General features: G+C 72.0%; 219 protein-coding genes, 4 tRNA genes and 1 riboswitch (2 of these 224 cut by a window edge). Of the genes, 123 read left to right on the top strand and 100 right to left on the bottom strand.

The features are described 5' to 3' along the window. From KLO01_RS05025 to mobA, 8 genes are all read right to left on the bottom strand, one after another. Positions 1-930, bottom strand: the 5' portion of a protein-coding gene (locus KLO01_RS05025; RefSeq protein ID WP_222611919.1) for a WD40/YVTN/BNR-like repeat-containing protein. Its footprint begins 150 nt before the window's first position; 930 of the gene's 1,080 nt are visible here — the first part of the coding sequence; its start codon is at positions 928-930; its stop codon lies off the left edge, out of view. A gap of 45 nt (positions 931-975) precedes the next feature. Beyond that, the gene (locus KLO01_RS05020) at positions 976-1,614 is read right to left on the bottom strand and encodes a proteasome activator (RefSeq protein ID WP_147062687.1); all 639 of its coding nucleotides are present in this window, start codon (positions 1,612-1,614) and stop codon (positions 976-978) included. 34 nt (positions 1,615-1,648) lie between these two features. Then, positions 1,649-2,224, bottom strand: coding sequence for a TIGR03086 family metal-binding protein (locus KLO01_RS05015; protein ID WP_147062686.1), 576 nt, complete (start codon positions 2,222-2,224; stop codon positions 1,649-1,651). A 30-nt stretch (positions 2,225-2,254) separates the two neighbouring features. After that, positions 2,255-5,137, bottom strand: a complete 2,883-nt coding sequence (locus KLO01_RS05010) for an FtsX-like permease family protein (RefSeq protein ID WP_147062684.1) — start codon at positions 5,135-5,137, stop codon at positions 2,255-2,257. Further along, positions 5,134-5,862 (bottom strand): ABC transporter ATP-binding protein, encoded by a 729-nt coding sequence (locus KLO01_RS05005; protein WP_147062682.1) that lies wholly within the window; start codon positions 5,860-5,862, stop codon positions 5,134-5,136. The genes KLO01_RS05010 and KLO01_RS05005 overlap by 4 nt, the downstream gene beginning before the upstream one ends. Further along, positions 5,859-6,530 carry a PadR family transcriptional regulator gene (locus tag KLO01_RS05000; RefSeq protein WP_147062680.1) on the bottom strand — a complete coding sequence of 224 codons (672 nt, stop codon included), beginning with the start codon at positions 6,528-6,530 and terminating at the stop codon, positions 5,859-5,861. The genes KLO01_RS05005 and KLO01_RS05000 overlap by 4 nt, the downstream gene beginning before the upstream one ends. Positions 6,531-6,738: 208 nt before the next feature. After that, positions 6,739-7,716, bottom strand: coding sequence for an NAD(P)H-quinone oxidoreductase (locus tag KLO01_RS04995; protein ID WP_147062678.1), 978 nt, complete (start codon positions 7,714-7,716; stop codon positions 6,739-6,741). 17 nt (positions 7,717-7,733) lie between these two features. Further along, entirely contained in the window at positions 7,734-8,291 is a 558-nt protein-coding gene (gene mobA / locus KLO01_RS04990) for a molybdenum cofactor guanylyltransferase (RefSeq protein WP_186827907.1), read from the bottom strand. A 71-nt stretch (positions 8,292-8,362) separates the two neighbouring features. On the opposite strand from mobA, the gene KLO01_RS04985 reads away from it, so the two are divergent. The 4 genes from KLO01_RS04985 to KLO01_RS04970 all read left to right on the top strand — a co-directional run bounded on the left by KLO01_RS04985 (position 8,363) and on the right by KLO01_RS04970 (position 13,499). Further along, on the top strand, positions 8,363-9,853 hold the full coding sequence (locus KLO01_RS04985) for a PhoX family protein (RefSeq protein WP_147062675.1): 1,491 nt from the start codon (positions 8,363-8,365) through the stop codon (positions 9,851-9,853). A gap of 196 nt (positions 9,854-10,049) precedes the next feature. Further along, entirely contained in the window at positions 10,050-11,336 is a 1,287-nt protein-coding gene (locus KLO01_RS04980) for an MFS transporter (protein ID WP_147062672.1), read from the top strand. Positions 11,337-11,446: 110 nt separating this feature from the next. Beyond that, positions 11,447-12,922: an MFS transporter gene (locus tag KLO01_RS04975; RefSeq protein WP_147062670.1), complete on the top strand. Its 1,476-nt coding sequence runs from the start codon at positions 11,447-11,449 to the stop codon at positions 12,920-12,922. A 10-nt stretch (positions 12,923-12,932) separates the two neighbouring features. Continuing rightward, a complete protein-coding gene (locus KLO01_RS04970) occupies positions 12,933-13,499 on the top strand; it encodes a universal stress protein (protein ID WP_147062668.1) in 567 nt (188 codons plus the stop codon). A 25-nt stretch (positions 13,500-13,524) separates the two neighbouring features. Here KLO01_RS04970 and KLO01_RS04965 read toward each other — a convergent pair whose 3' ends face one another. From KLO01_RS04965 to KLO01_RS04955, 3 genes are read right to left on the bottom strand one after another with little or no spacing between them, the layout of a single operon-like run. After that, entirely contained in the window at positions 13,525-14,304 is a 780-nt protein-coding gene (locus tag KLO01_RS04965) for an IclR family transcriptional regulator (protein ID WP_147062666.1), read from the bottom strand. Beyond that, positions 14,301-14,696 carry a VOC family protein gene (locus tag KLO01_RS04960; protein ID WP_147062664.1) on the bottom strand — a complete coding sequence of 132 codons (396 nt, stop codon included), beginning with the start codon at positions 14,694-14,696 and terminating at the stop codon, positions 14,301-14,303. The genes KLO01_RS04965 and KLO01_RS04960 overlap by 4 nt, the downstream gene beginning before the upstream one ends. 40 nt (positions 14,697-14,736) lie before the next feature. Beyond that, positions 14,737-15,192 (bottom strand): MarR family winged helix-turn-helix transcriptional regulator, encoded by a 456-nt coding sequence (locus KLO01_RS04955; RefSeq protein WP_147062661.1) that lies wholly within the window; start codon positions 15,190-15,192, stop codon positions 14,737-14,739. An 89-nt stretch (positions 15,193-15,281) separates the two neighbouring features. Between KLO01_RS04955 and KLO01_RS04950 the strand changes: the two genes are divergently transcribed. The 4 genes from KLO01_RS04950 (at position 15,282) to hutU (ending at position 22,330) form a co-directional block, all read left to right on the top strand. Continuing rightward, on the top strand, positions 15,282-17,186 hold the full coding sequence (locus KLO01_RS04950; RefSeq protein ID WP_246136053.1) for an ABC transporter ATP-binding protein: 1,905 nt from the start codon (positions 15,282-15,284) through the stop codon (positions 17,184-17,186). Positions 17,187-17,458: 272 nt separating this feature from the next. Then, the gene (locus KLO01_RS04945) at positions 17,459-18,982 is read left to right on the top strand and encodes a D-alanyl-D-alanine carboxypeptidase (RefSeq protein ID WP_147062660.1); all 1,524 of its coding nucleotides are present in this window, start codon (positions 17,459-17,461) and stop codon (positions 18,980-18,982) included. Positions 18,983-19,067: 85 nt separating this feature from the next. Next, positions 19,068-20,633 (top strand): histidine ammonia-lyase, encoded by a 1,566-nt coding sequence (gene hutH, locus KLO01_RS04940; protein WP_147062657.1) that lies wholly within the window; start codon positions 19,068-19,070, stop codon positions 20,631-20,633. A gap of 38 nt (positions 20,634-20,671) precedes the next feature. Then, positions 20,672-22,330 carry a urocanate hydratase gene (gene hutU, locus KLO01_RS04935; RefSeq protein WP_147062655.1) on the top strand — a complete coding sequence of 553 codons (1,659 nt, stop codon included), beginning with the start codon at positions 20,672-20,674 and terminating at the stop codon, positions 22,328-22,330. 136 nt (positions 22,331-22,466) lie between these two features. Here hutU and KLO01_RS04930 read toward each other — a convergent pair whose 3' ends face one another. Further along, positions 22,467-23,135 carry a hypothetical protein gene (locus KLO01_RS04930; protein WP_147062653.1) on the bottom strand — a complete coding sequence of 223 codons (669 nt, stop codon included), beginning with the start codon at positions 23,133-23,135 and terminating at the stop codon, positions 22,467-22,469. A gap of 166 nt (positions 23,136-23,301) precedes the next feature. Between KLO01_RS04930 and KLO01_RS04925 the strand changes: the two genes are divergently transcribed. Continuing rightward, positions 23,302-25,383 (top strand): elongation factor G-like protein EF-G2, encoded by a 2,082-nt coding sequence (locus KLO01_RS04925; protein ID WP_147062651.1) that lies wholly within the window; start codon positions 23,302-23,304, stop codon positions 25,381-25,383. 8 nt (positions 25,384-25,391) lie between these two features. On the opposite strand, the gene KLO01_RS04920 is transcribed toward KLO01_RS04925, so the two are convergent. After that, positions 25,392-25,892, bottom strand: coding sequence for an aminoacyl-tRNA deacylase (locus KLO01_RS04920; protein WP_147062649.1), 501 nt, complete (start codon positions 25,890-25,892; stop codon positions 25,392-25,394). Positions 25,893-26,042: 150 nt separating this feature from the next. Between KLO01_RS04920 and KLO01_RS04915 the strand changes: the two genes are divergently transcribed. Genes KLO01_RS04915 through hutI form a run of 3 tightly spaced genes read left to right on the top strand, consistent with a single transcriptional unit; the run spans position 26,043 to position 29,787 of the window. After that, positions 26,043-27,257: an allantoate amidohydrolase gene (locus KLO01_RS04915; RefSeq protein WP_275938370.1), complete on the top strand. Its 1,215-nt coding sequence runs from the start codon at positions 26,043-26,045 to the stop codon at positions 27,255-27,257. Further along, complete coding sequence (locus KLO01_RS04910; RefSeq protein WP_147062647.1) at positions 27,254-28,576, top strand: formimidoylglutamate deiminase; 1,323 nt, start codon at positions 27,254-27,256, stop codon at positions 28,574-28,576. The genes KLO01_RS04915 and KLO01_RS04910 overlap by 4 nt, the downstream gene beginning before the upstream one ends. After that, on the top strand, positions 28,573-29,787 hold the full coding sequence (gene hutI / locus KLO01_RS04905; protein ID WP_147062645.1) for an imidazolonepropionase: 1,215 nt from the start codon (positions 28,573-28,575) through the stop codon (positions 29,785-29,787). Before KLO01_RS04910 ends, hutI begins: the two co-directional genes overlap by 4 nt. On the opposite strand, the gene KLO01_RS04900 is transcribed toward hutI, so the two are convergent. Continuing rightward, a complete protein-coding gene (locus tag KLO01_RS04900) occupies positions 29,747-30,427 on the bottom strand; it encodes a helix-turn-helix domain-containing protein (RefSeq protein WP_147062642.1) in 681 nt (226 codons plus the stop codon). The genes hutI and KLO01_RS04900 overlap by 41 nt on opposite strands. 171 nt (positions 30,428-30,598) lie before the next feature. After that, positions 30,599-30,877: a DUF4235 domain-containing protein gene (locus tag KLO01_RS04895; RefSeq protein WP_147062640.1), complete on the bottom strand. Its 279-nt coding sequence runs from the start codon at positions 30,875-30,877 to the stop codon at positions 30,599-30,601. 84 nt (positions 30,878-30,961) lie between these two features. After that, a riboswitch (TPP riboswitch) is annotated at positions 30,962-31,064 on the top strand. Positions 31,065-31,149: 85 nt separating this feature from the next. On the opposite strand from KLO01_RS04895, the gene KLO01_RS04890 reads away from it, so the two are divergent. From KLO01_RS04890 to KLO01_RS04880, 3 genes are read left to right on the top strand one after another with little or no spacing between them, the layout of a single operon-like run. Next, a complete protein-coding gene (locus KLO01_RS04890) occupies positions 31,150-31,851 on the top strand; it encodes an ECF transporter S component (protein ID WP_147062638.1) in 702 nt (233 codons plus the stop codon). A gap of 10 nt (positions 31,852-31,861) precedes the next feature. Further along, a complete protein-coding gene (locus KLO01_RS04885) occupies positions 31,862-34,096 on the top strand; it encodes an ATP-binding cassette domain-containing protein (protein WP_246136052.1) in 2,235 nt (744 codons plus the stop codon). A 44-nt stretch (positions 34,097-34,140) separates the two neighbouring features. Further along, positions 34,141-35,391 (top strand): MFS transporter, encoded by a 1,251-nt coding sequence (locus tag KLO01_RS04880; protein ID WP_147062636.1) that lies wholly within the window; start codon positions 34,141-34,143, stop codon positions 35,389-35,391. On the opposite strand, the gene KLO01_RS17390 is transcribed toward KLO01_RS04880, so the two are convergent. After that, on the bottom strand, positions 35,357-36,286 hold the full coding sequence (locus tag KLO01_RS17390; protein ID WP_246136051.1) for a L,D-transpeptidase family protein: 930 nt from the start codon (positions 36,284-36,286) through the stop codon (positions 35,357-35,359). The two genes, KLO01_RS04880 and KLO01_RS17390, sit on opposite strands and share 35 nt — an antisense overlap. A 123-nt stretch (positions 36,287-36,409) precedes the next feature. Next, positions 36,410-37,420 carry a hypothetical protein gene (locus KLO01_RS04870; RefSeq protein WP_147062633.1) on the bottom strand — a complete coding sequence of 337 codons (1,011 nt, stop codon included), beginning with the start codon at positions 37,418-37,420 and terminating at the stop codon, positions 36,410-36,412. 109 nt (positions 37,421-37,529) lie between these two features. Here KLO01_RS04870 and KLO01_RS04865 point away from each other — a divergent pair, with 109 nt between their 5' ends. Continuing rightward, positions 37,530-38,387, top strand: coding sequence for an alpha/beta hydrolase family protein (locus KLO01_RS04865; protein WP_186827906.1), 858 nt, complete (start codon positions 37,530-37,532; stop codon positions 38,385-38,387). Here KLO01_RS04865 and KLO01_RS04860 read toward each other — a convergent pair. The 3 genes from KLO01_RS04860 to KLO01_RS04850 are packed head-to-tail and all read right to left on the bottom strand — an operon-like array spanning position 38,374 to position 41,106. Beyond that, entirely contained in the window at positions 38,374-39,462 is a 1,089-nt protein-coding gene (locus KLO01_RS04860; RefSeq protein WP_147062629.1) for an SLC13 family permease, read from the bottom strand. The genes KLO01_RS04865 and KLO01_RS04860 overlap by 14 nt on opposite strands. Further along, positions 39,459-40,670, bottom strand: a complete 1,212-nt coding sequence (gene lhgD, locus KLO01_RS04855; protein ID WP_147062627.1) for an L-2-hydroxyglutarate dehydrogenase — start codon at positions 40,668-40,670, stop codon at positions 39,459-39,461. The genes KLO01_RS04860 and lhgD overlap by 4 nt, the downstream gene beginning before the upstream one ends. Continuing rightward, entirely contained in the window at positions 40,663-41,106 is a 444-nt protein-coding gene (locus KLO01_RS04850) for a MerR family transcriptional regulator (RefSeq protein WP_246136050.1), read from the bottom strand. Before KLO01_RS04850 ends, lhgD begins: the two co-directional genes overlap by 8 nt. 70 nt (positions 41,107-41,176) lie before the next feature. Between KLO01_RS04850 and KLO01_RS04845 the strand changes: the two genes are divergently transcribed. From KLO01_RS04845 to KLO01_RS04835, 3 genes are read left to right on the top strand one after another with little or no spacing between them, the layout of a single operon-like run. Continuing rightward, a complete protein-coding gene (locus tag KLO01_RS04845; RefSeq protein ID WP_147062624.1) occupies positions 41,177-42,298 on the top strand; it encodes a DNA polymerase IV in 1,122 nt (373 codons plus the stop codon). 22 nt (positions 42,299-42,320) lie between these two features. Further along, positions 42,321-43,220, top strand: a complete 900-nt coding sequence (locus tag KLO01_RS04840) for an NAD(P)/FAD-dependent oxidoreductase (protein ID WP_147062623.1) — start codon at positions 42,321-42,323, stop codon at positions 43,218-43,220. 18 nt (positions 43,221-43,238) lie between these two features. Continuing rightward, positions 43,239-44,171 (top strand): S66 peptidase family protein, encoded by a 933-nt coding sequence (locus tag KLO01_RS04835; protein ID WP_246136049.1) that lies wholly within the window; start codon positions 43,239-43,241, stop codon positions 44,169-44,171. Here KLO01_RS04835 and KLO01_RS04830 read toward each other — a convergent pair. From KLO01_RS04830 to KLO01_RS04810, 5 genes are read right to left on the bottom strand one after another with little or no spacing between them, the layout of a single operon-like run. Beyond that, positions 44,136-45,158: an ABC transporter ATP-binding protein gene (locus KLO01_RS04830; RefSeq protein ID WP_147062621.1), complete on the bottom strand. Its 1,023-nt coding sequence runs from the start codon at positions 45,156-45,158 to the stop codon at positions 44,136-44,138. The two genes, KLO01_RS04835 and KLO01_RS04830, sit on opposite strands and share 36 nt — an antisense overlap. Then, positions 45,155-46,174 carry an ABC transporter ATP-binding protein gene (locus tag KLO01_RS04825; protein ID WP_147062619.1) on the bottom strand — a complete coding sequence of 340 codons (1,020 nt, stop codon included), beginning with the start codon at positions 46,172-46,174 and terminating at the stop codon, positions 45,155-45,157. The genes KLO01_RS04830 and KLO01_RS04825 overlap by 4 nt, the downstream gene beginning before the upstream one ends. Further along, positions 46,174-47,076, bottom strand: a complete 903-nt coding sequence (locus KLO01_RS04820; protein ID WP_147062617.1) for an ABC transporter permease — start codon at positions 47,074-47,076, stop codon at positions 46,174-46,176. Before KLO01_RS04820 ends, KLO01_RS04825 begins: the two co-directional genes overlap by 1 nt. Further along, positions 47,073-48,131 (bottom strand): ABC transporter permease, encoded by a 1,059-nt coding sequence (locus KLO01_RS04815; RefSeq protein ID WP_147062615.1) that lies wholly within the window; start codon positions 48,129-48,131, stop codon positions 47,073-47,075. The genes KLO01_RS04820 and KLO01_RS04815 overlap by 4 nt, the downstream gene beginning before the upstream one ends. A 6-nt stretch (positions 48,132-48,137) precedes the next feature. After that, positions 48,138-49,928, bottom strand: a complete 1,791-nt coding sequence (locus KLO01_RS04810) for an ABC transporter substrate-binding protein (protein WP_147062612.1) — start codon at positions 49,926-49,928, stop codon at positions 48,138-48,140. Positions 49,929-50,146: 218 nt separating this feature from the next. Between KLO01_RS04810 and KLO01_RS04805 the strand changes: the two genes are divergently transcribed. Together KLO01_RS04805 and KLO01_RS04800 are read left to right on the top strand one after the other, a co-directional pair. Continuing rightward, on the top strand, positions 50,147-50,836 hold the full coding sequence (locus tag KLO01_RS04805) for an alpha/beta fold hydrolase (RefSeq protein WP_147062610.1): 690 nt from the start codon (positions 50,147-50,149) through the stop codon (positions 50,834-50,836). An 82-nt stretch (positions 50,837-50,918) separates the two neighbouring features. Continuing rightward, positions 50,919-52,214 (top strand): hypothetical protein, encoded by a 1,296-nt coding sequence (locus KLO01_RS04800; RefSeq protein ID WP_147062608.1) that lies wholly within the window; start codon positions 50,919-50,921, stop codon positions 52,212-52,214. On the opposite strand, the gene KLO01_RS04795 is transcribed toward KLO01_RS04800, so the two are convergent. The 4 genes from KLO01_RS04795 to KLO01_RS04780 are packed head-to-tail and all read right to left on the bottom strand — an operon-like array spanning position 52,198 to position 54,511. Next, positions 52,198-52,824: a hypothetical protein gene (locus KLO01_RS04795; RefSeq protein ID WP_147062606.1), complete on the bottom strand. Its 627-nt coding sequence runs from the start codon at positions 52,822-52,824 to the stop codon at positions 52,198-52,200. The two genes, KLO01_RS04800 and KLO01_RS04795, sit on opposite strands and share 17 nt — an antisense overlap. Beyond that, complete coding sequence (locus KLO01_RS04790; RefSeq protein WP_147062604.1) at positions 52,821-53,420, bottom strand: hypothetical protein; 600 nt, start codon at positions 53,418-53,420, stop codon at positions 52,821-52,823. Before KLO01_RS04790 ends, KLO01_RS04795 begins: the two co-directional genes overlap by 4 nt. After that, positions 53,417-54,037: a hypothetical protein gene (locus KLO01_RS04785; RefSeq protein WP_147062602.1), complete on the bottom strand. Its 621-nt coding sequence runs from the start codon at positions 54,035-54,037 to the stop codon at positions 53,417-53,419. Before KLO01_RS04785 ends, KLO01_RS04790 begins: the two co-directional genes overlap by 4 nt. Positions 54,038-54,079: 42 nt before the next feature. After that, a complete protein-coding gene (locus tag KLO01_RS04780; RefSeq protein ID WP_147062600.1) occupies positions 54,080-54,511 on the bottom strand; it encodes a MarR family winged helix-turn-helix transcriptional regulator in 432 nt (143 codons plus the stop codon). A gap of 98 nt (positions 54,512-54,609) precedes the next feature. On the opposite strand from KLO01_RS04780, the gene KLO01_RS04775 reads away from it, so the two are divergent. Further along, complete coding sequence (locus KLO01_RS04775; protein ID WP_147062598.1) at positions 54,610-55,629, top strand: NADP-dependent oxidoreductase; 1,020 nt, start codon at positions 54,610-54,612, stop codon at positions 55,627-55,629. Positions 55,630-55,638: 9 nt separating this feature from the next. On the opposite strand, the gene KLO01_RS04770 is transcribed toward KLO01_RS04775, so the two are convergent. After that, positions 55,639-56,130 (bottom strand): hypothetical protein, encoded by a 492-nt coding sequence (locus KLO01_RS04770; RefSeq protein WP_147062596.1) that lies wholly within the window; start codon positions 56,128-56,130, stop codon positions 55,639-55,641. Positions 56,131-56,384: 254 nt separating this feature from the next. Here KLO01_RS04770 and dnaK point away from each other — a divergent pair, with 254 nt between their 5' ends. The 9 genes from dnaK to KLO01_RS17050 all read left to right on the top strand — a co-directional run bounded on the left by dnaK (position 56,385) and on the right by KLO01_RS17050 (position 65,247). Then, the gene (dnaK, locus tag KLO01_RS04765) at positions 56,385-58,292 is read left to right on the top strand and encodes a molecular chaperone DnaK (RefSeq protein ID WP_147062594.1); all 1,908 of its coding nucleotides are present in this window, start codon (positions 56,385-56,387) and stop codon (positions 58,290-58,292) included. After that, complete coding sequence (gene grpE / locus KLO01_RS04760; RefSeq protein ID WP_307725653.1) at positions 58,289-58,891, top strand: nucleotide exchange factor GrpE; 603 nt, start codon at positions 58,289-58,291, stop codon at positions 58,889-58,891. Before dnaK ends, grpE begins: the two co-directional genes overlap by 4 nt. Positions 58,892-58,928: 37 nt before the next feature. Next, the gene (locus KLO01_RS04755; RefSeq protein ID WP_147062592.1) at positions 58,929-59,969 is read left to right on the top strand and encodes a DnaJ C-terminal domain-containing protein; all 1,041 of its coding nucleotides are present in this window, start codon (positions 58,929-58,931) and stop codon (positions 59,967-59,969) included. Between the two features lie 2 nt (positions 59,970-59,971). Then, positions 59,972-60,439, top strand: coding sequence for a heat shock protein transcriptional repressor HspR (locus KLO01_RS04750; protein ID WP_147062589.1), 468 nt, complete (start codon positions 59,972-59,974; stop codon positions 60,437-60,439). A 26-nt stretch (positions 60,440-60,465) separates the two neighbouring features. Then, a complete protein-coding gene (locus KLO01_RS04745) occupies positions 60,466-60,735 on the top strand; it encodes a hypothetical protein (protein WP_147062587.1) in 270 nt (89 codons plus the stop codon). Between the two features lie 164 nt (positions 60,736-60,899). Then, positions 60,900-62,426, top strand: a complete 1,527-nt coding sequence (mmsA, locus tag KLO01_RS04740) for a multiple monosaccharide ABC transporter ATP-binding protein (RefSeq protein ID WP_147062585.1) — start codon at positions 60,900-60,902, stop codon at positions 62,424-62,426. Beyond that, positions 62,423-63,673, top strand: coding sequence for a multiple monosaccharide ABC transporter permease (gene mmsB / locus KLO01_RS04735; protein ID WP_147062583.1), 1,251 nt, complete (start codon positions 62,423-62,425; stop codon positions 63,671-63,673). The genes mmsA and mmsB overlap by 4 nt, the downstream gene beginning before the upstream one ends. A gap of 87 nt (positions 63,674-63,760) precedes the next feature. After that, positions 63,761-64,870 carry a substrate-binding domain-containing protein gene (locus KLO01_RS04730; RefSeq protein ID WP_147062581.1) on the top strand — a complete coding sequence of 370 codons (1,110 nt, stop codon included), beginning with the start codon at positions 63,761-63,763 and terminating at the stop codon, positions 64,868-64,870. Positions 64,871-65,082: 212 nt separating this feature from the next. Further along, on the top strand, positions 65,083-65,247 hold the full coding sequence (locus KLO01_RS17050; protein ID WP_186827905.1) for a hypothetical protein: 165 nt from the start codon (positions 65,083-65,085) through the stop codon (positions 65,245-65,247). A gap of 33 nt (positions 65,248-65,280) precedes the next feature. Here the strand turns inward: KLO01_RS17050 and KLO01_RS04725 are convergent, their stop codons facing one another. Further along, positions 65,281-66,030, bottom strand: coding sequence for a FadR/GntR family transcriptional regulator (locus KLO01_RS04725; protein WP_246136048.1), 750 nt, complete (start codon positions 66,028-66,030; stop codon positions 65,281-65,283). A 136-nt stretch (positions 66,031-66,166) separates the two neighbouring features. On the opposite strand from KLO01_RS04725, the gene KLO01_RS04720 reads away from it, so the two are divergent. The 7 genes from KLO01_RS04720 to KLO01_RS04690 all read left to right on the top strand — a co-directional run bounded on the left by KLO01_RS04720 (position 66,167) and on the right by KLO01_RS04690 (position 72,588). Beyond that, on the top strand, positions 66,167-67,459 hold the full coding sequence (locus KLO01_RS04720; RefSeq protein ID WP_246136047.1) for an ABC transporter substrate-binding protein: 1,293 nt from the start codon (positions 66,167-66,169) through the stop codon (positions 67,457-67,459). Positions 67,460-67,594: 135 nt separating this feature from the next. Beyond that, the gene (locus KLO01_RS04715) at positions 67,595-68,512 is read left to right on the top strand and encodes a carbohydrate ABC transporter permease (protein WP_246136046.1); all 918 of its coding nucleotides are present in this window, start codon (positions 67,595-67,597) and stop codon (positions 68,510-68,512) included. Next, positions 68,512-69,327, top strand: a complete 816-nt coding sequence (locus tag KLO01_RS04710) for a carbohydrate ABC transporter permease (protein ID WP_147062575.1) — start codon at positions 68,512-68,514, stop codon at positions 69,325-69,327. The genes KLO01_RS04715 and KLO01_RS04710 overlap by 1 nt, the downstream gene beginning before the upstream one ends. Before the next feature lie 6 nt (positions 69,328-69,333). After that, positions 69,334-70,485 (top strand): galactonate dehydratase, encoded by a 1,152-nt coding sequence (gene dgoD, locus KLO01_RS04705; protein ID WP_147062573.1) that lies wholly within the window; start codon positions 69,334-69,336, stop codon positions 70,483-70,485. Further along, the gene (locus KLO01_RS04700; protein ID WP_147062571.1) at positions 70,485-71,126 is read left to right on the top strand and encodes a bifunctional 4-hydroxy-2-oxoglutarate aldolase/2-dehydro-3-deoxy-phosphogluconate aldolase; all 642 of its coding nucleotides are present in this window, start codon (positions 70,485-70,487) and stop codon (positions 71,124-71,126) included. Before dgoD ends, KLO01_RS04700 begins: the two co-directional genes overlap by 1 nt. Beyond that, positions 71,126-72,070 (top strand): sugar kinase, encoded by a 945-nt coding sequence (locus tag KLO01_RS04695; RefSeq protein ID WP_147062569.1) that lies wholly within the window; start codon positions 71,126-71,128, stop codon positions 72,068-72,070. The genes KLO01_RS04700 and KLO01_RS04695 overlap by 1 nt, the downstream gene beginning before the upstream one ends. Continuing rightward, positions 72,067-72,588 carry a gluconokinase gene (locus tag KLO01_RS04690; protein WP_147062567.1) on the top strand — a complete coding sequence of 174 codons (522 nt, stop codon included), beginning with the start codon at positions 72,067-72,069 and terminating at the stop codon, positions 72,586-72,588. Before KLO01_RS04695 ends, KLO01_RS04690 begins: the two co-directional genes overlap by 4 nt. Here the strand turns inward: KLO01_RS04690 and KLO01_RS04685 are convergent. After that, positions 72,532-73,428 (bottom strand): SGNH/GDSL hydrolase family protein, encoded by an 897-nt coding sequence (locus KLO01_RS04685; RefSeq protein ID WP_147062554.1) that lies wholly within the window; start codon positions 73,426-73,428, stop codon positions 72,532-72,534. The genes KLO01_RS04690 and KLO01_RS04685 overlap by 57 nt on opposite strands. 58 nt (positions 73,429-73,486) lie before the next feature. Between KLO01_RS04685 and KLO01_RS04680 the strand changes: the two genes are divergently transcribed. From KLO01_RS04680 to KLO01_RS04655, 6 genes are all read left to right on the top strand, one after another. Next, on the top strand, positions 73,487-74,386 hold the full coding sequence (locus KLO01_RS04680) for an SGNH/GDSL hydrolase family protein (protein ID WP_186827904.1): 900 nt from the start codon (positions 73,487-73,489) through the stop codon (positions 74,384-74,386). A gap of 18 nt (positions 74,387-74,404) precedes the next feature. Further along, positions 74,405-75,925: an LCP family protein gene (locus KLO01_RS04675; RefSeq protein ID WP_147062550.1), complete on the top strand. Its 1,521-nt coding sequence runs from the start codon at positions 74,405-74,407 to the stop codon at positions 75,923-75,925. A gap of 91 nt (positions 75,926-76,016) precedes the next feature. Continuing rightward, complete coding sequence (gene clpB, locus KLO01_RS04670) at positions 76,017-78,581, top strand: ATP-dependent chaperone ClpB (RefSeq protein ID WP_147062548.1); 2,565 nt, start codon at positions 76,017-76,019, stop codon at positions 78,579-78,581. Positions 78,582-78,689: 108 nt separating this feature from the next. Then, complete coding sequence (locus tag KLO01_RS04665; protein WP_147062546.1) at positions 78,690-79,634, top strand: hypothetical protein; 945 nt, start codon at positions 78,690-78,692, stop codon at positions 79,632-79,634. Positions 79,635-79,724: 90 nt separating this feature from the next. Further along, complete coding sequence (locus KLO01_RS04660) at positions 79,725-80,420, top strand: LppX_LprAFG lipoprotein (RefSeq protein ID WP_147062544.1); 696 nt, start codon at positions 79,725-79,727, stop codon at positions 80,418-80,420. Next, entirely contained in the window at positions 80,401-82,053 is a 1,653-nt protein-coding gene (locus KLO01_RS04655; RefSeq protein WP_186827903.1) for an MFS transporter, read from the top strand. Before KLO01_RS04660 ends, KLO01_RS04655 begins: the two co-directional genes overlap by 20 nt. Before the next feature lie 482 nt (positions 82,054-82,535). On the opposite strand, the gene KLO01_RS04650 is transcribed toward KLO01_RS04655, so the two are convergent. Continuing rightward, positions 82,536-83,063, bottom strand: a complete 528-nt coding sequence (locus KLO01_RS04650; RefSeq protein ID WP_147062542.1) for a superoxide dismutase family protein — start codon at positions 83,061-83,063, stop codon at positions 82,536-82,538. A gap of 145 nt (positions 83,064-83,208) precedes the next feature. On the opposite strand from KLO01_RS04650, the gene KLO01_RS04645 reads away from it, so the two are divergent. From KLO01_RS04645 to KLO01_RS04635, 3 genes are read left to right on the top strand one after another with little or no spacing between them, the layout of a single operon-like run. After that, the gene (locus KLO01_RS04645; RefSeq protein ID WP_147062539.1) at positions 83,209-83,742 is read left to right on the top strand and encodes an RNA polymerase sigma factor; all 534 of its coding nucleotides are present in this window, start codon (positions 83,209-83,211) and stop codon (positions 83,740-83,742) included. Further along, positions 83,739-84,344, top strand: a complete 606-nt coding sequence (locus KLO01_RS04640; RefSeq protein WP_147062537.1) for a hypothetical protein — start codon at positions 83,739-83,741, stop codon at positions 84,342-84,344. Before KLO01_RS04645 ends, KLO01_RS04640 begins: the two co-directional genes overlap by 4 nt. 46 nt (positions 84,345-84,390) lie before the next feature. After that, on the top strand, positions 84,391-86,250 hold the full coding sequence (locus tag KLO01_RS04635) for a cyanophycinase (protein ID WP_147062535.1): 1,860 nt from the start codon (positions 84,391-84,393) through the stop codon (positions 86,248-86,250). Here KLO01_RS04635 and KLO01_RS04630 read toward each other — a convergent pair. From KLO01_RS04630 to KLO01_RS17045, 5 genes are read right to left on the bottom strand one after another with little or no spacing between them, the layout of a single operon-like run. Continuing rightward, a complete protein-coding gene (locus tag KLO01_RS04630) occupies positions 86,234-87,100 on the bottom strand; it encodes an alpha/beta fold hydrolase (protein ID WP_147062533.1) in 867 nt (288 codons plus the stop codon). The genes KLO01_RS04635 and KLO01_RS04630 overlap by 17 nt on opposite strands. After that, the gene (locus tag KLO01_RS04625; RefSeq protein WP_147062530.1) at positions 87,097-87,882 is read right to left on the bottom strand and encodes an exodeoxyribonuclease III; all 786 of its coding nucleotides are present in this window, start codon (positions 87,880-87,882) and stop codon (positions 87,097-87,099) included. Before KLO01_RS04625 ends, KLO01_RS04630 begins: the two co-directional genes overlap by 4 nt. Positions 87,883-87,886: 4 nt before the next feature. Continuing rightward, positions 87,887-88,501, bottom strand: coding sequence for a response regulator (locus KLO01_RS04620; protein ID WP_147062528.1), 615 nt, complete (start codon positions 88,499-88,501; stop codon positions 87,887-87,889). Beyond that, positions 88,498-89,928, bottom strand: coding sequence for a sensor histidine kinase (locus KLO01_RS04615; protein ID WP_147062527.1), 1,431 nt, complete (start codon positions 89,926-89,928; stop codon positions 88,498-88,500). The genes KLO01_RS04620 and KLO01_RS04615 overlap by 4 nt, the downstream gene beginning before the upstream one ends. Continuing rightward, positions 89,929-90,477 carry a hypothetical protein gene (locus KLO01_RS17045; RefSeq protein ID WP_186827902.1) on the bottom strand — a complete coding sequence of 183 codons (549 nt, stop codon included), beginning with the start codon at positions 90,475-90,477 and terminating at the stop codon, positions 89,929-89,931. It lies immediately after the preceding gene. A 139-nt stretch (positions 90,478-90,616) separates the two neighbouring features. Between KLO01_RS17045 and KLO01_RS04600 the strand changes: the two genes are divergently transcribed. Next, entirely contained in the window at positions 90,617-91,387 is a 771-nt protein-coding gene (locus KLO01_RS04600; protein ID WP_147062521.1) for an SDR family NAD(P)-dependent oxidoreductase, read from the top strand. Positions 91,388-91,409: 22 nt separating this feature from the next. Here KLO01_RS04600 and KLO01_RS04595 read toward each other — a convergent pair whose 3' ends face one another. Continuing rightward, positions 91,410-92,426 (bottom strand): TolB family protein, encoded by a 1,017-nt coding sequence (locus KLO01_RS04595; protein ID WP_147062518.1) that lies wholly within the window; start codon positions 92,424-92,426, stop codon positions 91,410-91,412. Between the two features lie 139 nt (positions 92,427-92,565). Between KLO01_RS04595 and pyrE the strand changes: the two genes are divergently transcribed. From pyrE to KLO01_RS04580, 3 genes are all read left to right on the top strand, one after another. Next, a complete protein-coding gene (pyrE, locus tag KLO01_RS04590) occupies positions 92,566-93,120 on the top strand; it encodes an orotate phosphoribosyltransferase (protein ID WP_147062516.1) in 555 nt (184 codons plus the stop codon). 89 nt (positions 93,121-93,209) lie between these two features. Further along, positions 93,210-93,983: a LemA family protein gene (locus KLO01_RS04585; RefSeq protein ID WP_147062514.1), complete on the top strand. Its 774-nt coding sequence runs from the start codon at positions 93,210-93,212 to the stop codon at positions 93,981-93,983. Positions 93,984-93,992: 9 nt separating this feature from the next. Next, positions 93,993-94,421 carry an FHA domain-containing protein gene (locus KLO01_RS04580; protein WP_147062512.1) on the top strand — a complete coding sequence of 143 codons (429 nt, stop codon included), beginning with the start codon at positions 93,993-93,995 and terminating at the stop codon, positions 94,419-94,421. 13 nt (positions 94,422-94,434) lie between these two features. Here KLO01_RS04580 and KLO01_RS04575 read toward each other — a convergent pair whose 3' ends face one another. Then, positions 94,435-95,907, bottom strand: coding sequence for an HNH endonuclease signature motif containing protein (locus KLO01_RS04575; RefSeq protein WP_246136045.1), 1,473 nt, complete (start codon positions 95,905-95,907; stop codon positions 94,435-94,437). Positions 95,908-96,151: 244 nt separating this feature from the next. On the opposite strand from KLO01_RS04575, the gene KLO01_RS04570 reads away from it, so the two are divergent. Beyond that, complete coding sequence (locus KLO01_RS04570) at positions 96,152-96,928, top strand: SDR family NAD(P)-dependent oxidoreductase (RefSeq protein WP_147062510.1); 777 nt, start codon at positions 96,152-96,154, stop codon at positions 96,926-96,928. 10 nt (positions 96,929-96,938) lie between these two features. Here the strand turns inward: KLO01_RS04570 and KLO01_RS04565 are convergent, their stop codons facing one another. After that, on the bottom strand, positions 96,939-97,502 hold the full coding sequence (locus KLO01_RS04565; RefSeq protein WP_147062508.1) for an ArsR/SmtB family transcription factor: 564 nt from the start codon (positions 97,500-97,502) through the stop codon (positions 96,939-96,941). 53 nt (positions 97,503-97,555) lie between these two features. On the opposite strand from KLO01_RS04565, the gene KLO01_RS04560 reads away from it, so the two are divergent. From KLO01_RS04560 to KLO01_RS04540, 5 genes are read left to right on the top strand one after another with little or no spacing between them, the layout of a single operon-like run. Then, on the top strand, positions 97,556-98,812 hold the full coding sequence (locus KLO01_RS04560; RefSeq protein ID WP_147062506.1) for an MFS transporter: 1,257 nt from the start codon (positions 97,556-97,558) through the stop codon (positions 98,810-98,812). Between the two features lie 3 nt (positions 98,813-98,815). After that, complete coding sequence (locus KLO01_RS04555) at positions 98,816-99,709, top strand: ABC transporter ATP-binding protein (protein WP_147062504.1); 894 nt, start codon at positions 98,816-98,818, stop codon at positions 99,707-99,709. After that, positions 99,706-100,500: an ABC transporter permease gene (locus KLO01_RS04550; RefSeq protein WP_147062502.1), complete on the top strand. Its 795-nt coding sequence runs from the start codon at positions 99,706-99,708 to the stop codon at positions 100,498-100,500. Before KLO01_RS04555 ends, KLO01_RS04550 begins: the two co-directional genes overlap by 4 nt. Before the next feature lie 7 nt (positions 100,501-100,507). Beyond that, positions 100,508-101,722, top strand: coding sequence for a sensor histidine kinase (locus KLO01_RS04545; protein ID WP_147062500.1), 1,215 nt, complete (start codon positions 100,508-100,510; stop codon positions 101,720-101,722). After that, positions 101,719-102,351, top strand: a complete 633-nt coding sequence (locus tag KLO01_RS04540; protein ID WP_147062498.1) for a response regulator — start codon at positions 101,719-101,721, stop codon at positions 102,349-102,351. The genes KLO01_RS04545 and KLO01_RS04540 overlap by 4 nt, the downstream gene beginning before the upstream one ends. 24 nt (positions 102,352-102,375) lie before the next feature. On the opposite strand, the gene KLO01_RS04535 is transcribed toward KLO01_RS04540, so the two are convergent. Next, positions 102,376-103,389 (bottom strand): NYN domain-containing protein, encoded by a 1,014-nt coding sequence (locus tag KLO01_RS04535; RefSeq protein WP_147062496.1) that lies wholly within the window; start codon positions 103,387-103,389, stop codon positions 102,376-102,378. A 43-nt stretch (positions 103,390-103,432) separates the two neighbouring features. Further along, complete coding sequence (locus KLO01_RS04530; RefSeq protein WP_147063118.1) at positions 103,433-104,128, bottom strand: VTT domain-containing protein; 696 nt, start codon at positions 104,126-104,128, stop codon at positions 103,433-103,435. 166 nt (positions 104,129-104,294) lie between these two features. Between KLO01_RS04530 and KLO01_RS04525 the strand changes: the two genes are divergently transcribed. Genes KLO01_RS04525 through KLO01_RS04495 form a run of 7 tightly spaced genes read left to right on the top strand, consistent with a single transcriptional unit; the run spans position 104,295 to position 113,478 of the window. Beyond that, positions 104,295-105,551 (top strand): MFS transporter, encoded by a 1,257-nt coding sequence (locus KLO01_RS04525; RefSeq protein ID WP_147062494.1) that lies wholly within the window; start codon positions 104,295-104,297, stop codon positions 105,549-105,551. Continuing rightward, positions 105,548-106,276, top strand: coding sequence for a helix-turn-helix transcriptional regulator (locus KLO01_RS04520; RefSeq protein WP_147062492.1), 729 nt, complete (start codon positions 105,548-105,550; stop codon positions 106,274-106,276). Before KLO01_RS04525 ends, KLO01_RS04520 begins: the two co-directional genes overlap by 4 nt. Further along, positions 106,273-109,995, top strand: a complete 3,723-nt coding sequence (locus tag KLO01_RS04515; RefSeq protein ID WP_147062490.1) for a nitrate reductase subunit alpha — start codon at positions 106,273-106,275, stop codon at positions 109,993-109,995. Before KLO01_RS04520 ends, KLO01_RS04515 begins: the two co-directional genes overlap by 4 nt. A 2-nt stretch (positions 109,996-109,997) precedes the next feature. Further along, a complete protein-coding gene (gene narH / locus KLO01_RS04510; RefSeq protein ID WP_147062488.1) occupies positions 109,998-111,695 on the top strand; it encodes a nitrate reductase subunit beta in 1,698 nt (565 codons plus the stop codon). Beyond that, a complete protein-coding gene (gene narJ / locus KLO01_RS04505) occupies positions 111,695-112,420 on the top strand; it encodes a nitrate reductase molybdenum cofactor assembly chaperone (protein ID WP_147062486.1) in 726 nt (241 codons plus the stop codon). The genes narH and narJ overlap by 1 nt, the downstream gene beginning before the upstream one ends. Further along, on the top strand, positions 112,417-113,154 hold the full coding sequence (gene narI, locus KLO01_RS04500; protein ID WP_147062484.1) for a respiratory nitrate reductase subunit gamma: 738 nt from the start codon (positions 112,417-112,419) through the stop codon (positions 113,152-113,154). Before narJ ends, narI begins: the two co-directional genes overlap by 4 nt. A gap of 39 nt (positions 113,155-113,193) precedes the next feature. Then, positions 113,194-113,478: a DUF7218 family protein gene (locus tag KLO01_RS04495; protein ID WP_147062482.1), complete on the top strand. Its 285-nt coding sequence runs from the start codon at positions 113,194-113,196 to the stop codon at positions 113,476-113,478. Positions 113,479-113,482: 4 nt separating this feature from the next. Here KLO01_RS04495 and KLO01_RS04490 read toward each other — a convergent pair whose 3' ends face one another. Then, positions 113,483-113,971: a DinB family protein gene (locus tag KLO01_RS04490; protein ID WP_246136044.1), complete on the bottom strand. Its 489-nt coding sequence runs from the start codon at positions 113,969-113,971 to the stop codon at positions 113,483-113,485. Positions 113,972-114,025: 54 nt separating this feature from the next. On the opposite strand from KLO01_RS04490, the gene KLO01_RS04485 reads away from it, so the two are divergent. The 11 genes from KLO01_RS04485 (at position 114,026) to KLO01_RS04435 (ending at position 124,952) form a co-directional block, all read left to right on the top strand. Then, positions 114,026-114,646 carry a TrmH family RNA methyltransferase gene (locus KLO01_RS04485; RefSeq protein ID WP_222611917.1) on the top strand — a complete coding sequence of 207 codons (621 nt, stop codon included), beginning with the start codon at positions 114,026-114,028 and terminating at the stop codon, positions 114,644-114,646. A gap of 56 nt (positions 114,647-114,702) precedes the next feature. Then, the gene (locus KLO01_RS04480) at positions 114,703-116,715 is read left to right on the top strand and encodes a HelD family protein (protein WP_147062478.1); all 2,013 of its coding nucleotides are present in this window, start codon (positions 114,703-114,705) and stop codon (positions 116,713-116,715) included. Positions 116,716-116,790: 75 nt separating this feature from the next. Next, complete coding sequence (locus tag KLO01_RS04475) at positions 116,791-118,470, top strand: HNH endonuclease signature motif containing protein (RefSeq protein ID WP_147062476.1); 1,680 nt, start codon at positions 116,791-116,793, stop codon at positions 118,468-118,470. A 168-nt stretch (positions 118,471-118,638) separates the two neighbouring features. Beyond that, positions 118,639-118,986, top strand: coding sequence for a YciI family protein (locus tag KLO01_RS04470; RefSeq protein WP_147062474.1), 348 nt, complete (start codon positions 118,639-118,641; stop codon positions 118,984-118,986). A gap of 15 nt (positions 118,987-119,001) precedes the next feature. Then, a complete protein-coding gene (locus tag KLO01_RS04465) occupies positions 119,002-119,364 on the top strand; it encodes a YciI family protein (protein WP_147062472.1) in 363 nt (120 codons plus the stop codon). Beyond that, positions 119,361-119,729 (top strand): YciI family protein, encoded by a 369-nt coding sequence (locus tag KLO01_RS04460; RefSeq protein WP_147062469.1) that lies wholly within the window; start codon positions 119,361-119,363, stop codon positions 119,727-119,729. Before KLO01_RS04465 ends, KLO01_RS04460 begins: the two co-directional genes overlap by 4 nt. Continuing rightward, positions 119,726-120,955, top strand: a complete 1,230-nt coding sequence (locus tag KLO01_RS04455; RefSeq protein WP_147062468.1) for an RNA polymerase sigma factor — start codon at positions 119,726-119,728, stop codon at positions 120,953-120,955. The genes KLO01_RS04460 and KLO01_RS04455 overlap by 4 nt, the downstream gene beginning before the upstream one ends. 102 nt (positions 120,956-121,057) lie before the next feature. Next, entirely contained in the window at positions 121,058-122,089 is a 1,032-nt protein-coding gene (gene fbaA, locus KLO01_RS04450) for a class II fructose-bisphosphate aldolase (RefSeq protein ID WP_147062466.1), read from the top strand. A gap of 7 nt (positions 122,090-122,096) precedes the next feature. Next, complete coding sequence (locus KLO01_RS04445; protein WP_147062464.1) at positions 122,097-122,501, top strand: DUF3151 domain-containing protein; 405 nt, start codon at positions 122,097-122,099, stop codon at positions 122,499-122,501. 246 nt (positions 122,502-122,747) lie between these two features. Next, positions 122,748-123,554, top strand: a complete 807-nt coding sequence (locus KLO01_RS04440; protein WP_147062462.1) for a helix-turn-helix domain-containing protein — start codon at positions 122,748-122,750, stop codon at positions 123,552-123,554. Between the two features lie 96 nt (positions 123,555-123,650). Further along, a complete protein-coding gene (locus KLO01_RS04435) occupies positions 123,651-124,952 on the top strand; it encodes an adenylosuccinate synthase (RefSeq protein WP_147062460.1) in 1,302 nt (433 codons plus the stop codon). 41 nt (positions 124,953-124,993) lie between these two features. Here the strand turns inward: KLO01_RS04435 and KLO01_RS04430 are convergent, their stop codons facing one another. Continuing rightward, the gene (locus KLO01_RS04430; protein WP_147062458.1) at positions 124,994-127,207 is read right to left on the bottom strand and encodes a HelD family protein; all 2,214 of its coding nucleotides are present in this window, start codon (positions 127,205-127,207) and stop codon (positions 124,994-124,996) included. A gap of 128 nt (positions 127,208-127,335) precedes the next feature. Next, entirely contained in the window at positions 127,336-128,325 is a 990-nt protein-coding gene (locus KLO01_RS04425) for a response regulator transcription factor (RefSeq protein ID WP_147062455.1), read from the bottom strand. 291 nt (positions 128,326-128,616) lie between these two features. Here KLO01_RS04425 and purD point away from each other — a divergent pair, with 291 nt between their 5' ends. Beyond that, entirely contained in the window at positions 128,617-129,897 is a 1,281-nt protein-coding gene (gene purD, locus KLO01_RS04420; RefSeq protein ID WP_147062454.1) for a phosphoribosylamine--glycine ligase, read from the top strand. Here the strand turns inward: purD and KLO01_RS04415 are convergent. After that, the gene (locus tag KLO01_RS04415) at positions 129,890-130,819 is read right to left on the bottom strand and encodes an LLM class F420-dependent oxidoreductase (RefSeq protein ID WP_147062452.1); all 930 of its coding nucleotides are present in this window, start codon (positions 130,817-130,819) and stop codon (positions 129,890-129,892) included. The genes purD and KLO01_RS04415 overlap by 8 nt on opposite strands. A 46-nt stretch (positions 130,820-130,865) precedes the next feature. On the opposite strand from KLO01_RS04415, the gene KLO01_RS04410 reads away from it, so the two are divergent. Then, positions 130,866-131,312, top strand: a complete 447-nt coding sequence (locus KLO01_RS04410) for a VOC family protein (RefSeq protein ID WP_147062450.1) — start codon at positions 130,866-130,868, stop codon at positions 131,310-131,312. A gap of 17 nt (positions 131,313-131,329) precedes the next feature. On the opposite strand, the gene KLO01_RS04405 is transcribed toward KLO01_RS04410, so the two are convergent. Genes KLO01_RS04405 through KLO01_RS04390 form a run of 4 tightly spaced genes read right to left on the bottom strand, consistent with a single transcriptional unit; the run spans position 131,330 to position 134,693 of the window. Continuing rightward, positions 131,330-131,938, bottom strand: a complete 609-nt coding sequence (locus tag KLO01_RS04405; RefSeq protein WP_147062448.1) for an energy-coupling factor transporter transmembrane component T family protein — start codon at positions 131,936-131,938, stop codon at positions 131,330-131,332. Next, positions 131,938-132,633 carry an energy-coupling factor ABC transporter ATP-binding protein gene (locus KLO01_RS04400; RefSeq protein WP_147062446.1) on the bottom strand — a complete coding sequence of 232 codons (696 nt, stop codon included), beginning with the start codon at positions 132,631-132,633 and terminating at the stop codon, positions 131,938-131,940. Before KLO01_RS04400 ends, KLO01_RS04405 begins: the two co-directional genes overlap by 1 nt. A 14-nt stretch (positions 132,634-132,647) precedes the next feature. Then, positions 132,648-133,235, bottom strand: a complete 588-nt coding sequence (locus KLO01_RS04395) for a biotin transporter BioY (RefSeq protein ID WP_147062443.1) — start codon at positions 133,233-133,235, stop codon at positions 132,648-132,650. Positions 133,236-133,280: 45 nt separating this feature from the next. After that, positions 133,281-134,693: an MFS transporter gene (locus tag KLO01_RS04390; protein WP_186827900.1), complete on the bottom strand. Its 1,413-nt coding sequence runs from the start codon at positions 134,691-134,693 to the stop codon at positions 133,281-133,283. 54 nt (positions 134,694-134,747) lie between these two features. On the opposite strand from KLO01_RS04390, the gene soxR reads away from it, so the two are divergent. The 4 genes from soxR (at position 134,748) to purL (ending at position 140,760) form a co-directional block, all read left to right on the top strand. Next, entirely contained in the window at positions 134,748-135,200 is a 453-nt protein-coding gene (gene soxR / locus KLO01_RS04385; protein WP_147062440.1) for a redox-sensitive transcriptional activator SoxR, read from the top strand. 31 nt (positions 135,201-135,231) lie between these two features. Next, positions 135,232-136,107 (top strand): phosphoribosylaminoimidazolesuccinocarboxamide synthase, encoded by an 876-nt coding sequence (locus tag KLO01_RS04380; protein ID WP_147062438.1) that lies wholly within the window; start codon positions 135,232-135,234, stop codon positions 136,105-136,107. After that, positions 136,079-136,795 (top strand): class I SAM-dependent methyltransferase, encoded by a 717-nt coding sequence (locus KLO01_RS04375; RefSeq protein ID WP_246136043.1) that lies wholly within the window; start codon positions 136,079-136,081, stop codon positions 136,793-136,795. Before KLO01_RS04380 ends, KLO01_RS04375 begins: the two co-directional genes overlap by 29 nt. A 77-nt stretch (positions 136,796-136,872) precedes the next feature. Beyond that, positions 136,873-140,760: a phosphoribosylformylglycinamidine synthase gene (gene purL / locus KLO01_RS04370; RefSeq protein ID WP_147062436.1), complete on the top strand. Its 3,888-nt coding sequence runs from the start codon at positions 136,873-136,875 to the stop codon at positions 140,758-140,760. A gap of 135 nt (positions 140,761-140,895) precedes the next feature. Here purL and KLO01_RS04365 read toward each other — a convergent pair whose 3' ends face one another. Beyond that, positions 140,896-141,372: a MarR family winged helix-turn-helix transcriptional regulator gene (locus KLO01_RS04365; RefSeq protein WP_147062434.1), complete on the bottom strand. Its 477-nt coding sequence runs from the start codon at positions 141,370-141,372 to the stop codon at positions 140,896-140,898. A gap of 60 nt (positions 141,373-141,432) precedes the next feature. On the opposite strand from KLO01_RS04365, the gene KLO01_RS04360 reads away from it, so the two are divergent. Continuing rightward, a complete protein-coding gene (locus KLO01_RS04360) occupies positions 141,433-141,630 on the top strand; it encodes a hypothetical protein (RefSeq protein ID WP_147062432.1) in 198 nt (65 codons plus the stop codon). 87 nt (positions 141,631-141,717) lie between these two features. Here the strand turns inward: KLO01_RS04360 and KLO01_RS04355 are convergent, their stop codons facing one another. Both KLO01_RS04355 and KLO01_RS04350 read right to left on the bottom strand, forming a co-directional pair. Continuing rightward, on the bottom strand, positions 141,718-142,515 hold the full coding sequence (locus KLO01_RS04355; RefSeq protein WP_147062430.1) for a spermidine synthase: 798 nt from the start codon (positions 142,513-142,515) through the stop codon (positions 141,718-141,720). A 75-nt stretch (positions 142,516-142,590) separates the two neighbouring features. Continuing rightward, positions 142,591-144,630 carry a bifunctional metallophosphatase/5'-nucleotidase gene (locus tag KLO01_RS04350; RefSeq protein ID WP_147062428.1) on the bottom strand — a complete coding sequence of 680 codons (2,040 nt, stop codon included), beginning with the start codon at positions 144,628-144,630 and terminating at the stop codon, positions 142,591-142,593. A 171-nt stretch (positions 144,631-144,801) separates the two neighbouring features. On the opposite strand from KLO01_RS04350, the gene KLO01_RS04345 reads away from it, so the two are divergent. Genes KLO01_RS04345 through KLO01_RS04330 form a run of 4 tightly spaced genes read left to right on the top strand, consistent with a single transcriptional unit; the run spans position 144,802 to position 146,521 of the window. Further along, a complete protein-coding gene (locus KLO01_RS04345; RefSeq protein ID WP_147062426.1) occupies positions 144,802-145,185 on the top strand; it encodes a sterol carrier family protein in 384 nt (127 codons plus the stop codon). A 1-nt stretch (position 145,186) separates the two neighbouring features. Further along, positions 145,187-146,047, top strand: a complete 861-nt coding sequence (locus KLO01_RS04340; protein ID WP_147062424.1) for an LLM class flavin-dependent oxidoreductase — start codon at positions 145,187-145,189, stop codon at positions 146,045-146,047. A 10-nt stretch (positions 146,048-146,057) separates the two neighbouring features. Then, positions 146,058-146,306 (top strand): hypothetical protein, encoded by a 249-nt coding sequence (locus KLO01_RS04335; RefSeq protein WP_147062422.1) that lies wholly within the window; start codon positions 146,058-146,060, stop codon positions 146,304-146,306. A 29-nt stretch (positions 146,307-146,335) separates the two neighbouring features. Then, on the top strand, positions 146,336-146,521 hold the full coding sequence (locus KLO01_RS04330) for a hypothetical protein (protein WP_147062419.1): 186 nt from the start codon (positions 146,336-146,338) through the stop codon (positions 146,519-146,521). A gap of 34 nt (positions 146,522-146,555) precedes the next feature. On the opposite strand, the gene KLO01_RS04325 is transcribed toward KLO01_RS04330, so the two are convergent. From KLO01_RS04325 to KLO01_RS04305, 5 genes are all read right to left on the bottom strand, one after another. Next, positions 146,556-147,521, bottom strand: a complete 966-nt coding sequence (locus KLO01_RS04325) for an NAD-dependent epimerase/dehydratase family protein (protein WP_186827899.1) — start codon at positions 147,519-147,521, stop codon at positions 146,556-146,558. 103 nt (positions 147,522-147,624) lie between these two features. Further along, entirely contained in the window at positions 147,625-148,437 is an 813-nt protein-coding gene (locus tag KLO01_RS04320; protein WP_147062415.1) for an anti-sigma factor, read from the bottom strand. Further along, positions 148,434-149,036: an ECF RNA polymerase sigma factor SigK gene (sigK, locus tag KLO01_RS04315; RefSeq protein WP_186827898.1), complete on the bottom strand. Its 603-nt coding sequence runs from the start codon at positions 149,034-149,036 to the stop codon at positions 148,434-148,436. Before sigK ends, KLO01_RS04320 begins: the two co-directional genes overlap by 4 nt. Before the next feature lie 33 nt (positions 149,037-149,069). Further along, on the bottom strand, positions 149,070-149,717 hold the full coding sequence (locus KLO01_RS04310) for a fasciclin domain-containing protein (RefSeq protein ID WP_147062413.1): 648 nt from the start codon (positions 149,715-149,717) through the stop codon (positions 149,070-149,072). Between the two features lie 228 nt (positions 149,718-149,945). Further along, entirely contained in the window at positions 149,946-151,532 is a 1,587-nt protein-coding gene (locus KLO01_RS04305; protein WP_147062411.1) for a molybdopterin-dependent oxidoreductase, read from the bottom strand. Positions 151,533-151,622: 90 nt separating this feature from the next. Here KLO01_RS04305 and purF point away from each other — a divergent pair, with 90 nt between their 5' ends. From purF to KLO01_RS04290, 3 genes are read left to right on the top strand one after another with little or no spacing between them, the layout of a single operon-like run. Further along, complete coding sequence (gene purF, locus KLO01_RS04300; protein WP_147062409.1) at positions 151,623-153,197, top strand: amidophosphoribosyltransferase; 1,575 nt, start codon at positions 151,623-151,625, stop codon at positions 153,195-153,197. A gap of 16 nt (positions 153,198-153,213) precedes the next feature. Then, positions 153,214-154,335: a phosphoribosylformylglycinamidine cyclo-ligase gene (gene purM, locus KLO01_RS04295; RefSeq protein ID WP_147062407.1), complete on the top strand. Its 1,122-nt coding sequence runs from the start codon at positions 153,214-153,216 to the stop codon at positions 154,333-154,335. A 48-nt stretch (positions 154,336-154,383) separates the two neighbouring features. After that, positions 154,384-154,749, top strand: a complete 366-nt coding sequence (locus KLO01_RS04290) for a hypothetical protein (RefSeq protein ID WP_147062406.1) — start codon at positions 154,384-154,386, stop codon at positions 154,747-154,749. A gap of 17 nt (positions 154,750-154,766) precedes the next feature. Here KLO01_RS04290 and KLO01_RS04285 read toward each other — a convergent pair whose 3' ends face one another. The 7 genes from KLO01_RS04285 to KLO01_RS04255 form a co-directional block, all read right to left on the bottom strand. After that, positions 154,767-155,339, bottom strand: coding sequence for a cysteine hydrolase family protein (locus tag KLO01_RS04285; RefSeq protein WP_246136042.1), 573 nt, complete (start codon positions 155,337-155,339; stop codon positions 154,767-154,769). Then, positions 155,336-156,829 (bottom strand): purine-cytosine permease family protein, encoded by a 1,494-nt coding sequence (locus KLO01_RS04280; RefSeq protein WP_246136041.1) that lies wholly within the window; start codon positions 156,827-156,829, stop codon positions 155,336-155,338. The genes KLO01_RS04285 and KLO01_RS04280 overlap by 4 nt, the downstream gene beginning before the upstream one ends. Before the next feature lie 86 nt (positions 156,830-156,915). Next, positions 156,916-157,110 carry a DUF3073 domain-containing protein gene (locus KLO01_RS04275; RefSeq protein WP_147062404.1) on the bottom strand — a complete coding sequence of 65 codons (195 nt, stop codon included), beginning with the start codon at positions 157,108-157,110 and terminating at the stop codon, positions 156,916-156,918. 281 nt (positions 157,111-157,391) lie between these two features. Continuing rightward, positions 157,392-158,504, bottom strand: a complete 1,113-nt coding sequence (locus KLO01_RS04270) for a Glu/Leu/Phe/Val family dehydrogenase (RefSeq protein WP_147062402.1) — start codon at positions 158,502-158,504, stop codon at positions 157,392-157,394. A 79-nt stretch (positions 158,505-158,583) separates the two neighbouring features. Further along, positions 158,584-159,054: a nitroreductase/quinone reductase family protein gene (locus KLO01_RS04265; RefSeq protein ID WP_147062400.1), complete on the bottom strand. Its 471-nt coding sequence runs from the start codon at positions 159,052-159,054 to the stop codon at positions 158,584-158,586. A 74-nt stretch (positions 159,055-159,128) separates the two neighbouring features. Beyond that, entirely contained in the window at positions 159,129-159,800 is a 672-nt protein-coding gene (locus KLO01_RS04260) for a DUF6766 family protein (protein WP_147062398.1), read from the bottom strand. Positions 159,801-159,885: 85 nt separating this feature from the next. After that, positions 159,886-160,320 carry a hypothetical protein gene (locus tag KLO01_RS04255; RefSeq protein ID WP_147062396.1) on the bottom strand — a complete coding sequence of 145 codons (435 nt, stop codon included), beginning with the start codon at positions 160,318-160,320 and terminating at the stop codon, positions 159,886-159,888. A 38-nt stretch (positions 160,321-160,358) separates the two neighbouring features. Between KLO01_RS04255 and fgd the strand changes: the two genes are divergently transcribed. Genes fgd through KLO01_RS04225 form a run of 6 tightly spaced genes read left to right on the top strand, consistent with a single transcriptional unit; the run spans position 160,359 to position 165,246 of the window. Beyond that, positions 160,359-161,381, top strand: coding sequence for a glucose-6-phosphate dehydrogenase (coenzyme-F420) (gene fgd / locus KLO01_RS04250; RefSeq protein ID WP_246136040.1), 1,023 nt, complete (start codon positions 160,359-160,361; stop codon positions 161,379-161,381). Next, positions 161,378-161,923, top strand: a complete 546-nt coding sequence (locus tag KLO01_RS04245; protein WP_147062392.1) for a DoxX family protein — start codon at positions 161,378-161,380, stop codon at positions 161,921-161,923. Before fgd ends, KLO01_RS04245 begins: the two co-directional genes overlap by 4 nt. After that, the gene (locus tag KLO01_RS04240; RefSeq protein ID WP_147062390.1) at positions 161,920-162,687 is read left to right on the top strand and encodes an enoyl-CoA hydratase/isomerase family protein; all 768 of its coding nucleotides are present in this window, start codon (positions 161,920-161,922) and stop codon (positions 162,685-162,687) included. The genes KLO01_RS04245 and KLO01_RS04240 overlap by 4 nt, the downstream gene beginning before the upstream one ends. Positions 162,688-162,692: 5 nt before the next feature. Continuing rightward, positions 162,693-163,670 carry a glucosyl-3-phosphoglycerate synthase gene (locus KLO01_RS04235; protein ID WP_147063105.1) on the top strand — a complete coding sequence of 326 codons (978 nt, stop codon included), beginning with the start codon at positions 162,693-162,695 and terminating at the stop codon, positions 163,668-163,670. Further along, the gene (gene folP, locus KLO01_RS04230; protein ID WP_147062388.1) at positions 163,667-164,539 is read left to right on the top strand and encodes a dihydropteroate synthase; all 873 of its coding nucleotides are present in this window, start codon (positions 163,667-163,669) and stop codon (positions 164,537-164,539) included. Before KLO01_RS04235 ends, folP begins: the two co-directional genes overlap by 4 nt. Further along, a complete protein-coding gene (locus tag KLO01_RS04225) occupies positions 164,536-165,246 on the top strand; it encodes a class III extradiol ring-cleavage dioxygenase family protein (RefSeq protein WP_147062386.1) in 711 nt (236 codons plus the stop codon). Before folP ends, KLO01_RS04225 begins: the two co-directional genes overlap by 4 nt. 9 nt (positions 165,247-165,255) lie before the next feature. Here the strand turns inward: KLO01_RS04225 and KLO01_RS04220 are convergent, their stop codons facing one another. The 4 genes from KLO01_RS04220 to KLO01_RS17385 form a co-directional block, all read right to left on the bottom strand. After that, positions 165,256-165,900: a response regulator gene (locus KLO01_RS04220; protein ID WP_147062384.1), complete on the bottom strand. Its 645-nt coding sequence runs from the start codon at positions 165,898-165,900 to the stop codon at positions 165,256-165,258. Next, complete coding sequence (locus KLO01_RS04215; protein ID WP_147062382.1) at positions 165,893-167,845, bottom strand: sensor histidine kinase; 1,953 nt, start codon at positions 167,843-167,845, stop codon at positions 165,893-165,895. Before KLO01_RS04215 ends, KLO01_RS04220 begins: the two co-directional genes overlap by 8 nt. A gap of 47 nt (positions 167,846-167,892) precedes the next feature. Then, a complete protein-coding gene (locus tag KLO01_RS04210; RefSeq protein WP_222611916.1) occupies positions 167,893-168,618 on the bottom strand; it encodes a hypothetical protein in 726 nt (241 codons plus the stop codon). Positions 168,619-168,738: 120 nt separating this feature from the next. Then, positions 168,739-168,912, bottom strand: coding sequence for an excalibur calcium-binding domain-containing protein (locus tag KLO01_RS17385; protein ID WP_246136079.1), 174 nt, complete (start codon positions 168,910-168,912; stop codon positions 168,739-168,741). On the opposite strand from KLO01_RS17385, the gene KLO01_RS17380 reads away from it, so the two are divergent. The 4 genes from KLO01_RS17380 (at position 168,857) to KLO01_RS04190 (ending at position 173,420) form a co-directional block, all read left to right on the top strand. Further along, positions 168,857-169,186: a hypothetical protein gene (locus KLO01_RS17380; RefSeq protein WP_246136081.1), complete on the top strand. Its 330-nt coding sequence runs from the start codon at positions 168,857-168,859 to the stop codon at positions 169,184-169,186. The genes KLO01_RS17385 and KLO01_RS17380 overlap by 56 nt on opposite strands. Positions 169,187-169,582: 396 nt before the next feature. Further along, positions 169,583-170,902, top strand: a complete 1,320-nt coding sequence (locus KLO01_RS04200) for an MFS transporter (protein ID WP_147062380.1) — start codon at positions 169,583-169,585, stop codon at positions 170,900-170,902. Continuing rightward, a complete protein-coding gene (locus KLO01_RS04195; protein ID WP_147062378.1) occupies positions 170,892-172,325 on the top strand; it encodes a pyridoxal phosphate-dependent decarboxylase family protein in 1,434 nt (477 codons plus the stop codon). The genes KLO01_RS04200 and KLO01_RS04195 overlap by 11 nt, the downstream gene beginning before the upstream one ends. 93 nt (positions 172,326-172,418) lie before the next feature. After that, a complete protein-coding gene (locus KLO01_RS04190; protein WP_147062377.1) occupies positions 172,419-173,420 on the top strand; it encodes a hypothetical protein in 1,002 nt (333 codons plus the stop codon). Between the two features lie 22 nt (positions 173,421-173,442). Here KLO01_RS04190 and KLO01_RS04185 read toward each other — a convergent pair whose 3' ends face one another. The 5 genes from KLO01_RS04185 to KLO01_RS04165 all read right to left on the bottom strand — a co-directional run bounded on the left by KLO01_RS04185 (position 173,443) and on the right by KLO01_RS04165 (position 177,384). Further along, positions 173,443-173,943 (bottom strand): flavodoxin family protein, encoded by a 501-nt coding sequence (locus KLO01_RS04185; protein ID WP_222611915.1) that lies wholly within the window; start codon positions 173,941-173,943, stop codon positions 173,443-173,445. Next, on the bottom strand, positions 173,943-175,430 hold the full coding sequence (locus KLO01_RS17540) for a DUF4389 domain-containing protein (protein WP_147062375.1): 1,488 nt from the start codon (positions 175,428-175,430) through the stop codon (positions 173,943-173,945). Before KLO01_RS17540 ends, KLO01_RS04185 begins: the two co-directional genes overlap by 1 nt. A gap of 127 nt (positions 175,431-175,557) precedes the next feature. Further along, positions 175,558-176,052 (bottom strand): SRPBCC family protein, encoded by a 495-nt coding sequence (locus KLO01_RS04175; RefSeq protein WP_147062373.1) that lies wholly within the window; start codon positions 176,050-176,052, stop codon positions 175,558-175,560. Positions 176,053-176,107: 55 nt separating this feature from the next. After that, the gene (locus KLO01_RS04170; RefSeq protein WP_147062371.1) at positions 176,108-177,016 is read right to left on the bottom strand and encodes a cation diffusion facilitator family transporter; all 909 of its coding nucleotides are present in this window, start codon (positions 177,014-177,016) and stop codon (positions 176,108-176,110) included. Further along, positions 177,013-177,384: an ArsR/SmtB family transcription factor gene (locus KLO01_RS04165; protein ID WP_147062369.1), complete on the bottom strand. Its 372-nt coding sequence runs from the start codon at positions 177,382-177,384 to the stop codon at positions 177,013-177,015. The genes KLO01_RS04170 and KLO01_RS04165 overlap by 4 nt, the downstream gene beginning before the upstream one ends. Positions 177,385-177,511: 127 nt before the next feature. Between KLO01_RS04165 and KLO01_RS04160 the strand changes: the two genes are divergently transcribed. Next, the gene (locus KLO01_RS04160) at positions 177,512-178,147 is read left to right on the top strand and encodes a hypothetical protein (protein ID WP_147062367.1); all 636 of its coding nucleotides are present in this window, start codon (positions 177,512-177,514) and stop codon (positions 178,145-178,147) included. 78 nt (positions 178,148-178,225) lie between these two features. Here the strand turns inward: KLO01_RS04160 and KLO01_RS04155 are convergent. Both KLO01_RS04155 and KLO01_RS04150 read right to left on the bottom strand, forming a co-directional pair. Continuing rightward, positions 178,226-178,302 (bottom strand) — tRNA-Phe (locus KLO01_RS04155). Between the two features lie 73 nt (positions 178,303-178,375). Continuing rightward, a complete protein-coding gene (locus KLO01_RS04150; RefSeq protein WP_147062365.1) occupies positions 178,376-178,720 on the bottom strand; it encodes a DUF2200 domain-containing protein in 345 nt (114 codons plus the stop codon). A gap of 62 nt (positions 178,721-178,782) precedes the next feature. Between KLO01_RS04150 and KLO01_RS04145 the strand changes: the two genes are divergently transcribed. Beyond that, positions 178,783-179,706, top strand: a complete 924-nt coding sequence (locus KLO01_RS04145) for an NADP-dependent oxidoreductase (RefSeq protein WP_147062363.1) — start codon at positions 178,783-178,785, stop codon at positions 179,704-179,706. 10 nt (positions 179,707-179,716) lie between these two features. On the opposite strand, the gene KLO01_RS04140 is transcribed toward KLO01_RS04145, so the two are convergent. The 6 genes from KLO01_RS04140 to KLO01_RS04115 all read right to left on the bottom strand — a co-directional run bounded on the left by KLO01_RS04140 (position 179,717) and on the right by KLO01_RS04115 (position 183,255). Continuing rightward, positions 179,717-180,340, bottom strand: a complete 624-nt coding sequence (locus KLO01_RS04140) for a LysE family transporter (protein WP_147062361.1) — start codon at positions 180,338-180,340, stop codon at positions 179,717-179,719. A 91-nt stretch (positions 180,341-180,431) separates the two neighbouring features. Further along, positions 180,432-180,505 (bottom strand) — tRNA-Asp (locus KLO01_RS04135). A gap of 26 nt (positions 180,506-180,531) precedes the next feature. Then, positions 180,532-180,604: transfer RNA gene (locus KLO01_RS04130), tRNA-Glu, on the bottom strand. 201 nt (positions 180,605-180,805) lie between these two features. Next, entirely contained in the window at positions 180,806-181,180 is a 375-nt protein-coding gene (locus KLO01_RS04125; RefSeq protein ID WP_147062359.1) for a GntR family transcriptional regulator, read from the bottom strand. Beyond that, positions 181,177-182,133 carry a hypothetical protein gene (locus KLO01_RS04120; RefSeq protein WP_147062356.1) on the bottom strand — a complete coding sequence of 319 codons (957 nt, stop codon included), beginning with the start codon at positions 182,131-182,133 and terminating at the stop codon, positions 181,177-181,179. Before KLO01_RS04120 ends, KLO01_RS04125 begins: the two co-directional genes overlap by 4 nt. Before the next feature lie 66 nt (positions 182,134-182,199). Continuing rightward, positions 182,200-183,255 (bottom strand): PHP domain-containing protein, encoded by a 1,056-nt coding sequence (locus KLO01_RS04115; protein ID WP_147062354.1) that lies wholly within the window; start codon positions 183,253-183,255, stop codon positions 182,200-182,202. Between the two features lie 49 nt (positions 183,256-183,304). Between KLO01_RS04115 and KLO01_RS04110 the strand changes: the two genes are divergently transcribed. Further along, positions 183,305-184,636 carry an alpha-hydroxy-acid oxidizing protein gene (locus tag KLO01_RS04110; protein WP_246136039.1) on the top strand — a complete coding sequence of 444 codons (1,332 nt, stop codon included), beginning with the start codon at positions 183,305-183,307 and terminating at the stop codon, positions 184,634-184,636. A gap of 111 nt (positions 184,637-184,747) precedes the next feature. On the opposite strand, the gene KLO01_RS04105 is transcribed toward KLO01_RS04110, so the two are convergent. From KLO01_RS04105 to guaB1, 3 genes are read right to left on the bottom strand one after another with little or no spacing between them, the layout of a single operon-like run. Beyond that, the gene (locus KLO01_RS04105; protein ID WP_147062350.1) at positions 184,748-185,947 is read right to left on the bottom strand and encodes a cysteine desulfurase-like protein; all 1,200 of its coding nucleotides are present in this window, start codon (positions 185,945-185,947) and stop codon (positions 184,748-184,750) included. Positions 185,948-185,950: 3 nt separating this feature from the next. After that, positions 185,951-186,919 (bottom strand): hypothetical protein, encoded by a 969-nt coding sequence (locus KLO01_RS04100; protein ID WP_147062348.1) that lies wholly within the window; start codon positions 186,917-186,919, stop codon positions 185,951-185,953. After that, positions 186,916-188,352, bottom strand: coding sequence for a GMP reductase (gene guaB1 / locus KLO01_RS04095; RefSeq protein WP_147062346.1), 1,437 nt, complete (start codon positions 188,350-188,352; stop codon positions 186,916-186,918). The genes KLO01_RS04100 and guaB1 overlap by 4 nt, the downstream gene beginning before the upstream one ends. A 97-nt stretch (positions 188,353-188,449) precedes the next feature. On the opposite strand from guaB1, the gene KLO01_RS04090 reads away from it, so the two are divergent. Then, entirely contained in the window at positions 188,450-189,646 is a 1,197-nt protein-coding gene (locus KLO01_RS04090) for a DUF445 domain-containing protein (RefSeq protein WP_147063097.1), read from the top strand. 83 nt (positions 189,647-189,729) lie between these two features. Here the strand turns inward: KLO01_RS04090 and KLO01_RS04085 are convergent, their stop codons facing one another. The 3 genes from KLO01_RS04085 to KLO01_RS04075 all read right to left on the bottom strand — a co-directional run bounded on the left by KLO01_RS04085 (position 189,730) and on the right by KLO01_RS04075 (position 192,441). Continuing rightward, positions 189,730-190,242 (bottom strand): hypothetical protein, encoded by a 513-nt coding sequence (locus KLO01_RS04085; RefSeq protein WP_147062344.1) that lies wholly within the window; start codon positions 190,240-190,242, stop codon positions 189,730-189,732. A gap of 130 nt (positions 190,243-190,372) precedes the next feature. Continuing rightward, a complete protein-coding gene (locus KLO01_RS04080; protein ID WP_147062342.1) occupies positions 190,373-191,152 on the bottom strand; it encodes a DUF1295 domain-containing protein in 780 nt (259 codons plus the stop codon). After that, on the bottom strand, positions 191,152-192,441 hold the full coding sequence (locus KLO01_RS04075; RefSeq protein ID WP_147062340.1) for an SAM-dependent methyltransferase: 1,290 nt from the start codon (positions 192,439-192,441) through the stop codon (positions 191,152-191,154). Before KLO01_RS04075 ends, KLO01_RS04080 begins: the two co-directional genes overlap by 1 nt. Positions 192,442-192,525: 84 nt before the next feature. Here KLO01_RS04075 and KLO01_RS04070 point away from each other — a divergent pair, with 84 nt between their 5' ends. The 3 genes from KLO01_RS04070 to KLO01_RS04060 are packed head-to-tail and all read left to right on the top strand — an operon-like array spanning position 192,526 to position 195,814. Continuing rightward, the gene (locus KLO01_RS04070) at positions 192,526-193,806 is read left to right on the top strand and encodes an NAD(P)/FAD-dependent oxidoreductase (protein WP_246136037.1); all 1,281 of its coding nucleotides are present in this window, start codon (positions 192,526-192,528) and stop codon (positions 193,804-193,806) included. Next, on the top strand, positions 193,803-194,582 hold the full coding sequence (locus KLO01_RS04065; protein ID WP_147062336.1) for a DUF1365 domain-containing protein: 780 nt from the start codon (positions 193,803-193,805) through the stop codon (positions 194,580-194,582). Before KLO01_RS04070 ends, KLO01_RS04065 begins: the two co-directional genes overlap by 4 nt. Further along, positions 194,579-195,814, top strand: a complete 1,236-nt coding sequence (locus KLO01_RS04060) for an SAM-dependent methyltransferase (RefSeq protein ID WP_147062334.1) — start codon at positions 194,579-194,581, stop codon at positions 195,812-195,814. The genes KLO01_RS04065 and KLO01_RS04060 overlap by 4 nt, the downstream gene beginning before the upstream one ends. Positions 195,815-195,840: 26 nt before the next feature. Here the strand turns inward: KLO01_RS04060 and KLO01_RS04055 are convergent, their stop codons facing one another. Continuing rightward, on the bottom strand, positions 195,841-196,836 hold the full coding sequence (locus tag KLO01_RS04055; protein ID WP_147062332.1) for an NAD(P)H-binding protein: 996 nt from the start codon (positions 196,834-196,836) through the stop codon (positions 195,841-195,843). A gap of 22 nt (positions 196,837-196,858) precedes the next feature. Between KLO01_RS04055 and KLO01_RS04050 the strand changes: the two genes are divergently transcribed. From KLO01_RS04050 to KLO01_RS04040, 3 genes are all read left to right on the top strand, one after another. Further along, positions 196,859-197,584 (top strand): CPBP family intramembrane glutamic endopeptidase, encoded by a 726-nt coding sequence (locus KLO01_RS04050; RefSeq protein WP_147062330.1) that lies wholly within the window; start codon positions 196,859-196,861, stop codon positions 197,582-197,584. Between the two features lie 55 nt (positions 197,585-197,639). After that, on the top strand, positions 197,640-197,999 hold the full coding sequence (locus KLO01_RS04045) for a TFIIB-type zinc ribbon-containing protein (RefSeq protein ID WP_147062328.1): 360 nt from the start codon (positions 197,640-197,642) through the stop codon (positions 197,997-197,999). Between the two features lie 82 nt (positions 198,000-198,081). Then, positions 198,082-198,882, top strand: a complete 801-nt coding sequence (locus KLO01_RS04040) for a hypothetical protein (RefSeq protein ID WP_147062326.1) — start codon at positions 198,082-198,084, stop codon at positions 198,880-198,882. Between the two features lie 23 nt (positions 198,883-198,905). Here the strand turns inward: KLO01_RS04040 and KLO01_RS04035 are convergent, their stop codons facing one another. The 5 genes from KLO01_RS04035 to KLO01_RS04015 all read right to left on the bottom strand — a co-directional run bounded on the left by KLO01_RS04035 (position 198,906) and on the right by KLO01_RS04015 (position 202,980). Beyond that, positions 198,906-199,340, bottom strand: coding sequence for a hypothetical protein (locus KLO01_RS04035; RefSeq protein ID WP_147062323.1), 435 nt, complete (start codon positions 199,338-199,340; stop codon positions 198,906-198,908). Positions 199,341-199,417: 77 nt separating this feature from the next. Further along, entirely contained in the window at positions 199,418-200,302 is an 885-nt protein-coding gene (locus tag KLO01_RS04030) for a GNAT family N-acetyltransferase (protein WP_147062321.1), read from the bottom strand. A gap of 102 nt (positions 200,303-200,404) precedes the next feature. Further along, positions 200,405-200,480, bottom strand: a tRNA-Lys gene (locus KLO01_RS04025). 74 nt (positions 200,481-200,554) lie between these two features. Next, positions 200,555-201,769 carry an MFS transporter gene (locus KLO01_RS04020; RefSeq protein WP_147062319.1) on the bottom strand — a complete coding sequence of 405 codons (1,215 nt, stop codon included), beginning with the start codon at positions 201,767-201,769 and terminating at the stop codon, positions 200,555-200,557. Continuing rightward, positions 201,766-202,980 (bottom strand): acetyl-CoA C-acetyltransferase, encoded by a 1,215-nt coding sequence (locus tag KLO01_RS04015; protein ID WP_147062317.1) that lies wholly within the window; start codon positions 202,978-202,980, stop codon positions 201,766-201,768. The genes KLO01_RS04020 and KLO01_RS04015 overlap by 4 nt, the downstream gene beginning before the upstream one ends. 30 nt (positions 202,981-203,010) lie before the next feature. Between KLO01_RS04015 and KLO01_RS04010 the strand changes: the two genes are divergently transcribed. Then, complete coding sequence (locus tag KLO01_RS04010; protein ID WP_147062315.1) at positions 203,011-203,988, top strand: HTD2 family dehydratase; 978 nt, start codon at positions 203,011-203,013, stop codon at positions 203,986-203,988. Positions 203,989-203,994: 6 nt separating this feature from the next. Here the strand turns inward: KLO01_RS04010 and KLO01_RS04005 are convergent, their stop codons facing one another. The 3 genes from KLO01_RS04005 to KLO01_RS03995 all read right to left on the bottom strand — a co-directional run bounded on the left by KLO01_RS04005 (position 203,995) and on the right by KLO01_RS03995 (position 206,417). Further along, a complete protein-coding gene (locus KLO01_RS04005) occupies positions 203,995-204,681 on the bottom strand; it encodes a GntR family transcriptional regulator (RefSeq protein ID WP_186827930.1) in 687 nt (228 codons plus the stop codon). A 66-nt stretch (positions 204,682-204,747) separates the two neighbouring features. Then, positions 204,748-205,491, bottom strand: coding sequence for an enoyl-CoA hydratase/isomerase family protein (locus KLO01_RS04000; RefSeq protein WP_147062311.1), 744 nt, complete (start codon positions 205,489-205,491; stop codon positions 204,748-204,750). After that, complete coding sequence (locus KLO01_RS03995; protein WP_147062309.1) at positions 205,488-206,417, bottom strand: 3-hydroxyacyl-CoA dehydrogenase family protein; 930 nt, start codon at positions 206,415-206,417, stop codon at positions 205,488-205,490. The genes KLO01_RS04000 and KLO01_RS03995 overlap by 4 nt, the downstream gene beginning before the upstream one ends. 89 nt (positions 206,418-206,506) lie before the next feature. On the opposite strand from KLO01_RS03995, the gene KLO01_RS03990 reads away from it, so the two are divergent. The 10 genes from KLO01_RS03990 to KLO01_RS03945 all read left to right on the top strand — a co-directional run bounded on the left by KLO01_RS03990 (position 206,507) and on the right by KLO01_RS03945 (position 220,288). Then, positions 206,507-207,904 carry an MmgE/PrpD family protein gene (locus KLO01_RS03990; protein WP_147062307.1) on the top strand — a complete coding sequence of 466 codons (1,398 nt, stop codon included), beginning with the start codon at positions 206,507-206,509 and terminating at the stop codon, positions 207,902-207,904. Further along, on the top strand, positions 207,889-209,124 hold the full coding sequence (locus tag KLO01_RS03985; protein WP_147062305.1) for an acyl-CoA dehydrogenase family protein: 1,236 nt from the start codon (positions 207,889-207,891) through the stop codon (positions 209,122-209,124). Before KLO01_RS03990 ends, KLO01_RS03985 begins: the two co-directional genes overlap by 16 nt. After that, positions 209,121-210,506: an MmgE/PrpD family protein gene (locus KLO01_RS03980; protein WP_147062303.1), complete on the top strand. Its 1,386-nt coding sequence runs from the start codon at positions 209,121-209,123 to the stop codon at positions 210,504-210,506. The genes KLO01_RS03985 and KLO01_RS03980 overlap by 4 nt, the downstream gene beginning before the upstream one ends. Further along, on the top strand, positions 210,503-211,783 hold the full coding sequence (locus KLO01_RS03975) for a CoA transferase (RefSeq protein WP_147062301.1): 1,281 nt from the start codon (positions 210,503-210,505) through the stop codon (positions 211,781-211,783). Before KLO01_RS03980 ends, KLO01_RS03975 begins: the two co-directional genes overlap by 4 nt. A gap of 59 nt (positions 211,784-211,842) precedes the next feature. Beyond that, a complete protein-coding gene (locus KLO01_RS03970) occupies positions 211,843-213,978 on the top strand; it encodes an acetate--CoA ligase family protein (RefSeq protein ID WP_147062298.1) in 2,136 nt (711 codons plus the stop codon). Between the two features lie 43 nt (positions 213,979-214,021). Next, a complete protein-coding gene (locus KLO01_RS03965; RefSeq protein WP_147062297.1) occupies positions 214,022-215,161 on the top strand; it encodes an ABC transporter ATP-binding protein in 1,140 nt (379 codons plus the stop codon). Beyond that, positions 215,158-216,945, top strand: coding sequence for an ABC transporter permease (locus KLO01_RS03960; protein ID WP_246136036.1), 1,788 nt, complete (start codon positions 215,158-215,160; stop codon positions 216,943-216,945). Before KLO01_RS03965 ends, KLO01_RS03960 begins: the two co-directional genes overlap by 4 nt. Positions 216,946-216,993: 48 nt before the next feature. Further along, positions 216,994-218,148 carry an ABC transporter substrate-binding protein gene (locus tag KLO01_RS03955; RefSeq protein WP_147062295.1) on the top strand — a complete coding sequence of 385 codons (1,155 nt, stop codon included), beginning with the start codon at positions 216,994-216,996 and terminating at the stop codon, positions 218,146-218,148. Between the two features lie 107 nt (positions 218,149-218,255). Then, positions 218,256-219,452, top strand: a complete 1,197-nt coding sequence (locus KLO01_RS03950; RefSeq protein ID WP_147062293.1) for an acyl-CoA dehydrogenase family protein — start codon at positions 218,256-218,258, stop codon at positions 219,450-219,452. After that, the gene (locus KLO01_RS03945) at positions 219,449-220,288 is read left to right on the top strand and encodes an HpcH/HpaI aldolase/citrate lyase family protein (protein ID WP_147062292.1); all 840 of its coding nucleotides are present in this window, start codon (positions 219,449-219,451) and stop codon (positions 220,286-220,288) included. The genes KLO01_RS03950 and KLO01_RS03945 overlap by 4 nt, the downstream gene beginning before the upstream one ends. Before the next feature lie 22 nt (positions 220,289-220,310). Here KLO01_RS03945 and KLO01_RS03940 read toward each other — a convergent pair whose 3' ends face one another. Both KLO01_RS03940 and KLO01_RS03935 read right to left on the bottom strand, forming a co-directional pair. Then, complete coding sequence (locus KLO01_RS03940; protein WP_147062289.1) at positions 220,311-220,733, bottom strand: DUF1810 domain-containing protein; 423 nt, start codon at positions 220,731-220,733, stop codon at positions 220,311-220,313. Further along, positions 220,724-221,623 carry a crotonase/enoyl-CoA hydratase family protein gene (locus KLO01_RS03935; RefSeq protein WP_147062288.1) on the bottom strand — a complete coding sequence of 300 codons (900 nt, stop codon included), beginning with the start codon at positions 221,621-221,623 and terminating at the stop codon, positions 220,724-220,726. The genes KLO01_RS03940 and KLO01_RS03935 overlap by 10 nt, the downstream gene beginning before the upstream one ends. 30 nt (positions 221,624-221,653) lie before the next feature. Here KLO01_RS03935 and KLO01_RS03930 point away from each other — a divergent pair, with 30 nt between their 5' ends. From KLO01_RS03930 to KLO01_RS03920, 3 genes are all read left to right on the top strand, one after another. Next, entirely contained in the window at positions 221,654-222,295 is a 642-nt protein-coding gene (locus KLO01_RS03930; RefSeq protein ID WP_147062286.1) for a hypothetical protein, read from the top strand. A 326-nt stretch (positions 222,296-222,621) separates the two neighbouring features. Continuing rightward, positions 222,622-223,248 carry a DUF47 domain-containing protein gene (locus KLO01_RS03925; RefSeq protein WP_147062284.1) on the top strand — a complete coding sequence of 209 codons (627 nt, stop codon included), beginning with the start codon at positions 222,622-222,624 and terminating at the stop codon, positions 223,246-223,248. Between the two features lie 5 nt (positions 223,249-223,253). Further along, positions 223,254-223,567: the beginning of an inorganic phosphate transporter gene (locus KLO01_RS03920; protein ID WP_147062282.1), read on the top strand. The gene runs 691 nt beyond the window's last position; the window shows 314 of its 1,005 coding nt (coding positions 1-314); it begins with the start codon at positions 223,254-223,256; its stop codon lies beyond the right edge, outside the window.

The following is a 223,567-nucleotide window of genomic DNA, read 5'->3' as shown; positions in this document are numbered from 1 at the left end:
ACCGACGACGACGAGCCGGTGTCCCAGCCACGAGACGTCCTCACCGAGGTGCGCGAGGTCGCCGGCCCCGCGCCAGGTCCGGCCGTTCGCGCTGCGGGCCACGGCGTCGGTCCCGTCGGCGGGCTCGGCGAAGTCGCCACCGACGGCGATGCCCTGCCCGGGTGTGCGGAAGGCCAGCGCGAACACCCCGGCCGCGTCACCCGCGGGGATCGTCGAGTCGGTGGCGCTCCACGTCAGGCCGGCGTCCCGGGAGTGGAAGATGCGCGACTGCGCGCCGCCGGATCCGAACCAGGCGTCACGCCCCGAGATCGTCAGGCAGTCACCGCTGGCCGAGAAGTTGGCCTCACCGGTCGAGTCGGGCATCCCCGCGTCGGGCAGCACCTGCCACGAGCGGCCGCCGTCGTGCGTGGCGGCGATCCGGAACCTCCCGTCGACCGGATCGCTCACTGCGAGCCCGCGCCGGCCGTCGGGGAAGAAGTCCATGCAGTTGTAGAACGCGGTGGGCTCGTCGTTGCGGAAGGTCTCGGTCCACGAGCGGCCACCGTCGGTCGTGCGATAGATCCTCGACGCCTCGCCCTCGCCGATCGCGAGCACCGACGCGGTGCGCGCGTCGACGGCCTCGACGTCCCGGAAGTTGAGCCCGGTGCTGCCGCTCGGCCCGACGTCCTGCCACGAGGACCCGCCGTCCGTCGTCCGGTAGACCTTGGCCGCGCCACCGGTGACGCTCGCACCGGTCACCCACGCCGTGGAGCGGTCGACGGCGTCGAGTCCGCGGAAGCTCTGGTCGGCGTCGACGGTCGTGACCGACCAGGCCAGGTCGTCCGTGTGGGGACGGGGTGTCGCCCCGGCCGCGCCTGCGAGGGGGACGGTGAGCGCGACGAGTGCGACGGCATACGGGGGTGCGGTGAGCGTTCGACGAAGGGTGCGCATGCTGGCACCCTGCCGCACCTCGGGCCGCCGCGCGCGGCGAGCGGGTCAGAGGTACTGGCCGGTGCCCTCGGCCGGGCCGGTGTCGGCCGGTCGCGACGGGCCACCCGGCATGGTGGGCATGCCGACCGGGCCACCGGACGCGGCCGGGTGGCCGGGCTCCACGGTGTGGCCGGGCGGCAGCTGACGCATCTGCTGGAGCTGGGCCTGCGCGGCCATCTGCTGCGCGACGAGGGCGGTCTGGATGCCGTGGAACAGGCCCTCGAGCCAGCCGACGAGCTGGGCCTGCGCGACCCGGAGCTCGGCGTCGGAGGGTGCCTCGTCGCTGAACGGCAGCGCGATCCGCTCGAGCTCCTCGACGAGCTCGGGGGCGAGGCCGTCCTTGAGCTCGGCGATCGAGCGCTCGTGGACGTCGGCGAGCCGCGCCCGGCCCTTCTCGTCGAGCGGCGCGTTGCGCACCTCCTCGAGGAGCTGCTTGATCATCGAGCCGATCCGCATGACCTTGGCGGGCTGCTCGACGAGGTCGGCCGGGTTCTGGCTCGCCCTGCCCTCCTCGCGGTGTGCGACACCCATGCCCTCGGGCGTGACGACGACGACCTTGTCGTCACTCACCGTCGCGGTGCCGTGGACCTCGCGGGGCTCCTCGGCCGACTCGGGGGTCTCGGGCTGCTGGGGCGTCTGGCTCATGTCGGCAATCCTGCCCCACGACACCGACGAGGGCTCAGCCCGGCGGGGTCCACGACGGGTCGCGACCGATGAAGCCGACGAGCTTGTCGGTGATGTCGGCGGTCTCGGGCACGTCGACGCGGGGGCCGTACTGACCGGAGGCCCGCAGCATCTCGTCGTGCTCCTGCATCCCGCTGAACATCTGGTTGGCGAACTCCTCGTCGAGCCGGTCGGGCTGGCCCGTCGCCCGCGCGAGGTCCCACGTGTGCAGGAAGACGTCGCTGACGTAGAACTGGTCGACCGCCTGCGGCAGCGGGATGTCGCCGATGTGCGGGTTGCTCAGCACCGTGGTCGCGGTGTCGGGGTCGTCGAGCAGCTCCTGCACGGCGTCGGCGTGGGTGGTCCAGGCGGCCACCGGGTCGTCGTCGACGGACGGGCCCTGGGCGAGCGTGAGGCCCGTGCCGGACTCGAGGAACGACGGGAACCACTCGACGAGGTGCCGGACGACGTCGCGCGCCGCCCACCCGTCGACCGGCGCCGGGGCGTCCCAGTCGTCGACCGCGCGCACGCGCTCGGTGAAGATGCCTGCGATCGCACGGTGACGTCCGGCTGGGTCGTGGGGGAACGGCATACGACGGAGTCTGTCAGGGATGTCGGACAGTCACGCGGTTCTGTGCGTGGCGTCCGGAGCCTTGCGTATGCCGGCCGCAGCCAGTCCCGCTGCCACCACCGGGACCGCGACCGCGAACCCGGCGAGGACGAGCCACGGGAAGACGAGCACGGGGTCGCCGGTGACGGACTCGCCGGTGAGCGGGTTCCACGACTGCGCGGTGAGCGGGTAGGCCAGAGCGATGCCCGGGACGATGCCGACGGCGACGCCGAGGACCGCGCCGATGACGCAGAGCGTGAAGGCCTGGGCGGCCGCCATGACGCGGCGCGTCCCCCGGCCGGAGCCGAGCGCGGCGAGGGTGGCCTGGTCGTTCTCCTGCTCGGTGAGGGTGAGCGCCGTCGACGTCAGCGTGATGACGAGCAGCAGCAGCGTGAAGATGCCGACGAGCACGGCGATGATCGTGCCGAGCTCGGAGACGAAGCCGCGCTCGGTCGACAGGTAGACGTCGTCGTCGACGCCGTAGCCGAGACGGTCGGTGAGGTCCTGCGACATCGGCCCGGCCGGGTCGTGGAGCGTGAGCTGCGACGTGCGGATCGGCCACCCCTGCTTCGTCGCGGTCTCGGTCGTCGCGAGCAGGCCCGACGTGAGCATCGCGCCGATCGTCTCGCGGGTGAGCTCGACCTCGACGGCGGGGACGGTGGTCGTCCTGATGTCGCTCAGCGCGGCGGCCGGGTCGACGTCGGTGGTCTGGGTGGGGTCGACCCGCTGGGTCGCGGTCATGACGGTGACCTTGCCGTCGGTGACCACTCGTGGCGAACCGGGGGCGTGGCCGATGACGACCGCTCCCGCCAGCACCGCGTCGACGTCGCCCTCGTGGCCGAGGGCGGTGAGCCGCCGCCGGATCTCGTCGGGGGTCGTGAAGTTCATCTGGGCGTTGCCCATGCCCTGGGTGCCGACCACCTGGCAGGGCGGCGAGGAGCTGTCCGGCCCGGGGGTGAACTCGGGGTCGTTGACGGAGCGCTGCGGTGTGCAGCCCGGCGGGACGACGTTGACGGCCGTGATGTCGTAGGGCTTGGTCGGCTGGACCGGGGTGGACGAGGTGAGCCACGGGTCGCCGCTGTCGACCGTCGAGACGGGCGAGATGACGAGGCCGGGGCGCACGGCGCGGAAGCCGGCGGAGACCCGCTCGATGCTCTCGGCGTCGAGGGTCGCGGTGTTGCCGGAGACCGTGGTGTCGCCGGGGAGGTTCTGCGCGACGTACTCACGCCGGCTCTGCTCCTCGTCGCTGCCACTCGCGATGAGCACCATGGTGAGGACGGCGACCCCGGCGAGGATCGCGGCGATGGCGGGGACGCTGCGGCTGCGCTGGCGGCCCGCGTCGCGGGTGGCCATCCGCAGCGAGACGGGCAGGCGCGAGCTGATCCGGGCGAGCCCGACCAGCGTCATCGGTGAGAGCATCACGGCACCGATGACGAGCGCAACCGTGGCGGCGACGGTCTGGATCTCGCCGCCGCCGTTGCCGGTCGCGGCCTGGGCGGCAGCGAGCGAGATCACGGCGAAGCCCCCGACCCCGGCGAGGACCGCCCCGACGAGGAAGACGACCTTGCTCGGCCGCGGCGAGACGCTCTGCCCCTTCATGACCCCGACGATGTCGAGCCGGCCCAGGCGGCGGGCGGGCAGCAGGGCGGCGATGACGGCGCTGACCATGGCGGCCAGGGTCGTCACGACGACCGGGACGACCGGCACGTCGAACGGTCCGGTGATCCCGAGGAAGCTGGCGGCCGCGCTCTGCCGGGCGAGGGCCCACGCGGCCAGCACGCCGAGCGCCGCACCGGCGAGGGCGGCGATGACGCCGAGGACGAGCGCCTGGGCGAGGACGGTGTGCCGCAGCTGGGCCGTGGTGGCCCCGTTGCTCGCGGAGAGGGCGAGGGTCCTGCGCTGGCGGGCGGCGCTCACCGCGAAGGCGGGCCCCACGAGGAGCGTCGTGATGACGAGGAGGAGGGCGCCGCCGATGGCCACGAAGCTGCCCATGCGGTCCTGGTCGAAGTCGACCATCGACCTCTGGTCGGCGGAGAGCTCGCTCACGGGCGGGGGGTTGCGCAGCACCTCGGCGGACCAGACGAGCAGGCCGTGACGGTTGAGCTCGCGGACCTTGGACCAGGTCACCGGCTCGTTGCCGAGCAGGATCCAGCTGCCACCGGCCTGCCCCGCCGTGAAGGGGGCGGGGGTGACGAGGTGGTGGTAGGTGTTGCCGCCCTCGCTGAGGACTCTGGCGGTGCCGACGACCGTGACCTCGTGCTCGGTGCTCCCGCTCCGCAGCGTGAGGCTGCCGCTCGTGGGGAGCCCGCGGCCGACGCCGATCTCGGTGACGAGCACCTCGCCGACGCGCTCGGGCAGGCGACCGTCGGTCAGTGTGACCTTGCCGGTGAGGCCGGCCCGCGGGTCGATCGCCAGCGACTGGAGCGAGAGCCGCCGCCCGTCACGCCGCGTCGTCACCGACTCGTCGAGGTAGGGCACGGCCCGGGTGCCGGTGAGCGAGCCGATCGCCTGGGCGTTGTCGAACGAGGAACCACCCTCGACCCACCCCGGGATGGGGGTGGACGTGCCCCGCGAGGACATGCCGACCGAGGGGTCGAACGGCTGGTCGACGGCGTTCGGCAATGGGTAGTCCACCGACGCCACCCCGTTGCCCATGCGGGAGGGGATCTGCTCGGGTCCGTCGATCTGGCTCGTGGCCGCAGCCGTGAGCGCGAAGGTCAGGAGCAGGGTCGGGAGCGCGACCATGATGAGGATGAGCGCGCTGCGGCCCTTGTGGCGGCGGACGTCGCGGCGTGCCATGCGCAGGGCGACACCCCAGCTGCCGGTGAACCGCGAACGCGCAGAACGGGACTCGAGCCCGGACACATCCAGTGCCGGGCGGGTGAGCGTGGTCATCGCGACGAGCCGGTGGCGAGCAGGTCCTCGGGCGAGCTGGCCCGTCCGGTCGAGTCGACGACGACCCCGTCGCGCAGGAAGACGACACGGTCGGCCCAGGCCGCGTGCCGGGCCTCGTGGGTGACGAGCAGGCCGGCGACGCCCTCGTCGCAGCGCTCGCGCAGCACCCGGAGGACGTCCTCGCCGGTGTGGCTGTCGAGGGCGCCGGTGGGCTCGTCGGCGAGGACGAGCCGGCGGCTGCCGACGAGGGCGCGGGCGATGGCGACGCGCTGCTGCTGGCCACCCGACATCTGGTCGGGGAAGCGGTCGGACAGGTCGCGCAGCCCCATGAGGTCGAGGGTCTGGCGCGCCTGCCGACGGGCCTGGCTCGCGCGCACCCCGTCGAGCTCGAGGGGGAGGCCGACGTTCTCGGCGGCGGTGAGGCTGGGGATGAGGTTGTAGTCCTGGAAGACGAACCCGACCCGCCGCCGACGCAGCTGGGCGATGCCCTTGGCGCCGAGCGTCGAGAGGTCCTCGCCCTCGATGACGACGCGACCGCTCGTGGCGAGGTCGAGGCCGCCGGCGAGGTTGAGCAGGGTCGACTTGCCGGAGCCGCTCGGCCCCATGACGGCGACGAGCTCGCCGGGCATGACCTCGAGGCTCACGCCGTCGAGGGCGCGGACCGCGGTCTCACCGGTGCCGTGGACCCGGGTGACGTCCTCGAGGAGCAGGCTGGGCGCGGTCATCGCCGTGCCTCCGTCCGAGTGCCGGCGTGGTCGCCTGCGTCGTCAGGCAGGGCGGTGGTGTGCGCCCCCGAACGGCGAAAAGGTCGCAACGACTCCCGGTGCAGCCGGGTCTCGACGTGGTCGAGCCAGCGGACCTCGGCCTCGGCGGTGAAGATGAGGTTCTCGAGGACGAGCAGCCAGGCGAGGTCGTGGTTGCCCTCGTCGTGCTTCGCGGCGTCGGCCGGCCCGGATGGCGCCCCCTCGGCCTCGCGCTGCTTGCGCATCACCTGCTGCTTGAGCCGGGTGAGGTCGTGCAGGTGCTTGAGGGTCGCGGTCCGCTGGGTCTGCGCGACGGCCTGGACGTCGACCCCGGGCACGGTGACGGCGAGCGCGAGCTTGATGGTCAGCTCGTCGCGCGGCGTGCTGTCCCGGTCGACCGGCGTGGTCCACCACGTGCCGACCTCCTCGGTGCCGGCCTGCGTGAGCCGGTAGGAGATGCGGCCCTCGCCGTCGGCCTCACCCGTCGGCTCGACGAGGCCGTCGCGCTCGAGCCGGGCGAGGGTCGTGTAGACCTGCCCGACGTTGAGCGGCCACGTGCCACCGGTGCGGTCCTCGAACTCGGCGCGCAGCTGGGCGCCGTACATCGGGCCGTCTGCGAGGAGGGCCATGAGCCCCTGCTTGACCGACATCGCGTCTTCCCTTCGACGTTCGACGCGAGAACCCCTGCGCTCCCGCGTACGGTGCCGAGCCGGCATACCGAGGGTTTTCAGTTGGCCCCTGTTCCGCGTGAATACTCGGTATGCCGTGCTCGGACGGGACATGTATACCGAGTATTCAGCGGCAGGGCAAGCACCACCAGTGCACTGAACCCACTCCGGGTGGGAGACGCGGGACCGGTCAGGGCACGAGCAGGATCTTGCCGATGTGGGTGGAGGCCTCCATCTCGGCGTGCGCCGCGCTCGCCTGCGCCAGCGGGTGGCGTGAGTGCACGATCGGCCGGACGCGCCCGTCGGCGACCATCGGCCAGACGTGCTCGCGGACGGCGGCGACGATCGTGGCCTTCTCGGCCACGGGACGTGCGCGCAGCGAGGTGGCGATGACGGCACCGCGCTTGCGCAGCAGGGTGTTGATGTCGAGCTCACCCTTGACGCCGCCCTGAAGACCGATGATGACCAGACGGCCGGCGGTGGCGAGGGCCTCGACGTTGCGGGGGAGGTACTTCGCGCCCATGTTGTCGAGGATGACGTCGGCGCCGTGCCCGTCGGTCGCCTTCGCGAGCTCCTCGACGAAGTCCTGCTCGCGGTAGTTGATGAGGATGTCGGCGCCGAGCTCGCGGCAGACGTCGAGCTTGTCCTGCGTGCCGGCGGTGACGGCGACGCGCGCACCGACCTCGCGGGCGAGCTGGATGGCCATGGTGCCGATGCCGGACGAGCCGCCGTGGACGAGCAGGGTCTCGCCGGGCTGGAGGTTGGCCGTGAGGAAGACGTTGGACCACACCGTCGACGTCACCTCGGGCAGGGCTGCGGCGTCGACGAGGTCGACCCCCTGGGGGACGGGCAGGACCTGGCCGGCGGGCACGGTGACCTGCTCGGCGTAGCCACCTCCGACGAGCAGCGCGCACACCTGGTCGCCGACGACCCACCCGCTGACGTCGTCACCCACGGCGTCGATGACCCCCGACACCTCGAGCCCGGGGATCTCGGTCATGCCGGGCGGCGGGTTGTAGTGGCCCATCCGCTGCATGACGTCGGCTCGGTTGACGCCGGCAGCAGCGACCTTGATACGGACCTCGCCGGCTGCGGGCTCGGGGGCGTCGACGTCGGACAGGACGAGTGCCTCGGGACCGCCGGGCGTGGGGATGGTGATGGCCTTCATGCCTCCCAACGTACGACTCAGAGGCGTCCGAGGTCCTCGGGGGTGTCGATGTCGGGGACCTCGAAGGGTGCGCGGACCTCGCGGTGGGGGAGTGACAGCAGCGTGCGTGCCGCGACTCCCGCTGCCGCGCGCGGCACCGCGCCCAGCAGCTCGTGGACCCGGTATGCCGCGAGCACCGGGTTCGCCTGTCCCTCACCGTCGCTCAGCACGGCCGCCGCAGCGGAGGCCTCGGCCTCGAGCGTCGACACCAGCAGGGGCAGCACCTCGCCGGCACGGGGGGCGTCACCGGGCACCACGCACACGACCTGTGACGTCACGACCTCCAGACCCGCGGCGATCGCCGCCAGCGGACCGCCCCCGGCCGGTGACTCGCGGACGAACCGCACCCGCCCGGCCACCTCCGACGGGACCGGCCGCGAGGGGCCGACGACGACGAGGTCCCAGGCGGACGGCATACCGAGGAGGCAGTGGTCGAGCACCGAGCGACCGTCCGGCAACGACGCGACGAGCTTGTCCGACCCGAAGCGGCGCGACGACCCCCCGGCCAGCACGATGACCTGCACGGACCCACTCACGTGACCATTGTCGCCCGTCGCACCCCCGGCATACGTTGGACTGATCGCCACACGACAAAGGAGTCGAGACCATGGCAGTTGAGAGGCGCACCGTCATCAAGGGTGCTGCAGTAGCCGCGGGAGCCACCGCCCTCGCCGGACCGTTCCAAGGGCTGGTGGCCGGACCGGCCGGTGCGGCCCCGAAGGGGACGATGGGCGGGCCGGCGTTCCGCGGGCTGCGCCCCGTCCCGGACGAGCGCGACGGCAAGGTGCGGCTGCACCTGCCCGAGGGCTTCCGCTACCGGTCCTTCCACGACACCGAGACGCCGATCGTCCTCGACGACGGCACGGCACTGCCCGGCCGCCACGACGGCATGGGCGCCTTCCGGGGTCCCGACCGCGGCACCGTCACCCTCATCCGCAACCATGAGGTCAACAACCCGGGGCCGGCGTTCGGGCCGCCGGGCGGCGGTGACCACGTCTACGACCCGATGGCCCGCGGCGGGTGCACCCACATCGACGTCGACGGCCGCGGCAACGTCAAGGCGGCGTGGACCGCGATCAGCGGCACGATGATGAACTGCTCCGGCGGCCAGGTGCCGTGGGGCGCCTGGGTGACGTGCGAGGAGACCGTCAACGGTCCCGACGTCGGCCCCGACTTCACCGGTGCGTCCAACGTCCCGCTCACCAAGCCGCACGGCTACGTCTTCGAGGTCCCGAAGGAGGGCCGGGCGAAGGCGCGACCGATCACCCGGGCCGGGCGCTTCCCGCACGAGGCCGTGTCGTTCGACCCGCGCGAGGGCCGGCTCTACCTCACCGAGGACAACTTCGCGTTCCCGTCGGGCTTCTACCGCTACACGCCGAAACGCAACCCGATGCGCAGCGGGCACCTCGACAACGACGGCACGCTGCAGATGCTCGCCGTCAAGGGGCAGCCGAACGCGCACCTCGAGGGCAACCAGCGCAAGGGTGCGACCTACAAGGTCGAGTGGGTCGACATCGACGACCCGGACCCCACCTACCCCTACACGCCGGGGCAGACGGCGCCGACCGCCAACGACACCGCCCTCCAGCACGTCAGCGGCCAGGGCCGGGCCAAGGGTGCGGCTGGGTTCTCACGGCTCGAGGGGCAGATCTACGACAACGGCGTCGTCTACTTCACCTCGACCCAAGGGGGCGGCGACCCCGAGACCGGCAACGAGCTCATCAACGGCTACGGCAACGGCTTCGGGCAGGTGTGGGCCTACGACACCCGCTCCGAGACGCTGCGGCTCGTCTACCAGTCGCCGGGCAAGCAGACGTTCGACTTCCCCGACAACATCACCGTGAGCCACCGCGGCACCCTCGTCGTCTGCGAGGACAGCAACCAGGACAACTACGTCCGCGGACTGAGCCGTGGCGGCCAGCTCTGGGACATCGCCCTCAACCGGGCCGAGTCCGCGCGCACCGGGCTGCCGCGCTACGACGACGAGTTCGCCGGCTCGACGTTCAGCCCCGACGGCCGGACGCTCTTCGTCAACATCCAGGCGAGCGCGGGCATGTCGTTCGCGATCTGGGGTCCGTGGGAGCGCATCGGCGTCTGACGCCGGGTCGTCGTCGCGGCGCCGGCTCCCTGCCACTGATGGGGTGCCATCGAGGTCGGACACCGATAAGTGTCCAAGGTGGACACTTATCGGTGTCCGACGCGATCGCGCACATGCTCGACCCCGGCACAGGGGCTGCGGCTGAGGGCGCAAAAGCGGTGGCGCGCTGTCGGTGCCGGGGTGGACGCTGTCACCCATGACAGGGACCGCGGACACGCAGGAGCGCCAGCTGCCGCGGGCCCTCACGCCGTTCCGTGGCTCGGCCTACCGCCGCCTCGCGATCGCCCTCGTCTTCTCGACGTTCGCCGGCGGCGTCTGGGCCATCGCGCAGGTGTGGGAGGTCGTGCGCCTCGGTGGCGGCGCGTCCCAGCTCAGCGTCGTCGCCACGGCCGCCGCGCTCGGGGTGATCCTGCCCGCCCTGCTCGCCGGCGTCGTCGCCGACCGCGTCCCGCAGAAGCGCATCCTGCTCGTCGTCGCCGGCATCGAGCTGCTCTGCATGAGCACCGTCGCGACGCTCTCTCTGCTCGACCTCACCCAGCTGTGGATGCTCGCCGCCATCGCCTTCACGTTCGGCATGGCGATGGCGTTCTACTACCCCGCCTACACCGCGTGGCTCCCGGCGCTCGTCGAGGAGCGAGACCTCATGGCCGTCAACGGCTTCGAGGGCATGGTGCGCCCGACCATCGGCCAGGCCATCGGTCCGGCCGTCGCCGGTGCCGCCATCGCCGCCGCCAACCCCGGCACGGCCGTCGTCGTCGCCGCCTCCTCGGTGCTCCTCGGGCTGCTCGCCCTGATGTCCGTCCCGGAGACGCCGCTGCGCCGCCAGCTCGACGAGGGCCACGGGCAGCACCCGATCCGGTCGGCGCTCGCGGACGTGCGAGAGGGCTTCTCCTACATGGTCCGCACGCCATGGCTGCTGGCCACGCTGATCTTCGCGAGCCTCATGATCCTCGTGATGATGGGGCCGTTCGAGGTGCTCGTCCCGTTCCTCATCAAGGACCGGCTCGGCGGAGGCCCGCGCGACCACTCGTTCGTCCTCGCGGCCTTCGGCGTGGGTGGCGCGGTCGGCTCGCTCCTCATGGCCTCGCTCCGGATGCCGCGCCGCTACCTCACCTGGATGAACCTCCTGTGGGGAGTCGGCTCGCTGCCGCTGGCGGTCATCGGGTTCGCCGGCCACATCGGCGTCGTCATCGCCGCGGCGTTCGTGCTCGGCGTGACCTTCTCGGCGCCGATGGTCATCTGGGGGACCCTGCTCCAGCGCAGGGTGCCGCCGGCGCTCATCGGTCGCGTCTCGAGCCTCGACTTCTTCGTCTCGATCAGCCTCATGCCCGTGTCGATGGCGCTCGCCGGTCCGGTGGCCGAGGTCATCGGCGTCCGCCCCACCTTCCTCATCGCCGGGATCGTGCCCGGGATCATCGCCGTGATCGCCATCCTCTGGGCGCGCCTGCCCGCCGACGAGCTCGCCCACCCGCTGCGCGACTAGCCAATCTCGATCCCCCCATCGCGTATCCGCACGTCAGAGCGTTGCGGGCGTAACGTGCCGAACGGTCCGGCACCCGGTCGGGCCCGCGACGTTGGTCCGAGGGAGCTGGGATGACAGCCACAGAGGTCGATCAGGAGAAGCCGGTCAGGAGCCTGATCCCGGCCCGGATGCACGACATGCCGTGGACGAAGTTCCACTGGATGGTGATCTTCGGACTCGGCACGGCCTGGATCCTCGACGGTCTCGAGGTGCAGATCGTCGCGGCCGGTGGCTTCGAGAAGTCGCTCGACATGAACGCCGCGCAGGTCGGTCTCGCCGGCTCGGTCTACCTCGTCGGCCAGGTCGTGGGTGCCCTCTTCTTCGGACGCCTCACCGACACCCTCGGGCGCAAGAAGCTCTTCACGATGACGCTCGCGCTCTACCTCGTCGCCTCCGGCCTCGCGGCGTTCTCGCCCAACATGCTCGTGTTCCTCGCGCTGCGGTTCGTCGCGGGCATGGGCATCGGTGGTGAGTACTCCGCGGTGAACTCGGCCGTCGACGAGCTCATCCCCGGCCGGTTCCGTGGACGGGTCGACCTCGCCATCAACGGCACCTACTGGTTCGGTGCCGGCATCGGCGCCTTCGCCAGCCTCTTCCTGCTCGACACCGAGCGTTTCGGCGAGAACGTCGGGTGGCGCATCGCCTTCCTCATCGGGCCGATCCTGGGTCTGGCGATCATCTACCTGCGCCGCCACATTCCCGAGAGCCCGCGCTGGATGGTCACGCACGGCAAGGGCGACGAGGCCGAGGAGATCGTCTCCCGCATCGAGCAGGAGGTCGAGGCCGCCGGCAAGAAGCTGCCGAAGCTCGACGAGGAGAAGCACGGCATGTGGGTCAAGCCGCGCGAGGGCCTCACGCCCAAGCAGCTCGCCTACGTCTTCTTCAAGCTCTACCCCAAGCGCACCGTGCTCGGCGCGACGCTGATGATCACGCAGAGCTTCCTCTACAACGCGATCTTCTTCACGTACTCGCTCGTGCTCCAGAACTTCTACGACAAGACACCGTCGAGCGCCGCCGCGTACTTCTTCCCGTTCGCGATCGGCAACCTGCTCGGCCCGCTGCTGCTCGGCCCGTTCTTCGACACCGTCGGCCGACGCAAGATGATCGGCGGCTGCTACGCCTTCGCCGCCATCGTCCTCGCCGTCTCGGCGTTCCTCTTCAACGCAGGCTCCCTCTCGGCCGGCACCCACACGATCTTCTGGTGCGTGGCGTTCTTCTTCGCCTCGGCGGGAGCCTCGGCCGGCTACCTCACCGTGTCCGAGATCTTCCCGCAGGAGGCCCGTGGCCAGGCGATCTCGTACTTCTTCGCCATCGCCCAGGTCTTCGGCGCCCTCGGCCCGGTCCTCTACGGCGCCCTCATCGGCGAGGGTGAGGAGCGCACCCCGATGTTCTGGGGCTACCTGCTCGCCTCCGGCATCATGCTCATCGGCGCGGCCGTCGCCGCGGTCTGGGGTGTCGACGCCGAGGGCAAGTCGCTCGAGGAGATCGCGCCCCCGCTCAGCAGCTACGACAAGGACGGCAACGAGACCGTCCACCTGCCGGTCTGAGGAGACGACGATGAGCGAGCAGACACCTCCGCCGGCACAGGGTGGGCATCCCTACACCGTCGTCGTCGGCGTGAGCGCGACGTCGAAGTCCCCCACGGCGCTGGAGTGGGGTGCCGCCCAGGCGGCACAGAACCACGGGCGCCTCGTCGCCGTCCGGTCGTGGCGGGTCACCGGTCCTCCGGGCACCATGTCCGGCGGCACGGCGGCGCGCATCACCGACGAGCGTGACACCGCCCGCAGCGAGCAGGCGGCGCTCGAGGCCGACGTCGCCGAGGTGCTCGGACCGGACCACACCGCCGAGGTGCGGGCCGAGCGCGGTGGCAAGCGCAAGGTGCTCCTCGCCGCGGCGGCCGGTGCCGACCTCCTCGTCATCGACGCCCCGCGCAGCCTGACCGGGCCACCGCTCTTCGCGCAGCGCCTCGTCTATGCCGCGAGCTGCCCGGTCGTCGTCATGCCTCCGCGCATCTCGCACCTGAGCAGCCCGCTGGAGCAGGCCGGTCGCATCGTCGGACGGGCCGCGGTCCGCTCCGCAGGACTGGCTGGACGCCCCGGCTACCGACCGCCGATGGCCCACTGAGCCGGGACCCGTCGACGACGCGGGGTCAGGTGCGGCGAGGTGGCCGCGCCTGACCCCGCAGTCGTGCCGAGAGGTCGTCGGCCGCCTGGGAGACGGCCGACACGAGCCGCGTCTCCTCGCCCTCGTCGACCGCCTCGACCCGGAACGTCACCGCCACCGCCGCCACCGGGTGCTCGCTGTGGTCGAGCACGGCCACGGCCACGGACTTCAGCCCGCGGGTGATGTGACCGTCCTCGACGGCATACCCGCGTCCACGCACGGACTGCAGGAGCGAGCGCAGTGCGGTCGTCGACGACGGCCCGAGCCCGTCCCGCTGGACCAGCGCGTCGGCGTGCGGGAAGAGTGCGCGCACCTGCCCCGCCGGCAGCGCCGCGAGCATCGCGAGCCCGGTGGCGGTGAGGGTCGCGGGCAGGCGGACGCCGACGTCGGAGACGAGCACCGGTCCCTGCGGCGCGCGCTGCTCGATGACGTAGAGGACGTCGCGTCCGTGCAGCACCGCGAGGTGGGCGTTGTGCCCGGTCGCGTCGACGAGCCGGTCGAGGGTGCCCCGCGCGATCCGCTGCAGCGGTGCCTGGCGCTGGTAGGCCGACCCCAGCTCGTATGCCGCGACGCCCAGTCCGTAGCGGCGCTCACCTTCGAGGTGGGAGACGTAGCCGCGGTCGCGCAGCACGCCGAGCAGGTGGTAGGTGCTCGAGCGCGGCAGCCCGAGCTCGCGGGCGACCGTGGCGGCGGGCAGCGGCTCACCACGCCGGGCGAGCAGCTCGAGGACGTCGAGGGCGTGCCCGGCCGCCGGGGCGACCGTCACGCGGCGTCGGGGTCCGGCTGGTGCACGCCGAAGACGTTGCCCTCGGTGTCGATGAAGTAGCCCTGCCACGCCATGCCGGGCAGGGCGTGCTTCTCGAGGGCGACGGTGGCGCCGGCAGCCAGGGCCTTGGCGGCGGTGGCGTCGAAGTCGTCGCTGCCCATCGTGAGGACCGACCCGGCGACGGGACCGCCGGGCTCGGGGTTGGGTCCCTGCCGCTGCATGATCGCGCCGTTGATGCCCGGCTGGTCCTCCGGACCGGTCGTCACCCCGACGTAGGGCATGCCGGCGAACTCGCTCCAGTCCTCGGTCTCCCAGCCGAACACGTCCGTGTAGAACGCGACCGCACGGGGGACGTCGGCGGCGTGGATCTCGAAGTGGATGGCGCGGGTCATCGGAGCTCCTCGGTCGGACGGGTGGAGGTGGTGGGGCCCATCATCCACCCGACGGGCCGTCGTCGAGCAGCCTCCCGAGGATGCGGGTCAGCGTGGCGCGGTCGCGGTCCGAGAGGTCGGCGAAGTAGCCCTCGGCGTCGGCCCGCCGGGCGGTGTCGAGCTCGTCAAGGACCCGACGTCCGTGCGCGGTGAGCGCGACGCGAGTGGCCCGCCGGTCGCTCGGGTCGGGCTCGCGGGCGACGAAGCCCCGCCCCTCGAGCGAGTCGACGACGTCGGTGACCGAGCGCGGTGCGATGCGCAGGTGCTGGGCGACGACGCCGAGCCTGGTGGGCTCGTGGTGGCCGATGACCCGAAGCGCCCGCGACTCGTGCGGCGTGATGCCCCAGGGTTCGAGCGTCGCCGCGAACCGCCGCCGCAGACCTCGCGCCACCTCCATGACGAGCTCGCCGAGCGCCGGCTCGGGTGAGACATCCGGAGGGCGAGGGGCGGACGGCATACGGGAATGTTATCGCCGAACGCTGCGTTGGGCTCATTGTGAGGCAACCTCACCAAACACTTTCGCTCGACACAGACAGGAGGGTGCGCATGACAGCCACCCCACACCCCACCCCCGAGACCGGCGGCCGCGGCGGTCGCGGCGGCGGCCCGATGAAGGTCGACCCGCGTGACCGCGCCCAGCTCGAGATCGCCCCCGTCCCGCTGCGACGGGTCACCGCCCTCTTCCGTGGCTTCGCCCGCCCCATCGGCATCGTCACCGCGATCATCGTGGCCACGTCGGTCATCTCGATGGCCCAGCCGTTCCTCGTGCGCGAGGTCGTCGACGTCGCCATCCCGCAACAGGACGTGCGCCTGCTCCTCCTCGCCGTCGGCGGCATGCTCGCCGTGGCCGCGACCACCCAGCTCCTCGGCGTCGTGCAGACCTGGATGTCCACCGGCGTGGGCCAGCGCGTCATGCACCGCCTGCGGACCGACCTCTTCGCCCACCTGCAGCGGCAGTCGCTGGGCTTCTTCACCCGCACCCGCGCCGGTGAGGTCCAGTCGCGCCTCACCAACGACATCAACGGCATGCAGGGCGTCATCACGACGACCGCGACGTCGATCGCGTCGAACCTCACGACGGCCGTCGCCACCTCGGTCGCGATGGTCGCGCTGTCGTGGCGGCTCTCGCTCCTGTCGCTGCTCGTCATCCCGCCGGCCGTGTGGATGACCCGCCGGGTCGCCCTCATCCGCCGCGAGGTCACCGCGCGCCAGCAGGCCCGCCGCGCCGACCTCAACGTCCAGATCGAGGAGGGGCTCTCGGTCTCCGGCGTGCGCCTGTCCAAGACCCTCGGCGCCGGCCGTCGTCACGCCGAGCGCTTCTCGACGACGTCCGAGGAGCTCGTCGACCTCGAGCTGCGCAGCCAGCTCGCCGGGCGCTGGCGGATGGCGACGATGCAGGTCATCTTCTCGGCGATCCCCGCGCTCATCTACCTCGTCGCCGGCCTCCCCGCGACGTCCGGCGGCATGACCATCGGGACGCTCATCGCGTTCACGACGCTCCAGGCCGGCATCTTCCGCCCGCTCATGGGTCTGCTCAACGTGGGTGCCCAGTGGGTGTCGTCGATGGCGCTCTTCTCCCGCGTCTTCGAGTACCTCGACCTCGTCCCCGACGTCGCCGCCCCCGTCGCGCCGGTGTCGCTGGACCCGCAGCAGGTGCGCGGGGAGGTGCGCCTCGAGGACGTCTCCTTCCGGTATGCCGCGGACGCACCTCTCGCTCTCGACTCCGTCTCCGCGGTGGTCCCGGCCGGTGGGTCGCTGGCCCTCGTCGGACACACCGGGTCCGGCAAGTCGACGCTCGCCTCGCTGGTCGCCCGGCTGCACGACCCCACCTCGGGCCGGGTCACCGTCGACGGGGTCGACCTGCGCGACCTCGACCCCGAGGTGCTCGTCCGGATCGTCGGTGTCGTCTCGCAGGAGACCTACCTCGTGCACGCCTCGATCCGCGAGAACCTCCTCCTCGCCGCCCCCGACGCCGGTGAGGTCGACCTCTGGCGGGCCCTGGGCGCTGCCCAGGTCGCCGACCTCGTGGCGTCGCTGCCCGAGGGGCTCGACACGGTCGTCGGTGCTCGCGGGCACCGGTTCTCCGGTGGTGAGCAGCAGCGCATCGCCATCGCCCGCACGATCCTGCGCGACCCGCGGGTGCTCGTCCTCGACGAGGCCACGAGCGCGCTCGACAACGACACCGAGCGCGCCGTGCAGAAGGCGCTCGACGAGCTCGTGCGGGGCCGCACGACCATCACCATCGCGCACCGGCTCTCCACGGTGGAGTCAGCGGACGAGATCGCCGTCCTCGACCACGGCCGGGTCGTCGAGCGGGGCTCGCACGAGGAGCTGCTCGCGACGGGTGGCCGCTTTGCCGCCCTCGCCGGCACCGCGGTGCTCGGCAGCCAGGTGACCGGCGCCGGGGTGACGGGCAGCGATGGGGCGCGGACGGCATACGCCACCGTCTGACCCCGTGACCAACTCACCAATTCCTCCCCTGCGTCACACCCATCCCTGTGGCGGAGGGGAGGAATTGGTGAGTTGGTCACCGTCGGGTGGTGAGGAGCGGGCGGTGGCCGCGGTGCGACAGGACGCTGGTCCGGGACCGGTGCGAGAGCGGCGAGATCAGGCTCGCCGCCGAGCCGATCGACCCGAACGACCCCACGCTCCCATCGGGATTCCCAGCCCGCGCGGAAAGCCGGGGGCGGGTCTAGGGTCGACGCGAGAACCGAGGAGGTCCTGTGTCGAGTTCCCGTCTGATCGACCGTGTCCGCGTCGTCGTCAAGCTGCTGCTGGGCACGTTCGGTGGGGCGTCGGCGCTCTTCGTCCCCATGCTCACGGGCGTGGCGGCCCCGCCCCAGGCGGCTCCCTCCACCTCGGGAAGCACGTCCGTCTCCCCCCCCGTGACCCCGCCCCGCCCGGGCGGCGGGCAGCCGGACCGGCCCGCGCCCTCGCGACCGGCGACGTCCCCGACGTCCGCCACCCCCAGCGGGGGGATCGCACCGGCGCCCGTCCCGATCTCGGGGGACAGCGACACCGGTGCGTGGACGACCGGCATCCCCGCGGTCACGTCCGCGGGCAGCGACCTCGCGCCCACGACCGGGGAGCGTGCCACCTCGGACGCCTCCGACCTCACCTGGAGCATCCGGGCCCGGCTGTTCAGCAGGGGCAGCGTCCCGCAGATCGGCGCCTTCGCCAGCGGTCAGGTCGTCGACGTCGCCACCGGCCAGGTGCTCTGGGCCAAGAACCCGTCGGTCGCGCGCGCGCCCGCGTCGAACCAGAAGGTCGTCACCGCCTTCGTCGCTCTCGCCTCGATGGGGGCCTCGACCCGGCTGACCACTGCCGTGCTCCAGGTGCCCGCACAGCCGGCCACCCTCTATCTCCGCGGGGCGGGCGACCCGGCGCTGTCGTCGAAGCAGCTCGCCGCCATGGCGAACACGGTCGCGACCCGGGTCAAGGGGCAGGGGCTGGCCGCGGTCACCGTCGTCGTCGACGACTCGCTCTTCCCGGCGCCCACCAACGCCGCCGGGTGGAAGCCCGAGTGGATCCCCGCCACGGTGGCTCCGGTGCGGGCGCTCGTCGCCGACCAGGTCAACGTCGTCGACACCTCGATCAACGCGGGCCAGGTCCTCGCCGCCAAGCTCAAAACGGTTGGTGTCACGGCGACCGCGGTGCGACGTGGGGTCACGCCCTCGGGGGCCACTGCCGTCGCCACCACGCTCTCACCGACCGTCGGGCAGCTCGTGCAGACGATGCTCAACGCGAGCCAGACCGACTACGCCGAGGCGCTGCACCGGCTCTCGGCCCTGCGCCGGGGCTTCCCCGCCGACTGGGCCGGCGCCCGGGCCAACGCCGTCCAGGTGCTCACCGCGGCCGGGATCGACCAGGCGGGCATGGTCGTCAACGACGGCTCCGGCCTGTCCCGCACCGGCCGGATGACCCCGCTCACCGCGATCGACCTCGTCCGGACCATCCGGAGCACCCCGGCGCAGAACTCGGTCATCTTCGCGGCCGCAGGGATGCCGACTTCGGGGGTCTCGGGGACGCTCGAGGACCGCTACCTCACCGCCCCGACGAGCTGCGCCCGTTCGGCCATCCGCGCCAAGACCGGCACCCTGGCCGACGTGGTCGCCCTGTCAGGGGTGTCGACCGGCATCGACGGCCGGGAGCGGCTCTTCTCCGTCATCGTCAACGGCGTCAGCTCGACGTCCGCGGCCCGGGCGGACGTCGACGCGCTCGCGGCCACCTCCACGGGCTGCTACTGACCTTCCGCCACGCTCGTCTCGGATGCGAGACGGTATGCCGGGTGCGCGTCTGTCGCGGACGGCATACCTGCGGTGTGCTTGGGGGATGACGCACACCCAGACCCTGCACCACCCGGTCGTCGTGGGCGATGGCCGACTGAGCATCGACGACGTCGTCCGCGTGGCACGCCACGGCGCCGCCGTCGAGCTGGGCCCGACCGCTCTCGACTCGGTGCGGGCGACCCGGGCGACGATCGAGGGCCTCGCGGAGGACACGGTCGCGCACTACGGCGTCTCGACCGGCTTCGGGGCGCTCGCGACCCGGCACATCCCGACCGAGCTGCGCACCCAGCTGCAGCGCTCGCTCGTCCGCTCGCACGCGGCCGGCGCCGGGCCCGAGGTCGAGCGCGAGGTGGTGCGCGCCCTCATGCTGCTGCGGATCAACACCCTGGCGACCGGCCGCACCGGGGTGCGCGCCGTGACGCTCGAGACCTACCTCGCCATCCTCAACGCGGGCATCACGCCCGTCGTCCACGAGTACGGCTCGCTCGGCTGCTCCGGCGACCTCGCACCGCTCTCGCATTGCGCGCTCGCGCTCATGGGTGAGGGCCTCGTGCGCGACGACGACGGCGAGGTCATGGAGGCGGCCGAGGCCCTGTCCGCAGCCGGGATCGAGCCGGTCGAGCTCGCCGAGAAGGAGGGCCTGGCCCTCATCAACGGCACCGACGGCATGCTCGGCATGCTCTGCCTGGCCATCGCCGACCTGCGCCAGCTCGTGACGACGGCCGACATCGCCGCCGCCATGTCGGTCGAGGGTCTCCTCGGCACCGACGACGTCTTCGCCGCCGACCTGCACGACCTGCGACCGCAGCCCGGCCAGGCACGGTCGGCCGAGAACATGCGCAAGATGCTGTCGCACAGCCCGATCCGCGACTCCCACCGCGACCCGGAGGCGTGCACGCGCGTCCAGGACGCGTACTCGCTGCGGTGCGCGCCGCAGGTGGCCGGTGGTGCCCGCGACACCATCGACCACGCCTCGCGCGTCGCCGAGTGGGAGCTCGCCTCGGCCATCGACAACCCCGTCGTCACCCTCGACGGTCGGGTCGAGTCCAACGGCAACTTCCACGGAGCACCCGTGGCCTACGTCCTCGACTTCCTTGCGATCGTCGCCGCCGACCTCGCCTCGATCTCCGAGCGCCGGACCGACCGGTTCCTCGACAAGGCCCGCAACAACGGCCTGCCGCCCTTCCTCGCCGACGACCCCGGCGTCGACTCCGGACTGATGATCGCGCAGTACACCCAGGCCGCGATGGTCTCGGAGATGAAGCGCCTCGCCGTGCCTGCATCGGTGGACTCCATCCCGAGCAGCGCCATGCAGGAGGACCACGTCTCCATGGGCTGGTCCGCCGCCCGCAAGCTGCGACGCTCGGTCGACGCCCTGACCCGCGTCGTGGCCATCGAGCTCGTCGCCGCCTCGCGCGGTCTCCAGCTGCGTGCACCGCTGCAGCCGTCGCCGGCCTCGTCGGCCGTCATCGCCGCGCTCGCCGAGGTCGGCAACGTCGCGCCCGGGCCCGACCGGTTCCTCGCGCCCGACCTCGAGGCGGCCTACGAGGCCGTGCTCGACGGCGCCGTGGTGACCGCCGCCGAGGCCGTCACCGGCCGCCTCAACTGATCCACACGGCATACCGAATCGCCTTGAAGGAGAACGTCATGGAAGGTGCTCGTAACGTCCGCGCCCCGCGCGGCACGTCCCTGACCCACGCCACCCACTGGGGCGCCGAGGCGCCGCTGCGGATGCTCATGAACAACCTCGACCCCGAGGTCGCCGAGCGCCCCGACGACCTCGTCGTCTACGGCGGCACCGGTCGCGCTGCTCGTGACTGGAAGTCGTTCGACGCGATGGTCCGCACGCTGAGCACGCTCAAGCAGGACGAGACGATGCTCGTGCAGTCCGGTCGTCCGGTCGGTGTCATGCAGACGCACGAGTGGGCGCCGCGCGTCCTCATCGCCAACTCCAACCTCGTCGGCGACTGGGCGACGTGGCCCGAGTTCCGCCGGCTCGAGCACCTGGGGCTCACGATGTACGGCCAGATGACGGCCGGCTCGTGGATCTACATCGGCACGCAGGGCATCGTCCAGGGCACCTACGAGACCTTCGCCGCCGTCGCCGAGAAGCGGTTCGGCGGCACGCTCGCCGGCACCCTGACCCTCACCGGTGGCTGCGGCGGCATGGGTGGCGCCCAGCCGCTTGCCGTGACGATGAACGAGGGTGCCTGCCTCATCGTCGACGTCGACGAGTCGCGGCTGCGGCGCCGGGTCGAGCACCGCTACCTCGACGAGGTCGCCTCGTCGCTCGACGACGCCGTCGAGAAGGCGCTGGCCGCCAAGTCCGAGCGCCGCGGCTGGTCCGTCGGTGTCGTCGGCAACGCGGCCGAGGTGTTCCCCGAGCTGCTGCGTCGCGGCGTGCCGATCGACATCGTCACCGACCAGACGTCGGCGCACGACCCGCTGTCCTACCTGCCCGAGGGCGTCTCCCTCGAGGAGTGGCACGAGCTCGCCGACAAGAAGCCTGAGGAGTTCACCGACCGCGCCCGTGCCTCGATGGCCAGGCAGGTGCAGGCGATGGTCGAGTTCCAGGACGGCGGCGCCGAGGTCTTCGACTACGGCAACTCGATCCGCGACGAGGCCCGCCAGGGCGGGTACGACCGCGCGTTCGACTTCCCCGGGTTCGTCCCGGCCTACATCCGTCCCCTGTTCTGCGAGGGCAAGGGCCCGTTCCGCTGGGCGGCGCTGTCGGGCGACCCGAAGGACATCGCCGCCACCGACCGTGCGGTGCTCGACCTCTTCCCGGACAACGACCGCCTGCACAAGTGGATCCGGGGCGCGCAGGAGCGCATCGCGTTCCAAGGTCTGCCTGCTCGCATCTGCTGGCTCGGCCAGGGTGAGCGCGACAAGGCGGGTCTCGCGATCAACGAGCTCGTCCGCACGGGCGAGGTGAGCGCCCCGATCGTCATCGGTCGCGACCACCTCGACACGGGGTCCGTCGCGAGCCCCTACCGCGAGACCGAGTCGATGGCCGACGGCTCAGACGCCATCGCCGACTGGCCGCTGCTCAACGCGCTCGTCAACACCTCCTCGGGCGCCTCGTGGGTCTCGATCCACCACGGTGGTGGTGTCGGCATGGGTCGCTCGCTGCACGCCGGGCAGGTCTCGCTCGCCGACGGCACCGCCCTCGCCGCCGAGAAGCTCGCGCGCGTGCTGACGAACGACCCGGCGATGGGCGTCATCCGCCACGTCGACGCGGGCTACGACATCGCCGACCGGACCGCTGCCGAGCAGGGCGTGCGGATCCCGATGCGCGAGGGCTGAGCGGGCCCCGACCCGGGTGTACGAGACGAGCCGATCACCAATAGGTGTCCGGGACGGACACCTCTTGGTGACCGACATGCACGACAACACCGGGAGAAGCCCACGGGGGCGGCCCTCGCTGCCCCTCGTCGCAGGGTCAGCCGTCGAGGACCGGCCAGCGCTGCCACTGCGACGGGAGGACTCCGGCCCGGACGTCGGGTTCGGCGGCCGGCGGCACCTCGCGCTGCTGCCAGGTGCGACCCCGGTCGGTGCTGATGTGCAGCCGAGCGGCCAGCCGACCCGCGCGGTCCGCGCTGACCGAGTACACCGCGAACGCGCCGTCGAGACCGTTGGCGACGACACCTGTGGCGGATGGTCCGGAGCCGTCGATCCGGTGCCGTTGCTTCCGGCCGCTGGGCTCGATCCAGACGGCGTCGAGACGGACCACGGTGCAGTCGGCGACGGCGGCCACGCCCCAGGGTCCGTTGCGGCCAGCCCGGCCCCAACGCGTGGACTCCACCACCTCGCCCGGCTCGACGGGCCCGGTCGAGACCGCGGCAAGCCCTGCGGGGCGGGTGCTCGCCCGACCGGACTCGGGCCAGCACGCGGGAGCCCTCGGGGCGGTGGTGTCGACGGCCACCGAGCTCCGGTCGCCGCTCGCGACCGGGGGCCCCTGCCCCGAACCGTCGGAGGGCGGGGACGGCCACACGAGGGCGAGGCCGACGAGGGCGACGGCACCCCAGCCGAGCCGTCGGGTGGCCCGGGGGTCCGAGCCGTCGAGCCAGCCGGCGACCCTGTCCCGCACGGGGTTCGGCTGTCCGGTCATCGCTGCTCCGTCGCTGCGGTGTGGTGCGTCTGCGCCCTCCCGACGGTACGCCTCGCCGGCACGTCGAGGGGAGCGCGGGTCCCACGCTCTGCGTGGGCCGGCATACGGCCGGTTCGTGGCCCCCGGACCCTTGTGCGGCCGAGGCGGGCGGGAGGAAGGTGTGGTCATGAACCGCACCTCCGGTGCCGACGACGCACCCGCCCCCACGAGCCCCCAGCAGATCCGCAACGTGGTCCTCGTCGGGCCGCCCGGTTCGGGCAAGAGCACGCTGTTCGAGCACCTCGTCGCGGCACGGGTCGAGGGGCGGCGGCCCAGGGGCGAGGACCGCTCGTCGTCGACGGGTCTCGTGGCGGCGAGCTTCGCCAGCGGGGAGGTGGTGGTCAACCTCGTCGACACACCGGGCAGCCCCGACTTCGTCGGAGAGGTGCGAGCAGGGCTGAGGGCGGCGGATGCCGCCCTCTTCGTCGTCTCGGGGGCGGACGGTGTCGACGAGGCGACCAGGATGCTGTGGCGTGAGTGCGCAGCGGTCGGTATGCCGCGTGCCATCGTCGTGACCCGTCTCGAGCAGGCGCGTGCGGACTTCGACGAGACGGTCGCGACCTGCCGGAGGGTCTTCGGCGACGCGCAGCCTCTGGCGCTGCCGGTGCAGCCCGACGGGCCGGCGACGACGGTGACCGGGCTCGTGGACCTGCTGTCCTCGTCGCCGAGCGCGTCGGGGGTCGATGCCGGGGTGTTCGCACAGCGGCGCGGTGAGGTCGTCGAGGCGATCATCGAGGAGTCCGAGGACGACACGCTGCTCGAGCGCTACCTCGAGGGCGAGGAGGTGGACGCCGACGTCCTGCGTGAGGACCTGCACGCGGCGGTGGGGACGGGGAGGTTCTTCCCGGTGCTGCCGACCCACGCGAGCAGCGGGATCGGTCTGGAGGAGGTGCTCGACCTCATCGAGCGCGGGCTGCCGTCACCGGTGGACGTCGCGATGCCGCGGGTGTTCCGGAGCAACGGCGGGGAGTTCGGCGAGCTGGCCTGCGACCCGTCCGGTCCGCTCGTCGCCGAGGTGGTGAGGACGACGACGGACCCCTTCGTCGGGCGTCAGTCGCTCGTGCGCGTGTTCTCGGGGACGCTGCGTCCCGACGACCCGGTGCACGTGTCGGGCCACCTCCAGCAGTTCGCCGGCGAGGCGATCGGCGGGCACCGCGACCACGACTCCGACCTGGACCGGGTGGGTGCGCTGGCGGCGCCACTCGGTGAGGACTCCCGACCGAAGCCCCATGCGGTCGCCGGTGACCTCGTGCTCGTGGCCCGGCTCGCCGCGGCCGAGACCACGGACACCCTCTCGTCGCCCTCGCGCCCGGCGCTCGTCGAGCCCTGGGTGCTGCCCGAACCACTGCTTCCGGTGGCGATCCACGCGAGGAGCAAGGGCGACGAGGACAAGCTCGCCACGGTGCTGCAGTCGCTCGTCTCGGAGGACGTGACGATGCGGCTCGACCTCAACCCCGAGACCCACCAGGTCGTCATCTGGGCGATGGGTCCCGCGCACGTCGCCCTGCTGACCTCGTCGCTGGAGGAGCGCCACCACGTCGCCGTCGAGGCGGAGCCGCTGCGGACGGCGCTGCGCGAGACTTTCGTCCAGCCCTGCGACGCGCAGGGTCGGCAGGTCAAGCAGTCCGGCGGCCACGGCCAGTACGCCGTCTGCTCGCTCCGGGTCGAGCCGCTGCCACGCGGGTCGGGCATCGAGTTCGTCGACAAGGTCGTCGGGGGCGCGGTGCCGCGCCAGTTCATCGCCTCGGTGGAGAAGGGGGCCCGGGCCCAGCTCGACAAGGGGGTGCTCGCCGGCTACCCGGCCGTCGACGTCAGGGTGACCCTCGTCGACGGCAAGGCCCACTCGGTCGACTCGTCCGACATGGCGTTCCAGACGGCGGCCGGGCTGGCGCTGCGGCAGGTGGCCAACGAGAGCACCGTGGCGATGCTCGAGCCGATCGACGCGGTCGACATCGACGTCGCGGACGCCTCGGTGGGTCCGGTGCTCGCCGACCTGCGTGGTCGGCGCGGCCAGGTCCACGGGACCGAGCCGTCGGAGCACGACGGGCGCACGGTCATCCACGCCGAGGTGCCGGCGCTCGAGCTGTCGCGCTACCCGATCGACCTGCGCTCGGTGTCGCACGGCACGGGGACGTTCACCCGGCGGTTCGCGCGCTACGACTACCTGCCGCCCCAGCTCGTCAAGGACGTCGTCGCCGGCACCCGATGAGGGCAGGCTCAGGCCGGGTCGGTGACGTCGACGACGTCGGCCCCGAGAGCGGCCACCACGTCGTCGGCGGCGAGGGTGACCGAGGTGCCGTGCGCCCCGGCGCCCATCGAGATGGTCCGTCCGGGAACGGTGGCGTCGGCGATGACCGGCCAGGCGGTCGTCGACCCGAACGGCGTGATCGTCCCCCGCTCGTAGCCCGTGGCGTCACGGGCCTTGTCGGCCGGTGGCATGGACAGCCGGTTGACGCCGAGGTGGGCGCGCAGCTTGGGCCACGAGATCTCGCGGTCGCCGGGCACGAGGACGAAGACGTAGTCGCCCGACCCGCGCCGGACCACGAGCGACTTCACGATGTCGCGGGGCTCGATGCCCCGCTGCCGTGCCGCCTCGGCGAGCGAGGACGCGCGCTCGGTCGCGACGACGATGCGGTGCTCGACGCCGCTGGCCTCGAGCGCCTCGCGTGCCCGTCGCGCGCCCTCGACCTCGCCCGTGCCCGTGCCGTCGTCACTCATGCCACGACTCTAGGCGGGGCGTCCCCGGGCCGTCACGCGTCGACGGGGTCTCGGATTCCAGACAGGGATTCGGCGCGGGCAGGCGCCGCGGGGCAGCGCGGGGGTGTGGAATGGGGCAGTGGACCGACGACGAGGACGGAGGGGGCAGCGGTGACGTTCAGCTCCATGTGGCGGGACCTCGCACCGGTCGGTCGGGACGCCTCCTCGGGCGGTTACCGGCGCTTCGCCTGGACCCGTGAGGACGCCACCCTGCGTGAGTGGTTCGCCGCCGAGGCGCAGCGCCGCGGGCTCGACCTCACCGTCGACCGCGTCGGCAACCAGTGGGCGTGGTGGGGGGACCCCGACGCCGCGCTCGCCGCAGGCCGCCCCGGCGTCGTCACCGGGTCGCACCTCGACTCGGTCCCCGACGGGGGTGCCTACGACGGCCCGCTGGGTGTGGTCTCCGCACTCGCCGCGGTCGATGCGTTGCGGGACAGCGGGTTCGAGCCCGACCGTCCGATCGGCGTCGTCAACTTCGTCGACGAGGAGGGTGCCCGGTTCGGTGTCGCCTGTGCCGGCTCGCGGGTCCTCACCGGTGCCATGACGGCCGACCGTGCCCGCTCGCTCACCGACGGTGACGGGATCTCGATGGCCGAGGCCCTGAGCGCGGCCGGTCGCGACCCGCACGAGCTCGGCCCCGACTCCGAGACGGTGCGCCGCATCGGCACGTTCGTCGAGCTGCACGTCGAGCAGGGTCGCCACCTCTCGACCCTCGAGACCGACACCCCGGTCGCGGTGGGCAGCGACATCTGGCCGCACGGCCGCTGGCGCATCCGCACCCTCGGCGAGGCCAACCACGCGGGCACGACGCGCCTCGAGGACCGTGACGACGCGATGCTCGGCTTCGCCGCCGCCGTCATCGCCGCCCGGCGCGCCGCCGAGACCCATGGCTGCGTCGCCACCCTCGGCAAGGTCGCCGTCGCCCCCGGTGGCGTCAACGCGATCGCCAGCGAGGTGACCGGCTGGCTCGACGCCCGCGGAGCCGACGAGGACGCGGTGCGACGTGTCGTCGCCGACGTCACCGAGGTCGTCGAGGAGTTCGGCGGGCTCGTCGTCGAGGACTCGTGGACCGGTTCGACGCCGTTCGACCCGGGACTGGCACGTCGAATCGCGACCCGACTCGGCGGCATACCCGTCATCGGGACCGGAGCGGGTCACGACGCGGGCATCCTCGCCAACGCGGGCGTCCCCACCGCCATGCTCTTCGTCCGGAACCCGACGGGCATCTCGCACTCCCCGGAGGAGTTCGCGACGTCGCAGGACTGCCTCGTGGGCGTGGACGCGCTCGCGACCGTCCTCACCGACCTGGCGGGAGAGCACGCGTGACGGCCTACTGGTGCGAGCACGCGCAGCTGCCCGACAAGGTCCACCGCGGCGTCCGGGTCGTCGTGGCCGACGGCCGCATCACCGAGGTCGTGGCGGACACCAAGCCCGTCGACGGCGACATCCGCCTGCGCGGCATCGTGATGCCGGGCTTCGCCAACGCCCACAGCCACGCGTTCCACCGCATGCTGCGGGGGCGCACCCATGCCGACGGCGGCAACTTCTGGTCGTGGCGGGACCAGATGTATGCCGTGACCTCCCGGCTCACACCGGACACCTACTTCGCCCTCGCGAGAGGGGTCTTCGTCGAGATGGTCGCGGCCGGCTACACCGTCGTCGGCGAGTTCCACTACCTCCACCACGCCCCCGGGGGCCGGCCCTACGACGACCCGAACGCCATGGGCGACGCGCTCATCGCGGCCGCCGCAGAGGCGGGGATCCGGCTCACCCTGCTCGACACCTGCTACCTCACCGGTGGCCTGAGCGCAGACGGTCACGCACCGCTCGACGAGGTGCAGACGCGGTTCTCGGACGGGTCGGTCCAGGCCTGGGCCGAACGCGTGGAAGCGTTGCGGGACAGCGACACGGTGCGCATCGGAGCCGCGGCCCACTCGGTGCGCGCCCTCACCGGCGACCAGCTCGCGGAGTTCGCCAAGGTCGTCGGAGACCGGCCAGTGCACGCGCACGTGAGCGAGCAGATCGCCGAGAACCTCGCAACCCAGATGGTCTACGGCGCGAGCCCGGTGGAGCACCTCACCGACGCCGGGCTGCTCGGCGAGCGGTTCACCGCCGTCCACGCGACGCACCTGTCCGAGGACGACCTCGACCTCATGGGCCGGTCGGGCGCCGGCGCCTGCTTCTGCCCGACCACCGAGCGCGACCTCGCCGACGGTGTCGGCCCCGGATGCGAGCTCGCGGAGCGAGAGGTCCCGATCAGCCTCGGCTCCGACCAGCACGCCGTCATCGACCCGTTCGAGGAGATCCGCGGCATCGAGATGCACGAGCGCCTCAAGAGCCACGAGCGAGGACGCTTCCCCGTGGCCGACCTCATCGAGATGGGCACCGCCAACGGCTACCGCAGCCTCGGCTGGGACGGCGGCCGGATCGCGGTCGGGTCGGTCGCCGACCTCGTCGCCGTGCGCACCGACAGTCGACGCACGAGCGGGGTCGGCCTCGGCCAGGTGATCTTCGGGGCCACCGGTGCCGACGTCACCGACGTCGTCGTCGGCGGCCGCCGGATCGTGTCCGGTGGGGTGCACCCGCTCGGCCCGGTCGACGACGTCATCGCCGAGTCCATCGCCGCCGTCCGGGTCGGCCAGTGACCGCGACCGCCGTCGTCGGGATCGGTGAGCTCGTCACCTGCGACGGCGAGGCCGACGGCGCGCACCCCGGCGGTCCCGGCCTCGGGCTGCGCACCGACGCGGCACTCGTCGTGGAGGACGGCCGGGTCGCGTGGATCGGCGACTCCGCCGACGTGCCCGACGCCGACCACCGGATCGACCTCGAGGGCCGCGCCGTCCTGCCCGGGTTCGTCGACAGCCACAGCCACCTCGTCTTCGACGGTGACCGTGCCGCCGAGTTCGCCGCCCGGATGACGGGGGAGCGCTACGACGGTGGCGGGATCGGCGTCTCGGTCGGTGCGACCCGCGCGGCGAGCGAGCACCGGCTCCGCGAGCTCGTCGGGCGCCGCGTCGCCGAAATGCGCGCCCAGGGCACGACCACGGTCGAGATCAAGGGTGGCTACGGGCTCACCGTCGACGACGAGGCCCGTTCGCTGCGCATCGCGGGTGAGTTCACGCCCGAGACCACGTTCCTCGGCGCCCACGTGGTGCCACCGGAGGCGCGAGGCGACCGGGCGGCATACGTCGAGCTGGTCACCGGACCCATGCTGGAGGCCTGTGCGCCGCACGCACGGTGGGCGGACGTCTTCTGCGAGCCCAACTCACCCCACGCCTTCACCGAGGACGAGTCGCGAGCGGTCCTCACCGCCTCCCGCGCTGCCGGCCTCGAGCTGCGGGTCCACGGCAACCAGCTCGGCCCGGGCCCGGGGGTGCGGCTCGCCGTCGAGCTCGGCGCCGCGAGCGTGGACCACTGCACCTTCCTCGACGAGGCGGACGTGAGCGCGCTCGTCGACGCCGCGGACACCACGATCGCCACGCTCCTGCCCGGCGTCGAGTTCTCCACCCGCTCGCCCTACCCGGATGCCCGCGGCCTCCTCGACGCCGGCGTGAGCGTCGCGCTCGCCACCGACTGCAACCCCGGCACGTGCTACTCGAGCTCGATGCCGTTCGTCATCGCGCTCGCCGTGCGCGAGATGGGGATGACGCCGGGGGAAGCCGTGTGGGCGGCGACCCGTGGCTCGGCCAAGGCGCTGCGGCGCGACGACGTCGGACGGGTCACCGTCGGCGGACCTGCCGACCTCACCGTGCTCGAGGCGCCGAGCCACCTGCACCTCGCCTACCGCGCCGGAGTCCCCATCGCGCGGGCCCTGGTCACCCGCAGCGGCGGATGGGTGGACTCTCCTCGCCCGTGAGGGGGACACCGTCGCCGTCCCAGCCGTAGTCGGCGACCCTGTCGTGCGGCACGACGCGGACGTCGGCGCCGAGGAGCAGCCCGATGCGACCCGAGGCCGCGATCACCGCCATCGGGTTCGCGTCCGCAGGGACGGTCACGCCGATGACGACCCAGGACCCCGCGCCCTCGCAGCCGTCCGCCACGTCCCCGTAGAGCCGCGGGCCGCTCGCACCGGCGGCGTCGAGGATGTCGAGGAGCTCGGCAAGGTGCACGGAGAGGCGGCGCCCGATCGGCCCGTGGAACGTCGGGCCACCCGCGGGAGCCTCGCTCACCGTCCCGCGTGCCCCGCCCGCTACGGCGCTGGCACTCCCGCCGCTGGCACTCTCGCCGCTGGCACTCTCGCCGCTGGCACTCTCGCCGCTGACACTCTCGCCACTGGCAGTCCCGGGACTGCGAAGGGTCCACTCGATCTCGTATCCGCACGCGGCCACGAGCCGCTCCAGCGCAGCGATGGTGGGCTGTTGTCCCGACTCGTAGCGAGCGACCACCGTCTTGCTGACGCCGGCCCTGGCGGCCAGCTGCGCCTGGGAGAGGCGCTGTCGTCGGCGGGCTTGGCGCAGGATGTCACGCGCCGTGGACGCGGGAGTGGGGCTGGGCATGCGACCACCATGCCGGGGCGGCCGACGAACGCCGTGCGGTTGTCCACAGGCCCCCGAAGGTGAGTCTTCAGGGGGTGCTTGCGAGGGTCGGTCACCTATAGGTGTCCAGAACGGACACTTATCGGTGACCGACCCTCAGGAGCACACATGGAAGAGGTCCGGGCCGCCCACTCAGAGGTTGCGGTCGGTGATCTCCTGCGGCTTGTGGCCCGCCGAACGCGCGTAGTACTGCGCTGCCTTGCGGGTCGTCATCGTCCGCGCGACGCCGGCCGCGAGACCGGTGAGCGCGGCATACGCGAGGGCCGTCGTGAACGGCGAGTCGGGGTCCTTGGGGTCGAACTTCGCGTCCTGGCCCGCCTTCTGCCAGATCTGGTCGGCCACCTTGGTCGCGGCGATGCCGGCGAGGACCGCCGAGCCGGTTCCGAGGATCTTCCACACCATGCTGCCCATGGGTCACTCCTTCGCTGTTGCCGTACCGAACGCACGTCCGTGCTCCCGATCCACCCTGCCACAGACAGGGAGTAGGGTGGCGTTCGTCAACGACAGGGGAGCGCTCCGGCGCTGAGAGTGCGGGCGACCGCAGACCCTCACACCTGATCCGGTTCGCACCGGCGTAGGGAGTCGAGTTCTCAGGGAACTGAGCGCCTACCGAGAGGTCTGCGAGCAGGTCCCTCCCCGAGGTATCCAACGGACCACGTCCGGAGACCACGGGAGAAGAAGTCATGGCAGCACACACCGACACGTCGGCCACCGCCGACGCGTCCACGGGCGCCTCGAGCGCCGGAACCACCGCAACTCCTGGCAGCACCCGCACCCGCAGCATCCTCGCGACCCGCCCCCTGCTGGGCTGGCGAACGGTCGACATCCTCACCATCGCCTTCCTCGGCGCGGCGCTCGGCATCGCGTTCTGGGGCTGGGGCGTGTTCTACAACGGCCCGCTCAGCGCCATCACCTTCGGGTTCGCCCCGCTCGGCGGCCTCTTCGCGGGGCCGTGGTTCCTCGCCGGTGTGGTCGGTGGGCTCGTCGTGCGCCGCCCCGGTGCTGCGCTGTTCTGCGAGGTCGTCGCGGCACTCGTCTCGATGATCCCCGGCACCGAGTGGGGCGCCACCACACTCGTCTCCGGCATCGTCCAGGGCCTCGGCACCGAGATCGCCTTCGCGCTCCTGGGCTACCGCGCGTTCGGCATCGCCGCCGCGATGCTCGCCGGCGCGCTGGCGGGTCCGTTCGCCGCGGCCTACGAGTCGTTCACGTGGATCCAGGACTGGTCGCTCGCATGGAAGGTCGCCTACGCCGGTGTCCTCGCTCTCTCGGGCGCGGTCGTCGCCGGGGCCGGCGGGTGGCTGCTCACCCGGGCGCTCGCGGTCGCCGGTGCGCTGGGTGCGTTCCCGCCCGGCCAGGAGCACCGCGAGACCCGCGCTGTCTGACGTGGCCGGCGTGGCCCCGGTCGCCCCGCCGGTCACGGTCGGCCACGTCATCCTCGACGCGGTGACGTGGCGCCCGTTCGGGCGGCGCGAACCGGTGCTGCACGACGTCTCCCTCGCCCTCGAACCGGGTGAGCGGGTGCTCCTCGTCGGCCCGTCCGGGTCGGGCAAGTCGACGTTGCTGCGTGCCATCGCCGGGCTGCTCGAGACGGCCGACGCGGGCGAGCTGGCCGGCTCGGTGACCATCGACGGGCACGCCCCCGGGACCCGGGCCGGGGAGGTCGGGCTCGTCCTCCAGGAGCCCGGTGCGGGAGTGGTCGCCTCGACCGTCGGTCGCGACGTCGCCTTCGGCCTCGAGAACGTCAGTGTCCCGCGTGCGGACATGCCGGCCGCGGTCGCCGCCGCCCTCGGGGCCGTCGGTCTCGCGAAGCCGGGCGACACCCCGACGTCCGCGCTGTCCGGTGGTGAGACCCAGCGCCTCGCTCTCGCGGGTGCGCTCGCGCTGCGGCCGAGCGTGCTGCTCCTCGACGAGCCCACCGCCATGCTCGACCCCGGCCACGCCGCTCAGGTGCGCCGAAGTGTGGAGGGTGCGCTCACGGCATACCCGATCACGGCGGTCGTCGTCGAGCACGTCCTCGGACCGTGGGTCGACCTCGTTGACCGCCTGCTCGTCCTCGACGACGACGGCACGCTCGTCGCCGACGGGCCCGTCCACAAGGTGCTGCGCGACGAGCGGGCCCGGCTGCTCGACATGGGCATCTGGGTCCCCGGCGCGCCGCCCCCGGCCCCCCTCGCGCCCGCCGCCCTGGCGGCCGCGCCGCAGTCGAGCCGGACGCAGGAGGTCACCGCGACGCCGATGGTCATCGACCGCACCGTGCGGCTCGTCGACGGGTCGACCCGCACCCGCACGGCCGCCACGCTCGACGTGCCGTTGACCCCGCTACCCACCAGTGCCACCGCCCTCGTGGGCCCGAGCGGGTCCGGCAAGTCCACCGTGCTGCTCGCTCTCGCAGGCGCCCTCGACCCGGTGCAGGGCTCGGTGACCGTGGGGGAGACCCCGGTCGCCGACCTGTCGACGACGGAGCTCGCCTCCCGGGTCGGCTGGGTGCCGCAATGGTCGAGCTCGACCCTCGTCGGGCGTACCGTGCTCGACGAGGTGCTCGTCGCGAGCCGGGCGCTCGGTGAGGAGAGCCCCGAACGCGTCACGCTCGCCCACGCACTGCTCGCCGACCTCGGACTCGGGCACCTCGAGGGTGCCGATCCCCGCGAGCTCTCGGGTGGCGAGCAGCGACGCCTCGCGATCGCCTCGGCCGTGCTCCACCGCCCGCCGCTGCTCCTCGCCGACGAACCCACGGTCGGCCAGGACCGGCACACGTGGGCCGCGGTCGTGGGCCTGCTCGCCGCCTACCGCGAGGCCGGGGGAGCGGTCGTGGTGTCGACGCACGACGCGGCCCTCATCGACCGCGCGCACACCGTCGTCGAGCTCGACGCCCCACCTGCCGCGCCCATCGAGGAGGAGCCCCGACGGGTGCTCGCCGCACAGGCGGGGCCGCTCGCCCTCCTGCTCGGGGCGCTCGTCGCCATCCCCGCCGGCATCATCCCGGGGCACTGGCACACGTCACTCGGCGTCCTCGCCGTACAGGCCCTGCTCGCCGTGGTGGCGCTGTGGTCGGGCCCCGGTCGTGGTCCCCGGCCGACCGGCCGGGCGAAGCGGGTGCTCGTGAGGATGCTGCCCGGGCTGCTCGGCGCGCTGTCGGTGGGCTGGTCGACCTGGCTGCTCGGCGGGCACGACACGACGACGGCCGTCACGGCCGCGCTCCGCGTGCTCATCATCGTGCTGCCGTCCGCGGTGCTGCTCCCGCTCGTCGACCCGGACCGGCTCGGCGACCACCTCGCCCAACGCCTGGGTATGCCGTCCCGTCCCGTCGTCGCGCTCGCCGCGGCGCTGCAGCGGGTCCACACCTTCGGCGAGGTCTGGTCCGAGATCTCGCTGGCCCGGCGGGTGCGCGGGCTCGGCATCGACCGGCGGCGCCCGGTGGCGCTCGTGCGCGACCTCGCGACGGTGACGTTCGGGCTGCTCGTGCGCACGCTGCGGATGGCCGCCGACCTCGCGGTGGCGATGGACGCTCGCGGGTTCGCAACGGCGTCCCGACGGACGTGGTTCGCCGCCGCCCCGTGGGGCCGTGCCGACACCCTCGTCACCCTCGGCGCTCTCGTCCCCGTCCTCGCCGCGGTGCTCCTGACCTGAGCGTCCGGGAATGTCGGGGGTGGGCGGCATACTTGTCCCTTGTCATGACCACCACCCCTCCCGCGCCGGTCGAGCGTGTCCGCATCCCGCGCGAGATCTGGGTCCTGGTCGCCTCGGCCTTCGTCATCGCGCTCGGCTTCGGCCTCATCACGCCGGTGCTGCCGCAGTTCGCCCAGAGCTTCGGCGTCGGTGCCACCGCCAGCGCCGTGGTGGTCAGCGTCTTCGCGTTCTTCCGCCTGGTCTTCGCGCCGGCGGGTGGGGCCCTCATCGTCCGGCTGGGCGAGCGCCCCATCTACCTCGCCGGGCTCCTCATCGTCGCCGCCTCGACCGCGGCCACGGCCTTCGCCCACTCGTACTGGCAGCTCGTCGTCTTCCGCGGGCTCGGCGGCATCGGCTCGGTGATGTTCACGGTGTCTGCGACGGCCCTCGTCGTCCGGCTCGCGCCGCCGTCGATCCGCGGGCGCGTCTCGTCGGCCTACGGCTCGGCCTTCCTCATCGGCGGGATCGGCGGACCCGCCGTGGGCGGGGCCCTCGGTGGTCTCGGTCTGCGGGTGCCGTTCCTCGCGTATGCCGCGGCGCTCCTCGTCGCTGCCGCCCTCGTCGGGATCTTCATCAGCGGGCACTCGCTCCGGCCCGCGGCCGACGCACCCGTGCTCCCGGTGATGACCGCCCGCGAGGGCCTGCAGGACAGTGCCTACCGCGCCGGGCTCGGCTCCGCGTTCGCCAACGGCTGGGCCAACTTCGGGGTGCGCAACGCGATCATCCCGCTGTTCGTCGCCGCCAACATCGGCAAGGAGCCGTGGCTCGCCGGCGCCGTCCTCGCGATCTACGCCGGGGCCAACGCCGTCGGCATGAATGTCGCCGGGCGGCTCAGCGACCGGGTGGGCCGGCGCCCGTTCATCATCGGCGGTCTGGCCGTCGCCGGCGTCGCGACGATCGCCACCGGGCTCGCCACGACCTTCCCGGTCCTCGTCGTGTTCTCGGTGGTGGCGGGCATGGGCTCGGGTGCGCTCAACCCCTCGCAGCAGGCGAGCATGGCCGACGTCATCGGCCGCGACCGCAACGGCGGCCCGGCGCTGGCCGCCTTCCAAATGTCGGCCGACGCCGGGGCCATCATCGGCCCGATCGTCGCGGGCGCCCTCGTCGACTCCGGCAGCTACGCCCTGGCGTTCGGTGTCACCGGACTGCTCAGCCTGCTCGCGACCATCCCGTGGACCCGGGCCCGCGAGACCCTGCCGCGCGAGGCCGTCGCCGCAGAGCTCAGCGCACCAGGACGCCGGACCCCTTCGGCATGAGGTCGCGCGACCAGATCATGTCCATGGCCGCGTTGCTCACGCGGGCGCAGCCGTGCGAGGCCGGGTAGGCCGGGATCGACGGCGAGCCGTGGACGGCATACCCGCCGTTGAAGTAGCGCGGTCGCCACATCTCGCCGAGGAAGCCCTCGTCCGGACCGTCGACCGTGTAGCCGACCCGGAAGGTCCCCTTGGGGGTGCGGGCGGTGGCGGTGCTGCCGTCCTTGCGTTCGTACTCGTAGCCGCCACCGGTGCTCGTGTTGAGGGTGTACCTCACCTGTCCGCCACGCACGATCATGAGGATCTGACGCCCGAGGTCGATGTCGACCCCGTTGCCGTCCAGCCGGGTGCGGGGGCGGACCCCGTCGTCGAGGGCACGCTGCGTCCTGCGGCCGACCTTCCCGTCACGGGAGATCCCGGCCGTCTTCTGCAGCGCCCACACGGCCTGCTGGGTCAGCCCGCCGTAGTGGCCGTCGGGCTCGCCGAGCCAGTAGCCGAGGGACGACAGCCGCTTCTGCAGCGCGAGGACCTCCGGACCACGGTCGCCGAGGCGCAGGACCTCGTGGACCGGCTCCGCGGTCCTCGAGGGTGGGGGCTTGGGCTTCGGGGTCCCGGACGGCGTGGGCTTCGGCTTCGGCGTGACGGTCCTCGTCGCCGACGGCGTGGGCGTCGGGGCCGCCGACCTCGAGGGCGCGGTCGGCCCGGGCGTCGCCGTGGGGCTCGGGGTGGCCGTCTCGCTCGTCCCGGCCACCCCGGCCACCCCGCCCGTCACCTCGGGCGCGGCGACGGTCTCGCTGCCCTTCGGCGTCCACGTCACCCCGCCGCAGGCCCCCAGCCCGACGGCCAGGGCAGCGGCCGTCACCACGGTGACGGTCCCTCGACGGATGCTCCCTGACATGTGGCTCCCCCTGCGTGTGGATCGCGTCATCCTCCACCTGCACAGACGCGCGACCCGGGAGGCAGGTTGCGTCCGTGGCCGATTCGTGACCCGTCCGAGCACGAATCCGACACGCCGAGGGTGTCACCAGACGAGGCCGCGCAACGTCTCGGTGTTGGCGACGTGGAGGTTGCGGATGTTGTGGATCCGACCGTCGGCGAACGCGGAGGCGCCGCTCTCGTTGAGCAGGTAGGTCCGCCCGTCGTAGCCGACGAGCTCCTGGATCATCGCCACCGACTGGAAGCAGCGGTAGCGCACCGACGTGAACTCGTCGCCCTTGCCGTAGCCGCGGCGGACGACGTAGACGTTGCCGCGGTAGTCGCGGAAGCGGGACGTCGAGAAGATCCACGTGTTGCTCAGGACGAGCACGCCCTGCGCCTTGGTCGGGATCTGGATCGGGCCCCACGCCATGTCCTGGACGAGGTTGCCGTCGGCGAGGATGCGGTAGCGGAACATGTGTCCGCGGGCCGAGGGGTTGTGGTAGCCGCCGTACAGGTAGCCGCCGTCGATGTCGAAGAAGCTCACGTCGGTCACGGCGTTGGTGGCCGCGCCCCAGCCGAGGTTGCGCTTCGTGCTGTCGGTGAACGCCTGGCGGATGCGCGCCACGGAGTAGCGCAGGATCCGGCCGTTGTCGTGCTGCACGTAGACCCAGCCGTTGTGGACCTTGACGCCGCCGGCGTGCGAGCCGACCGGGAGGCGGGCGTAGCCGCGCACGGTGCCACCGGGGGTCATGCCGTAGAGCAGCGACCGGTTGGAGTTCTCGTCCCTGTGGTGCATCCCGACGAGGAAGAGGTCCTCGGTGCTCGACCCGCCACGCCAGTTCTGCCACAGGCCGAGACCCTGCGGCACGAAGTCCGTGAGGTAGCTCGCGGCCGGCGTGCTCGCGTTGAAGTAGGCGCCGTAGGCCGAGCTGACCGCCGCCCCGCCGAACTCGGTGCTCGAGTGGTCCTCGCTGCACTGGGCCGCCGCGGCGTCGGCCCGCCCGGTCAGCCCCGACTGCGGCGAGGCGACGAGCGTGGCAGCGGTGAGCGCCAGGGCTCCGACGACCCCGGCGGCGACGCGCCTGCGGGCCCGTGTGGTGGTGGACGTGGACATGTGGTTCTCCCCTCCCCGAGGGCCGCCCGTTGGCGACCGCTGGATGGAACCTAGGGCCCACGACCCGCCCCCGGCAATGGGGAGGACACCCCGGTCCTACGGTGGGCCCATGGAGCACGTGACCGACCTCGACCTGTCCTCCGGGGCGCGCACCTCGGTCGTCGGCGTGGACGCCGGCGGCGAGGGCGACCCGGTGGTCGTTCTCCTGCCGGCGCTCGGTGTCGCCGTCGGCTACTACGGCCCGTTCGCGGCCGCCCTCGCGCGCGAGGGGGTCGCCACGCTCACGGCCGACTTCCCGGGTCAGGGCACGAGCCGTCCCGTCGCCAGCCGTCACCACGACTTCGGGTATGCCGTCGTGTCCGACGAGGTCGTCGCCGGCACCGTCGCGGTGGCTCGGGAGCGGTATGCCGGCCGCCCGCTGGCGTTCGTCGGCCACTCGTTCGGTGGGCAGGTCGCGATGGTGCACCTCGCCACGCACTCCTCGGGCGTGGCCGCCCTCGTCCTCATCGGCTCGGGCTCGCCCTACTGGCGCGGCTTCCCGCAGCGGGTCAAGCTGCTCGCCCAGACGCAGACGCTCAGCGCCGTGACGGCGCTGCGGGGGCACTGGCCGGGTCACCGTCTCGGCTTCGGTGGGCGCCAGCCGCGCCGCCTCATCCGCGAATGGGCCCGGTTCGCCCGTCGGGGTGCCCTCGTGGTCGAGCGTGGCGACGAGGTCACCGAGCCCGACTTCGCGCGGATCGACGTGCCGGTGCTCGCGGTCACCCTCGACAACGACCCGCTCGCCCCTCGGGGCTCGGTGGACAACCTCACCGACAAGCTGGCCGGTGCCCGGGTGGAGCACCGCTTCAGCACGCGACCGGACGGTGAGGAGGGTCCGGCCTTCGACCACTTCGTCTGGGCCCGGCACCCGGGCGGCTTCGCCCGCGAGGTCGCCGGCTGGGTGCGTTCCGCGGTCAGGCCAGGCTGAGCGCGAGGAGCGCCGCCGACACCGCGGCGACGGCGCACAGGAGGCTGCGGACGGCATACGGCCCGGCGGCGACGGTGAGCCCCGCGCGACGGCACCGGTCGCGCCACAGCAGGGTGGCGAGCGAGCCCCAGACCGTGACGATCGAGCCGGCGTTGACCCCGACCAGGAGGGCCATGAGGCGCTCGCCCGAGCCGTCCGAAACGGGCTCGAGCGCGAGGTAGGCCGGCAGGTTGTTGACGACGTTGGCGCCCGCAGCGCCGACGAGACCGACCCGCCAGAGGCTGCCGGCGTCGCCCCCGACGAGTCCTGCGAGGACGGACTCGAGGCCGTGGCGCATGGCGACGTCGACCACGACGAAGAGGACGCAGACCGCGAGGACCATGACCCAGGGGACCGCGACCGTCCGCACCCGTGAGGGCCAGCGCCAGGCGAGCACGGCGACGAGGGCCACGGCGCCGATGGCGGCGGGGATGGCGGGCGTCACGCCGCTGACGAAGGCCGGTCCGAGGGCGACGCAGATGCCGCCGGCGACCCAGAGCAGGACGCGGTCGTGCGGGTCCGCGGGCGGGTCGAGGTCGTAGCGGGTGAGCAGGTCGCGCCGGTGGAGCACGAAGAGCACGACGACGGTGGCGAGGATCGCGGCGAGGGCGGGGCGCCAGGCGAGGGCGATGTACTCGTGCGTCCCGACGCCCAGCGCCGAGAATCGGTGCAGCGCGATGAGGTTGGACAGGTTCGAGACCGGCAGGAGCAGCGACGCGGTGTTGGCGAGCCAGACGGTGGTGAGGGCGAACGGCATCGCGGCGATGCCGAGCTGTCTCGTCATGGCGATGACGACGGGGGTGAGCAGCACCGCCGTCGTGTCGATGCTCAGGACGATGGTGCACGCGGTCGCGAGCGCGACGACGAGCAGCCACAGCAGCCAGGTGCGGCGTCGCCCCGCGTGCGCGGTCCAGTGCGCGGCGACGTCGAAGACCCCCGCGATCTCGGCGACCTCGGCGACGACGGTCATCGCCACGAGGAAGACCATGACCGGCCCGATCCGGGCAGCGAGGTCGACGAGCTCCTGCCCTGTCACGCAGCCGCCGTCGCGAGGTCGACCACGTGCCGGGCGATCGGGAACGCCGAGGTGGCCGCCGGGGAGGGAGCGTTGCAGACATGGACGGTCCGGTCGGTGCGCCGCACGAGGAAGTCGTGCACCAGCGTGCCGTCGCGCAGGACCGCCTGTGCGCGGATGCCGGCCTCCTCGGGGAGCAGGTCGTCGACGGTGAGCTCGGGGCAGTAGCGCTGCACGAGGCGAAGGTAGCCGCTGCGACGCCACGAGTCGCGCTGCTCGGCGAGCCCGGTGCGCCAGTGGGTGCGGGCCACGCGCCACATGCCGGGGAATCCGACGTAGGTCGCGAGGTCCCGCACGTCCACCGACCCCTTGCGGTAGCCCTCGCGGCTCAGCCCGAGGACCGCGTTGGGCCCCACGGTGATGCCGCCGTCGACCATCCGGGTGAGGTGGACGCCGAGGAAGGGCAGCCCGGGGTCCGGCACGGGATAGATGAGCGCGTCGATGAGGTCGTTGCGGCTGGCGGGGAGCCGGTAGTACTCACCACGGAACGGCACGATCTGGAAGGCGTCGGCGCCCGAGTTGAGGCCGGACATGGCGGCGAGCCGGTCCGCCTGCAGGCCGCCGCAGACGATGACGAGCCGGGCGGACTCGGGGCTCTCCCAGCCGTCGCGGCTGAGCGTGAGGGTGACCGACGCCGGGCCCTCCGCGATCGCCGTCACGGCGGTGGAGGTGCGCACCTCGCCACCGGCGCCCGCGACGTCGGAGGCGAGCGCACGGCATACGGCGGGGTAGTCCGTGATCCCGGTGGCGTGCACGTGGAGCGCGGCCTCACCGGTGACGTGCGGCTCGCGCTCGCGCAGCTCGCCGCCCGACACGGGCGTCACCGCGAGGCCGTTGGTGCGCGCCCGGGTCGTGAGCTGTTCGAGCCGCTGGACCTCGACGGGGTTCGTCGCGACGACGAGCTTGCCGGTGTCCGAGAACGGGATCCGCTTCTCGGTGCAGTACTCGCGGGTCGCGGCGGCACCCTCGCGGCAGAAGCGCGCCTTGAGGCTGCCGGGCTCGTAGTAGACCCCCGCGTGGATCACGCCGCTGTTGTGGCCGGTCTGGTGGCGGGCGACCTCGGCCTCCTTCTCGACGACGAGGACGTCGGCTCCCGGTCGCCGCCGCAGGACCTCGTATGCCGTCGCGAGACCGACGATCCCGCCTCCGACGACGACGACGTCACGCACGGGACAGCTCCGGGTGCGTGTGACCCTCGACGAGGTCGGCGACGGCGGCCACGAAGCGCGGGCACGACGTGATGTCGTGGCTCCGGCAGCGCAGGGCGTGCTCGGTCATCTCACGGGAGCGCTCGAGGGCGAGCATGCGCTCGTCGATGTCGCGCAGGTGGGCCTCGAGGACCTGGTGGCGGTCCCACGCCCCGGCGTCGAGGAGCACCCTGATCTGCTCGAGGGTCATGCCGGCGACCTTGTTGCGCTGGATGATCGCCACCCGCACGAGGTCGTCGTGGCCGTAGCGGCGGTAGCCGGACGCGTCGCGCCGGGGCTCGATGAGACCGATCGACTCCCAGTGGCGCAGGACGTGCGTCGGCAGGCCGAACCGGCCGGCGAGGTCGCTGATGCTCCAGTTGTCGTCCGTCGCGTCGTCCGTCACGTCGTCGGTCACCTCCGCCTCCTTCAGGTGCACCTGAACGTACTCCCTCCCGCTGTCGCCCGGGGACGGCACCATGGAACCCATGGCCCGATGGGTGCTCCACGTCGACCTCGACCAGTTCCTCGCTGCGGTCGAGATCCTGCGCCGGCCCGAGCTCGCCGGTCTCCCGCTCGTCGTCGGTGGACGGGGGGACCCTACGGAGCGGGCCGTCGTGTCGACGGCCTCTTACGAGGCGCGGGCGTTCGGCGTCCACTCGGGCATGCCGCTGCGGCTGGCCGCGCGCAAGTGCCCCGACGCCGTGTTCCTGCCGGTCGACGTCCCGACCTACGAGGCCGCGTCCGCGGTCGTCATGGAGGCGCTGCGCGCGCACGAGGGCGCGGTCGTGCAGGTGCTCGGCTGGGACGAGGCCTTCGTCGGGATCACGACCCCCGGCGAGGACGTGGCCGAGGCGGTCGTCCACGCCGAGGCCATCCGCGCCGAGGTGCTCGAGGCCTCGCAGCTGCACTGCTCGGTGGGCGTCGGCGACACGACCGTCCGCGCCAAGATCGCCACCGACTTCGGCAAGCCGCAGGGCACGTTCGTCCTCACGCGTGACACCTGGTTCGAGGTCATGGGGGAGCGGCCGACGACGGCGCTCTGGGGCGTCGGCAACCGGATCGCGGCCCGGCTCGCGACCCACGGCTACGACACGGTGCAGCAGCTCGCCGACGCCTCGGACGAGGTGCTCACGGCGGAGTTCGGCCCGCGGATGGGCCCGCACTACGCCCGGCTCGGGCGCGGCCTGGGAGCCACGGTCACCGACGACACCCCGTGGGTCGCCCGGGCCCACGGGCGCGAGACGACGTTCCAGGCCGACCTCACCGAGCCCGACGAGGTCGCGGCCGCGGTGCGCACCCTCGCGGAGCAGGTCGTCGAGGACATCCGGCGCGAGGACCGGGCCTGCGCCCGCGTCCACCTCAAGGTCCGGTTCGCGCCGTTCTTCACGACGACCCGCATCCGCAAGCTCGCCGAACCGACGTTCGACCCGTCGACCATCGCCGCGACGGCGCTCCAGCTGCTCCACGGTCTGGGCGACGACCGGCCGATCCGGCTGCTCGGCGTCCGGGCCGAGATGGTCCCGCCCGAAGGTGGCTACGAGCCCCCTCGCACCACCGGCCGCGGAGGCCCGGCGGCCCTGCCCGGCGGGGACTTGCCTTCAGGTTGACCTGAAGGTTCACCATCGAGACATGACGAACCCACAGCACACCGACATCGCCATCATCGGCGGCGGCCCCGCCGGGCTCCAGGCCGCCCTCACCGCCGGACGCGTCCGCCGCGAGGCCACGCTCTTCGACGACGGCACCTACCGCAACGCCACGGTGAGCCACATGCACAACGTGCTCACCCACGACGGCACCCCGCCCGCGGACTTCCGCGCGGCCGCGCGAGCCGAGCTCACGGCATACGACACCGTCTCGGTGCGCGAGCAGCGGGTCGCGAGGGTCGAGCGCGACGGCGCGGGCTTCCGGCTCACCCTCACGAGCGGCGAGACCATGACGGCGTATGCCGTCGTGCTCGCCACCGGGGTCCGCGACGAGCTGCCACCCGTGCCGGGCCTGCAGGAGGTGTGGGGCGACCTCGCGGCCCAGTGCCCGTTCTGCCACGGGTTCGAGTTCGCCGGGCAGCGCATCGGCATCCTCGGGGCGGCTGCTGCGCCGCACCTGTCCGCGCTGCTCGGCCCGGTCGCGGGCGAGCTGCTCGTCCTCGACGAGGACCAGGACCTGCCCGAGGGAGCCACCCTCGCCGTGCCTCGGGTGGCCGCACGCGTCACCGCCGTCGAGCGCCATGACGGCGGGCTGCGGCTCGCTCTCGACGACGGGTCGAGCGAGGACGTCGCCGTCCTCTTCGTCGTGCCGACGCTGCACCAGTCCGCGCCGTTCGCCGACCAGCTCGGCCTCGAGCGCAACCCGTCGGGCGCGGTGCGCATCGACGAGTTCGGCCGCACGAGCGTGCCGGGCGTCCTGGCCGGTGGCGACCTCGCCCACCTGCCGGCCTACCCGATGCCGATGGCCTCGGTCGTCCAGGCGTCGGCCGCCGGCCAGATCGCGGGCAACTCGGCGATCGCCCACCTGCTCACCCGTGACTAGACATGGTCGAATGGCGCGGTGACTTCGTCGAACGTGAAGCCCCTGCAGCGTCCACGCCGGCTCGTCGAGGGGGACCGGGTCGTCATCGTCTCGCCGAGCGGGCCGGCCCCGCGGGACCGGCTCGAGAGCGGCGCCGACGTCCTGCGCGGCTGGGGCCTCGACGTCACGGTCGCGCCGAGCGCGGGGCAGCGGTCTGCGCGGTTCCCCTACCTCGCCGGTGACGACGACGCCCGCGCGGCCGACTTCGAGGCCGCGTGGTGCGACCCCGACGTCGCGGCGGTCGTGTGCGCCCGCGGGGGCTACGGCGTCCAGCGGATGGTCGACCGGGTCGACTGGGACGCGCTGCGCACGGCCGGCCCCAAGGTGCTCGTCGGCTACAGCGACATCACTGCGCTGCACTCGGCCGTGGCGACCCACCTCGGGCTCGTCTCGCTGCACGCGCCGATGACGGCGACCGAGGTGTTCCTCAACGACATGGCGAGCGCGGAGCACCTGCGCCGCACGCTCTTCGAGCCGGAGTCGGTGCAGACCCTCACCTCGCAGTGGGCGAGCCCGGTCGTGGGCGGTCGCGCGCAGGGCGTCACCCTGGGTGGTTGCCTCAGCCTCCTCGCCGGCGAGCTCGGCACCCCGACCGGTATGCCGTCCGCCGCCGGCGGGCTGCTCCTCCTCGAGGACGTCGACGAGAAGGCCTACCGCATCGACGGCTACCTCACCCACCTGCGCCGGTCGGGGTGGCTCGAGGGCGTCGCCGGTGTCGTGCTCGGCTCGTGGCAGGACTGCGAGCCCGTGACCGAGCTGCTCGAGGACAGGCTCGGCGACCTCGGCGTGCCGGTCCTGGCCGACCTCGGCTTCGGTCACTGCCCGAGCCCGGTCACCGTCCCCCTCGGCGTGCCCGCGACCCTCGACGCGGACGCGTCAACCCTGGTGCTGGACGTGCCCGCCCTCGCCTGACGTCGCGAGCTGCCGGGCCTGCGCCAGGTGGCACGCGGCCTGCGTGCCGCGACCGTCGAGCACCGGCAGGTCCTTCGTGCGGCACAGGTCTGCCACCCCGGCGGCCTCGGCCACGCCCGACGCGAGGCTCTGGCAGCGCACGTGGAAGCGGCACCCGCCCGGCACCCGCGAGGGGTCCGGCGGCTCGCCGGACAGCACGACGGGCTGGCCGCCCTCGGGCAGCACGGAGAGCAGGGCCTGCGTGTAGGGGTGCTCGGGGGCGGTGAGGATCTTCTCGACCGGGCCGGTCTCGATGATCCGCCCGAGGTACATGACGGCGACGCGGTCGGCGATGTTCCAGGCGAGCCCGAGGTCGTGGGTCACGACGAGCGCCGCCAGCCCGAGCTCCTCGCGCAGCCGGAGCATGAGCGCGAGGATCTCGCCCCGCACCGATGCATCGAGCGAGGCGACCGGCTCGTCGGCGACGATGAGGGTCGGGTCGAGGACCAGGGCCCCGGCGATGACGACGCGCTGACGCTGACCGCCCGACAGCTCGTGCGGGTAGCGCAGGAAGAAGCGCTCGGGTGGGCGCATCCCGGCCCGGGACAGCGCATCCGCCACGCGGTCGCGCTCGTCGGCGACCTCGCCGTGGATGCGCAGGCCCTCGGCGACCGCGTCGTAGACCGTGTGCCGCGGGTTGAGCGACCCGCTCGGGTCCTGCAGGATCAGCTGGGCCTCGCGGCGGTAGGCCTTGAGGGCCTTGGAGCCGTAGCCGAGCGGCTGGCCCCGGTAGGACACGGTGCCGCCGGTGGGGCGCTGCAGCCCGAGCAGCGTGCGGGCGAGGGTCGTCTTGCCGCACCCGGACTCGCCGACGAGCGCCACGATCTCGCCCTCGGCGACGTCGAGGTTCACGCCGTCGACCGCGCGCGCCGAGGCGCCGCCACGACGGCCCGGGAAGGTGACCCGGAGGTCGCGGGCACTGATGAGGGGGGCTCGGGTGTCGGTCATCGGGCGGCCTCCTCGGCGCGGGTCGGTCCCGGGGCCAGCGAGCGGCCGTCGTCGGGCAGGACGCGCACGCACGCGACGTCGTGGCCCTCGGTCGCGGGCCACAGCTGCGGGTCGACCGCGTCGCAGTGCTCGAGCCGGACGGCGCAGCGCGGGTGGAAGGCGCAGCCGGATGGCAGCGCCTGGGGGTCGGGCGGGTCGCCGGCCAGCCCCTGCGGACGCATCCGCGAGGCGGGGTCGCCGACCGTGGGGAAGGCCGAGGCGAGCGCGGCGCCGTAGGGGTGACGGGCCTGCCGGAAGACCTCGTCGGCGGGCCCGACCTCGACGACGCGACCGGCATACATGATCGCGAGGCGGTCGCAGACGTCGGAGAGGACCGAGAGGTCGTGGCTGATCATGAGCAGGCTGATGCCTCGACGGGCGACGAGGTCCTCGATGAGGGTGAGGATCTGGGCCTGGACCATGACGTCGAGCGCCGTCGTGGGCTCGTCGGCGATGACGAGGTCGGGTTCGCACGCCAGCGCCATTGCGATCATGACGCGCTGGCGCTGACCGCCGGAGAGCTCGTGCGGGTAGGACCGTGCTCGGTCGGGGAGCATCCCCACCTGGCCGAGCAGCTCGGCCACGCGCGTGTCGGCGGACTCACGCGAGACCTTCTGGTGGCGCAGGATCGGCTCGGTGATCTGGTCGCCGATCGTCTGCACCGGGTTGAGCGAGTGCATCGCGCCCTGGAAGATGATCGAGGCGCCGGCCCAGCGCACCGCGCGCAGCCGTCCCCAGCCCATCTCGGTGACGTCCTCACCGTCGAGCAGGACCCGTCCGGTCACCGTCGCCGACGGGGGGAGCAGCCGGAGCAGGGCGAGGGCGAGGGTGGACTTGCCGGAGCCGGACTCGCCGGCGACGCCGAGCTTCTCGCCGCGGGCGAGCGTGAGGTCGACGCCACGCACCGCGGGCACCACCCCGTCGCGGGTGCGGTAGCCGACGGACAGGCCCTCGAGCCGGAGCAGGGGCGACGTCATCAGCGGTTCCTCAGTCGGGGGTTGAGGACGCCCTCGATGGCGCGTCCGCACAGGGTGAAGGCGAGCGCGACGAGGGCGATCGCGATGCCGGGCGGGAGGATGTACCACCACAGCCCGGAGCTCACCGCGCCCGTGTCGCGCGCGGCCTGGATGGTGCTGCCCCACGACGGCACCGTCGGGTCGCCGAGGCCGAGGAAGGCGACGGTGGACTCGGTGAGGATGGCGCCGGCGACCATGAGCGTCGTCTGGGCGAGCACGATCGGCATGACGTTGGGCAGCACGTGCCGGGTCATGACGTGCCAGTGGCCGCCGCCGAGCGCGCGGGCGCGCTCGATGTAGGGGCGCGCCTCGACGGCGAGCGTCTGGGCGCGCACGAGCCGGGCCGTCGTCGGCCACGACGTGACGCCGATGGCGATGACGATCGTCGAGAGGCTGCGACCGAGCACCGCGGCCAGGGCCACGGCCAGCACGAGGGTGGGCATGACGAGGAACCAGTCGGTGACCCGCAGCAGGAGCCCGGACAGCCAGCCGTGGAAGTGCCCGGCGAGGATGCCGATGAGCGAGCCGACGGCGATCGAGATCAGGGTCGCCGCGAAGCCGACGGTGAGCGAGACGCGCGAGCCCCAGAGGATGAGGTCGAGCACGGAGCGGCCGGACCGGTCGGTCCCGAGCCAGAACTCGCCGCTGGGCGGCTGCAACGGCTCACCGGCCGGCCGGGTCACGCTCAGCGCGTCCTCGCCGACGATCCACGGCACGAGCAGCGCCGAGAGCACGAACACGGCGAGCACCGCGAGGCCGAAGAGCCCGGCGCGGTTCTGGCGGTAGTCGCCCCAGAACTTCGCCACGGCGCGCCGACGTCGCGCCCAGGTCAGCTGCCGACGGGTCGCTGTCGCGGTCTTCATGGGCGCACCCGGGGGTCGATGAGCGGATAGATGAGGTCGGAGACGAGGTTCATGAGGATGACGGCCGCCGAGAAGATGACGAACAGCCCCTGCACGAGCGGCAGGTCGGGCACGCTGAGCCCCTCGTAGAAGAGCTTGCCCAGACCCGGCCACGAGAAGACGGTCTCGACGAGCACCGCGCCGAAGAGGACGAACCCGACGTTGATGAAGACGAGGGTGGTCGCCGGCAGCAGGGCGTTCGGCACGGCGTGGCGGCGCTTGACCTCGGTGTCGCGCAGGCCCTTCGCCCGCGCCGTCGTGAGGTAGTCCGACCCCATCTCGTCGAGCAGCGAGGACCGCATGACGAGGAGGTACTGCGCATAGACGACCGCGACGAGGGTGACGAGCGGGAGCACCATGTGGTGCGCGACGTCGAGGACGGCGTCGAACCCGGTCACCCCCGGCGTCTTCATGCCCGAGGTCGGGAACCAGCCCAGCCCCGACGCGAACACGACGATGAGGATGAGCCCGAGCCAGAAGCTCGGGACCGACCACAGCGTCAGTGCCACACCGGTGTTGACGCGGTCGGCGGTGCCACCGTGCTTCCACGCACCCTGCACGCCGAGCCAGAGCCCGAGCGCGATCGAGATGGCGAGGCTGGCGCCGACGAGCAGCATGGTCGGGCCGAGGCGCTCGCCGACCATCGAGAGCACGGGCCGGTTGTACTGGAAGGACTCGCCGAAGTCGAAGCGCAGCACGCCGAGGAGGTAGCTGACGAACTGCTCGAGCAGCGGCCGGTCGAGGCCGAACTCGCGGGCGAGCGCCTCCTTCTGCTCGATGGTCACGGGGCGACCGTGCGTCATGACGCGCACCGGGTCGCCCGGGATGATCCGGAAGAGGAAGAAGCTCGTGAAGATCACCGCGACGAGAGAGACGGCGGCGCCGAGCAGACGCTTGCCGAGGTATGCCGTGGTGCGCCGGAGGCGGTCACCGTCGCGTCCGCGAGCTCCGCGGTCTCCGCGGTCCCGCACCTCGTCGAGGTGCGGGACCGCGTCGCTGGGAGGAAGCTCCGTCATGCAGCGTCACTCACGGTCGTCGGCAGCGGACCCGCCGCGACGACGCAGGAGGACGAACCCGGCCGCGAGGGCCGCGAGGACCACGGCGCCGCCACCGAGCACGAGACCCGAGCTCGTGCCGCCCGAGTCGGCCGCAGCCTTGTCCTCGTCGCCCACGGGCTTGGCGGACCACCAGCTCCAGTAGCCGTCCTGGCTGTCGTAGTTGCCACCCGGGTCCGGCTGCGGGGTCATCGAGGCGATGACGTCGGAGCGGAAGGCCTCGAGCTGGTCGGCGTAGCCCCAGACGACGAAGATGTTGTCCTCGTAGAGCTTCTCCTGCATCTGCTTGACGATCTCGGCCCGCTTGGGCGGGTCGAGCTCGGCGAGCTGCGCGGCATACAGCTTGTCGTACTCCGGGTTGCAGTAGTAGGCGTCGGACAGGTAGGGACCGCCGGCCTTGGCCGGGAGCCCGGAGCACCGGTTGATCCCGAGGATGTAGTCGGGGTCGGGGTTGACGCTCCAGCCGGTCGTGAGGATGTCGTAGGTGCCGGCGTCGAGCAGGGCACCGACCTCGGACACGGGCTCGACCTTGAGCTCGATCCCGGCCTCCTTGGCCCACTCGCGCATCATCTCGGCGGCCTGGATGTACTGCGGGTTGTCGGCGTGGACGTTGAACCGGAACGACAGCTTGAGGCCGCCCTTGGCCCGGATGCCGTCGGAGCCCTTGGCGTAGCCGGCGGCGTCGAGCATCTGTCCGGCCTTGGCGGTGTCGAAGCCGATGACGGCGTCGCCCTCGGGCTGCCAGTGGTAGTCCTTGTAGCGCGACGGGATGTAGCCGCCGTTGGCCTCACCGAAGCCGCCGTATGCCGTCTTGTAGATCGCCTCGCGGTCGATCGTGCGGACGAGCGCCTCACGCACGACCGGGTCCTGGAGGGCCTTGTTGCCGTCACCGAACGTCGTGCCGTCCTGCAGCCGTGCCCCCGGGTTGAGGGTGATCGCCTGGAAGCGCTTGCCCTTGGCCTTGTTGACGGTGATGTCCTTGGCCGAGTCGAGCGCCTTGGCCTGCGCCGGCGTGAGACCCGAGACGAAGTCGACCTCGCCGGCCTTGAGCGCCTCGACCTGGGCGTCGCTGTCGTCGATGTAGCGGAAGACGAGCTTGTCGAACTTGGGGGCGCCCCGCCAGAAGTCCTTGTTGGGCGTCAGGGTGATCGACTGGTTGACCTCGTAGGCGCTGATGACCCACGGGCCGCTGCCGACGATCGGGAACTCCTTGTCGTTGTTGAACTTCGCGAAGTCACCGGCCTTCTCCCACTTGTGCTTGGGCAGGATTGGCACGTCGAGGGCGAGCATCGTCGCCTGGGGGGCCTTGAGCTTGACCTCGAGCGTGCGCGGGTCGGGGGCGCTGACGCTCTCGAAGTTCTCGACGAAGTTGCCGTTGGCGGTCGCCGCGGCCTCGTCCTTCATCATCGTGTCGAAGGTCCACCGCGCGTCCTCGGCGGTGATGGGCGTCCCGTCGGTCCACTTCGTGTCGCGGATCTTGTAGGTCCAGGTGAGACCGTCCGGGGACGTCGTCCACGACTCGGCGAGCGCGGGGATCGTCTTGCCGGTCTTGGGGTCGTAGTTCGTGAGGAAGTCGTAGGACAGCCGCCCCAGGGCCGTCGTGAGGCGGCGCACCGCGAGGAACGGGCTGAGCGAGTCGACCTCCTGGCTGACGGCGATCGTCAGGGTCTTCTCGTCCTTGGTCTCGGCGTGCGCGCCGGTGCCGGCGAAGAGCGTGGTGGCGCAGGCCAGCAACGTGATGAGCAGTCCGGCGAGCATGGTTCGGAGCCCCCGGCCGCGATGGTTCGTGTGGAACATCGGTCCTCGATCCTCTGGCCTGCGCGGAGCATCGCCCCCGCGAACCACGCGATGGCGCGGTTGTCGATGAGGTCTACACGGATCCGGGGCCTCCGTCAATAACTTCCGCCCAGATGGTGAACGACCGTAACTTTCCGCCGCGTGCCCGCACGGCCGCCTCGGGAGCGCAGACTGGCGCCATGCGGACCGAGACGCACGACTGCGACGGGGTCGACCTCGCCGTGGCCGTGTGGGAGCCCGAGGCCCCGCGTCACCCACCCGTGGTCCTCCTCCCGGGCACCGGTCTCACGGCGGCGGACTGGGACGTCGTCGCAGCCGACCTCTCGCGCGACCGGACCGTGTATGCCGTGGACCTGCGCGGTCACGGGGCCAGCGCCTGGCCCGGCACCTACTCGATCGAGCTCATGGCACACGACGTGCTCGCCCTGCTCCCGCAGCTCGTCGGCGAGGCGGGTCACCTCGACCTCGTCGGGCACTCCCTCGGGGGGCTGGTCGCCTGCCGGGTCGCGCTCGCCTCCCCGCTCGTGCGCCGGCTCGTGCTCGAGGACGTCGGGCTGCCCCGGCAGCGCCGCCCGAACACGCCGAACCGGCCACGCGGTGAGCTCGCCTTCGATTGGGGGGTCGTCGAGCAGGTGCGTCCCGAGATCGACAGCCCTGCCGCCGACTGGCCCGACGTGCTCCGGGCGCTCGCCGTGCCCGTCCTCGCCATCGGTGGCGGCCCGTCGAGCTTCGTCCCGCAGGACACCGTCAGGGCCCTCGTCGACACCGTCGCAAACGGCACCCTCGTGACGATCGCGGTGGGTCACGAGGTCCACGCGGGGGAGCCCACGGCATACGTCACGGCCGTCCGGGACCACCTCGACGCGTGAGCCGGTCGCGATGGCGTCCTGCTCGGTATGCTCCGGTCGTCAGCAGGGGCGTCCGCGACGGGCGACGACACCGGGGGAGTGCATGAACGACGAGATGAGGGTGCGCGACATCCCGGCCGTGCTCGTGTCGGCGTGGCGGATCCTGCGCACCTACTGGGCGCCGTTCGTCGCCATCGCCTGCCTCGGCCTGGCGCTGCGCAGCGGGGCCCTGTGGCTCGCCGTCGTCGTGAGCGACCACAACGCCTTCGTCGCGCAGCTCATCCTCGTGCTCGCCCCGCTCGGCTTCCTGCTCGCGATGATCGCGATGCTCTGGATGACCCGCGGCGCGCTGCCCAACGTCGCCGAGCTCTCCCGGCGCGAGGCCCGCCAGGCACCGACCGAGAAGCGTCAGATGCGGCTCGTCGACGTCGCGGTCAGTGTGCTCGTGCCCTTCCTCGCGGTCTACGTGTCCTACGGGCTGCTCAAGGAGGACCTGCTGAGGTTCACCAACGAGGCGGCCTACGCGGAGTTCAACCAGTTCAGCCTCTCGGAGGACATCGACTACGACTTCGCGGGACGGCTCGCGATCTACGACTGGCAGGTCGTGCTCGCCATCGTCGCGATCGCCTGGGTGCTGCGCTACGCCCTCGGCAGGTTCGAGAGCGTCACCCGCTTCCTCTGGCTGGCGTTCGTCGGTGCCCTCGTCGAGGTCTACTACACCTCGCAGGTCGCGCAGAAGGTCGCGAACATCCGCGAGGCGGGTGTCACGTGGGTCGAGGACCGCCAGGCCTCACGACTCGTCCTCGACCAGTACGACCAGGTGGTGGCCACGCTCGGCCCGCTGGCCAACCCGGTCGACACCGCGACGACCTGGCTCTTCGGGCTGCTCGGTGCCGTCGACGCCGTCGTCATCGTCCCGCTCGCGTGGATCACCGTGGGTGCTGTCGTCCTCGGACACAAGCTCTCGGGACCGGAAGCGCCTGCGGCACAGCCGAACCCGCGCTGGGAGCGGATCCCCGCACCGGTGCGCCGCTTCGGCGGCGGGCTCGTCGCCGACGTGCGCGAGCGGTGGTCGGCGTTCTGGAACGGGCTGCGGATGATGGCGACCGCCGGGCTGCTGCCGATGCTCACCTTCTGCCTCGCGTTCCTCCTCGTGCTGCGGATCCCGTGGCTCGTCGCCCAGCTGCTCCGTCTCGTGATCGGCCCGGTCGAGACCAAGACCTGGCTCGCGTTCTCGCCGTTGGAGAAGTCCGTCGGTCTCGCCGTGACGATGGTCCTCGCGGCAGCGCTCCTCGCGGCCGCGATCGACTGGCTGCTCGGACCGAGGATCGGCCCACGTCCCTCGGACTCCCCGGTGCCGGTGGAGGCGGGTGCCCGAGAGGTCAGCGCGGAAGCCTGAGGGTGACGTAGTCCGGGTCCTCGAACGAGATCCGCAGCTCGACGAACCTCGCATCCTTGGGTGCCGCGATGGCGGGCGAGACCGACCACTCCTCCGGGCGAGGCAGCTCGCCCCTCGGCAGCGTGCCGCGCTTCTCCGACGGGAAGACGGTCAGGCTGGGGCCGGGCGTCTCCTCCGGGACGCAGTTCGTGATGCGCTCCCCGATCGCGTCGAAGCTGTGGCCGACGCGGTACTCGCGACCACGGTCGTCGACGAGGGTGAGGGCGCAGTTCTTGAGCGGCTGGTCGGGATCGGCCCGGAAGTCGAGCCTCACCTGGCGTGCCACCATGCCGTCGGCGAGCGTGAACTCGTCGCCGAAACCGGCCTCGTATGCCGTGCTCTCGCCTCCCAGCCCCGCGAGCCGCACCGAGTAGCGACGGGTGAGGTCCCCGTGGGCGTCGGAGGTCCTCTCGCTGACGGCCACCCACTCCTGGGCGTCGCCGTCGGCGATCTCGTGGTGCTGGCCGGACTGGTACCAGAACACGGGGACGCGGTAACCGCTCGCGGCGAGCATGGCCACTGCCGCGACCGGCGCGGCGGCCATCCACCACCGGCTGGGTCGGGTCCTCATCGGCGTGCCTCCGCGGGCGGGACGGGTCCGCTCTCCTTGACGTTGACGGGGTCCTTGCTCGCCCAGAGGCGCTCGACCTCGGAGGCCGCGATGCCGAGGTCGATGTCGGCGAGGTCGTCGCGGCGGAACTGCGCCTCGTGGGAGTCCCAGGCGCCGCGCGTCACCATGAGGCGAGCTCCCTCGAGCGCCTTCTTGGGGACGTCGAAGCAGACGCTCGCGTAGTGGCGGACCCCGGTGGAGAGGTCGGCGCGCTGCGCGCACTCGGGCCCACGGGTCGAGGCGATCCAGCGGCGGTCACGGGCGTCGACGAGGAAGAAGCCGGCCACCGCCGTCGGCCGCCTCGTCGCCAGCATCTGGGTGTCGACGACGAGCCAGCGCCCGCCGGCGGCCGACGCGGGGTTGCCCATGACCGTCGGGGTCACGTGGACGCCGGTGACCGTGACGTCGGCGTAGTCCAGGGACACGGCCCGGCCCACGGAACCGCTGTGGACGAACGGCTTGTCGGCGACGTCACCCGTCGGGATCCGGTCGTTGATGACCCGTCCGAGTCCCATGGCCGCGATGACGAGGGCACCGGTCGCGATGGCGCGTCTCACGGTCGCCTCACCAGGGGCAGCGTGCCCTGCCACTGGACCTCGTCGCGGGCGACCCAGGCGTCGGGGTCGAGGGTCTGCTTGTCCTCCTCGCGGAACTCCACGAGGTTGCTCGTGACGGTGACCGCATCGCCCTGCCACGGCCCGGACGTGACGTAGGTGAGGGCCAGCCGGTAGGTCAGGCCGGGGTTGAAGCTCGTCATGGCCGTCGAGTCCTCGACGAAGTAGAGCCGGGGCCGCTCGACGGTCTTGACCCCGCCACCGGACACGGCCACGTTGTTCGTGAGCGTGCCGGCATACTCCGGTCGGTCCCCGGTGAGGGTGACGTGGGTGTCGAGGACGATGACCCGCTGCCGGGGTGACGGCGAGACCGCCGGCTTGAGGTCGGGCAGCTCGACGACCTTGTCGACGACCACCTTGTAAGGACCGACCATGATCGCCTTGCCGGCCGTGATCGGCTCGGGCCCCGGGTCGGGCACGCCTGCCAGGCCCCCGAACGGCGCGCTCGCGAGCAGTGCCGCGGCGACCCCGCCACCGACCTTCTGGCTCGTCGGCCGGCCGGTGACGAAGCCGCGCGCGCGCCCGAGCACGCCCCGTCCAGCCGTCGTGGTTCCCCCCATGGCAGGGAGTGTAGGGAATCGGGGCCGCCGGTGAGGCCGGGACTACGCCTGTTCGCCGACCATCCGGTGCAGGAGGTCGCGCAGCGTCGTCCGCTCCGCGCGGGAGAGCTCGGCGAGGGGCTCGCGGGCGAAGCCGAGGGAGTCGCGCAGCTGGCGTGCGGTGCGGGTGCCGGTGGCGGTCGCCGCCGCGACCTTGACCCGCCGGTCGGTCGGGTCGGGTCGCCGCTCGACGAGTCCACGCGCCTCGAGCCGGTCGATGATCCCGGTGACGTTGGACGGCTCGCACTTGAGCGTCCGTGCGATGCGGCGCATCGGGAGCGGCTCGAGCGAGAGCAGCGCGAGGACGCGGGCCTGCGCCCCGGTGAGGGAGTGCGCGGCCGCGGCCCGGTCGTACTCCTCGTGGTAGCGCGCCACGACGGACCCGATGAGGTCGACGACCTCGAGGGTGAGGGGGTCGGTGGGAGAGCTGGCCATGGACCCACGATAGGCCAAGTATTTGACAACATGAAATATCGCGGAGCATGGTGTTTCACGTACTGAAGTTTTATGTCCCATCCCGAGGAGACCTCCGCATGTCTGCAGCACTTCCCACGTCCGGCCGTGAGTGGCACCTCGTCGCCCGCCCGCAGGGCTGGCCGACCGCCGACGACTTCGCGCTGCGCGAGGCGCCGGTCTCCGCTCCCGCCGACGGCACGGTCCTCGTGCGCAACCTGCACTTCTCGGTCGACCCCTACATGCGCGGCCGGATGAACGACGTGAAGTCCTACACCCCGCCGTTCCAGCTCGACCGCCCCATGGAGGGTGGTGCTGTCGGTGAGGTCGTCGCCTCGGCCGCGGAGGGTGTCGCAGTGGGCGACCACGTCCTGCACGGGCTCGGCTGGCGCGAGTACGCCGAGGTCGACGCCTCGGCCGTCGTCAAGGTGGACCCCGCGGTCGCGCCGCTCTCGGCCTACCTCGGCGTGCTCGGCATGACCGGGCTCACGGCATACGCAGGCCTCCTCGAGGTCGCGTCCTTCCAGCCCGGCGACGCCGTCTTCGTCTCCGGCGCGGCCGGTGCCGTCGGCAGCCAGGTCGGCCAGATCGCGAGGCTCAAGGGCGCCTCGCGGGTCATCGGCTCGGCCGGCTCCGACGAGAAGGTCCGTCTGCTCGTCGAGGAGTACGGCTTCGACGCAGCCTTCAACTACAAGAACGGGCCGGTCGCCGAGCAGCTGCGCGAGGCCGCTCCCGACGGCATCGACGTCTACTTCGACAACGTCGGCGGCGAGCACCTCGAGGCTGCGATCTCCTCGCTCAAGGTCCGTGGCCGCGTCGCCATCTGCGGGATGATCGCGCAGTACAACGCGACCGAGCCGACGCCCGGCCCGCGCAACCTCGCCCTCGTCATCGGCAAGCGGCTGCGACTCCAGGGCATGCTCGTCGGCGACCACGCGGCGCTCCAGCCGCAGTTCGTCGAGGAGGTCGGTGGCTGGCTCGCCTCGGGCGAGCTCAAGTACGCCGAGACCGCGGTCGAGGGCATCGAGAACGGTGCCGACGCCTTCCTCGGTCTCCTGCGCGGTGAGAACACCGGCAAGATGATCGTCTCCCTCGGCTGACGGGCGAGGTCAGCCCGGCGGCGGGAACGGTGGCAGGTCGCTGCGGATCCCCTCCGAGATCTCCACGACCAGACCGCCGTCCGGCGCCGTGCCCGGCACGGTCAGCGAGGTCCACGTCGAGGGCAGCCCGTCGGTGACGATGTCGCAGCGCGTGCTCGCTCCGGGCAGGTGCACCATCGGCACCGGCAGGCAGCTCACGACGTGCACGCGACCCGGGTCGCGGCGGTCGATCTCGCGCTGCACGGCCTCCTGGACCTGGATCGCATACGACCCTGCCTGGTGCAGGGCGGGGATCCCGCGAGGGTCGCGCGGCACCCCCGTCGGGGCGGGCCCGGGTGACGTGGTCGCCCGCACGGTCGGGGCGACCGTCGGGCGCGGTCCCGGCTCGGGCCTGGCCGGCGTCGGGGGCGCCCCGCACCCGGCGACACCCATGGCGGCCGCGGCGGCTGCGGCGACCCCGGCCGCCGCCGTCCAGCGCGTCACCCGCGTCGCGGTCCCCATGGCCGGAGTCTAGGGACGGGGCGCGCGCCTCGTGGCGGGTTCAGCCGGCGCGCAGCCTCGTGCGCTCGGCGCGCAGTGCCTCGAGCCGCGCCCAGGAGCCCACCCCACCGAGGTCGCGGAATCGGGAACAACCCGCGCCGGCCAAGAGTTGAGCCGAGTGAACGCAAGTTTGGACGCACCGATTTGCCACACGGCATACCGGCTCCTAACTTGAGTGACAGCAACTCAACCCAGCTCTACGAAGGAGACCCCACATGGCCCGTGCAGTCGGTATCGACCTCGGAACCACCAACTCCGCCGTCGCCGTCCTCGAGGGTGGCGAGCCCACGATCATCGCGAACGCCGAGGGTGGCCGCACCACCCCGTCGGTCGTCGCGTTCTCCAAGGGCGGTGAGGTCCTCGTCGGCGAGATCGCGAAGCGCCAGGCCGTGACCAACGCCGACCGCACCCTGCGCTCCGTCAAGCGCCACATGGGCACCGACTGGACGAGCGAGGACATCGACGGCAAGAAGTACACCGCGCAGGAGATCAGCGCGCGCACGCTCCAGAAGCTCAAGCGCGACGCCGAGTCCTACCTCGGTGAGCCCGTCACCGACGCGGTCATCACCGTCCCCGCCTACTTCGACGACGCCGAGCGCCAGGCCACCAAGGAGGCCGGTGAGATCGCGGGCCTCAACGTCCTGCGCATCGTCAACGAGCCCACCGCCGCCGCGCTCGCCTACGGCCTCGACAAGGGCAAGGAGGACGAGCTCATCCTCGTCTTCGACCTCGGTGGCGGCACCTTCGACGTGTCCCTCCTCGAGGTCGGCAAGGACCCCGAGGACGGCTTCTCGACCATCCAGGTCCGCGCCACGAGCGGTGACAACCAGCTCGGTGGTGACGACTGGGACGACCGCGTCGTCAAGCACCTCCTCACCACGGTCAAGAACAACACCGGCGTCGACCTGTCCAAGGACAAGATCGCCATGCAGCGTCTGCGCGACGCCGCCGAGCAGGCCAAGAAGGAGCTCTCCTCCGCCAGCTCGACGACGATCTCGATGCAGTACCTCTCGATGAGCGAGAACGGCCCCATCCACCTCGACGAGACGCTGACCCGCGCCCAGTTCGAGCAGATGACGAAGGACCTCCTCGACCGCACCAAGCAGCCGTTCCAGAACGTCATCAAGGACGCCGGGATCCAGCTCTCCGACATCGACCACGTGGTCCTCGTCGGTGGCTCGACCCGCATGCCGGCCGTGACCGAGCTCGTCAAGGAGCTCACCGGTGGTAAGGAGCCCAACAAGGGCGTCAACCCCGACGAGGTCGTGGCGCTCGGCGCCGCCCTCCAGGCCGGTGTCCTCAAGGGCGAGCGCAAGGACGTCCTCCTCATCGACGTCACGCCGCTCTCGCTCGGCATCGAGACCAAGGGTGGGCTGTTCACCAAGCTCATCGAGCGCAACACGGCCATCCCGACCAAGCGCTCCGAGGTCTTCTCGACGGCCGAGGACAACCAGCCGTCGGTCCTCATCCAGGTCTTCCAGGGTGAGCGTGAGATCGCGCAGCAGAACAAGGCGCTCGGCACCTTCGAGCTCTCCGGCATCGCGCCGGCCCCGCGCGGCGTCCCGCAGGTCGAGGTCACCTTCGACATCGACGCCAACGGCATCGTCCACGTGACGGCCAAGGACCGTGGCACCGGCAAGGAGCAGAAGATCACCATCTCGGGCGGCAGCGCGCTGTCCAAGGAGGAGATCGACCGCATGGTCAAGGACGCCGAGGCCCACGCCGACGAGGACAAGAAGCGTCGCGAGGAGACCGAGACCCGCAACATGGCCGAGTCGCTCGTCTTTTCGACCGAGAAGTTCCTCAGCGAGTCCGGTGACAAGCTCACCGACGAGCAGCGCAGTCCGGTCGACACCGCGCTCGCCGACCTCAAGGAGGCGATCAAGCCCGAGTCGACGCTCTCGCGCGACGAGATCCAGGCCAAGATCGACCACCTCAACGAGGAGTCCCAGAAGATGGGCGCGGCGATGTACGCCGCGGCCGCCGAGCAGGGCGAGTCCGGTGACGTCCCCGGTGGCGAGGCGTCCGACGGCGCCGAGCAGGCCGGTGCGCAGGCCAACGACGACAGTGACGTGGTCGACGCCGAGGTCGTGGAGGACGACGAGTCCGAGGACAAGAAGTGACCGACCCTCGTATGCCGGGTGAGGACGAGGTCTTCGACGGCGAGGTCGTGGACGACGAGTCGTCGGACGCGATCAACACCGAGTCGGCCAACGACGGCGAGGAGGTGGCTCCGGCTCCGGCCGGGGCCACCGCCCCCGGGTCGCAGGAGCACCCCGACACGGTGCTCGCGGCCCAGCGCCTCGACGACCTCCAGCGGCTCAACGCCGAGTACGTCAACTACAAGCGTCGGGTCGACCGCGACCGCGCCGTCGTGCAGGAGCGCGCCGTGCGTGACGTCCTCGAGACGGTCCTGCCGGTGCTCGACGACATCCAGGCCGCACGCGACCACGGTGACCTCACCGACGGTCCGTTCGCGTCGATCGCCGACAAGCTCGAGGCGAGCTTCGGGAAGTTCGGCCTGACCCGCTTCGGCGCGGTCGGCGAGCCGTTCGACCCGATGCACCACGAGGCCCTCATGCACGCCGCGTGGGACTCCTCGAACCCCGAGCTGCCGGCCGACGCCACGGCGACGACGGTCGTCCAGGTGCTCCAGGCCGGCTACCGCACCGGCGACCAGGTCCTGCGCCCCGCGCGGGTCGCGGTCGCCGACCCCGAGTGATCCATACTCACCGGACGATGTCCGAAAGGAGGCGCTGATGGCCAGCCAGGACTGGTTCGAGAAGGACTTCTACGCGATCCTCGGCGTCCCCAAGGACGCCGACGCGGCTGCGATCAAGAAGGCCTACCGCAAGCTCGCCCGCACCCACCACCCCGACAAGAACCCCGGGGACGCCGCTGCCGAGCAGAAGTTCAAGGACATCGGGGAGGCGCACGCCGTCCTCTCCGACGCCAAGCAGCGCGAGGAGTACGACGCGGTGCGGCAGATGGCGCACGGCGGTGCCCGCTTCACGGCGGGTGGTGCCGGCGGCAACGGTGGTTTCGAGGACATCTTCAGCGCCTTCGGTGGCGGTGGAGGTGGCTCGCGCGTCCGCTTCGACACCGGCGGTGGCCGCCAGTCCTACGGCGGCTACCCCGGTGGCGGCGACGACATCAACGACCTGCTGTCGCAGATGTTCGGCGGCGCGGCCGGCGGTGGCGGGCGACCGCAACCCGGGTATGCCGGCTACGGCGCCCCCCGCGGTCCCCGCAAGGGCGCCGACGTCCAGGCCTCGACGACGCTGCCGTTCCGCGACGCCGTCGAGGGCTCGACGGTGACTCTGCGGACCGCCGAGGGACGCACCATCACCGCGCGCATCCCCGCCGGTGTCAAGGACGGACAGAAGATCCGACTGCGTGGCAAGGGCCAGCCGGGTGAGCCCGGTGCCGCCGCCGGCGACCTGCTGCTCACCGTCACCGTCGAGAAGCACCCGGTCTTCGGGCGCGACGGCGACAACCTCACGATCGACCTGCCCGTGACGTTCGCCGAGGCTGCGCTGGGTGCGACCGTCGCCGTGCCCACGCTCGACGGATCCAGCGTCAAGGTGCGGATCGCTCCGGGCACGCCGTCCGGGCGCGTGCTGCGCGTGCGGGGCCGCGGGGTCGCCGGCAAGTCGGCCACGGGAGACCTGCTCGCCAAGGTGCAGGTCATCGTCCCCGACGAGCTGTCGGACCGGGCCCGCGAGGCCGTCGAGGTCCTGCGCACCGAGGCCGAGGGCCTCGACCCCCGCGCCACCCTCGTCGAGCAGGCCAAGGCCTGACCATGGCAGCGCGCCAGCGTGGGCCGCGACCGGATGACGACGCCGCGGTGTTCGTCATCTCGGTCGCGGCCGAGCTCGCAGGGATGCACGCGCAGACGCTGCGCCAGTACGACCGGCTCGGGCTCGTCACTCCGTCGCGGACCCGCGGTGGAGGTCGCCGCTACTCGCCCCGCGACGTCGAGCTGCTCCGCGAGGTGCAGCGCCTCTCCCAGGAGGAGGGCATCAGCCTCGCCGGCATCGCCCGGATCCTCGAGCTCGAGAACTCCGTCGACGCCCTGCGTTCGCGCGTCTCCGAGCTGACCCGGGAGGTCGAGCGGCTGCGGGCCGGGGCCTCGGGCACGCCCGGCTCGCGGGTCTTCTCCGTGGGCCCCGGCGGGGAGATCCTCGCCAGCCGGCTCGGTGAGCGGCCGCGCCGCCGGTCCGGCACGCCCGGCTCGGCCTCGCAGGCGCTCGTCCTCTGGCGTCGCTGAGTGCGCGGACGGCATACGCTCTGCCCGTGACCGAGCACCTGATGATCTTCGCCGACCGCGAGACCGCCGACGAGATCGCCGCCGAGCTCGCCGACGAGGGCTTCACCGAGGTGAGGGTGATCCGGGTCGCGCACGCGGGGGACGACGACGCCGAGGACGCGGACTGGGGTGTGCACGTGCGCGAGGAGATGGTCGACGACCCCTCGGGACCCGTGGAAGGCGGTCTGCGGGACCGCTTCTCGGCGCTTGCCGAGGAGCACGACGGCTGGTACGACCCCGAGCCGAGCCTGCCCTGAGTTGTCCAGTTGTGCTTGTCCACCGGACAAGCCGCGCGTCCGACTCCGGAACGTTGCGTGGCTGACAGATCTTGGGTCTAGCATCGGGGCCACCGAGGCCAGTGAGGTCCACGGTGGTGAGTCGACGAGGAGACGATGTGGCCGGTTCAGCGCCCATCCTGGAGATGACGGGCATCACCAAGACATTTCCCGGTGTCAAGGCCCTGTCCGACGTCACCCTGACGGTCCGTCGTGGTGACGTCCACGCGATCTGTGGTGAGAACGGCGCGGGCAAGTCGACCCTGATGAAGGTCCTCTCGGGTGTCCACCCGCACGGGTCCTACGACGGGACGATCCGCTTCAACGGTGCCGAGGTGACGTTCAACAACATCCGCGACTCCGAGCACGCGGGCATCGTCATCATCCACCAGGAGCTCGCCCTCATCCCCGAGCTCTCCATCGCCGAGAACATCTTCCTCGGCAACGAGGAGACCCGCCGCGGCGCGATCGACTGGGTCAAGACCAACAACCGCGCCCGCGACCTCCTCGCCCGCGTCGGGCTGGCCGAGGACCCCGAGACCCCGATCAAGAACATCGGCGTCGGCAAGCAGCAGCTCGTCGAGATCGCCAAGGCCCTCGCCAAGGACGTCCAGCTCCTCATCCTCGACGAGCCCACCGCGGCGCTCAACGAGGAGGACTCGCGCCACCTGCTCGACCTCATCCGGGGTCTGCAGGGCAAGGGCATCACCTCGATCATGATCAGTCACAAGCTCAACGAGATCGAGGCCATCGCCGACGCCATCACGATCATCCGTGACGGGCAGACGGTCGAGACGCTCGACGTGCGCGAGGGCGCCGTCGACGAGGACCGGATCATCCGCGGCATGGTCGGGCGCTCGCTCGAGTCCCGCTTCCCCGACCACACGCCCGAGATCGGCGAGGTGATGTTCGAGGTCAAGGGCTGGACGGTGGCGCACCCGCAGGTGCCCGACCGCCTCGTGGCCAAGCAGTCCGACTTCTTCGTCCGGCGCGGCGAGATCGTCGGCTTCGCCGGCCTCATGGGCTCGGGCCGCACCGAGCTCATGCGCTCGATCTTCGGCCACTCCTACGGCACCTGGCTCGGTGGCGAGATGACGCTCAACGGCACGCGGGTCGACCTGCGCAGCGTGCCGGCGGCGATCGACGCCGGCATCGGCTACGTCACCGAGGACCGCAAGTCGCTCGGCCTCAACCTCCTCGACGACATCAAGACGACGACGGTCTCGGCCAAGCTCAAGAAGATCGCGCACAACCTCGTCATCGACCGTCGGGCCGAGCACTCGGCGGCCGACGACTACCGCAAGCAGCTGCGCACCAAGACGCCGTCGGTCGACTACGACGTCGCCAAGCTCTCCGGTGGCAACCAGCAGAAGGTCGTGCTCGCCAAGTGGCTGTTCACCGACCCTGACCTGCTCATCCTCGACGAGCCCACCCGTGGCATCGACGTCGGCGCCAAGTACGAGATCTACGGGATCATCCAGCGCCTCGCCAGCCAGGGCAAGGGCGTCATCGTCGTCAGCTCCGAGCTGCCCGAGCTGCTCGGCCTGAGCGACCGGATCTACACCATCAGCGAGGGCCGCATCACCGGCGTGCTCGACAAGGGCCATGCCGACCAGGAGTCGCTCATGCGCCTCATGACCAAGACCTCGACGACCCCGAAGGACGCTGCATGAACAAGCTCAAGGAGATCTTCGGTGGGGACACCCGTCAGTTCGGGATGATCTTCGCGCTCGTCTTCCTCATCGTGCTCTTCCAGGTCCTCACCGACGGGCTGACGCTCGACCCCGGCAACGTCATCAACATCTTCCAGGGCAACAGCTACATCCTCGTCATGGCGATCGGCATGGTGCTCGTCATCATCGCCGGACACATCGACCTCTCGGTCGGGTCGGTCGCCGCCTTCGCGGGCATCGTCGTCGCCATCGCGATGCGCGACTGGGGCATCCCGTGGCCCGTCGGCATCCTGCTGGGGCTCGCCATCGGCGCCCTCGTCGGCGCCTGGCAGGGCTTCTGGGTCGCCGTCGTCGGCATCCCCGCGTTCATCGTCACCCTCGCGGGCATGCTCATCTTCCGCGGCGCCAACCAGTACGTCGGCAAGTCCAACACCGTCCCCGTGGGCGAGGGCTTCCAGACCATCGGCGCCGGCTACCTGCCCGAGGTCGGGCCCAACACCGGCTACAACAACCTCACCGTGCTCATCGGGATCCTCGTCTGCGCCGCCATCATCGGCGGCACGCTGCGCAACCGCCGCAACCAGGCCAAGATCGGCGCCGAGCTCGAGGACGGCATGGTGATGTGGATCCGGCTCGCGCTCATCTCGGTCGCCATCCTCGCCGTCGCGATGCTCATGGCCTCGGGCCGCCCGGGCACGTCGCTGCCGATCTCGGCGCTCATCCTCGGAGCGCTCGTTCTCCTCTACGGCTTCATCTCGACCCGCACGATCATCGGCCGCCACATCTACGCCGTCGGTGGCAACCGGCACGCGGCCGAGCTCTCCGGTGTGCGGTCCAAGCGGGTCAACTTCCTCGTCATGATGAACATGTCGATCCTCGCCTCGCTCGCCGGGATGATGTTCGTCGCCCGCTCCAACGCCTCCGGCCCGTTCGACGGTGTCGGCTGGGAGCTCGACGCGATCGCCGCCGTCTTCATCGGTGGCGCCGCCGTCACCGGTGGTGTCGGCACCGTGGTCGGGGCCGTCATCGGTGGTCTCGTCATGGCCGTGCTCAACAACGGTCTCCAGCTGCTCGGCGTCGGGGCCGACATGACCCAGATCATCAAGGGCCTCGTCCTCCTCACCGCCGTCGCGTTCGACGTCTACAACAAGAGCCAGGGCCGGCGCTCGCTCACCGGCCTGATGATGCAGAACTTCGGTGGCCGGGCGACGAAGGAGACGGCGGAGACCGTCAAGCAGGAGTCCTGAGGTCAGCCGGCCGCACCACAACTGAATACGCACCACAGTGACGCTTCCGCCCCGGGTGCGCCACGGCATACGAAAGAAAGAGACGACATGCGTTCCCTCACCAAGCTGATGGCGGTCACCGCCGTCGCGGCGCTCGCTGTGACCGGCTGCGGCCGGGCAGACGACACGTCCACCTCGGGCTCCGGCAGCTCCGCCTCCGGCGGCAGCGGCAGCGGCGGCTTCGCCGGTGACTCGCTCATCGGGGTCTCGCTCCCGCAGAAGACCTCGGAGAACTGGGTCCTCGCCGAGCAGCTCTTCAAGGACGACCTGGGCAAGGCCGGGTTCAAGGCCGACGTCCAGTTCGCCAACGGTGGTGTCGGCGAGCAGCAGAACCAGATCCAGTCCATGGTCACCAAGGGCGCCAAGGTCATCGTCATCGGCGCCATCGACGGCGCCCAGCTCGGCACGCAGGTCAAGGCGGCCAAGGACGCCGGCGCGACCGTCATCGCCTACGACCGCCTCATCAAGAACACCGACGCGGTCGACTACTACGTCGCCTACGACAACTTCAAGGTCGGTGTCCTCCAGGGCAACGCGCTCCTCGAGGGCATGGCGGCCAAGAAGCCGTCCGGCCCCTACAACATCGAGCTCTTCGCCGGTTCGCCCGACGACGCCAACGCGCAGGTCTTCTTCGACGGCGCCATGAGCGTCCTCAAGCCGAAGATCGACGACGGCACGCTCAAGGTCACCTCGGGCCAGACCGCCTTCAACCAGGCCGTCACCCAGGGCTGGAAGGCCGAGAACGCGCAGAAGCGCATGGACACCCTGCTCTCGGCGTCGTACTCGTCGGCCGCCCTCGACGGCGTCCTCTCCCCGAACGACACCCTCGCCCGCGCGATCATCACCTCGGTCAAGGCCGCCGGCAAGCCCGTCCCGGTCGTCACCGGTCAGGACTCCGAGGTCGAGTCCGTGAAGTCGATCATGGCCGGCGAGCAGTACTCGACGATCAACAAGGACACGCGCAACCTCGTCGCCGAGACCATCAAGATGGTCCAGGCGCTCCAGAAGGGCGAGAAGCCGACCGTCAACGACGACAAGTCCTACAACAACGGCGTCAAGGTGGTCCCGGCCAACCTGCTCGTCCCGGTCATCGTCACCAAGGCGAACGCCAAGGAGGCCTACGCCAACGACCCGACCCTGAGCAAGCTCACCCAGTGAGCTGACACCTCTCAGGTCTCCACGTCCTCGGCCCCGTCACCCTCGTGGTGGCGGGGCCGAGGTGCGTCAAGGAACGGAAGGTATGCCGTCCGCCCGCGTTCTCGTGTGCGGGCGCCGGTCGTTCGCTAGGTTCCTGTCATGACGAGGGGGTCGGTGCCGCGCGGCGTGGGACACCGGTGCTTGCGGCGGTGGCCTTCGAGAAGCGTCGACCGTTGCCGACCGTCGTCGCCGCGGGCGAGAGCCTCAACCTCCTCGTCCACGTGAGGGCGCAGGTGCCTGCGCAGGTCGAGGCGATCGACGTGACCTACACCGGGGCAGGCCGGACCAGGAGCGTGCGCAACAGCACCGTCTTCCAGATCCGCGACCGCTGCTTCTGAGGCCGCAGCGGGTCGCGCCCTGCCCTGCCCGGATCAGGCTGGAGCTGCGGGCACGCCCTCCTGCTCCTCCCAGAGCTGGCGGGTCTCACCCATCGTCCGGTCCATGATCGCGACCATCGCCTCGTGCGCGCGGTCGCCGTCGCCACGCTGGATCGACGCGGCAACGTCGCTGTGCAGCTGGAGCGCGTCGACGTGCGGGTGGTGCGGCATGAGGCCGTAGGCGTGGCGGCCGGCGAGCACCTCGGCGACCTGCTTGTGGAGGTGCTCGAACATCTCATTGCCCGAGGCGGCGAGGACGCGCTTGTGGAACTCGACGTCGAGGCGCAGGAAGTCGTCCATCCGTCCGTCCTGCCCGGCGGCCCAGAGCTGGCCGGCGAGGGTGACGAGCTCGGAGGCCTCGAGCGGCTTGGCCCGCTCGGCGGCCAGGCGCGCGGCCTGCGGCTCGACGGCGGTGCGCAGCTCGGTGATCGAGCGCAGCTGGGTGAGCCGACCGCCGGTGGCCAGGCGCCACCGGATGACGAGCGGGTCGTAGACGTTCCACGCCGACCGGTCGTGCACGACGGTCCCGACCCGCCGGCGCGAGGTGACCAGCCCCATCGAGGACAGCACGCGCAGCGCCTCGCGGACGACCGACCGCGACACGGAGTGGCGGGCCATGAGGTCATCGATGAAGAGGATCGTGCCGGGGGCCAGCTCACCGCCGCAGATCGAGAGCCCGAGGGACTCGACGAGGCGCCCGTGGAGGCCGGAGTGGTCGTCGTCGTGGAGCGCATCGGTGGGCACGTCACAAATCATACGAGCGAGCGCAGACTCTTGCACAAGTCAGACTTATCGGCTTATGCTCGCGGACAAGACGGACGTGAGTCCGCCGCGGCGACGGCTCCAATGGCGGGGCGGCCGGATATCCAAGGAGATCGACGTGTTGCGACGCACAGCAATCGGATCGACCCTCGCACTCGCCGCGGCGCTCAGCCTCTCGGCGTGCGGTGGCGGTGGCGACGACGAGGGCACCGGGTCCAAGACCATCCAGGTGACCCTCGCGAACCACGTGTGGACCGAGAACATCAAGGCGGCCCTGCCGGAGTTCGAGAAGGCGACCGGCCTCAAGGTCGAGCTCACCCAGCTCGGTGAGGACCAGCTGTCCGACCAGTACAACGTCAAGCTCAACGCGGGCACGAGCGACCTCGACGTGATGATGTACCGCCCCCTCCAGGAGGGCAAGCTCTTCGGCAAGAACGGCTACCTGTCCGACATCACCGAGGACACCAAGGGTGCCTCGGACTGGAACTGGAGCGACTTCCAGTCCGGTCCGGTCGAGGCCACGACCTACGACAAGAAGGTCGTCGGCGTCCCGCTCATCACCGAGACCGAGGTCCTCTACTACCGCAAGGACCTCCTCGCCAAGGCCGGCTACACCGCGCCGCCGAAGACGCTCGACGAGCTCAAGGAGGCCGCCGCCAAGGTCCAGGCTGCGAACCCCGGCGTCGCCGGCTTCGTCGCCCGCACGGGCAAGACCGCTGCCGTCACCCAGTTCTCCGGGTTCCTCTACAGCTTCGGTGGCAAGTGGGCCGACGACTCGGGCAAGGCCGCGGTCAACTCGGCCGAGGCCAAGCAGGCCTACGCCTACTACGGCGGGCTCATCCACGACCACGGCCCCAAGAACGTCAGCACCGACATGAGCTGGCCCGAGGCGATGGCGATCTTCACCCAGGGCCAGGCCGCCTTCTACACCGAGGCGAGCTCGCTCTACAAGAACGCCACCGACCCGGCCAAGTCCAAGGTCGCCGAGACCGTCGGCTTCGCGCCGTTCCCCGAGGGCCCCGCCGGCTCCAAGCCCTACAACGTCCCGTCGTGGGCGCTGGGCATCAACGAGGCCTCCGAGAACAAGGCGAACGCCTGGAAGTTCATCGAGTGGGCGACGAGCAAGGAGCAGACGCTCGCCAACCAGAAGGCCGGCGTCCCCGGTGCGCGCACCTCGGTCGCGAACGACGCCGACGCCACGTCGACCTACCCGAAGGACCTCGTCGAGGCCGCCAAGGCCGGCGCCGAGAACGGGGTCGGCTTCGACCGCCCGCAGGTCGTCAAGGTCCCCGAGGCCCGTGAGCTCGTCGGCCAGCCGATCGTCGACGCGATCACCGGCAAGGACTCGGCCGCCGCGGCCGACAAGGCCGCCGAGGCCTTCCAGGCCCTGCTCGACGACGAGAACAAGTAGCACGAAGCCCCACGGGGCACCTCGGGTTCCCCGGGCGGCCGCACCGCGAGAGGTGCGGCCGCGCGGGACCCGGACTGCGCGGCATACGACCGCGTGAACCACACGAAGCACCCACGGCAACGAAGGCGATCTCCCATGTCTGCTGACGCACTCCCCGTGACGGGAACGTCCGGGTTCTCCCGATGGGCCAACACCCATCGCAAGTGGCTCTTCGCCTCCCCGGCCATGGCGTTCGTCGTCGTGCTCATCATCTTCCCGGTGGCGTGGACGCTCTACCTCAGCCTCACCGACGCCGAGGGGTCGGTCCGCTCCGAGAAGGAGTTCGTCGGGGCGCAGAACTACCTCGACGTCCTCGCCGACACCGCCCGCTTCTGGCCGGCGGTCTGGCGCACCGTCCAGTTCACCGGTGTCGTCCTCATCGTCGAGGTCGTCCTCGGCATGGCGATCGCCCTGCTGCTGTGGCGTCCGTTCCGCGGCGAGAAGTGGGTGCGCGTCGCGATCCTCATGCCGCTCGTCGCCACCCCCGTGGCCGTCGGCATGATGTGGCGCCTCATCTTCGACCCCAACATCGGCATCGCCAACCAGGTCCTCGGCTGGTTCGGCATCCCCGAGCAGCCGTGGCTCGCCGGCCCGAACTCGGCGCTGTGGACCACGATGCTCATCGACATCTGGCAGTGGACGCCGATGGTCGTCCTCATCCTCCTCGCCGGTCTCACCTCGCTCTCGGACGAGCCGCAGGAGGCCGCGCTCATCGACGGGGCGAGCGGGTGGCAGCGCTTCCGCTACATCACCCTGCCGCTCATGAAGTCGACGATCATCGTCGCGGTCCTGCTTCGTGGCATCGACGCGCTCAAGACGTTCGACATCCTCTACGCCACCAAGGGCAAGGGCGGTGGCAGCTACCACGAGGTCGAGACGCTCAACGTCTACGCCTACGGACTGAGCTTCGACTACAACGAGTACGGCACGAGCTCGACCGTCCTCATCCTCTTCTTCCTCATCATCATCGGGTCGATGTGGGCCCTCACGTCACGTCGGAAGGCGGACTACTGATGCGCGGCGGCACGGCATACAAGACGTTCCGCGTCGGGGCCCTCGTCCTCGTCGTCCTCGGGCTGCTCATGCCCCTCATCTGGATGGTCGCGGCCTCGCTCAAGACCAACGTCGACATCTACGACACGAGCAAGGCGCTGTTCTTCTCGCCCACGGTCGACAACTACAAGACCGTCCTCGAGCAGGCGAACTACGTCACCTTCATCATCAACAGCCTCTGGGTGGCATTCGTCTCGACGGTGCTCTCGCTCCTGCTCGGTGTGCCCGCGGCCTACTCGATGAGCCGGTTCTCGATGAAGCGCTCGGCGCTCGTCGTCCTCATGGCACGCGTCATCCCCGGTGTCTCGCTGCTCGTCCCGTGGTTCTACGTCTTCTCGAACCTGCGGCTCGTCGGTGGCTTCACGGTCCTCGTGCTCAGCCACATGTTCGTGTCGCTGCCGCTCGTCGTCTACATCATGATGGGCTACTTCGACGGCCTGCCGCTCGAGCTCGAGGAGTCGGCCCAGGTCGACGGGCTCACCCCGATCGGCGCGTTCCGCCGGATCACGCTGCCGCTGAGCACGCCGGGCATGGCGACCGCCGGGATCCTCGCGTTCATCTTCTCGTGGAACAACTTCATGTTCGCCCTCGTGCTGTCCGGGGCGAAGACGAAGACTCTCCCCGTGGCGATCTTCGACTTCGTCGGCTACGCGGCCATCGACTGGGGTGGCCTCATGGCCGCGGCCACCGTCGTCACCGTGCCGATCATGGTCATCGCCCTCCTTGCCCAGAAGTACGTCGTCTCCGGCCTCACCGCCGGCGCAACGAAGGGCTGACGCCTCATGTCTTCCGTGATCGACCGTGTCGAGACCTTCCTCGTCGCCCCCCGCTGGCTCTTCGTGCGCATCGAGACCTCCGACGGCATCGTCGGCTGGGGCGAGGCGACCTGCGAGGGGCGCTCCGAGACCGTCCGCGCCGCCGTGGAGCAGCTCGCCGAGGTCATCCTCGGCGGCGACCCCGAGCGGATCGAGGACCACTGGGCCGTCATGACCAAGGGCTCGTTCTACCGCGGCGGCCCCATCCTCGGCAGCGCCGTCTCCGGCATCGACCAGGCGCTCTGGGACATCAAGGGCAAGCGGTATGCCGCACCGGTGCACCAGCTGCTCGGCGGAGCCGTCCGCGACCGCGTCCGCGTCTACGGCTGGGTGGGTGGCGACGAGCCCAACGAGGTCCGTGACCACATCGGCGAGCAGGTGGCCGCCGGTCTCACGGCGGTGAAGATGAACGCCAGTGGCCGCATGTCGCCGCTCGGCACGGTGGCCGAGATCGACGGTGTCGTGGCGCGGGTCGCCGCGGCCCGCGAGGTCCTCGGCGACCACGGTGACGTGGCCGTCGACTTCCACGGGCGCTTCAGCCTGGCCAACTCGCGCCGGGTCGCACCGCTGCTCGAGCCCTACCGGCCGCTCTTCCTCGAGGAGCCGGTCACGCCGGAGAACTCGCACCTCATCGGGCAGTTCGTCCGGTCGACGACGACCCCCGTCTCGACGGGGGAGCGGCTCTACTGCCGGCAGGAGTTCCTCCCGGTGCTCCAGGCCGGTGTGGCCGTGGTCCAGCCCGACCTCTCGCACGCGGGCGGGATCACCGAGGTGCGCAAGATCGCCGCCCTCGCCGAGACCTTCGACGCAGCGCTCGCGCCGCACTGCCCCCTCGGCCCGCTGGCCCTCGCCTCCTCGCTCCAGGTGGCGTTCGCGACGACGAACCACCTCATCCAGGAGCAGAGCATCGGCATCCACTACAACCAGGGCGCGGACGTCCTCGACTACCTCGTCGACACCAAGCCGCTCCAGTTCGTCGACGGTCACATCGAGCGCCTCACCGGACCGGGCCTCGGCATCGAGATCGACGAGGCCGCGGTGCGCAAGGCGGCCGAGGTCGGTCACGCCTGGCGCGGTCCCGTGTGGCGCCAGCCCGACGGCGCGTTCGCGGAGTGGTGATGGGACCCGGACAGCTCGTGTCGACCCTGCGGTCGCACCCCGTCATGGCGATCGTCCGTGGCACCTCGGCGCAGGCGTCGCTCGACGTCGGGCTCGTCCTCCTCGAGGAGGGGATCCGGCTCGTCGAGGTCACCCTCACGACACCGGGCGCGCTCGACACGGTGGCGGCGCTGCGTGCGGCCGGCCCCGACACGGCCTTCGTCGGCGTCGGCACCGTCCTCACCGTGGACGACGTCGCGAGCGTGGTCGACGCCGGTGGCGACTTCGTCGTCACGCCCGCCGTCACTCCCGCTGTCGCGGAGTCCGCGCGACGCGGACTGCCCTGTGCCGCAGGCGCGTTCACGGCAACCGAGTCGTATGCCGCGTGGTCCGCGGGTGCCGAGGTCGTCAAGCTCTTCCCCGCGTCGGTGGGTGGCCCCGGCCACCTCAAGGCGCTGCGCGACCCGTTCCCCGACATCCCCTTCATGGCGGTCGGAGGGGTGGGGATCTCCGAGGCCCGGGCCTATCTCACGGCCGGTGCCGTCGGTGCCGGTGTCGGCGGCCCGCTCGTCGGTGACGCCGCATCGGGCGGCTCGCTCGACGCCCTGCGCGGGCGGGCGCGGGCCTTCGCCGACTGGGCCGCGGACGCCGGGAGCCGGTGATGACGGTCGAGGTCGTGACCCTGGGCGAGAGCCTGGCGTCGTTCAGGTCGACCGGGCCGCTCGGCTTCGGCGCGGCTCTCACGCCCCACCTGGCCGGCGCCGAGTCCAACGTCGCCATCGGGCTCGCGCGGCTCGGGCACGCCGTGGCGTGGGCCGGTCGGGTCGGCGCGGACCCCTTCGGGCAGGCCGTGCTGCGGACCCTGCGCGCCGAGGGCGTCGACGTCTCGGCCGCCGTCGTGGACGAGTCGGCTCCCACCGGTCTGATGTTCCTCGAGCAGCGCACCGCCGACCTGTCGCGCGTGCACTACGTGCGTGCCGGTTCCGCGGGATCCCGGGTGTCGGCCGACGACCTGCCGGTCGAGGCGATCCGGGCGGCCTCGCTGCTCCACGTCACCGGGATCACCCCCGCGCTGTCGACGGTCGCGGCCGACGCGGTCACCGCGGCGGTGGCCGTGGCCCACGAGGCGGGTGTGCGGGTCTCGCTCGACGTCAACCACCGTGCCCGGCTGTGGGGCCGCGACGACGCCGCACGCATGCTGCGCGGCCTGCTGCCCCACGTCTGGATGGTCGTGGCGGGGGAGGACGAGCTCGCGATCGTCGCGGACGGCCCGGAGGACGAGGCGGTCGACGCCCTGCTCGCCGCGGGGGTCCGTCAGGTCGCGATCAAGCGTGGCGCCGACGGCGCCTCGCTGCACACCCACGACGGTCGCCGGGACCGCGCCGCCGTCGCGGTGTCGGCGGTGGACACCGTCGGGGCCGGCGACGCCTTCTGCGCCGGTCTGCTCTCCGGGGTCCTCGACGATCTGGCTCCGGACGAGGCGCTGGACCGCGCGGTGCACCTGGGGGCCTGGGCCGCCAGCACCACCGGCGACTGGGCCGGGCTGCCGACGCGCTCCGAGCTCGACGACCTGCTCGCGGTCCGTCCCGGCGAGACCCTGCGATGAGCGGGGAGGACACACGGCACGTCGTCGTCATGGGCGTCTCGGGCAGCGGCAAGACGACGGTGGCGCACGGCATCGCCAAGGCCACGGGGTTCGAGTTCGCCGAGGCCGACGCGTTCCACTCCCCGGAGAGCATCGCCAAGATGGAGGCGGGCATCGCCCTCACCGACGCCGACCGCTGGCCGTGGCTCACCGCGCTCGCCGAGTGGATGACCGCGCGCTCCGAGGCCGGGGTCTCGACGATCATCACGTGCTCGGCGCTCAAGCGGAGCTATCGCGACGTGCTGCGTCATGGTGCACCGGCGGTGACCTTCGTTCACCTCGACGGTCCGGCCGAGGTCATCCGCGCGCGGCTGTCGGTCCGCGAGGGCCACTTCATGCCGGCCAGCCTGCTCCAGTCGCAGATCGACACCCTCGAGCCGCTCGGTGACGACGAGGCAGGGGTCGTGCTCGACCTGCGGCGCTCACCCGACGAGCTCATCGCCGACGCCCTGGACTGGCTGGCCGGCAGCCGCCGCTGAGCGCAGCCCGAGTTCACGGTCGGGCTCGCGGCCGAGGTCGCGCTCGCGGGCACGCTCACGGGCCAGGCGCTTCATCCCCTCGGCAGGGCGGATCGGCTCCGGCCACTTGGGGAGTGCCTCGTCCCCGTCGTAGCGGCCGCTGAGCCGGCGACGCACGAGCGGCAGGACCTCCGTGCGCAGGAAGCGACCCTCCTCGCGCACCGTCTGTCGCCACGCCCGCGACTCCCGCTCGCCGAGCTCGCGCACCCGCAGGGTGTGGGGGACCCCGAGCTCACGCAGGACGAACGCCGCCATCCGCTTGTGGCCCAGCCGGTTCATGTGGATCTTGTCCGGCGCCCACAGGCGCCGGTCCTCGTACTCCCGCATCACCGTGTGGTCGAGCAGGGTCGCGCCGTGGGTGCCGGCGAGGTCGCGCACGGCGTCGTTGAAGAGGAGCACGCGCCGGCGCAGGGGCTCGAGCAGCGCCGTGGTCCTCATGTCGAAGGCTGTGAAGACGAGGACCTGCGCACCACCGGACCCCAGCCGGACGAGTGCCGCCTCGTAGCGCTCGACGAGCGACTCGAGGTCGGCGCGCAGCGACAGGATGTCGTTGCCCCCGGCATAGAACGAGATGTGGGTCGGTTCCATCGCCAGGGCGTCCTCGAGCTGGTCGGTCACCACCTGGTCGAGCACCTTGCTGCGGATGGCGAGGTTGGCGTACTCCCACCGCGGGTCGGCGCGACCGAGCTGACGAGCCATCCGGTCGGCCCATCCCCGGAACCCGTTGGGGTAGTGCAGGTTCGGGTCGCCCACCCCCTCGGTGAAGGAGTCCCCGACGGCGACGAAGCGACCAGCGTCCATGGCACATGCATGTCATGCGCCGACGCCCGTCGCCACCTCGTGCAGCAGGTGTCGGCCGATGTTCGCCGAGACGTTCCCGTCACGTCAGGTGCGGGCCACCGGCGACGGTGGGCACACGGCATACCGTCCGCTCGTGACCACGTTCGTCGCCCTCGGCGACTCGCTCACGGAAGGTGTCGGCGACCCGCATCCATCGTGGCCCAACGGCCTGCGCGGGTGGGCCGACCTCGTAGCCTCACGGCTCGCCGTGCACGACCCGGCGACGGAGTACGCGAACCTCGCGCTGAGGGGGAGGACCGCGCGGGACGTCGCGGCCGAGCAGCTGCCCCCGGCCCTGCGGATGCGGCCGGACGTCGTGACGGTCTGGGCCGGCGGCAACGACGTCCTGCGCCCCGTCCTGCGGCTCGACGACGTCCTCGCGCCGGTCGACCACACACTGGCCAGCCTCATCGCGACGGGGGCGACGGTGGTCGTCTTCACCGGGTTCGAGGTCACCGGGTCGCCGGCGTTCGGCCCGGTCCGCTCGCGCGTGCGACGGCTCAACGCCGGGCTCCGCGAGATCGCACAGGACCGCGGCGCGCTCGTGGCGGATGTCTCCGACCGCGCCGAGTGGAGCGACCGCCGGCTCTGGGCGGACGACCGCGTGCACCCGTCGGTGCTGGGTCACGCGCGCCTCGCGGCGCAGGTGCTCCGGCTCCTCGGCCTCGAGGGGGTGGCGCCACCCGTCCTCGGCGCCGGCCCGCGCGCGAACCGCGGCCGGGTCGTCGTCGACGAGGTCCGGTGGTGGCGGCACCACGCGGTGCCGCACATCGCGCGCTGGGCCTCCGGCGCATCCCGTCGCGAGCTGGTCCTCCCGAAGTGGTCGGTGCCCGTCCGCCCGAGCGGTGCGAGGCCGTGGTTCGAGGGCGGCAACGATCTGGCCGCGACTTCGGCGCAGCCTCTCCGATCTCCCGGTTGATCGCGGCATGATGTGCTCGTGGATGACGATGAGCCTCGTGGCTACCGCGGTGCCCGGCGAGACGAGGCCGACGGCCACGACGACGACTACGACGACGACTACGACGAGTACGACACCAACGCCGGGTCGGGCAGGTTCTTCGGTCTCACAGCGCTGAGCACGCTGCTGCCGGGCGCCGGGCTCATCCCCACGCGACGACGCGGCTTCGGTCTGGTCCTCCTCGGCGGTGCGGTGCTGCTCGTCTCGCTCGCGCTCTTCTATGCCTGGCGCAAGGGCGTCGTCGTCGCTGCGCTCGACCTCGCTGTCCGTCCGCGGGTCCTCGTCATGCTGCTCGTCGCCACCACCGTCGGGGCAGCGCTCTGGTGCGCCGGGATCATCCTCACGGCGCGCGAGACCTCTCCGGGTGGCCCCGGTCGCGGCTGGCGCGCGCTCTTCGCGGCGGTCTGCTGCCTGCTCGTCGTCGCACCCGCGGCCAACGCCGTGCGCTACCTGTCGATCCAGCACGACGTCGTCAACGTGCTCACCGGTGGCAACAGCGACGCCGACGAGGCGACCGCCAACGCCTGGGCCGACCAGCCGCGGGTCAACGTCCTGCTGCTCGGCTCCGACGCCGGTGACGACCGGATCGGTGTCCGCACGGACTCGATGATGGTCGCGAGCATCGACACCAAGACCGGCGACACCGTCCTCTTCAGCCTCCCGCGCAACCTCGAGCGCGTCCCCATCCCGTCCGGGAACCCGCTGTCGAAGCTCTACCCGAACGGCTACGACTGCGGCGACGAGTGCCTGCTCAACGGCATCTGGACCCTCGCCACGGACCACGCCGACCTCTTCCCCGGCAACGACAACCCCGGGCTCACCTCGACCCGTGACGTCATCGGGGAGATCCTCGGCCTCGAGATCGACCGCGCCCTCGTCGTCAACCTGCGCGGGTTCCAGGCCCTCGTCAACGCCATGGGCGGCGTCGACATCAACGTCAAGGAGCGCGTCTGCGTCTCCTGCAAGCTCGTCAACGGGCGCATCGTCTTCACGGGCGGCCAGGAGCGGTGGATCGAGCTCGGTCCGCAGCACCTCGACGGCTACCACGCCCTCTGGTACGCCCGTTCGCGCGCCGGCAGCGACGACTTCAGCCGCATGCGCCGCCAGCGCTGCGTCACCGGCGCGATCATCGACCAGGCCGACCCGGTGCAGCTGCTGCGCAACTACCCGAAGCTCGCCGAGGTGGTCAAGGACAACCTCACCGTCGACATCCCGACGTCCGAGCTCCCGGCGTGGGCCGAGCTCATCGGCACCGTCCAGGACACGGGCTCGATCCGCAGCCTGCCGATCACGAACAAGGTCGTGCGGGTCACCCGTCCCGACTTCGACAAGATCCGCACGCTCGTCAAGGACGCGATCAACCCGCCGCCGGCCACGGCTGCCCCGAGCACCGCGGCTCCCTCGCCGAGCCGCACGCCGAGCAACTCCGGGTCCGGCTCCAACACCCCGAGCCCGAGCGAGCCCACCGACGAGGTCCAGGACCTGGGCGCCACCTGCTGAACCGGGCGCAGAGTTGAGTGGAATCAACTCAACTCTGTGCTCGTTGCACGTGATGAACCCGTGACCTCACGACCCTCAGGAGACAGCCCCGATGGAACTCACGCCGACGACCAAGGTCGCCGAGGCGCTCGCGCTCGCTCAGCGCACGGCGCAGGCCGCCGGTCACCCCGAGATCACCCCCGCGCACCTCGTCCTCGCGCTCGCCGAGCAGCCCGAGACGTCGACGCCCGCGCTGTTCGAGGCGGCCGGTACCACGGTCGCCGACGTCACCTCGGCCGCGCGCTCCGCGCTCTTGGGTAGGCCGGTGAGCTCCGGTCCCAGCACCGCCACCCCTTCGCTCGGGCAGGCCGCCCTCGGAGTGCTCCAGCAGGCGAGCACCCTCATGTCGGCCAAGGGCGACACCCACCTCGCCACCGACCTGCTCGTCCTCGCGCTCGTCGAGAAGGGCGCCCTGCCCGGTGTCGAGCGCTCCGCAGCGAAGGCCGTCGAGTCCCGCATCGACGAGCTCCGTGCCGGGCGCAAGGTGACGTCCGAGGCGCAGGAGAGCGGCAGCGAGTCCCTCGAGAAGTACGGCACCGACCTCACCGCCATGGCCCGCGACGGCAAGCTCGACCCGGTCATCGGGCGTGACTCCGAGATCCGCCGCGTGGTCCAGGTGCTGTCGCGCCGGACGAAGAACAACCCGGTCCTCATCGGTGAGCCCGGCGTCGGCAAGACCGCCGTCGTCGAGGGGCTCGCCCAGCGCATCGTCGACGGCGACGTCCCCGAGTCGCTGCGGGGCAAGCGCCTCATCAGCCTCGACCTCGGCGCGATGGTCGCCGGCGCGAAGTACCGCGGCGAGTTCGAGGAGCGGCTCAAGGCCGTTCTCGAGGAGATCAAGGCGAGCAACGGTGAGATCGTCACGTTCATCGACGAGCTCCACACCGTCGTCGGCGCCGGCGCGACCGGCGACAGCGCGATGGACGCCGGCAACATGCTCAAGCCGATGCTCGCCCGCGGCGAGCTCCGGCTCGTCGGCGCGACCACCCTCGACGAGTTCCGCGAGCACGTCGAGAAGGACCCCGCGCTCGAGCGCCGCTTCCAGCAGGTCTTCGTCGGGGAGCCGTCGGTCGAGGACACGGTGGCGATCCTGCGTGGGCTCAAGGAGCGCTACGAGGCGCACCACAAGGTCGAGATCGAGGACACCGCGCTCGTCGCGGCGGCCGCCCTGTCCGACCGCTACATCACCGGACGCCAGCTGCCCGACAAGGCGATCGACCTCGTCGACGAGGCGGCGTCGCGACTGCGGATGGAGATCGACTCCAGCCCCGTCGAGATCGACGAGCTCCGCCGGGCCGTCGACCGGCTCAAGATGGAGGAGCTGCACCTCGAGCGCGAGACCGACGAGGCGAGCAGGGCCCGACTGCACCTGCTTCGGGAGGACCTGGCCGACAAGGCCGAGCAGCTCTCCGCGCTCAACGCCCGCTGGGACGCCGAGAAGTCCGGGCTCAACCGGGTCGGCGACCTCAAGGCGCAGGTCGACGACGCCCGCACCCGCGCCGACCGGCTCCAGCGCGACGGCGACTACGAGGGCGCCTCGCGCCTGCTCTACGGCGAGATCCCCGAACTCGAGAAGCAGCTGGCCGCGGCCAGCGAGGCCGAGGTCGCCCGCAGCGGGGACGACCTCATGGTCAAGGAGCGCGTCGGCGCCGACGACATCGCCGAGGTCATCTCGGCGTGGACGGGCATCCCCGCCGGACGCCTCCTCCAGGGCGAGACCGAGAAGCTCCTCTCGATGGAGTCGATCATCGGCTCGCGCCTCATCGGCCAGACCTCGGCGGTGCAGGCCGTCGCCGACGCGGTGCGCCGCAGCCGGGCCGGCATCGCCGACCCCGACCGGCCCACCGGCAGCTTCCTCTTCCTCGGACCCACGGGTGTCGGCAAGACCGAGCTCGCGAAGGCGCTCGCCGACTTCCTCTTCGACGACGAGCGGGCCATGGTCCGGATCGACATGTCCGAGTACTCCGAGCGGCACGCCGTCGCCCGGCTCATCGGTGCACCCCCCGGATACATCGGGCACGAGGAGGGCGGCCAGCTCACCGAGGCGGTGCGCCGTCGGCCCTACTCGGTCGTGCTCCTCGACGAGGTCGAGAAGGCCCACCCCGAGACCTTCGACATCCTGCTCCAGGTGCTCGACGACGGGCGGCTCACCGACGGCCAGGGGCGGACGGTCGACTTCCGCAACGTCATCCTCGTCATGACGAGCAACCTCGGGAGCCAGTTCCTCATCGACCCGACGATGGACCCGGCGGCCAAGCACGACGCCGTCATGGCGACGGTGCGCACGGCGTTCAAGCCCGAGTTCCTCAACCGGCTCGACGAGGTCGTCGTCTTCGACCCGCTGAGCCGCGACGAGCTCGCGCACATCGTCGAGCTCCAGGTGCGTGCCCTCGGCCTCCGGCTCAAGGACCGTCGCATCGACCTCGAGGTCACCGACGCGGCGCGGGCCTGGCTCGCCGAGACCGGCTACGACCCGGCATACGGTGCTCGTCCGCTGCGCCGTCTCGTCCAGAAGGAGATCGGCGACCGCCTCGCGCGGGCGCTGCTCGCGGGTGACGTCCGCGACGGCCAGACGGTCACCGTGGACCGCGAGGGCGACACGCTCGCCCTGCGCTGACGGGGCGCCCGGCGAGTTTGCGCCGGGGTGGTTGTGCCTGTCGGTGGCGAGCACTACCTTGCGAGCGTGCCGCACGGTGCGGCACCACTCACCCAGGGGAACCTCGTCATGACTCTCAGCTCATCCCTGCGCGCCCGCACCCGCCGGGCCGCCCTCGTCACCCTCACCACGGCCTCGGTCCTCGTGAGCGGTGCCGTCGCCGCCGGCGCAGCGCCCTCGCCGGGCACGCCGTCCGGCGCCAAGCACAGCACGCGCCAGGGTGCGATCGGCACCCTCACGGCGGTGCCGGCCGCAGGAGCCCGCACGGCGGCGGTGACGATCCCGTCGACGTGTGCCGGGCTCATGCACCGCACCGTCGACGGTCGCGTCGACCGCTACGTCTACCGCGGCTCGCGCTTCACCCGCACCACGCTCGGTGAGCTGGTCTTCGACAACGGCCTCGAGACGCCTCAGGCGTTCGCGCTCGTCGCCCAGACCGCCGAGTACGACGTGTTCTTCGCGGTGCGCGCCAACGGCTCGCTGTGGCGCGTGGTCTGGGACGGCTCGGGCCTGTACTCCGAGCAGGTCAGCGCCCGCGGCTGGGGCGGCGTGCGCCACCTCACCGCGTCGCCGACCGGCACGATGCTCTACGCCCTCACGACGTCGGGTGGCCTCTACCGCTACTCGGTGACCCCGGCCCTCACCGTCAAGAGCCTCGGCGCCATCGCGACCTCCGGCTGGAGCGGTGTGCGCTTCCTCAGCGCGCTCCCCGCGGACGACACCTACGACGCGTTCGTCGGCGTCTTCAGCACGACCGGTGGCGTGAGCCAGTACCTCGTCGAGCGTTCCTCGGGACGCACGACGAGCAGCAAGTGGTTCACCTCCGGCTGGAGCACGATCCGCCACCTGTCCGTGGGCAGCTGCGCCAACTCGCCCGGCGCCTCGCTCATCGGCATCAACAACAGCAACAACGCCTTCGGCTACTACGACTCCAACATCTTCGACGGCAGCGCCGCCAACCTGCGCAGCGCCGGCCAGGTCGGGTCGGGCTTCTCGGGGCTCCTCACCGACTGAGGACCCGTCCGAACGACCGAGCCGAGCCGGTATGCCGTGGTGCGCCACGGCATACCGGCTCGTCTGCACCCGGCCAGTAGGGTGTGCGCCATGCGACGACGCGCTCTGCTGGCCGGTGCGGCCGCCGCCACCATCGGGATCCTCACCGCCTGCTCCGGGGGAGCCGAGCCCGAGGCCAAGGCGGACCCCAAGGCTGCGCTCGCCGCCGCCAAGTCCGCCTTCGACGCAGCGAAGTTCGTCGGGCTCACCCTGTCGAGCAAGGACGTGCCCAAGACCGAGAACGGCGTCACCGGCGCACTCGGCACCGGCGAGATCAGCGCCACCGAGCCCAAGTTCAAGGGCACCGTCACCGCGACGATCAAGGGCGTGAGCGGGTCGGCCGACGTCATCACGATCGGTGACACGGCCTACATGAAGTTCTTCACGCCGGGCTACAACCCGACCGACCTCGCCGAGCTCGGCGCCCCCAACCCGTCGAACTTCTTCGACCCGGCCAAGGGCATCTCGCAGCTCCTCGTCGACACCGTCGACCCCAAGGAGGGCAAGAAGGTGCGCGACGGCGCGGCGGTGCTCCAGCAGTACACCGGCTCGCTGCCCGGCGCCCGCATCAAGGACCTGTTCAACCTCGGCGACGGCACGGCGACCTTCCAGGTGACCTACGGGATCGCCGAGGGCAACCGGCTCCAGCTCGCCGAGATGACCGGGCCGTTCTTCGCCGGCACCACGTCGGTGTTCACCCTGCGCCTGAAGAACTACGGGACCGCGGTTGAGATCACCCGCCCCTAGGAGCGCTCGTCCCAGGGCACTGCTCGCGACCGCCTCGGTCGCCGTGGCGCTCGCCGCGGCCGACACCTATGTCGTCGTGCTCGCGCTCACCGACATGATGTCGGGGGTCGGCATCGGCATCGACTCGCTCCAGCGCGCGACGCCGATCATCTCCGGCTTCCTCCTCGGCTACATCGCCGTCCTCCCGCTCATCGGCCGCCTCGCCGACCTCACCTCGCGCCAGCGGGTGCTGCTCGGCTGCCTCGCCGTCTTCGTCGTGGGCTCGGCCGTCACGGCGCTCGCGGTCGAGCTGCCGGTCCTCGTCGCCGGCCGGGTCATCCAGGGCGTCGGCGGCGGTGGTCTCGTCCCCGCGACCCTCGCGATCGTCGCGCAGCTCTGGGACCGCGACCGCCGCGGCACCCCGCTCGGCGTCGTCGGCGCGGTGCAGGAGCTCGGCTCCGTGCTGGGTCCCGTGCTCGGCGCGGCGGTGCTCGCCGTCGCCGACTGGCGTGCGATCTTCTGGCTCAACGCGGTGCTCGGTGTGCTGCTCGCTGCCGCCGTGGTCGCCGTCGGCGGGGGTATGCCGTCCCGCCCCCGAGCGCTCCCCGTCGCCGTCACGCTCGTCGCGGCGGTGGCCGGGTGGCTGGCGCTGGCCGCACCCGAGGCGCTCGTGACGTCGGTGTCGCTCGGGGTGCCCTTCGTGCCGTTCGGCGACGCGACCTCGCGGCTGGCGACGCCGATCGGGGTGGTCGCGCTGCTGCTCGTGGTCGCCGCCGTGGCCCTGTGGGTGCGCGGCGCCTGGCCGGTGCTGCGACGGGCCGACCTGCTCGGCGCGCTGCTGCTCGGCGGGACGCTCGGGTGCGTCGTCCTCACCTTCGCCGCGGCCGACCCCGAGAAGGAGATCGTCGGGCCGCTCGGGTTCGCGCTCCTGCCGTTCGGTGCCGTCCTCGCCGCGCTCTACCTGCTGCACCACCGACGCGCGGACCAGCCGCTCGTCCCCCGTGGGGTGGTCGTCGGACGCACCCGCTGGTCGCTCCTCGTCTCCCTCTGTGTCGGCGTCGCGCTCGTCGCGGTCATCGTCGACGTCCCGCTGCTCGCGCGCTTGGTCCACACCGAGAGCGAGACCGTCGCGGCGTTCGTCCTCGTCAGGTTCCTCGTCGCCGTCCCGGTCGGCGCGCTCTTGGGCGGGTGGTCGCTGCGCCGGCTCGGTGACGGCCTCGTGAGCGGCACCGGTCTGGCGCTGGCCGCGGCCGGGCTCGTCGTCATGTCGACCTGGGGCCGTGGCTCGCTCGACCAGTGGTCCTCGACCGTCGTGCTGGCGCTCGTCGGTCTCGGCATCGGCCTCGCACTCGCGCCCGTCAACAACGCCGCCCTCGCCGACTCACCCGAGGACGCCCACGGCACGGCCAGCGCGCTCGTCGTCGTCGCCCGGATGATCGGCATGGTCGTCGGCCTCGCGCTACTGACCGCGATCGGGCTGCACGAGTACTACGCCACCGTCGCCGCGCTGCCCGACCAGACCGACGGCCAGGCCCTGCTCGACGCCGCGGTGGTGCAGGTCGAGTGGGTCTTCCGCGGGGCGGCCGTGGCCGCCGGGGTCGGTGCCCTTGCCTCGGTCTCCCTCGGGCTCACCCGGCGCCACGAGCTGCGCTGACCCTCGCGGCGCCCAGCCCGTGAGGGCGAGCCGGAGACCGGTGGCGAGCACGGTGCAGACGCCGAACATCACGAGGAAGCCCAGTGCCGTGCGCACCGTGAACGGGTCGTCGGAGACCACCGTGAGCCAGCCGACCATGGCCATCCAGCCGATGACGACGAGCGCACCCAGGGCGCGGACCCATCGCCGGGCCGAGGCGACGAGGGCCAACCCGAGGACGCCCGGCAGCAGGAGGCTGCCGGGTCCGAAGAAGAGCAGCACGGCAGGCAGGACGACGACCTTCCACCAGCGGGACCGGCGCCGGAGCCTGAGGTCGTAGGCGACGGCGAGCACCAGCCCGGCGACGGCGAAGAGCCCAAGGACGAAACCCGTTCCCTCCCAGGAGAACTGGGGTTCCTCGGTGAGGAGGTGCATGAAGCCGCGGGCCACGGCGCCGGTGAGCAGCCCGAGCCCGAGTCCCGCGCCGAGGTGGCGGAGGAGTCTCACCACGACACCGTGAGGCAGGCGAGGCGGGGGCCGGCGCCGCCGGTCTGCGGGTTGGTCGGGAGCGCGTGGATGACGACCGAGCGGTTGCCCGGCTGCGGGACGAACGGGACGCTCGCCGTGCCCGTCCCCGCGCCGTCGGCCACGGTGAAGTCGAGCCAGACCTCGGTGCGGTCGCTGACGCCCGCCACCGGCGTCTGGCCGTGGACGTGCGAGTTGTAGTGCGGCCCGGCCGCAGCGCCGTCACCGGCGATGCACGGGCCGTCGTGCAGGTGGGCGCCGAACGTCTGCCCCGACACGGAGGGGTCGATCCCCTTGACGGTGAGGAGCGCGTGGCTGCCCTTGGCCGACTCGACGATCTGGACGCGGGCCGAGGCACCGTCGAAGGGTCCGGGCGTGCCGAGCACGAAGTCACTGAGGGGGCCGCTGGTGCGCAGGAACGGTCCAAGTGCCAGCGCGGGGGTGGCGGTGAGGAGGACGATGGCGGTGGCGCCGACGGCTGTGCGAAGCGGTGAGGTGGTGAGCATCGGGATGTCCCTTCTTCGAGGTCGACGAGGTGCCGACACCGATGCAGACGTGCCTGTCACGCCGTCGGGTGACACGGCAGGACGCCCGAAAGAAGTCCGTCCGGGACGTCACCCGAAGCGCCCACCCCGGCCGTCTGTCAGGGCGATGGAGACCGTTGCCGAGATCGATCTCAAACCTCTCGACGTCGGGGGAGCGACCCCCGACGTCGTCGACCTGTTCGCGCAGGAGGCGGCCTCCCTTACGCGCCTGGCCCGGTTCTACCTCGACGACCGCACCGCTGCCGAGGACCTCGTCCAGGAGGCGTTCATCCGGCTCTCCCGCTCGGCCGGGCGGATCCGCCAACGTGGCAACGCGGCGGCATACCTGCGTTCGATCGTCATCAACCTCGCGCGCGACCACAACCGGCGCGGGCTCGTCTCGCTCCGGCACCGCCCCTCGGCACTGCCCGACGCGCCGTCCGCCGAGGAGGACGCCCACACCCGGGCCGAGCGGCAGGAGGTCATCGACGCGCTGCGGGCGTTGCCGCGGCGGCAACGGGACTGCGTGACGCTGCGCTACTACCTCGACCTGTCCATCCCCGACATCGCCGAGACGCTCGGACTGTCGGCCAACACCGTGAAGACCCATCTCCAGCGAGGCATGGCCAGCCTCGCCACGACCCTGGAGGGCACCCGATGACGCACCTCGAGGACAGGCTCACGAGTGCCCTGTCCGACTACCCCGTGGAACCCGCCCCCGACCTCTTCGAACGGGTCGTCGACGGCATCGCCGCCGACCGCGCCCGCCGACGGGCGGTGACCCGGTGGTCGGCCGTCGCCGTCGTCGTCGTCGTCCTGGCCGTCACGGCCGTCCTCACCCTCACGCCCCGAGTGAACGGAACCCTCGCCATGCCCTGGTGGATCCTCGAAGTCGCCACGAACCTCGCCCTCGTCGCCATCGCACTGTGGCTGGGTCCGTTCATCAAGAGGTTCGGGCGGGCCTACGCCGCCGACGTCTTCCACGACAACCCGCTCACCGGCAAGAGCTACATCGTGCTCACCGACATCGTCTACTACCTGATCTTCGCGGCCTACATCCTCTTCACCCTGCGCGTGGGGCCCGAGCCGACGTGGGCGCCGGCCCAGCCGATCACCGACGTCACGGCCGGCCAGGTGAAGTTCGAGCTCGAGCGGATCGGGGGCATCCTGCTCATCATCGGAATCCTGCACGGTCTCAACATCGTGCTCATGCCGGTGCTCGGCCGGCTCTTCTCGCTCAACCGCCGTCTGCCCGTGCCCTGACCCGCTCGCCGAGCGAGAACGCGCGGGTCACCCTAGGTTTGTCTGCATGGCCCCGACATCGCGCCTGCGCGCTGCCCGCACCCTCGCCCTCTCGACCGTCGCCGTCGTCGCCGCAGGTGGAGTCGCCCTCGCGGGCGGCCCGGCCAGCGCCGGCGTCCCGACGACGATGACCCCGATCGGCGGTGGCTACACGCTCGCCACGCTGCAGGGCTTCGCCCGCGCCGCCGCCGACGGTGCGAGCGGCCCGACCGTCGACATCGTCGTCATCCCCTCGTCCTACGGTGACGCCCCCGAGGACCGCGAGGAGAACCTCGCCCTCGCCCAGGAGCGGACCGACCAGGTCGACGCGGCCTGCGACGCGGTCGTGCCGGCACCGTTCACGGGCTGCACGGCGGTCCTGGCGCCGCTGCTCAACCGCGCCGATGCCGAGGACCCCGCGAACTCGGCCATGGTGACGACGCAGACCGACGGGTTCTTCATCCTCGGCGGCGACCAGGGCCTGGCGATGTCGATCCTCGCCGACACCCCGGCCGAGGACCGGATGGAGGCCGCGTTCGCCCGCGGCGCTGCCGTCGGTGGCACGAGCGCGGGCGCCGCGGTCGAGTCGCGCTCGATGATCAACGGCTACGTCGGTGACCTCGGCGCCTCGGACGGCCTCAAGCGGGGCAGTTCGCTCATGTGGTGGGGCGACGACTCCGACCGGGAGCGCGGGCTGCGGTTCGGCTCGGAGCGGGCGATCTACGACCAGCACTTCTACCAGCGCGGGCGCTTCGGCCGGCTGCTCTCGACCCTGGCCACCTCCGACGAGCACTTCGGCGGGAGGAGCAAGGTCGGTGTCGGCGTCGACTACGCCACCGGGGTCGTCAACACCTCGGACCGGCGCCTCTCGGGCGTGTTCGGGGCGACCTCGACCGCGGTGCTCGACCTCGAGACCCTCCGCTCGCCGGTCCGCTGGGTGGGCGAGGACGACGTGCTGTCCACGCGCAACGTCGTCACCCACCTCCTCACCCCCGACGCGCCCCGCGCGGCCACGACCTACGACCTCGCAACCCGCCGGCTGACCCTGGGCCGGTCGCAGGTCAAGGGGCCGCGCGCCGGCCACTGGCAGGCGCCGACGGCGAGCCGCGCCGCGGGCACCGTCTACCTCGGTGGCGACGTCGTCAACGGCGACTCGACCCAGGTGGTCGAGCAGTTCGTCGCCGAGGCCAGGGCAGCGACCCGCACCCCGGCCACGGCACGCATCGTCGTCATCTCGCTCGACGCGTCCGAGAGCGCGGCGGCCAAGGACTACGCGGCGGCCCTCACCGGGGCCGGCTGGCCGGGAACGGTGCAGCACACGGCATACGGCGTGGGGACGCCGGCCGACACCACGGGAGCGACGGCTGTCGTGGTCATCGGCGAGGACCCGACGAAGCTCGCCGCCGCGGTCGCCGACCGGTCCTTCTCGCGCTACCTCACCAAGGCCGTGACGACCGCCCCGGTGGTGCTCGCCGACCGGCACGCGGCCGGCGTCCTTGGTCAGTGGTGGTCCTCGAAGGCCGACCCGACCGGCTCGAACTACGAGGACGAGGCGATCGCCAACTTCCGCAGCGGTGACGGTCAGTGGAAGCGCGGGCTCGGTGTCGTCGACGGCAACGTCGTCCCGTCGCTCACCTACGACTACCGCTGGGGCAAGCTCTTCGACATCGGTCAGCGCGACGACCACACCCTGGCGGTCGGCATCGGCGAGGACACCGCGATCCGGCTCGGCGCGCGTCGCACCGCCACCGTCGTCGGTCCGGGCTCGGCCGTCGTCCTCGACCCGACCCAGGCCCGCTGGTGGACCGGCCCCAACGGTGCGATCGGCGCCGCCAACGTCCTGCTCAACACCTACGGCGACGGCGAGCGGCTCAGCGCTGGTCGATGAGCTCGATGAGGGCGTCGGCGACGGTGTCGGTGGCCTCGAGGGTGAGCATGTGCCCCTTGCCGGGCAGCACGGTGAGTCGTGAGCCCGGTATGCCGTCGTGCAGGTTGCGTGCCCAGCGCACCGGCGTGAGCCGGTCCTCGGTGCCGACGAGCACGTGCGTGGGGACGTCGGCGAGCTCGGCCATGGCCTCGGTCTCGTCGTGGTCGCGGATCGAGGCGAAGTAGCGTCCGGTCGTCGCGAGCGAGGTACGCCCCATGGTGCGGGTCGCGTCACGGACCCCGGCAGCAGGGGCGTCCTCGCCGAAGTTGAGCCTGCGGAGCACCGAGCCCGGCACGAACACCCCGGTGCGCAGCAACGGAACTCGCGCGGCGACGGCCATCGCGAGGGCCTCCCCACGAACCTCGCGGCGCCCCTCCACGGTGGCCGTGGTGGAGAGGAGGGCGACCCCGCGCACCCGCTCGCGGACGGCCTCGGTGTGCCGGCCGGCATACGCGAGGAGGGTCATGCCGCCCATGGAGTGGCCGCCGAGGACCAGCGGTCCGGTCGGGGCGGTGGCGTCGATGACGGCCGCGAGGTCGTCGGCCAGCGCCTTGATCGACTGCTCCCGGACCGAGCCCCAGGAGGACCGTCCGTGTCCGCGCTGGTCGTAGGTGACGACGCGAACTGCCCTGTGCGACTGGACCTCTCGCACGACCGGCTCCCAGCTCGACCGCGTGAGCGTCCAGCCGTGGGCGAGCACGAGCGTGGGGGCGTCGGGAGCCGGGGTCGTGCCCGGGACGAACTCGGTGGCGGCGAGGGTCGCGCCGTGGGGCGCGGGGATGCTCAGCGTGCGCTCGGTGGTGGCGCTCACGCGTCGGCCACCTGGATGACGACGGGGGCGTGGTCGCTCGCGCCCTGCCCCTTGCGCTCCTCGCGGTCGATGGCGGCGCCCTGGACGCGCCGGGCCAGCGGGTCGGAGGCGAGGATGAAGTCGATCCGCATGCCACGCCGCTTCGGGAACGCGAGTCGCTGGTAGTCCCAGTAGGTGAAGTCGCCGGGCTCGGTGTGAGGGCGGACGACGTCCGTGACCCCCGCGTCGAGGACGGACTGGAAGGCAGCACGCTCCGGCGGGCTCACGTGGCTCTTGTCGAGGTAGTACTCCATCGACCAGACGTCCTCGTCCTGCGGCGCGATGTTCCAGTCGCCCATGAGCGCGAACGGTGCACCGGTCGCGGCCCAGGCGGACGTCTGCGCGCGCAGGGTGTCGAGCCACGCGAGCTTGTACTGCATGTGCGGGTCGGTGATGTGCCGCCCGTTGGGGACGTAGAGCGACCAGAGACGGATGCCGTTGCACGTGGCCCCGATGGCCCGAGCCTCCTCGACGGCGGGCTCACCCCACTGCGGCAGGTCGGGGAAGCCGCGGCTCACGTCCTCGAGACCCACCCGGGAGACGATCGCGACGCCGTTCCACTGGTTGAGGCCGTGGTGCGCGACGGCATACCCGAGGTCCTCGAAGCGCTGGTGCGGGAACTGGTCCTCGCGGCACTTCGTCTCCTGAATCGCGAGGACGTCGACGTCGGTGCGTTGCAGCCAGGCCTCGACGCGGTCGATGCGGGAGCGGATGGAGTTGACGTTCCAGGTGGCGATGCGCACCCGGTCACACTAGGTGGTCCCTGGCCCAGAGGGCCGCACTCGTCCGGTCGGCGACCCCCAGCTCGCGGAAGACCTTGCCCAGGTGGGCCTTGACGGTGCGCTCGCTGATGCCGAGGGCGCGGGCGATCTGCTTGTTGGCGAGCCCGTCCGCGACGAGCCGCAGCACCTGCTCCTCCCGCGCGCTCAGGCCGTCGCCGGTGCGCTGGCCCCGCGTGGGGAGCAGGACCTGGGCGACCCGCGGGTCGAGCGGGGCCTGGCCGGCGGCCGCTGCGCGCACGGCGGCGAGCAGGGTGGCCGGCTCGCCGTCCTTGAGCTGGTAGCCGACGGCACCGGCGTCGAGCGCGGCGGTGACGCGGGCCCGGTCCGAGAACGACGTGAGCACGACGACCCGCGACTCGGGCAGCTCCTCGAGCACGGCGGCCGTCGCAGCGACACCGTCCATGCCCGGCATCGAGAGGTCCATGAGGACGACCTCGGGACGCAGCTCGGTGGCGAGCGAGACGGCGTCGGCCCCGTCGGCCGCCTGCCCGACGACGGAGATGTCCCCGCTCGCCTCGAGCAGGGTGGTGAGGCCCGCGCGGACCATCGCATGGTCGTCGACGACGAGCACTCGGATCACGAAGCAGCTCCTTGGTCGGGAAGTCGCAGGCGCCAGCGTGTGCCGTGGCCGGGTGCAGTCTGCAGGGCGAGCTCGGCGCCCGCGTCGGAGGCCAGGTCGGCGAGGACCTTCATGCCGAAGTGTCCCGGTGGGGGGTCGGCGACGACGGCGGGGTCGAAGCCGGGGCCGTCGTCCGCGACGAGCAGGGTGACGCCGTCGTCCTCACGCGACAGGCGGAGCAGGACGTGGCAGGGGGCGGCGTGCGTCGCGGCGTTGCGCAGGCACTCCTGGGCGATCCGGTGGATGAGCCGCTGCTCGTCCTCGGGGAGGCTGACGCCCGGGTCGACGTCGAGCTCGACGTCGACGTCGCGGCCGTGGGTCGTCGCGGCGACGTCCGACAGGACGGTCGTCGGGTCGGCGCCGGAGAGGCTCTCGGGATAGATCTCGACGAGCAGCGAGCGCAGCGCCCGGGCGTTGCCGCGTGTCGCGACGGCCAGGCGGTCGAGGGTCGCGGCGAGCTCGGTGTCGCCACGCTGGGCGGCCTGCTCGGCCGCGCCCGAGGCCGCGAACGACGACGCGACGAGCTCCTGCACCGGGCCGTCGTGGAGGGTGCCGGCGATCCGGCGGCGTTCGGCGTCCGAGGCCTCGAGCGAGCGTTCGAGGGTGCGCTCGCGGTGACGGGTGACCTCGCGCAGCCGCCCGAGCAGCCGCGACAGCACCGGTGCCATGAGGACGACGAGCAGCAGCAGGCTGCTCAGGGTGACGCCGACGAACCCGCGTCGCAGCTCGGCGGCCCGCTCGCTCACGACGTCGTATGCCGTGTAGGTCTCGAAGAGCATCTCGCGCCCGGAGGGTGTCCAGACCGGGCGGTAGACCTCGAGGAGGCGGCCACCGGTCTCGAACTCGTTCTCGGTTTCGTCGAGCTGCGACACCTCCGCGATGGTGCGGGGGTCGGCGAGCGCGTTCCTCTGGTCCTCCGACAGCGGGAACGTCCGGCCGATGAGGTGGGCCTCGTCGGCGTAGACGATCGTGCCGCCCGGCGACCAGATCTTGACCCGGACGATCTCGTCGCCGATGACGACGTCGCGCACGACCTTGTCGAGATTCGTGGAGGCGCCGTCGACCCCGTCGAGCAGGTCGTCGGTGAGCAGGGGCGTGATGACGGCGTCCGCGATGAGGTCGGCAGCAGCGGCGGCGTCGTTGACGGCCTCCCGCTCGGCGAGGCGGCCCGCCGCGAACGTCGCGAGCCCGGCGACGACGACGAGGACGAGCGCGAGGGCGGCGACCATCTGGGTGAGGACCCGGCGAGGCGTGACCGCGGGGGAGAGGTCGGTGCGGGTGCCCGGTGTGGAGACGAGGGTCCAGCCGGGTCCGCCGGGATCGGTGCGGGGGCGCGGCGGGGCCGCCGCGGCGGGTGCCACGGCGGCCGGGTCGGGTGCGATCGCCACTCAGTCATCGCCTCCGTGGCCACCGTGGTCGTCAGGTCGGGTGTCGTCCGACCCGCCCGAGCGACCGGAGTGCCCGGAGCCGGAGCCGCTCGATCCCGAGCCGCTGGAGCCCGAGCGGCTCGAGTCGTCCGAGCTCGTCGTGGTGCGGCGGTCGTCGCCGGGCTCGGTGCGCTGGTCGCGCGGGGTGTCGCCGCCGTGGTCGTCCGCGGTCGTGTCGTCGTGGTGACGGCTGGTCGACCCCGAGGAGCCGGACGAGCCGGAGCCGGACGAGCCGGAGCCCGAGCTGGAGCCGGAGCGGTGCGGCCGGCGGTCGTCGCCGGGCTCGGTGCGCTGGTCGCGCGGCGTGCGGCCACCGTGGTCGTCGCTGGCCGACGGGCTGGGGCTCGACGAGATCGAGGGTGAGGGGGTCGAGGCCATGCGGACGACCTGGCCACTGGCCGGGACCCGCACCGGGACCGCCTCCGAGAACGAGGCGTTGGCCCACAGGCCGATGACTGCGGGGCAGACCGCGACGGTCATCCCTGCCAGAACCATTCCCATGCGCTTCATGATGTCTCCTTGGTCGAGAGGATGTGAGGTGATCAGCGTCGGCCGCACCCATGGACCCGCACCATTGGGCGATGGTCGTAGTACCTCGTGAGGTGGGCGGACGGCATACGACGAGGGGAGTGCGGCATACGGTGGGCGCATGACCACCGCACTCGTCACGGGAGCCACGGCCGGGATCGGCCGCGAGTTCGCCCTCCAGCTCGCTGCCCGCGGCGACGACGTCGTCCTCGTCGCCCGCGACGTGCCCAGGCTCGAGGCTCTCGCCGCCGAGCTGCGGGCCGCGCACGGCGTGCAGGTCGAGGTGCTGCCCGCCGACCTCTCCGACCGCGCCCAGCTCGACCGGGTGGCCCAGCGGCTGGCCTCGACCGACGCGCCGGTCGACGTGCTCGTCAACAACGCCGGGTTCTCGCTCAAGGGGTCCTTCCTCGACAACGACGTCGCCGCAGAGGAGGGCCTGTTCGACGTGCTGTCGAGGGCGGTGCTCGTGCTCTCGCACGCCGCGGGTCGCGCGATGCGCGCGCGGGGCCGGGGTGCCATCGTCAACGTCTCGTCGGTCGCGTCGTTCCTCACGTCGGGCACCTACTCCGCGAACAAGTCCTTCGTCACCGTGTTCAGTGAAGGCCTCGCGGCCGAGCTCGCGGGCACCGGGGTCACGGTGACCGCGCTGTGCCCGGGGTTCACGCACACCGAGTTCCACCAGCGGGCCGACCTCGACATGTCGTCGATGCCCGAGTTCCTGTGGCTCGACGCGCCCCGGCTCGTGCGCGACGCGCTCGCCGACGTCGACAAGGGCAAGGTCGTCTCGGTGCCGGGCCGGCAGTACAAGGCGATCGTCACCGCGTTGCGCGTGCTCCCGCGTCCCCTCGTGCGCTCGCGCTCGCGGCGGGCGCACCGCCCGTCCTCGCACTGAGCCACGGTCACGCGCCAGGCGGTCAGCGGGCTGCCGGTCCCCAGTCGACGTGGTTCTCCTCCTGGCTGGGGCTGTCCACGAGCGTGCGCACGTTCGTCCCGTCGGTGTCCATGACACACAGGCCCGAGTTCGTGCCCCGCCCCCCACGAAGGACGCAGCCGAAGACGATCCGGCGCCCGTCGGGGGAGGCCTTGGGTTTGAAGCCGCCCCGGTCGGTGGTCCCGGCGAACAGCACGCTCGCCCGTCCGGACCCGTCCGCCGCCACGCGTTCGACCTGGTCGTTCGCGACGGTGTCCGTGATGCCGGACCAGACGTTGTAGAGCACCGACCTGCCGTCAGCGGACCAGTCAGCGTGCTCGGCCCACCTCCCGGCTGCGGGCAGTGCGCGTTCGCCGCCGGTCGCGAGGTCGCGCACCATGACCGAGGTCGTGAGCTTCTGGCCTGCCTGCGTGACCCGGACGAAGAGGACCGAGGTGCCGTCCGGAGAGACCTTTGGCTCCAAGTCCCACGTGTCGGGGTTGCCGAGGCGCTGCTGCTGCGAGCCGTCGGCCCTCATCCGCCAGAGCGTGGTCCGGTAGCCACTCCCCGTGACGACCGGGCTGTGGACGTAGACCAGGGCGGAGCCGTCGGGCGTCCACGCGGGCGACCCGTGCTCCCCCGGCCCGGACGTGAGGATCCTGACGTCGCTGCCGTCGGGCGCCATGGTGGCGACCTGCCACGAGCCGTCCGCGAGGCCGACCGTGTAGGCGATCCGGTCACCGCTCGGCGACCACTCGGGGTAGGCGGACTCGCCCTGGGTCAGCTGCACCTCGTCGCTGCCGTCCGGGTCGATGGCGTAGAGGGCGACGACCTGGCCGTAGCCGTCGTCGACCCGGGTGATCCGGCCGAAGACGATGCGGCCGTCGGGGTCGGGACGGGCCGCGGTCGGCGTCCGCGTCGGCTCCGCCGCCGTGTCGCCGTCCCCGGAGGAGCAGCCGGCGAGGGCGAGGGTGAGGACCGCGCCGAGGCAGGTCGTACGTCCGGCACGTCGTCCTCGCATGAGCGTCCTCCCGTCGGGACGAGAAGGTGACTCCTTGAACGGTAGCGACGGCACGGCATACAGGGAATGGCACGGCGACCCCGCCGAGACCCACCGGTCGAGCCAGTCCTTCGCGCCGAGGGTGGGTAGCCTCGGGGCCGTGACTGACATCGCTGCCGACCGCGCCCGCCTGCTCGAGATCATCAAGGACAAGGCCATCGTCCACGGCCGCGTCACGCTGTCGTCGGGCAAGGAGGCCGACTACTACGTCGACCTGCGCCGCATCACCCTCGACGGTGAGGCGAGCCCGCTCGTCGGCCGGGTCATGCGCGACCTCGCTGCCGACCTCGAGTTCGACGCCGTCGGCGGGCTGACCCTGGGCGCCGACCCGGTGGCGACCTCGATGCTCCACGCGGCTGCCGCTGCGGGGGAGCGCCTCGACGCCTTCGTCGTCCGCAAGGCCGGCAAGGCGCACGGCCTCCAGCAGCGGATCGAGGGACCGTCGATCGAGGGTCGTCGCGTGCTCATCGTCGAGGACACGTCGACGACGGGCGCTTCGCCGCTCGACGCCGCGAAGGCCGCCCAGGAGGCCGGGGCCACCGTCGTCGGTGTCGCGACCATCGCCGACCGCGCCACGGGTGCCGCCCAGGTCTTCGCCGGCGCCGGTCTGGGCTACCGGCACGCCTTCGGGCTCGAGGACCTCGGCCTGGCGTGACCCGCACGGTCGTGCCCCTGCGGATCCCGGGGCTCGCGGCAGGCAGGCCCTAGGATCGCGAGCGAGACGCCACCAACAGGGGAGTTCACATGATCACCGCCATCATCATTCTCGTCGTCGTGCTGCTGCTCGTCGGCATCGTCGTCGGGATGTACAACGGCCTCATCAAGCTGCGCAACCTCGTGCAGGAGGCCTGGCGCCAGATCGACGTCGAGCTCACGCGGCGCCACGACCTCATCGGCAACCTCGTCGAGACCGTCAAGGGCTACGCCGCCCACGAGCGCGGCACCCTCGAGGACGTCATCAAGGCGCGCTCCGCCGCGATGGCCCCGAACCAGTCGCCCGGCCAGCAGGCCGAGAGCGAGAACATGCTGAGCCAGGCGCTCGGTCGCCTCCTCGCCATCGCCGAGGCCTACCCCGACCTCAAGGCGAACCAGAACTTCATGGCGCTCCAGCAGGAGCTCACCTCCACCGAGGACCGGATCGCCTCGTCGCGCCGCTACTACAACGCGACCGTGCGTGACCTCAACACCAAGGTCGAGACCGTCCCCACGAACTTCATCGCCGGCATGTTCGGCATCAAGACGGCCGAGTACTTCGAGGCCGTCGGCGAGCAGCGCGAGGCCCCGAAGGTCGACTTCGGCCAGCGCGACGCGACGATCCCGCCGCCCAGTGGCTACGCGCCCGCTGCGCCGAGCGCCGCGACGCCGCCGAGCCCGCAGTCGCCCGCGCAGACCCCGGCCGCCCCGGCCGGACCGGCTGGTGCCCCGCCGGCCGTCCCCGCGGACCAGACGCAGCCCATCGACCCGTCGGCCCCGGGCGACACCCCGCCTCCGCCGGCGCCTCCCGCACCGCGCGTCTGAGGGCATCGAGTGTCACTCGTCGCCGGCACCCGGGTGAGCGCTGCCTCCCCGTGGGTGGCCGAGGTGTGGGTCGACCCGCAGTGGTACGAGTGCCAGAGCAGCCCCGACCGCCTGCCCGCCTTCGGCCCGCCCACGGTGGTGCGGCTGCAGGGCAGCCAGGTGCTCATCGGCCGGCACAGCGAGGTCAAGGCCGTGGCCCCGCAGATCGACTGCGAGGGTGATGCGGGTGTGAGCCGTCGACACGCACAGCTCACCCGTCACGGTCTCGGCTGGGTCGTCGAGGACCTCGGGTCGGCCAACGGCACGTACGTCTCGTCGACGATCGGCGAGATCCCGGACGACCCGATCGCTGCCGGGCACAGTGTGGAGTCGGGTCACGTCCTCTACCTCGGGTCCTGGACCCGGATCGTCCTCAAGCGGGAGGCCCCCCTCAGCTGAGGTGGGCGGGGCGTCAGGTCGCCCGGGCGTCGACCCAGAACTCGTCGTCGGGGACCCAGTCGTCGGGGACGTAGCGTCCGTCGGCGGGGTCGTACGGGGGTTCGAGGTCGTCGAGCCGGTGGGGTGACCAGCCGTGTCCGAGGATGGGTGGGGCGGTCGAGTCGTAGGTGTGTCCGGTCGGTGTCGTGATGCGTATGGCGTGTGGCCCGGTGTCGGCGAGCCCGTCGCCGTCGAGTCCGGTGTCGTCGAGGCCGGTGGAGGTGACGCGCAGGTGCCAGCCGGGCTCCTCCTTGACGAGGTTGTGGCGCTGGCACATCCCGGCGCCGTTGACGCCGGACGTCGCGCCGCCATCGGCGGCGCGCACCACGTGGTCGGACTGGACCGCGGGGGCGTCGCACCAGGGGATGCGGCAGGTCGGGTCGCGCAGCTCGAGGAAGCGGCGCAGCCCGCCGTGGAACCTACGGCGTTGCGAGTCCAGCGCCACGAGGTCGCGTCCGGTGGGGTCGGTGAACAGCCGCCGCAGCCACACGAACGCGTCCGGGTCAGCCAGACCGTCGGCGACCGCGGCTCGGGCCTGCGCGCCCGGGACCGGTCCCCACCCCGGGATGGTGGCGCAGTCGTCCGCCGGTGCGGCGCCACCAAAGGCAGCGGGCAGCAGGACCCGGTCGGTCATGACGAGCGATACCTCGACCGGTTGCGGCTGACCCGGTGCCCGGCCCGACAGCAGCTCGAGGGCGCGGTCGGCCAGCCAGGCGCCCCTGCCGCGCACGTCGGCCCGGGCCGCGGCCGCGGCGGCCTCCCACTGGTCGGCCGGCAGGTCCGGGTCGATGACGTGCCGGCGCCCCTCCTCACGGGTCAGGGCCAGGTGGGCGCCGATGACGTCCTTCATCGGGCCCAGGACCGACAGCCACGCCATCCCGTCCGCCGCGGGTCGCACACTGACCCGACGGGACGCGACCGCCCGGCGGTGCCGCTGCGCCAACGACTCCGCGTCCAGCGCGGCACCCGCGCGTCGCGCGGCGGCTGCCAACGCCGTGTCACCCAGCGTGCCGATCACGCCCGCCAGGCGCCGGTCGACCTCGCCGCGGTGCTCCAGCGACAGGCACGCGGTCTCCCGGACCACGATCGTGGCGCGCCGTTCACTGATCTCCCCACGCGTCAACGCCGCCATCGTGCAGGGCAGCTCGTCCACGAGCGCCCGTGCGACCCCGACGTGCTGGTCCGCGAGGGTCGGCGAACACCGCCGCGCCAACGCCAAGTCGGCGCGCACGCTGCGCGAGTCCTCACCCAGCGCCTCACGGTCCACCACCGCCGCGGCCGTCAACCGTGCCTGCGCCGCCGCCGCGGCACCCTTCAACGCCTCCAGTGCGGCCACCGCCGCGACCCGCTGCGCCTGGGTCAACCCCTCCGCCGACACCTCCGCGAGCGCCGACACCACAGCACGAACCCGGCCCTCAGGCCCGCTCGGTGCTGGTGTCCCCTCCATGAAACAACCCTAGGACCGAGCACTGACAGCCACCCGAGTTCGACTGTGGCACACCGGGTTTGCGTCAGCACGTGACGCAAACGACCACGAGGCTCGGCAGGCGGACACAGCCGGGTGACGCCGCCACGACTACACCCCGCAAGCGTGCACCTCGCAGCAGAACAGAAGCCGGGCCACGTGCACGAAACCCACTTCGGGCGGCAAAGGTGAGGCCCGCGCGCCGAGACCCGCGCCACAATGGGCCATGAGCACACCAGCCCTCGACACCTTCTCGCTCGCCGGCCGCACGGCCCTCGTCACCGGCGGCTACCGCGGGCTCGGCCTCGCGTTCGCCCGGGCGCTCGCCGAGGCCGGGGCCGACGTCGTCATCGGCGCCCGCGACGAGGAGGCCTCCGTCGCGGCGGCCGCGGAGCTGGCCGAGACCACAGGCCGCACCGTCGTCGGCGTCGGGCTCGACGTCACCGACCGGGCGAGCGCGCAGCGGGTCGTCGCGACGGCGATCGAGGCCACCGGACGCCTCGACGTCCTCGTCAACAACGCCGGGGCCTGCGTGCACCGCCCGGCCCTCGAGGTGACCGACGACGAGTGGGACCTCGTGTTCGACACCAACGTCCGGGGCCTGTGGATCATGAGTCAGGTCGCCGGCCGGCACTTCGCCGACCAGCGCAGCGGGGTCATCGTCAACATCGGCTCCATCTCGGGACTCATCGTCAACAGGCCCCAGTGGCAACCGGCATACAACGCCTCGAAGGCGGCCGTGCACCAGCTGACGAAGTCCCTCGCCGCCGAGTGGGCACCGCTCGGGATCCGGGTCAACGCGGTCGCGCCCGGCTACGTCAAGACCGAGATGGCACCCGTCGACGACCCGGCGTTCAAGCCCCGGTGGATCGACGACGCCCCGATGCAGCGCTACGCGCTCCCCGAGGAGATCGCGCCGACCGTCGTCTACCTCGCCTCCGACGCGTCGAGCTTCGTCACGGGGTCGGTCGTCGTCATCGACGGTGGCTACACGACGTTCTGACCTGCGGCCGTCACCCGTTCTCGGCAGGGAGGACCATCGCGTAGACGTCCCACGGGCGTGAGTCCTCGGGGTGGTCGCGCCGGGTCCGGCCGCGGTAGCTCTTGAGGATCTCCTCCATCTGCCCCTTGACCTCCTCGAGCTCGGCGTCGGTGACCCAGAGCCGCGATCGCGAGGTCATGCCCGTCTCGCGGCCGGACTCGAGCGACTCCGCCAGCCGGTCGAGCCCCGCGTCCATCCCGACGAACCACTTCGCCAGCGACGACCGGCTGAGGTCACGACCCGCGGCCCGGTGCGCCTCGGGCAGGATCGAGATCGACGAGGCGGTCGAGCGCCACGGCCGTTCGCGCCCGTCACCGGAGGACGAGTCGCGCTCGACGACGCCCCACTTCTCGAGCGCGCGCAGGTGGTAGCTCGTCGCCGACGGGGTGAGTTCCACGAGCCTGGCCGCCTCGGTGGCCGTGAGGACCTCGCCGGAGTAGAGCTCGGTGATGAGCCGCTGCCGTGCCGGGTGGGCCAGGGCCCGCAGTGCGAGCGGGTCGGTGATCCGCAGCTCGTCGGGTCGCTTCGTCGCCATGACGCCAACCCTAGTCTTGACCGACCAAAGTGTGAAGCGTTACCTTCACAAGTATGAAGCAACTACTTCACGAGTATGCCGGGGTGTTGGCCGTGCGTCAGGCTCGCCTCGTCCTCGGGGCCAGCGTGCTGTCGACGGTGGGCGACGTCATGGCGATGGTCGCGCTCATGCTCCAGCTGCACGACGGCGGCCACGGGCCCTATGCCGTCATGGCGCTGCTCATCTGCTTCGCCGTGCCGATCGTCGTCACCATGGGCCTCGCCGGCTCCGTCGCCGACCAGCACGACCCCCGTCGGGTTCTCGTCCTCTCGCTCACCGTGCAGGCGCTCGGCGCGGTGGGCCTGGTCCTTGCGCCCGACCTCGCGTGGACCTGTGTGGCGGTGGTCGTCATGCAGACCGGCTTCGCGTTCGCCAACCCCGTCTGGACCTCCGTGATGCCGCTCCTCGTGGGGGAGTCGCTCTCCGGGACGTTCGTCTCGCTCGCCCAGGGCATGAGGTCCCTCGCCTCACCCGTCGGGGCGGCGGCGGCCGGGATCCTCGTGCAGCACTGGGGAACCCAGCTCGTCCTCGGCGTCAACGCGGCGAGCGTCGTCGGCCTCGTCGGGGCTGCCCTGGCGCTGCGAGCCAGCCGACCCCCGTCCCCACGCAGCCGGACCGCAGTGCTGCCTCGCGAGGGCTACGTCGCCCTGCGCCGGGACCCCGTCCTCGCAGCGCTCGTGCTCGGGGTCGTCCCGATCATCCTCACCGTCGAGGCCGTCAACGCCGTCGAGGTCTTCCTCGTCCGCGGTGAGCTCGGCGCGACCCCCACCGGCTACGGCCTCGCCGAGGCGGTCAGCGGCGTCGGGCTCGTCCTCGGCTCCTTCGCGGCGGGCGCGGTCCGCTCCCGTGGCGCCCGAATCCGTGGCCTCCTCCTCGGCATCGCGGTCGTCCCGCTCCTCCAGGTCGGTCAGGGTCTCGCTCCCACCCTCAGCCTGTATGCCGTGTGCGCCTTCGCGATCGGCCTCGCCCTCGGCGTCGTCAACGCCCTCGTGTTCGCCCTGCTGCTGCGAGAGGTGGTCGAGCACGACCGGGGCAAGGTGCTCGCCCTCGTCAGCGGGCTGTCCCGCACCGCCACCATCGGCGCCCTCGCCATCGGCGGAGTCCTCGGGACCCAGGTCGGTGCGCGGACGGCATACGTCGTCTGTGGCTCGGTCGGCCTGCTCATCGCGGCGACAGCCGCTCTACGTGTCCGCGCGGGAGTCCACCGATCGGTGGACGGCCTGTCCATCCGGCAGTCGGTCCCCACCGGGAGCAGACAGGACCATGCTTGAGGCATGACAGCGATCAGCATCCGTGGACTCGTCAAGGCGTACGGCGCCAAGCGCGCCGTCGACGGCCTCGACCTCGACATCGAGACGGGGGAGGTCTTCGCGCTCCTCGGGCCCAACGGCGCCGGAAAGACGACCACCGTCGAGATCCTTGAGGGCTTCCGGACCGCCGACGCCGGTGAGGTCAGCGTCCTCGGCTCCGACCCGCACACGGCGAACCGCCTGTGGCGCAACCGGATCGGCATCGTCCTGCAGACTTCGTCCGGACTCGACCTGCTCACCCCGCGCGAGATCCTCGCGTCGACGGCGCACACCTACGCGAACCCGCGCAGCGTCGAAGAGGTCATCGCCGCGGTGGGCCTCCAGGAGAAGGCCGACGTGCGCATCGCCGGTCTGTCGGGTGGCCAGCGCCGCCGCCTCGACGTCGGGCTCGGCATCGTCGGACGCCCCGAGCTGCTCTTCCTCGACGAGCCGACGACCGGCTTCGACCCGCAGGCGCGGCGCGACTTCTGGGGCCTCATCCGCACCCTGGCCTCCGAGGGCACGACGATCCTGCTCACCACGCACTACCTCGACGAGGCCGAGCACCTCGCCGACCGTGTCGGCGTCATCGCCGGCGGCCGCCTCCTCGCGCTCGACACCCCCGCCAACCTCGGCGGACGCGCCTCCGAGGAGGCCACGGTGGCGTGGCTCGAGGACGGCGAACGACGCACCCTGCGCACCGCGACCCCCACCCTGGAGGTGAGCCGCCTCGCCGACCGGTTCGGGGGAGAGGTGCCCGAGCTCGTCGTGAGTCGGCCCTCGCTCGAGGACACCTACCTCACGCTCATCGCCCCCCACGTCACGCAGGACGACGAGGGCGCCCCTGCTGCCACCACGACACGGAAGGTCCCGGCATGAACGCCGTCGCCCTGGGCTTCGACCGCACGCTCCTCGAGCTCAAGATGTACTCGCGCGAGAAGGAGGCGGTCTTCTTCTCGTTCCTCTTCCCGATCATGATGCTCGCGCTCTTCTCGGTGATCTTCGGTGACTCGATGGGTGGCGACTCGCAGATGAGCGCCGCGGAGTACTTCCTGCCCGGCATGATCTCGGCCGGCATCCTGCTCACGTCCTTCCAGACGATGGCGATGTCGGTCGCAGCCGAGCGCGACGACGGCACCCTCAAGCGGCTGCGCAGCACCCCCATGCCGCCGGTGTCGTACTTCCTCGGCAAGGTCGGGCTCGTCGTGACCACCGCCCTGGCGCAGCAGGTCCTGCTCCTCGCCGTCGCGAAGTTCGCGTTCGGGGTCGACCTGCCCGACACGGCAGCACGCTGGCTGACCTTCGCCTGGGTCTTCGGGCTCGGTGCCTTCGCGGGGACGGTGCTCGGCACCGCCTACAGCTCGCTCGCGTCCGCCCGGACCGTCGGCGCCGTGGTCGTCGCGCCGATGCTCATCCTCCAGTTCATCTCCGGCGTCTACTTCTCGTTCACCGACATCCCCGAGTGGCTCAAGCAGGTCGCGTCGGTCTTCCCGCTCAAGTGGATCGCCCAGGGCATGCGCTCGGTCTTCTTCCCCGACGACCTCGCGTCGATGGAGATGGCCGGCGCGTGGGAGCACGGCCGCACCGCCATGGTCCTCGGCGTCTGGGCCGTCCTGGGACTCGTGCTCTGCGTGCTGACCTTCCGCTGGTTCAAGCGCGGCACGACATGATGGCACCGTGAACTCGGCCCCCGTCCCGCCCGCTGAGCTCTCGAGCGACGAGCTCGCGCAGATGTGGCGCGGTCAGGCGAAGTGGTGGCACGCCGGCTGCTACGCCCTGGTCGCGACGGCGATCGTCGTCTCCCTCATCCAGCCCGCGGGCCCGCACGGCCACCCGCCCACGGTCGCGCTCCTGCTGGGCATCGCCGTCGCCTACGCGGTGCTCGGTCGCCGGGCGATCCAGCGCGAGGGGACCGTGTATGCCGTCGCCTACCAGCTGTGTGCCTGGGCCTGCATCCTCACCGTCATCGTCATCGACCCCGAGTTCGAGGCGTGGCTGCTCTTCTTCTGCCTCTTCCCGCAGATCTGGGCGACCTTCGAGAAGGGGCCGGCACTCGTCGGGACGGGCCTGGCGCTGGCCGCGCTCTTCGCCGCGACGGTCGTGCCCGCCGACGACCCGGCGGGGGCCGCGCCCGGGGCGCTCGTCTCCGTCATCATCTCGTTCGTGCTCTCGGCCGCCCTCGGCCTCTTCATCCACCGGATCATCACCGAGGCCGAGAGCCGGGCCTGCATGATCGACGAGCTCCGGTCGACCCGGGCACAGCTCGCCTCCGTCGAACGCGCGCAGGGCGTCCAGGACGAGCGCAGCCGCCTCTCCCGCGAGATCCACGACACCCTCGCGCAGGGGTTCACGTCGGTCATCGCGCTGTCCCGCGCGGCCACGTCCGCGCTCGACCGCGACGACGCAGCCACCGCCCGCGAACGCCTCGCGATGATCGAGCGCACCGCCGTCGACAACCTCGCCGAGGCGCGGGTCATCGTCGCCGAGCTCACACCCGGCCACCTCCAGTCGCGCACCCTCGTCGAGGCGCTGGCCAGGCTCACCGACACCGTGACGCGAGAGACCGGCATACGGGTCACGTCGGCGGTCGAGGGCGAGCCGGCCCCGCTCGGTGGCAACGCCGAGGTCGTCCTGCTGCGCGGCGTGCAGGAGGCGCTGTCGAACGTCCGGCGGCACTCCGGTGCGACGTCCGCGGCCGTGACCCTCGCCTACGAGCCGGAGCGGGTCGCCCTCGAGGTGACCGACGACGGCAGCGGGTTCGACCCCGCGACCACCCCACCCGGCTTCGGGCTCGACGGCCTGCGGGCCCGAGCCGCCGAGCTCGGTGGCGAGGTCAGCATCGACCGCGGGGACCCCCGCGGCACCCGACTCGTCATGGAGCTGCCCCGATGATCCGCGTCCTCGTCGTCGACGACCACCCCGTCGTGCGGGCCGGCATGGTCGCCCTGCTCGGCGAGCTCGAGGACGTCGACGTCGTCGGCGAGGCCGGCAACGGAGCCGAGGCCCTGGCGCTCACCCCTCGCCTCACGCCGGACGTCGTCCTCATGGACCTCCGTATGCCGGTCATGGACGGTGCCGAGGCGACCGCGCGCCTGCGCGAGCAGCCCGGTGCGCCGCAGGTGCTCGTCCTCACGACCTACGACACCGACGCCGACATCGTGCGCGCGGTCGAGTCCGGCGCCCGGGGGTACCTGCTCAAGGACACCCCGCCGGCAGTGCTCGCCGACGCGATCCGGCGGGCGGCGCTGGGCGAGACCGTGCTCGCGCCGCCGGTCGCGGCCCGGCTCGCCGAGCGGCTGCGGGCACCGGCCCGGGTCGAGCTCACCCCACGCGAGCTCGAGGTGCTCAAGGCCGTCGCGCGGGGACTGTCCAACGCCGAGGTCGGGCGCGAGCTCTACATCGGCGAGGCCACGGTCAAGACCCACCTGCTGCGGGTCTTCGCCAAGCTCGAGGTGACCGACCGGACGGCAGCCGTCACCGCGGCATACCGGCTCGGTCTGATCGCGGTGCCGCAGGACTGAGCCGCGGCACCGAGGCGGACGGCCTCAGCGCAGGCGCACGAGGAGCTGGCCGTTGTCGAGGACCTTGGTGTCCACGAGGCTCGTGTGCGCCTCGATGAAGTCCCGGAACGAGGAGTGGCCGAGCGACTTCTCCTTGAACGTCGAGTCCAGGCGCTGCATCTGGCTCTTGACGCTCGAGGAGTACTGCCAGCCGTCATCGCGGCCGGAGCCCACCTGCATCGCCCGGCGCAGCAACGCCGTCGCCGGTGCCTCGGACCGGGTCGTCGCGGCCGAGCTGAACGTGGGGACCGTCGCGGCGGCCACGGCCGCCTTCTTGCCGGCGGCCCTGCTGCCGGGCGCCTCGGGGTCGGCGGCCTTCTTGGCGGCCGTCTTCTTCGCGGCGGCCTTCTTGGTCGCGACCTTCTTCTGCGCCGTGGCGGGGACGCCTGCAGCTGGAGCGTCCTCGGCCGGGGCCGCCACGTCGGTGAGGGGCCGGTCCTCGACCCCCGGGAGGTCCCCGTAGGAGCTGAACGCGTCGAGGGCGGCCACGAGCGCACGACTCGTGGAGCCGGTGACCCCGATCCCGGCCACGAACCGGCCCATCCGCTTGCACCGCTGGGCGAGGGGGATGTAGTCGGAGTCGCCGCCCACGATGACGACGTGGGTGATGTCGGAGTGCCGGAGGAGGTCCTCGACCGCGTCGATCGCCAGGCGGATGTCCGCCCCGTTCTTGGTGCCCGACGTCGCGAAGAGCTGGACGAGGTCGACCGCACGGTCGGTGAGCTGGTGCTTGTAGGCGGCGTTCGCCGTGACCGACCAGTCCGCGTAGGCGCGGACCAGGGCGACCGTGCCGTAGGAGGAGGCGTAGTCGATGACGGCGCCGAGGTCGACGTTGGCCTCCGCCAGCCGCTGGCTCACCTCGCCGTCGGAGCCGTCGCCCGGGGCGTGCCGCCTTGCGTCGTCGCGGCGCCAGTGACCGGCGCCGTGGACGTCGTCGTAGCGCGAGATCACCACGTTGTCGAAGTCGATGTACACAGCGACTCGGGAGGTCTCGTTCATGGCCCGACCCTAGCCGCGTGCCGTCGGTGCGGCCGTCAGTGCGTCAGGCGTTGTCGCGGCGCGCCTCGTGGGCGTCCTCGACGACCTCCGCGGTCTCGGCCGCGCTGGTCTCCACGGCGCGACGCGTGGCACGCCGGTGGCGGACGACCTCGAAGACCATCGGCAGCACCGAGAACGCGACGATGAGCAGGATCGCGGCCTCGAGGTGGTCCTTGACGAGCGCGACGCCACCGAGGAAGTAGCCCGCGGTCGTGAGCAGCAGGACCCACAGCACCGCGCCGACGCCGGACCACACGAAGAAGTGGCGGCGCTCCATCCGGCTCACGCCGGCGACGACGGTGATGTAGGTCCGCACGATCGGGACGAACCGCCCGAGGACGAGGGCCTTGGCTCCGTGCTTCTCGAAGAAGGCGTGGGTCTGGTCGAAGTACTTCTTCTTGATGATCCTGCCGTCGCGCTCGTAGAGCGGTGCGCCGAGCAGGCGGCCGAGCTCGTAGCCCACGACGTTGCCCAGGAACGCGGCCACGATGAGCGCGAGCACCGCGACGAAGAAGTTGATCTGCAGCTCACCGCCGGCGATGAAGATGCCGACCGCGAAGAGCAGCGAGTCACCCGGGAGGATCGGGAAGAACAGACCGCACTCGACGAAGACGATCGCGAGGGACAACCAGAAGAACGTCGTGCCGTACTGGTCGAACAACCACTGGGGGTCCATCCAGTCGGGACCGAGCATGGGCATCATCACGCGCGCAAGGGTATGCCGTGCGGCTGGACGTTCGCTGAACACGCCCGGACCGCTTTTTGGAGGATTGAGAGGACAGGACGGGCCGGCTCCACTACTGTCCGTAGTGCTGAGTTTTCGACGGTCGCAGGCCCCGCCTGCTCGTACAGAGAAGAAGCACGCGATGAGCGATGAACCCCGTCCTCGCACCAGCCAGCGCGAGCGCGCCGCAGGCCCGCCCATGGGCCCGGACGCCGCCACGGCACGGACCATGCTCGTCCTCGCCACCGTGGGGTTCGCCCTGTGCTTCTGGGCCTGGGCGCTGCTCTCACCCCTGGCGGTGACGCTGCGCGAGGAGCTCGGGCTGACCTCGCTCCAGCAGTCGCTCGTCGTGGCGACGCCCGTCATCGTCGGGTCGCTCGGCCGCATCCCCGTGGGTGCGCTGACCGACCGCCTCGGCGCCAAGGTGATGTTCCCCGCGGTGTCGGTGCTGACGATCGTGCCGGTGCTCTTCCTCGGCTTCTTCGGCACGAGCCTCGCCGCACTCCTCATCGGCGGCTTCTTCCTCGGGATCGGGGGCACGGCCTTCGCGGTGGGCGTCCCGTTCGTCAACTCCTGGCACGCACCGGCCCGCCGCGGAGCCGCCCTCGGCATCTTCGGCATGGGCACCGGTGGCACGGCGGTGAGCGCGTTCACGACGCTCACCCTCGCGAACCGGTTCGGGCGTGCCGCACCCTTCGTCCTCGTGGCAGTCCTCCTTGCCGTGTATGCCGTCATCGCCCGGACCGTCCTTCGCTCACCGACCGTCACGGGCGGGCCCGCGAGGCAGGGGAACTGGCTCACGGCGGCTGCCCGCACCATCGCCCAGCCCGTCGCCCTCAAGCTGGCGATCCTCTATGCCATCGCGTTCGGTGGCTTCGTGGCGTTCAGCGTCTACCTGCCGACCTACCTCGTGAACAACTTCGGCCTGAGCAAGGGCGACGGGGCGCTCCGGATGGCCGGCTTCGTCGTCGTGGCAGTCCTCGCCCGACCCGTGGGTGGCTGGCTCGCCGACCGCTTCAACAAGCCCAAGGTCCTCGCGGTCCTGCTCGTGGCCACGGGTCTGTTCGCCATCCTCGCGGCCGTGGTCGGCGGTGGGAGGGTCGAGCTCGCCCTCGAGCCGGTCGGGACGGTCGCCTTCCTCGGGATGGCGGCCGGGCTCGGGGCCGGTGCCGGCGCGGTCTTCGCCCTCGTCGCGGCGCTCGTCGAGCCGGCCAGGGTCGGCGCCGTGACGGGTGTCGTCGGCGCGGCCGGAGGTCTCGGCGGGTTCGTGCCCCCGCTCCTCATGGGCGCGATCTACGACTCGCAGGGGAGCTACACCATCGGTCTGCTGCTCCTCGCCGCCGTCGCGATCGCCGGAGGCGTCCTGGCCCTGGTCGGGTTCCGCAGGGAGCTGGGTTGACCCTCCTCGATGCCCCACTGCGTCGCGCCATCGTCGACGAGCTGGCGAAGGCGTCGACGAGCGGGAGCCACGACGGGCTCACCGCGGCCGAGCTCGCGGACCGGCTCGACGTGCACGTGACGACGATCCGCTTCCACCTCGACCGCCTCGAGGAGGCAGGGTTCGTCGAGGGCAGGGTCGTGCACAGCGGTGGTCGGGGTCGGCCGCACCGTCGTTTCGTCCTGCGGGGCCGGGGGCCCGAAGCGCCGTTCGAGGTGCTGGCGTCGGTGCTCACCTCCATCCTGTCCACCGCTCGGGCCAACCAGCTGAGCCCTCAGCGGGCCGGGATCCGCTGGGCCGTCGCCCGGGGCGAGCAGCTCGGGCTGCACCCGGTGACCGACGGTGACGACCGCTGCGAGGAGGTCGGCCGCCATGTCGGCGACCTCCTCGGCGAGTGGGGCTACACCCCGCAGACGGACGTCGACCCCGATGCCCTCGCGCTGACCGTGACGCTGCACCACTGTCCCTTCCTCGAGCTCGCTCAGGCCCACCCCGACGTCGTCTGCGGCATCCACCGCGGCCTGCTCCAGGGCACGCTCCAGGCGGTCGGCGAGGTCGACGCCCAGGTGAGCCTCGAGCCCCTCGTCACACCCGACACGTGCATCGCACGGCTCCGCCTGGCCGACCGGTCCGGCAGTGGTCCCGACACCCGGGCGACCGACTCCACAGGAGGAATCACGTCATGACACAGGCCCCCGCGGGTCCGACCGGTCTCGACGGCCGGCTCTCCGACGCCCTCGTCGGCACGAGGCGCTTCTTCACCCGGGGCGAGGTGTCGCAGGACAGGCGGACGCTCAACCTCAGCGGGGGCCGCAGCGGCGACGCGTTCTACCGGGACCGCTGGAGCCACGACAAGGTCGTGCGCTCGACCCACGGGGTCAACTGCACCGGCTCGTGCTCGTGGAAGGTCTACGTCAAGGACGGCATCATCACGTGGGAGGCGCAGCAGACCGACTACCCGTCGGCCGGTGCGGACCGCCCCGACTACGAGCCCCGAGGGTGCCCGCGAGGGGCGGCCTTCTCCTGGTACACCTACTCGCCGACCCGGATCCGCTACCCCTACGTGCGTGGCGTCCTGCTCGGGATGTTCCGCGAGGCCAGGAAGGCGCACGGCGGCGACCCGGTGCTCGCCTGGGCGTCGATCGTCGAGGACCCCGAGAAGGCCGCCCGCTACAAGTCGGCCCGGGGCAAGGGCGGGCTGGTGCGCTCCACCTGGGAGGAGGTCGTCGACATCGTCGCGGCCGCCCACGTCCACACGGTCAAGACCTACGGGCCCGACCGGATCGCCGGCTTCTCGCCGATCCCGGCGATGTCGCCGGTCTCCTACGCGTCGGGCTCGCGCTTCCTCGAGCTCGTCGGCGCGCCGATGCTCTCGTTCTACGACTGGTACGCCGACCTGCCCAACGCCTCACCCCAGATGTTCGGCGACCAGACCGACGTGCCGGAGTCCGGGGACTGGTGGGACGCGGCATACCTCATCATGTGGGGCTCGAACGTGCCCCTGACGCGCACGCCCGACGCCCACTGGATGGCGGAGGCGCGCTACCGCGGGCAGAAGGTCATCGCCGTCGCGCCCGACTACGCCGAGAACGTCAAGTTCGCCGACGAGTGGGTCACGCTCGGGCCCGGCACCGACGGTGCGCTCGCGATGGCGATGGGCCACGTCGTCCTCAAGGAGTTCTTCGTCGACCGGCTCGAGCCGTTCTTCGCCGACTACAACAAGCAGTACACCGACCTCGCCAACCTCGTCTGCCTCGTGCCGGGCGAGGACGGCGGCGCCCACCGGCCCGGCAAGTACCTCGTCGCCGGCGACATCGAGGGCGGACCGAAGTCCGACTCCGAGAACGCGATGTGGAAGCCCGCCGTCATCGACGCGCGCACCGGTGAGCTCACCGTGCTCGACGGGTCCATCGGCGATCGCTTCGGTGACGAGGGGCTGGGCAGGTGGAACCTCCAGCTCGGCGACGTCGACCCCCTGCTCACCCTGCACGGCAGCTCCGACGAGGTCGTCGAGGTCACCCTCCCGCGCTTCGACGGAGCCGACGGCAAGGTCGCCCACGAGGTCCGTGGCGTCCCGGTCCGCCGCATCGGTGGCCGCCTCGTCACCACCGTGCTCGACCTGCTGCTCGCGCAGTACGGCGTCGCCCGCGAGGGCCTGCCCGGCACCTGGCCGACCGGCTACGACGACCCGACCGTCCCGGCGACGCCCGCCTGGCAGGAGCAGCACACCGGCGTCCCCGCAGCCCAGGTGGAGCGGCTCGCGCGCGAGTGGGGACGCAACGCCGTCGACACCAAGGGCCGGGGGATGATCCTGCTCGGTGCCGGTACGAACCACTGGTTCCACAGCGACCAGATCTACCGCGCCATCCTGCTGCTCACGACGATCACCGGCTGCCAGGGACGCAACGGCGGCGGCTGGGCGCACTACGTCGGGCAGGAGAAGATCCGCCCGCTCATGGGCTTCCAGCACATGGCCTTCGCGCTCGACTGGCAGCGCCCGCCGCGGCACATGAACCAGACGGCCTACTGGTACGTCCACACCTCGCAGTACCGCTACGACACGTTCTCCGCCGACGACCTCGACTCCGGCACAGGCGTGTTCGCGGGCAGGAGCGTCATGGACCTGCTGTCGCAGTCGGTGCGGCTGGGGTGGACCCCCAGCTATCCGACGTTCGACCGGAGCTCCCTCGACCTCGCCGACGACGCCGAGGCCGCGGGCATGGAGGCCCCGGCCTACGTCGCGCAGGAGCTCAAGGAGGGGCGTCTCCGCTTCGCGGTCGACGACCCCGAGTCGGGCACCAACCACCCGCGGGTGCTGTCGCTCTGGCGCTCCAACCTGCTGGGCAGCTCGGCCAAGGGCAACGAGTACTTCCTGCGCCACCTGCTCGGCACCGACAGCGCGGCCACGGCCCGCGAGGCCGGCCCCGCGCATCGGCCGCAGGGCGTCGAATGGCCCGACTCGGCCCTCGAGGGCAAGCTCGACCTGCTCCTCACCCTCGACTTCCGGATGACGAGCTCGACGATCCTCTCCGACGTCGTGCTGCCTGCCGCGACCTGGTACGAGAAGCACGACCTGTCGACGACCGACATGCACCCGTTCATCCACTCCTTCAACCCCGCGATCAGCCCGCCGTGGCAGACCAAGTCGGACTGGGAGACATGGAAGGCGATCGCCAAGAGGTTCAGCGAGCTCGCCGTCGACCACCTCGGCACGCGCAAGGACGTCATCGCCAAACCCCTCTGGCACGACACCCCGGAGGCGATGGCGACGGTGCACGGCGAGGTCAAGGACTGGGCGAGCGGCGAGTGCGAACCGGTGCCCGGGAGGACGATGCCGGTCATCGCCGTCGCCGAGCGCGACTACACCGCGGTCTTCGACAAGATGACGACGATCGGGCCGCTCCTCGAGAAGCTCGGCATGCTCACCAAGGGCGTCGCCTACGACGTCAAGCGGGAGGTCGAGATCCTGCGCCAGCGCAACGGCATACGACGTGGTGGAGCCGGCGACGGACAGCCCAGGGTCGAGACCGACATCCAGATGGCCGACGCGATGCTCCACCTCGCCGGGGTGTCCAACGGGCACCTCGCGACGCAGGGCTTCCGGTTCCTCGAGAAGCGAACGGGCACGAGGCTCGCCGACCTCGCGGCCGAGCACGAGGGCAAGCAGATCACCTTCGCCGACACCCAGGTCGCCCCGGTGCCGGTCATCACGAGCCCCGAGTGGTCGGGGTCGGAGTCGGGCGGACGGCGCTACAGCCCGTTCACGATCAACATCGAGCGGCACAAGCCGTTCCACACCCTGACCGGGCGGCAGCAGTTCTACGTCGACCACGACTGGTTCCTCGGCATGGGTGAGGCGCTGCCCGTCTACCGGCCACCGCTCGACATGACCGCCCTCTTCGGGGAGGCCCCGGTCGGCGAGCTGAGCAGGGAGGAGGGGCGCGGCATCGCCGTGTCGGTGCGCTACCTCACCCCGCACAACAAGTGGTCGATCCACTCCGAGTACCAGGACAACCTCTTCATGCTCGCCCTCTCGCGCGGCGGGCAGTCGGTGTGGATGTCCGACAAGGACGCGGCCAAGGTCGGCATCGCCGACAACGACTGGATCGAGATGGTCAACCGCAACGGCGTCGTCGCAGCCCGGGCCATCGTCAGCCACCGGATGCCCGAGGGCACCGTCTACATGCACCACGCCCAGGACCGGCTCATCGACGTGCCGCTCACCGAGCGCGACCGCAAGCGCGGGGGTATCCACAACAGCCTCACCCGGATCCTGCTCAAGCCCAACCACCTCGTCGGTGGCTACGCGCAGCTGTCGTACTTCTTCAACTACATCGGGCCGATCGGCAACAACCGCGACGAGGTCACGACCATCCGCAAGCGCACCGCACGAGTGGAGTACTGACGATGAGACCGATGGCGCAGATGGCGATGGTCATGAACCTCGACAAGTGCATCGGGTGCCACACCTGCTCGGTGACCTGCAAGCAGGCGTGGACCAACCGCTCGGGCATGGAGTACGTCTGGTTCAACAACGTCGAGACGCGGCCGGGGCTGGGCTACCCGCGCGGCTACCAGGACCAGGAGAAGTGGAAGGGCGGCTGGACGCTCACCAAGGGCGGCCGCCTCACCCTGCGCGCCGGTGGCCGGCTCAACAAGCTGCTCAACATTTTCAGCAACCCCCGGATGCCGGCGATGAGCGACTACTACGAGCCGTGGACCTACGACTACGAGACGCTGCTCACCGCGCCCGCGCAGCAGAACTTCCCCGTCGCCCGGCCGCACTCGCTCATCTCGGGCAAGCCGGTCAACATCGAGTGGTCGGCCAACTGGGACGACGACCTCGGCGGCAGCCTCGAGCACGCGGCCAAGGACCCGATGCTCAAGGGCATCGAGGACAAGGTGACGTTCGAGTTCGACCAGACCTTCATGTTCTACCTGCCGCGGATCTGCGAGCACTGCCTCAACCCGTCGTGTGCGGCGTCGTGCCCGAGCGGTGCGATCTACAAGCGCGAGGAGGACGGCATCGTCCTCGTCGACCAGGACAGGTGCCGCGGCTGGCGGATGTGCGTCACCGGCTGCCCCTACAAGAAGGTCTACTTCAACCACAAGACCGGCAAGGCCGAGAAGTGCACCTTCTGCTACCCGCGTATCGAGGTCGGCATCCCGACCGTCTGCGCCGAGACCTGCGTCGGACGGCTGCGCTACATCGGCCTCATGCTCTACGACGCCGACAAGGTGCTCGAGGCGGCCTCGGTCGAGGACGACCACGACCTCTACGAGGCGCAGCGCTCGGTCTTCCTCGACCCCTTCGACCCGGAGGTGCAGCGCGAGGCGGAGCGGGCCGGCATACCGGGTGACTGGGTCGCGGCAGCGCAGCGCTCCCCGGTCAACGCGCTCATCAACACCTACAAGGTGGCCCTGCCGCTGCACCCGGAGTACCGCACGATGCCGATGGTCTGGTACATCCCGCCGCTGTCGCCCGTCGTCGACGTCGTCAAGGACACCGGCCACGACGCGGAGGACTCGGACAACCTCTTCGGCGCCATCGACGCGCTGCGGATCCCCGTCGAGTACCTCGCGAACCTCTTCACCGCCGGCGACACGGGGCCGGTCGACGCCGTGCTCCGCAAGCTCGCCGCGATGCGCTCCTACATGCGCGACATCAACCTCGGGCGCGACCCGCAGGCGCACATCCCCGCTGCCGTCGGCATGACGGAGGAGGAGATGTACGACATGTTCCGGCTGCTGGCGCTCGCGAAGTACGACGAGCGCTACGTCATCCCCACGGCCCACGCCGAGCAGGCGCACGGGCTCGAGGAGCTCGCCACCGACTGCCCGGTGACGGGCTACGACGACGAGCTGCTCGACATCTCGGGGCCGTTCGGCGAGGGCTCGGGCCGCGGCAACGCCACGCCCGTCGCGATCGAGAACTTCCACATGCTGCAGCAGCGCCAGACGTCGGAGACCCTGGTGGGCGGCGGCAGCTCGGCCGGCCGGGTCAACCTCCTCAACTGGGACGGCAAGGGCGCGCCCGACGGGATGTTCCCGACGTCGCGCGCCGACCGGCCGGGCGAGGACGAGGCCGAGGAGTCGGGCTCGTGATGCCGTGGAACCGGCACCGCCGGTCCTCCTCGCGGCTCGGCGCGCCCGCGCAGGCGACGGCCTGGCAGGTCGTCTCGCTGCTCCTCGACTACCCGGACGAGACCCTGGTCGGGCGGGTGCCCATGCTCACCGACGCGGTCGCCGGACTCCCCGACGACGTCCGTATGCCGTTGTCCCGCTTCCTCGCCCACGTCGCGTCCGCGGATCTCGAGGAGCTGCAGCGCGCCTACGTCGACACGTTCGACGTCACCCGCCGGTGCTGCCTGCACCTCACCTACTACCTGCACGGCGACACCCGGAACCGGGGTGCCGCGCTGGTCCGGATCAAGCAGGACTACCGCCGCGCCGGGGGAGTGCTCACCGACGAGGACGCCGAGCTGCCCGACCACCTCACCGTCGTCCTCGAGTTCGGGGCGAGCGTCGACGCCGGGGTCGCGTGGCGACTGCTCAACGACCACCGTGTCGGCATCGAGCTGCTCCGGCTGGCGCTGAGCGAGCGGCGCTCGCCGTGGCTCGACGTCGTCGACGCGTTGCGGGCGACCCTGCCCCGGCTCGTGGGCGACGACGAGGAGGCGCTGGCCCGGCTCGTCGCCGAGGGCCCGCCCGAGGAGCTCGTCGGCCTCTCCACCGAGATGGACGCCCCCTATGCCCGCCCCGGATCCGAACCGGACAGCGGCCCCGCCGGTCCGGGTCCCGTTCCCGTCACGATCGGGGCCCGGCGATGAGCACCTTCCTGTGGGTGATCTACCCCTACATCTGCCTCGCGGTCTTCGTCGTCGGGCACGTCTGGCGCTACCGCTACGACAAGTTCGGCTGGACGACGCGCAGCTCGCAGCTCTACGAGAGCCGGCTGCTGCGCATCGGGAGCCCCCTCTTCCACTTCGGGATGCTCGGCGTGGTCGGCGGTCACGTCCTCGGCCTGCTCTTCCCGCAGGACTGGACCGATGCCGTCGGCCTGAGCCACGAGGCGTACCACGTCATCGCACTGGCCGGCGGCATCCCGGCGGGCATCGCCGCGGTCGTCGGCCTGGCGATCCTCGTCTACCGCCGCCGGACGGTCGGCCCGGTCTTCTCGGCGACGACGGTCAACGACAAGGTCATGTATGCCGTGCTGGGCACCGTGATCGTCCTCGGCATGTGGAACACGGTGGCGGGCAGCCTGTTCACCATCGGCGGTGAGTACAACTACCGCGACGGCGTCTCGCCGTGGTTCCGGCAGATCTTCTGGTTCCAGCCGGACGCGAGCCTCATGGCGGCTGCTCCGGTCGGGTTCAGGCTGCACGCGTTCCTCGCCTTCACGCTCATCGCCATGTGGCCGTTCACCCGTCTCGTGCACGTCTTCTCGGCGCCGCTGGGCTATCTCACCCGTCCCTGGATCGTCTACCGGAGCCGGGACGAGCGACCCGGCCGCGGAACGGGCACCCGCGCCCAGAAGCGTGGGTGGGAGAAGGTGCAATAGTCGGCAGGACCCGCACGTCACCGACCTCGAGGAGGAGCCATGCCCACGGGAAAGAGCGGTTCGAAGGACCCGGGACCGAGCATCAAGGACCCGGAGCTCTACGAGAAGCTGCGTGACGACGGCGCGAGCAAGGAGAAGGCGGCGCGGATCTCGAACGCCGCCGCGGCGACGTCACGCTCCGAGATGGGGGAGCGCGGCGGTGCGGCGCAGGACTACGAGGACCGCACGGTCGAGGAGCTGCGCGAGCGTGCCAGGGAGCTCGACATCGAGGGGCGGTCGTCGATGAGCAAGGACGAGCTCATCGACGCGCTCCGCAACCACTGAGGCGCTAGTGGCCGGTGCGGCCATCGATGCACTCGCGCAGCAGGTCTGCGTGGCCGAGGTGCTGGGCGTACTCCTCGATGAGGTGGACGACGACGTCGCGGACGTTGAGCTGCCCGTGGTGGCCGCCGTCGACGACGGCACCCATGTCGTCGTGAGCCGCGAGCCACTGCTCGCCGAACGCCACCTCCTCGCGCCACGCGGACCACGCCTCGTCGACGCACTCCTGGGTGCCGACGGCGCCGTTCCAGTCGTCGTCCCGGCGCGGCGGACCCCACAACCGCTCGGGCCGGCCGCCGTCGAGGGTGCGGCGCCACCACCCCCGCTCGACCTCGGCGAGGTGGCGCACCATCCCGAGCAGCGACATCGACGACGGTGGCACCGACCGCAGGGCGAGCTGCTCGGGCGTGAGCCCCTCGCACTTGAGGACGAAGAGCTCGCGTCGGCTGCCCAGGTAGTCGGCGTAGGTGTCCCTCTCGTCCAGCAGCTGTCCCATGCCTGACATCGTGGTGCCCATGACCGACAGCAGCAACCGAGATGCCGCGACCTCGTGAGCGGCGACGAGGTCGGTGTCGGACCGTGGGAGGGGCCGTGGCCAGACGACGAGCGGCTCGACCCGGACCTGATGCGTGACGGCGACCGCCGCAACGTCGTCGACGCCTACCGCTACTGGCGGCACGACGCGATCGTCGCCGACCTCGACACGCGTCGGCACGACTTCCACGTCGCGATCGAGAACTGGGAGCACGACTTCAACATCGGTTCCGTGGTGCGCACCGCCAACGCCATGGGCGCCGCCGCCTTCCACATCATCGGCCGGCGGCGGTGGAACCGGCGCGGCGCCATGGTCACCGACCGCTACCAGCACGAGCACCACCACCCCACCCCGGGTGACCTCGCGACGTGGGCCGGGGCACACGGCATACGGCTCATCGGGATCGACAACCTTCCCGGCAGCCGGGCGCTCGAGACCTACGACCTCCCGCGCCACGCGATGCTCGTCTTCGGGCAGGAGGGCCCCGGGTTGTCCGCGGCGATGAGGGCGGAGTGCGAGGCCACGCTGCACATCGAGCAGTTCGGGTCGACCCGCTCGATCAACGCCGGCGCGGCCGCTGCGGTCGCGATGCACGCGTGGGTCCGGCGCCATGTCTTCGACCAAAGGCCCTCCTGACCTCTAGGCTGTCTCTTCCCCCCATCGGACCTGAGCTCAGGAGAGACGACTTCGTCATGCCCACTCATGAGGAGCTCACCGAAGAACGCACCCACCTCGCGACCGCCCGCGCCGAGCTGGCGCGGATGCGCGAACGCACCCTGGCCCTCGACGTGCAGAGCGGCAACGCCGTCTCCGCGGAGGCCCTGGCCGAGACCCTCTGGCGACGCGCCCGCTCGCTCGAGGACGACCCGACGACCGCGCTCTTCTTCGGGCGGGTCGACCTCGACACCGACGAGCGCTGGTACATCGGCCGCCGCCACGTCACCGACGACACGGGTGACCCGCTCGTCATCGACTGGCGCGCACCGGTGTCGACGACGTTCTACCGGGCCTCGCACGCCGACCCGCTCGGGGTCCGGCTGCGACGCCGCTTCGGCTACGACCACGGCCGGATCACCGCGATGGAGGACGAGCACCTCCTCGACGCGGCCGAGCCGGACGCGAAGTCGCAGATCCTCGCGACCGAGATCGAGCGGCCCCGCGTCGGACCCATGCGCGACATCGTCGCGACCATCCAGCCCGAGCAGGACGCCCTCGTGCGCGTCGACGCGACGACGACGGTCTGCATCCAGGGGGCGCCCGGCACCGGCAAGACCGCCGTGGGCCTGCACCGCGCGGCGTGGCTCCTCTATGCCTTCCGGGAGCGGCTGAGCCGCAGCGGCGTCCTCGTCATCGGACCCAACGAGGCCTTCCTCGAGCACATCGGTGCCGTCCTCCCCACCCTCGGCGAGGTCGAGGTGAAGCACACGAGCATCGAGGCGCTCACCGCCTCGGTCCCCGTGCGCGCCACGGAGGCCACCGAGGTGGCCCGGCTCAAGGGCGACGCCCGCATGGCGCAGGTCCTTCACCGGGCGGTGTGGTCGCACCTCGTGCCACCGGACGAGGCGATGGTCGTGCCGCGCGGGTCCCGCAGGTGGCGCGTCCCGGCATACGACATCGCCCCGCTCGTCGACGGGCTCGCGGGACGCGAGATCCGATACGACGCCGCCCGCCAGCTGCTCCCGCAGCGGCTCGCGCACGCCGTCCTCGTCCGGATGGAGGCGCTGGGTGAGTACCCCGACGACCGTGTCCAGGACGCCGTCGCGCGCAGCGCTCCCGTCAAGGCGTATGCCGCGTCCCTCTGGCCCAAGGTCGACGCCCGTCGCCTGCTGCACCGGCTGCTCTCGGATGCCGATGCACTCGCGGCGGCGGCCGAGGGGATCCTGACGCCAGAGGAGCAGCAGCTGCTCCTGTGGGAGAAGCCCTCTCGCACAGCCGGATCGGTGAAGTGGAGCTTGGCCGACACGTGGCTGCTCGACGAGCTCGGTGACCTGCTCAACCGCACCCCGAGCCTCGGCCACGTCGTGCTCGACGAGGCCCAGGACCTCTCGCCGATGCAGCTGCGGGCAGTGGGCCGCCGGTGCTCGACGGGTGCGGCGACCGTCCTCGGCGACATCGCGCAGGGCACGACCCCGTGGTCGACGGCGTCGTGGGAGGAGAGCCTGAGGCACCTCGGCAAGCCCGAGGGCGTCGTCTCCGAGCTGCGACGCGGGTTCCGCGTCCCGGCCAGCGTCATCGAGTTTGCGGCCCAGCTGCTGCCCGAGGCCGCCCCGGGACTGGCGGCGCCGCAGTCGGTGCGTGACAACCCCGGGCAGCTCGACCTCGTGGAGGCGGCACCCGGCGACCTCGCGGGCACCCTCGTGGCGCAGGTGGACCGGTTGCGCGGACTCGAGGGGAGCGTCGGCGTCATCGTCCCCGACGCCCGCGTCGCCGAGATGTCCGCGGCCCTGGCGAAGGCGGGCATCGAGCACGGCACGCTGGGGGCGACTCATGGCGACGTCGACCACCAGGTCGACCTCGTCCCGGCCACCGTCGCCAAGGGTCTGGAGTTCGACCACGTCCTCGTCCTCGAGCCGGCCGAGATCGCCGCGGCCGAGCCGGACGTGCGCACGGGGCTGCGGCGCCTCTACGTCGTTCTCACCCGCGCCGTCTCCGACCTCACCGTGGTCCACGCCCGTCCGCTGCCGGAGGCGCTCGCCGGCGGCTGAGTTCCGCTGTGGCTGAGTGGAATTCGCTGTGGACAACCCTTGCTACTCGAACGCGTGTTCGAGTAAGATCTGTTCATGGAAGCCACCTCCGCGTCTGCCGCCCACGAGAGCCGGTATGCCGTGCTGCTCGCCGAGGTGGAGGGGCTAGGGACGCAGGAGCTGCTCGAGGTCATCGAGGCCGCTCAACGCGAGAAGGATGCGGCGTCGGCGCGGCAGGCGGTGGCGTTGGCGCACCTGTCGGCGCGTGAGCCGCACCTGCTCGAGGACGGTTCGACGCTCGAGGTCCACCACGGGCTCGGCCACCAGCGGATGGATGCTCCCGAGCTCGCCGCACCGCGGATGGGGGTGTCGGTGCACGTCGCGTCACGACGGGTCAGCCAGGCCATCGACCAGCTGACCCGCACCCCGGAGGTCGTGGACGCGATGGCCGGCGGGGACCTCGACGAGCAACGCGCCGCAGCCGTGACCGAGGAGACCGAGTACCTGTGCGCGCAGTCCGCCGCGGCGGTCATCGGGCTGGTCGCTCCCCGGTGGGGCGGTCTGACCGTTGGGCCGCTGCGCCGTCTCCTGGCCCGAGCTGCGGCGATCGTGGACCCCGACGCCGTCGCTGCGCGCGCCGCCGATGAACGCTCCCGCCGGGGGCTGACCCGGCGGGTGGGCAGCCACGGCACCGACGCGTGGCGTGGTGAGTTCCTCGTCGAGCAGTCGCGCGCCGCGTGGGCCGCGGTCACCGAGCTCGCCCGACGCAAGGTCCGTGAGGGGTCCGCGCCCACCCTCGAGGTCGCGCGTGCCGACGCCCTCATGGAGCTCGTCCTCGACCACAGCGACGTGTCCATCGTCCTCCACACCACCCGCGCCGCCACCGACGAACCCGCCCCGACGACCAGCAGCAACGACGCGAGCGACTCCGCATGCGAGGACACGGGCAACGGCTTGGTCGAGGTCGGTGGGCTCGGTGCGCCCGGCACGACGTTCGTCCCCCGCGCCTGGGTCGACGACGCCCTCGCCGCCGCCGATCGCAGTGTCGGTCGCGACCGTGAACTCGTGTGCGACCCCGCCACCGGTGCGCTGCTGTCCGGGGACGTACCCGCCTCCCTCGCCTCCGGCCGCACCCGCCGTGCCGCCAGCGCCTCCGGCAGCGACGCCAGCGAGGCCTACCGGATCCCCGCCGGCATGGCCCGGCTCGTCAGGCTGCGCGACGGGTCGTGCCGGTTCCCCGGCTGCTCCACCCCTGCACGCCTCTGCGACCTCGACCACGTCCGGCCCTGGCCGCTCGGACCCACCAGCGCGGCCAACCTCATCGCCCTGTGCCGACACCACCACCGGATCAAGCAACGACCCGGCTGGACCCTGCGCCTGCACTCCGACCGCACCATCACCTGGCGCGACCCCACCGGACGCGAACACACCACCTGGCCCGTGGACCACCTCCACCTCGCCACCGCCACACGCTCCGCAACCGCCGCGTCGACGGCGCCCACCCACGCGCCACCGACCGGACCCGCCACGCAGCGCTCCACCTTCGAGGACGAGCTCGCCGCCCTCCTCGACCACGAAACCATCCCCCTGGAACCCCGAGCCCACCCGAAGGTCTGGGACGCCCGAGGACGCCTCATCTCCGGACCGCTCCCACACGCCGACCTCCACACCGGCCGGGTCCGCCACCGGCGTACCGGACGCAAGGTCACCGTCCACATCGACCTCCCCACGCGACCCCGGAAGCCGGCTGTCGGGACCGACGCCATCCCCTTCTGAGCGGGCCGGCCGAAGGGGTGGGCAGCGCCCGGTCGGCACGCCACCCAAGGGGAGCGGACGGCATACGCCGAGTTCTTCGACCACGGATGTCGATTCCTTTGTGGTTCGCTCGTCACGGGGGTGAGGTCGCGCTCGCGCCTCGCCACCACGACCACGAGGAGCTCACCGATGAGTCGCCACCTGCTGCTGCTGCCCGCACCCGAGGCGGAGTGGGCCCAGCTGCCACCCGAGGAGCACGAGAAGGGCATGCGGTCGCACGAGCAGTTCCACGCCGACCTCGCGTCGGGCGGGCACACCGTGCTCGTGACGAGCCCGCTCAGGCCCTCGGCCGAGGCGACGTCGATGCGTCCCGACGGCTCGGGAGGGGCGATCGTCACCGACGGCCCCTTCACCGAGTCCGCCGAGCAGGTCGTCGGCTTCTACCTGGTCGAGACCGACGACGAAGCCGACCTCCGGCGCATCTGCACCGAGTTCGCCGCCCGCGGCGAGCTCATCGAGTTCCGCGACCTGGTCTGAGAGAAGGGAATCGCCATGAAGGAGTACGTCGTGCTCATCGTCGGGGACGCCGACCGATGGTGGACCACCATGTCCGACGAGGAACGAGCCGCCGGGTATGCCGTCTACGGCCGCTTCGGGGAGGAGCTCGAGAAGCGTGGCCACACCGTGACCGGCGGCGCGGAGCTGCACCGCACGAGCACCGCGAAAACGATCCGGGCCGGCGGGGGACCGGTCACCGACGGCCCGTTCGCCGAGTCGGCCGAGAGCGTCGGCGGGTTCTACCAGGTGCGCACCGACGACCTCGACGACCTCATGGAGTGCTGCCGCATGCTCGCCGAGCTCGGCGACGGCATCGAGGTCCGGCCGGTCGTCACCGACGAGGACCGGGCGTCATGAGGCGCTACCTCCTGCTCATCGCCTACGAGCCCGGCGCCTGGGAGTCGGCCACCGCCGAGGAGCGCCAGGGCTACGTCGACGGGCACGCCGCCTTCGACCGCTTCGTCGACGAGCGCGGTCGCAAGATCTCGGGTGCACCGCTCGCCGGGGCGGACACGGCCACGACGGTCCGCCACCGCGACGGCGCACGTGTCCTCACCGACGGCCCGTTCGCCGAGTCGGTCGAGATGGTCGGCGGCTACTACGACGTCGAGCTCCCCGACCTCGACGTCGCCATCGAGGCCGCGTCCCTCCTCCCGCCGGCGTATGCCGTCGAGATCCGCTCCGTGGTCGAGCTCGACTCCTCGGGCAGGCAGGTCGGGTGACTCCCCTCGAGCGCGTGGTGCGCGAGGAGTGGGGCCGCCTGGTCGCCCTGCTCCTCGCGCAGTTCCGACGGATCGACCTCGTCGAGGACGCGCTCGGCGAGGCGGTCGCCACGGCACAGGCGACGTGGACCGACGCGGCCACGCCGGACAACCCGGCCGGCTGGCTCGTCACGGCGGCCCGTCGGCGCATCCTCGACCGGCTGCGCGCCGAGGCCATGGCCGCGCGCAAGGAGCCGCTGCTCACCGTCGAGGCCGAACGACGACCGAAGGAGGGTGTCATGGTCGACGACGGGTCCGTCGTGGACGACGACCTGCTGCGGCTCGTCCTCATGTGCGCCCACCCGGCCCTGCCGCCCGAGGGCGCGAGCGCGCTCTCGCTCCGCCTCGTCATGGGCCTGTCGACCGCCGACATCGCGCGGCTCTTCCTCGTCCCCGAGACGACGATGGCCGCCCGCATCACCCGGGCCAAGAAGAAGATCGTCGCGGCCGGCATCCCTTTCGCCATCCCTGGAACCGACGCGATCGGCGAGCGGCTCGACGTCGTCGCGCACACGGCATACCTCGCGTTCACGGCCGGCTACGCGCCCGGGAGCGGGCCCGACCTCCTGCGCGCCGAGCTGGCCGGCGAGGCGATCCGGCTCGCCGACGTCGCGCACCGGCTGCGGCCCAACGACACCCTCGCGTTCCTCGTCGTGCTCATGACCCTCCAGCACTCGCGTCGCGACGCCCGGGTGGGTCCCGACGGCGCGCTCGTCCTCCTCGCCGACCAGGACCGCGGGCGCTGGCACCACGACGAGATCGAGCGGGCGCTCGCCCTGCTCGCCGAGACCGACAGCGGTCCGGCGCCGTCGTCACCTCTCGCGCGCAGCTATCGCCTCCAGGCCCTCGTCGCGGCCGAGCACGCGAGTGCCCCGACTCCCGGTGACACGCGGTGGGACCGCATCGCGAGCCTGTATGCCGTGCTCGAGCAGGTCTCGCCCTCACCTGCCGTCCGGGTCGCGCGGGCGGTGGCCGTGGCCGAGGCGGACGGGGCGCGCGCCGGGCTGGCGCTGCTCGACGGCGTGGTGATGGCCGGCCACCGGTTGCCGGCCGTGCGCGGCGAGCTGCTGGCCCGGGCCGGTGACGTCGTCGAGGCCCGCGCCGCTCTGAGCGAGTCGATCTCGCTCTGCGACAACGACATCGAGCGACGTCACCTCGAGGGCCGTCGCGACGAGCTCGGCCCCTGACCCGGCGCCGCCGCGTCGGTCGACGGGGACGCTGTCGCCGCGGGGCCCCTGCGTGGAAGGATCGGAGGAGAACCGGCTCCGCCCCTTCGACAAGGAGATCCCATGCCCATCGCAACTCCCGAGATCTACGCCGACATGCTCGACCGGGCCAAGAGCGGCTCGTTCGCCTACCCGGCCATCAACATCACGTCGAGCCAGACGGTGACCGCGGCGATCCGCGGCTTCGCCGAGGCCGGCAGCGACGGCATCATCCAGGTCTCCACCGGTGGCGGCGAGTACGCCTCGGGCTCGACGATCAAGGACATGGTCACCGGCGCCAAGGCGCTCGCCGCCTATGCCGAGGAGGTCGCGAAGAACTACCCCGTCAACATCGCGCTCCACACCGACCACTGCCCCAAGGACAAGCTCGACGGCTTCGTGCGCCCGCTGCTCGCGGCCAGCACCGAGCGCGTCAGGGCCGGCGGCCTGCCGATCTTCCAGAGCCACATGTGGGACGGCTCGGCCGTGCCGCTCGACGAGAACCTCCAGATCGCCGAGGAGCTGCTCGCGGCCTGCAAGGCCGCCAACGTCATCCTCGAGATCGAGGTCGGCGTCGTCGGTGGCGAGGAGGACGGTGTCGCCAACGAGATCAACGAGAAGCTCTACACGACGCCCGAGGACGCCGTCGCCACCATCAAGGCGCTCGGCGCCGGCGAGAAGGGCCGCTACCTCACCGCGCTGACCTTCGGCAACGTCCACGGCGTCTACAAGCCGGGCAACGTCAAGCTGCGTCCCGAGATCCTCAAGTCCGCGCAGGAGGCCGCTGCCGGCGAGCTCGGGCTCGGCGCCGACGGTCGCCCGTTCGACCTCGTCTTCCACGGCGGCTCCGGCTCGACCGCGGAGGAGATCGCGGCAGCCGTCGACTACGGCGTCGTCAAGATGAACGTCGACACCGACACCCAGTACGCCTTCACCCGCCCCGTCGCCGAGTGGATGCTCCGCAACTTCGACGGCGTCCTCAAGATCGACGGCGAGGTCGGCAACAAGAAGCAGTACGACCCGCGCGCCTGGGGCAAGGAGGCCGAGGCCGCGATGGCCCGTCGCGTCATCGAGGCCTGCGAGAACCTCCGCTCCGCCGGCACCCACCAGGCCTGAGGACGACATGACCGACAACCTCCTCGGCATCCCCGAGACCCGCCTGCCCGTCGACCCGGCGGCACGGCTCCTCGACGAGGGCGTCGCCCCCGACCAGGTCGCGGCGGCCAACCCGACGTCCTCGCTGGCGTGGGCGACCCTCGCCGAGGACGCCCTCGCCGACGGCCGCACCGTCGAGGGATACGCCTACGCGCGCACGGGCTACCACCGGGCGCTGGACTCGCTTCGCAAGAACGGCTGGCGCGGCCAGGGGCCGGTGCCGTGGGAGCACGAGCCCAACCGCGGCTTCCTCCGCTCGCTCGCCGTCCTCTCGCGGGCGGCCGGGCTCATCGGCGAGAACGACGAAGAACGGCGCTGCGCCGACTTCCTGCGCGACTCGTCGACGACAGGGGCGCGCGAGCTCGGGCTCTGACGCCGGGCGGCGCTCCACGCGCGCGCCCGCCGCACCTGCAGCATCCATGAGAGAAGGGCTCGGACCACCAGGTCCGAGCCCTTCTCCAGCCCCTGCCAGGGAGCACCGCGCCGAAGCGCGTCGACGTCCGCGTGTCCCCTGCCACGTCGGGTGTCGCGCCCATCATGCAACGAGTTCACAGGTTTCTGCGACACTTAGGTGCCATTGGCAGCATCCTGCCAACCGTTGTGCACGAAAGGGTGTGACATGGCGCTGACCTCAGGGAACGCCACTTCGCCGGGTCGGCTGCTCGAGGAGTACTTCGACCGCGAGGACTCCCGCATCGAGGAGCGGCAGCGTGACCTGCGGCAGGTGCGAGACCTTCTCGGCCGGCTCGGGGACTCCTCACCGGCGGGTCCGACGCCGGGTGTGGAGCCGATCAGCGACGACATGGCGCCGACCGTCGTCCAGCGCCTCATCCACGAGTCCAGCGGCATCCTGCGCAACCTCGTCATGGTCGTCGACGCCGGCCCCGCGCTCGACGACGCGACGATGCGCGACAACCAGCAGTGGATCGCCGCCGGCAACGTCCAGAGGACGATCTACCCGGCGCAGGCGCTCGACACCCCGCAGGGCCTGCAGTGGCTCCGCTCGTGGTCGACGGTCGGCGAGGAGCAGCGCCTCCTGCCCGAGGTCGGGTCCGAGTACGCCGTCTTCGGCGACGTCGGGGCGGTGGCGCTGCGCGGGTGGGGTGACGTCGCGTCGGGCTACGTCCTCATCCGCGACCCGCTGCTCATCTCGACCCTCGCTGCCTACTTCGACCTCGCGTGGGAGCACTCGCACGCCGTGCCGTACGCCGCGAGCGGTCCCGGCGACGAGCGCCTCGTCGAGCTGCTCGGCATGGGCCTCAAGGACGAGGCCATCGCCCGCTTCCTCGGGGTCGGGCTGAGGACCGTCCGACGCCGGATCGCGGCGCTCATGTCCATCCACGGCGTCGACACCCGCTTCCAGCTCGGCGCCTCGCTCGCGACCTCCCGGCCGACGGCATCGGTGGGCGGACGGCATACCCGATAGGCTGGGACCGATCAGGGGCCCGTCGCGAACGCCACGCGCCGGGCTCCTCGCATGTCACGCACGCGCGGCACCGGCCGCGCAGGGAAGGACAACCGCATGCCGGCAATCGTGCTCGTCGGAGCCCAGTGGGGCGACGAAGGCAAGGGCAAGGCCACCGACCTCATGGGCGAGGACGTCGACTACGTCGTCAAGTTCAACGGAGGCAACAACGCAGGCCACACGGTCGTCATCGAGGCCGAGGACGGCTCGCGCGAGAAGTACGCCCTGCACCTCCTTCCCTCCGGCATCCTCACGCCGAGCGTCACGCCGATCATCGGCAACGGCGTCGTCGTCGACCTCGAGGTGCTCTTCGAGGAGCTCGACGGCCTCAACGCCCGCGGCGTCGACACGAGCAAGCTGCTCGTCAGTGCCAATGCGCACGTCATCGCGCCCTACAACCGCACCCTCGACAAGGTCACCGAGCGCTTCCTCGGCGCCCGCAAGATCGGCACCACCGGTCGCGGCATCGGCCCGACCTACGCCGACAAGATGAACCGCGTCGGCATCCGCATCCAGGACATCTTCGACGAGGGCATCCTGCGCCAGAAGGTCGACGCGGCCCTCGCGCTCAAGAACCAGGTGCTCGTCAAGATCTACAACACCCGCGCAGCCGAGGCCGACCGTGTGGTCGAGGAGCTGCTCTCGTATGCCGACCGGTTGCGTCCCATGGTCGCCGACACCGCGCTCGTGCTCGAGAAGGCGCTCAACGAGGGCCAGAACGTCCTCCTCGAGGCCGGCCAGGCGACGCTGCTCGACGTCGACCACGGCACCTACCCGTTCGTGACGTCGTCGTCGGCGACGGCCGGTGGCGCCTGCACCGGCTCCGGCATCCCACCGACCCGCGTCTCGCGTGTCATCGCGATCCTCAAGGCCTACACGACGCGTGTGGGCGAGGGTCCGTTCCCGACCGAGCTCGACGACGACAACGGCGAGTTCCTGCGCAAGACCGGCGCCGAGTACGGCACGACGACCGGACGCCCGCGTCGCTGCGGCTGGCTCGACGTCGTCATCGGCCGCTACGCGACCCGGATCAACGGCGTCACCGACTTCGTCATCACCAAGCTCGACGTCCTCACCGGGCTGCCCAAGGTCCCGATCTGCGTGGCCTACGACGTCGACGGCGTGCGCCACGACGAGATGCCGGTGGGGCAGAGCGACTTCCACCACGCGACGCCGATCTACGAGGAGCTCGACGGCTGGTGGGAGGACATCTCCGGCTGCCGCACCTTCGAGGACCTGCCCGCCAACGCCCAGGCCTACGTCCTGCGGGTCGAGGAGCTCATCGGTGCCCGCGTCTCGGCGATCGGTGTCGGCCCCGGCCGTCACGAGATCATCGAGCGCCACGCCCTCCTCGACTGACGGCCGCTGCGCCGGGGTGGGGGTGGGCGTCGGGCCGGGTGTCAGCCCGGGCGGAGCACCGTCATGCGGTGCGCCGCGCGGGTGAGCACGACGTAGAGGACGCGCACCCCACCGGGTGACTCGTCGATGATCGCGTCGGGGTCGACGACCACGGTCGCGTCCCACTCGAGGCCCTTGGTCGACAGCGGGTCGATGACCTGGACGCGTCCGTCGCCGGCGCCTTCGAGGTGCGTGAGCCGGTCGGCCCAGCGCATCGGCGTGATGACCGCGATCGAGCCCTCGACCTCGCCGAGCAGCTCGTCGACGGCCGACTCGACCGAGGCCACGGGTGGCGGCTCGACGACGGTGTCGACCGGCTCGACGCCGGTCTCGCGCACCGCTGCCGGGATGTCGGCGTCCGGCACCAGCGGCAGGATGACGTCGCGGGCGTAGTCGAAGATCTCGCGGGCGTTGCGGTAGTTCGTGTCCATGTGGAACCCGCGCACCGCGTGCGAGCCGTAGGCCTCGAGCCGGGCTGTCCGCGCCTCCTCGAGGTCGCCCCACGAGGCCTGCGCGGCGTCGCCGACGACGGTCCACGAGGCGTTGCGGCCGCGACGGGCCAGGGTCCGCCACTGCATCGGGGAGAGGTCCTGCGCCTCGTCGACGAGCACGTGGGCGGAGCCGGACGCGCGCTCGATCCGGCCGTGCAGCAGGCGTTCGCGCGCGTCCGTGGGCGTGACGACGCTCTGGCTCGCGGTGGGCGTGACGCGGCGGTCGACACCGGCCCGGACGTCGAGGACGCCGTAGGACGCGAGGTCGTCGAACTCCTCGATGTCGTAGAAGCCGCGCTCCTCGGCCTCGGGCGCCTGGACCTGGCCCAGCCGGGCGGAGAGGTCGTCGATGAGGGCGACGTCGGCGACCGACCACGTGCCGAGCGAGAGCGCCTCGCGCAGCGAGTGGGCCAGCGCGGCGGCCTCCTCCTGGTCGAGGACGCCGCGGGCGAGACGGTAGGCGTGGTCGGTGTCGGCGAGGGTGAGCAGCACCTCGCGAGGGTCGAGCTGGCGCCACCAGGAGTCCACGAACTCGTCGACGTCGCGCGAGCTGTCGAACGCGTCGAAGAACTCGTCGCGGTCGCCCTGGCGCACCGAGCGCCACGCCTCCTGGGCGAGCTCCTCACGGGCGTGCTTGGCGGCGACGTTGTGCTGGCTGGAGCGCAGGATCTGGCGCCGGATGCGGTGCAGGACGGACTCCTCGAGCCGCACTGCGTGCCCGTTGATGAACGCGCGCAGCTGCGACGGCGCGCCCTCGGGCGGCCGGGACGCCGCACGGGAGAGCAGCCGCCGGATGCGCAGCGAACCCTTGACCGCGGCGACCTCGGGCGGGTCGAGACGGGTGGCCGTCACCCCGTCGACGAGGTCGCCCAGGGCGCGCAGCGAGACGCTGTCCTCGCCCAGCGAGGGCAGGACACGCTCGATGTATGCCGTGTAGGCCGCCGAGGGGCCGACCACGAGGATGCCGCCGGACTCGAAGCGCCGTCGCTCGGAGTAGAGGAGGTAGGCCGCACGGTGCAGCGCCACGACGGTCTTGCCGGTGCCGGGGCCACCGGTGATCTCGGTGACGCCGCGTGAGGGTGCTCGGATCGCCTCGTCCTGGTGGCGCTGGATGGTGGCGACGATGTCGCGCATCTGGCGGCCGCGGCTGCGGGTCAGGGCCGCGATGAGGGCGCCGTCACCGACGACGACGATGTCGTCCGGTGCCTCGGGCACCATGAGGTCGTCCTCGACGCCGATGACGCTGGCGCCCTTGCAGCGCAGCACCCGTCGTCGCAGGACTCCCATCGGGTCGACGGGGGTGGCGCGGTAGAACGCCGACGCCGCGGGGGCGCGCCAGTCGATGACGAGCGGCTCGTAGTCGTCGTCGCGCACGCCGAGGCGGCCGATGTGCCGGACGTCGCGCTCGGCGGCGGGGGTGTCGACGTCCCCGAGGTCGAGGCGGCCGAAGACCAGGCCTTCGTACTGCTTCTCGATGGCGGACCGGCGCTTGGCGGCGGCGTAGACGAGGGCGTCGCGCTCGAAGAGCCCGGTGAGCTCCTCGTCGCGCACCTCGCCACTGCGGCTCGAACGTCCTCGGGCGATGCCGTCCTTCTCCACCTCGGAGGCGCGCGCGGACGCCTTCTCGAGCTCGGCGTAGACGCGGTCGACGTGAGCCTGCTCGAACGCGATCTCGCGGGCGACGTCCGCCGAGGTGTCAGTGGCACCGGGGCGCGTGGTCGTCACGGTCGAAGCCCTCCCTGCAGAGCGACGTGGGTGTGGTGCGCGGAGCGCACGGAAGGAATGAGTCTACGCGTGCGCAGGGCCTGCCACTGCAGGCTCGGCCCCATCGTCACGGTTCGCGGCGCCGGGCCTCAGATGAGGCCGCGGCGACCGGCGATGGCCCCCGCCTGGAAGCGGGTCGTCGCGCCGAGCTCGACCATGATCGTGCGGACGCGGCGCTCGACCGTGCGCTGCGAGATCCCGAGCTGGCGGGCCATGGTGAGGTCGCTGGCCCCGGCGGCGAGGAGGGCGAGGATCTGCCCGTCCCGGTCGGTGAGCCGGGCGAGGGCCCTGCCGCGCGGGGTGCGCGGCAGGGGAGTGCTCAGCGCGAACAGCCCGAGGCACATGTCCATGAGCGCGCCGGCCAGCTGGCGCTGCTGGACGTAGAGCGAGCCGCCGCCGGAGTCGAGGTGGGTGATGTCGATCACGGCCGTGTTGCGGTCGACGGCGAGGACCGAGAAGGCGAGGTGTGGGGTGAGGCGCACGTCGATGCCGTCAGCCCGCATGGCCTCGAGCGCGCTGAAGGCTCCCTCGACCTCGAGGATCGACTGCTCGAAGACGACCTGGCGCTCGAGCGTCGGGCTCGTGACGCTGCTGTGGGCGAGGACGATGGCGTCGGGGTGGTGGATGACCATCTCGTCCATCCGGGCACTGCGCGCGATGAGCCGCACGCACCGGCTCTCGGCGCGCCGCGCGGCGCGGAAGTAGGCCGTCTCCACCTCCTCGAGGGTGTCGAGGATGGCGACGTCGCGGCTCGTGGAGGCGCCCGCCACACCGGATCTCGCCTCGTTGTACATGTGGGTCAGGCCCTCGACGGCCGACCGGGTCGTGCGCGCCTGTCGCTCGAGGTCGGCGGCCCACGCCGGCAGCGTCGTGTCGGGCGGATAGACCTCGATGACGTCGCGCCGGGTCGCGTTGACCATGTGGCGCGCCTCGAGGTTGGCCAGGGCCGCGGTGACCTCGTCCTCGGTGAGACCCTCGCGCAGGAGCGCGCTGCGGCGGGGAGCCGGTTGGCGCAGCAGCAGGAGGTAGACGCGGGTGGTCAGCTCGTCGATGGCGAGGCGGACATCGGGCACGCTCACGCACCCAGACTATGGCGGGATCACGACATTGTCAGGAACCCGCCGCCGTTTGGTTTGAATGAACGGTGAACCGCGTGTCATGGTGGTCCACGTCGACCTCGTCGACGTTCACGCAGAGCCTCCGGTTCCCCCCAACCGTGAGTGCCGCGTGAGCGGGCGCGGCGCACCCGGGGGTACCCCCCTGCTCCCCGGGCGCGTCGCGCCCACACCTTTGTCCCCACCCATAACGGCGTATGCCGTCCACCGGACTGCCGTCTGCGCGTCGCCCCTGCCGCCCTAGGCTTGGCGCCCATGAAGGTCCTCGTCATCGGCTCAGGTGCCCGCGAGCACGCCATCGTCCGCAGCCTCGTCGCCGACCAGGCCGTGGACGCCGTCGTGGCCGCGCCGGGCAACCCCGGCATCGACACGATCGCCCTGTGCGAGCCGCTGGCCGACGCCACCGACGCCGGGGCCGTCCTCGAGGTCGCCCAGCGCCACCGGGTCGACCTCGTCGTCATCGGACCCGAGGCTCCGCTCGTGGCCGGCGTCGCAGATGTGCTGCGGGACAGCGGCTTCGACGTCTTCGGGCCCTCGGCGAAGGCCGCTCGGCTCGAGGGCAGCAAGGCCTTCGCCAAGGAGGTCATGTCCGCGGCAGAGGTGCCCACCGGGCTCGCCCACCTGTGCACCACCGTCAACGAGGTGGCCGAGTCCATCGACGCGTTCGGCGCGCCCTACGTCATCAAGGACGACGGCCTCGCCGCCGGCAAGGGTGTCGTCGTCACCGACGACCGCGACGCCGCACTGGCCCACGCCGAGGCCTGTCTCGCCAAGGAGGACGGCCAGGTCGTCGTCGAGGAGTTCCTCGACGGACCCGAAGTCTCGCTCTTCGTCCTCAGCGACGGCGTGACCGTCGTCCCGCTCACCCCGGCCCAGGACTTCAAGCGCGTCGGCGACGACGACGCCGGCCCCAACACCGGTGGCATGGGCGCCTACAGCCCGCTCGGCTGGGCTCCCGACGGCCTCGCCGACGACCTCGTGGCCCGGGTGGCCCAGCCCACGATCGACGAGATGGGTCGCCGGGGGACGCCGTTCGTCGGCGTCCTCTTCATCGGGCTCGCCATGACGAGCCGGGGTCCGCGGGTCATCGAGTTCAACGCCCGCTTCGGCGACCCCGAGACGCAGGTCGTCCTCGCCCGGCTCCTCACCCCGCTCGGCGGGCTGCTCAAGGCGGCGGCGACTCGGCGGCTCGACGAGTACGACACGCTGCGCTGGTCCGACGACCACGCCGTCACCGTCGTCGTCGCCTCGCACAACTACCCGGGGACCCCGCGCACCGGCGACCCCATCTCGGGCACCGGCGACGTTGAGGGCGTGCCGACGGCATACGTGCTCCACGCCGGCACGGCGCTCGACGAGAGCGGCACGCTCGTCTCCGCGGGCGGACGGGTCCTGTCGGTCGTCGCGACGGGCGCCGACCTCGCGGAAGCCCGCGAGCGCGTCTACGCCGCGGTCGACCTCATCGGGCTCGAGGGGTCGCACCACCGTACCGACATCGCGCTCAAGGCCTCGCGCGACGAGATCGCCGTCAGCTGACCTGCGGCAGGACCGTCGAGGCCAGCTCCTCGACGTGGTCGAGGTCGGCGAGGTCGAGGACCTGGAAGTAGAGGCGGGTCGCACCGGCCTCGGCGTAGCGACCGATCCGGTCGACCACCTCGTCGCTCGACCCGGCGAACCCGTTGCGCCGCAGCTCGCCCACGTCCCGGCCGAGGGCCGCGGCGCGACGGGCCAGGGTCGCCTCGTCGTCGCCGAGGCAGAGGACCCCCACGGCCGACATCGTCAGCTCGTCGGGGTCGCGGCGCCGCTCCTCGCACGCGGCGCGGACGCGCTCGAAGAGCACGCGCGACTCCTCGGGCGACTGGAACGCGGCGTTGAACTCGGACGCGTAGCGCGCGGCGAGGGCGGGAGTCCGCCGCTTGCCGGAGCCACCGACGATGATCGGCACCCCGCCCTCCTGGACCGGCTTGGCGAGGGCCGGCGCGTCAACCATGGGGTAGTGCGACCCGTCGTGCGTGTAGGTCCGGCCCGCCGGGGTCGCCCACAGCCCGGTGATGACGGCGAGCTGCTCCTCGAGGCGGTCGAAGCGCTCGCGCACGTCGGGGAAGTCGATCCCGTATGCCGTGTGCTCACCCTTGAACCAGCCCGCACCGATGCCGAGCTCGACCCGGCCACCAGACATCTGGTCGACACCCGCCACGGCGATGGCGAGCGGGCCCGGGAAGCGGAAGGTCGCAGCGGTGACGAGGGTGCCGAGCCGGATCCTCGTGGTGTCGCGGGCGAGACCGGCGAGCGTGACCCAGGCGTCGGTCGGCCCGGCGCCACCGTCGCCGCTCATGTGGAGGTAGTGGTCGGACCGGAAGAACGCGTCGAACCCGGCGTCCTCGGCGGTGCGGGCGACGGTGAGGAGGTCGTCGTAGGTCGCACCCTGCTGGGGCTCGGTGAAGATCCGGAAGTCCATGCACCAACCCTACGGAGGTGTCGGGGGCCGGGCCTAGGTTGGGCGGATGAGCGAGCACCCGCAGCTGGGCATCACCGTCGACTGTGCCGACGCGCAGGTGGTGGCGCGGTTCTGGTGCCGCGCCCTGGGCTACGTGGAGGCGCCGCCGCCGCAGGGCTGGGACGACTGGCCGAGCTTCCTCACCGACCACGGCGTCCCCGAGGACGAGTGGGGCGACGGGGCCACGATCCGGCCGGCCACCGGCGAGGGCCCGTCCATCAGCTTCCTCAAGGTGCCCGAGCCCAAGACGGTCAAGAACCGCGTCCACCTCGACGTCAAGGTCAGCGGCGGTCGCCACGTCGACCAGGCGCTGCGCGAGACCCGGATCCGCGCCACCGAGGCCGACCTCGTCGCCCACGGCGCGCGGTCGCTGCGCGAGGACGTCGGCGACGACGGACGCCTCGACCACGTCGTCATGGCCGACCCCGAGGGCAACGAGTTCTGCGTCGTCTGAGGCCCGGGCCGTCCGGGCTAGTCGTCGACGCCGCGGGCGCTCAGCGCCTCGCCGAGGCGGTCGGCGTGACGGAGCGACCGGACGAGGAGCGGCACCGCGAACGCACGCGGGCTCGACCGCAGCCCCCGCGCGTACTGCGCCTCCCGCACCTCCTGGGCCAGGCCGAGGACGACGTGCACCGACCGGATGCCCAGGGCGAGCATGAGCCCCACCCGCTCCGGGTCGACGCCGAACCGTCGCAGCCAGCCGCAGACCCTCACGACGACGTCGACCATCGCCGTGGTCCGGGTCGTGACGGTGACGAGCCCGGCGAGGAGGACGAGCGAGACGAAGGACCCGACGACACCGACGCCGGTCTGCCACGACGCGAGGACCCACTGGACGACGAGCAGCGGCACGGCGACCCAGGCGAGCCCGACCACCTGACGCCCGAGCACGCGCAGCGGCAGGCGAGCGACGGCATGCAGGGCAAGGACGAGCGCGAGGGCGAGCCCGACCTGCCACGGTGAGCGCCAGACCGCCAGGGCCACGCCGGTGCCGAGGAGCCCGAGCAGCTTGGCGCCGGCACCGAGGCGGTGGACCGGCGAGCTGCCCGGGAGGAAGAGCGGGACCGCGGTGAGCGCCATCAGCGTGCGACGAGTGTGCGGTAGGCCGCGACGGCGTGGGCCGGGGAGCCGTCATGGACGATGCGCCCCTCGTCGAAGACGAGGACCCGGTCGAAGCCGTCGAGCAGGTCGAGGTGGTGGGTGACGAGGACGACCTGCTGCGCGAGCCCGTCGACGAGACGGCGGACCATCTCGGCGTTGCGCAGGTCGAGCAGCGTCGTGGGCTCGTCGAGGACGAGGAGGTCGGGCTCGGTGACGAGGACGCTGGCGAGCGCGAGGAGCTGCTTCTGGCCACCCGAGAGGAGGTGGGCCGGGTGGTCGGCGTGGCCGTCGAGCCCGTATGCCGTGAGCGCCGCCGCGGTGCGCGCCCTCACCTCGTCCTTGCTCAGGCCACGCCGACGCAGCCCGAAGGCGATGTCCTCGGCGACGGTCGGCATGACGATCTGCGCGTCGGGGTCGGTGAAGCAGAAGCCCACGCGCCGTCGGACCTCGCGCCCGTCGCGCACGGTGTCACGTCCGTCGATGGTCACGGTGCCCGAGTCGGGGTGGACGAGGCCGTTGAGGAGGCGGACGAAGGTCGACTTGCCCGAGCCGTTGGCGCCGACGATCCCGACCCGGTGCTCGGTGAGGGTGACGTCGACGTCACGGAGGACGAGCCTCCGGGCCGGACCGTCGCCGAAGGCGTGGCTGACCTCGGTGACGCGGATCTCGGGCACGGTGGCGGGGAGGGTCAGGCGGGCACGCGGTCGACCGGGGTCCGCCGATCGGCCCGCGAGGGGATGAGGCCGGGGTAGGCCGCGTGGACGCCCGCGGCGACGAACGCCGTGAGGACGGCCTTGACGACGTCGCCGGGCATGAACACCGCCGCCAGCGTGGTCGCCTTGACGAGGCCCACGTGGAGGACGAGCGCCATGCCGACGATGCCGATCGCGTTGAGCGCGAGGACCCCGCCGAGGATGTTGGCCATGACGCCGAGGGGCAGCCGGTAGGGGCGGCCGATCCGCTCGGTGAGCAGGCCGACGAGGAACGCGGCGACGGGGAAGCCGACGAGGTAGCCCACGCTCGGGCCGGCGAACACCCCGAGACCGCCGCGACCACCGGAGAGCAGCGGGAGGCCGATGGCGACGAGCGTGAGGAAGAGCAGCACCGACAGCGCACCGCGCTTCGCGCCGAGGATGGCGCCGGCGAGCATGATGCCCATCGACTGCGCGGTGATCGGCACGGCTCCACCGAACGGGGCGACGGCCGGCACGAGGCCGAGCGCGGCGATGACGCCGGTGAAGATCGCGATGAGCGACAGGTCGCGGGACGTGAGCATGCACCGGAGTGTGCCAGCCCCGGGGGTGCTCGCGACACCTGCCGGTCACCTGCTGGGCGGCTCGGCGCGCAGCCGCTGCGTGAGGGTGAGGGCGAGGACGGCGGCCGCGACCGAGGTACCGATGAGTAGTGCGAAGACGCCCCCGTCGAGCGTGTCGTGGCGGGCCGCGATGAGCGCGCCGCCGCCGGCCGTCGTCAGGGCGCTGCCGAGGCTGGCGCCGATCTGGGAGGCGGCGGTCGCCTGTCCCTGCTCGCGCGGTGGGGCGAGGGTGAAGATCTCGGTGGCCAGGCTCGGCGACGCGAGACCCATGCCCGTCGCGGCGAGGGCCCAGCCGGCGAGGCCGGGGACGAGCTCGAGGACCCCGAGCGACAGGAGGAGGGGGCCGACGCCGCCGAGGGCGATGAGCGCGAGCCCGAGACGGACTCGGGCCGCGGCGTCGAGCCGGTGCTGGACGGCGTCGAGACCGTGGACGGCCGAGCCCACGGCCCAGAAGACACCGGTGATGCTGAGGCTGATCCCGGCGAGCGCCGGCCCGACGTCGTGGGTCACGTCGAGCATGAGCGGCAGGTAGCCGCCGATCCCACCGAACGCGACGACGAGCAGGGTCCGAAGGGCCACCACGGCCGGTACGCCGTGTGCTGCGGTGAGCGTCCCGGCCGGCAGTGCCGCGCGGACCGTCGCGACGAGCGCGAGGGCGCCGACGGCGAGGGTGAGGAGGCCGGCGAGGTGGTGGTCCCCGCCGTCGAACGCGAGGGGACCGCCGACGCTGAGCAGCGCGACCGCCGTGGCGAGCCCGACCGCCGGGCCGACGGGGGCCGGGGTGCCTGCCTCCGGCACCGTGGTGGCCGGGTCGTCGACCCGCCGGACGTCGGCCCGGCGCAGGGCCGGCAGGAGCAGGAGCAGGGCCGGCACGAGGAGCGCGGACGGCAGGAGGAAGACGAGCCGCCAGCCGACGAGGGCCTCCGCGGCTCCGGCGGCGCCGGGACCGAGCAGGCTGGGCAGGATCCACGCCGCAGCGAAGGTCGCGAAGACCTTGGCGCGCAGGTGCTCCGGCAGCGCCCGCGCCGCGAAGACGAGGGTGGAGACGTCGATGAGGCCCTCGGCGACCCCGGACAGGCCCCGGCCCGCGACGAAGACCGCCATCGAGGGAGCGGCGGCCGTGACGGCCTGGGCGACGGCGAACGTCGCGAGCCCGGCCAGCAGCACCGTGCGGGAGCCCACCAGGTCCACCCACCGGCCGGCGACGGCGACGGCGACCATGAAGGTCACCATCGACGCGGCGTTGGCCGCCCCGAACCATGCCAGCCCGTCGAGGGCCCGCGTGGCCGTCGGCATGATGCTGATGACGGCCCGGTTCTCGAAGGCGCCGAGCGTGACGAGGGCGATGATCCCTGTCGCCACCGGCAGGTGCCGGGAGCTGAAGAGCCGCTCGGGTGCGGCGGTGGCTGTCGAGGTCATGGGCGGCATCCTCATATCTCAAGCCCGCTTGAGATCAAGCCGTAGGCTGCGGACGTGGACAAGGACGACCTGCTGCCGATCGGGGAGGTCGCCGCGCGCAGCGGCGTCTCCGTCCCCACCGTCCGGTTCTACGAGGAGCGCGGACTCATCCAGAGCGTGCGGAACGCCGGGAACCACCGCCGCTACGCACGGCATACGCTCCGCCGGATCGCCGTGGTGCGCGCAGGGCAACGGTTCGGGCTGAGCCTGGCCGAGATCGGTGAGGCGCTCGCGACGCTCCCTGCGGACCATCCGCCCACGAAGCGCGACTGGGCCCGGATGTCCGCGGCGTGGCACGACGCGCTCACCGAGCGGATCGAGGCGATGACCCGGGTGCGTGACGGGCTCACCGACTGCATCGGGTGCGGCTGCCTCTCGGTGACGTCGTGCCCGATCTACAACGCCGATGACTCCCACGCCGCCGACGGCCCCGGTGCCCAGCGCTGGCCCTCCGCCGCCCGGGCGTGACAGCGCGGTCGGGGCTGCGAGAATCGGCCGCATGACGACGCCGCTCGAGATCCCCGGCTTCACGCACCTCTACTCCGGCAAGGTGCGCGACCTCTACGCGCCGGAGGGTCGTGACGACCAGCTGCTGCTCGTCGCATCGGACCGGATCTCGGCGTTCGACTTCATCCTCGACCCGCCGATCCCGGACAAGGGAGCCGTCCTCACCCAGCTCTCGCTGTGGTGGTTCGACCAGCTCGCCGACCTCGTGCCCAACCACGTCGTCTCGACCGACGTGCCCGAGGTCGTGGCGGGGCGCGCGGTGCTCGTCCAGCGCCTCGACATGGTGCCGGTCGAGTGCGTGGCGCGGGCCTACCTCACCGGTGGTGGCCTGCGGGAGTACCTCGCCGACGGCACCGTGAGCGGCCTCGCCCTGCCCGAGGGGCTGCGCGACGGCGACCGGTTCGAGGAGCCGCTGTTCACGCCGTCGACCAAGGCGCCGATGGGGGAGCACGACGAGCCGATGTCCTACGAGGCGGTCGAGGCCGAGGTCGGGACCGAGATGGCCGCCCGGCTGCGCGACCTCACGACGCGCATCCTCGCCCGCGGCAACGAGATCGCGGGGGAGCGGGGCATCCTCATCGCGGACACCAAGGTCGAGTTCGGGCTCGACGCCTCCGGTGGGCTCGTGCTCGCCGACGAGGTCCTCACCCCCGACTCGTCGCGCTTCTGGCCCGCCGACCAGTGGGAGCCGGGCCACACCCAGCCCAGCTTCGACAAGGAGTTCGTCCGCGAGTGGCTGCTCTCGGCGGAGAGCGGCTGGGACAAGTCGTCCGGCGAGGCGCCGCCGGCGCTGCCCGCCGACGTCGTCGAGCGGACCCGGGCCAAGTACGTCGAGGCCTATGAGCGCCTCACCGGCCGGACCTTCTGACGCCATGGGCTCCGAGCCGCGGGGGTGGCAGGGCGAGGCCGACCGGCTGGCCCACGCGAGCGTGGGCCGGGGCGACCCGACCGGGTGGTTCGAGGAGCTCTACGCCGCCGGCGAGTCCGGCGAGGTGACGATGGCCTGGGACCGGTCGGAGCCCCAGCCGCTGCTCGAGGCCTGGACCCGCGAGGGCGCTGTGCCTGGCGGGCCCACGGTGCGTGGTGAGGGTCGCAGCGCGGTCGTCGTCGGGTGCGGGCTGGGAGCCGACGCCGAGCACCTCGCCTCGCTGGGGTTCGACACGACCGGGTTCGACCTGTCGCCGACCGCCATCCGCACCGCGAGGGCGCGCCGCCCCGGCTCGGCCGTCGACTACCGGGTCGCCGACCTCTTCGAGCTCCCCGGCGAGTGGCGCCACGGCTTCGACCTCGTCGTCGACGTCTACACCGTCCAGGCCCTGCCGCCGGCGATGCGGGAGCAGACCGTGCGCGCCGTCGCCGACCTCGTGGCACCGGGCGGAACGCTCGTCGCGATCCACGGGGTGCTGCCGGCCGACGACGACGGCGCGGGCCCGCCGTGGCTGCTCACCGCCGACGAGATCCGGTCCTTCACCCGCCACGGGCTGAGCGAGGTCTCCGTGGTGCAGGACGACGCGCTCGTGGGCTACCCGTGCTGGCGGGCGGTCTTCACCCGCTGAGCGGGTTTCGGGGTCCGCCGGGGCGCCCAGTAGCCTGTGACCCGGCCCAGCCGCATCCCCCACGGAGTCCCTGAGTGATGGTTTCGTCCCACGAGCTCGCCCTGACCACCGTCGACGGCGGGTCCGCGCTGTCACCGTTCCGGGCACGTGCGCTCCTCGCCCGCCTGCAGGCGGTCGAGCCGTCCGTCACCGGAGTCACCGCGCGCTTGGTCCACCTCGTCGCGAGCGAGGAGCCCCTCGACGAGGACGGCCGCGCCACCGTCGAGCGCCTCCTGACCTACGGCGACCCGTATGCCGGTGACTCACCCACCGAGGGCCCGCGGACCACCGTCGTGGTCGGGCCCCGGCTCGGCACCATCTCGCCGTGGGCGAGCAAGGCCACCGACATCGCGCACAACTGCGGCATCGACCTGCGCCGCGTCGAGCGGGTCACCGAGTTCACCGTCGAAGGCGTCGAGCTCACCGGTGACGCGTGGGGAGTCGTCGCCGCCGTCCTCCACGACCGGATGACCGAGACCGCGCTCCCCACGCGGGACGCCTCCACCGCCCTCTTCGACGAGCGCGAGGCCGAGCCGATGGAGCACGTCGACGTGCTCGGCGGTGGCCGCGCGGCGCTGGAAGGTGCGAACACGGCATACGGGCTGGCTCTGTCCGACGACGAGATCGACTACCTCGCGGAGTCGTTCACCGGGCTGCAGCGCAACCCCACCGACGTCGAGCTCATGATGTTCGCGCAGGCCAACTCCGAGCACTGCCGGCACAAGATCTTCAACGCCGACTTCGTCGTCGACGGCGAGCCGCAGGTCAAGAGCCTCTTCGGGATGATCCGGCACACCGAGTCCGTGGCGGGCGCGGGCACGGTCGTCGCCTACAAGGACAACGCCTCGGTCATGGAGGGCGGCCGGATCGAGCGCTGGCTGCCCGAGCGCGGTGACGGGCCCGGCGCCTACGTCGCGCGCGAGGAGGACGTCCACGTCCTCATGAAGGTCGAGACGCACAACCACCCGACGGCGATCTCGCCGTTCCCCGGTGCCGCCACGGGTGCCGGCGGCGAGATCCGCGACGAGGGTGCGACCGGCCGCGGCTCCGCGCCCAAGGCCGGGCTCACGGGGTTCGTCGTGTCGAACCTCCACCTGCCCGGCACCGACGAGCCGTGGGAGGCAGAGACCTACGGCGCGCCCGACCACATCGCGTCGCCGCTCGACATCATGGTCGAGGGTCCGATCGGCGCCGCGGCGTTCAACAACGAGTTCGGCCGGCCCGGCATCGGCGGCTTCTTCCGCGTCTACGAGCAGACCGTCGACGGCGTGCGCCGCGGCTACCACAAGCCGATCATGAGCGCCGGTGGCCTCGGCTCGATCAGCGCCGACCAGACCGAGAAGGTCCGCTTCCCCGCCGGCACCCTGCTCATCCAGATCGGTGGGCCGGGCATGCGCATCGGCATCGGCGGTGGAGCCGCGTCCTCGATGGCCTCCGGCGACAACGCCGCCGAGCTCGACTTCAACTCCGTCCAGCGCGGCAACCCCGAGATGGAGCGGCGCGCGCAGGAGGTCATCAACCACTGCTGGAGCCTCGGCCCGGACAACCCGGTGCTGGCGATCCACGACGTCGGTGCCGGCGGCCTCTCCAACGCCTTCCCCGAGCTCGTCGACGACGCCGGGCTCGGTGCCCGCTTCGACCTCTCTGCCGTGCCCCTCGAGGAGTCCGGCCTCGCGCCCAAGGAGATCTGGGTCAACGAGAGCCAGGAGCGCTACGTCCTCGCCATCGCACCCGAGTCGCTCGAGCTGCTCGAGTCTTTCGCCGAGCGCGAGCGGTGCCCCCTGTCGGTCATCGGGGTCGCCGCAGACGACGCCCAGCTGCTCGTCGCGGGCGAGTCCGACGCGGACGTCCCGATCGACATGCCGATGGAGGTGCTGCTCGGCAAGCCGCCGCGGATGACCCGCGACGTGAGCCGCGTCGAGTGGACCGGCGACGCGCTCGACGTGAGCTCGGTCGCGGTGCGGGACACGGCATACGCCGTCCTTCGCCACCCCACGGTCGCGAGCAAGCGGTTCCTCGTGACGATCGGTGACCGCACGGTCGGTGGCTTCACGCACCGTGACCAGATGGTCGGTCCGTGGCAGGTCCCGGTGGCCGACGTCGCGGTCACGCTGGCGGACCACGCGGGCTTCGCGGGCGAGGCCATGGCCTCGGGGGAGCGTATGCCGCTCGCTGCCGTCAACGCTCCCGCCTCCGGTCGGATGGCCGTCGGCGAGGCCCTCACCAACCTGCTCGCGGCACCGATCGCGTCGCTGTCGTCGGTCAAGCTCTCGTGCAACTGGATGGCCGCCGCAGGCGAGACCGGCGAGGACGCCGCTCTCTACGACACCGTGCAGGCCGTCGCGATGGAGCTGTGCCCGGCGCTGGGCATCTCCGTGCCGGTGGGCAAGGACTCGATGTCGATGCGGACCCGGTGGACGGACCCGGCATCGGGCGAGGCGAAGCAGGTGACGTCGCCGGTGTCCCTCGTCGTGTCGGCGTTCGCCGCTCTCCCCGACATGCGCGGCACCCTCACGCCGCAGCTCCAGCCCGACTCCGCACTCGTCCTCATCGACCTCGGCGCCGGTGCGAACCGGCTGGGCGGGTCGATGCTCGCTCAGGTGTCCGGCGCGTTCGGTGGCGAGGTGCCCGACCTCGACGATCCGTCGCGGCTCGTGGCACTCGCGCGTGCGGTGCACGAGCTGCGTTCTCGTGGGCTGCTGCTCGCCTACCACGACCGTTCCGACGGCGGCCTCTGGGCGACCGTGTGCGAGATGGCGTTCGCGAGCGGGTTCGGCGTCGAGGTCTCGGTCGACTCGGTCGAGCAGCTGTTCACCGAGGAACTCGGTGCCGTGCTCGGCGTTCCCTCCGGCGCGGTCGCCGACGTTCTCGAGGTGCTCGTGTCCGCGGGGGTGGGCGCACTCGCGACCGTCGTCGGTGGCACCCACCCCGAGCGGCAGGTCACGGTCAACATCGACGGCGAGGTGTCGATCGACGAGCCGCTGTCCGACCTCGCTCGGGCCTGGGACGAGGTGTCGTGGCGCATCTCGGCGCTGCGGGACAACCCCGAGTGCGCCGACGAGGAGCACGCGGCGTTCGGCTCCGACGACGACCCCGGGCTGCACGTCACGACGACCTTCGACCCGACCGACGACGTGGCCGCGCCGTTCCTCAACCTGGGCGCCCGCCCACGGGTGGCCATCCTGCGCGAGCAGGGGGTGAACTCGCACGTCGAGACCGCCTACGCGTTCCACCGCGCCGGGTTCGAGACCTACGACGTCCACATGACCGACCTCCAGACCGGCCGGGCCTCGCTGTCCGACGTCGTCGGGCTCGTGGCCTGTGGTGGGTTCTCCTACGGCGACACCCTCGGTGCGGGTGAGGGCTGGGCGCGCTCGGTCCTGTTCAACGACCGGCTCACCGAGCAGTTCTCCGAGTTCTTCCACCGCCCCGACACGTTCGGGCTCGGCATCTGCAACGGGTGCCAGATGTTCGCCGCTCTCGCCGACCTCATCCCCGGGGCCGAGGCGTGGCCGCGGTTCACCCGCAACCGGTCCGAGCAGTACGAAGCGAGGCTCTCGCTCGTCGAGGTCCTCGAGTCGCCGTCGATCTTCACCTCCGGCATGGCGGGCTCGCACATCCCGATCGCCGTCGCCCACGGGGAAGGCTTCGCGAACTTCTCGGCGCGCGGTGACGAGGCGGCGGTGCACCGCGTGGCGCGGTTCGTCGACAACTCCGGTCGCGTCGCCACGGCATACCCGTCCAACCCCAACGGCTCACCGGACGGGCTCACCGCGGTGACCACCCCGGACGGCCGGTTCACCGCGATGATGCCGCACCCGGAGCGGGTCCAGCGCAACGCGCAGATGTCGTGGACGGACGGGCGGATCGAGGACGTCTCGCCCTGGATGCGGATGTTCCGCAACGCCCGCACCTTCATCGGCTGACTCGTGCCGTGACCAACTCACCAATTCCTCCTCTCCGCCACCTCACCGTGTGTGGCGGAGAGGAGGAATTGGCGAGTTGAGCACGTCGCCGAGGACCGTCGGGTCAAGGCGTCAAGGCGTCAAGGCGTCAAGGCGTCAGGGGGTCGAGCGGGCCGCGGCGATGAGGCGGGTGAGGCCGTCGCGCAGGTCCTCGAGCTCGGCCAGCTCCATCCCGAGGCGCTCGAGGATCGCGGGCGGCACCTTCTCGGCGCGGCTGCGCAGCCGCGCGCCGGACGGCGTGAGGGCCACGGCGAGGGCGCGGTCGTCGTGGGGGTCGCGACCGCGGGTGATGTGGCCGCTGGACTCGAGGCGCTTGAGCAGCGGGGACAGGGTGCCGGGGTCGAGGCTCACCCGCCGCCCGAGCTCGCTCACCGTGAGGGGTGCCTCCTCCCAGAGCGCGAGCATGACGAGGTACTGCGGGTGGGTCAGTCCCATGGGCGCGAGCAGCGGCTTGTAGAGCGCGATGACGTTGCGCGAGGCGACCGCGAGGGCGTAGCAGACCTGGCGGTCGAGGGCGAGCAGGTCGGTGCCGGCGGGCACGGTGCTGGTCTTGGACGTCGTCACGGGTCCCATTCTAGGTCCTTCGGTGCTATTGTGAGTGCACAAACCATTGGTGCACAAAGAAAGGCCGCGATGCGCAAGCCCGAGAACGAGGGACTGTCACTGGGCTACCGGCTCGGCTACCGCATCCAGTTCGCCATGTGGGAGGTCTTCGGCCCTGCCCAGCTCGGCGCCGGTGACGACCCGCAGATGCGGCTCAAGCGCCGCCGCCAGGCCAAGGTCGAGGCCGCCCGTGCAGCGCGTCTGGCCCGCGAGGCCGACGCGGCCTGACGCCGCGCTGGTTGTCGGGGGAAGGCTGCGTCGTCGCCACCACCTTCACTCCCGACGACGCGAGGTGGTCCCGACAAGCCGTGCTCGTCAGTCCGGCGGAGCAGGCGATTCAGCGGTGTCACCGAGCTCGGCGCTGAACGGGTAGGCCCCACCGGCACGGGCCAGCACCTCGCTCGGCGCCACCACTCCTGTCGGCAGCGGCTGCCGGGCCGCGGCGCGGCGCATCGCGTCCAGCGGCAGCGACTCCCGCGACGCGGCGACCACGACGTTGCCGAACCCCTTGCCCTTGAGGACCTGGTGCAAGCCGACGTATGCCGTCTGCGCGCCCGGTCCCAGCGCGGCCCGGGCACCCGAGGCGACGCGTGCGGCATACCGGAGTCCCGGTCGGTCCCCGAGGTTCGCGAGGAACACCCCTCCCGGCGCGAGGACCCGCGCGACCTCCCCCAGCCACTCGACCGTGGTGAGGGAGGCGGGGACCTGGCCTCCGGCATACGCGTCGAGGACCACGACGTCTGCACTCGCGGAGGCGAGTCCCGCCACGCCGACCTCGCCGGTCTGCGGCCGCACCCGGATCCGGTGGCCCCGGGGCAGCGGGATCTCCCGGCGCACGAGCTCGGTCATCGCGACCGCCGGCTCGAGGACGATCTGGGGCGAGCCCGGACGCGTCGCGTGCACCCAGCGCGCCAGGCTCAGTCCGGCTCCGCCGACGTGCGTCACCCGCAGGGGAGCCGGCTGGGCGAACACGGAGTCGATGCACAGCGCCAGCTGCTGGACGTACTCGAAGACGAGGTGGAGGGGGTCGCCGAGGTCGACGGCGGACTGGGCGTGGCCACCCACGCGGATCCACGTGACGTCGCCGTCCTGCTCGAGCTCGAGGTCGTCCACCCCCACAGACAAGCACCCCCTGCGCCGTGGCGGCGCAGGGGGTGCTCGGATGCTGCTGGTCCCGTCGAGCAGGGACTACTTGCTGATCGTCACCGGCACGTATGCCGTGGTGCCGGTCTCCTTGGCGGTCACCCTGAGCGTCACCGGGACGTCGCGGTGGCCGTTGCCCTTGGTCCAGGGCAGGAGCTGCTGCTTGGTGAGCGAGAAGCTCGCGTCGAGGACGCCGTCACGCGACGGCGACGGCGGCGCGGGGACCCGGGTCGTCGTGATCGGCACGTTCGCGAACGTCACGCCGTCGAGCGACACGGTGGCCGAGGTGTTGGCCACCGCCGATGCGCCGGCGAGGTCGAAGCCCTCGAGGCGCAGGGTGAAGGTCTTCGACTCGTTCTTGCCACCCGTAACGGTGGCGGCGAGGACGCCGACACCGTGCTGGACCAGCGGCGGCGAGACCGGGCTGTTGGCACCGATCCAGTCGACGAAGGCGTTCTGGTCGACGAGGCCTGAGTCGCGGTAGTTTGTCCCCTTGAGGAAGGTGCCGAAGTTGTCCGGCGCCACCCCCGTGGTGGTGATGAGGAAGGACGAGGACGCGATCGTGTAGACGCCGGCCGGGTCGATGGCCTTGCCGTCGATGTAGATGCCGGTGATCCGGTCACCCTGGGCCCGGTTGGGGTCGTAGGTGTAGGTGACGTTCTTGGAGATGCCGAGCGCGAGGAACGGGCGGGACGCGCCGGCGGGCTGCCACTGCTCCTCGAGGATCTGCTTGAACTGGGCACCCGTGTAGTCGGCGGCCTTGAGGTTGTTGCCGAACGGCAGGACCGTGGCGGCCTGGGCGAACGTCACGGTGCCGTCGGTGCCGTAGAGCAGGTCCGTGCGGACACCACCGGGGTTCATCACGCCGATGTCGACGCCGAGGTCGCGGCCCGGGGCGTTGAGGGACTCGACGTACTGCTGGGCGATGAGGTTGGACAGCGCCGACTCGCGCTTGCGGTCGTCCGCGCCGTCACGGGTGATGCTCTTGGTGATCTTGCCGACCGGCTGCGCGGCGATGGGCGCGGCGTAGGCGATGGCGTCGTCGATGATCTTCGACGCGGCCTGGTAGGTCGGGTTCGCGAGGCACGCCGGCGACGGGGCGATCGCCGGGATGTTGGCCGCGTTGTAGGCCGTGACCTTCTTGGCGGTGGGGTCCCAGCCGAGCTGGATCTTGCCGACGGCGGCGGCGTACTGGCCGGTCTGGAGGACCGGACGGGTCTGGCCCGAGGCCTCGCCGGGGATCTGCACGTCGTAGACGTAGGCCTGGTGGGTGTGGCCCTGGAGGATGGCCGCGACCTTGGGCGAGGTGTCGTTGACGAGGTGGGCGAAGACAGGGACGGCGAGCTGGTCGGCCAGGGTGCCGGTCGTCGAGGAGTAGGGGCCACCCTCGTGGTACTCGGCGATGATGACGTCGGCCTCGCCGTTGGCGGGGTTGCCGTCGGTGAGCTGGGCGGCCACGCGGTTGACGCCGTCGACGGGGTCGATGAAGTCGAGGTTCGCGACACCCTCGCCGGCGACGAGGTTGGGGGTGTCCTTGGTGACGCCACCGATGACGGCGACGCGCACGCCACCGACGGTGTAGGACTCGTACTGCTTGAGCGCCGGCGTCTGGGTCCCCTTGAGGAAGACGTTGGCCCCGACGTACTCGAAGTCGGCGCGCTGCTCGACGCGCTGGGTGAGGTCGGCGTAGCCCTTGTCGAACTCGTGGTTGCCCACGGACGACGCGTTCATGCCGATCGCGTCGAGGAAGTCGAGCGTCGGGGCGTCGTCCTGGATGGCCGAGGTGAACGGCGAGGCGCCGATGAGGTCGCCGGCGCCGAGGGTGAGGGTGTTCGCCGCACCGAGGGACTCACGCTGGGTGAGGATCGTGCAGGCGAAGTTCTTGCCCAACGTGCCCTTGCCATCGGTGTCGATGCGGCCGTGGAAGTCGTTGAGGTTGAGGATGTTGATGGGCGTGGTGCCCGCGGGGAGCGGCCCGCCGTTCATGTTGGTCGCCGCCGATGCCGAGCTGCCGGCCATCATCGAGGTCGTGCCGGCGAGGAGCAGGCCGGTCGTGACCGCAGCGAGCGTGCTGCCGTGCTTCATGGTGCCTCCGGGTGAGAACCGCATGGATCGTCACCGGCAGGGGCTCGGCAACCCGGCCCATGTTGCCGCAGTGCGCCGAGGAAGTCTCTGCCTCTGCATAACTATTTATGACGTCCGGGTGAAGAGTCCGCCGCCTCCCGGACCGTCGGTGGCTCGACCTACGATGCCGGTATGCCGTCCCGTCGCCGAGTGCCCGTCGCCGCAGGTCACGCGGCACTCACCGCCTGGGTCGCCGACCCGGCCGCCAGCGACCGGACGACGACGGCGATGGCCGTGCGCTTCACCCTCGAGGAGCTCGGGATCCGCGCTCCCGGGCGCAGCGTCGAGGTGCGGGTGCCGCCCTTCGGGGTCGTCCAGTGCATCGAGGGGCTCCAGCACCGGCGCGGCACCCCGCCCAACGTCATCGAGACCGACGCCGACACCTGGCTCGGGCTCGCCGCGGGCACCCTCGACCCCGCCACGGCCGCCGGCGAGGGACGTCTGCGGGTCAGCGGCACGCGAGCCGACCTCACGGCATACCTGCCGTTGTTCGACGACTTCGAGAAGGTGACCTGACGTGCGACACGGGATCTCGATCCTCCCCGACCTGCCCTGGCGCGAGGCAGGTCCGCGATGGCGGGCCGTCGAGGAGATGGGCTTCGCGCACGCCTGGGTCTACGACCACCTCGTCTGGGGTGGGCTCCCGGACAGCACGTGGTTCCCCGCGGTGCCGACGCTCGCGGCGGCCGCCGGCGTGACCTCGACGATCGGGCTCGGCACCTTCGTCACGTCGCCGAACTTCCGCCACCCCTACGTCTTCGCGCGCGACGTCCTCGCCCTCGACGACCTGTCCGACGGGCGCTTCCTCTGCGGTCTCGGCACCGGTGGCGACCTCGACTCCGCCGTCCTGGGGGAGGCGCACCCGGTCAAGGCGCGCGTCGACCGCTTCCACGAGTACGTCCCGCTCCTCGACCGCCTCCTGCGCGAGGACCACGTCGACCACGACGGCGAGTGGTATGCCGTCCGCGACGCCCGCACGTTGCCGGGTCCGGTCCGCGACCGGGTGCCCTTCGTCGTGGCCGCCAACGGGCCCCGCTCGCTGCGGCTGGCTGCGCAGCACGGCCAAGGGTGGGTGACGACCGGCCCGGGCGGCGCCGAGACGGTGGACGCGTGGTGGGCCGGCGTGGCGGGGCTGGTCGAGAGGTTCGACGCCCTCGAGGGCACCGCCGGGATCGACCGCTACCTGCTGCTCGACGCCTCACCCCAGTTCTCGCTCGAGTCGGTCGGCGTCTACGAGGAGATGACGGGGCGCGCCGCCGCGCTCGGCTTCACCGACACGATCACCCACTGGCCACGACCCGAGGCCCCGTATGCCGGCTCGCTCGCGACGCTCGAAGCCGTCGCCTCCGGTGTCGTCGCCGCTGCCTCAGCGAAGTAGCGTGGTGCCCGTGAACCCCGAGATCCGCCGCCCCAACCACCTCCGTGTCCTCATCATCGGCGCCGTGGTGGGGTTCGCGCTCGGTGGCTTCCTCGGCGTCTACCGTGGGCTCGAGTCGTCGGCCCGCACGACCGCCGGTGAGTACTCCACCTCGACGTCCGTGGGCTACCTCGGCATCCTCGGCGCGATCGTCGTCGGGCTCCTCGCCGCCGGTGTCTCGGTGCTCGTCGAGACGCTCTCCGAACGCCGCAACCGCTGAGGTCCGGGCATGAGCGCCGAGGTGACGTCATGAGCCGCCGGCTCCGCATGGTCATCGGTGGCCTGCTCGTGGGCATCGGGCTGCTCTGGACCCTGCAGGGACTCGGTGTCGTGGGCGGCAGCGTCATGTCCGGCGTCACGCTCTGGGCGGTCATCGGTCCGGTCGTCGCCGTGCTCGGCCTGAGCCTCGCGCTGAGCGGCCGCCACCACACCTGAGTCCGGGCGCTGGGACTCCGGCGCCGGGCGCGCGTCAGTCGGCGCGCAGCGCTGCGACGGTCTCGCGCAGACCCTCGACCAGGGGGCGGCACTGCCAGACGAGGTCGCGCTCGGCCTTGGCCCGGGAGCCGGTGTAGCTCGCCAGCGAGGCCCGCAGCGACTCGGGGGAGTAGGTCGCGGGGACCGGCAGGACCTTGGCCACCGGCGTCATGGCCTTCTCGGTGAGCCGGATGAGGGTGGCCGGCACGCGCATCGGCCCCCTGGTGCCGGCGATGGTCGCCACCTGCTGGAGCACGCCCGCGAGGGTCGCCGGCTCGCCCGCGAGCATGTAGTCCTCGCCGGGGACGCCGCGCTCCATGGCGAGGACGTGCCCGCGTGCGACGTCGCCGACGTGCGCCCACATGAGGGTGCCGCCACCACCGGGCACCTGGACCCGTCGCCCGGCGACCACCTGGGCGAAGAGCTCGCCGACCTGCGAGGTGTCACCGGCGCCGTAGACGGCGCCGGGCATCACGGTGACGACAGGGAGCCCGCGGCGGAAGAGCTCGTGCGCGATCTCGTGCGCCTGCGCCTTGGTGCGGTCGTACTCCGTGAGGTGGTCACCGGTGTGCCGGTAGGTCTCGTCGCGCATCGCGCCGCCGGTGTCGGAGTTGATCGCCAGCGTGCTCGTGTAGACGGTCCTGGGCGTGCCCGCGCGCAGGGCCGCGGACAGCACGTTGCGGGTGCCCTCGACGTTGACCCGGCGGCCCGCGGAGGTGTCGCGGTCACCGAGGCGGTACCACCCGGCGACGTGGAACAGCCCGTCCGCGCCGTCGAGCAGCCGGTCGAGGGCCTCGTCCGAGTCGAGGTCGCCCTCGACGAGCTCCACCCCGAGGGCGGTCAGGGCGTCTGCCCTGCTCGGAGTCCGGACGAGGGCGACGACCTCGTGACCGGCCTCGACGAGCTGTCGGGTGAGTTCCCCACCGACGAACCCGGTGGCTCCCGTGAGTGCGTAGCGCATGACCGCCATTGTCCACCGCGGCCGGGCCGCCACGGGGGATCTTGGACCCGGGCCCGGCCCCGACGGGACCGGGCCCACCCGGGACCAGCCGGGACCAGCCTGGTCAGGTGAAGGAAAAGAGGGCCACCGGGTCGGAGGTCGGGTGCTCGGAGCCGTTCTCGGGCTCGAGCGTGATGCCGGCGCCGGTCGCGGTCCTGGCGTCGCCCTCGAGGGGCACCGTGACGGCGTGACCGGACGTGGGGATCATCCCGGCGCTCACCATGCCGCGGCCGGGCACGTCGAACCAGAGCTGGTAGGCCTTGCCCGACGGCGGGGTCGGCATGGCGTCGGCGAGGAAGACCGCCCGCCCGACGGCACGGCTCCGCACGAGCGTGATCTCGGAGGAGCCCATCGGCAGCTCGAGACGCTGGGCGTCGTCGGCCCGCAGGACCTGCTCGGTGGCGGTGAGCTGGCTGGGCGAGTCCTCCCAGGGCTGCCACGCGACACCACCGATGGTGATGACGGCTGCCGCCACGGCGGCGGCGAGCCACGGGCGCAGACCTCGTCGGTTGCGGCGGGCAGCGAGCTCGTCGCCGTCCGCCGGCGAACCGTCGACGGACGCGGTGGCGGGAAGGGACGCGAGCGGCTCGGCGGCCGCATCCGGCCCGTTCGACCCGGGGGGCGACGCGGCGGCGGGGGGCTCGAGCGGGGAGAGCTGGCGGGTCTGCGAGACCGCGGCCAGGACCGACGCGCGCAGCGCCGGCGGGGGAGCCAGCTCGACGTCGGAGGTGAGCGTGGCTGCCGCGGCCCGCAGCTCCGCGACCTCGGCGCGGCAGTCCGCGCACAGGTCGAGGTGGGTCTCGAAGGAGCGACGCTCGTCGTCGGTCACCGCATTGACGGCATACGCGCCGGCCAGGGCGTGCGTGTCTGGGTTCATGCCGTCACCTCCAAGGTGTCTCGAAGTCGAATGAGTCCGTCTCGGATCCGTGTCTTCGCGGTCCCGAGCGGGATGCCGAGGAGCGCTGCCACCTCGGTGTGCGTGTGGCCGCCGAGGTAGGCCAGCTCGACTGCGCCACGTTGCGTGTCGGTGAGCGTGGCCAGGGCCCTACGCACCCGTTGCTGGTCGAGGCGCACCTCGACCTTCTCGAGCGTCGAGTCGTGCTCGCGCTCGGTGGTCGTGACCTCGTAGGTCACCTCGCGCGCCTTGCTGGCCTCGGCCGAGCGGACCCGGTCGACGGCCTTGCGGTGCGCGATGGTGAGCATCCACGAGAGCGGTGACCCCTTGGCGGGGTCGAAGCGGGTGCAGTGCGTCCAGATGTCGAGGAACGCCTCCTGCGTGACCTCCTCGCTCTGCGCCCGGTCGCGGACGACCCGGACGACGAGACCGTGGAGCCGTGCGGCGGTGGCGTCGTAGAGCTCGGCGAACGCGCCCTCGTCGCCACGCGCCGACCGCGTCAGCAGGCTCCCGAGGTCCGGCCCCACGGCAGCGGTCGGCAAGGACTCATCTCCACTACCGACCGCTGCCATGATGACCATGATTGCCTACGTTCCCCTCGGGGTGCTCGCCGGTCAGGAAGCCGGGAGCAGAACGCCGTCGATGATGTAGACGGTGGCGTTGGCGGTCTGGACGTTGCCGCAGATGACCTTGGCCTCACCGACGGTGAAGTTCTCGCCACTGCCGGCGACGGTGATCGTGCCTCCGCCGAGGGTCTTGTGCTCACCCGCGAGCTTGTCGGGAGCGATCTTGCCCTCGACGACGTGGTTGGTGAGGACCTTGGTCAGCAGACCCTTGGGGTCGGCCATCGCGGAGTCCATCGTCGCCTTCGGGACGGCGGCGAACGCGTCGTTGGTCGGGGCGAAGACCGTGATCTCCGGGGCGTTGTTGAGCGTGTCGACGAGACCGGCGGACTTGACCGCGGTGACGAGGGTCGACAGGAGCGGGTTGGCGCTCGCGGCGGTGGCGACCGGGGCGGTCATCATGCCGTCGAAGGAGCCAGCGCCGGTGGCGGGCACCTGGCTGCAGGCCGCGCCGAAGGGCTTGTCCATCATCGCGTCGGACGGCGACTCGGAGGCGCTCGCGGACGGGCTCATGGACTCCGAGGTGGACGAGCTGGCCGCGGTGTCCGAGCTGGTGTCGTCCGAGCTGCCACAGGCCGCGAGGCCGAGGGGCAGGGCGAGGGCGAGGGCGAGGACTGCGGGGCGGTGCGTGAGCTTCATGATCGTCTCCTGTGTGGGGGTGGATGACAACCGTGATTCGGTGCTGCGTGCCAGGCGGATGGGTTCTCGTGCAACCTTTTCCAACTTTCTTCGTATGCCGTCCGCACCCTGTCCCGCCGGTCACGCAAAAAGCACTGTCCGGCCCGGAACATCTCCGGGCCGGACAGTGCGTGTGCCGGACCAGCCGGAACAGGTGAGGTGGTGGGGCGGTGACGAGGCGGTCGCGCCTCAGTCGACGAGGACGGGGATGGAGTGCCAGCCCGTAGCGCCGCGGGGGAAGGGCTCGGCGCGCTTGTCGGTCTGGACCGCACCGGTGAGGTCGGTGGCGCGGACGGTGAGCTCGTGCCGGCCCGCGGTCGCCTTCCACGGGAAGTACCACTGCCGCCAGTAGTCGACGTTGGCGTCGGGGCCGAGCGTGGCCTCCTGCCATGGGCCCTCGTCGATCCGGACCTCGACCTTGGCGATCCCGCGGCCTTGGGCCCAGGCGACACCGCCGATGACGTTCTCGCCGACCTTGAGGTTGGCCAGGCCGCGAGGGGTGTCGATCCTCGACTGGGTGAGGATCCGTCCGTCGATGGCCCAGTCGCGCTCGGTCCAGTAGGCCTTCTTGGCGGCGTACGTCGTCGCGGTGAGGCGCTCGAGCCACTTGGTCGAGCCGACGAAGCCGTAGAGACCGGGGGTCACGAGTCGCACGGGGTAGCCGTGGCGGCGGGGGAGCGGCTCGCCGTTCATGCCGATGGCGACCAACGCGTCGCGGTCGTCCATGAGCGCCTGGACCGGCGTCGAGATGGTCATGCCGTCGACGGACGTGCTGAGGATCTGGTCGGCGTCGTCGCGGACACCAGCCCGCTCGAGCAGCTGCCGCACCGGGACACCGAGCCAGCGGGCTCCGCCGATGTAGGGGCCGCCGACCTCGTTGCTCACGCAGCACATCGTGATGTCCTTCTCGACGAGGTCCATGCCCGAGAGCTCGGCGAAGTCGATGCTGAACGGCTTGTCGACGGACCCGTCGATGGTGAGCTTCCACGAGTCGACGTCGACCCGGGGGATCACGAGGGCGGTGTCGATGCGGTAGAAGTCCTTGTTGGGCGTGCGCCAGGGAGCGAGTCCCTTGACCTTGCCCTCGATGCCCGCCTGGAGCGGGGCGAGGGTCTGGGAGGGGGCGGGGAGCGTGATGGTCGACGGCGAGATGGCCTCGGCGGTGAGCTTCTGGCCGAGCGCACCGACGGCGGCGGCGCCGACCGCAGTCCCACCCGCGGCGAGGAGGAAGGTGCGTCGCCCGCTCGTGACGGGCTCGCCGGTCCCCCGCGCGTTGTGGTCGGTCGGGCTCTCGGGCCGTGCGGTCTGCGCGACCCCGGCGGCCTGCGCCTTGGGAATGCGTGAGAGCAGCAGGGCCAGGGCCCCGACACCGACGAGTCCGGTGACGAGGCCGGGGACGACGTCGAGCTGGCCGGCCGTGGGCCGGAGCACCGCGGCGGCAGCAGCGAGGGCCGCGAGGCCGACGATGACGAGCCGGCCGAGCAGGGGCCGCTTGCGGGACACGAGCCCGGCGACCGTCGCGAGCAGCAGGGTGACGACCGCGACGCTGCCGATGAGGATCGGCTTGTCGTTCGTCCCCATCGTGCGCACGGCCCACTCCTTGACGGGGGTGGGGGTCGCGTCGATGACCTGCGAGCCCACAGCGAGCACGGGCGAGGATTCGGGGGCGACGAGAGCGGCCACGAGGTGACCGGCCGCGGCACCGGCGGCCGCGGCGAGGAGGCCGCTGACGGCATACGGCCAGCGGGGTTGCGACGGAGGAACGGGAGCGTCCATGCCAAGCCATTCGGAGCGGTGCCCGCGACGGATGGGTCCGCAGGGCGGCACCGCGGTCGGGGTCCCGCGAGATCGTGGGACACTGGGAGTGTGGCACGCGGAGACGGACGACTGACCCACGACCTCATGCCCGGCGAGAAGGGCCCCCAGGACGCCTGTGGCGTGTTCGGGGTCTGGGCTCCCGGCGAGGACGTCGCCAAGCTGACCTACTACGGGCTCTACGCCCTGCAGCACCGCGGGCAGGAGTCCGCCGGCATCGCCGCGAGCGACGGTCGCCGCCTCCTCGTCTACAAGGACATGGGGCTCGTCTCACAGGTCTTCGACGAGCGGTCGCTCGGCTCGCTCAAGGGTCACCTCGCGATCGGGCACTGCCGCTACTCGACCACCGGCGCCTCCACCTGGGAGAACGCCCAGCCCACGCTCGGCGGTCATGACGGCGGCACCCTCGCCCTGGCCCACAACGGCAACCTCATCAACTCGGCCGAGCTGCGCGACCTCGTCGACGAGGCCACCGGCGAGGCCCGCCACCGCGGTGAGATCGGCCGCGGCAACACGACCGACACCGCGCTCGTCACCGCCCTGCTCACCGCCGACCCCGACCGGACCGTCGAGGACGCCGCCCTCGAGGTCCTGCCCAAGCTGCGCGGGGCCTTCTGCTTCGTCTTCATGAACGAGCACACCCTGTATGCCGCCCGCGACCCGCAGGGGATCCGTCCCCTCGTCCTGGGTCGCCTCGAGCGGGGCTGGGTCGTCGCGTCCGAGACGGCGGCGCTCGACATCGTCGGTGCGTCGTTCATCCGCGAGGTCGAGCCCGGCGAGCTCATCGCCATCGACGAGGACGGGCTGCGCTCGCAGCGCTTCGCCGAGACCGACCGCAAGGGCTGCGTCTTCGAGTACGTCTACCTCGCGCGACCGGACACCACCATCAACGGCCGTGTCGTCCACGAGGCCCGGGTCGAGATGGGCCGCACCCTCGCGCGCGAGCACCCCGTCGAGGCCGATCTCGTCATGCCGACGCCGGAGTCGGGCACGCCGGCAGCGATCGGCTACGCGCAGGAGTCGGGCATCCCCTACGGGCAGGGCCTGGTCAAGAACGCCTACGTCGGCCGCACGTTCATCGCACCGTCCCAGACGATCCGCCAGCTCGGCATCCGGCTCAAGCTCAACCCGCTGCGCGAGGTCATCAAGGGCAAGCGCCTCATTGTCGTCGACGACTCGATCGTGCGGGGCAACACCCAGCGGGCGCTCGTCCGGATGCTGCGTGAGGCCGGGGCGGCAGAGGTGCACGTCCGCATCTCGTCGCCGCCGGTGCGCTGGCCCTGCTTCTACGGCATCGACTTCGCGACCCGGGCCGAGCTCATCGCCACGGGCATCGGGGTCGAGGAGGTCTGCAACTCGATCGGCGCCGACTCGCTCGGCTACATCTCCGAGGAGGGGATGATCGCGGCGACCGAGCAGGAGCCCGAGCGGCTGTGCTCGGCGTGCTTCACCGGGACCTACCCGATCGAGCTCCCGTCCTCGGACCGTCTCGGCAAGGGGCTGCTCGAGCTCGAGTTCCCCGTCGACGAGGGCATCACCGACGCGACCGAGACCGGCACCCTCGACGTCGACCGCGTGTCGGTCACCGCATCGGGCGGGGCGGCCGAGGCCGTCCGCCGTCCCTGACCCTAGGCTGGCCGACGTGAGTGACCAGGGCGAACAGATCACCTATGCCGCGGCCGGAGTCGACGTCGAGGCGGGTGACAAGGCCGTCGAGCTCATGAAGGCCGACGTGCGCCGGGCGACCCGACCCGAGGTCCTCGGGGGGCTCGGTGGCTTCGCGGGCATGTTCGACGCCAGCGCGATCGCCCGGATGGAGCGCCCGGTCCTCGCGACGAGCACCGACGGGGTCGGCACCAAGGTCGCCATCGCCCAGGCGCTCGACAAGCACGACACGATCGGCTTCGACCTCGTCGGCATGGTCGTCGACGACATCGTCGTCTGTGGCGCCGAACCGCTCTTCATGACCGACTACATCGCGACCGGCAAGGTCGTCCCCGAGCGCATCGCCGCCATCGTCGGTGGCATCGCCCGGGCCTGCGAGCAGGCCGGTGTCGCCCTCGTGGGAGGCGAGACGGCCGAGCACCCGGGCCTGCTCGACCCCGACGAGTACGACGTCGCGGGCGCCGCCACCGGTGTCGTCGAGCACGCCGACGTCCTCGGCCCGCAGCGCGTGCAGCCGGGTGACGTCGTGCTCGGGATTGCGAGCTCGGGCCTGCACTCCAACGGCTACTCGCTCGTCCGCAAGGTGGTCGCCCACGCCGGCTGGCAGCTCGACCGGCACGTCGACGAGTTCGGCCGCACGCTCGGCGAGGAGCTGCTCGAGCCCACCCACGTCTACTCGCTCGACCTGCTCGAGCTCATCCGCACCGACGGCATCGACCTGCACGCGCTGTCGCACGTCACCGGTGGAGGGCTCGCGGCCAACCTCGCCCGCGTCCTCCCGAGCCAGGTCTTCGCCCGCGTCGACCGCTCGACGTGGACGCCGCCCCCGGTCTTCTCGACCGTCCAGCGACTCGGCCAGGTCCCGCAGGCCGACATCGAGCGCACCCTCAACATGGGGGTCGGCTTCGTGGCGATGCTGCCCGCCGACCAGGTCGACCTCGCCGTCCGCACCCTCGCCGGCCGCGGCCTGACCGCGTGGACGATGGGTGAGGTCACGGCGCTCGAGAGTGCCCGGGTCGAGGACGGCATCGAGGTCGTCCAAGGCGCCAAGGGCGTCGACGGCGGCTCGGTCCAGGTCGTCGGTTCGCACCCGGCCTGAGCAGCCGACCTCAGGACACGGGGCGGCGGTGGCGTCCATCATCTGAGGGTGACCGTCGCGATCGACCCGAGCCCCGTCCCCACCGCACCGCGCGTGGCCCGGCGTTGGTCGGTCGGCGTCCTCGCGCTCGCGACGGTCGTGCTCGCGGCCTACCTGGCCCTCGTCGTCGTGGCCGCGTGGCTCGTCGGCTCCACGATCGAGGCGATCGCGGCGCGTGACGTCGGGTCGGTCGACGTCGGTGGTCTCGCCGTCAGCACGATCCCCGGCCTCGTCGGCGGGTGGGGTGTCGGGCTGGGTGCCGCGGCGCTGCTGGCGCGCGGGGAGGCGGTGGCTGCGAGGGCGGTCGGCGTCACGGCAGGGCTGCTCGGTGTGGTCGTCGGCGCCGTCGTGCTCGCGGTCACCGGCGTCCTCTGAGCCAAGGACGCCCGGGCTCAGACGATCGTCACCTGCGGGGCGAACATGCTCATCGCGCCGAGCGCCTGCTCGTGCATCGCGAGGGTCGACCCGGCGCAGGCTTGGGCCACGACGCGCACGCTCGCACCCGCATCGGCTGCCGGCAGCGCGGTGGAGATGACGCAGCAGTCGGTGGCGACACCGGCGAGCGCGAGCCTCGGCTGCTCACCGATGACCGCGCGCAGCCCCCGCGTCCACTTGCCGAACGTCGGCTCGGTGACGACGTGGTCGGCGAGGTCCACGAGCTCGGGCACCACGGCATACAGGGGGTCCGTCCCCGGGACGAGCGCGAACTGCCAGTCGTCGTAGTAGTCGGCCCATGACCCGCCGAGCCCCGGGTCCGCGACGAACCGCGTCACGACGACCCGACCCTCGTATGCCGTCGCGAGACGACCGATGCGCGGCACCGTCTCCGCCCACATCGGTGAGCCCCACGGGCTGGTCGCGGGGTCGGCGAAGACGGCCTGGGGGTCGATGACGACGAGCCACTCGTCCTCGAGCGGCTCGACCTCGTCGACGGGCACGGTCGGGAGGGCTCCCGCGGTGCTCACGCGGACTGCTCCTGGCGAGTGACCTTCCCACGGCGCGCGACATAGGTGACGACGAACGAGAGCACGAGGGCGAGCAGGACGCCGAGGTTGGCGTAGGCGAACGTGCCCTCCCAGTACGAGCCGGCCGGGTCCTCGACGAACGTGCCGAGACCGAGCGGGTCGAGGAGGAAGCCCTGCCAGTTGTTCCAGGTCGCGTCGTCGGCGAAGTTGTTGACCACGAGGCCCCAGCCGAGCACCGAGGCGACGACCATCGTCCCGATCGACACCCAGTCGAAGGCGCCGTAGCGGCCGGAGGAGTCGAACAGGGCGTCGTCGTCGTAGTCGCGTTTGCGCAGCGCGATGTCGGCGATCATGATCCCCGCCCACGAGGCGAGCGGCACGCCCAGGGTGATGAGGAAGGACTGGAACGGGTTGATGAAGCTCTGGGCGACGAAGACGACGTAGAACGTGCCGAGGGTGAGGATGACGCCGTCGACGAGGGCCGCCATCGGGCGGGGGATCCGCACGCCGAGCGAGAGCAGGGTGAGTCCGGACGAGTAGATGCCGAGGACGGCGCCCGAGACGAGCGAGAGGATCGCGGCGAGGAGGAAGGGCACGAGCACCCACGTGGGCAGCAGGGTGGCGAGGGTGCCGATCGGGTCCGCGCCGATGCCCGTGAGGACGTCCTTGTCGGAGCCGGCGAGGGCGAGGCCGTAGCAGACCAGCAGGGCCGGGGCGAGGGCCCCGCCGAAGGTGTTCCAGCCGACGATGGCGGCACCGCTGGCATCGCGGCGCTGGTAGCGGGACCAGTCAGCGGCGATGTTGATCCAGCCGAGGCCGAAGCCGGTCATGACGAGGACGAGGGCGCCGATGACCGCGCCGATGTCGCCCGAGGGCAGGCTCGAGACCGCCGACCAGTCGACGTGCTGGACGGTCATGGCGACGTAGAGCAGCGTGATGGCGCCGGTGACCCACGTGAGGACCGACTGCATCCGCATGATGACGTGGTAGCCCGCGACGGCCGCGAGGACGATCATCGCTGCGACGACGATGGCGGCGATGACCTTGGTCGTGGTCCCCCCACCCCAGCCGAGGCGGTCGAAGATCGTCGCGGTCGCGAGGACGGCGAGAATCGCGAGGAACGTCTCCCAGCCGATCGAGGTGAGCCAGGAGATGACGCCCGGCACCTTCTGTCCCTTGACCCCGAAGGCGGCGCGCGAGAGCACCATGGTCGGCGCCGAGCCCCGCTTGCCGGCGAGGGCGATGATGCCGCAGAGGGCGAACGACACGACCACGCCCACGACGGTCACGGCGACGGCCTGCCAGAAGGAGATGCCGAAGCCGAGCACGAAGGCGGCGTAGGAGATGCCGAACACCGACACGTTGGCGGCGAACCAGGGCCAGAAGAGGTCGCGAGGGGCCGCGGTGCGGGCCGACTCGTCGATGATCTCGATGCCGGTGGTCTCGACGCCGAGCCGCTTGGCGGCGTCGGCAGTGCGCACGTCAGTCATGCCCGTGAGCATGTCAGATACCGGGTCGGCATCAGGCACACGGCGCACGGTGTCATGCGCAGAAGGGACGAGCGATCAGGAGGACGTCAACGACGCCCGCTGGCCCACTTGTCGTAGTCGTCGTCCTCGTCGCTGTCGGACTCGGCGACCCGAGTCGACGGCAGCGAGGGTGCGCTCCCGTGGAGTTCGCGCTCAAGCGAGCTCAGGTCGGTGTCGGGGCTGTAGTACTTGAGCTCCCGTGCCACCTTGGTCTGCTTGGCTTTTGCTCGGCCGCGCCCCATGGCGAGACCCCCTTGTGCGTCTGCCGGGCGACATACCCGATGGGACGGCCCCGAAGGGGGTCATCCCAAGCAAGCTGTGGTCCCGGGAATCGTGTGTGTGTCGTGGGGTCAACGCTACATCAGCCCGGGGTGTTTCCGCGCACGGGTCGGCGTCGCGGGACCGTGTCCGCAGAGAATGTTCACCGTGGGCGCAACGAGAGCCCGATCAGCGGCGTATGCCGTGTGCCCACCTCGGGAGGTGGGCACACGGCATACGTGCGTGCAGCCGGTGGGGGCGGGGGTCAGCGCTGGGGGAGCCAGATCGTCGAGGACCCGGCGGCCATGCGCTTCTCAGCGATGTGGTCGGCCGCGGCGGCCGGGCTCTCGCCACGCTCGTCTGCGGTCTCGAGGACCTCGAGGGTGTGCTCGAAGATCGCGGTCGCGCCCCGCTTGGCGCGGTCGAAGTCGAAGCCGAGGAGCTCGTCGCTCACCTGGATGACGCCGCCGGCGTTGACGAGGAAGTCGGGGCAGTAGGTGATGCCGCGGGCGACGAGTCGGTCGGCGGTCCCGCCGTCACCCTCGGTCACGAGCTGGTTGTTGGCGCCACCGCAGACGATGCGGGCCCTGAGGACGTCGACGGTGTCGTCGTCGAGCGCGCCACCGAGGGCGCAGGGGGCGTAGACGTCGATGTCGCTGCGGACGAGGGCGGCAACGTCGCCGACGACCTCGATGCCGGGGTGGGTCGCGGTGAGGGCCTCGACGGCGGCCGCGTTGACGTCGGTGACGACGACCTCGGCGCCGTCCTCGACGAGGTGGCCCGCGAGGATCCGGCCGACCTTGCCGACACCGGCGATGCCGACGCGGCGCCCCTTGAGCGTGGGCTCGCCCCAGAGGTGCTGGGCCGCAGCGCGCATGCCCTGGAAGACGCCGAACGCGGTGAGGACCGATGAGTCACCCGCGCCGCCGTTCTCGGGTGAACGACCGGTGGCGAAGCGCGTCGTCTCGGCGACGACGTCCATGTCCTGCACGTAGGTGCCCACGTCGCACGCCGTGACGTAGCGACCGCCGAGGCTCTCGACGAACCGGCCGAACGCGCGCAGCAGCTCGGGGGTCTTGTCGGTGCTCGGGTCGCCGATGATCACGGCCTTGCCGCCACCGTGGGGGATGCCCGCCACGGCGTTCTTGTAGGACATGCCGCGCGAGAGCCGCAGGACGTCGGCGAGGGCCTCGTCGTGGCTGGCGTACGGATAGAACCGCGTGCCGCCGAGCGCCGGGCCGAGCGACGTGTCGTGGATCGAGATGATCGCGCGCAGTCCGGACTGCGGGTCGGAGCAGAGGACGACCTGTTCGTGTCCGGAGGTGTCGAGCGGGTCGTGGGCGGCGGCTACCGGGGCGGTGACGGACGACGCGGTCACGGTGGTGACTCCTTTGTCAGGGTGGGGCTGCGAGATGGTGCAGCGGGTGCTCGGCGTGGGTCTCACGCACGCCTACAGGCTAGTCGCGCCGCCGGGGACCGTCCGCCGCGTCCACCCGTGGCCCCACGGGGTGCAGCCGCGCCACGGGGATCGTCCGCCCGGAGCGCTTCTCGTACTTCTCGACGCCCGGGATCTGCGCCCGGACGGTGGACAGCCACACGGTGTCGCGGTCCGACCCCTCGAGCACCTCGGGGCGCACCCGCTGGGCCCGGGTCCCGATCTCGATCGTGGCCTCGTCGGTCTCGCGCAGGTTGCGGAACCAGTCCGGCTCGGTGGTGGAGCCACTGCCCGTGCCCCACACGAGGTAGGCCCCGCCGTCCTCGAGGTAGCGCACCATGGTCGAGCGCGGAAGCCCGGTGCGGCGCCCCGGCGAGGTGAGCATGAGGACGCCCCCGACCTTGCCGCCGCCGTCGAGACGCCCCCGGAACGCCCGGTGCATCCACACGCCGATCGCATTGCCGCGGGCCATCATCGAGCGGGACATCACCATGACCGGCACCTCCTGAGCCCAGAGTCCGCCGGCGCTCCGGCGCGGTCAATGGGTGGTGTGGGCCAGCCTCCTGCTCACCCCTCGACGCCGGTGGACCCGTGCGGCTCACCGACCGGCTTGGACTCGGGCGACCCCCGCTCGCGCAGGTAGATCGAGAAGACCACCATCGTCGCCACGGCGAGGAACTCCGACTGCCAGTTCTGCAGGGTCCGGCTCCAGAAGTCGGGGTCGAGGGCGTACTGGCCCCAGCCCTCCGGCGCCTTGAGGTCGCGGATGAGCTCGGAGTTGTGGGAGGCGTGGCCGGCGATGAACTGGGCGCTCCACGAGCCGACGAAGATCACGAGCATGGTGAGCCCGAGCGAGTGCGAGTACACCGATCGCCGCCACCCGTCGACGACGGCCCACCTCGGCGAGTCGGGCTGCGCCCAGCGCCCGACCTTCTGGTCCTCGTCGCTCTCCCTGCCGGTCTTGTCCAGGGGCTTGGACTCCGGTGAGCCCTTCTGGACGAACCACACGGTGAGCAGGATGAAGAGCAGGAACTGGAGGTACTCGGACTGCCAGTTCTCGGCGATGTCGACGGCGAAGCTCGAGGACGTGAGGTACTCGCCGAGGCCGATCGTCTGCAGCCCCTTGTCGCGGGCGTCGCCGTTGACGCCGGCCAGCCCCCAGAGCGCCTGCCCGACGAGGGCCATGAGCAGGAGCCCGCCGAACACGAGGGCGAGCCCGTGGTCGCGCAGCCGCCTCATCGGGCCAGCACCCCCATCGCAAGGCACCACGCGAGCCCGAACACGATGAAGAGCATCCACCCGACGAAGGACCACCGCATCCCGCTCACCGTCCTTCGATCGTGCAGTCGTAGGGGAGGTCCTCGCCGCGGGGCTTGCACCCGGCAGCGGTGACCCGCCAGCCGTCGTCGAACCTGGCAAGGAAGAGGGTCTGGTCGGCCCACCGGACCATGGCGTCGCGCCCGTAGACCTGGATGGTCGGCGGCGTCGAGGCGATGTCTCCCTTCGGGGCGGCCGCGGACACGGCGTCGCCGCAGTCCTCGTCGTCGGACCTCAGCTGGTCGAGCGTCGCGGGGGCGAGGAGGTCGCACCCGGACTGGGGTGCGGAGGCAGCGGCAGCGAGGAACGTCGTGGCGGTGTCACCGACCGCGTCGTCCTCGGCGGAGCCGCGGCCCGCGCAGCCGGTGAGGAGCAGCGTGGCGGCGAGCGGAAGCGCGACGAGCCGGGCCGGCATACGGCATCCGTGCAGGTGGGAGGGCACGAATCCACTATGGCACCGGCATGGGAGAGGATGGCGGCATGCGCATCGGCTACAAGGCTTCGGCAGAGCAGTTCGCCCCTTCCGAGCTGGCGGGCTACGCCGTCCTCGCCGAGGAGCTGGGACTGGACTCGGTGACGATCTCTGATCACTTCCAGCCCTGGCGGCTCGAGGGCGGTCACGCCCCGAACTCGATCGCGTGGCTGTCGTGGGTCGCGGCACGCACCGAGAGGGTGCTGCTCGGCACCTCGGTGATGACGCCGACCTACCGCTACAACCCGGCGGTCGTCGCGCAGACGTTCGCGACGCTCGGCTGCCTCGCACCGGGGCGGATCATGCTCGGCGTCGGGACCGGTGAGGCGCTCAACGAGGTCGCCGTCGGCTCGGTGCCCGAGAGTGGCTGGCCCGAGTTCAAGGAGCGGTTCGCGCGGCTGCGCGAGTCGGTGACGCTCATGCGTGAGCTGTGGACGCAGGAGTCGGTGACCTTCGAGGGTGAGTACTACCGGACCGAGGACGCGCGGATCTTCGACCGCCCGGACGAGCCCGTGCCCGTCTACGTCGCCGCGGGCGGCCCGCTCGTCGCCCGGTATGCCGGCCGGTCCGGTGACGGCTTCATCTGCACCTCGGGCAAGGGGCGCGAGCTCTATGCCGACAAGCTGCTGCCCGCCGTCGCCGAGGGCACGGCGAAGGCCGGCAAGGAGCCCGGCTCGGTCGACCGGATGATCGAGATCAAGCTCTCGTGGGACCCGGACGCCGACCGCGCGCTCGAGAACACCCGCTTCTGGGCGCCGCTGTCGCTCACCGCCGAGCAGAAGCACTCGATCCACAGTCCCGCCGAGATGGAGAAGGCCGCCGACGAGCTGCCCATCGAGCAGGTCGCGCAGCGCTGGATCGTCGCGTCGGAGCCGGAGGACGTCGTCGCGGCGGTCAAGGAGTACACCGACCTCGGATTCGACCACCTCGTCTTCCACGGCCCGGGCGGCGACCAGGAGCGCTTCCTGCGGACCTTCACCGAGCAGGTCGTGCCGGGCCTGCGGGAGCTCACCGTGGGGTCGCCGGCATGAGCGCCGTCGTGACCGCTGCCGCCGCTGCCACCGCGGTCAGCTCGACCGAGCTCGACGTCGCCTCCCTCGTCATCCGCCTCGCGCTCGGCCCGATGCTCGTCCTGCACGGGCTCAACAAGGTGCAGGGTGGGCTGGCCGGCACGGCGGGGTGGTTCGAGTCCCTCGGGCTGCGGCCCGGCTGGCTGCACGCCCGCGTCGCGGCCTTCACCGAGATGGGGGCGGGGGTCATCGTCACCCTCGGCCTGCTCAACGCGCTCGGCGCGATGGCGTTCGTCGGCCTCATGACGGTCGCCGCGCTCACCGACCACCGGGGCAAGGGCTACTTCATCTTCAAGGGTGGCTGGGAGTACGTCGTGCTCGTCGCGATCGTCGCCGTCGCCCTCGCGGTGCTCGGGCCCGGGCGCTGGTCGCTCGACAACGCGCTCGGTCTGGACCTCGCCGGGCTCGGCTGGGGCGCCCTCGCCCTCGTCGGTGGTGTGCTCGCCGCGGCGGGGCTGCTCGCGACGTCGTACCGCCCCAACGAGAGCAAGGCGACCGCATGAGCGAGGCGTCGGTCGTCGTGCGCACCGACGGGGCCGTCGGCCACGTCATGCTGGCCGCACCGGACCGCCTCAACGCCGTCGACGTCGCGATGCTCGACGCCGCCGCAGCCGGGGTGCGCTCGCTCGACGCCGACCCGGCCGTGCGCGTCATCGTCCTCTCGGGTGAGGGCCGGGCGTTCTGTGCCGGCGCGGACCTCTCCGTCCACCTCGACGAGGGCGACCTCGACGGGACGCTGCGCGGGGTCGGAGCCGTGAGCCGGGCGGTGATCGAGGCCGGGACGCCCGTCCTGGCGCTCGTCCCCGGGGTGGCTGCCGGCGCCGGGCTGTCGATGGCCCTCGCCGCCGACTACGTCCTCGTCGCAGACGACGCCAGGCTCGTCCTCGCCTTCGGCGCACTGGGACTCATGCCCGACGGTGGCGCGACGGCGCTCGTCGTGGCCAACATCGGCCGGGCGCGAGCGCTGCGACTCGCCCTGACCGGCGAGAAGCTGTCCGGTGCCGTTGCAGCCCAGTGGGGCCTGGTCTCGGAGTCCGTTGCGGCAGAGGAGTTCTCGGCCCGCGCCGAGGCATTGACGTCGCACCTCGCGGCGCTGGCCCCACGAGGGACGGCGCTCACCGCCGCGGCGATCACCGCGGCCGCGCTCGACCTTGACGCGACGATCGAGCGTGAGGAGTCCGGGCAGCACGACCTCCTGCGCACCCCCGACTTCGTCGAGGGGCTCACGGCCTTCCGTGAGAAGCGACGACCGACCTTCGGCGCGTGAGCACGATGGGCGGGCTTGGGTCCCACGTCCTGCACGGGCCGGCATACCGGGCCTCGGACTGGACCGCCGAGGGGCTGCTCGAGCGCAAGGGCGACCGGACGGTCTCCGTCGTCGTCCCCGCCAAGAACGAGGAGTCGACCGTGGCCGCGGTCGTCGAGCGGATCATCGCCGACTTCGTCCGCGCCGACGGGAGCGGGCTGGTCGACGAGGTCGTCGTCATCGACTCCGACTCGACGGACCGCACCGCCGACGTCGCGCGCGCGGCGGGTGCGCAAGTCTTCTCCGCCAACGAGATCCGACCCGACCTCGGGTCGGTCCCCGGCAAGGGCGAGGCGCTCTGGAAGTCGCAGCACGTCACGTCGGGCGATCTCGTCGTCTTCGTCGACGCGGACCTCGTCGACTGGGGCACGCACTTCGTCACGGGCCTGCTCGCACCACTGCTCACCGACGACGCCGTCCAGCTCGTCAAGGCCGTCTACGACCGGCCGATGATCGACGCGACCGGGCGCGAGGAGGAGACCGGCGGTCGGGTCACCGAGCTCGTCGCCCGCCCGTGGCTCGCGCTGCACCGCCCCGGCCTCGCCGGCATCGTCCAGCCGCTCTCGGGCGAGTGGGCGATCCGGCGCGAGGCCCTCGCGTCGTATGCCGTGCCCGTGGGTTACGGCGTCGAGATCGCGGCGCTCGTCGACACGTTCGACCGCTTCGGCGCCGACGGGATCGCGCAGGTCGACCTCGGCCGCCGCACCCATCGCCACCACCGGCATGACACGCTCGGCCTCATGGCAGTTCAGGTGCTCGCCGCAGCGGACCGTCGCCGGGGTGGTGGCGTCGGTGGGGCTGGTGGCGACGACGCGGGGTCGACGGTCTCGCTCACCCAGTACGCCCGGGGGACCGCTGGCTTCGAGCCGCGCGTCACCGACGTGGCGACCGGCGAGCGGCCTCCGGCCGACAGCCTCCGTATGCCGTCGGCGGACGCACGATGAGCGACCTCACCTTCCGTCTCGGGAGCCGCGAGTACGACTCGCGTGCCCGGCTGGTCATGGCCATCGTCAACCGCACCCCGGACTCGTTCTACGACAAGGGCGCGACCTGGCGCGAGGGCGCGGCGTTCGACCGGGTCCGGCAGGTCGTCGAGCAGGGGGCGGACATCGTCGACATCGGTGGCATCAAGGCCGCGCCCGGTGTCGAGATCGGGGCCGACGAGGAGAAGGAGCGGGTCGTCGACTTCGTGGCCGCGGTCCGCGCCGAGCACCCCGACCTGCTCATCAGCGTCGACACGTGGCGCGCGTCCGTGGGCCGCGCGGTGCTCGAGGCCGGTGCCGACATCCTCAACGACGCGTGGGGCGGTGCCGATCCCGAGCTCGTCGAGGTGGCGGCCGAGTTCGACGCGGCCGTCGTCTGCACGCACACCGGTGGCGTGACGCCCCGCACCCGCCCGCACCGCATCGAGTACGACGACGTGGTGGCCGACGTCGTGCAGTCGCTCGTCAGGCAGGCCGACCGTGCCGTGTCGGTGGGGGTCTCGCGCGACCGTGTCGTCATCGACCCGGCACACGACTTCGGCAAGAACACGTGGCACTCGGTCGAGGTGACCCGCCGGCTCGACGAGCTCGTCGCGCTGGGCTGGCCGCTGCTCGTGTCGCTGTCCAACAAGGACTTCGTCGGGGAGTCGTTGGACCTGCCGGTGGGTGAGCGGTTGACGGGAACCCTCGCCGCGACGGCGATCTCGGCGTGGCACGGTGCCCACATCTATCGCGTGCACGAGGTGGTCGAGACCCGCCAGGTCCTCGACATGGTGTCGGTGCTCGCCGGTGACCTGCCGCCCGCCCGGACCGCTCGGGGGCTCGCGTGATCACCGACGTCGTCATCGTCCCGGGAGCCCCGCTGCTGCTGCCGGAGTACCAGGGGAGGACTGCTGCGGCCCCCGGGCTGCTCGAGCGGTGCGTCGAAGCGGTGCGGGACGCCGTGGCGAAGGCGGCCCATGTCGTCGTCGTGCACGCGACCGACCGCGAGCCGCGCAGCACCCGCCCCGCACTGGGGGCGCGGGTGGCCGACCACCTGCTCGCCGAGACCCACGTCGGCTTCTCGGTCGAGCACGTCGCCGTCGCGTGGGACGCGCCGCGGGAGGAGTGCGTCGCGCTGGGCCGCGAGGTCGCCGAACGAGCGGACCACGTGACCTCGGGGGGTGCCGCTCAGGGGAGTGTCCTTGCCCCGGGTGGCGACGCAAAGGCACGTCCCACGACGCTGCTCGTCGTGGCCGACGGCTCCGCCCGGCGGAGCGAGAAGGCCCCCGGCCACCTCGATCCACGCTCGCACGAGGTCGACGGGGTGATCGTCGAGGCGATCCGCGGCGCCGGTGAGGACGGCCTGGCCCGGTTGCTCGATCTCGACCCGGACCTCTGCGCCGACCTCCTCGTCGCCGGCCGGGCTCCGCTCCAGGTGCTCGCGGCAGCCGTGGGCGCGGCCGGCCCTGCCGCTGCGCTCGGTGTCACGAGCTGCGAGGTGAGCGACCCGTTCGGTGTGCTCTACGTCGTGGCGCACCTCGCCCGAGCCCACTGACCTTCGCGGTCAGTCGAGCCCGAGGCCCTCGTCGCGGGCCCGGACGACTGCGGCTGCCCGGTCGCGGACCGCGAGCTTCGTGAGCACGTTGGAGACGACGTTGCGCACCGTCTTGGGTGACAGGACGAGCCGACGCGCGATGGTGAGGTTGTCGTGCCCGCGGGCGACGAGGTCGAGCACCTCGCGCTCGCGGTCGGTGAGCTCGGGGAAGGGGACCCGTGCCACGGCGCGCCCCGATGTCAGTGCCGTGACGGCGCGCGCGGCGACGGCCGAGCCGAGGATGACGTCACCGTTGGCGACGGCACGCACGGCCCGCTCGACCTCGTCGGGACTCGCACCCTTGAGCAGGTAGCCCCGGGCCCCGACCCGCATGCACGACGCGACGGCGTCGTCGTCCTCGCGCATCGTCACGACGAGGACGCGGGCATCGGGGTCGCGCCGGACGATCTCGCGGGTGGTCTCGATGCCGGAGTCCTCGCCGAGGTTGAGGTCCATGAGGACGACGTCGATCTCGGACAGGGGCAGGGCCAGGGCCTGCGCCGCGTCGCTCGCCTGTCCGACGACGCGGATGCCGTCGAGCGAGTCGAGGAGGCCGGCCATCCCCATCCGGAAGACGGGGTGGTCGTCGACGACCGCGACGGTGAGGTCAGCCACGGCGCACCGCCAAGGCGTGCGGGAGGAGGGCGTCGACGACCGTGCCCCCGGTCGTCGGGGCCGTGATCTCGAGGCTGCCGCCGAGCTCCTCGGCGCGCTCACGCATCGACCGGGTGCCCACCCCTGAGCGTGCCCGTTCGGGCATGCCCTGGCCGTCGTCCGCGACGGTGACGCGCAGACCTTCCGCGGTGCTCGCGGTGACAACCCGGGCGGTCTGGGTTCCGCTGTGCCGCAACGTGTTGGTGACTGCCTCGGACACGATCGCGTATGCCGCGGCAGCAGTCTGAGGGTCGAGCGAGTCCTCGTGACCGAGGGAGAGCGCGACCTCGACGCCGTCCTCGGCGTGCCTCGCGGCGAGCTCGGACAACGCCGCGGCGAGGCCCAGCTCGTCGAGGACGGGCGGCAGCAGGTGGTGCGAGAGGGTGCGGACGTCGGTGACCCGCTGGTCCAGCTCGGACTGGAGGGTGGTGAGCAGGGCGGCAGCGGCGGGCGGGTCGGTGGCCATGAGGTTGCGTGCTCCCTGGAGCCCGAGGCGGAGCCCGGCCAGTGAGGGCCCGAGGCCGTCGTGGATCTCGCGGCGGATGATGCGGCGCTCCTCGAGGCGGGCCCGCGAGAGCCGCGCCCGGGCGTCGTCGACGTCGGAGGCCGCGCGGGTGACTGCCGCAGCGGTGGCGACGACGGTGGCGAGGTCGGCGAGGGTCTGCTCACCACGCGAGCCGAGGCGCTCCCCGCCCGGCAGCGTCACGGCGAGCTCGCCGACGGGTTCGCCGCGGTGGGCGAGCGGGACGCGCATGGGGTGGGCACCCGGCATACCCCAGACGACCGGTTCGCGGTCGGGAAGGGACACGGTCACGGACTCGAGGCGCATGGCTGCGCCGATGTCGGCAGCCAGTCCGCGCAGGAGGTCGTCGGTGGTCTCGGCGAGGCGGAGGTGGCTGCCGAGGCGGCGGACCACGGTGTCGGGCGACGCGGAGACGCCGTAGACGAGCCGGTGGACGCGGCGCTCGAGCCAGAGCCGGGTCGGCTGGACCGCGACCGCGACGACGCCTGCCCCGACGAGACCTGCCCCGTCGCCGGGGAGGAGGCGGGTCGCCACGACCGTGACGCCGACGTAGACCGCGATGAGGACGGCGGTGAGGAGGCCGGCGAGGACGGTGCGGCTCACCGCGAGCTGGAGGCCCCACATCCGGCCGCGGAGCACGGCGACGAGGATCGCGGCGGGATAGACCGCCTGGGAGAGCAGGTGCAGGACGGGGGTGGTCCAGACCGGCAGGGGGAGCGAGCCGTAGGGGAGCAGGAGAGGGACGAACGAGAGGGCGAGCAGCCCCGCGCCGAGGGCGAGCCAGCCGAGGCCGTTGCGCTCGGCCACTGGGCCGCGTCGGTGACGGTGCTCGACCGCGGCTGCGGCCACGAGACCGAGGACGACCGCGCTCGCCAGCAGGAGCTGGAAGATCGCCTGCGCCTCGACCAGCTGCGCGACGAGCAGGCCAACGGTGACGGCTGCGCCGGCGGCGACGCCCCACCTCGCGTGGCCGAGTGCGTGGTCGCGCACGAGCCAAGGAACGACGAGGAAGAGGGCGAGCGTCCCCGGCACCCACGCCGTGCTCTGCAGCCATGAGACGAGGTCGGCGCCGGGGAGGCCGGGTCGCTGCGCGGCGAGGGCGGGGTAGCCGAAGCCGAGGGCGGCGACCCCGCCGCCGAGGGCCGCGAGTGCGAGGAGCCAGCCGACGGGGTGCGGCCGGCGAGAGAGGATGAGCGCCGCGACCGTCCCGTAGACACACGCCACGGCGACGTCGACGACGAAGAACCAGACGCCTTCACCGAGCTCGGGTCGGGCCGCGACGACGAGGGCCACGGCGAGCACGGCCGTGCCCCAGGCGGCCGCGGCGAGGACCGCGGCCGCCCGGGGCAGGCCCGCCCGTGAAGGGGCGTCGGGGGAGCTCATGGTGTCGGCACCATAGCGCCGGTCCATGCTGCGGTTCCGGGCTTTTCTCAGACCCGCGGGCGAGTGGCACGGTCGCCGAGGGCGAGGCCCAGGGCGGTGACGAACAGCCACACCGGACCGGTCATGCCGGCCATGTACTGCAGCGGCGAGACGCCGAGGACGAGGGTCAGCCCGCCGAGGACGACGCCGACCCAGCCGAGCCAGCGCGACATGGCGCCGTGACGCAGGGCGCTGATCGCGACGGCGACACCGGTGGCGCCGGCGCCGACCCACAGCCACGGGATCGTGCCGACCCAGTGGTTGAAGAACACGGCCGACTCCGGGACGAGTCCGACGCTCGGGTCGGAGACCGCGAAGACGAACTCGGTGGTGAGGCCCGAGCCGAGCAGCCCGGCGACCGCGACGAGTCCGAGACCGCCGCCGGCGACGTCCGGCAGGAGGCTGCGGCTGGGGAGCTGGTCGGCGAGCCGGCGGCGCAGGCCGGCGGCGAAGACGAGCATGAGGACGACCGAGATCATCGTCGCCGTGTGGAAGACGAGGATCTGCGGCACGAGCTCGCCGAGCCGGGCGACGATCTTGTCCGGGTCGCCGTCCGCGTCGGGGGAGTAGACCGCGTCGATCTGCATCGAGGCACCGATGCCGATGATCGAGGCGAGGCCTGCGGCGACGCCGGTGAAGGCCCATCCGCGGCTGGTCGCGGGCGCCGGCTCGGTGGTGTCGATCCGGTTCGGCGTGGTGGTGGTGGAGGTGGGGCTGGTGATGGTGGCGCTCATGGCGACTCCTTGGGTGTGTCGGTTGCTGGATGCCACCCACCGTGGTGCGCCCGGCGTCCCCGCCGACAGGGCCCGGTGTCCCGTCCACCCGGGACGTTGCGACGGGACACCCCTACGAGCTCATTCGCAGGCGACTCCGTCGTTGTCGCGGTCCAGCCCCGAGCGGTAGCCGGGCTCTCCTCGGTAGAGGGGGGCCGCTCCAGCTGCGCGCGCCGCGGCGCAGTTCGCGTAGTACGCGGTGGCGGGTGCTGCGGGCTTGGGCGCGGCGGGCTTCTTCGCTGCCGGTGGTGCCACCAGCGGTGCGGCCTTCGTCGCGCGCGGTGCAGCGGTGACGGTGACCGTCGGCGCGGGCACCGGCGCCGAGGTGACCGTGACCGTGGGTGCGGGCTCCGGCGTCGACGTCACGGTGACCGTCGGGGCCGGTGCGACCGACACCGAGACGGAGACGCTGGGTCGACTGGTGGGCGCCGTCGCCATGGCGGTGGCGTCGGACCCGTTCGCGCCGCCGGCGCCCACCGCAGCCCCGAGCACGAGCGCGCCCGCCAGCACCGCACCCGCCCTCGCGTAGGACACCGTCGTCTTCCGGCGCAGGACGGGATGCGCGGTGCGCGCGGCCGCGGTCACAGGGACTGCTGGAACCGTTCGGCCCGAGAGTGGCTGCTCGTCCACCCAGAACTCCCAGCCCGCCGGCGCGGGGGGCCACGCGGGGTCTGGCTGCCATCCTGCGGGTGGGGTCCAGCCGCTGGGAGGGAACGGCCATCCGGGGGCAGGGTTGAATCGGCGGGTCACGGGCACTCCTCATCCATGGAACCCGTCACGTTAGGGCTCCGAACCAAGCCCCGTGGAGAAATGACGAAACCCGTGCCGCCCACGGTGGTTCTGTGCGGACGAACGTCGAGTGGGCCGTCGACCCGAGGCGCCGAATGCCGTCCTGCCGCACCCGCGGCCAGACATACTGCGGTGCATGCCCCGGAACCGCCTCACGCGTGCGCAGACCGCGGGGTATGCCGCAGGGTCGGTCGGGACGGGCGGCTTCGGCACCCTGCCGGGTCTCGTCCTGGCCTACTACCTCACCGACACGCTCGGCGTCGCCGCCGCCTTCGCCGCCGTCGTCGTGCTCGTCCCCAAGGTGTGGGACGTCGTCATCGACCCGGCCATCGGTGCCCGCAGCGACCGCGAGGTGGCCACCCGTGGCTCGCGGCACCGCCTCATGGCCCTCGGCGCCCTCACCCTTCCGGTGGGGTTCATCGCGATGTTCGCCGTGCCCTCCGAGGTCGGGACCGCCATCGCCGCGCTGTGGGTCGTGGTCGCCTTCGTCCTCGCGACCACGTCGTTCAGCCTCTTCCAGGTCCCCTACATCGCCGCGCCGGCCGACCTCACGAGCGACTACACCGAACGCACCCGGATGATGGCCTGGCGGGTCGGTGTCCTCGCGCTCGCGATCCTCGCGTTCGGCGCGGGCGCACCCGCCGTCCGCGACGCCCTCGGCGGTGGTCGCACGGGCTACCTCGTCATGGCCGTCGTCTCCGCGATCGCCCTCACCGCAGGCATGCTCGCCACCGTCGCGAGCCTGCGAGGTCACGAGAGCGTGGCCCACTCCGATGGTGAGCCGCCGACGCTGCGAGCCGGGCTGGACGCGCTGCGGGACCTGCCGCGCTTCCGATCGCTGCTCCTCGTCTTCGTCCTCCAGGCGCTCGCGACCGGGATCGTGCTCGCCGCCGCCCAGTACGTCGCGACCTACCTCCTCGGTTCCCAGTCGTGGGTGAGCGTGCTCTTCGCCGCCGTCGTCGCACCCGCGCTCTTCGTCATGCCGCTGTGGAAGCGCCACGCGGCTGCGCGAGGCAAGCGGACGGCATACCTCGCGTCCTCGTGGTTGTTCGTCCTCGCCTGCGTGGTGCAGGTCCCGGCGCTCGTGCTCGGCTGGGTCTGGCTCTCGGTCCTCGCCCTCGCGGTCGGGGGGATCGCGTATGCCGGGATGCAGCTCTTCCCGTTGGCGATGCTTCCCGACGTCATCGAGGAGGCGGGAAGGGCCCGGGGCGGTGCGATGAGCGGGGTGTGGACCGCGCTCGAGACGGCCGGCCTCGCGCTCGGCCCCGCGATCGTCCTGGGGATGCTCGCCGTCGGCGGGTTCGTGTCGAGCACCGGGGACGCGGCCGCCCAGCCGCGAAGCGCAGAGTGGGCGATCGGCCTGGCGTTCACGCTCGTGCCGGCGGCGCTCGCGCTGGTGTCCATCACGGCGCTGCGGCGCTACGAAGAACCGGAGGTGGTGCTCGGTGGCCGCTGAGTCACGCGACGCCGACAAGGTGCTGGAGCAGCTGCGGGCCTACCGCTCGCACGACGCCCCCACCCACGGCGGCAGGGTGCTGTCCTACGTCTACGACTCCGGTCGAGCGGACCTCGATGAGGTTGCGGCACAGGCGATGCGGCTGCTGCAGCCGGTCAACGGCCTTGATCCGACGACCTTCCCGTCGGTCGCCCTCATGGAGTCCGACCTCGTCGAGTTCGGCCGGGCGATGCTGCACGGCCCGACCGCCACGGGCTCGGTGACCTCCGGCGGGACCGAGAGCTGCCTGCTCGCCGTCAAGGCGGCGCGCGACCTCTGGGTGGGGCGTGGCGGGAGCGGGCGTCCGCGGCTCGTGCTCTCCGCGTCGACGCATGCGGCGTTCCACAAGGCTGCGCACTACTTCGGACTCGACGTCGTCGTCGTCCCCGTGGACGTCGAGTCGGGTCGCGCGCCGGCCTCGGCACTCGTCGAGGCACTGGGTCCGCAGGTGGCGCTCGTCGTCGTCTCCGCGCCGTCCTACCCGCACGGCGTGATCGACGCCGTCGCCGAGGTCGCGGGGGCCGCAGCCGACGCCGGCATCCCGTGCCACGTCGACGCCTGCGTCGGTGGCTGGGTGCTGCCGTGGTGGGAGGCCGCCGGCGGAGATCCGCTGCCGCAGTGGGACTTCCGCGTTCGTGGGGTGAGCAGCATCAGCGCCGACATCCACAAGTACGGCTATGTCCCCAAGGGCGCCTCGCTCCTGCTCTTCGCGGACGGCGAGCTCGACCTCGCCCGCTACTTCGCCATCACCGACTGGCTCGGCTACCCCGTCGTCAACCCGACGATGCTCGGCACGCGGTCCGCGACGTCGCTGGCCGCGGCGTGGGCGGTCGTCCAGACCCTCGGCGAGGACGGGTATGCCGTCCTCGCCCGACGCGTCGTCGCCGCCACCTCCGCGGTGGTCGCCGCGGTCGAGGGCATCGACGGGCTGCGCGTGCAGGGCGACCGGCAGGGGCCGCTCGTGGCGGTCGCCACGGACGAGTCGGTGGAGCCCGGCCGACAGGTCGACCCGCTGCTCTGGGTGGCCGGGGTCGCCGAACGCGGGTTCGTCCTCCAGGGGCAGCCGGCGATGGCCCAGGCCGACGGCACCATCGTGCCGCACACCGCGCACCTGACGATCACGCCCGTCACCGAGGGCCTGCTCGGGGAGCTGGTGCCCGCCCTCGTCGCGGCGGCCGACGCCGTCCGAGGACACGCGCTGCCGAGCCCGGAAGCGCTGTCGCAGAACGGCATACCCGATCCTGTGGCTCTCGCGGACGGTGCGCGAGCGGGAGGCGACCTCGACCTCACGACGGTCCTCATGCTCATCGAGACGCTGCCCCGAGAGGCGTCAGCGCAGCTGCTCTCGGCCTTCCTGCAGAGGTTCACCGCACCGCGGGGCTGACCGGGGTCGTAGTACCCATGGACAGTTGTCGGCTGAACTCTCCGCCCCGTTGAGTGTGCCCTGCACACGACGCAGCGAGCAGAGGAGAGAGTCATGGCAGGCAGAGCACGCATCATCGGGGTGGCCCTCGCCATCGCGGCACTGGGGGCGGCAGGTGTCGGCGCCACGCTCCCGGCACGGGCCGCGTCGTCGAAGGGGTGTGTCGACGGGGGCTATCGCCTCGTGAACCTCACGACGGGGGCGACCGTCGCCGCCTCGGGCAAGGACCGCATCCGCACGACGATCCCGGCGGACCGGCTGGGGAGCACGTTCGCGGTGCGCGGTCGCTACACCCAGTTCGAGGTGCGCAGCGCGGACTTCGCGGTGCTCGACCAGGCGTTCACCGGCGCGGCCAACGAGCTCGACATCACCGGCGGGCGGTTCACCCCGGTCTATGCCAGCAAGGTGCCCGACCACCGCGGCCTCACCCTGGGCAGCGGGATCGCCGTCGAGCTCGACGAGGAGCAGCTCAGCCTCCAGCGCACGGGCAACGGGCTGTCGATGAAGATCCAGGCCAAGGACTGCGCGCAGGGCGGCATCTTCCAGATGGAGCCCCAACGCTCTGACGGCGGCACCACGCGGATCACCCACACGCTGGCCCGGTCGGCGACGCCGGGGCTCACGCCGTTCTACTTCGACAACCCCACCTTCCGGGCGCGGATCGGGCAGTTCCTCGGTTCGGGCTGCACCAGCTCGACGACCGGTCCGGCCGGGCAGTTCTGCGTCCAGGTCACGGCCCGCGTCAACATCGCCAACGACCTCTCACCGAAGTTCGTCGTCCGGGACAGCTCGCAGGTGGCGACGCGCGTGCCCCAGCCCGCCTGCAACACCGCGACCCCGCTCACGCCGAGCGTGCGCCACTGCGGCGGGGTGTCGGTGTGGGACGTCGCCAGCGGCGGCCGGATGGGGTTCGTCACCGGGGAGGACGCCACGGAGGTCGCCAACCCGCCGACGACCTGCACGACCGACTGCCAGGCGCAGAACCAGGTGCGTGGACGGCTCGCCAACCTCGGCCACCCGTTCCCGGTGCCGGCCGGCAGCCGTCTGACGCCGTGACCTGCAGCTGCTGACCGACGCGTCAGCGACGGGCGAGCGCTCGGCCCCACCCGCGCGCTCGCTCCAGCTCACCGTCGACCAGCGGCCCCTCGGTGCCCTCGACCCAGAACGACTGCGGGTCGGCCGACGCGGTGCCGCCGAGCCGGCGCAGGCGCTTGGCCGCCTTCTTGGCGGCCGAGCCCGGCAGACGGGGGTGGTTCACCCGGGTGTCGAACGTCGCGTATGCCGTGGGCACGCTCGCGCCGTCGAGTGCGGCGAGCCATTCGCGCACGCCCATCGTCGCCGACTCGACCGGTCGGTGCGCCTTGGTGGCCGCGTCGTCGCGGCTGGACGCCCGGCTGAGCCCGAAGGCGTGGGTGGGGCCACCCACCACGAGGAGGTCGAGGTCCGGTGGCAGGGGCGAGGCCGTCGAGACCTCGTGCACCTCGACCTGCGCGCCCTCGCGCAGACCCTCGGCCACGGCCTGCGCGACCTCACGGGTGTTGCCGAACATCGACTCGTAGACGACCCAGGCGTGTGTCATCAGGACCGCCTCCCACCGGCGCCGACCTGACGGAGGGCGAGGACGACGAGCGCCGCGCTGAGGACCGCGACGGCGAGACCGCCGAGGAGCAGCCCCACGCCGAGCCGGGTCAGCCAGGGGAAGGTCGCACCGATGGCCACGTCCGCAGCCACCGTGGGAGTGCCGTCGACGTTCATGAGGACCGCGGACCAGCTCCCGTCGCGTGGCGACCAGCTCAGCTCCTGATCGGAGGCTCCCGTCACCGAGGCGTCCCAGAAGGTCGCCGTCGTCGGCGCGACCGGGGTGGTGGAGCCGGTCACCTGCTGCGGCGTCAGACCGGGACCACGCTCGACGCTGTAGGTGGCACCGCGGAGGTAGGCGGTGACGTCGGAGGCGGGCCCGATCCCGAAGAAGGTGGAGGTGGCCGGGGCCGCCGGTGTCACGACGACGCGGACGTCGCCGATCAGCTGCTCCGGCACCCAGCCCGCTCCGGTCGTGTCGAGCTCGAGGTCACTGAAGAGGACCGCGCTGCCGTCGCTCGTGAACCTCTCGGGCTGCGACATGACGTAGCCGTCGGCGTCACGCGCCACGTTGTCCGCGACGAGGGCGGCCACGCCCCCGGTCACGAGAGCCAGTGAGGTGAGCGCCGCGACGCAGCCGACGACGACCGTGATGACCGAGCCGGCACCCCAGCCGCCCCTGGGCGGGAGGGACGACGTCGGTGGCGGGGCCGCCGCCGGGGCACCGGGGGACCCGGCTGCCCGGGCGGCGTCGCGGGCCGAGGGCGCACCGCCCGACCGCAGGACCATGCGCCCGTCGGGCTCGTGCGGGCCCTGGTCGAGACGGAACGGCGGGTACTCGTCCGTCATGAGGCCGGCATACGCCGCGACGCGCAGCACCCACCGGTTGAGCCCGAGCAGCAGGTCGTAGAGCGGGCGTGGGTAGGCGCCCGTGAAGGCGACGACCACGGCGGCGACGATCGCGAGCAGGCCCACGAGCCCGCCCCCGAAGACCCAGCGCCCGTTGTCGTCCGCCTGCCACGCGACCGCCGTGCCGCCGCCGATGAGCACACCGACGACGAGGTAGTGGGGGATGGCGAGCAGCCACCACTTCACCAGGGCCAGTCCGCGCGAGAGGTGCTCGGGGTAGTCGACCTCGAGGTGCGCCGGGTAGTCCGGGTCCTCGGAGAGGCTGAAGGGTGGGTAGCGGTCCGTGGCCAGGGCGCCGTAGGAGTAGTAGCTCACCCGCCACCACCACCGCAGCACGCCGACGTTGAAGTCGAAGATCGCGCGGGGGTACCGACCGGTGACGAGGATCGAGACGAGGGCGACCACGCTGAGGACGACGAAGGCCGCCCACAGGAACGCGAGGACGATGTAGTGCGGGATGGCGAGGAGCCACTTGACGAGCCACAGCCATCGCGAGACAGCCGGCTGGTCCACCGCGTCGACGTGGACGGGGGAGGGGTGGAAGGTGGGGGATGGGGCGGACTGGGTGGATGCCGCCATGAGAATCACGACCTTGGGTTGCGGGTTCCTGTCCCGCTTCCACGGTCCTCGCCGACACGACGCGCGAGAAGGGACCTTCGGCCTCACGCCTTCGGGTGGGTTGCCCGGACGGCGGGAGGACCGGGCCTCAGTGCCGCCGACCGAGCGGCCCCGTGCCACCCTCGGCGAGGTAGGCCAGCCGCCTCAGGGCCTCGTGGTTGCGCGGCAGGATCATGGCCTGGCGCACGAGGCGCGGAGGCAGACTTCCGGGCCCGGAGACCGCGTCCTCGGTCATCGTGACGGTGCAGCTCCCCGGTCCGTCGGACTCGACGAGCAGCTCGACCCGCGCCTCCCCGAGTGGCCATCCACGAGCGGTGAGCACGAGGTGCCGACCGGGCTCGCAGGCCTCGACGCACGTGGTGTCCGACAGCAACACCGGCCACAGGCCCACGGAGTGGTGGATGCGGGAGCCCGGCTGGGGCCACGTCGTGTCGACGTCACGGATTCGCGCCGTGCCCACGACCCAGGTCGCATAGCTCCAGCCGTCGGCCAGCACCTCCCACACGCGCTCGGCCGGTGCAGCCACCGTCCGCTGCTGGGGCTGGCCCTGACTGTTCGCGGCGCGGCCGTCGTCGTGGTCCATCTGGTCCTCCTGCTCCGTGTGGTGCTCGGTGCGTCTCGTCAGGTCGCCATTCTCGTCACCAGTCGACGCCGCGGCACTGCTTGTCGCTCGTCTCGACCTGCAGGGTCGCGTGGGCGATGTCGAACTGCTCGCGCAGGACGGTCGTGGCCCCGTCGAGCACTCCTTCGACGGCGCCGCCGGCGACGAGGTGGGCCGTGGCGACGTCCATCCCCGAGGTGAGGGTCCAGACGTGGAGGTCGTGGACCTCGCTCACGCCGTCGACGGCCTCGAGGGCCCGCAGGACGTCCTCGGGCACGGCGTTCGCGGGGGCGTGCTGGCCGAGGACGGCGACGACCTCGCGACCGAGCCGGAGCGCCCGGACCATGACGAACGCACCGATCGCGAGGGCGACGACGGTGTCCCAGACGGCCGAGCCGGTCGTGAGGACGAGGGCGGCCGCAACGATGACGCCGACCGAGCCCACCGTGTCGGCGACGACCTCGAGGTAGGCGCCCTTGACGTTGAGGCTCTCGGAGGCGCCACCGCGCAGCAGGAGCAGCGAGACGACGTTGACGGCGAGGCCGATGCCACCGACGACGAACATCGCGGTGGAGCCGACCTCGGTCGAGGAGCCGATCCGGCCGATCGCCTCGATGACGATGTACACCGAGACCGCGAGCATGACGAGGACGGCGAAGCCGGAGGCGAAGATCTCGGCGCGGTACGAGCCGAAGGTGCGCCGCCCCGTGGTGTCCGGACGGGTGGCGATGCGGGTCGCGACGAGCGCCGCGCCGAGAGTGACGACGTCGGCGGCCATGTGGCCCGCGTCGGAGAGCAGTGCGAGGGACTGCGACAGGATCCCGACGACGAGCTCGACGCCGAAGAACGCGGCGACGAGCCCGAACGCGATGGCCAGGCGCCAGCGGTGACGCCCGCCGGCGTGCCCGCCGGCGACGGCTCCGTGCGAGTGCGAGTGTCCGCTCATCGGGTGTGGACGACGTGCTCGCGGGTGACGTCGAGCAGCATCCGGACGTGCCCGTCGGAGAGGCGGTAGAAGACGTTGCGCCCCTCGCGCCGCCCGGCGACGACCCCGGAGGCGCGCAGCATCCGCAGTGCCTGGCTCACCGTCGACTCGGCGGTCGAGGTGGCTGCGGCCAGGTCGCACACACACAGCTCGCCCGCCTCGAGCAGGGCGTAGAGCAGCCGGGCTCGCGTCGGGTCGCCGAGCAGCTTGAAGACCTGGGTGACGACCGAGAGCTCGTCGGGGTCGGGTGCGTTGGCGACGACCAGCGCGACCTTGTCCGGGTGGACGCAGCCGTCGGTGCAGGCGTCGAGGGCGACGGCTTGGCTCACGAGGTGACCTCCATGTCTGAACAGGTGCTCAGATGTTATCGACTCCGTTCACCTGCGCCTCCACCCGGGTCGCCCTAGCGTGGAGGCAGCCCGCCGCAGCACACGGCGCCGCCCTGAGGAGCAGGCCATGACGAGGATCCCGATGCCGGCGCCGAGGTCGCGCCTGTACCCGCTGCGCGAGCTGACGTCCGCGGTCACGAGCGTTCAGGACCTGCCGCACCACCGGCGACGGCTGACCATCGACCACCAGCCGCTCGCCGGGGTCACGCCCGCGATGCTGCACTGGTGGTTCCGCCACCTCGGTGGCGAGATGGACTACGGCGGCCACCGGGTGCCGAAGTACCTCGTCTGGCACCCGGAGGACCACATCCGGTGGGAGCTCGCCCGACCGGCACCCGGTGGGGGTGCGGGGGAGGGCGCGAGGTTCCGCATCGTCGAGGCCTTCCAGCGGCGGCCGGAGTTCTACGTCGACTCGACCGAGACGGTCGAGAAGCTCGACGAGACGGGGATCCGGCTCGTGCGGCGCCTTGCCGGGGTACCCATCTTCCAGCTCGAGCACACGTGGTCGCGGGGTGCGAGCGGCACGCACTACGTGAGCGTCATGGACCTCGGCGCCCGGGGCCGTGCGTTCATGCCGGTCAACCGGTTCCTCACGCAGCGGACGTTCCCCGACGCCATGGCGCGCGCCTGGCTCCGGCACAACGTCGAGGAGGTCGGCCTGCTCGAGCATCTCCTGCCGCCCCTGCTCGCCCAGCAGGACTGAGCGCTGGGGCGACCGCCGACGCACGCCCGGGAACGACGAAACCGCAGGTGCCAGGACGGCATACCTGCGGTTTCGTGGTGGTGGCCAGGGACGGGGTCGAACCGTCGACCTTCCGATTTTCAGTCGGACGCTCGTACCAACTGAGCTACCTGGCCGTGTGACAACGCGTCAGGTCTCCCCGACGCGACGGCAACTATAACCCAACGCGCGGGCCTGTCCGAAAACCGCTCAGGCGCGCAGGACCTTGTCCATCGGCCGGCCTTTGGCGAGCTCGTCGACGAGCTTGTCGAGGAAGCGGATCCGCTGCATGAGCGGGTCCTCCACCTCCTGCACCTTGACCCCGCACACGGAGCCGGTGATGAGCGAGGACCTCGGGTTGAGGTCGGCCTGCGCGAAGAAGTCCTCGAACGTCGTCTCCTCGTCGAGGTGCCGCTTGAGCTCGTCGTCGTCGTACCCGGTGAGCCACCGGATGACCTCGTCGACCTCGGCCTGCGTGCGGCCCTTCTTCTCGGCCTTGGTCACGTAGTGGGGATAGACCGACGCGACCGGCATGCGGAAGACCCTTTCACTCATACAGGGAGCGTATGCCGTGTGCCCGCGGAATGTTGACCCCTCGCCCCGGCGTTGCCCCGACCATGCGAGCCATCACCTACACCGAGTACGGCACCCCCGACAGCCTCACCCTCACCGACGTCCCCGACCCCCGGGTCGGGCCCGGCGAGGTCCTCATCCGGGTGCGCAGCGCCTCGGTCAACCCGGTCGACTGGAAGGTCATGGGTGGCTACCTCGACGGCCTCATGCAGGTCGACTTCCCCGCCATCCCCGGGTGGGACGTGTCGGGCGTCGTGGAGCAGGTCGGGCTCGACACCCCGGAGTACGAGGTCGGTGACGAGGTCATCGCCTACGCCCGCAAGGACTGGGTGCAGCACGGCACCTTCGCCGAGCTCGTCGCGGCGCCGGTCCGCACCGTCGCCCGCAAGCCGAAGAGCCTCGACTGGCACCAGGCCGCGGGGCTCCCGCTCGCGGGCCTCACGGCATACCAGCTCCTCAACCGGCTCGGCACGAGCAAGGGCGAGACGGTGCTCGTCCACGCCGCCGCAGGTGGCGTCGGCCTCCTCGCCGTCCAGATCGCCCGCCACCTCGGCGCGCGCGTCATCGGCACGGCCTCCGAGGGCAACCACGACTTCCTGCGCGAACTCGGCGCGGAGCCGGTGACGTACGGCGACGGGCTGGTCGAGCGCGTGCGCGAGCTGGCGCCCGACGGCGTCGACGTCGTCCTCGACCTCGTCGGAGGGGTGCTCGAGACGACGAAGGCCGTTCTCGCCGAGGGTGGTCGGCACGGCTCCATCACCGACGGCACGGTCGCCGAGGCCGGCGGCCTCTCCGCCTGGGTGCGTCCGGACCCCTCGGACCTCCAGGCACTCTCCGACCTCGCCGACGCGGGTGCCCTCACGGTGCCGGTGGCCGAGGTGTTCGCGCTCGAGGACGCAGCCCAGGCCTACGCGCTGAGCCAGGGCGGGCACGTGCGCGGCAAGATCGCGATCGAGGTCAGCCGCTGAGCCCTCGGGGTCAGTGAGCGGCGGCGAGCAGCAGGCCGACCCCGACGAAGAGCCCGCCGAACGTCCGGTTCATCGCCCGCTGCCCGCGCGGGGTGCCTGTGATCCGTCGCAGGCCCCGCGCGGCCGTCGCGAAGAAGCACCACATGACGACGACGTCGATGACGACGATCGTCGCCGCGAGCACGAGGTACTGCGGCAGCAGGGGGCGGTCGGGCCGGGTGAACTGCGGGATGAACGCGAGGAAGAAGACCACGGCCTTCGGGTTCGTGAGGTTGACGAGGATCCCGCGCCGCAGCATGGCCGACGGCGTCCGGGTGCGGGTCGTCGTTGGCTCGCCGTCGTCGGTGGTCGTGCGCGCGAGCCACTGGCGGACGCCGAGGTAGACGAGGTAGCCGGCGCCGGCATACCGGATGACGCTGAAGAGGGCGGGGGAGCTCGCGACGAGCACGCCCAGCCCCGCGGCCACGACGACGATGTGGATGACCAGCGCGATCTGCTGGCCGAGGATCCCCCAGATCGAGCGGGTCCACCCGACGCCCAGCGAGTTGGCCATCGTGTTGATGGCACCGGCTCCGGGCGTGAACGAGATGAGGACCCCGGTCACCACGAGGGACAGCCAGACCGACCACGACATGGGCGACAGGCTAGGGCCTGATGACGCCGGGACGACGAGAGGCCCACACCGTGGTGGTGTGGGCCTCTCGTTCTGCTCGTCGCACTCTCTGCGACCCCGACGGGACTCGAACCCGCGACCTCCGCCGTGACAGGGCGGCGCGCTAACCAACTGCGCTACGGGGCCTTGTTGGTACAAGACCTTGACTTGCGTATCCCCAACGGGATTCGAACCCGTGCTACCGCCGTGAAAGGGCGGGGTCCTGGGCCGCTAGACGATGGGGACCCGTCTTCCGACAGGAACCCACGTCGCGCAGCGCGCAGCGCTCGGATCCGTCGTGGACTCGGAAAGCATAAGGGACTCTTGCGCAGGTTCCAAAACGAGCCGGTTTCGTGCTCGCAATGCGGTGGTGGCGAGTGCCGAAAGCGTCGGATCCGACGCCCTTGGCACTCGCCACGGCACCCTCCCGTATGCCGTCCGCCCGCCTCAGGTGCGCGCCTCCCGCAGCGCTGCGCGGACGAGGTCGATCGCCGCCGACTCGCTCAGCCCTGCCTTCGCGGCGGACAGGGCATAGGCGGCGGCGCTGCGGTGGAGCGCGACGTCGGTGGCGTGGCCGCCCCCGGCGACGACGGTGCCCGCCCGGCGCCTCGTCGTGACCAGGCCCTCGGCCTCGAGCTCCTTGTAGGCACGGGCCACCGTGTTGACGGCGAGCCCGAGATCGCCGGCGAGGGCGCGCACGGTGGGCAGGCGGTCACCCTCGGCGAGGTTGCCCCGGGCGATGAGGCCGGCGAGCTGGGCGCGGACCTGCTCGTAGGGCGGCTCCGCGGCGGAGACGTCGACGGTGATGACGACGTCGCTCATGTACGTGCCTTGGCATCGACGCGACCGTCGCGGCCTGTGCCGTCAGCGTCAGCGGCGGCGTGGGAGTTCGGGCGGGTGGCCCATTCGAGCTCTGCCCGCGAGCCGACCGAGCCGGCCAGTGCCGCGAGTGCCACGAGGGCCAGCGCGACGGCGGGGACGTAGAGGCCGAAGGCGAGCCACTGGTAGAGATCCCCCGGAGCGCGGGGTGCGGTCTCGGACGCGCCGCGCAAGCGCTGCGTGGCCTCGTTCATGTGGGCACCCATCGAGAACAGGATGGCGCTGCCCGTGACCGCGAAACCGAAGGTCGTGGCCCGCAGGACTCGCGAGGCGTCCCGCGCCCGTAGGTGCGTGTCGAGCGGGTCGGCGACCCGGGGGCGGTCGTGGATCTCGCGCAGAGCCCACCACACGCTGCCTGCCAGGGCCAGGCCGGCCACGACCGCCGGAAGCATCGCAGGCCAACCCGCGAAGTCGCGCGCCACGCCGCTGGCGCCGTCGTGCCGCCGCACCAGCATCGTGCCGTCGGTCGCCATGAGGCTCGCCGCTGCCATGCCGGTGAAGGCGACACCGGCCGTGACGAGCGCAGCAAGGCGCTGGTGGGGCACCCGGGCGACGAAGAGCCGCCGTGGTGCGATGGTGGCGCTCCGGACGTCTCCCGTGGCGGGCACGCGGCTGAGGCGCGACCCGAGGGCGGTGGTGACGACGACGACGGCGCAGAGCGTGAGGATCGCGGTGGGGGCGGTCTCGACGAAGGGGCGCTCCTCACCGGCCGCCGGCAGGACGAACGCCGGCACGAGGAAGGACAGCACGAGGGCGAGCATCGAGGCGCTCGATGCGGTCGACGCCCACACCGGACCTCGTCGTCGCATGACGAGGACGACGATCAAGGCGATGAGGACGTTCGCCGCGAAGAGCGCTGTCCACGTCACGAGCCGCGTGATGAGCTGGTCGTCCATGCCTGACTCCTTTGTCGCAATGTGTTGATTCATTGAGACATAACTCGGGGCCGGCGTCAAGCGTCCTCAGCGGCTGGGGTTGGCCCAGGCGTGGAGCCGGTCGGCGTCCCACGTCGTGACGATCCGGTCCCAGGGCACACCGAGCCGCTCGGCTCGCTCGCACCCGTAGGCCTTCATGTCGAGCTGGCCGGGAGCGTGCGCGTCGGAGTCGATCGAGAACAGGCAGCCGATCTCGAGCGCGAGCTCGATGAGCTCGTCGGGCGGGTCCTGGCGCTCGGGGCGGCTGTTGATCTCGACGGCCGTGTCGCCCTCGAGGCATGCTTCGAACACCGCACGCGCGTCGAAGTCGGACTGCGGCCGCTTGCCGCGCGACCCCTCGACGAGCCGCCCCGTGCAGTGCCCGAGGACGTTGACGCGCGGGTTGAGGACGGCGGCGACCATCCGCTTCGTCATCGGCGCGGAGTTCATCCGGAGCTTGCTGTGGACCGACGCCGTGACGAGGTCGAGCTGCGCGAGCATGGCGTCGGTCTGGTCGAGCGCACCGTCGTCGAGGATGTCGACCTCGATGCCCTTGAAGAGCCGGAACGCCTCTCCCACACCGCGGTTGATCGCGTCGACGATGGCGAGCTGCTTGGTCAGCCGCTCGACGGTGAGGCCGTTGGCGACGCGCAGCTGAGGGGAGTGGTCGGTGAGCACCATCCACTCGTGCCCCAGCTCGATCCCGGTGAGCACCATCTCGTCGATCGGCGACCCGCCGTCGGACCAGTCGGAGTGCAGGTGGCAGTCCCCGCGCAACGCGGCATACAGGTCCTCGCCCCCGCTCGCGAGCGGACCACCGCTCTTGTCCTGCAACGACTCGAGGTATGCCGGCAGCTCACCTCGCGCTGCCTCCTCCACGACCGCTGACGTGGACTTGCCGATGCCGTGGATCTCCTGGAGGGTGCCGGCCTCGACCCGCTCCTCCAGCTCGTCGTCGCCGATCTCCTTGAGCGCCTTGACCGCGTTGCGGAAGGCCTCGACGCGGTAGGTGCCGGCCCGGTTGCGCTCGAGGAGGAACGCGATGCGGCGCAGGGCCTCGGTGGGTTCGACGGGGGCCTCGAGCGGGGTGAGGAGCGCAACCATGGCCCCATCCTCGCCCACACCTCCGACGACCGCCGCTAGCGTGGCGCGGGTGAGTGAGCAGACGCCGTCAGAGCCGACGACCGGACCCGGGCGCGCGCGCCAGAGCGCGATCTACCGCCGGGGAACGCTCGGCCAGGCGCCGCGCGTGCCGACCCATCCGGACGAGCTCGAGGCCCGGGCCCGCAAGGAGATGAGCCCGAAGGCATGGGCCTACGTCGCGGGCGGAGCGGGCGCCGGGGCGACCGTGCGGGCCAACCGGGACGCCTTCGACCGGTGGCAGGTCGTGCCACGGATGCTCCACGGCACCACCACGAGGGACCTGGGCACCGAGATCCTCGGGACCCCGCTGGCCACGCCCGTCATTCTCGCCCCGGTCGGAGCCGCCGACCTCGTCGCACCCCGGTCCGACGAGTCCATCGCGCGGGGAGCGGCGGCAGCGGGGACGGCATACGTCTTCTCGACCCAAGGCTGTGTCCCGATGGAGGAGACCGCACGGGCGATGGGCGATGTGTCGTGGTGGTACCAGCTCTACTGGTCGGTCGACGAGGACCTCGTCGACTCGCTCATCGGACGGGCAGAGGCCGCCGGGGCGAAGGCACTCGTCGTCACGCTCGACACGACGATGCTCGGCTGGCGCACGCGCGACCTCGACCTCGGGTCGCTGCCGTTCACCCAGGGCATCGGCATCGCGCAGTACACCTCGGACCCGCGGTTCATGGAGATCGTGCGAGAGCGGGTCGCGGCCGCGGGTGACGGACCTTCGCCGCTGGCCGGGACCAAGGGTGCTGAGAAGGTCGTCGCCGCGGCGAGCGGTGCGCGCACCCTCGTGCGGCAGGCCCGCCGCCACCCCGGTGGCACCCGCGACAACCTGCGCTCACCCGAGCCGCGAGCGGCGGTCGAGACCTTCCTCGACATCTACTCGAACCCCGGCCTGTCGTGGGGGCACATCGAGACGCTGCGCAGCCGGACGCGACTTCCGGTGCTGCTCAAGGGAATCCTCCACCCGGACGACGCGCAGCGGGCCCTCGACTCGGGCATCGACGGCATCATCGTGTCGAACCACGGCGGGCGCCAGGTCGACCGCTCGATCGCCTCGCTCGACGCCCTCGTGGCGATCCGTGAGCGGCTCGGGCCGGAGCCGACTGTGCTCCTCGACAGCGGCGTCCGGTCGGGGGCCGACGTGTTCGTCGCCCTCGCGCTCGGCGCCGACGCCACGCTGCTCGGGCGTCCGCACATCTACGGGCTCGCGCTCGACGGCGCCGACGGGGTGCAGGCCGTCGTCGAGGACGTCGTCGCCGAGCTCGACCTCACGATGGGTCTCACCGGAGCCGCGTCGATCGCCGACATCAGGACCGGCGGGTTCGTCGAACGCCGCACCTGACCCGGGGTCAACTCACCAATTCCTCCCCTCCGCCACACGAGCTGGACGCCAGTCATGTGGCAACGGGGAGGAATTGGTGAGTTCGTCACGGGGAGCGGGTGGGGCGGCGTGTCAGACCAGGGCGGCGACTCCGGCGAGGAGGCGGTCGATGTCCTCGTCGTTCGTGTACGGCGCCAGCCCGACCCGCACCCCGCCCTCGTCGCCGAGGCCGAGGTGGCGTGACGCCTCGATCGCATAGAAGTGCGACGCCGGCGCGTTGACCCCGCCCTCGGCCAGGGCGCGCCGCACCTGCTGCGGCGTCATCCCCTCGACGGTGAAGAGCAGGGTGGGTGTGCGCTTGCGCGCGTTCGAGAAGAGGCGGACGGACGGCATACCGCGAAGTCCGTCCTCGAGACGCGAGAGGAGACGGTGCTCGTGCTCCTCGAGCGCCTCGAACCCGGCAAGGATGCGCTCACGGCGGGAGCCCGTCGCCGACGGGTCGAGCGTGGCGAGGACGTCGACCGCGGCGGTGGTGCCGGCGAGCAGCTCGTAGGGCAGCGTGCCGAGCTCGAAGCGTTCGGGCACAGCGTTGCTCGACGGCAGCAGCTTGTCCATCGTGAGCGTCTCGAGCAGCTCCGGCGCAGCCGCGAGCACCCCGATGTGCGGCCCGAGGAACTTGTAGGGCGAGCAGGTCCAGAAGTCCACCCCCAGCTCCCCGAGGTCGACCGACGCGTGAGCCGTGGCGTGCACACCGTCGACCCAGTGCAGGGCGCCGACCTCGTGCACGGCGCGGGCGACCTTGCACACCGGCGGCTTGGTCCCGATGAGGTTGGAGGCGGCCGTGGTCGCGACGAGCCGGGTGCGGTCGGTGAGGAGCGACGTCACCGCGTCCGAGTGCATCTCGCCCGTGTCCGGCTCGAAGTCGGCCCACTTCACGACGGCGCCGACGGACTCGGCCGCCTGCACCCACGGCCGGATGTTGGAGTCGTGGTCGAGCCGCGTCACGACGATCTCGTCACCCGGCTGCCAGGTCTTCGCCAGCGCCCGCGACAGGTCGTAGGTCAGCGCCGTCGCGCTCCGCCCGAAGACGATCCCGCGGGGGTCGGCGCCGAGCAGGTCGGCCATCGCGGCCCGCGCCTCGGCGACGACGCCCTCGGCCCGTCGCTCGCTCGGCGTGACGTCGCCGCGGTTCGAGATGGCGGAGAGGAGCGTGTCGCGCACGGCCTCCGCGACCGGGGTCGGGGTCTGCGAGCCACCGGGCCCGTCGAAGTGGGCCGCGCCCTCACGCAGCGCGGGGAAGAGCTCTCGGACAGCGACCACGTCGTACGTCATGGCTCAACGTTGCCACGTGTAGCGCCGGACCACGTCACCGTCACGGACGGTGAGACCGTCGTCGTCCACGCGCAGCTCTCGCAACGGGTCACCTCCGACGACCCTGCCGGTATGCCGTCCGCCCACCTCGAGCGTCCGCCTCCCGTCCCCGAACGGCCACCACCACACCCCGGCGCGCCCGGGCTCGACGGTCGTGACGCCGTCCGAGGGGGCCGACGTGCCGGGCGGACCGGACGCGCACGGCCCGGCGCTCGAGCTCGTCGACGACCGGTCGAGCGAGCTGAACGTCGTCCGACGGCACTGGCCCCCGGCCTCCGAGCTCAGGGTGAGTGCACCGTCGCGACTCACCGACGCCGCCGCGGGCGGGCGCAGGACGACCCGGCTCGACGTGGGGTCGACGAGGACGACGGTGCCGTCCGGCGTGGGCAGGGCTCCGACCGTCGGCAGGTTGCCGTCGGTCCCGATGACGGGTGCTGCCGTGCCCGACGCCGTGGGCTGCGGGGTCTGCCACGACTCCTTGCCCGAGGGCCCGATGCCGATGAGGCGGCACGCGACGGGCGTCCCGCCGCAGGCCTGGACGACGGAGGTGGTGGTGTCCCCCGCGACGAGGGTGATCCGGTGCGCCGGCGGCCCCTGCCACGTCCAGCGTGACCGGCCGTCGAGCCCGGCCCCGTCGAGGGTCGCGTCGTGGAGGATGAGCAGTCGCCCGGCGCCGACCGCGCGTGTCCCGCCCGTCACGGAGCCGAGGGTGATCCGGGTGCCGGTCACGAGGTCGATGGCGACGTTGGACCTCGACGCCACGAGCGCGCGCCCGCCGAGCACGTCACCGTCGACGGCCGCCGTCTCCCAGCTGCCCTCGAGCCCCGTCGTCCCCGGCCGGGTGAGCCAGCCCGTGACGACGGTGACGACGACCACGAGGGCCGCGAGGACGGCATACGCGGTCGTGCGACGGGACCCCACGCGCAGGGTCACCAGGACTGGTGCAGCGGTCGTCCCTCGGCGAAGCCGGCGGTGCTCTGGAGGCCGACGGTGGCGCGCTCGTGGAACTCCGCGAGCGTGCGGGCGCCGGCGTAGGTGCAGCTGCTGCGGAGCCCCGCGATGATCTCGTCGATGACGTCCTCGACCGAGGGGCGGGCCGGGTCGACGAACATGCGGGCCGAGCTGATGCCCTCCTCGAACATCGCCTTGCGGGCGCGTTCGTAGGCGGTGTCGGTGGCCGTCCGGTTGCGGACGGCGCGCGAGGACGCCATGCCGAACGACTCCTTGAACTGGCGTCCCTTCTCGTCGGTGAAGAGGTCGCCGGGCGACTCGAGCGTCCCGGCGAACCACGAGCCGATCATGACGTTGGATGCCCCCGCGGCGAGGGCGAGGGCGACGTCGCGGGGGTGGCGCACGCCGCCGTCGGCCCACACGTGCTTGCCGAGCTCGCGTGCGGCAGAGGCGCATTCGAGCACCGCGGAGAACTGCGGGCGGCCGACGGCCGTCATCATCCGGGTGGTGCACATGGCACCCGGCCCGACCCCGACCTTGACGATGTCGGCCCCGGCCTCGATGAGGTCCCGCGTCCCGCTGGCGCTCACGACGTTGCCGGCGACGACCGGGACCTGCGGGTCGAGGTCACGCACTGCCTTGAGGGCGTCGAGCATCTTGGACTGGTGGCCGTGCGCGGTGTCGATGACGAGGACGTCGGCACCGGCGTCGAGCAGCTGGCTCGCCTTGGCGGCGACGTCGCCGTTGATGCCGACGGCCGCACCGATCCGCAGGGCGCCGTCCGCGTCGACGGCGGGGGAGTAGAGGTTGGCGCGCAGGGCTCCCTGGCGGGTGAGGACCCCGACGAGCGTGCCGTCGGCGGCGACGACGGGCGCGAGGCGGCGGCGGCTCTCGCTCAGCGTGTCGAAGGCGGCGACGACGTCGACGTCGTCGCGCACCGTCACGAGTTCGCGCGACATGACGTCCTGCACCTGGACGAAGCGGTCGACGCCGCTGAGGTCCTTCTCGGTGACCAGACCGACCGGGCGGTTGCCCTCGGTGACGACCGCGGCGCCGTGGGCGCGCTTGCCGAGGAGGACCTGCGCCTCGCCGACGGTCGTGTGCGGGTCGAGCGTGATCGCCGTGTCGAAGACGAGGTCACGCTGCTTGGTCCAGCCGATGACCTCGCTCACGACCTCGACCGGGATGTCCTGCGGGATGATCGTCAGGGCGCCGCGGCGGGCGGTCGTCTCGGCCATCCGGCGGCCGGCGATCGCGGTCATGTTGGCGACGACGAGGGGGATCGTCGTGCCCGTGCCGTCGTCCGAGCTCAGGTCGACGTCGAGGCGGCTCGTGACGTCGGACTGGTTGGGCACCATGAAGACGTCGTCGTAGGTGAGGTCGAACTGGGGCTGGAGGCCGTTGAGGAAATGCACGGTCCCAGTTTAGGAGGCCCCGTGTAGCAGGATCGTGCCCGTGAGTCTCCTTGCCCCGTCACCGGCCGACGCCGAGCGCCGCGTGGGTCTGCGCCGCATGCGCGCCGTCGCGCTGGCCCTGCTCGTCCTCGCGGCGGTCGTGTATGCCGTCACCCTCCGTCACGAGACCGGCTGGCTGGGCTACGTCAACGCGGGTGCGGAGGCGGCGATGGTGGGCGCGCTCGCCGACTGGTTCGCCGTGACGGCGCTGTTCCGTCACCCCTTGGGGCTACCGGTGCCGCACACGGCGATCATCCCCAAGCGCAAGAACGAGATCGGGCGCAACCTCCAGGACTTCGTCACCGAGAACTTCCTCACCGACGAGATCGCGCGCGAACGCCTCGCCGCAGCGCACGTCGGGGAGCGGCTGGGCACGTGGCTTTCCGCCCCGGCGCATCGCCGGCGGGTCATGACCGAGGTCGTGCGCGTCTCCCGGGCGGGCCTCGCGCGGCTGTCCGACGAGGACGTGCGCGAGGTCATCGAGGACTTCCTCCTGCCCCGGCTGGCCACGGAGCCGATCAGCCCGATCGCCGGATCGCTGCTCGAGGGAGTCGTCGACGAGCGGACCCACCACGGGCTCGTCGACCTCGGGCTCGAGCAGCTGCACGACTGGCTGCGTGACAGCCCGGGGACGTTCGCGTCGGTCATCGGCGAGCGCGCACCGTGGTGGTCCCCACCGTGGGTAGACGACAAGGTCATCGGCTGGAGCTACCAGCAGGTGCTCGGCTGGTTGCGCGACATCCGCGAGACCCCGGAGCACCCCGCCCGGGTCGCCCTCGACGACCTGCTCGTCCGGCTGGCGCACGACCTCCAGTCCGACCCCGAGGTCATGGAGCGGGCGGAGGCGCTCAAGGAGCGCCTGCTCCTGCACCCCCAGGTCCCCGACACGGCCGTCGGGCTCTGGCGCTCCTTCACCGCCGCGCTCGAGACGGCGATGGATGACCCCGAGTCCTACTTCCACGTCCGCGGCGACGAGCTCCTCGAGCACCTCGGTCGTCACCTCGTCGAGGACGAGCCGTGGCGCTCACGGCTCGAGGGCCACATCGGTGAGGCGGTGTCGTTCTTCGTCAACACCTACGGCTCCGAGCTCGCCGAGGTCATCTCGGTGACTGTCGAGCAGTGGGACGGGCGAGAGGCGGCCGAGCGGATCGAGCTGCACGTCGGCCGCGACCTCCAGTTCATCCGGATCAACGGCACCATCGTCGGCGCGCTCGCGGGCATCGTCATCCACGCCGTCGCCTCCGTCGCCGCCTGACCCCGGGATTCCCGGCGCCGCACGCACGACACCCCGCACGCCTCACGGCATGCGGGGTGTCGGTCGGTCGGTCGGTCGAGGGGTCAGACGTCGCGGCGGACGTCGTCCCGCTCGTGGCGACCAGGGAGGTCGTCGCGGTCGAGCCGGCCGTCGCCGTCGCCGAGGCCGTCACGGTCCCGGAGGCCGTCACCGTCGACGTCGTGGCCACGGCGGTCGCCGTCGGCGACGACGTCACCGTCACGCCGGCCGTCGGCGTCGAGGTCGACGTCCGGGTCGATCTCGTCGGCGCGCTGCACCTTGGCCTCGTACTCGGAGCGGGCCGCGGCCACGGTCTCCCCGCGGCGAGCACCCTCGGTCTCGAGCTTCTCGGCCTCGGCGAGCTTCTGCTCGGCCTCCGCCCGTGCCTCGGCCTCGGCCTGGGCGGCGTGCGCCTCGCGTTCACCCACGACGTGGGAGTGCTCCTGCGCCTCTTCGCGCACCTCGGCGGCCTGCTGGCGCCGAGACTCCTCCTGACGCCTCCGCATCTGCGGGACGAGCAGCAGCACCAGTGCGATCAGCACGACTGCTGCGATGACCCACCACCAGATCGGGTCCATTCGGATCACTCTCCTTCGAAGACGTGAGGGTTTGCCCTCATCTCGAAGGTCATGACAATCCGCCACCCAGAACGGCTAGGCGCCTGCTCAAACAGAGCCGCTGAGCAGCGGAAACCTCGCAGGGAGCCGGTCAGGAGCGCTTCGGCGGCAGCGGGAAGAACATCGACGTGCGCTGCATGTACTCGGGGTAGCCGGGGCGCTTGGCCATCTCGGACTCGAGCAGCCGGGCACCCGTCGCGAACGCGAGGAAGTAGGTCATGATCGCCGGCGAGAACACCGTGAGCACCGCCGGCCACACCTCGGCCGAGATGACCCACAGGCCCCACCAGACGGCGCTGTCGCCGAAGTAGTTCGGGTGCCGCGTCCACGCCCACAGGCCGCGGTCCATGATCCGGCCCTTGTTGGCCGTGTCGGCCTTGAACCGGGACAGCTGAGCGTCGCCGATGGTCTCGAAGCCGACCCCGACGGCGAAGACGACGAGACCGAGCGCGGCGACCCAGCCGAGCGCCTTCGCGTCCGCGGCTGCGGCCACCTGGAGCGGCATGGAGACGAGGTATGCCGCGAGCGCTTGGACGACGAAGACGCGGCGGACGGCATACGCGAACCGCTTCTCGGGCGGCGCCGCGGACAGGAGCTTCTCGTAGCGAGGGTCCTCGCCGGCTCCGAGCGCGCGCCGGCGGATGTGCCAGGCGAGGCGTCCGCCCCAGATCGTCACGAGGACGGCGAGCAGCAGGGACCGGGGTCCCGCACCCACGAGGGTGCACACCCAGGCGATGGCGACGAAGACGAGGCCCCAGGCGATGTCGACGACGCTGACCTTGCCGAGGCGTCGGGCGATGAGGGCGGTGACGCCCATGACGACCGCGGCCGCGGCCAGCGAGAGGAGTGTGACGACGAGGAAGCGCTGCATCAGCGCACCGTCTCATGGGCCAGGGCCGGACCGCCGGGTCGGCGCGCGAGGATCTGGTCCACGCCCATCCGCCCGTCGCGGAACGCCTGCCCGCCGCCGACGAGGTAGAGGCGCCAGACACGGGCGACCTCCTCGCCGACGAGGTCGACGACGGCCTCCCAGTTCTTCTCGAAGGTGTCGAGCCAGGCGTCGACGGTCCAGACGTAGTGCTCACGCATCGCGTGCACGTCGCGCACCTCGAGACCACCGGCCTCGATGAGCTCGACGGTCTCGCCGACGGGCCGCATGTGCATGTCGGGGGCGATGAAGGACTCGATGAACGGACCGCCGCCCGGGTGCCGGCCGCGACGGGACATCTGCTGGATGAGGACGGCGCCACCGGGACGGACCGCCTCGCGGAGCACGGAGACGTAGGTCGGGTAGTTGCCCTGCCCGACGTGCTCGCCCATCTCGAGCGAGGCGGCGGCGTCGTAGGGGCCGTCGTCGACGTCCCGGTAGTCCTGGAGCCGGATCTCGACGAGGTCCTCGAGCCCGCGCTCGCGGACCCGCTGGTCGATGAACTTCTTCTGCTCCGCCGCGATGGTCACCCCGGTGACGCGGGCACCGAAGTGCTCCGCGGCATACAGGGAGAGAGAGCCCCAGCCGCAGCCGACGTCGAGGAAGCGCGAGCCCTCGCGCAGCCCGACCTTGCGGCAGACGAGGTCGAGCTTGGCGGCCTGGGCGGACTCGAGCGACTGGCCCGCGACGGACGGGTCGTCGCCGAACCACGCCGACGAGTAGGCCATGTGCGGGTCGAGGAGCAGCTCGTAGAACGCGTTGGAGAGGTCGTAGTGGTGGCTGATCGCCGACCGGTCGCGCCCGAGCGAGTGCAGGCGTCCGCGCAGACGCGCCTGGCTGGCCGGCGCGGGGAGCGGTCGACCGAGCACGCCGAGCTCGCGCGCGAGGGACACGAGCTTCGGGGCCGTGCGGGTGAGCGCGCCGACGTCGAGCCCGGTCACGCCACGGGCCCAGAGGGCGGCCCGAGCGACGTCGAGCGCCTCGCCGACATCGCCCTCGATGTCGAGCTCGCCGGTGACGTAGGCCTGCGCGGCTCCGAGCTCTCCCGGCGACCAGAGGAGCCGCTGGAGCGCCCGGGGCGAGCGCAGGACCAGGACCGGCCCCTCCACCGGCCCTGCCCGTGAGCCGTCCCAGACCCGGAGCCCCACGGGCAGCGGCCCACGCAGGAGGGGAACGAGTGCGTCGGCGATGCGCAGGGCGAGATCGGGTGACGAAGTGCTCACGGTCGACATTCGGAGGCCCCTTTGGTCTGGATTGGGTCTGCGGGCAGCGAAGATGGACCCAATCCAAACGCACCCGGGCCACGAATGGACGGCATGACCTCGACTGACGCTGCACCCCGCACTGCCGTCGTCGGCTCCGGAGTGTCCGGACTGACCGCTGCGCACGTGCTCTCGCAGCAGCACCGCGTCACCCTCTTCGAGTCGGACGACCGGCTCGGCGGGCACGCGCACACCCACACCATCGCGTCGGGTGACGGCGAGGTCCGCGTCGACTCGGGCTTCATCGTCCACAACGACCGGACCTACCCGCACCTCCAGAGGCTGTTCGCCGACCTCGGCATCGAGGTCCGCGACACCGAGATGTCGATGTCGATCCTCGACCCCGCGTCCGGGCTCCAGTACGCCGGTGGTCGCGGCATCAGCGGATTCCTCGCGCGCCCGCGCCAGCTCCTCTCGCGCGACTTCCTCACGATGCTGCGGTCGGTCCGCCGCTTCCACGCCGAGGCGGCGCAGTTCCTCGCCGCGACCGACGACGAGGACCAGACGACCTACGGCGAGTTCATCGCGTCACGCACCTTCCCCGACAGCTTCGTCGAGCTGTATGCCGTCCCGCTCGTCTCGTGCGTGTGGTCCAGCGGTCGCGGCGACGCGATGGACTACCCCGCGCGCTACCTGTTCCAGTTCCTCGAGCACCACGGGATGCTCAGCGTCACCGGCTCGCCGCAGTGGCGCACGGTGGTCGGCGGGTCCGCGACCTACGTCGAGGCCCTCGCCGAGCGCCTCGGCGACGTCCGCCGCGGGCACGGCGTCCTGGCGATCGAGCGCGACGACGACGGAGTCACCGTGACGACCCGCTCCGGCGCCGAGCGCTTCGACCACGTCGTCGTCGCCACCCACGCCGACGACGCCCTCGCCCTGCTCGTCGACGCCACCCCGGCCGAGAAGGAGGTCCTCGGCGCCTTCCGCTACTCGCGCAACGAGACCGTGCTGCACCGGGACGAGTCGCTGCTGCCGTCGGCGCGCTGGGCCCGCGCCTCGTGGAACTACCGGGTCGCCCGCCCCGGACACGACGTCGGGACGACCGGGCCGGTCGTCACCTACGACATGACCCGGCTCATGGGGCTGCCGGCCGCCGACCCCCTCTACGTCACGCTCAACGCGACGGCGCTCATCGACCCGGCCGCCGTCGTCGCGGTCATGGACTACGCCCACCCCATCCACGACCTCGCCGCGGTCCGCGCCCAGCGCCGCCGCGACGAGATCACCACGGCCCGCACGGCGTTCGCCGGGGCGCACTGGGGCTGGGGGTTCCACGAGGACGGGTGTCGCTCGGGTGTCGAGGCGGCACACGCGCTGGGAGTCACGTGGTCATGACCGAGGTCCGGCCCCGCGTCGCCGACCAGGCGATCACCCTCCCCGCCCTCCCGGCCCTCGTGGTCGGGCAGGTCCACCACACCCGGCACACGCCGATGCGGCACACGTTCAGCCACCGGCACTACCAGTGGCTCGTCGACCTCGACGACCCGCCGCGCCTGCCGGCCTGGCTGCGACCGGTCGCGACCTTCCGGCCCGAGGACCACCTCGCCGGGTCCGCGACGCTGCCCGAGCTCAAGGCGAACGTCCTGCGCTGCCTCGAGCGGGACGGCATACCGGCTGACGGCGTGACGCGGGTCGTCGCGCTGACGCACGCGCGCGTGCTCGGGCACGTCTTCGACCCGATGACCGCCTACTGGTGCCTCACCGCCGACGGCTCGCTGCGCGGCGTCGTCGTCGAGGTGCACAACACCTACGGGGGACGACACGCGTATGCCGTCCGCCCCGATCCCAGCGGCGCGGCCAGCGTCGACAAGGACTTCTACGTCTCGCCGTTCAACGACACGTCCGGCGAGTACTCGATCCGCTTCCACCTCGACGACGAGCGGGTGTCGGTCGGCATCCGCCTGCACCGCGAGGGCGAGCTCGTCCTCACCGCCGTCGTCGACGGCGCCCTCGTCCCGGCGACGTCGTCGTCGGTCGTGCGGACCGTCGCCCGCCACCCCCTCATGCCCCAGCGGGTGAGCGCCCTCATCCGGATGCACGGCATCCGCCTCTGGGCCCGCCGCCTCCCCGTCCAGCCCCGCCCTGCCAACTCCCAGGAGAGTGTCCGATGACCTCCGAGACCCTGCCCCGCCTCGAGATCCCCACCCCCCGCCCGCCGTTCACCCGGGGAGCCGTCGCGCGTGCCCTCATCCACCGCATCGTCGCCGGTGTGCCGGTCCGCCTGCGCTACCCCGACGGCTCCTCCGTCGGCGGCGGCTCCGCGGACGGCCCGACCCTCGAGGTCGTCCGTCCCGCCGCGCTGTTCCGGCGGGTCGAGCAGCACCCCAAGATCGGGCTCGGCGAGGCCTACATGGCCGGTGACTGGCACGCCGCCCACGGCACCGACCTCGCGCAGGCCCTGCTGCCGTTCGCCGCGCGGATGGGTCGGCTGCTGCCCAAGCCCCTCCTGTCGCTGCGACGGATCGTCGACCGTGCGCTGCCCGCCGGCACCCGCAACACCCTCGTCGGGAGCCGCGCCAACATCGAGGCGCACTACGACCTGTCCAACGACCTGTTCGCGGCGTTCCTCGACCCGACGATGTCGTACTCGTCGGCGCTGTTCGACCACTCGCGACCGCTCGCCGACCAGGACCTCGTCGAGGCGCAGCACCGCAAGATCGACGCCATCCTCGACTCGGCCGGCGTAGCCTCCGGCTCGCGGGTCCTCGAGATCGGCACGGGCTGGGGCGAGCTGGCGCTGCGCGCAGCGGCCCGTGGCGCCGACGTCCTGTCCATCACCCTGTCGCGCGAGCAGCAGGCGCTGGCCCGCGAGCGGATCGCCGCCGCCGGGCTGAGCGACCGCGTCGAGGTGCGGCTGCAGGACTACCGCGAGGTGACCGGCGAGTTCGACGCCGTCGTCTCGGTCGAGATGATCGAGGCCGTGGGGGAGGAGTACTGGCCGACCTACTTCTCGGCCATCGACTCGCTGCTCGCACCCGGCGGCACCGCCGTCGTCCAGGCGATCCTCATGGGTCACGACCGCTACCTCGCCACCCGCAACAGCTACGGGTGGATCCAGAAGTACATCTTCCCCGGTGGCCTCATCCCGTCGCTCGACGCGATCTCGGAGGTGACCGGACGGCATACGGACCTGCGGGTGCGAGGCGTGCTCGCGTTCGGCGGCGACTACGCCGAGACGTTGCGCCGGTGGCGGATGACGTTCCTCGAGGCGTGGCCGCGGATCGAAGGCGGCAGCTTCGACGAGACGTTCAAGCGGATGTGGGAGTTCTACCTCGCCTACTGCGAGGCCGGGTTCGCCTCGGGCTACCTCGACGTCGCCCAGGTGACGATGCGTCGCGACTGAGCCACGGCCGCTGGGCGACCGGTCGCTCAGCCGGCCCAGTCCGGGTCGGCCGCCGTGAGCCGGGCCGGGTCCACCGTGCCCGGCTCGGGGCGGTCCTTGGCGGTCCCACCGAGAGCCGCGCGGACGGCGTCGTCGAAGGCGGTCTTGCCACCTTCGGGGTCGCCGACCGCGTCGTCGATGTCGTGCTCCTGGCAGACGACCTCGTGGATGAGGCTGCCCACCAACGGCTTGGCGATGCCCGACGGGACGGGAGTCACGAAGCCCACCCAGTGGCTCGCGAGCCCGGGAGTGAGCACCGGGACCGTCCGGATGGTGCGGGCCCGCAGCCCGGCCACGGCGGCGTAGCGCTGGATCATCTCGCGGTAGGTCAGGACCTCGGGGCCGCCGATGTCGAAGGTCCGGTTGACCTCACCCTCGAGGGTCGCGGCACCGACGAGGTAGTGCAGGACGTCGGCGATGGCGATCGGCTGGATCCGGTTGTTGACCCACTTCGGCGTCACCATGACCGGCAGCTTCTTGGTGAGGTGGCGCAGCATCTCGAAGGACGCGGAGCCGGAGCCGAGGATGATCGCGGCCTGGAGGACGACCGTGGGGACGCCGGAGGCCATGAGGAGGTCGCCCACCTCGACGCGCGACGCGAGGTGCGCCGACAGGTGGCCCGAGCTCGGGTGCAGGCCCGACAGGTAGACGATGCGGCCGACGCCGGCGCCCTGGGCGGCGAGCCCGAAGGTGCGCGCCAGCTCGCGGTCGCGCTCCTCGAAGTCGTCCTTGCCGTCCATCGAGTGCAGGAGGTAGTAGGCGACGTCGATGCCCTCGAGCGCCGTCTCGAGGTCCTGGCGCGACGTGGCGTCACCCTCGACCACCTCGACGTCGTCGGCCCATTTGCGGGCGCGGAGCCGGTCCGCCGACCGCGTGAGCACGCGCACCCGCAGCCCGGCCTCGAGGAGCACGGGTACGAGACGGGACCCGATGTAGCCGGTCGCGCCCGTCACGAGGACATGGGGCTGCTGGTGGGTAGTCATCTGTGGCATCGTCTCACCCGTCATGGCGAATCCGGTCGTTGAACTGCGGAGATTCCTCAACGCTGCCCTCGTGGAGCCGGTGCCACGCGACCACACCGAGAGCGACGCGGCCTTCCGCCGCCGGCGCATCGTCGCCGCCGTCACCCTCGTCGTCGGTCTGGCGGTCAACGCGTGGGCGCTGCGCATCGAGCCGGGCAACAACCTCTTCTACCCGGCGACCCTCGCGCTCGCGGCCGTGTGGGCCTTCGGCGCGCTGATGTCCGGGCCGCTGCACCTGGGCTGGGCGCACACGCGGGCCGGTGACCGGCCAAGCCGGTCGGTGGTCCAGTCGCTCGTCCTCGGCGCGATGCTGCTCGGGCTCTTCCTCGTCGGCGCCGTGGCCGTCGCGCGGATCCCGGTGCTGCGCGAGCCGGTCGACCGGCTGCTCGACCACGCCCGGTTCGGCTCGCTCGCGGTCGTCGCGGTCATCACGGCGATCAACGGGGTCGCCGAGGAGCTCTTCTACCGGGGATCGCTCTTCGCGGCCGTCGGCCGCAAGCACGCGGTCCTCGTGACGACGATCGTCTACGCCCTCGTGTGTGCGGGCTCGGGCATCCCCCTCCTCGTCCTCGCGGCCGCCCTCGTCGGTGCCGTGGTCGGCCTCCAGCGGCGCGTGACCGGGGGGATCCTCGGGCCGATCGTCACCCACCTCACGTGGTCGCTGGGCATGCTCTTCCTGCTCCCCGTCGTCCTCGACGCCGCCCGATGATGAACTCGTCCGCATAGGCCGGGACGATCCCGGTGGGTCGTTCGTTGGGGCAGGCATGAGCACCCTCACCTGTCCCAAGTGCGGCTCGGAGATGCGCAGCTACGAGCGCAACCAGGTCCACGTCGACCAGTGCACCGGTTGCGGCGGGCTCTTCCTCGACCGCGGGGAGCTCGAGGCCCTCGTCAACGCCGAGACGGCGTACTACCAGCCGCCGGCCCCACAGGCCGCACCGCCGCAGCAGGCGCAGCCGGCAGCGGCACCGCAGCAGCCGGCATACGGGCAGGATCCCTATCGGCAGCCCGCGGCCCAGCACTACGGCCAGGCCCCGCGCTACTCGTCCTCGCCGGGCAAGGGCTACTACGGGCAGCCCGGACACCGCCGCAAGAAGTCCTTCCTGAGCGAGCTCTTCGACTGATCTGCGAGGCGCTCGGCGCCACCGACTCGCAGGCCCCCGTTGACATCTGGTCAGCGGGGGTTTGTCGTGCCACGCTTCGCCCATGAGCTCCGAGGTGGGGGAGGTCGCGACCGTCGATGCGCGACCCCTGGCGGCGTGGCGCGAGCGGCTCGTCGTCGCGTTCGGCGGTGCGGTCGTCGTGGTCGTCGTCGGGCTGCTCGTCATGTCGTGGTCGACCGGCCTGCGCGAGTCGTCGTTCGAGCAGCTGCAGACCGACCTTCAGCAGGGGTCGGTCCAGCAGTGGTATGCCGCGGAGCGCCTCGAGGATGGAGTGCTCGGCTTCACTCAGGCCCCGATGTCGACGGTGCGCGGCGACCTCGACGAGGCCTCCGACGGTGTCTACCTGCCGCCGGAGGGCGACCCGCTCGGCGGCATCCTCGTCTGGCGCACCTGGGGTGCTCAGGGGTGGCGCGTGGCCTCCGAGTCGGGCGTCTCCGATGCCACGGGCGACTACCAGGAGGCGGCGACTGAGGTGTCCACGGCCCTCGTGGGACAGCTGCGGGTGGCCAAGGTGCCGATGAGGCCCTACGAGTTCTCCGAGGGAGGGTGGCTGCGTGGGGCCGTCGCCCTTGGTGCGGTCGCGGTCCTCGTGATGCTCCTCGCCGGACCGCCCCCGCGTGCCGGGAACCGGTGGTTCTGGTTCTGGACGTTCGGCCTGCCCCTCGGACTCGGCTTCGTCGCCTACGCCGTCGTCGAGCTCATCGGTCTGCGTCGTCGTCCGGACCCGCCGATGGCGGATCGGCTCAGTGGGCAGCGCGGGTTCCTCACCTCGCTCGTCATCGGGATCGTCCTCACGCTCCTGATGTCCTTGGGACGTGCCGGAGGGCTGCCGCTGCCCTTCTGAGGCGGTGGACCGCCCGCGTCAGGTCAGACGTCGTCGGGGGTGGCCTCGTGGCCGGGTCGCCCGTGGGTGCGGCGCTCCTGCTTCATCTCCGCCTCGAAGACGTGTCGTCGACCATCCATGAGCGCATCGCGCACCCGCTGGTCGTGCTCGCGGAAGGCCGAGTAGTAGCCGTCGTCGAACTCCTCGACGATCTGGAAGGTCCATCGTCCGGCGAGGACGTTGCGCCCGACGAGGTCGGTCTCGATCTCGTCGGCGAGATCGGGGTGGCCGGCCTCGCGCAGCTTGTCGACGGCCTCGCCGAGGGTGAGGTCGGCCCGGCCGAGGTTGCGGTGGAAGGCATAGAGCGAGCCGCGCGCCTCCTCGATGACCTCGAAGGCCTCGGACAGCTTGCCGACGGCCTCGACGGTCGCGTCGCTGGCGCCTTCGGGGCGGGAGTGGGCGTCGTCGAGGGACCTCATGTCCCGATGCTAGGCCGGGGCGCGGCCCTGCACCTCGTGCGCGATCGAGGTGAAACCCGGGGAGGCCGCGGCGCAGGTCACGGCGACCGGTCGAGCCGGTGGTCGATGTCCTCGTAGCGGGCCCGCATGCCGGCGTCGCGGTAGCCGAGCCTGAGGTAGAGGTCGTGGGCCGGGTTGTCGACGTTGACGGCGAGCCACCCCTCCGACCACCCGCTGCGGGCCATGACGCGCAGGGACCTGGCGACGAGGTGGGCGCCCAGGCCGTGACCCCGCCACCGCGGGACGACACCCACCTGGTCGACCCAGTTGTCGCTGATCGTCACGAAGCCGGCCACGTGGCCGAGGCGGTCGACGGCGACCCGTGACTGGTCGGGGCGGAAGCCGTCGTCCTCGGCCGTGCTGCTGACCCACGCAGCCTCAGGGGTGTCGGGGAATCCCGGACGTGTGGCGAAGGACCGCCGGTATGCCGTGTGGAACAGCCGCTGGGTGTCCTCGGTCCACGGGTAGGTCTGCACACCCTTGGGCCGCGGCACCCGGGGGATCTCCTGGAGCGGGTGGCGCATGACGTGCTCGGCGAAGGTGCGGCTCAGTCCGTTGTCGGCGAAGAAGCGTTCGGACTCGGGGGACGTCGTCTCCGCGACGATCCTGAGCCGAGAGCCGCGCGAGTGCTCCCGGCACCACTTGATGAGCTCCTCGGCGATGCCCTGCGACCGGGTCGACGGATGGATGAGGGCGCTCGCGGACCGTCGACCGGAGCGGTCGAGGAACACACCCGCAGCCGTGATGAGCTCGCCCGTCTCGTCGCGCCCGCCGATCGACTGGCCGGCGAGGAAGAGCTGGCGCAGCATCGGCTCGGTGGCGAGCAACGGCAGGCCACCATCGCGCTCGAGGCAGCACAGGGCCAGGTCGGTCAGCGCGGGCAGGTCGTCGTCGTGCAGCGGCTGCCACGAGAGTCTCGCCACGGCGCCGTCACGTCCCCGGGCGGGGTTGCGCGCGCCTTCGGAGAGGGCGGCGGGAGAGGCCGGTTGCCATGCCCCATCCAAGCACTGCCGAGGTGGTCGCACTGGTGGGCCCCGTGGGATTCGAACCCACAACCTACGGATTAAAAGTCCGCAGCTCTAACCGTTGAGCTAGAGGCCCCGAGCGGGGAAGCCCCGCACGTGCGCAGACGATACCGGGGGAGCGTGGACGGCATACGGTGCCGGGTGCCGCGCCTAGTCCGAGGGGCTCGACAGGCGTGACCGCAGGGACGACCAGGTGACGAACGCCGACCCGAGGAGCAGGGCGCCGTTGGCGAGGAAGACCGAGCCCACGCCGGCGGCACCGGCCGCCGCGCTCGCACCGAGCGGCACGATGAACTGGCCGATCCGGTTGCCGGTGAGGCGCAGCCCGAGTGCGGAGGCGCGGTTGCGATCGGTCACGAGCCCGACGACCCAGCTCATCGTCAGCGGCTGCCCGATGCCCCAGAAGAAGCCGGCGACCGCAAGCATCGCGCCCATGACGACGGGCGACGACGTGAAGGGCAGCAGAGCCATCGGGACGCCGGAGCAGAGGGTCGCGGAGACGAGCAGCCGCGCTCGGGTGACGTGGCGGAGCAGCAGCGGCAGGAAGGCGCGCGACAGCACGGACGAGCCGGTGCGGACCGCGATGAGGATCGTCACGAGCAGGACCGTGAACCCGTGCTCCTCCCCGAGGACGGGCAGGTAGGCCGCGACGAGGTCCATCGACGTGAGCACCGCGAGGCTGCTGAGCACCGCCGGTCCCATGCCGGGGATGACGAGCATCGTCGCCAGGGACTGCGGCCCCTCGTCCCCCTCACGGGCGGTGGTCGCGGGGTTGCGCAGCAGGAACGCCAGGGGCGCAGCGAGGACGAGCAGGACGAGGAGGGCGACGAGCGCGCGGGTGGTGGCCGCGTCACGCGCGCCGCCGCCCCAGGCGCTCACGAGCCCGGCCACGGGGAGCCCGATGGTCTGGCCGACGGAGACGCTCAGGGTCCACGCCGCGAAACGCTGGTCCAGCGAGTTCGGCTCTGCGAGGACGGGGACGAAGCCCTGCGCCGCCACCATGGCGAGTATCTGCCCGAAGCCGAGCAGCACGTTGCCCACCCCGAGCCAGACGAGGTTGCCGCTGACGGTGATGACGCCGACCGCGAGGGCGGTGAGGACGAGGCCGGCCTGCAGGAAGGTGCCGGCGCGGTCGCGGTCCACGGCCCGTCCGACCTGGAGCGCGACGAAGAGGGGGAGCAGGGCGAAGAGCGCGGTGATGACGCCGATCGCGACCGCGTCACCACCGAGGTCGAGGGCCCGGTAGGAGACGAGGACGCGAACCGCGCTGTATGCCGCGTGCAGGGCCGCGGTGACCACGCACAGGAACACGAAGGACCGGGCCTTCGACGGCCCGGTCGACGAGGCTGCGGGCCTGCTGCTCACACCAGCTCGAAGAGCGCTGCGATGCCTTGGCCGCCACCGATGCACATGGTCTCGAGACCGTAGCGGACGTCGCGCCTGCGCATCTCTCGGGCGAGTGTGCAGAGGATGCGCCCGCCGGTGGCCCCGACGGGGTGCCCGAGCGAGATGCCGGACCCGTTGACGTTGACCCGGTCCAGGTCGCCGGGGCCGAGCTTCCACTCGTCGAGGCAGGCGAGCACCTGCGCGGCGAAGGCCTCGTTGATCTCGATGAGGCCGACGTCGTCCATCTCGACACCAGCGCGCGCCAGCGCCACGGCGGAGGCTGGCACCGGCCCGATGCCCATCGTCGCGGCCGGCGTTCCGGCGACAGCCCAGGAGACGACGCGGACGATCGGGTCGAGTCCGAGCTCGCGGGCGTGCTGCGCGGTGGTGACGATGCACGCGGCACCGCCGTCGTTCTGGCCACTGCTGTTGCCGGCGGTGACCGTCGCCTCGGCGTCTGTGCGCCCCATGACCGGGCGGAGCGCCGCGAGGGCCTCGAGCGTGGTGTCGGGGCGGGGGTGCTCGTCGCTGTCGACGACGGTCGGGCCCTTGCGCCCGGGCACGCTCACCGGGACGAGCTCGTCGTCGAAGCGCCCTGCGGCGACGGCGGCGGCGGCGCGGTGCTGCGACATCAGGGCGTACTCGTCCTGCCGCTCGCGGGTGATGGAGTACTCGCGGCGCAGGTTCTCGGCGGTCTCGATCATCCCGCCGGGAACGGGGTGGTCCTTGCCGCCGGCGGTGACCCGTCCCCGGGCCAGCGAGTCGTGGAGCAGCAGGCCGGCGCCCGACGGGCCGCCGCGAAGCTCGTGGCTGTAGAACGGCGCGCGACTCATCGTCTCGGCGCCGCCGGCGATGACGAGCGAGGCCGCACCGCTGGCGACCTGGGCGGCGCCGAGCATCACGGCCTGGAGGCCGGAGCCGCAGCGGCGGTCGACCTGCATGCCCGGCACGCCCTCGGGCAGGCCCGCGTCCATGGCGGCCACCCGACCGATCGCCGGGGCGTCGGAGGTGGGGTAGGCGTGGCCGAGGATGACGTCCTCGACCTCGTCGCCCGGCAGGTCGTTGCGCTCGACCAGGGCCGCGATGACGGTCGCGGCGAGCGACTCTGGAGGCACCGTCGAGAGGCCACCACCGAACCGGCCGACCGGGGTGCGGATGGGGTCACAGATCACCACGTCGTGCTCGTGCACCGCTTCCTCATTTTCTATAGACTATCGAATATGGGAGAACGTAGCACGATGACGACGTCCACGACCGGTCACGACGCAGCCGCCCAACCCGTGGACGGGCAGTGGTGGCGGCCGGGACGTCTGCAGGTGCCGGGCGACGCTCCGGACGTCCTCGTGGAGATGGCCGCCGACTTCGAACCTCCCGTCCTCGACGCCGCCACGGTCCTCGACCCGTGGCGCGCGAGCGCGCTCGGCGGGCTCCTGGGGCGAGGTGCCCTCGTCGTCGGTGACGACCTCCCGCTCGGCTGGCACGAGATCTGGTTCCGGGACCCGCTGGCCTCGGGCGGCGTCGCGGAGGACGGCCATGCCGAGGAACACGCCCTCATGCCCAGGCGTCGTCCCCGCCGGCGCGTCTATGCCGGGGCCACGCTGAGCCAGCGCCACCCGTTCGTCGTCGGCGACGAGGTGTCCAGGACGAGCGGCGTCACGGACTGCCGGCTCGTCCCCGGCCGGACCGGCTGGCTGATGATCATCACCGAGTCCCACCGGTACGCCGTGGACGGGCGGCTGTTCCTCGAGGAGACGCGTCGGGTCGCCCTGCGCCACGACGCACCCGCGGACACCGACCGCGCGACCGCGACGCCGCGCGCTGCGGCGGACCCGGCACCCTCGACCGCGGATGCCGACCTCGCGCTGGAGGTGACGGCCGACCCCGTCATGCTCTTCCGGTTCAGCGCGCTGACCTACAACCCGCACCGGATCCACTACGACCGCGAGTACGCCACGGGGGTCGAGGGTCACGCAGACCTGCTCGTGCACGGTCCACTCACGGCGCTGCTCGCCCTCGAGGCCGTGCGTGCCGCAGGTGTCCCTTCCCCCACGACGGCGCGCTACGACTTCAGGCTGCGCGGGCCGGCATACATGGGTCGGCCCGTGAGCTTCTCGGTGCGGGAGGCGGATGGGACCGCGGAGGTGACCGGGGCGCAGGAGGGCCGGCTGGTCCTCACCGGCACGCTCGCCGGAGCCTGACGCCGATCAGCCGGTGACGGCCTGCTCGTCGTGCCCCTCGGCGCGGGTCGTCGGGTCCTGCTCACGGATGCGCGAGGACCGCAGGATGTGCTCGGACATCCTGCGCGCGGCCTCGACGGGGTCGCCCGCCCGGATGGCCTCGATGATCGACTCGTGGTCCTCCTCGAGGTCCACGGCGTGCGCCTTGGTCCAGATGGTCGTCGAGGGCGTGAAGCGGCTCCAGAGCAGGTCGAGGTACTGCACGACGAGCGGCGAGCTCTGCGCATAGATCGTGAAGTGCAGCCGCCGGTTCATCATCGACAGGCTGGCCGGGTCGACACTCTTCTTGCGGGCGGCGACGAGCGCTTGGTGCTCGGCCTCGATCTCGGCGAGCCCTTCGGGCGTCATCCGCTCGACGGCCATCTGGGTGGCGGTGCTCTCGACGGCCGCGCGCAGCCGGTAGAGGTCGACCGCCGCCGTCGGCGACATCTCGCGGACGCTCGCGCCGCGGTGGGGGGAGTAGGTCACGGCGCCGTCGGCCTCGAGGATGCGCAGTGCCTCGCGCACCGGGGTGGGGCTCACGCCGTAGCGCTTCGCGATGACCGTCTGCTTGAGCGCGTCGCCGGGCTGGATGGCGCCGCTCGCGAGGTCGTCCTTGAGGCGTTCGAGCACGTATGCCGTCCGGCTCTGCGGCGGTCCGGCCCCCTGGTCCATCGCCGTCACGATCGATCCCCTCGTCGTCCCGGACCACCGTGGCCGGTGGTGTCTATCGAATACATCCTATGCACGGCTGCGTGCTCGCCTCTCGAGGAAGGCGTCGAGGCGCTGCCGCGCGTCGTCGCTCTCGAAGCAGAGGGCCTGGAGGGCCGCGTCGGCCACCCGGGACCGGTCCGCAGGAGCGCGCATGGCCTCCTTGGCGTACTGCGTCGCAGTGGGGGAGGCGCGGCCGAGGTCGCGCAGCAGGCCTGCCACGACGTCGTCGAGGTCGTCGGGCTCGCAGACCCGGTTGGCCAGCCCGATGCGGTGGGCCTCGGTGCCGTCGATGCGGCGCCCCGAGAGGATGAGCTCGCTCGCGATGCCCCAGCCCACGATGCGTGGCAGCCGGTGCATACCACCCGCGGACGGGATGATCCCCAGAGTCACCTCCGGCAGGCCCCAGGTGGAGCGGGACGTCGTGACCCGCATGTCGCAGGCCAGCGCGAGCTCGCAGCCACCGCCGAGCGCGGGTCCGTCGACGACGGCCACGGTGGGCCACGGATACTCCTCGAGGGCGAGGAAGAGGTTGTGGTTCAGCCGGGCCAGCGCCTCGACGCGGGTGCGCTGTCGCAGGTCCGCGATGTCGGCGCCGGAGACGAACATGCCGGGGGTCGAGCTCTCGACGACGAGGACGCCCGGCTCGAGGGAGGCCTCGTCGAGGGCGTGCCGGATGTCCCGGGACATCTCGACGTTGAGGGCGTTGCCCTTGTCGGGGCGGTCGAGCACGAGCCGTGCGACGCCGGCGGTGCGGACGAGGGAGACGGTCACGGCGCGACCCTCCGTCCCGTGTCGTCGTAGGTGTAGACGCCACGACCGGTCTTGCGGCCGAGCCTCCCGGCCTCGACGAGGCTGACGTGCGTGGGGTCGGGCCGGAAGCGGTCGCCCAGCGAGGCGTGCAGCGAGCGCAGCACGGAGAGGCGGGTGTCGAGCCCGACGAGGTCGATCAGCTCGAACGGACCCATCGGGTGGTTGAGGCCGTGGGTCAGCGCGATGTCGATCTCGTCGGCGGTCGCCACGCCCTCGGTGAGCATCCGGAAGGCCTCGTTGCCGATGAGCACGTTGACCCGCGAGGCGACGAAGCCCGGGCGGTCGACGACGCGCACCGTGGTCTTGCCCGCGCGCTCGCAGAGGTCGCGGGCCCGCAGGACGCTGTCCTCGGCCGAGGCGAGGCCGGCGATGACCTCGACGAGGCGCATGCGGTGGACGGGGTTGAAGAAGTGCAGGCCGACCAGGCGCTCGGGCTGCGGGAGGCCAGCGGCGATCGAGGTGATCGGCAGTGCGGAGGTGTTGGTCGTGAGGAGGGCCTCGGCGGGTGCCGTGCGGGCGACGTCGGCGAGGAGGTCGCGCTTGAGGTCGAGGATCTCGGGCACGGCCTCGATCACGGCCGTGGCGTCGGCCACCGCCTCGTCGAGCTCGGCGACCCGGATGCGCCCGAGGACGAGCTCGGCGCTCTCGACCTCGTCGTCTGCGCTGCTCGCGTCGGACCGGGAGGCTCGGCGCTCGGCCGCGCGGCGCAGGTCGGCGGCGATGCGGTCCCGGCCGGCGGAGGCGGCCTCGGGGGTGGAGTCGACGAGCGACACCCGGGCTCCTGCAGTGGCGAAGAGCTGCGCGATGCCGCGGCCCATGATCCCGGCGCCGACGACCGCGACCCGCTCCGTGGAGCAGGTGTTGGTGGCGTCCTGACGGTGCGACATGTTTTCTCCTCAAGGTCTGTAGACAACACTCTATAGAGTATGTACTGTCGCATCTGACCGCAACGGGGCGGACAGAGGAGGAGCACCCCATGGACATGGCGAGAGCGTGGACCGAGGACCTGGCCGCTCGACGTGCCTTCGACCTGGACGTGTCGGAGCAGGAGGCGCTGACCCGCCTGCTCGTCGACGCGCTGTCGATCGCCAGTGCCGGTGCGCAGGCCGAGGGCGTGCGCGAGACCGTGGCGGCCCTGGCCGGTCTCGGGGAGGGCGAGGTGCCCGTCCCGTGGACCGACCTCCAGCTGGACGTGCCGCAGGCTGGGCTCGCGATGTCCGCCCTCATCCACGCGTGGGACTTCGACGACACCCACGACGAGGCCGTCGTCCACACGAGTGCGGTGGCGCTGCCGGCCGCACTGGCCGTGGGTCTGCGCGAGGGTCGTTCCGGCGCGGACGTCCTCGACGGGTTCGTCGTCGGCGTCCAGGTGCTCGCACGGCTCTCCCGGCTCGTCGGCCCCCAGCACGGCATGATCCGCACCGCGGGCCTCGGTGCGCTCGCCGCAGCAGCTGCCGCGGCGCGCACCCTCGGCCTGACGCCCGAGCAGCTCGGCCACGCCGTCTCGCTCGTGCTCCCGTCCGCGGGCTCCCGCCACAGCCGCCAGGTCGTCGCCGACAGCGCCACCAACAAGCGCCTCCAGCCGGGGCTGGCCGTGCAGGCCGGCATCACCGCGGCCTACCTCGCTCGCGCAGGCGTCTCCGGCCCGGTCGGCTGGCTCGACGGGGAGTACGGCATCGCGAGCCTCGCGGCGACCGAGCCCGACCTCGACGTGCTGCTGGCTCCGGGCTGGGAGGGCGCTCGCCTCTCGCTCAAGCCCTACCCGGCCTGCCGCTACACGCACTCGGCCATCACGGCGACGAGCCGTGCGTTGGCCTCGCTGCCTGCGGGCGCCACCGTGGACCGCGCCGAGGTGCACGTCCCCTCAGGCGCCGGGTACGCGATGGTCTCGCGGCCGTTCGCCCGTCGGGGCGCCCCCATCGTCGACGCCCAGTTCTCGATCCCCTGGCTCGTCGCCGCCCACGTCGTCACCGGACGGCTCGACCTGCGCACCGTCGCCGGCCCGGACCTGCTCGACCCCGAGGTCGAGGCGCTGGCCACCCGTGTCGTCGTCCACCAGGACCAGCCCGAGACGAGCGAGATGGTCCCGGCGACCGTCGACCTGCACACCGCCGACGGCCTCACGGTCTCGGGCACGGCCCCGATGCTCGGCTCGCCGCAGGAGCCGATGGACGACGCGCTGCTGGCGGCCAAGGCCGCCGGATGCTTCGCCGTCGCGGGCGTCGACCCCGTCGCCGGGCTCGCGGCCGTCCGCGACGTCGTCGGCTCACTCGCCGACGTGCCCCGCGGTGGCCTCGACGCCGCCTTGGCCGGTCTGGCCACCCCGAACCCCTTCCGCACCACGACCCAGGAGACCGCATGGACTTCAGCCTGACCGACGAGCAGCACGACCTCGTCGACTCCGTCACCCGTCTGGCCGAGAGGGAGTTCGCCCCGAAGGCGTTCTCACGAGAGGGTTTCGCGTGGGACAGCCTGCGCATCCTCGCCGAGAACGGCCTCACCGGGCTGACCCTGTCGGAGGACGTGGGTGGCCAGGGTGCCGGCCTGCTCGACGCGGTCCTGGCCATGCAGGCGATCACGAAGATCTGCCCGCACAGTGCCGACGCGTTCCAGGCCGCCAACTTCGGCGCCATCCGCCAGATCGCCTGGTTCGGCTCCGACCGGGTCAAGGAGGAGGTGCTCACCCCGCTGCTGCGTGGTGAGGCCCTGGTCTCCGCAGGCATGAGCGAGCCCGAGGCCGGGACCGCCCTGACCGACCTGCGCACCCGCGCCGAGTACGACGGCGACGACGTCGTCATCAACGGGCAGAAGTGCTGGAACTCGCACGGTCCGGACATCACCCACACCGTCGTGTGGTGCCGCTTCGGCCCGCGCACCCGTGACATCGGCGCGGTCGTCGTGCCCGTCGACACCCCCGGCTTCACCCGGGGCAAGACCGAGACCTACATGTCCGGTGAGCACCACTGCCAGCTCTACTTCGACAACGTCCGCGTCCCGCGCGAGTACGTCCTCGCCGACTCGGGTGCCGTCTCCAGGATGCTGTCGATCTTCGGCGTCGAGCGGATCGGCAACGCGAGCCGCGCGATCGCCCTGGCGGAGACGGCATACGAGCGTGCCGTGGAGCACGCCAAGTCACGCACCGCGTTCGGCCAGCCGCTGTCGAACTTCCAGGGCCTGCAGTGGAAGTTCGCGGACATGCGCGTCCAGCTCGACGCCGCCAAGCTGTTGATCTTCCGCGCCGTCGCCTCCGCCGAGTCCGGCCCGCCGGACCCGACCGAGGCTGCGATCGCCAAGCTGCACGCCAACGAGACGGCGTTCAGGGTCGCCAACGACGCGCTCCAGGTCTTCGGCGCCAGCGGCTACTCGACGGAGTTCCCGCTCGAGTACATCGTCCGTCGCACCCGTGGCTGGATGATCGCCGGTGGCTCGGTCGAGGTGCTGCGCAACACGATCGCCGGCAACATCTTCGGCCAGCGCTTCAGCCAGCGCCCGGCCGCCCCGGCACCCGCCGCCCCTCCCTCGGACATCCTCGCCGCGCAGCCGGACGAGTCGTCGCTGTCGGTCGCGCCCGAGCCGGCCGGGGTCGGCCGATGACCACGGCCGCGGAGGGTCTCACCCTCCACATCGCCGAGTGGGTCGCTGCACAGGCCGCCACCCCGCTCCCGAGCGAGGTCGACCACCACGTCCGCCGCCTCGTCCTCGACCACCTCGCCGGTGTCGTGGCCGGGTCGGTCACGCCGGTGACGACCGCGGTGGCCGAGCACGCGTCCGAGGAGTACGGCGGAGACCACGCCGTCGCCGTCGGCCACGGCCGCATGTCGACGCTGGGCGCGGCGCTCGTCAACGGCACCGCCGCGCACGGCCTCGAGGTCGACGACGGCTACACCCCCGGCAGCGTGCACCCCAGCGCGGTGGCGCTCCCGGCCGTCCTGGCCGCAGCCCAGCGCGAGGGCAGCACGCCCGAGCAGACCCTGCGGGCCTCCGCGATCGCGCTCGAGCTCGTGTGTCGCCTCGCCGCCTCGGGCCACCCGGCGACCTGGCGCAACCACTTCCACAACACCCCGCTCACCGGCGTGCTCGCCGCGGCGGCCGGCGTCAGTGCGCTCACCGGCGCCGACGCCCTCACGACCGCGAACGCCCTGGGCATCGCGGCCTCGCACGCCGGCGGGCTCTTCGAGTTCCTCGGTCAGGCCGCCGAGGTCAAGCGGGTCCACCCGGGCAAGGCCGCCCGCGACGGCATCGCCAGCGCCCAGCTCGCCCGTCGTGGCGTCACCGGTCCGCTCACCGCCCTCGAGGGTCAGCACGGCTACTTCGCCGCCTTCGCCGGTGACGACTGGAGCCGCGACACCCTCGTCGAGGGGCTCGGCCAGCAGTGGACCTGCCTCGACACCTACGTCAAGCCCTACCCGTCGTGCCGCCACCTCCATGGCCCGATCGATGCCGCCCTGGCACTGCGCAAGGAGCACGGGCTCACCGCCGAGGACGTCCGCTCGGTCGCCGTCGGGACGTACTCCGTCGCCACCCACCACGGCCACACGCGCGTCGACAGCTTCCTCGACGCGCAGATGAGCATCCCGTATGCCGTGGCAGCCGCCCTGCGATGGGGCGAGGTCACGCTGGCGGAGTTCTCCGACGAGTCCCGGTCCGACGCGGCCGTCCTGCAGCTCACGTCGGCGGTCGAGGTCCACCTCGACCAGGACGCCCAGGACCTCTACCCGAAGGCGCGTCCCAGCCGGGTCACGCTCGAGCTCACCGATGGTCGCAGCGTCTCCGAGTGGGTCGAGCAGCCCTACGGCGAGCCGTCCAACCCGGTCACCGACGAGGACCTCGCGGGCAAGTTCCATGCCATCACCGGGCCGCTCGTCGGCACCGAGGGCGCTGACGAGCTCATCGCAGCGGTCTGGGCGTTCGAGAACCTCGACTTCCTCGACCGCGCCGACGAGCTCGTCCGCGCGCAGGGGGGTCGAGCGGGATGACCGCCGTGGCCGACCTCGCGCCCAGCGTGTCCGACGACCCGGACGCGCGTCACGCCTCCGTGTCGGAGCGTCCGCTGAGCGGTGTCCGTGTCGTCGAGTGCGCGGTCTACATCGCCGCGCCCTCGGGTGGCATGGCGCTGGCGCGGCTCGGCGCCGAGGTGATCCGGATCGACCCGATCGGCGGTGCGCCCGACCGTGGCCGCTGGCCGGTCGCACCCTCGGGGGAGAGCCTCTACTGGGCTGGTCTCAACCAGGGCAAGCGCTCGGTCGTCATCGACCTGCGCAGCGAGCGGGGGCGCGAGATCGCCACCGAGCTCGCCACCGCCCCGGGCCCGGACGCCGGGATCCTGCTGCACAACCGGGCGCGCCGCTCCTGGCTCGACGACGCGTCGCTGCGTCGTCACCGGCACGACCTCGTCCACATCGTCGTCGAGGGCCTGCGCGACGGCAGCCCGGCGCTCGACTACACGGTCAACGCCCGCGTCGGCGTCCCGTACCTCACGGGTCAGGCCGACGGCGCCGGCGTCGTCAACCATGTCCTGCCCGCGTGGGACCTGCTCACCGGGGCCACGGCGTCGACCGCGCTGCTGGCCGCCCTGCGGCGCCGGGACCGCACCGGCCTCGGTGCACTCGCGCGCATCTCGCTCGAGGACGTCGCCACCGCGGCGATGGCCGACCTCGGGTGGCTCGCCGACGCACAGCTCACCGGCTCCGACCGCGCGCGTCACGGCAACCAGCTCTTCGGCACCTACGGCGACGTCCTCACGACGCTCGACGGCCAGCCGGTCATGGTCATCGCGATGACCGAACGCCAGTGGCACGCGCTGCAGGCCGCCACCGGCACGACGGAGGCGTTCGCGTCCCTCGCCACCACGCTCGGCCTCGAGCTCGACACCGAGGAGGGGCGCTACGAGCACCGCGCACTCATCTCGGCGGTCCTCGCCCGGTGGTTCGCCGAGCAGACCCTCGACGACGCGCTCGAGGCGCTGCGCCGCACGGGAGCGCTGCACGCGGCATACGGCTCGCTGGCGCAGCTGGCACGAGAGCTGGCCCGGCCCGGGACGGACTCCGTCGTCGATCTCGTCGACCACCCCGGCATCGGCACGGTGCTCACCGCGGGCAGCCCCGTCCGCCTGTCCGACGTCGAGTCGGCCGCCATGTCGGCGCCACGGCTCGGGCAGCACACCACCGAGGTCCTCAGCGGCGTCCTCGGCCTGAGCCATGCCGAGATCGGCCGCCTCCTCCAGGACGGCGTCGTCGCCGGTGAGGCCGCATGAGCGCCCAGCCCGCGTCGTTCGACGACGCCCCCGACACTCACGCAAGCGAAGGAAGCCCCATGCTCCAACAGCTCGACCGCACCCTGGCGGACAACCTGCTCCGGCCGCGCTCGGTCGCCATCGTCGGTGCCTCGGACGACCGGACCAAGACGACGGCCCGGCCGCTGCAGTTCCTGCGCGCCGCCGGCTTCGAGGGCGCGGTCTACCCCGTCAACCCCAGCCGTGACACGGTCCTCGGCGAGCGGGCCTGGCCCTCCTTGGACGCACTCCCGGAGGTCCCGGACCACGTCTACGTCCTGACGAACGCCGAGCCCGCGATCGCGACCGTGCGCGAGTGCGGTCGCCTCGGCGTCCCGATGGTGACGATCCTCGCCAGCGGCTTCGGCGAGGAGGGTCACGAGGGCGAGGAGCGGCAGGCTCGACTCCAGGCCGCCGCCCGCGAGGGTGGTGTCCGCCTCGTCGGGCCCAGCAGCCTCGGCGTGACCAACCCCCGCACCGGCATGCTCCTCACGGCCAACGCCGCCTTCGCCGAGGAGGGGCTGCCCGAGGGGGACGTCTTCGTCGCCTCGCAGTCCGGCAGCGTCATCGGAGCACTCCTCAGCCGCGGCAAGACCCGCGGCCTCGGGTTCGCCGGGCTCGTCTCCGTGGGTGGCGAGGCCGACCTCTCCATCGGCGAGCTGTGCGAGGCCACGCTCGACGACCCCGGGATCGGTTCGTACGCCCTGTTCCTCGAGTCCCTCCAGCACAGCACCGACCTCGCGTCGTTCGCCCACGCTGCGCACGCCGCCGGGAAACCCGTCGCCGTCTACAAGCTGGGCCGGTCCGAGGAGGCAGCCGCGCTCTCCGTCTCGCACACCGGCGCCCTCGCCGGCGCCGACGCCGAGTCGGACGCGTTCCTCGCCGCCTGCGGCTTCGCCCGCGTCGACCACCTCGAGGCGCTCATCGAGGCACCGCCGCTGCTCGCTCGCCTCGGCGCCGTCGGCAACCGCAGCACCGCGCGCGTCGGCATCATCACGACGACCGGTGGTGGCGCCGCGGTGGTCGTCGACCAGCTCGCCACCCGTGGGGTCTCGGTCGTCGCGCCGTCCAGCGCCACCCTGCAGGCGATGACCGATGCCGGGTGCCCCGTCGCGCCGAGTCTCATCGTCGACCTCACCCTGGCCGGTGCCAAGCACGAGCTGGTCCGCAGCGCGGTGAGCATCATGCAGGACAGCGGCGAGTTCGACCTCGTCCTCTTCGTCATCGGCTCCTCCGCCCGCAGCAACCCCGAGCTCGCCGTCCGGGCGATCGCCGAGTGCGCGGACGGTGCCACGCCGGTGGCCGCCTTCGCCCTGCCCGACGCGCTGGCCACCCTCGAGCTCCTGCACCACTCGGGAGTCCCGGCCTTCCGCACCCCTGAGGCCTGTGCGGATGCGGTCGCGGCAGCCCTCGGCCGTCGCGCCCCCACGGTGGCCCGCACCTGGCCCACCCCCGAGGCCGACGGTGCCGTCGTGCTCAACGAGGTCGACTCCGGTCGGCTCCTCCAGGAGCAGGGTGTGCCCGTCGTCCCCGGTGTCGTCATCGGCCTCGACGAGGTCGCGCAGGTGGCCGGGTCCCTGCCCGTCACCTTCCCCGTCGCGGTCAAGGCGCTCTCGGCCAACCTGCCCCACAAGTCCGACGCCGGCGGTGTCGTCCTCGGCGTCGCGGACGCCGACGGCGTGGTCGCCGCGGTCGACGCGATCGTCGCGGCCGTGCGCGAGCACGCCGGCGAGGTCGAGCTCGACGGGGTCCTCGTGCAGGAGATGGCCACGCCGGGAGTCGTCGACACCCTCGTCGGCTACCGCGTCAGCCCCTCCGTGGGCCCGGTCGTGGTCCTCGCCGCCGGTGGCGTGCTCACCGAGCTCTACAAGGACTCGACGATGCGCCTCGCGCCCGTCGACGAGGCCGAGGCCCTGGCGATGATCGGGGAGGTCCGGGCGCTCGGCCAGCTCCACGGCTTCCGAGGCGGTCCTCGAGGTGACGTCGAGGCGCTCGCAGCGGCCATCGTCGCCGTCTCCCGCCTCGCCGTCGACCGGCCCGACGTCGTGGAGGCCGAGATGAACCCGCTCAGCGTCCGCACCGAGGGTCAGGGTGTCGTCGCACTGGACGCCCTCGTCAGGGTTGCGGCGCAGGGCGAACAATCGTCGCCATCGAGCAGCCTCAGCGGGACGTCCTGATGGTCCCCACACCGAAGCCATGCCGACCGGGAAGGAACGAACCATGAACGTGACCATCGAGGGCCTCTCCCTCTCCTATGGAGGCGTGAGTGCCGTCCAGGACCTCGACCTCGCCATCGGCGACGGGGAGTCGATCGTGCTCCTCGGTCAGTCGGGCTGCGGCAAGACGAGCACCATGCGCTGCGTCGCCGGCCTCGAGACGCCGAGTGCCGGCCGGATCGCCATCGGTGACCGCGCCGTGTTCGACGGCGACTCGGGCAAGAGTGTCCCGTCGCACAAGCGCAACGTCGGGATGGTCTTCCAGTCGTATGCCGTGTGGCCCCACAAGACGGTCATCGAGAACGTCGCGTTCCCGCTGCGGATGAAGGGCCAGAACCGCACCCTCTCGCGGGCCAAGGCCTTCAACGTCCTCGAGCTCGTCGGCCTGGCCCACCTCGCCCACCGTGGGGCCAGCCAGCTGTCCGGTGGCCAGATGCAGCGGGTCGCGCTCGCGCGCAGCATCGCCATGGAGCCGAGCGTCCTGCTGCTCGACGAGCCGCTGTCCAACCTCGACGCCCGGCTTCGCGACGACCTGCGGGTCGAGCTGCGCCGGATCCAGCTCGAGCGCGGGCTGACCAGCCTCTACGTCACGCACGACCAGCAGGAGGCGCTGGCGCTCGCGGACCGGATCGCGATCATGCAGTCCGGTCGCATCCAGCAGCTCGGCACCCCGCAGGAGATCTACCGGGCACCGGCGACCGCGTCGATCGCGACGTTCCTCGGCGTCACCAACGTCTTCCCCGTCGAGCGGGGTGGCGACCTCGGCCTGCGGCTCGAGGGGCACTCGGTCGCGCTGCGCAGCTCCCACCCCGTCCCGGACGGACCGATCAGCGTCGCCGTGCGTCCCGAGGCGGTCACCGTGCACGACGCGGAGCGCGCCGACGAGCTCACCTCGCGTGCGAACCGGCTCGCTGGGAAGGTGCGCGTCGCGGTCTACCAGGGCTCGTCGGTGCGCTACCAGGTGAGCATCGACGGCGGGCCCGACCTCGATGTCGTCTCGCTCGACCCGGTGGTGCTCGCCCCCGACACCCCGGTCGTCGTGGAGGTGCCCGAGGCTGCGGTCTCGGTGCTCCCCGACGACACCCCCGCACCCGCGACGGATGCCGCCGCGCCCGCAGCGGGAGACACGGGAGCAGCGGCGTGAGCGTCACCGAGATGCGCGCCCCCACCGACCTGGGTGCGCCGACGACGCCCGGCTCGCCCACGCCCTCCTCCGGTGGCCGGAAGCAGCGCAGCGGGCGAGGCGGGTGGCGCAGCAGCGGCGTGATGCTGCTCGTGATGGGCTTCCTCATCCTCGTCCCCGCCGGCTTCGTGCTGCTCGCGGCGTTCAGCGAGACGGTCCCTCGTCCCGGCTCGATCTCGCTCGACCTCACGGTCGGCAACTTCGCGGTCCTCGGTGAGCCCGGGGTGACGAGGGCGACCCTGAACTCGCTCCTCATCGCGACCCTGTCGACGGTGCTGGCGCTCGCCATCGGCGGGTTCCTCGCGTTCACGACGGCCCGCACGAACATCCCCTTCAAGGGGCTGGTCTACCTCTTCGGCCTCATGCCGCTGTTCCTGCCGTCCTACGTCGGGGCGCTGGCCTGGTCGATCCTCGGCAGCCCGGCAGCGGGCCTTCTCAACATCGGGCTGCGAGACCTGGGCCTCACCGGGTTCGTCGACATCTACTCAATCCCCGGCGTCGTCATGGTGATGGCGGTGTTCTACGCGCCCTACGCCTTCCTGCTCATCCACTCGTCGATGTCGCTCATGAACCCTGACCTCGAGGACGCGTCGGCCGTGCACGGCGGGTCGCAGTGGCGCACCCTGCGCACGGTGACGTTCCCGCTGGCGATGCCGGCGATCGTCGGCTCCGCGCTCCTGATCTTCACCCACGTGCTCGAGAACTTCCCGGTCGCGCAGGTGCTCGCCAGCCCGGGCCAGATCGACACCCTCCCCACCTTCATCTACCGGCTGATGAACGCCTCTCCCTCCCGCGGCAACGAGGCGTCGTCGGTGGCGATCCTGCTCGTCGTCTTCATCCTCGTCATCACGTGGACCCAGCGCGTGCTGCTCTCGCGCCGCGCCTACACGACGGTCTCCGGCAAGGGCGTCAAGGCCCGCAAGGTCGACCTGGGGCACCTGCGCTGGCCGCTGTTCGTCGTGGCCACCGGCTACTTCCTCATCGCCATCGCCCTGCCGATCCTCGCGCTGTTCCTCACCGCCATGCGCACCTCGCCCTACATGAGCTCGTTCCGCGACCTCACCGCGCCCGGAGCGCTCGACGCGTCGTCCTTCGGGACCGTGGCGCGCTCGGACGTCTTCCTCACCGCGGCGGGCAACAGCGTCGTCGTCGCCCTGCTCTCGGCAGCGGGCGGGACCGTGCTCGCGTTCCTCGTGGCCTACATCGTCTACCGCACGAGGGCGCGGGCCCGTGGCCTGCTCGAGGGCGTCTCGATGGTTCCGCTCGCGATCCCCGCGATCGTCCTGGGCATCGGCCTGCTGTGGACCTGGCTCGTCATGCCCATCCCGCTCTACGGGACCCTCTGGGTGATGGTCATCGCGTTCCTCGCGGTCCAGATGCCCCAGGGTCTGCGTGGCATCGCCGCCTCGATCCAGTCGACCGACAAGGACCTCGAGGACAGTGCCGTGCTCCACGGTGCGCACCGGGCGCGGGCCATCACCGCGATCACGGTCCCCCTGATGAAGGTCGGACTGACCTCGACCTTCCTCATCCTGCTCATGCTCAGCATGCGTGAGCTCACGGTTCCGCTGTTCCTCTACACGAACGACACCCGGATCCTCTCCATCGCGATCTTCGACCAGTTCGAGAACGGCGGTGCGCTGCAGCAGGCGGCAGCCATGAGCCTCATCTACTGCCTGATCATGTTCGTCCTTTCCTGCCTCCCACGCCTGCTCGGCTCGCGTGGCGGGCTGAACAACCACTGACCGCGACGGTTCCGCCGCACCACGTCCCATCTCAACGAGGAGATTCCCATGATCAACCGCAGACTGGCGATGGCTGCCGTCGCCACCAGTGCCGCCATCGCACTCGCCGGATGCGGCGGCTCCGGCTCGGCCACGACGTCCGGCGGCGCCGCAGCCAAGGCCGCCGGGGGCGACGAGCTCCTGGCCATGCCCAAGGTCGAGACGACCGACGGGCTCGTCATCGACGGCGAGCAGGTCGCCGACAAGGCGCTGTTCGAGGCGGCGAAGACCGACAAGGTCAACCTCTACTCGGCGTCGGGCAAGGAGAGCGAGGACCTCACGGTCGCGCGCTTCAAGGCAGAGACCGGGATCGACATCGAGCTCACCCGGATGCCGACCAACAAGCTCGCCGAGCGCGTCCTCAGTGAGCAGGGTGCCGGACAGCTCAAGGCCGGCGTCGTCCGCGTCACCGACCCGCGCGTCGCGGAGGACTTCGCCGCCAAGGGGGTCTACACGGCATACGAGCCTCCGTCGTTCGCTGAGCTGAGCAAGGCCGACAACGTCGTCTTCAACAAGGGCCAGTACCTCACGGCCTACTACTCGGCCTACGTCTTCGGCTACAACTCCCAGCTCGTCAAGGGCGCGGACGTCCCGAAGAAGTGGGAGGACCTTGCCGACCCCAAGTGGCAGGGCAAGCTCGGCGTCGTCAACGCCGGTGCCGGCGGCACCGTGACGGCCCTGGCCCACATGCACATCACGGAGTTCGGTGAGGACTACCTGGCCAAGCTCGGTGCGCTCAAGCCGCGCATCTTCGACACCACCTCGGTGCAGCTCGAGGCGCTGGCCCGTGGCGAGATCGCCGTGGCCACGCTCGGCTTCAACAGCACCTACGGTGCCGAGGTCGCCGGCGCGCCGATCAAGCTCGTCGTGCCCGAGGACGGCATCTCCGGGTCGTTCAACCTCATGGGCCTCACGCCTGAGGGTGCCAAGAGCCCGGCCGCCAAGGTGTTCGTCAACTGGACGATGTCCAAGGCCGGACAGAAGTTCGCCGCCGCGCAGGGCTTCGTCCCGGCCCGTCCCGGTCTGGAGCCGCAGAAGACCGGTGAGTACCAGCTCCCCGCCGCGGACTCCGACGCGTTCAAGCTCTACACCCCCGAGGACGCGGTGAAGTTCGGCAAGTCCGACGTCGCGACCTGGAACAAGGCCTTCAACTACGTCGGCTGACCCCACGAACGGACGCGGGTACGGGCGCTCCCGAAGCGCGCGTACCCGCGTCTCCCACACCCGCCCAGCGCCGCACGACCGACCGATCGCGAGAAGGTACCCACGAGATGTCCAGACTCCAACAGACCGACGGCCTGACCGACGAGCAGAGCGAGCTCGTCAAGCTCGTGCGGCAGTTCGTCGAGGAGCAGATCATCCCGGTCGCGCAGGACCTCGAGCACGCCGACGAGTACCCCACGGACATCGTCGAGGGCATGAAGGAGATGGGGATCTTCGGGCTGATGATCCCCGAGGAGTACGGCGGCCTGGGGGAGTCGCTGCTCACCTATGCGCTGTGCGTGGAGGAGATCGCGCGCGGCTGGATGTCGGTGAGCGGCATCATCAACACGCACTTCATCGTGGCGTACATGCTGTTGCAGCACGGCACCGAGGAGCAGAAGCAGCGCTACCTGCCGCGGATGGCCACGGGCGAGGTCCGGGGTGCGTTCTCGATGTCGGAGCCGGGGCTCGGGTCCGACGTCGCCGCCATCCGCACCAAGGCCGTCAAGGATGGTGACGAGTGGGTGGTCACCGGTCAGAAGATGTGGCTCACCAACGGTGGCTCGTCCAACCTCGTCGCCGTCCTCGTGCGCACCGACCTCGGCGAGAGCGACAGCCCCTACAAGAACATGACGACCTTCCTCGTCGAGAAGGAGCCGGGCTTCGGCGAGACGGCGCAGGGGATCACCGTCCCCGGCAAGATCGACAAGATGGGCTACAAGGGCGTCGACACGACCGAGCTCGTCCTCGAGCGCCACCGGGCTCCCGAGACCCAGATCCTCGGTGGGGTGCCCGGCAAGGGCTTCTACCAGATGATGGACGGCGTCGAGGTGGGCCGGGTCAACGTCGCGGCCCGCGCGTGCGGCGTCTCGATGCGGGCCTTCGAGCTCGGCATCGCCTACGCGCAGCAGCGTGAGACCTTCGGCAAGCAGATCGCCCAGCACCAGGGCATCCTCTTCCGGCTCGCCGACATGGCGACCAAGGTCGAGGCCGCCCACCAGATGATGGTCAAGGCCGCCCGCATCAAGGACGCCGGCAGGCGCAACGACCTCGAGGCCGGGATGGCGAAGTACCTCGCGGCGGAGTACTGCGCCGACGTGGTCGAGCAGAGCTTCCGCATCCACGGCGGCTACGGGTACTCCAAGGAGTACGAGATCGAGCGCCTCTACCGCGAGGCCCCCATGCTGCTCATCGGCGAGGGCACGGCCGAGATCCAGAAGATGATCATCGGCCGCCGGCTGCTCGAGGACGCTGGCCGCCGGTGAGCGTCGAGGGCGTGACCACGGCGCGGACGTTCCTCTTCGTACCCGGCGACCGGCCGGACCGCTTCGCCAAGGCGATGGCGAGCGGCGCGGACGCGGTCGTGCTCGACCTCGAGGACGCCGTCGCGCCGCCGCACAAGCGCGACGCCCTCGCGAACGTCGTCGCCTTCCTCGCGGAGCGAGGTGCGGATGCGGGTGGGCCCCCGGTCGTCGTCCGGGTCAACACCGACGGCGTGGAGGGCGAGCTCACCGCCCTGGCCGGTGTGGGCCACCCGCTCGTGGTCATGGTGCCCAAGGCCGAGAGCGCCGGGGTGCTGGCCGAGGTCAGGGCGCTGCTGCCCGCGGGCTCCGGCACGATTCCCCTGCTGGAGACGGCGGCCGGGCTCCTCGATGTCCGGGAGGTGGCGGAGGCTCCCGGCGTGCTCCGCCTCGCCTTCGGACATCTCGACCTCTGCGCCCAGCTCGGCCTGTCACCCGACGACGACCGCAGGCTGGGGCCGGCCCGCTTCGCCCTCGTCGTGGCGTCGGCCGCCGCCTCGCTGCCGCCGCCGGTGGACGGCGTTGCGACCGCGATCACCGACGACGACGAGACGACCCGAGCCACCCGCTCCGCGGTGGCGTCGGGATTCACCGGCAAGCTCTGCATCCACCCGCGCCAGGTGGCGGTCGTCCACGAGGCGCTGCTGCCCACTGGTGCCGAGCTGGCCTGGGCCCGCAGCGTCACGGGTTCGGGTGCGGGAGAGGGCGCCTCGAGCGTGGACGGCGAGTTCGTCGACCGGCCGGTCCTGCTTCGGGCCGAAGCGATCCTGGCGCGCGCCCGTGGCGCCGGGACGAGCTGACTCCGGCGCGAGCAGGGAGGGGTCAGAGCAGTTCGAGGGTCGCCGGGTCCGCCTCGCCGTCGAAGTACCTGTCGAGCACGCCGTCAAACAGCGCGCGGTCGAGCTCGGCCTCCGCAGCGCGCGAGAACAGGGTCATCGACGACCGCAGCTTCACCGCGTCGATGCTCCCGAACACGGCCACGGGATCCGAACCCGGCAGCTCGAGCAGCACCTGGGCGCACTCTCGCAACCGCTGTCCGAGAACGGGATCCGCGAGATAGGCGCGCGCTTCGTCCAACCCCGACACGGCATACCTCTGCGCCATCTCGCTGCGACCGAGACCGGCGACCTGCGGGAGGACGAACCACATCCAGTGGCTCGTCTTGCGTCCTCGACGCAGCTCGGCGAGCGCTGCGGCATACGTGCCCCCGGCGTCCTGCGCCTCGACGAACCGGTTCAGCCCCACGGGACCCACCTCGGGAGGTCGCGCGAGGCGGCCGACGTGAACTCCGGCGCGCGCTTCTCGCGGAACGCGGCCACGCCCTCCTTGCCGTCGTGCACGCTCGTCCACCACATCGCGAGCGAGTCGACCCGGTGCGCCTCGAGCGGGTGCGGCTGTGCCGCGTTGCGCCACATCATCTGGCGGGTGAGTGCCGTCGCGACCTGCGAGCGGCCCTCGACGAAGCGACGAGCGAGCGCGTATGCCGTGTCCAGCAACGCTTCCGGCTCCACCACCGTGCGGAGCAGCCCACCGTCGAGGGCCTCGTCCGCGGTGAGGACGTCGGCGGCGTAGGTCCACTCGAGCGCCCGCGAGATGCCGACGAGTCGCGGGAGGAACCACGACGAGCAGGCCTCCGGCACGATCCCCAGCCGCCCGAAGACGAACCCGATCCGGGCAGAGCTGGAGGCCAGGCGCACATCCATCGGCAGCGTCATCGTCGCCCCGATGCCGACGGCGGCGCCGTTGATGGCGGCGATGACCGGCTTGGTGCAGTCGTAGATCGCCAGCACCACCCGTCCACCCGTGTCGCGGACCCCGTCGGCGACCTCGGGGGAGTCGAGCCGCTGGGTCATGTCGTCGAGGGTGGGGGAGAGCGACTCGTCGAGCCCGAAGACGTTGCCCTCGCGGGACAGGTCCATGCCTGCGCAGAAGGCGCGCCCCGCACCGGTGACGACCACCGCCGCCACCGAGTCGTCGGCATTGACCCGCCGGAAGGCGTCCTCGAGCTCGCGCGCCATCGTCACGGTGAAGGCGTTGAGGGCCTCGGGGCGGTCGAGGGTCAGTGTGAGGATGCCGTCGTCCGAGACCTCCCAGAGCAGCGTCTCGTAGGTCCGTGGGTCGTCGCTGCCGGTCATGGCTCCCAACGTACGGGGCACGATGGGGTCATGACAGACAGCGGCCGCCACGTCCCGAGGCGCCCGGTCCACTTCGGCCCGGACGCGATCGAAGCCCACGGGGGCAGCCTGCCCGGGCCGGCGGAGATCACCGAGATCGCACACCAGACCGCGGCCGTCCTCGTCGGGACGGGGCGGGCCGCCGCGGACCCCACCGTCACCGCGCGTCTCGTCGCCCTCGTCGACGACCTCGGCCTCTCCACCGTCGCCGACCTCTGGGCCGGGCGGCCGGCGCGCAGCCTGCCCGGCGCCCTGTGGCGCCTGTACGCCCTGCGGGAGTGGGTGCGGAGACAGCCGGTGGAGGCGAGCCGTCAGTACGCCGCCGGCATCCGGTTCACCGACGTCGCCCACGCCGTCGCCGGTGTCGCCGAGCCTCCCGGGCCCGACGAGGTGCGGGCCCTGGCCGACGAGATCCTCACCGGCGTCTTCGCCGGGGACCTCGCGGTGGCGCTGGAGCGGGCCGCGGCCTTCGCGGCGGTCATCGCCGCAGGTCGGGCCGACCTCGCCCACGACCGCGACGACGTCGACCCGGGCGGCGCAGGCGCCCTCACCACGAGCGCCGCAGCGATGCAGCGCACCGGGGAGGACCTCGTCGCCAGCGCCCGCCTGTGGCGGGCCGACGAGCTCGACTGAGCACACGGCATACGCGACGGTCGTGCGGGTGGCGCGCACAGGATCGGCGTTCGGGAACAGACTCCGGGCACCCGCGCGTTAGGCTCTGATGGTGGTGCCGGACCGCGGCAGCCCCGGGTCCCACATTCAGCCGCTACGAGCGGCCACGCGCCGTGAGGCGCTCCCGGTCCGGCACCACTTCCTCTGTCTCCCGCACCACCCCCGTCCCTCGTGTCCCACGGTGGGACGGCCGGGAAATGGGGGGTGAACCGCCGATGACGTGGATCGGGCCGACAGGCCGTAGCCTTGTTCGCGACCGCTGACCTCGAGCCTTTCGGAGCACTCACGTGGGCTTCCGCCTGACCCCCCAGGACACCGGGTTCTACGACCTGTTCTCCCAGTCCGCCGCACACCTCATCGAGGGTGCTGCCGAGCTCACCGCCATCCTCGGCGCCCAGAGCCAGGATGAGCGCGAGGCGATCGCCAAGCGCATGGACGAGGTGGAGACGTCGGCCGACGAGTCCACGCACGAGCTCATCCGCAAGGTGAACTCCTCGTTCATCACGCCCTTCGACCGTGAGGACATCCACGGCCTGGCGAGCGCCCTCGACGACTGCGTCGACCACATGGACGCCGCGGCCGACCTCGTCGCGCTCTATCGCATCGACACCTTCCCCAAGGGCGTCGTCAAGCAGGTCGAGATCCTCTCGCGCATGGCCGAGCTCACCGTCGAGGCGATGCCCAAGCTGCGCTCGATGAAGGACCTCAGCTCCTACTGGATCGAGATCAACCGGCTCGAGAACTCCGCCGACAAGGCCTACCGCCGCATGCTCGCCGAGCTGTTCAACGCCGACAGCAGCGACGCCATCACGGTCATGAAGCACAAGGAGCTCATCGACGAGCTCGAGGCTGCGGCCGATGCCTTCGAGACCGTGGCCCACAAAATCGAGAGCATCGCCGTCAAGGAGTCCTGACCACCGTGGACAGCTGGATCCCGGTGGCCCTCGTCGTCGCGCTCGCGATGGGCTTCAACTACACCAACGGCTTTCACGACGCCGCGAACGCGATCGCGACGTCCGTGTCGACCCGCGCCCTCACGCCCCGCATCGCGCTGGGCATGGCCGCGGTCGCCAACCTCGTCGGCGCGTTCCTCGGCACCAAGGTCGCCAAGACCGTCGGCAGCGGCATCATCGACGCGCCGGCCGGCAAGGTCGGCCTGACGATCTGTGCCGCCGCCCTCATCGGTGCCATCGCCTGGAACCTCCTCACGTGGTGGTTCGGACTGCCGTCCTC

It is taken from the genome of Knoellia locipacati, from assembly GCF_007992835.1.
GTDB lineage: Bacteria > Actinomycetota > Actinomycetes > Actinomycetales > Dermatophilaceae > Knoellia > Knoellia locipacati.
The sequence above is the reverse complement of the archived record's forward strand: the minus strand, read 5'-3'. Positions and strand labels throughout refer to the sequence as shown.

Bases quoted from the DNA above. Each gene is read 5' to 3' on its own strand.
- KLO01_RS04660 (WP_147062544.1), top strand. From the start codon at position 79,725: ATGCGACGACGCGCTCTGCTGGCCGGTGCGGCCGCCGCCACCATCGGG.
- KLO01_RS04815 (WP_147062615.1), bottom strand. From the start codon at position 48,131: ATGACGGAGCTTCCTCCCAGCGACGCGGTCCCGCACCTCGACGAGGTG.
- KLO01_RS04780 (WP_147062600.1), bottom strand. From the start codon at position 54,511: ATGGCCAGCTCTCCCACCGACCCCCTCACCCTCGAGGTCGTCGACCTC.
- KLO01_RS04265 (WP_147062400.1), bottom strand. From the start codon at position 159,054: ATGGTGATGTCCCGCTCGATGATGGCCCGCGGCAATGCGATCGGCGTG.
- KLO01_RS04060 (WP_147062334.1), top strand. From the start codon at position 194,579: ATGACCTCCGAGACCCTGCCCCGCCTCGAGATCCCCACCCCCCGCCCG.
- KLO01_RS04585 (WP_147062514.1), top strand. From the start codon at position 93,210: ATGATCACCGCCATCATCATTCTCGTCGTCGTGCTGCTGCTCGTCGGC.
- KLO01_RS04550 (WP_147062502.1), top strand. From the start codon at position 99,706: ATGAACGCCGTCGCCCTGGGCTTCGACCGCACGCTCCTCGAGCTCAAG.
- KLO01_RS04785 (WP_147062602.1), bottom strand. From the start codon at position 54,037: ATGGGGGGAACCACGACGGCTGGACGGGGCGTGCTCGGGCGCGCGCGC.
- folP (WP_147062388.1), top strand. From the start codon at position 163,667: ATGAGCGACCTCACCTTCCGTCTCGGGAGCCGCGAGTACGACTCGCGT.
- KLO01_RS04870 (WP_147062633.1), bottom strand. From the start codon at position 37,420: ATGTCCACGTCCACCACCACACGGGCCCGCAGGCGCGTCGCCGCCGGG.
- KLO01_RS04460 (WP_147062469.1), top strand. From the start codon at position 119,361: ATGAGGCGCTACCTCCTGCTCATCGCCTACGAGCCCGGCGCCTGGGAG.
- KLO01_RS04755 (WP_147062592.1), top strand. From the start codon at position 58,929: ATGGCCAGCCAGGACTGGTTCGAGAAGGACTTCTACGCGATCCTCGGC.
- KLO01_RS04150 (WP_147062365.1), bottom strand. From the start codon at position 178,720: ATGAGTGAAAGGGTCTTCCGCATGCCGGTCGCGTCGGTCTATCCCCAC.
- KLO01_RS04185 (WP_222611915.1), bottom strand. From the start codon at position 173,943: ATGACACACGCCTGGGTCGTCTACGAGTCGATGTTCGGCAACACCCGT.
- KLO01_RS04390 (WP_186827900.1), bottom strand. From the start codon at position 134,693: ATGACCTCGACAGCCACCGCCGCACCCGAGCGGCTCTTCAGCTCCCGG.
- KLO01_RS04750 (WP_147062589.1), top strand. From the start codon at position 59,972: ATGGCAGCGCGCCAGCGTGGGCCGCGACCGGATGACGACGCCGCGGTG.
- KLO01_RS04190 (WP_147062377.1), top strand. From the start codon at position 172,419: ATGGCAGGCAGAGCACGCATCATCGGGGTGGCCCTCGCCATCGCGGCA.
- KLO01_RS04645 (WP_147062539.1), top strand. From the start codon at position 83,209: ATGGAGACCGTTGCCGAGATCGATCTCAAACCTCTCGACGTCGGGGGA.
- KLO01_RS04565 (WP_147062508.1), bottom strand. From the start codon at position 97,502: ATGGCGACGAAGCGACCCGACGAGCTGCGGATCACCGACCCGCTCGCA.
- KLO01_RS04125 (WP_147062359.1), bottom strand. From the start codon at position 181,180: ATGAGCGACGTCGTCATCACCGTCGACGTCTCCGCCGCGGAGCCGCCC.
- KLO01_RS04035 (WP_147062323.1), bottom strand. From the start codon at position 199,340: ATGAGGTCCCTCGACGACGCCCACTCCCGCCCCGAAGGCGCCAGCGAC.
- fbaA (WP_147062466.1), top strand. From the start codon at position 121,058: ATGCCCATCGCAACTCCCGAGATCTACGCCGACATGCTCGACCGGGCC.
- KLO01_RS04415 (WP_147062452.1), bottom strand. From the start codon at position 130,819: ATGGACTTCCGGATCTTCACCGAGCCCCAGCAGGGTGCGACCTACGAC.
- fgd (WP_246136040.1), top strand. From the start codon at position 160,359: ATGCGCATCGGCTACAAGGCTTCGGCAGAGCAGTTCGCCCCTTCCGAG.
- KLO01_RS04010 (WP_147062315.1), top strand. From the start codon at position 203,011: ATGGGAGAACGTAGCACGATGACGACGTCCACGACCGGTCACGACGCA.
- KLO01_RS03970 (WP_147062298.1), top strand. From the start codon at position 211,843: ATGCTCCAACAGCTCGACCGCACCCTGGCGGACAACCTGCTCCGGCCG.
- KLO01_RS04995 (WP_147062678.1), bottom strand. From the start codon at position 7,716: ATGAAGGCCATCACCATCCCCACGCCCGGCGGTCCCGAGGCACTCGTC.
- KLO01_RS04140 (WP_147062361.1), bottom strand. From the start codon at position 180,340: ATGTCGTGGTCGGTCTGGCTGTCCCTCGTGGTGACCGGGGTCCTCATC.
- KLO01_RS04865 (WP_186827906.1), top strand. From the start codon at position 37,530: ATGGAGCACGTGACCGACCTCGACCTGTCCTCCGGGGCGCGCACCTCG.
- KLO01_RS04595 (WP_147062518.1), bottom strand. From the start codon at position 92,426: ATGCGAGGACGACGTGCCGGACGTACGACCTGCCTCGGCGCGGTCCTC.
- KLO01_RS04320 (WP_147062415.1), bottom strand. From the start codon at position 148,437: ATGAACCCAGACACGCACGCCCTGGCCGGCGCGTATGCCGTCAATGCG.
- KLO01_RS04365 (WP_147062434.1), bottom strand. From the start codon at position 141,372: ATGGGACCCGTGACGACGTCCAAGACCAGCACCGTGCCCGCCGGCACC.
- KLO01_RS04890 (WP_147062638.1), top strand. From the start codon at position 31,150: ATGGCAGCACACACCGACACGTCGGCCACCGCCGACGCGTCCACGGGC.
- KLO01_RS04980 (WP_147062672.1), top strand. From the start codon at position 10,050: ATGACAGGGACCGCGGACACGCAGGAGCGCCAGCTGCCGCGGGCCCTC.
- KLO01_RS04145 (WP_147062363.1), top strand. From the start codon at position 178,783: ATGCGAGCCATCACCTACACCGAGTACGGCACCCCCGACAGCCTCACC.
- KLO01_RS04105 (WP_147062350.1), bottom strand. From the start codon at position 185,947: ATGACGTACGACGTGGTCGCTGTCCGAGAGCTCTTCCCCGCGCTGCGT.
- KLO01_RS04090 (WP_147063097.1), top strand. From the start codon at position 188,450: ATGCGCGCCGTCGCGCTGGCCCTGCTCGTCCTCGCGGCGGTCGTGTAT.
- KLO01_RS04970 (WP_147062668.1), top strand. From the start codon at position 12,933: ATGAGCGAGCAGACACCTCCGCCGGCACAGGGTGGGCATCCCTACACC.
- KLO01_RS03990 (WP_147062307.1), top strand. From the start codon at position 206,507: ATGGACATGGCGAGAGCGTGGACCGAGGACCTGGCCGCTCGACGTGCC.
- KLO01_RS05015 (WP_147062686.1), bottom strand. From the start codon at position 2,224: ATGCCGTTCCCCCACGACCCAGCCGGACGTCACCGTGCGATCGCAGGC.
- KLO01_RS03975 (WP_147062301.1), top strand. From the start codon at position 210,503: ATGACCGCCGTGGCCGACCTCGCGCCCAGCGTGTCCGACGACCCGGAC.
- KLO01_RS04115 (WP_147062354.1), bottom strand. From the start codon at position 183,255: ATGGTTGCGCTCCTCACCCCGCTCGAGGCCCCCGTCGAACCCACCGAG.
- KLO01_RS04345 (WP_147062426.1), top strand. From the start codon at position 144,802: ATGCCGTCCCGTCGCCGAGTGCCCGTCGCCGCAGGTCACGCGGCACTC.
- KLO01_RS04600 (WP_147062521.1), top strand. From the start codon at position 90,617: ATGACCACCGCACTCGTCACGGGAGCCACGGCCGGGATCGGCCGCGAG.
- KLO01_RS04930 (WP_147062653.1), bottom strand. From the start codon at position 23,135: ATGACCGGACAGCCGAACCCCGTGCGGGACAGGGTCGCCGGCTGGCTC.
- KLO01_RS04715 (WP_246136046.1), top strand. From the start codon at position 67,595: ATGTCTGCTGACGCACTCCCCGTGACGGGAACGTCCGGGTTCTCCCGA.
- KLO01_RS04525 (WP_147062494.1), top strand. From the start codon at position 104,295: ATGAGCGATGAACCCCGTCCTCGCACCAGCCAGCGCGAGCGCGCCGCA.
- KLO01_RS04480 (WP_147062478.1), top strand. From the start codon at position 114,703: ATGCCCACTCATGAGGAGCTCACCGAAGAACGCACCCACCTCGCGACC.
- KLO01_RS04075 (WP_147062340.1), bottom strand. From the start codon at position 192,441: ATGTCGACCGTGAGCACTTCGTCACCCGATCTCGCCCTGCGCATCGCC.
- KLO01_RS04495 (WP_147062482.1), top strand. From the start codon at position 113,194: ATGCCCACGGGAAAGAGCGGTTCGAAGGACCCGGGACCGAGCATCAAG.
- KLO01_RS04235 (WP_147063105.1), top strand. From the start codon at position 162,693: ATGGGCGGGCTTGGGTCCCACGTCCTGCACGGGCCGGCATACCGGGCC.
- purL (WP_147062436.1), top strand. From the start codon at position 136,873: ATGGTTTCGTCCCACGAGCTCGCCCTGACCACCGTCGACGGCGGGTCC.
- KLO01_RS04840 (WP_147062623.1), top strand. From the start codon at position 42,321: ATGACGAACCCACAGCACACCGACATCGCCATCATCGGCGGCGGCCCC.
- KLO01_RS04080 (WP_147062342.1), bottom strand. From the start codon at position 191,152: ATGCAGCGCTTCCTCGTCGTCACACTCCTCTCGCTGGCCGCGGCCGCG.
- KLO01_RS04575 (WP_246136045.1), bottom strand. From the start codon at position 95,907: ATGGAGGGGACACCAGCACCGAGCGGGCCTGAGGGCCGGGTTCGTGCT.
- KLO01_RS04055 (WP_147062332.1), bottom strand. From the start codon at position 196,836: ATGACTACCCACCAGCAGCCCCATGTCCTCGTGACGGGCGCGACCGGC.
- KLO01_RS03985 (WP_147062305.1), top strand. From the start codon at position 207,889: ATGGACTTCAGCCTGACCGACGAGCAGCACGACCTCGTCGACTCCGTC.
- KLO01_RS04680 (WP_186827904.1), top strand. From the start codon at position 73,487: ATGTTCGCCGAGACGTTCCCGTCACGTCAGGTGCGGGCCACCGGCGAC.
- KLO01_RS04310 (WP_147062413.1), bottom strand. From the start codon at position 149,717: ATGAAGCTCACGCACCGCCCCGCAGTCCTCGCCCTCGCCCTCGCCCTG.
- KLO01_RS04960 (WP_147062664.1), bottom strand. From the start codon at position 14,696: ATGACCCGCGCCATCCACTTCGAGATCCACGCCGCCGACGTCCCCCGT.
- KLO01_RS04170 (WP_147062371.1), bottom strand. From the start codon at position 177,016: ATGAGCGGACACTCGCACTCGCACGGAGCCGTCGCCGGCGGGCACGCC.
- KLO01_RS04825 (WP_147062619.1), bottom strand. From the start codon at position 46,174: ATGACGTCGCCCCTGCTCCGGCTCGAGGGCCTGTCCGTCGGCTACCGC.
- KLO01_RS04465 (WP_147062472.1), top strand. From the start codon at position 119,002: ATGAAGGAGTACGTCGTGCTCATCGTCGGGGACGCCGACCGATGGTGG.
- KLO01_RS05000 (WP_147062680.1), bottom strand. From the start codon at position 6,530: ATGTCGGTCAAGCAGGGGCTCATGGCCCTCCTCGCAGACGGCCCGATG.
- KLO01_RS05005 (WP_147062682.1), bottom strand. From the start codon at position 5,862: ATGACCGCGCCCAGCCTGCTCCTCGAGGACGTCACCCGGGTCCACGGC.
- narJ (WP_147062486.1), top strand. From the start codon at position 111,695: ATGCCGTGGAACCGGCACCGCCGGTCCTCCTCGCGGCTCGGCGCGCCC.
- narH (WP_147062488.1), top strand. From the start codon at position 109,998: ATGAGACCGATGGCGCAGATGGCGATGGTCATGAACCTCGACAAGTGC.
- KLO01_RS04275 (WP_147062404.1), bottom strand. From the start codon at position 157,110: ATGGGGCGCGGCCGAGCAAAAGCCAAGCAGACCAAGGTGGCACGGGAG.
- KLO01_RS04160 (WP_147062367.1), top strand. From the start codon at position 177,512: ATGACGAGGATCCCGATGCCGGCGCCGAGGTCGCGCCTGTACCCGCTG.
- KLO01_RS04810 (WP_147062612.1), bottom strand. From the start codon at position 49,928: ATGCTCGCCGGACTGCTCATCACGTTGCTGGCCTGCGCCACCACGCTC.
- narI (WP_147062484.1), top strand. From the start codon at position 112,417: ATGAGCACCTTCCTGTGGGTGATCTACCCCTACATCTGCCTCGCGGTC.
- KLO01_RS04245 (WP_147062392.1), top strand. From the start codon at position 161,378: ATGAGCGCCGTCGTGACCGCTGCCGCCGCTGCCACCGCGGTCAGCTCG.
- KLO01_RS04120 (WP_147062356.1), bottom strand. From the start codon at position 182,133: ATGGACGACCAGCTCATCACGCGGCTCGTGACGTGGACAGCGCTCTTC.
- KLO01_RS04210 (WP_222611916.1), bottom strand. From the start codon at position 168,618: ATGAGCGCCACCATCACCAGCCCCACCTCCACCACCACCACGCCGAAC.
- KLO01_RS04665 (WP_147062546.1), top strand. From the start codon at position 78,690: ATGACTCTCAGCTCATCCCTGCGCGCCCGCACCCGCCGGGCCGCCCTC.
- KLO01_RS04440 (WP_147062462.1), top strand. From the start codon at position 122,748: ATGGCGCTGACCTCAGGGAACGCCACTTCGCCGGGTCGGCTGCTCGAG.
- KLO01_RS04530 (WP_147063118.1), bottom strand. From the start codon at position 104,128: ATGCCCATGCTCGGTCCCGACTGGATGGACCCCCAGTGGTTGTTCGAC.
- KLO01_RS04405 (WP_147062448.1), bottom strand. From the start codon at position 131,938: ATGGCGCTCACCGCGGTCCCGCTCTTCCTCCCGGGCAGCTCGCCGGTC.
- KLO01_RS04280 (WP_246136041.1), bottom strand. From the start codon at position 156,829: ATGACTGACGTGCGCACTGCCGACGCCGCCAAGCGGCTCGGCGTCGAG.
- KLO01_RS04215 (WP_147062382.1), bottom strand. From the start codon at position 167,845: ATGAGCTCCCCCGACGCCCCTTCACGGGCGGGCCTGCCCCGGGCGGCC.
- KLO01_RS03950 (WP_147062293.1), top strand. From the start codon at position 218,256: ATGTCCAGACTCCAACAGACCGACGGCCTGACCGACGAGCAGAGCGAG.
- KLO01_RS03935 (WP_147062288.1), bottom strand. From the start codon at position 221,623: ATGACCGGCAGCGACGACCCACGGACCTACGAGACGCTGCTCTGGGAG.
- KLO01_RS04770 (WP_147062596.1), bottom strand. From the start codon at position 56,130: ATGGGGACCGCGACGCGGGTGACGCGCTGGACGGCGGCGGCCGGGGTC.
- KLO01_RS04640 (WP_147062537.1), top strand. From the start codon at position 83,739: ATGACGCACCTCGAGGACAGGCTCACGAGTGCCCTGTCCGACTACCCC.
- KLO01_RS17540 (WP_147062375.1), bottom strand. From the start codon at position 175,430: ATGGCGGCATCCACCCAGTCCGCCCCATCCCCCACCTTCCACCCCTCC.
- KLO01_RS04985 (WP_147062675.1), top strand. From the start codon at position 8,363: ATGGCAGTTGAGAGGCGCACCGTCATCAAGGGTGCTGCAGTAGCCGCG.
- KLO01_RS04690 (WP_147062567.1), top strand. From the start codon at position 72,067: ATGAGCGGGGAGGACACACGGCACGTCGTCGTCATGGGCGTCTCGGGC.
- KLO01_RS04955 (WP_147062661.1), bottom strand. From the start codon at position 15,192: ATGCCGTCCGCCCCTCGCCCTCCGGATGTCTCACCCGAGCCGGCGCTC.
- KLO01_RS04695 (WP_147062569.1), top strand. From the start codon at position 71,126: ATGACGGTCGAGGTCGTGACCCTGGGCGAGAGCCTGGCGTCGTTCAGG.
- KLO01_RS04040 (WP_147062326.1), top strand. From the start codon at position 198,082: ATGAGCTCCGAGGTGGGGGAGGTCGCGACCGTCGATGCGCGACCCCTG.
- KLO01_RS04330 (WP_147062419.1), top strand. From the start codon at position 146,336: ATGAGCCGCCGGCTCCGCATGGTCATCGGTGGCCTGCTCGTGGGCATC.
- KLO01_RS04845 (WP_147062624.1), top strand. From the start codon at position 41,177: ATGGCCCGATGGGTGCTCCACGTCGACCTCGACCAGTTCCTCGCTGCG.
- KLO01_RS04800 (WP_147062608.1), top strand. From the start codon at position 50,919: ATGAACGACGAGATGAGGGTGCGCGACATCCCGGCCGTGCTCGTGTCG.
- KLO01_RS04710 (WP_147062575.1), top strand. From the start codon at position 68,512: ATGCGCGGCGGCACGGCATACAAGACGTTCCGCGTCGGGGCCCTCGTC.
- KLO01_RS05010 (WP_147062684.1), bottom strand. From the start codon at position 5,137: ATGACCACGCTCACCCGCCCGGCACTGGATGTGTCCGGGCTCGAGTCC.
- KLO01_RS04305 (WP_147062411.1), bottom strand. From the start codon at position 151,532: ATGGACGCTCCCGTTCCTCCGTCGCAACCCCGCTGGCCGTATGCCGTC.
- KLO01_RS04535 (WP_147062496.1), bottom strand. From the start codon at position 103,389: ATGAACGAGACCTCCCGAGTCGCTGTGTACATCGACTTCGACAACGTG.
- KLO01_RS04795 (WP_147062606.1), bottom strand. From the start codon at position 52,824: ATGAGGACCCGACCCAGCCGGTGGTGGATGGCCGCCGCGCCGGTCGCG.
- KLO01_RS04650 (WP_147062542.1), bottom strand. From the start codon at position 83,063: ATGCTCACCACCTCACCGCTTCGCACAGCCGTCGGCGCCACCGCCATC.
- KLO01_RS04085 (WP_147062344.1), bottom strand. From the start codon at position 190,242: ATGGACCCGATCTGGTGGTGGGTCATCGCAGCAGTCGTGCTGATCGCA.
- KLO01_RS04375 (WP_246136043.1), top strand. From the start codon at position 136,079: ATGAGCGCCTCACCGGCCGGACCTTCTGACGCCATGGGCTCCGAGCCG.
- KLO01_RS04005 (WP_186827930.1), bottom strand. From the start codon at position 204,681: ATGGACCAGGGGGCCGGACCGCCGCAGAGCCGGACGGCATACGTGCTC.
- KLO01_RS17045 (WP_186827902.1), bottom strand. From the start codon at position 90,477: ATGAAGCGCATGGGAATGGTTCTGGCAGGGATGACCGTCGCGGTCTGC.
- KLO01_RS03965 (WP_147062297.1), top strand. From the start codon at position 214,022: ATGAACGTGACCATCGAGGGCCTCTCCCTCTCCTATGGAGGCGTGAGT.
- KLO01_RS04325 (WP_186827899.1), bottom strand. From the start codon at position 147,521: ATGCGCTACGCACTCACGGGAGCCACCGGGTTCGTCGGTGGGGAACTC.
- KLO01_RS04555 (WP_147062504.1), top strand. From the start codon at position 98,816: ATGACAGCGATCAGCATCCGTGGACTCGTCAAGGCGTACGGCGCCAAG.
- KLO01_RS04065 (WP_147062336.1), top strand. From the start codon at position 193,803: ATGACCGAGGTCCGGCCCCGCGTCGCCGACCAGGCGATCACCCTCCCC.
- KLO01_RS04900 (WP_147062642.1), bottom strand. From the start codon at position 30,427: ATGCCCAGCCCCACTCCCGCGTCCACGGCGCGTGACATCCTGCGCCAA.
- KLO01_RS04045 (WP_147062328.1), top strand. From the start codon at position 197,640: ATGAGCACCCTCACCTGTCCCAAGTGCGGCTCGGAGATGCGCAGCTAC.
- KLO01_RS04470 (WP_147062474.1), top strand. From the start codon at position 118,639: ATGAGTCGCCACCTGCTGCTGCTGCCCGCACCCGAGGCGGAGTGGGCC.
- KLO01_RS04820 (WP_147062617.1), bottom strand. From the start codon at position 47,076: ATGAAGACCGCGACAGCGACCCGTCGGCAGCTGACCTGGGCGCGACGT.
- KLO01_RS04175 (WP_147062373.1), bottom strand. From the start codon at position 176,052: ATGGACCACGACGACGGCCGCGCCGCGAACAGTCAGGGCCAGCCCCAG.
- KLO01_RS04570 (WP_147062510.1), top strand. From the start codon at position 96,152: ATGAGCACACCAGCCCTCGACACCTTCTCGCTCGCCGGCCGCACGGCC.
- clpB (WP_147062548.1), top strand. From the start codon at position 76,017: ATGGAACTCACGCCGACGACCAAGGTCGCCGAGGCGCTCGCGCTCGCT.
- KLO01_RS04925 (WP_147062651.1), top strand. From the start codon at position 23,302: ATGAACCGCACCTCCGGTGCCGACGACGCACCCGCCCCCACGAGCCCC.
- dnaK (WP_147062594.1), top strand. From the start codon at position 56,385: ATGGCCCGTGCAGTCGGTATCGACCTCGGAACCACCAACTCCGCCGTC.
- hutU (WP_147062655.1), top strand. From the start codon at position 20,672: ATGGAAGGTGCTCGTAACGTCCGCGCCCCGCGCGGCACGTCCCTGACC.
- KLO01_RS04560 (WP_147062506.1), top strand. From the start codon at position 97,556: ATGAAGCAACTACTTCACGAGTATGCCGGGGTGTTGGCCGTGCGTCAG.
- sigK (WP_186827898.1), bottom strand. From the start codon at position 149,036: ATGGTCATCATGGCAGCGGTCGGTAGTGGAGATGAGTCCTTGCCGACC.
- KLO01_RS04070 (WP_246136037.1), top strand. From the start codon at position 192,526: ATGACCTCGACTGACGCTGCACCCCGCACTGCCGTCGTCGGCTCCGGA.
- KLO01_RS04685 (WP_147062554.1), bottom strand. From the start codon at position 73,428: ATGGACGCTGGTCGCTTCGTCGCCGTCGGGGACTCCTTCACCGAGGGG.
- KLO01_RS04435 (WP_147062460.1), top strand. From the start codon at position 123,651: ATGCCGGCAATCGTGCTCGTCGGAGCCCAGTGGGGCGACGAAGGCAAG.
- KLO01_RS04200 (WP_147062380.1), top strand. From the start codon at position 169,583: ATGCCCCGGAACCGCCTCACGCGTGCGCAGACCGCGGGGTATGCCGCA.
- KLO01_RS04895 (WP_147062640.1), bottom strand. From the start codon at position 30,877: ATGGGCAGCATGGTGTGGAAGATCCTCGGAACCGGCTCGGCGGTCCTC.
- mmsB (WP_147062583.1), top strand. From the start codon at position 62,423: ATGAACAAGCTCAAGGAGATCTTCGGTGGGGACACCCGTCAGTTCGGG.
- KLO01_RS04920 (WP_147062649.1), bottom strand. From the start codon at position 25,892: ATGAGTGACGACGGCACGGGCACGGGCGAGGTCGAGGGCGCGCGACGG.
- purD (WP_147062454.1), top strand. From the start codon at position 128,617: ATGAAGGTCCTCGTCATCGGCTCAGGTGCCCGCGAGCACGCCATCGTC.
- KLO01_RS17390 (WP_246136051.1), bottom strand. From the start codon at position 36,286: ATGTCAGGGAGCATCCGTCGAGGGACCGTCACCGTGGTGACGGCCGCT.
- KLO01_RS04410 (WP_147062450.1), top strand. From the start codon at position 130,866: ATGAGCGAGCACCCGCAGCTGGGCATCACCGTCGACTGTGCCGACGCG.
- KLO01_RS04775 (WP_147062598.1), top strand. From the start codon at position 54,610: ATGTCTGCAGCACTTCCCACGTCCGGCCGTGAGTGGCACCTCGTCGCC.
- KLO01_RS03930 (WP_147062286.1), top strand. From the start codon at position 221,654: ATGACAGACAGCGGCCGCCACGTCCCGAGGCGCCCGGTCCACTTCGGC.
- KLO01_RS03980 (WP_147062303.1), top strand. From the start codon at position 209,121: ATGACCACGGCCGCGGAGGGTCTCACCCTCCACATCGCCGAGTGGGTC.
- KLO01_RS04830 (WP_147062621.1), bottom strand. From the start codon at position 45,158: ATGACCGACACCCGAGCCCCCCTCATCAGTGCCCGCGACCTCCGGGTC.
- KLO01_RS04950 (WP_246136053.1), top strand. From the start codon at position 15,282: ATGACAGCCACCCCACACCCCACCCCCGAGACCGGCGGCCGCGGCGGT.
- KLO01_RS04240 (WP_147062390.1), top strand. From the start codon at position 161,920: ATGAGCGAGGCGTCGGTCGTCGTGCGCACCGACGGGGCCGTCGGCCAC.
- KLO01_RS03955 (WP_147062295.1), top strand. From the start codon at position 216,994: ATGATCAACCGCAGACTGGCGATGGCTGCCGTCGCCACCAGTGCCGCC.
- dgoD (WP_147062573.1), top strand. From the start codon at position 69,334: ATGTCTTCCGTGATCGACCGTGTCGAGACCTTCCTCGTCGCCCCCCGC.
- KLO01_RS04050 (WP_147062330.1), top strand. From the start codon at position 196,859: ATGGCGAATCCGGTCGTTGAACTGCGGAGATTCCTCAACGCTGCCCTC.
- KLO01_RS04490 (WP_246136044.1), bottom strand. From the start codon at position 113,971: ATGGGACAGCTGCTGGACGAGAGGGACACCTACGCCGACTACCTGGGC.
- KLO01_RS04730 (WP_147062581.1), top strand. From the start codon at position 63,761: ATGCGTTCCCTCACCAAGCTGATGGCGGTCACCGCCGTCGCGGCGCTC.
- mmsA (WP_147062585.1), top strand. From the start codon at position 60,900: ATGACGGGCATCACCAAGACATTTCCCGGTGTCAAGGCCCTGTCCGAC.
- KLO01_RS04260 (WP_147062398.1), bottom strand. From the start codon at position 159,800: ATGAGGCGGCTGCGCGACCACGGGCTCGCCCTCGTGTTCGGCGGGCTC.
- KLO01_RS04395 (WP_147062443.1), bottom strand. From the start codon at position 133,235: ATGCTCACGTCCCGCGACCTGTCGCTCATCGCGATCTTCACCGGCGTC.
- KLO01_RS04360 (WP_147062432.1), top strand. From the start codon at position 141,433: ATGCGCAAGCCCGAGAACGAGGGACTGTCACTGGGCTACCGGCTCGGC.
- KLO01_RS04700 (WP_147062571.1), top strand. From the start codon at position 70,485: ATGGGACCCGGACAGCTCGTGTCGACCCTGCGGTCGCACCCCGTCATG.
- KLO01_RS04540 (WP_147062498.1), top strand. From the start codon at position 101,719: ATGATCCGCGTCCTCGTCGTCGACGACCACCCCGTCGTGCGGGCCGGC.
- KLO01_RS04380 (WP_147062438.1), top strand. From the start codon at position 135,232: ATGACGACGCCGCTCGAGATCCCCGGCTTCACGCACCTCTACTCCGGC.
- KLO01_RS04445 (WP_147062464.1), top strand. From the start codon at position 122,097: ATGACCGACAACCTCCTCGGCATCCCCGAGACCCGCCTGCCCGTCGAC.
- KLO01_RS03995 (WP_147062309.1), bottom strand. From the start codon at position 206,417: ATGTCGCACCGTCAGGACGCCACCAACACCTGCTCCACGGAGCGGGTC.
- KLO01_RS04880 (WP_147062636.1), top strand. From the start codon at position 34,141: ATGACCACCACCCCTCCCGCGCCGGTCGAGCGTGTCCGCATCCCGCGC.
- KLO01_RS04975 (WP_147062670.1), top strand. From the start codon at position 11,447: ATGACAGCCACAGAGGTCGATCAGGAGAAGCCGGTCAGGAGCCTGATC.
- KLO01_RS04475 (WP_147062476.1), top strand. From the start codon at position 116,791: ATGGAAGCCACCTCCGCGTCTGCCGCCCACGAGAGCCGGTATGCCGTG.
- KLO01_RS04635 (WP_147062535.1), top strand. From the start codon at position 84,391: ATGGCCCCGACATCGCGCCTGCGCGCTGCCCGCACCCTCGCCCTCTCG.
- KLO01_RS04515 (WP_147062490.1), top strand. From the start codon at position 106,273: ATGACACAGGCCCCCGCGGGTCCGACCGGTCTCGACGGCCGGCTCTCC.
- KLO01_RS05020 (WP_147062687.1), bottom strand. From the start codon at position 1,614: ATGAGCCAGACGCCCCAGCAGCCCGAGACCCCCGAGTCGGCCGAGGAG.
- KLO01_RS04805 (WP_147062610.1), top strand. From the start codon at position 50,147: ATGCGGACCGAGACGCACGACTGCGACGGGGTCGACCTCGCCGTGGCC.
- KLO01_RS04350 (WP_147062428.1), bottom strand. From the start codon at position 144,630: ATGAAGCACGGCAGCACGCTCGCTGCGGTCACGACCGGCCTGCTCCTC.
- hutH (WP_147062657.1), top strand. From the start codon at position 19,068: ATGACGCACACCCAGACCCTGCACCACCCGGTCGTCGTGGGCGATGGC.